This window comes from Steroidobacter sp. (assembly GCF_036406195.1).
Lineage (GTDB): Bacteria > Pseudomonadota > Gammaproteobacteria > Steroidobacterales > Steroidobacteraceae > Steroidobacter.
Genome location: NZ_DASWVW010000010.1, coordinates 1 through 229571, shown reverse-complemented (window position 1 = coordinate 229571; position 229571 = coordinate 1). Strand labels below are relative to the sequence as shown.

The 229571-nt window shown below is 62.7% G+C and carries 212 protein-coding genes and 3 pseudogenes (1 of these 215 running past the window's edge); 105 read left to right on the top strand and 110 right to left on the bottom strand.

Translation table 11 applies throughout. The annotated features are described in order from the left end of the window. Positions 1-288, top strand: partial view of a LytTR family DNA-binding domain-containing protein gene (locus VGE08_RS03870; RefSeq protein ID WP_331066538.1) — the 3' end only. It extends 453 nt beyond the left edge of the window; 288 of the gene's 741 nt are visible here — the last part of the coding sequence; its start codon lies beyond the left edge, outside the window; the stop codon is at positions 286-288. Positions 289-315: 27 nt separating this feature from the next. On the opposite strand, the gene VGE08_RS03865 is transcribed toward VGE08_RS03870, so the two are convergent. The 3 genes from VGE08_RS03865 to VGE08_RS03855 are packed head-to-tail and all read right to left on the bottom strand — an operon-like array spanning position 316 to position 1380. Continuing rightward, positions 316-627, bottom strand: coding sequence for a YqjK family protein (locus VGE08_RS03865; RefSeq protein ID WP_331066537.1), 312 nt, complete (start codon positions 625-627; stop codon positions 316-318). 4 nt (positions 628-631) lie between these two features. Continuing rightward, the gene (locus VGE08_RS03860; protein ID WP_331066536.1) at positions 632-1048 is read right to left on the bottom strand and encodes a phage holin family protein; all 417 of its coding nucleotides are present in this window, start codon (positions 1046-1048) and stop codon (positions 632-634) included. A gap of 20 nt (positions 1049-1068) precedes the next feature. Continuing rightward, positions 1069-1380: a DUF883 family protein gene (locus tag VGE08_RS03855; protein WP_331066535.1), complete on the bottom strand. Its 312-nt coding sequence runs from the start codon at positions 1378-1380 to the stop codon at positions 1069-1071. 164 nt (positions 1381-1544) lie between these two features. Here VGE08_RS03855 and VGE08_RS03850 point away from each other — a divergent pair, with 164 nt between their 5' ends. Genes VGE08_RS03850 through VGE08_RS03825 form a run of 6 tightly spaced genes read left to right on the top strand, consistent with a single transcriptional unit; the run spans position 1545 to position 7860 of the window. After that, positions 1545-2678 carry an AI-2E family transporter gene (locus tag VGE08_RS03850; RefSeq protein ID WP_331066534.1) on the top strand — a complete coding sequence of 378 codons (1134 nt, stop codon included), beginning with the start codon at positions 1545-1547 and terminating at the stop codon, positions 2676-2678. 39 nt (positions 2679-2717) lie between these two features. Beyond that, a complete protein-coding gene (gene hemC, locus VGE08_RS03845) occupies positions 2718-3653 on the top strand; it encodes a hydroxymethylbilane synthase (RefSeq protein WP_331066574.1) in 936 nt (311 codons plus the stop codon). Then, complete coding sequence (locus tag VGE08_RS03840) at positions 3650-4420, top strand: uroporphyrinogen-III synthase (RefSeq protein ID WP_331066533.1); 771 nt, start codon at positions 3650-3652, stop codon at positions 4418-4420. Before hemC ends, VGE08_RS03840 begins: the two co-directional genes overlap by 4 nt. Before the next feature lie 48 nt (positions 4421-4468). Beyond that, positions 4469-5527, top strand: coding sequence for a uroporphyrinogen-III C-methyltransferase (locus VGE08_RS03835; RefSeq protein WP_331066532.1), 1059 nt, complete (start codon positions 4469-4471; stop codon positions 5525-5527). 3 nt (positions 5528-5530) lie between these two features. Then, complete coding sequence (locus VGE08_RS03830) at positions 5531-6772, top strand: heme biosynthesis HemY N-terminal domain-containing protein (protein ID WP_331066531.1); 1242 nt, start codon at positions 5531-5533, stop codon at positions 6770-6772. A gap of 8 nt (positions 6773-6780) precedes the next feature. Further along, the gene (locus VGE08_RS03825) at positions 6781-7860 is read left to right on the top strand and encodes a 2Fe-2S iron-sulfur cluster-binding protein (RefSeq protein WP_331066530.1); all 1080 of its coding nucleotides are present in this window, start codon (positions 6781-6783) and stop codon (positions 7858-7860) included. Here the strand turns inward: VGE08_RS03825 and VGE08_RS03820 are convergent. Together VGE08_RS03820 and VGE08_RS03815 are read right to left on the bottom strand one after the other, a co-directional pair. After that, positions 7838-8785, bottom strand: coding sequence for a TIGR01777 family oxidoreductase (locus VGE08_RS03820; protein WP_331066529.1), 948 nt, complete (start codon positions 8783-8785; stop codon positions 7838-7840). The two genes, VGE08_RS03825 and VGE08_RS03820, sit on opposite strands and share 23 nt — an antisense overlap. Next, complete coding sequence (locus tag VGE08_RS03815) at positions 8782-9303, bottom strand: GbsR/MarR family transcriptional regulator (RefSeq protein ID WP_331066528.1); 522 nt, start codon at positions 9301-9303, stop codon at positions 8782-8784. Before VGE08_RS03815 ends, VGE08_RS03820 begins: the two co-directional genes overlap by 4 nt. A gap of 107 nt (positions 9304-9410) precedes the next feature. On the opposite strand from VGE08_RS03815, the gene VGE08_RS03810 reads away from it, so the two are divergent. Beyond that, positions 9411-10292: an SDR family oxidoreductase gene (locus VGE08_RS03810; protein WP_331066527.1), complete on the top strand. Its 882-nt coding sequence runs from the start codon at positions 9411-9413 to the stop codon at positions 10290-10292. Here VGE08_RS03810 and VGE08_RS03805 read toward each other — a convergent pair. Next, a complete protein-coding gene (locus VGE08_RS03805; RefSeq protein ID WP_331066526.1) occupies positions 10289-10930 on the bottom strand; it encodes a ParA family protein in 642 nt (213 codons plus the stop codon). The genes VGE08_RS03810 and VGE08_RS03805 overlap by 4 nt on opposite strands. A gap of 191 nt (positions 10931-11121) precedes the next feature. Here VGE08_RS03805 and dapF point away from each other — a divergent pair, with 191 nt between their 5' ends. From dapF to ubiB, 9 genes are all read left to right on the top strand, one after another. Then, a complete protein-coding gene (gene dapF / locus VGE08_RS03800) occupies positions 11122-11940 on the top strand; it encodes a diaminopimelate epimerase (RefSeq protein WP_349258618.1) in 819 nt (272 codons plus the stop codon). 37 nt (positions 11941-11977) lie between these two features. After that, positions 11978-12730 (top strand): DUF484 family protein, encoded by a 753-nt coding sequence (locus VGE08_RS03795; RefSeq protein WP_331066524.1) that lies wholly within the window; start codon positions 11978-11980, stop codon positions 12728-12730. A 25-nt stretch (positions 12731-12755) separates the two neighbouring features. After that, complete coding sequence (gene xerC / locus VGE08_RS03790) at positions 12756-13658, top strand: tyrosine recombinase XerC (protein ID WP_331066523.1); 903 nt, start codon at positions 12756-12758, stop codon at positions 13656-13658. Positions 13659-13769: 111 nt separating this feature from the next. Beyond that, positions 13770-14306 carry an ATP-dependent protease subunit HslV gene (gene hslV, locus VGE08_RS03785; RefSeq protein ID WP_331066522.1) on the top strand — a complete coding sequence of 179 codons (537 nt, stop codon included), beginning with the start codon at positions 13770-13772 and terminating at the stop codon, positions 14304-14306. Positions 14307-14422: 116 nt separating this feature from the next. Beyond that, entirely contained in the window at positions 14423-15751 is a 1329-nt protein-coding gene (hslU, locus tag VGE08_RS03780; protein ID WP_331066521.1) for an ATP-dependent protease ATPase subunit HslU, read from the top strand. Between the two features lie 35 nt (positions 15752-15786). Beyond that, positions 15787-16191, top strand: a complete 405-nt coding sequence (locus tag VGE08_RS03775) for a DUF971 domain-containing protein (protein ID WP_331066520.1) — start codon at positions 15787-15789, stop codon at positions 16189-16191. Positions 16192-16372: 181 nt separating this feature from the next. Beyond that, complete coding sequence (gene ubiE / locus VGE08_RS03770) at positions 16373-17143, top strand: bifunctional demethylmenaquinone methyltransferase/2-methoxy-6-polyprenyl-1,4-benzoquinol methylase UbiE (RefSeq protein WP_331066519.1); 771 nt, start codon at positions 16373-16375, stop codon at positions 17141-17143. Beyond that, the gene (locus VGE08_RS03765) at positions 17127-17738 is read left to right on the top strand and encodes a ubiquinone biosynthesis accessory factor UbiJ (protein WP_331066518.1); all 612 of its coding nucleotides are present in this window, start codon (positions 17127-17129) and stop codon (positions 17736-17738) included. Before ubiE ends, VGE08_RS03765 begins: the two co-directional genes overlap by 17 nt. Before the next feature lie 3 nt (positions 17739-17741). Further along, positions 17742-19379 (top strand): ubiquinone biosynthesis regulatory protein kinase UbiB, encoded by a 1638-nt coding sequence (gene ubiB, locus VGE08_RS03760; RefSeq protein ID WP_331066517.1) that lies wholly within the window; start codon positions 17742-17744, stop codon positions 19377-19379. A gap of 41 nt (positions 19380-19420) precedes the next feature. On the opposite strand, the gene VGE08_RS03755 is transcribed toward ubiB, so the two are convergent. From VGE08_RS03755 to VGE08_RS03745, 3 genes are all read right to left on the bottom strand, one after another. Next, the gene (locus VGE08_RS03755; RefSeq protein ID WP_331066516.1) at positions 19421-20068 is read right to left on the bottom strand and encodes a DedA family protein; all 648 of its coding nucleotides are present in this window, start codon (positions 20066-20068) and stop codon (positions 19421-19423) included. Between the two features lie 12 nt (positions 20069-20080). Continuing rightward, positions 20081-20452, bottom strand: coding sequence for an aspartate 1-decarboxylase (panD, locus tag VGE08_RS03750; RefSeq protein ID WP_331066515.1), 372 nt, complete (start codon positions 20450-20452; stop codon positions 20081-20083). Positions 20453-20612: 160 nt separating this feature from the next. Then, on the bottom strand, positions 20613-21164 hold the full coding sequence (locus VGE08_RS03745; RefSeq protein ID WP_331066514.1) for a TIGR00730 family Rossman fold protein: 552 nt from the start codon (positions 21162-21164) through the stop codon (positions 20613-20615). Between the two features lie 185 nt (positions 21165-21349). Here VGE08_RS03745 and VGE08_RS03740 point away from each other — a divergent pair, with 185 nt between their 5' ends. Further along, positions 21350-22834, top strand: a complete 1485-nt coding sequence (locus VGE08_RS03740; RefSeq protein ID WP_331066513.1) for a putative bifunctional diguanylate cyclase/phosphodiesterase — start codon at positions 21350-21352, stop codon at positions 22832-22834. A 125-nt stretch (positions 22835-22959) separates the two neighbouring features. Here the strand turns inward: VGE08_RS03740 and VGE08_RS03735 are convergent, their stop codons facing one another. The 8 genes from VGE08_RS03735 to VGE08_RS03700 form a co-directional block, all read right to left on the bottom strand. After that, positions 22960-23304, bottom strand: a complete 345-nt coding sequence (locus VGE08_RS03735; RefSeq protein ID WP_331066512.1) for a hypothetical protein — start codon at positions 23302-23304, stop codon at positions 22960-22962. A gap of 182 nt (positions 23305-23486) precedes the next feature. Beyond that, positions 23487-24257, bottom strand: a complete 771-nt coding sequence (trpA, locus tag VGE08_RS03730) for a tryptophan synthase subunit alpha (RefSeq protein ID WP_331066511.1) — start codon at positions 24255-24257, stop codon at positions 23487-23489. After that, positions 24257-25501 carry a tryptophan synthase subunit beta gene (trpB, locus tag VGE08_RS03725; RefSeq protein ID WP_331066510.1) on the bottom strand — a complete coding sequence of 415 codons (1245 nt, stop codon included), beginning with the start codon at positions 25499-25501 and terminating at the stop codon, positions 24257-24259. The genes trpA and trpB overlap by 1 nt, the downstream gene beginning before the upstream one ends. After that, positions 25498-26103: a phosphoribosylanthranilate isomerase gene (locus VGE08_RS03720; protein WP_331066509.1), complete on the bottom strand. Its 606-nt coding sequence runs from the start codon at positions 26101-26103 to the stop codon at positions 25498-25500. Before VGE08_RS03720 ends, trpB begins: the two co-directional genes overlap by 4 nt. Before the next feature lie 46 nt (positions 26104-26149). After that, on the bottom strand, positions 26150-27028 hold the full coding sequence (locus tag VGE08_RS03715) for an indole-3-glycerol-phosphate synthase (RefSeq protein WP_331066508.1): 879 nt from the start codon (positions 27026-27028) through the stop codon (positions 26150-26152). Position 27029: 1 nt separating this feature from the next. Then, complete coding sequence (gene trpD, locus VGE08_RS03710) at positions 27030-28067, bottom strand: anthranilate phosphoribosyltransferase (protein ID WP_331066507.1); 1038 nt, start codon at positions 28065-28067, stop codon at positions 27030-27032. Between the two features lie 2 nt (positions 28068-28069). After that, positions 28070-28678 carry an aminodeoxychorismate/anthranilate synthase component II gene (locus VGE08_RS03705; RefSeq protein ID WP_349258607.1) on the bottom strand — a complete coding sequence of 203 codons (609 nt, stop codon included), beginning with the start codon at positions 28676-28678 and terminating at the stop codon, positions 28070-28072. Further along, positions 28675-30060: an anthranilate synthase component I family protein gene (locus tag VGE08_RS03700; RefSeq protein ID WP_331066506.1), complete on the bottom strand. Its 1386-nt coding sequence runs from the start codon at positions 30058-30060 to the stop codon at positions 28675-28677. The genes VGE08_RS03705 and VGE08_RS03700 overlap by 4 nt, the downstream gene beginning before the upstream one ends. A gap of 441 nt (positions 30061-30501) precedes the next feature. Between VGE08_RS03700 and VGE08_RS03695 the strand changes: the two genes are divergently transcribed. Beyond that, positions 30502-31536 (top strand): sulfate ABC transporter substrate-binding protein, encoded by a 1035-nt coding sequence (locus VGE08_RS03695; protein WP_331066505.1) that lies wholly within the window; start codon positions 30502-30504, stop codon positions 31534-31536. A 103-nt stretch (positions 31537-31639) separates the two neighbouring features. Here VGE08_RS03695 and VGE08_RS03690 read toward each other — a convergent pair whose 3' ends face one another. After that, complete coding sequence (locus tag VGE08_RS03690) at positions 31640-32149, bottom strand: hypothetical protein (RefSeq protein WP_331066504.1); 510 nt, start codon at positions 32147-32149, stop codon at positions 31640-31642. Between the two features lie 79 nt (positions 32150-32228). Between VGE08_RS03690 and VGE08_RS03685 the strand changes: the two genes are divergently transcribed. The 3 genes from VGE08_RS03685 to VGE08_RS03675 all read left to right on the top strand — a co-directional run bounded on the left by VGE08_RS03685 (position 32229) and on the right by VGE08_RS03675 (position 35777). Then, positions 32229-34073 carry an ABC transporter ATP-binding protein gene (locus VGE08_RS03685; protein WP_331066503.1) on the top strand — a complete coding sequence of 615 codons (1845 nt, stop codon included), beginning with the start codon at positions 32229-32231 and terminating at the stop codon, positions 34071-34073. Positions 34074-34240: 167 nt separating this feature from the next. Beyond that, positions 34241-35140, top strand: coding sequence for a DMT family transporter (locus tag VGE08_RS03680; protein WP_414717448.1), 900 nt, complete (start codon positions 34241-34243; stop codon positions 35138-35140). Positions 35141-35336: 196 nt separating this feature from the next. Further along, complete coding sequence (locus tag VGE08_RS03675) at positions 35337-35777, top strand: DUF4168 domain-containing protein (protein ID WP_331066501.1); 441 nt, start codon at positions 35337-35339, stop codon at positions 35775-35777. Positions 35778-35907: 130 nt separating this feature from the next. Here the strand turns inward: VGE08_RS03675 and VGE08_RS03670 are convergent, their stop codons facing one another. Both VGE08_RS03670 and mprF read right to left on the bottom strand, forming a co-directional pair. Beyond that, positions 35908-36108: a hypothetical protein gene (locus tag VGE08_RS03670; RefSeq protein WP_331066500.1), complete on the bottom strand. Its 201-nt coding sequence runs from the start codon at positions 36106-36108 to the stop codon at positions 35908-35910. 321 nt (positions 36109-36429) lie between these two features. Next, a complete protein-coding gene (gene mprF / locus VGE08_RS03665; RefSeq protein WP_331066499.1) occupies positions 36430-38985 on the bottom strand; it encodes a bifunctional lysylphosphatidylglycerol flippase/synthetase MprF in 2556 nt (851 codons plus the stop codon). A 242-nt stretch (positions 38986-39227) separates the two neighbouring features. Between mprF and VGE08_RS03660 the strand changes: the two genes are divergently transcribed. Beyond that, the gene (locus VGE08_RS03660; RefSeq protein ID WP_331066498.1) at positions 39228-39395 is read left to right on the top strand and encodes a helix-turn-helix transcriptional regulator; all 168 of its coding nucleotides are present in this window, start codon (positions 39228-39230) and stop codon (positions 39393-39395) included. 244 nt (positions 39396-39639) lie between these two features. Here the strand turns inward: VGE08_RS03660 and VGE08_RS03655 are convergent, their stop codons facing one another. The 8 genes from VGE08_RS03655 to VGE08_RS03620 form a co-directional block, all read right to left on the bottom strand. Then, complete coding sequence (locus VGE08_RS03655) at positions 39640-40314, bottom strand: response regulator transcription factor (RefSeq protein ID WP_331066497.1); 675 nt, start codon at positions 40312-40314, stop codon at positions 39640-39642. A gap of 4 nt (positions 40315-40318) precedes the next feature. Further along, positions 40319-41701: an FAD/NAD(P)-binding protein gene (locus VGE08_RS03650; protein WP_331066496.1), complete on the bottom strand. Its 1383-nt coding sequence runs from the start codon at positions 41699-41701 to the stop codon at positions 40319-40321. 177 nt (positions 41702-41878) lie between these two features. Then, positions 41879-42553 carry a response regulator transcription factor gene (locus VGE08_RS03645; RefSeq protein WP_331066495.1) on the bottom strand — a complete coding sequence of 225 codons (675 nt, stop codon included), beginning with the start codon at positions 42551-42553 and terminating at the stop codon, positions 41879-41881. A 6-nt stretch (positions 42554-42559) separates the two neighbouring features. Further along, a complete protein-coding gene (locus VGE08_RS03640) occupies positions 42560-44692 on the bottom strand; it encodes a sensor histidine kinase (protein ID WP_331066494.1) in 2133 nt (710 codons plus the stop codon). After that, entirely contained in the window at positions 44689-45549 is an 861-nt protein-coding gene (gene cysW / locus VGE08_RS03635; RefSeq protein ID WP_349258606.1) for a sulfate ABC transporter permease subunit CysW, read from the bottom strand. Before cysW ends, VGE08_RS03640 begins: the two co-directional genes overlap by 4 nt. Next, the gene (gene cysT / locus VGE08_RS03630; protein ID WP_331066492.1) at positions 45549-46385 is read right to left on the bottom strand and encodes a sulfate ABC transporter permease subunit CysT; all 837 of its coding nucleotides are present in this window, start codon (positions 46383-46385) and stop codon (positions 45549-45551) included. Before cysT ends, cysW begins: the two co-directional genes overlap by 1 nt. After that, positions 46382-47464 carry a sulfate ABC transporter substrate-binding protein gene (locus VGE08_RS03625; RefSeq protein WP_331066491.1) on the bottom strand — a complete coding sequence of 361 codons (1083 nt, stop codon included), beginning with the start codon at positions 47462-47464 and terminating at the stop codon, positions 46382-46384. The genes cysT and VGE08_RS03625 overlap by 4 nt, the downstream gene beginning before the upstream one ends. After that, positions 47461-49254, bottom strand: coding sequence for an ABC transporter ATP-binding protein (locus tag VGE08_RS03620; protein ID WP_331066490.1), 1794 nt, complete (start codon positions 49252-49254; stop codon positions 47461-47463). The genes VGE08_RS03625 and VGE08_RS03620 overlap by 4 nt, the downstream gene beginning before the upstream one ends. A gap of 137 nt (positions 49255-49391) precedes the next feature. On the opposite strand from VGE08_RS03620, the gene VGE08_RS03615 reads away from it, so the two are divergent. Further along, complete coding sequence (locus VGE08_RS03615; protein ID WP_331066489.1) at positions 49392-51800, top strand: hypothetical protein; 2409 nt, start codon at positions 49392-49394, stop codon at positions 51798-51800. Positions 51801-51814: 14 nt separating this feature from the next. On the opposite strand, the gene VGE08_RS03610 is transcribed toward VGE08_RS03615, so the two are convergent. The 3 genes from VGE08_RS03610 to VGE08_RS03600 all read right to left on the bottom strand — a co-directional run bounded on the left by VGE08_RS03610 (position 51815) and on the right by VGE08_RS03600 (position 53672). Continuing rightward, complete coding sequence (locus VGE08_RS03610; RefSeq protein WP_331066488.1) at positions 51815-52297, bottom strand: host attachment protein; 483 nt, start codon at positions 52295-52297, stop codon at positions 51815-51817. A 102-nt stretch (positions 52298-52399) separates the two neighbouring features. Further along, positions 52400-53251, bottom strand: coding sequence for an OmpA family protein (locus VGE08_RS03605; RefSeq protein WP_331066487.1), 852 nt, complete (start codon positions 53249-53251; stop codon positions 52400-52402). Between the two features lie 25 nt (positions 53252-53276). Then, the gene (locus VGE08_RS03600; protein ID WP_331066486.1) at positions 53277-53672 is read right to left on the bottom strand and encodes a DUF4398 domain-containing protein; all 396 of its coding nucleotides are present in this window, start codon (positions 53670-53672) and stop codon (positions 53277-53279) included. A 191-nt stretch (positions 53673-53863) separates the two neighbouring features. On the opposite strand from VGE08_RS03600, the gene VGE08_RS03595 reads away from it, so the two are divergent. The 4 genes from VGE08_RS03595 to VGE08_RS03580 all read left to right on the top strand — a co-directional run bounded on the left by VGE08_RS03595 (position 53864) and on the right by VGE08_RS03580 (position 58071). Then, positions 53864-55141, top strand: coding sequence for a TlpA disulfide reductase family protein (locus VGE08_RS03595; RefSeq protein ID WP_331066485.1), 1278 nt, complete (start codon positions 53864-53866; stop codon positions 55139-55141). A gap of 202 nt (positions 55142-55343) precedes the next feature. Continuing rightward, a complete protein-coding gene (locus tag VGE08_RS03590; RefSeq protein ID WP_331066484.1) occupies positions 55344-56498 on the top strand; it encodes a DUF3667 domain-containing protein in 1155 nt (384 codons plus the stop codon). Between the two features lie 25 nt (positions 56499-56523). Beyond that, positions 56524-57579 carry a Gfo/Idh/MocA family oxidoreductase gene (locus VGE08_RS03585; protein WP_331066483.1) on the top strand — a complete coding sequence of 352 codons (1056 nt, stop codon included), beginning with the start codon at positions 56524-56526 and terminating at the stop codon, positions 57577-57579. A 9-nt stretch (positions 57580-57588) separates the two neighbouring features. Next, positions 57589-58071 carry a YajQ family cyclic di-GMP-binding protein gene (locus tag VGE08_RS03580; protein ID WP_331066482.1) on the top strand — a complete coding sequence of 161 codons (483 nt, stop codon included), beginning with the start codon at positions 57589-57591 and terminating at the stop codon, positions 58069-58071. On the opposite strand, the gene VGE08_RS03575 is transcribed toward VGE08_RS03580, so the two are convergent. From VGE08_RS03575 to VGE08_RS03560, 4 genes are all read right to left on the bottom strand, one after another. Then, positions 58061-59377 (bottom strand): NAD(P)/FAD-dependent oxidoreductase, encoded by a 1317-nt coding sequence (locus tag VGE08_RS03575; RefSeq protein ID WP_331066481.1) that lies wholly within the window; start codon positions 59375-59377, stop codon positions 58061-58063. The two genes, VGE08_RS03580 and VGE08_RS03575, sit on opposite strands and share 11 nt — an antisense overlap. Beyond that, entirely contained in the window at positions 59374-59835 is a 462-nt protein-coding gene (locus VGE08_RS03570) for an NUDIX domain-containing protein (protein ID WP_331066480.1), read from the bottom strand. Before VGE08_RS03570 ends, VGE08_RS03575 begins: the two co-directional genes overlap by 4 nt. Before the next feature lie 98 nt (positions 59836-59933). Then, complete coding sequence (locus tag VGE08_RS03565) at positions 59934-60470, bottom strand: carboxymuconolactone decarboxylase family protein (protein ID WP_331066479.1); 537 nt, start codon at positions 60468-60470, stop codon at positions 59934-59936. Positions 60471-60607: 137 nt separating this feature from the next. Then, complete coding sequence (locus VGE08_RS03560) at positions 60608-61147, bottom strand: peroxiredoxin (protein WP_331066478.1); 540 nt, start codon at positions 61145-61147, stop codon at positions 60608-60610. A 213-nt stretch (positions 61148-61360) separates the two neighbouring features. On the opposite strand from VGE08_RS03560, the gene VGE08_RS03555 reads away from it, so the two are divergent. From VGE08_RS03555 to VGE08_RS03530, 6 genes are all read left to right on the top strand, one after another. Further along, entirely contained in the window at positions 61361-62257 is an 897-nt protein-coding gene (locus VGE08_RS03555; protein ID WP_331066477.1) for a LysR substrate-binding domain-containing protein, read from the top strand. Between the two features lie 29 nt (positions 62258-62286). After that, positions 62287-62730, top strand: a complete 444-nt coding sequence (locus VGE08_RS03550; RefSeq protein ID WP_331066476.1) for a copper chaperone PCu(A)C — start codon at positions 62287-62289, stop codon at positions 62728-62730. A 15-nt stretch (positions 62731-62745) separates the two neighbouring features. Beyond that, positions 62746-64026 (top strand): lipase family alpha/beta hydrolase, encoded by a 1281-nt coding sequence (locus VGE08_RS03545; RefSeq protein ID WP_331066475.1) that lies wholly within the window; start codon positions 62746-62748, stop codon positions 64024-64026. An 85-nt stretch (positions 64027-64111) separates the two neighbouring features. Beyond that, positions 64112-65965 (top strand): FAD-dependent oxidoreductase, encoded by a 1854-nt coding sequence (locus VGE08_RS03540; protein ID WP_331066474.1) that lies wholly within the window; start codon positions 64112-64114, stop codon positions 65963-65965. Next, the gene (locus VGE08_RS03535; RefSeq protein WP_331066473.1) at positions 65914-67770 is read left to right on the top strand and encodes a 2-oxoacid:acceptor oxidoreductase subunit alpha; all 1857 of its coding nucleotides are present in this window, start codon (positions 65914-65916) and stop codon (positions 67768-67770) included. The genes VGE08_RS03540 and VGE08_RS03535 overlap by 52 nt, the downstream gene beginning before the upstream one ends. Further along, positions 67767-68822 (top strand): 2-oxoacid:ferredoxin oxidoreductase subunit beta, encoded by a 1056-nt coding sequence (locus VGE08_RS03530; RefSeq protein WP_331066472.1) that lies wholly within the window; start codon positions 67767-67769, stop codon positions 68820-68822. The genes VGE08_RS03535 and VGE08_RS03530 overlap by 4 nt, the downstream gene beginning before the upstream one ends. A gap of 102 nt (positions 68823-68924) precedes the next feature. On the opposite strand, the gene VGE08_RS03525 is transcribed toward VGE08_RS03530, so the two are convergent. From VGE08_RS03525 to VGE08_RS03515, 3 genes are all read right to left on the bottom strand, one after another. Then, positions 68925-69611 carry an RES family NAD+ phosphorylase gene (locus VGE08_RS03525; RefSeq protein ID WP_331066471.1) on the bottom strand — a complete coding sequence of 229 codons (687 nt, stop codon included), beginning with the start codon at positions 69609-69611 and terminating at the stop codon, positions 68925-68927. Next, the gene (locus VGE08_RS03520; RefSeq protein ID WP_349258616.1) at positions 69608-70006 is read right to left on the bottom strand and encodes an MbcA/ParS/Xre antitoxin family protein; all 399 of its coding nucleotides are present in this window, start codon (positions 70004-70006) and stop codon (positions 69608-69610) included. Before VGE08_RS03520 ends, VGE08_RS03525 begins: the two co-directional genes overlap by 4 nt. A gap of 71 nt (positions 70007-70077) precedes the next feature. After that, positions 70078-70428: a DUF559 domain-containing protein gene (locus VGE08_RS03515; RefSeq protein ID WP_331066469.1), complete on the bottom strand. Its 351-nt coding sequence runs from the start codon at positions 70426-70428 to the stop codon at positions 70078-70080. 594 nt (positions 70429-71022) lie between these two features. On the opposite strand from VGE08_RS03515, the gene VGE08_RS03510 reads away from it, so the two are divergent. Continuing rightward, entirely contained in the window at positions 71023-71799 is a 777-nt protein-coding gene (locus VGE08_RS03510) for an SDR family oxidoreductase (protein ID WP_331066468.1), read from the top strand. A gap of 6 nt (positions 71800-71805) precedes the next feature. On the opposite strand, the gene VGE08_RS03505 is transcribed toward VGE08_RS03510, so the two are convergent. Together VGE08_RS03505 and VGE08_RS03500 are read right to left on the bottom strand one after the other, a co-directional pair. Then, positions 71806-73443: a caspase family protein gene (locus VGE08_RS03505; protein WP_331066467.1), complete on the bottom strand. Its 1638-nt coding sequence runs from the start codon at positions 73441-73443 to the stop codon at positions 71806-71808. A gap of 89 nt (positions 73444-73532) precedes the next feature. Beyond that, positions 73533-75899, bottom strand: coding sequence for an autotransporter domain-containing protein (locus tag VGE08_RS03500; protein ID WP_331066466.1), 2367 nt, complete (start codon positions 75897-75899; stop codon positions 73533-73535). 218 nt (positions 75900-76117) lie between these two features. Between VGE08_RS03500 and VGE08_RS03495 the strand changes: the two genes are divergently transcribed. Further along, positions 76118-76951, top strand: a complete 834-nt coding sequence (locus VGE08_RS03495; protein ID WP_331066465.1) for a hypothetical protein — start codon at positions 76118-76120, stop codon at positions 76949-76951. On the opposite strand, the gene VGE08_RS03490 is transcribed toward VGE08_RS03495, so the two are convergent. Beyond that, positions 76920-78020, bottom strand: coding sequence for a glycerophosphodiester phosphodiesterase (locus tag VGE08_RS03490; RefSeq protein WP_331066464.1), 1101 nt, complete (start codon positions 78018-78020; stop codon positions 76920-76922). The genes VGE08_RS03495 and VGE08_RS03490 overlap by 32 nt on opposite strands. After that, positions 78020-78850: an NAD(P)-dependent oxidoreductase gene (locus tag VGE08_RS03485; RefSeq protein WP_331066463.1), complete on the bottom strand. Its 831-nt coding sequence runs from the start codon at positions 78848-78850 to the stop codon at positions 78020-78022. The genes VGE08_RS03490 and VGE08_RS03485 overlap by 1 nt, the downstream gene beginning before the upstream one ends. Positions 78851-78949: 99 nt before the next feature. On the opposite strand from VGE08_RS03485, the gene VGE08_RS03480 reads away from it, so the two are divergent. Next, complete coding sequence (locus tag VGE08_RS03480; protein ID WP_331066462.1) at positions 78950-79816, top strand: alpha/beta hydrolase; 867 nt, start codon at positions 78950-78952, stop codon at positions 79814-79816. Between the two features lie 23 nt (positions 79817-79839). Here the strand turns inward: VGE08_RS03480 and VGE08_RS03475 are convergent, their stop codons facing one another. The 5 genes from VGE08_RS03475 to VGE08_RS03455 form a co-directional block, all read right to left on the bottom strand. Continuing rightward, entirely contained in the window at positions 79840-80781 is a 942-nt protein-coding gene (locus VGE08_RS03475; RefSeq protein WP_331066461.1) for a putative Ig domain-containing protein, read from the bottom strand. Between the two features lie 405 nt (positions 80782-81186). Continuing rightward, positions 81187-81645, bottom strand: a complete 459-nt coding sequence (locus tag VGE08_RS03470) for a hypothetical protein (protein ID WP_331066460.1) — start codon at positions 81643-81645, stop codon at positions 81187-81189. Between the two features lie 66 nt (positions 81646-81711). After that, a complete protein-coding gene (locus tag VGE08_RS03465) occupies positions 81712-82101 on the bottom strand; it encodes a hypothetical protein (protein WP_331066459.1) in 390 nt (129 codons plus the stop codon). 69 nt (positions 82102-82170) lie between these two features. Next, entirely contained in the window at positions 82171-82977 is an 807-nt protein-coding gene (locus VGE08_RS03460) for a DUF3014 domain-containing protein (protein WP_331066458.1), read from the bottom strand. A 36-nt stretch (positions 82978-83013) separates the two neighbouring features. After that, entirely contained in the window at positions 83014-83823 is an 810-nt protein-coding gene (locus VGE08_RS03455; protein ID WP_331066457.1) for a class I SAM-dependent methyltransferase, read from the bottom strand. A 161-nt stretch (positions 83824-83984) separates the two neighbouring features. Here VGE08_RS03455 and VGE08_RS03450 point away from each other — a divergent pair, with 161 nt between their 5' ends. Genes VGE08_RS03450 through VGE08_RS03440 form a run of 3 tightly spaced genes read left to right on the top strand, consistent with a single transcriptional unit; the run spans position 83985 to position 87390 of the window. Beyond that, on the top strand, positions 83985-85487 hold the full coding sequence (locus VGE08_RS03450; RefSeq protein WP_331066456.1) for an alpha/beta hydrolase: 1503 nt from the start codon (positions 83985-83987) through the stop codon (positions 85485-85487). Continuing rightward, positions 85484-86212, top strand: coding sequence for an ATP-binding cassette domain-containing protein (locus VGE08_RS03445; protein ID WP_331066455.1), 729 nt, complete (start codon positions 85484-85486; stop codon positions 86210-86212). The genes VGE08_RS03450 and VGE08_RS03445 overlap by 4 nt, the downstream gene beginning before the upstream one ends. Further along, positions 86212-87390 carry an ABC transporter permease gene (locus tag VGE08_RS03440; RefSeq protein ID WP_331066454.1) on the top strand — a complete coding sequence of 393 codons (1179 nt, stop codon included), beginning with the start codon at positions 86212-86214 and terminating at the stop codon, positions 87388-87390. The genes VGE08_RS03445 and VGE08_RS03440 overlap by 1 nt, the downstream gene beginning before the upstream one ends. 57 nt (positions 87391-87447) lie before the next feature. Here the strand turns inward: VGE08_RS03440 and VGE08_RS03435 are convergent, their stop codons facing one another. From VGE08_RS03435 to VGE08_RS26500, 4 genes and pseudogenes are all read right to left on the bottom strand, one after another. Beyond that, entirely contained in the window at positions 87448-88935 is a 1488-nt protein-coding gene (locus tag VGE08_RS03435) for a DEAD/DEAH box helicase (RefSeq protein ID WP_331066453.1), read from the bottom strand. 343 nt (positions 88936-89278) lie between these two features. Continuing rightward, positions 89279-90187, bottom strand: a complete 909-nt coding sequence (locus tag VGE08_RS03430) for an ATP-binding protein (RefSeq protein WP_331066452.1) — start codon at positions 90185-90187, stop codon at positions 89279-89281. Then, entirely contained in the window at positions 90184-90507 is a 324-nt protein-coding gene (locus VGE08_RS03425) for a hypothetical protein (protein WP_331066451.1), read from the bottom strand. Before VGE08_RS03425 ends, VGE08_RS03430 begins: the two co-directional genes overlap by 4 nt. Before the next feature lie 39 nt (positions 90508-90546). Further along, positions 90547-90642 (bottom strand): annotated as a pseudogene (locus VGE08_RS26500) (hypothetical protein); the annotation flags it as partial. 42 nt (positions 90643-90684) lie between these two features. Here VGE08_RS26500 and VGE08_RS26495 point away from each other — a divergent pair. Next, positions 90685-90975 carry a hypothetical protein gene (locus VGE08_RS26495; protein WP_414717445.1) on the top strand — a complete coding sequence of 97 codons (291 nt, stop codon included), beginning with the start codon at positions 90685-90687 and terminating at the stop codon, positions 90973-90975. 39 nt (positions 90976-91014) lie between these two features. Here the strand turns inward: VGE08_RS26495 and VGE08_RS03415 are convergent, their stop codons facing one another. Both VGE08_RS03415 and VGE08_RS03410 read right to left on the bottom strand, forming a co-directional pair. After that, entirely contained in the window at positions 91015-91566 is a 552-nt protein-coding gene (locus tag VGE08_RS03415) for an ATP-binding protein (protein ID WP_331066449.1), read from the bottom strand. A 108-nt stretch (positions 91567-91674) separates the two neighbouring features. Beyond that, positions 91675-92097: a response regulator gene (locus VGE08_RS03410; protein ID WP_331066448.1), complete on the bottom strand. Its 423-nt coding sequence runs from the start codon at positions 92095-92097 to the stop codon at positions 91675-91677. 386 nt (positions 92098-92483) lie between these two features. On the opposite strand from VGE08_RS03410, the gene VGE08_RS03405 reads away from it, so the two are divergent. Next, positions 92484-92882 carry a response regulator gene (locus VGE08_RS03405; protein ID WP_331066447.1) on the top strand — a complete coding sequence of 133 codons (399 nt, stop codon included), beginning with the start codon at positions 92484-92486 and terminating at the stop codon, positions 92880-92882. A gap of 10 nt (positions 92883-92892) precedes the next feature. Here VGE08_RS03405 and VGE08_RS03400 read toward each other — a convergent pair whose 3' ends face one another. Together VGE08_RS03400 and VGE08_RS03395 are read right to left on the bottom strand one after the other, a co-directional pair. After that, on the bottom strand, positions 92893-93075 hold the full coding sequence (locus tag VGE08_RS03400) for a hypothetical protein (protein ID WP_331066446.1): 183 nt from the start codon (positions 93073-93075) through the stop codon (positions 92893-92895). 165 nt (positions 93076-93240) lie between these two features. Beyond that, entirely contained in the window at positions 93241-93882 is a 642-nt protein-coding gene (locus tag VGE08_RS03395; RefSeq protein ID WP_331066445.1) for a nucleotidyltransferase family protein, read from the bottom strand. Positions 93883-94193: 311 nt separating this feature from the next. On the opposite strand from VGE08_RS03395, the gene def reads away from it, so the two are divergent. From def to VGE08_RS03380, 3 genes are read left to right on the top strand one after another with little or no spacing between them, the layout of a single operon-like run. Further along, positions 94194-94727, top strand: a complete 534-nt coding sequence (gene def / locus VGE08_RS03390) for a peptide deformylase (RefSeq protein WP_331066444.1) — start codon at positions 94194-94196, stop codon at positions 94725-94727. A gap of 39 nt (positions 94728-94766) precedes the next feature. Further along, positions 94767-96245 (top strand): NADP-dependent succinate-semialdehyde dehydrogenase, encoded by a 1479-nt coding sequence (gene gabD, locus VGE08_RS03385; protein ID WP_331066443.1) that lies wholly within the window; start codon positions 94767-94769, stop codon positions 96243-96245. Beyond that, positions 96245-96700, top strand: coding sequence for an OsmC family protein (locus VGE08_RS03380; protein WP_331066442.1), 456 nt, complete (start codon positions 96245-96247; stop codon positions 96698-96700). The genes gabD and VGE08_RS03380 overlap by 1 nt, the downstream gene beginning before the upstream one ends. On the opposite strand, the gene VGE08_RS03375 is transcribed toward VGE08_RS03380, so the two are convergent. The 8 genes from VGE08_RS03375 to VGE08_RS03340 form a co-directional block, all read right to left on the bottom strand. Next, entirely contained in the window at positions 96697-97881 is a 1185-nt protein-coding gene (locus VGE08_RS03375) for a multidrug effflux MFS transporter (protein WP_331066441.1), read from the bottom strand. The genes VGE08_RS03380 and VGE08_RS03375 overlap by 4 nt on opposite strands. Further along, positions 97878-98723, bottom strand: a complete 846-nt coding sequence (gene fghA, locus VGE08_RS03370; RefSeq protein ID WP_331066440.1) for an S-formylglutathione hydrolase — start codon at positions 98721-98723, stop codon at positions 97878-97880. Before fghA ends, VGE08_RS03375 begins: the two co-directional genes overlap by 4 nt. Before the next feature lie 68 nt (positions 98724-98791). Further along, positions 98792-99901: an S-(hydroxymethyl)glutathione dehydrogenase/class III alcohol dehydrogenase gene (locus VGE08_RS03365; RefSeq protein ID WP_331066439.1), complete on the bottom strand. Its 1110-nt coding sequence runs from the start codon at positions 99899-99901 to the stop codon at positions 98792-98794. Between the two features lie 125 nt (positions 99902-100026). Beyond that, on the bottom strand, positions 100027-100824 hold the full coding sequence (locus VGE08_RS03360) for a phosphatase PAP2 family protein (protein WP_331066438.1): 798 nt from the start codon (positions 100822-100824) through the stop codon (positions 100027-100029). Between the two features lie 38 nt (positions 100825-100862). Next, entirely contained in the window at positions 100863-102074 is a 1212-nt protein-coding gene (locus VGE08_RS03355; protein WP_331066437.1) for an ABC transporter permease, read from the bottom strand. After that, positions 102074-102790, bottom strand: coding sequence for an ABC transporter ATP-binding protein (locus tag VGE08_RS03350; protein WP_331066436.1), 717 nt, complete (start codon positions 102788-102790; stop codon positions 102074-102076). The genes VGE08_RS03355 and VGE08_RS03350 overlap by 1 nt, the downstream gene beginning before the upstream one ends. Before the next feature lie 5 nt (positions 102791-102795). Next, positions 102796-104250 carry an efflux RND transporter periplasmic adaptor subunit gene (locus tag VGE08_RS03345; RefSeq protein ID WP_331066435.1) on the bottom strand — a complete coding sequence of 485 codons (1455 nt, stop codon included), beginning with the start codon at positions 104248-104250 and terminating at the stop codon, positions 102796-102798. A gap of 53 nt (positions 104251-104303) precedes the next feature. Then, positions 104304-105812, bottom strand: a complete 1509-nt coding sequence (locus VGE08_RS03340) for an efflux transporter outer membrane subunit (protein ID WP_331066434.1) — start codon at positions 105810-105812, stop codon at positions 104304-104306. Positions 105813-106105: 293 nt separating this feature from the next. On the opposite strand from VGE08_RS03340, the gene cysD reads away from it, so the two are divergent. From cysD to cysQ, 3 genes are read left to right on the top strand one after another with little or no spacing between them, the layout of a single operon-like run. Continuing rightward, entirely contained in the window at positions 106106-107023 is a 918-nt protein-coding gene (gene cysD, locus VGE08_RS03335) for a sulfate adenylyltransferase subunit CysD (protein WP_331066433.1), read from the top strand. Beyond that, on the top strand, positions 107023-108948 hold the full coding sequence (gene cysN / locus VGE08_RS03330) for a sulfate adenylyltransferase subunit CysN (protein ID WP_331066432.1): 1926 nt from the start codon (positions 107023-107025) through the stop codon (positions 108946-108948). The genes cysD and cysN overlap by 1 nt, the downstream gene beginning before the upstream one ends. A gap of 10 nt (positions 108949-108958) precedes the next feature. Continuing rightward, on the top strand, positions 108959-109759 hold the full coding sequence (cysQ, locus tag VGE08_RS03325) for a 3'(2'),5'-bisphosphate nucleotidase CysQ (RefSeq protein ID WP_331066431.1): 801 nt from the start codon (positions 108959-108961) through the stop codon (positions 109757-109759). Between the two features lie 56 nt (positions 109760-109815). Here cysQ and VGE08_RS03320 read toward each other — a convergent pair whose 3' ends face one another. Together VGE08_RS03320 and VGE08_RS03315 are read right to left on the bottom strand one after the other, a co-directional pair. Next, complete coding sequence (locus VGE08_RS03320) at positions 109816-110007, bottom strand: hypothetical protein (protein ID WP_331066430.1); 192 nt, start codon at positions 110005-110007, stop codon at positions 109816-109818. 226 nt (positions 110008-110233) lie between these two features. Continuing rightward, positions 110234-110740: a hypothetical protein gene (locus tag VGE08_RS03315; protein WP_331066429.1), complete on the bottom strand. Its 507-nt coding sequence runs from the start codon at positions 110738-110740 to the stop codon at positions 110234-110236. A 422-nt stretch (positions 110741-111162) separates the two neighbouring features. Between VGE08_RS03315 and leuA the strand changes: the two genes are divergently transcribed. Then, positions 111163-112860: a 2-isopropylmalate synthase gene (leuA, locus tag VGE08_RS03310; protein ID WP_331066428.1), complete on the top strand. Its 1698-nt coding sequence runs from the start codon at positions 111163-111165 to the stop codon at positions 112858-112860. A 330-nt stretch (positions 112861-113190) separates the two neighbouring features. Next, positions 113191-113652, top strand: a complete 462-nt coding sequence (locus VGE08_RS26490; protein WP_414717444.1) for a DUF6011 domain-containing protein — start codon at positions 113191-113193, stop codon at positions 113650-113652. Positions 113653-113779: 127 nt separating this feature from the next. On the opposite strand, the gene VGE08_RS03305 is transcribed toward VGE08_RS26490, so the two are convergent. The 3 genes from VGE08_RS03305 to VGE08_RS03295 form a co-directional block, all read right to left on the bottom strand. Beyond that, positions 113780-114208: a CBS domain-containing protein gene (locus tag VGE08_RS03305; protein WP_331066427.1), complete on the bottom strand. Its 429-nt coding sequence runs from the start codon at positions 114206-114208 to the stop codon at positions 113780-113782. Between the two features lie 88 nt (positions 114209-114296). Continuing rightward, positions 114297-114623, bottom strand: a complete 327-nt coding sequence (locus VGE08_RS03300) for a DUF2934 domain-containing protein (protein WP_331066426.1) — start codon at positions 114621-114623, stop codon at positions 114297-114299. A gap of 242 nt (positions 114624-114865) precedes the next feature. Next, positions 114866-115348 (bottom strand): peptidylprolyl isomerase, encoded by a 483-nt coding sequence (locus VGE08_RS03295; protein ID WP_331066425.1) that lies wholly within the window; start codon positions 115346-115348, stop codon positions 114866-114868. A 278-nt stretch (positions 115349-115626) separates the two neighbouring features. Here VGE08_RS03295 and VGE08_RS03290 point away from each other — a divergent pair, with 278 nt between their 5' ends. Beyond that, positions 115627-116631, top strand: coding sequence for a HipA domain-containing protein (locus tag VGE08_RS03290; RefSeq protein ID WP_331066572.1), 1005 nt, complete (start codon positions 115627-115629; stop codon positions 116629-116631). A gap of 337 nt (positions 116632-116968) precedes the next feature. Further along, the gene (locus VGE08_RS26265; protein WP_349258615.1) at positions 116969-117118 is read left to right on the top strand and encodes an antitoxin Xre/MbcA/ParS toxin-binding domain-containing protein; all 150 of its coding nucleotides are present in this window, start codon (positions 116969-116971) and stop codon (positions 117116-117118) included. A gap of 361 nt (positions 117119-117479) precedes the next feature. On the opposite strand, the gene VGE08_RS03285 is transcribed toward VGE08_RS26265, so the two are convergent. The 3 genes from VGE08_RS03285 to VGE08_RS03275 all read right to left on the bottom strand — a co-directional run bounded on the left by VGE08_RS03285 (position 117480) and on the right by VGE08_RS03275 (position 120339). Beyond that, positions 117480-117608 carry a hypothetical protein gene (locus VGE08_RS03285; RefSeq protein WP_331066424.1) on the bottom strand — a complete coding sequence of 43 codons (129 nt, stop codon included), beginning with the start codon at positions 117606-117608 and terminating at the stop codon, positions 117480-117482. A 12-nt stretch (positions 117609-117620) separates the two neighbouring features. Beyond that, on the bottom strand, positions 117621-118778 hold the full coding sequence (locus VGE08_RS03280; RefSeq protein WP_331066423.1) for an OmpA family protein: 1158 nt from the start codon (positions 118776-118778) through the stop codon (positions 117621-117623). Between the two features lie 67 nt (positions 118779-118845). Then, positions 118846-120339: a tetratricopeptide repeat-containing sulfotransferase family protein gene (locus VGE08_RS03275; protein ID WP_331066422.1), complete on the bottom strand. Its 1494-nt coding sequence runs from the start codon at positions 120337-120339 to the stop codon at positions 118846-118848. Between the two features lie 338 nt (positions 120340-120677). Between VGE08_RS03275 and VGE08_RS03270 the strand changes: the two genes are divergently transcribed. Both VGE08_RS03270 and VGE08_RS03265 read left to right on the top strand, forming a co-directional pair. Next, the gene (locus VGE08_RS03270) at positions 120678-131105 is read left to right on the top strand and encodes an autotransporter-associated beta strand repeat-containing protein (protein ID WP_331066421.1); all 10428 of its coding nucleotides are present in this window, start codon (positions 120678-120680) and stop codon (positions 131103-131105) included. Between the two features lie 180 nt (positions 131106-131285). Beyond that, positions 131286-131579: pseudogene (locus VGE08_RS03265) on the top strand (transposase); the annotation flags it as partial. Between the two features lie 449 nt (positions 131580-132028). On the opposite strand, the gene glmS reads toward VGE08_RS03265, so the two are convergent. Both glmS and glmU read right to left on the bottom strand, forming a co-directional pair. Beyond that, positions 132029-133864, bottom strand: a complete 1836-nt coding sequence (gene glmS, locus VGE08_RS03260) for a glutamine--fructose-6-phosphate transaminase (isomerizing) (protein ID WP_331066420.1) — start codon at positions 133862-133864, stop codon at positions 132029-132031. A 132-nt stretch (positions 133865-133996) separates the two neighbouring features. Further along, entirely contained in the window at positions 133997-135370 is a 1374-nt protein-coding gene (gene glmU / locus VGE08_RS03255; RefSeq protein WP_349258614.1) for a bifunctional UDP-N-acetylglucosamine diphosphorylase/glucosamine-1-phosphate N-acetyltransferase GlmU, read from the bottom strand. Positions 135371-135584: 214 nt separating this feature from the next. Between glmU and VGE08_RS03250 the strand changes: the two genes are divergently transcribed. After that, the gene (locus VGE08_RS03250) at positions 135585-136553 is read left to right on the top strand and encodes a response regulator (protein WP_331066418.1); all 969 of its coding nucleotides are present in this window, start codon (positions 135585-135587) and stop codon (positions 136551-136553) included. Between the two features lie 7 nt (positions 136554-136560). On the opposite strand, the gene VGE08_RS03245 is transcribed toward VGE08_RS03250, so the two are convergent. After that, entirely contained in the window at positions 136561-138027 is a 1467-nt protein-coding gene (locus tag VGE08_RS03245; RefSeq protein WP_349258613.1) for a protein adenylyltransferase SelO, read from the bottom strand. A gap of 155 nt (positions 138028-138182) precedes the next feature. Beyond that, a complete protein-coding gene (gene mddA, locus VGE08_RS03240; RefSeq protein WP_349258612.1) occupies positions 138183-138980 on the bottom strand; it encodes a methanethiol S-methyltransferase in 798 nt (265 codons plus the stop codon). Between the two features lie 102 nt (positions 138981-139082). Between mddA and VGE08_RS03235 the strand changes: the two genes are divergently transcribed. Then, positions 139083-140171 carry an alpha/beta fold hydrolase gene (locus VGE08_RS03235; RefSeq protein ID WP_331066415.1) on the top strand — a complete coding sequence of 363 codons (1089 nt, stop codon included), beginning with the start codon at positions 139083-139085 and terminating at the stop codon, positions 140169-140171. A gap of 38 nt (positions 140172-140209) precedes the next feature. On the opposite strand, the gene VGE08_RS03230 is transcribed toward VGE08_RS03235, so the two are convergent. The 15 genes from VGE08_RS03230 to VGE08_RS03160 form a co-directional block, all read right to left on the bottom strand. Continuing rightward, positions 140210-140629 carry a F0F1 ATP synthase subunit epsilon gene (locus VGE08_RS03230; RefSeq protein ID WP_331066414.1) on the bottom strand — a complete coding sequence of 140 codons (420 nt, stop codon included), beginning with the start codon at positions 140627-140629 and terminating at the stop codon, positions 140210-140212. A 57-nt stretch (positions 140630-140686) separates the two neighbouring features. Next, positions 140687-142120 (bottom strand): F0F1 ATP synthase subunit beta, encoded by a 1434-nt coding sequence (gene atpD / locus VGE08_RS03225; protein WP_331066413.1) that lies wholly within the window; start codon positions 142118-142120, stop codon positions 140687-140689. A 174-nt stretch (positions 142121-142294) separates the two neighbouring features. Continuing rightward, entirely contained in the window at positions 142295-143158 is an 864-nt protein-coding gene (atpG, locus tag VGE08_RS03220) for a F0F1 ATP synthase subunit gamma (protein ID WP_331066412.1), read from the bottom strand. Between the two features lie 109 nt (positions 143159-143267). Next, positions 143268-144809, bottom strand: coding sequence for a F0F1 ATP synthase subunit alpha (atpA, locus tag VGE08_RS03215; RefSeq protein WP_331066411.1), 1542 nt, complete (start codon positions 144807-144809; stop codon positions 143268-143270). 53 nt (positions 144810-144862) lie between these two features. Then, positions 144863-145399 (bottom strand): F0F1 ATP synthase subunit delta, encoded by a 537-nt coding sequence (locus VGE08_RS03210; RefSeq protein ID WP_331066410.1) that lies wholly within the window; start codon positions 145397-145399, stop codon positions 144863-144865. A gap of 39 nt (positions 145400-145438) precedes the next feature. Then, a complete protein-coding gene (locus tag VGE08_RS03205) occupies positions 145439-145918 on the bottom strand; it encodes a F0F1 ATP synthase subunit B (RefSeq protein ID WP_331066409.1) in 480 nt (159 codons plus the stop codon). Between the two features lie 92 nt (positions 145919-146010). Continuing rightward, on the bottom strand, positions 146011-146286 hold the full coding sequence (atpE, locus tag VGE08_RS03200; RefSeq protein ID WP_116808431.1) for a F0F1 ATP synthase subunit C: 276 nt from the start codon (positions 146284-146286) through the stop codon (positions 146011-146013). Positions 146287-146347: 61 nt separating this feature from the next. Continuing rightward, complete coding sequence (gene atpB, locus VGE08_RS03195; RefSeq protein WP_349258605.1) at positions 146348-147190, bottom strand: F0F1 ATP synthase subunit A; 843 nt, start codon at positions 147188-147190, stop codon at positions 146348-146350. A gap of 25 nt (positions 147191-147215) precedes the next feature. Then, positions 147216-147584 carry an ATP synthase subunit I gene (locus VGE08_RS03190; protein WP_331066408.1) on the bottom strand — a complete coding sequence of 123 codons (369 nt, stop codon included), beginning with the start codon at positions 147582-147584 and terminating at the stop codon, positions 147216-147218. Positions 147585-147780: 196 nt separating this feature from the next. Then, a complete protein-coding gene (locus VGE08_RS03185) occupies positions 147781-150111 on the bottom strand; it encodes a DUF5916 domain-containing protein (protein WP_331066407.1) in 2331 nt (776 codons plus the stop codon). Positions 150112-150216: 105 nt separating this feature from the next. Continuing rightward, positions 150217-151155, bottom strand: a complete 939-nt coding sequence (locus VGE08_RS03180) for a ParB/RepB/Spo0J family partition protein (RefSeq protein WP_331066406.1) — start codon at positions 151153-151155, stop codon at positions 150217-150219. A gap of 70 nt (positions 151156-151225) precedes the next feature. Continuing rightward, a complete protein-coding gene (locus VGE08_RS03175) occupies positions 151226-152032 on the bottom strand; it encodes a ParA family protein (protein WP_331066405.1) in 807 nt (268 codons plus the stop codon). Between the two features lie 88 nt (positions 152033-152120). After that, positions 152121-152753 (bottom strand): 16S rRNA (guanine(527)-N(7))-methyltransferase RsmG, encoded by a 633-nt coding sequence (rsmG, locus tag VGE08_RS03170; RefSeq protein WP_331066404.1) that lies wholly within the window; start codon positions 152751-152753, stop codon positions 152121-152123. 9 nt (positions 152754-152762) lie between these two features. Beyond that, positions 152763-153755 carry an oxidoreductase gene (locus VGE08_RS03165; RefSeq protein ID WP_331066403.1) on the bottom strand — a complete coding sequence of 331 codons (993 nt, stop codon included), beginning with the start codon at positions 153753-153755 and terminating at the stop codon, positions 152763-152765. A gap of 70 nt (positions 153756-153825) precedes the next feature. Continuing rightward, positions 153826-154461 (bottom strand): c-type cytochrome, encoded by a 636-nt coding sequence (locus VGE08_RS03160; protein ID WP_331066402.1) that lies wholly within the window; start codon positions 154459-154461, stop codon positions 153826-153828. A gap of 193 nt (positions 154462-154654) precedes the next feature. Here VGE08_RS03160 and rpoZ point away from each other — a divergent pair, with 193 nt between their 5' ends. From rpoZ to ubiA, 5 genes are all read left to right on the top strand, one after another. Next, on the top strand, positions 154655-154945 hold the full coding sequence (rpoZ, locus tag VGE08_RS03155; RefSeq protein ID WP_331066401.1) for a DNA-directed RNA polymerase subunit omega: 291 nt from the start codon (positions 154655-154657) through the stop codon (positions 154943-154945). 30 nt (positions 154946-154975) lie between these two features. Continuing rightward, positions 154976-157147 (top strand): bifunctional GTP diphosphokinase/guanosine-3',5'-bis pyrophosphate 3'-pyrophosphohydrolase, encoded by a 2172-nt coding sequence (gene spoT / locus VGE08_RS03150; protein WP_331066400.1) that lies wholly within the window; start codon positions 154976-154978, stop codon positions 157145-157147. Positions 157148-157245: 98 nt separating this feature from the next. Then, positions 157246-157629 carry a Rid family detoxifying hydrolase gene (locus tag VGE08_RS03145; protein WP_331066399.1) on the top strand — a complete coding sequence of 128 codons (384 nt, stop codon included), beginning with the start codon at positions 157246-157248 and terminating at the stop codon, positions 157627-157629. A gap of 206 nt (positions 157630-157835) precedes the next feature. Continuing rightward, entirely contained in the window at positions 157836-159911 is a 2076-nt protein-coding gene (recG, locus tag VGE08_RS03140; protein WP_349258611.1) for an ATP-dependent DNA helicase RecG, read from the top strand. Positions 159912-160766: 855 nt separating this feature from the next. Continuing rightward, positions 160767-161612, top strand: a complete 846-nt coding sequence (gene ubiA, locus VGE08_RS03135; protein ID WP_349258610.1) for a 4-hydroxybenzoate octaprenyltransferase — start codon at positions 160767-160769, stop codon at positions 161610-161612. Positions 161613-161627: 15 nt separating this feature from the next. Here ubiA and VGE08_RS03130 read toward each other — a convergent pair whose 3' ends face one another. After that, a complete protein-coding gene (locus VGE08_RS03130) occupies positions 161628-162359 on the bottom strand; it encodes a ComF family protein (protein ID WP_331066396.1) in 732 nt (243 codons plus the stop codon). Between the two features lie 148 nt (positions 162360-162507). On the opposite strand from VGE08_RS03130, the gene bioB reads away from it, so the two are divergent. The 8 genes from bioB to VGE08_RS03090 all read left to right on the top strand — a co-directional run bounded on the left by bioB (position 162508) and on the right by VGE08_RS03090 (position 169617). Next, complete coding sequence (gene bioB, locus VGE08_RS03125; protein WP_414717447.1) at positions 162508-163563, top strand: biotin synthase BioB; 1056 nt, start codon at positions 162508-162510, stop codon at positions 163561-163563. Positions 163564-163617: 54 nt separating this feature from the next. Further along, positions 163618-164781, top strand: a complete 1164-nt coding sequence (locus tag VGE08_RS03120; protein ID WP_331066395.1) for a methyltransferase domain-containing protein — start codon at positions 163618-163620, stop codon at positions 164779-164781. A gap of 66 nt (positions 164782-164847) precedes the next feature. Beyond that, a complete protein-coding gene (locus tag VGE08_RS03115; RefSeq protein WP_331066394.1) occupies positions 164848-165381 on the top strand; it encodes a DUF2244 domain-containing protein in 534 nt (177 codons plus the stop codon). A gap of 134 nt (positions 165382-165515) precedes the next feature. Further along, positions 165516-166388: a cytochrome c oxidase subunit II gene (gene coxB / locus VGE08_RS03110; RefSeq protein WP_331066393.1), complete on the top strand. Its 873-nt coding sequence runs from the start codon at positions 165516-165518 to the stop codon at positions 166386-166388. Positions 166389-166395: 7 nt separating this feature from the next. After that, entirely contained in the window at positions 166396-168006 is a 1611-nt protein-coding gene (ctaD, locus tag VGE08_RS03105; protein ID WP_331066392.1) for a cytochrome c oxidase subunit I, read from the top strand. After that, positions 168006-168131 (top strand): hypothetical protein, encoded by a 126-nt coding sequence (locus tag VGE08_RS03100; protein ID WP_331066391.1) that lies wholly within the window; start codon positions 168006-168008, stop codon positions 168129-168131. Before ctaD ends, VGE08_RS03100 begins: the two co-directional genes overlap by 1 nt. A 13-nt stretch (positions 168132-168144) precedes the next feature. After that, the gene (locus VGE08_RS03095) at positions 168145-168684 is read left to right on the top strand and encodes a cytochrome c oxidase assembly protein (RefSeq protein ID WP_331066390.1); all 540 of its coding nucleotides are present in this window, start codon (positions 168145-168147) and stop codon (positions 168682-168684) included. Between the two features lie 48 nt (positions 168685-168732). Beyond that, complete coding sequence (locus VGE08_RS03090; protein WP_331066389.1) at positions 168733-169617, top strand: cytochrome c oxidase subunit 3; 885 nt, start codon at positions 168733-168735, stop codon at positions 169615-169617. A gap of 94 nt (positions 169618-169711) precedes the next feature. On the opposite strand, the gene VGE08_RS03085 is transcribed toward VGE08_RS03090, so the two are convergent. After that, positions 169712-169912 carry a DUF2909 domain-containing protein gene (locus VGE08_RS03085; RefSeq protein ID WP_331066388.1) on the bottom strand — a complete coding sequence of 67 codons (201 nt, stop codon included), beginning with the start codon at positions 169910-169912 and terminating at the stop codon, positions 169712-169714. 45 nt (positions 169913-169957) lie between these two features. Between VGE08_RS03085 and VGE08_RS03080 the strand changes: the two genes are divergently transcribed. From VGE08_RS03080 to VGE08_RS03030, 11 genes are all read left to right on the top strand, one after another. Then, positions 169958-170713, top strand: coding sequence for an SURF1 family protein (locus VGE08_RS03080; protein WP_331066387.1), 756 nt, complete (start codon positions 169958-169960; stop codon positions 170711-170713). Continuing rightward, positions 170697-171296 carry a hypothetical protein gene (locus VGE08_RS03075; protein ID WP_331066386.1) on the top strand — a complete coding sequence of 200 codons (600 nt, stop codon included), beginning with the start codon at positions 170697-170699 and terminating at the stop codon, positions 171294-171296. Before VGE08_RS03080 ends, VGE08_RS03075 begins: the two co-directional genes overlap by 17 nt. Before the next feature lie 125 nt (positions 171297-171421). Next, complete coding sequence (locus VGE08_RS03070; RefSeq protein ID WP_331066385.1) at positions 171422-171997, top strand: hypothetical protein; 576 nt, start codon at positions 171422-171424, stop codon at positions 171995-171997. A gap of 82 nt (positions 171998-172079) precedes the next feature. Next, positions 172080-173432, top strand: coding sequence for a c-type cytochrome (locus VGE08_RS03065; RefSeq protein WP_331066384.1), 1353 nt, complete (start codon positions 172080-172082; stop codon positions 173430-173432). Positions 173433-173535: 103 nt separating this feature from the next. Further along, positions 173536-175305: a cbb3-type cytochrome c oxidase subunit I gene (locus VGE08_RS03060; RefSeq protein ID WP_349258609.1), complete on the top strand. Its 1770-nt coding sequence runs from the start codon at positions 173536-173538 to the stop codon at positions 175303-175305. Then, entirely contained in the window at positions 175302-175994 is a 693-nt protein-coding gene (locus tag VGE08_RS03055) for a cytochrome c oxidase subunit 3 (RefSeq protein WP_331066382.1), read from the top strand. The genes VGE08_RS03060 and VGE08_RS03055 overlap by 4 nt, the downstream gene beginning before the upstream one ends. A 39-nt stretch (positions 175995-176033) precedes the next feature. Beyond that, positions 176034-176708 (top strand): heme-copper oxidase subunit III family protein, encoded by a 675-nt coding sequence (locus VGE08_RS03050; protein ID WP_331066381.1) that lies wholly within the window; start codon positions 176034-176036, stop codon positions 176706-176708. Positions 176709-176759: 51 nt separating this feature from the next. Beyond that, positions 176760-177164 (top strand): cytochrome C oxidase subunit IV family protein, encoded by a 405-nt coding sequence (locus VGE08_RS03045; protein ID WP_331066380.1) that lies wholly within the window; start codon positions 176760-176762, stop codon positions 177162-177164. A 100-nt stretch (positions 177165-177264) separates the two neighbouring features. Further along, positions 177265-178260, top strand: coding sequence for a COX15/CtaA family protein (locus VGE08_RS03040; protein ID WP_331066379.1), 996 nt, complete (start codon positions 177265-177267; stop codon positions 178258-178260). Between the two features lie 133 nt (positions 178261-178393). Next, on the top strand, positions 178394-179299 hold the full coding sequence (locus tag VGE08_RS03035) for a heme o synthase (RefSeq protein WP_331066378.1): 906 nt from the start codon (positions 178394-178396) through the stop codon (positions 179297-179299). Between the two features lie 15 nt (positions 179300-179314). Beyond that, positions 179315-180535: a VanZ family protein gene (locus VGE08_RS03030; protein WP_331066377.1), complete on the top strand. Its 1221-nt coding sequence runs from the start codon at positions 179315-179317 to the stop codon at positions 180533-180535. A gap of 11 nt (positions 180536-180546) precedes the next feature. Here the strand turns inward: VGE08_RS03030 and VGE08_RS03025 are convergent, their stop codons facing one another. Next, a complete protein-coding gene (locus VGE08_RS03025) occupies positions 180547-181314 on the bottom strand; it encodes a hypothetical protein (protein ID WP_331066376.1) in 768 nt (255 codons plus the stop codon). Between the two features lie 146 nt (positions 181315-181460). Here VGE08_RS03025 and uvrD point away from each other — a divergent pair, with 146 nt between their 5' ends. Genes uvrD through VGE08_RS03010 form a run of 3 tightly spaced genes read left to right on the top strand, consistent with a single transcriptional unit; the run spans position 181461 to position 186472 of the window. Then, a complete protein-coding gene (gene uvrD, locus VGE08_RS03020; protein WP_349258608.1) occupies positions 181461-183629 on the top strand; it encodes a DNA helicase II in 2169 nt (722 codons plus the stop codon). Continuing rightward, positions 183626-185014, top strand: coding sequence for a Trk system potassium transporter TrkA (gene trkA, locus VGE08_RS03015; RefSeq protein ID WP_331066374.1), 1389 nt, complete (start codon positions 183626-183628; stop codon positions 185012-185014). Before uvrD ends, trkA begins: the two co-directional genes overlap by 4 nt. 9 nt (positions 185015-185023) lie before the next feature. After that, complete coding sequence (locus VGE08_RS03010; RefSeq protein WP_331066373.1) at positions 185024-186472, top strand: TrkH family potassium uptake protein; 1449 nt, start codon at positions 185024-185026, stop codon at positions 186470-186472. 179 nt (positions 186473-186651) lie between these two features. Here VGE08_RS03010 and VGE08_RS03005 read toward each other — a convergent pair whose 3' ends face one another. After that, entirely contained in the window at positions 186652-187017 is a 366-nt protein-coding gene (locus tag VGE08_RS03005) for a hypothetical protein (protein WP_331066372.1), read from the bottom strand. A 268-nt stretch (positions 187018-187285) separates the two neighbouring features. Next, on the bottom strand, positions 187286-189610 hold the full coding sequence (mrcB, locus tag VGE08_RS03000) for a penicillin-binding protein 1B (RefSeq protein WP_331066371.1): 2325 nt from the start codon (positions 189608-189610) through the stop codon (positions 187286-187288). An 827-nt stretch (positions 189611-190437) separates the two neighbouring features. Between mrcB and dtd the strand changes: the two genes are divergently transcribed. The 7 genes from dtd to VGE08_RS02965 all read left to right on the top strand — a co-directional run bounded on the left by dtd (position 190438) and on the right by VGE08_RS02965 (position 197972). Beyond that, positions 190438-190905, top strand: coding sequence for a D-aminoacyl-tRNA deacylase (gene dtd, locus VGE08_RS02995; RefSeq protein ID WP_331066370.1), 468 nt, complete (start codon positions 190438-190440; stop codon positions 190903-190905). An 88-nt stretch (positions 190906-190993) separates the two neighbouring features. Further along, on the top strand, positions 190994-191224 hold the full coding sequence (gene tatA / locus VGE08_RS02990) for a twin-arginine translocase TatA/TatE family subunit (RefSeq protein WP_331066369.1): 231 nt from the start codon (positions 190994-190996) through the stop codon (positions 191222-191224). Positions 191225-191248: 24 nt separating this feature from the next. Beyond that, on the top strand, positions 191249-191689 hold the full coding sequence (gene tatB / locus VGE08_RS02985) for a Sec-independent protein translocase protein TatB (protein ID WP_331066368.1): 441 nt from the start codon (positions 191249-191251) through the stop codon (positions 191687-191689). 8 nt (positions 191690-191697) lie between these two features. Continuing rightward, the gene (tatC, locus tag VGE08_RS02980) at positions 191698-192462 is read left to right on the top strand and encodes a twin-arginine translocase subunit TatC (protein WP_331066367.1); all 765 of its coding nucleotides are present in this window, start codon (positions 191698-191700) and stop codon (positions 192460-192462) included. Between the two features lie 220 nt (positions 192463-192682). Next, a complete protein-coding gene (locus tag VGE08_RS02975; protein ID WP_331066366.1) occupies positions 192683-194161 on the top strand; it encodes a peptide MFS transporter in 1479 nt (492 codons plus the stop codon). A 42-nt stretch (positions 194162-194203) separates the two neighbouring features. Next, positions 194204-196021, top strand: a complete 1818-nt coding sequence (locus VGE08_RS02970) for a M2 family metallopeptidase (RefSeq protein WP_331066365.1) — start codon at positions 194204-194206, stop codon at positions 196019-196021. Positions 196022-196025: 4 nt separating this feature from the next. Then, the gene (locus VGE08_RS02965; protein WP_331066364.1) at positions 196026-197972 is read left to right on the top strand and encodes an OPT family oligopeptide transporter; all 1947 of its coding nucleotides are present in this window, start codon (positions 196026-196028) and stop codon (positions 197970-197972) included. A 22-nt stretch (positions 197973-197994) separates the two neighbouring features. Here VGE08_RS02965 and VGE08_RS02960 read toward each other — a convergent pair whose 3' ends face one another. From VGE08_RS02960 to VGE08_RS02945, 4 genes are all read right to left on the bottom strand, one after another. Continuing rightward, on the bottom strand, positions 197995-198369 hold the full coding sequence (locus VGE08_RS02960; protein ID WP_331066363.1) for a phage holin family protein: 375 nt from the start codon (positions 198367-198369) through the stop codon (positions 197995-197997). Positions 198370-198555: 186 nt separating this feature from the next. Further along, positions 198556-199587 carry a GGDEF domain-containing protein gene (locus VGE08_RS02955; protein WP_331066362.1) on the bottom strand — a complete coding sequence of 344 codons (1032 nt, stop codon included), beginning with the start codon at positions 199585-199587 and terminating at the stop codon, positions 198556-198558. 6 nt (positions 199588-199593) lie between these two features. Next, a complete protein-coding gene (locus VGE08_RS02950) occupies positions 199594-200877 on the bottom strand; it encodes a S41 family peptidase (protein ID WP_331066361.1) in 1284 nt (427 codons plus the stop codon). Positions 200878-201236: 359 nt separating this feature from the next. Then, complete coding sequence (locus tag VGE08_RS02945; RefSeq protein WP_331066360.1) at positions 201237-202406, bottom strand: murein hydrolase activator EnvC family protein; 1170 nt, start codon at positions 202404-202406, stop codon at positions 201237-201239. Positions 202407-202571: 165 nt separating this feature from the next. Between VGE08_RS02945 and VGE08_RS02940 the strand changes: the two genes are divergently transcribed. From VGE08_RS02940 to VGE08_RS02925, 4 genes are all read left to right on the top strand, one after another. Beyond that, the gene (locus tag VGE08_RS02940) at positions 202572-203018 is read left to right on the top strand and encodes a rhodanese-like domain-containing protein (RefSeq protein ID WP_331066359.1); all 447 of its coding nucleotides are present in this window, start codon (positions 202572-202574) and stop codon (positions 203016-203018) included. Further along, positions 203019-203315 (top strand): glutaredoxin 3, encoded by a 297-nt coding sequence (gene grxC, locus VGE08_RS02935; RefSeq protein WP_331066358.1) that lies wholly within the window; start codon positions 203019-203021, stop codon positions 203313-203315. A 63-nt stretch (positions 203316-203378) separates the two neighbouring features. Beyond that, on the top strand, positions 203379-203882 hold the full coding sequence (gene secB / locus VGE08_RS02930; protein ID WP_331066357.1) for a protein-export chaperone SecB: 504 nt from the start codon (positions 203379-203381) through the stop codon (positions 203880-203882). Positions 203883-203889: 7 nt separating this feature from the next. Next, entirely contained in the window at positions 203890-204918 is a 1029-nt protein-coding gene (locus VGE08_RS02925; protein ID WP_331066356.1) for an NAD(P)H-dependent glycerol-3-phosphate dehydrogenase, read from the top strand. Here the strand turns inward: VGE08_RS02925 and VGE08_RS02920 are convergent. The 5 genes from VGE08_RS02920 to glnA form a co-directional block, all read right to left on the bottom strand. Next, on the bottom strand, positions 204905-205366 hold the full coding sequence (locus VGE08_RS02920; RefSeq protein ID WP_331066355.1) for a tRNA (cytidine(34)-2'-O)-methyltransferase: 462 nt from the start codon (positions 205364-205366) through the stop codon (positions 204905-204907). The genes VGE08_RS02925 and VGE08_RS02920 overlap by 14 nt on opposite strands. Before the next feature lie 177 nt (positions 205367-205543). Beyond that, the gene (gene ntrC, locus VGE08_RS02915) at positions 205544-206956 is read right to left on the bottom strand and encodes a nitrogen regulation protein NR(I) (protein WP_331066354.1); all 1413 of its coding nucleotides are present in this window, start codon (positions 206954-206956) and stop codon (positions 205544-205546) included. After that, on the bottom strand, positions 206928-208022 hold the full coding sequence (glnL, locus tag VGE08_RS02910) for a nitrogen regulation protein NR(II) (protein WP_331066353.1): 1095 nt from the start codon (positions 208020-208022) through the stop codon (positions 206928-206930). Before glnL ends, ntrC begins: the two co-directional genes overlap by 29 nt. 111 nt (positions 208023-208133) lie before the next feature. Continuing rightward, a complete protein-coding gene (locus VGE08_RS26670; protein WP_331066352.1) occupies positions 208134-208826 on the bottom strand; it encodes a DUF4124 domain-containing protein in 693 nt (230 codons plus the stop codon). Positions 208827-209014: 188 nt separating this feature from the next. Beyond that, complete coding sequence (gene glnA, locus VGE08_RS02900) at positions 209015-210427, bottom strand: glutamate--ammonia ligase (RefSeq protein WP_331066351.1); 1413 nt, start codon at positions 210425-210427, stop codon at positions 209015-209017. A 413-nt stretch (positions 210428-210840) separates the two neighbouring features. On the opposite strand from glnA, the gene glyQ reads away from it, so the two are divergent. Genes glyQ through VGE08_RS02885 form a run of 3 tightly spaced genes read left to right on the top strand, consistent with a single transcriptional unit; the run spans position 210841 to position 214646 of the window. After that, a complete protein-coding gene (glyQ, locus tag VGE08_RS02895) occupies positions 210841-211767 on the top strand; it encodes a glycine--tRNA ligase subunit alpha (RefSeq protein WP_331066350.1) in 927 nt (308 codons plus the stop codon). Positions 211768-211783: 16 nt separating this feature from the next. After that, the gene (glyS, locus tag VGE08_RS02890; protein ID WP_331066349.1) at positions 211784-213868 is read left to right on the top strand and encodes a glycine--tRNA ligase subunit beta; all 2085 of its coding nucleotides are present in this window, start codon (positions 211784-211786) and stop codon (positions 213866-213868) included. A 13-nt stretch (positions 213869-213881) separates the two neighbouring features. Further along, positions 213882-214646 (top strand): lysophospholipid acyltransferase family protein, encoded by a 765-nt coding sequence (locus tag VGE08_RS02885; protein ID WP_331066348.1) that lies wholly within the window; start codon positions 213882-213884, stop codon positions 214644-214646. Between the two features lie 60 nt (positions 214647-214706). Here VGE08_RS02885 and gyrB read toward each other — a convergent pair whose 3' ends face one another. The 4 genes from gyrB to dnaA all read right to left on the bottom strand — a co-directional run bounded on the left by gyrB (position 214707) and on the right by dnaA (position 220918). Then, a complete protein-coding gene (gene gyrB / locus VGE08_RS02880) occupies positions 214707-217124 on the bottom strand; it encodes a DNA topoisomerase (ATP-hydrolyzing) subunit B (protein ID WP_349258603.1) in 2418 nt (805 codons plus the stop codon). Positions 217125-217152: 28 nt separating this feature from the next. After that, a complete protein-coding gene (recF, locus tag VGE08_RS02875; protein ID WP_331066347.1) occupies positions 217153-218217 on the bottom strand; it encodes a DNA replication/repair protein RecF in 1065 nt (354 codons plus the stop codon). 27 nt (positions 218218-218244) lie between these two features. After that, positions 218245-219342, bottom strand: coding sequence for a DNA polymerase III subunit beta (dnaN, locus tag VGE08_RS02870; RefSeq protein ID WP_331066346.1), 1098 nt, complete (start codon positions 219340-219342; stop codon positions 218245-218247). Between the two features lie 220 nt (positions 219343-219562). Beyond that, the gene (gene dnaA, locus VGE08_RS02865; protein WP_331066345.1) at positions 219563-220918 is read right to left on the bottom strand and encodes a chromosomal replication initiator protein DnaA; all 1356 of its coding nucleotides are present in this window, start codon (positions 220916-220918) and stop codon (positions 219563-219565) included. Positions 220919-221184: 266 nt separating this feature from the next. Between dnaA and rpmH the strand changes: the two genes are divergently transcribed. From rpmH to mnmE, 5 genes are read left to right on the top strand one after another with little or no spacing between them, the layout of a single operon-like run. After that, the gene (gene rpmH, locus VGE08_RS02860) at positions 221185-221319 is read left to right on the top strand and encodes a 50S ribosomal protein L34 (RefSeq protein WP_331066344.1); all 135 of its coding nucleotides are present in this window, start codon (positions 221185-221187) and stop codon (positions 221317-221319) included. 43 nt (positions 221320-221362) lie between these two features. Further along, positions 221363-221728, top strand: a complete 366-nt coding sequence (gene rnpA / locus VGE08_RS02855) for a ribonuclease P protein component (RefSeq protein ID WP_331066343.1) — start codon at positions 221363-221365, stop codon at positions 221726-221728. Continuing rightward, a complete protein-coding gene (yidD, locus tag VGE08_RS02850; protein WP_349258602.1) occupies positions 221725-221997 on the top strand; it encodes a membrane protein insertion efficiency factor YidD in 273 nt (90 codons plus the stop codon). Before rnpA ends, yidD begins: the two co-directional genes overlap by 4 nt. Next, positions 221990-223681 carry a membrane protein insertase YidC gene (yidC, locus tag VGE08_RS02845; RefSeq protein WP_331066341.1) on the top strand — a complete coding sequence of 564 codons (1692 nt, stop codon included), beginning with the start codon at positions 221990-221992 and terminating at the stop codon, positions 223679-223681. Before yidD ends, yidC begins: the two co-directional genes overlap by 8 nt. A 7-nt stretch (positions 223682-223688) precedes the next feature. Continuing rightward, positions 223689-225050, top strand: a complete 1362-nt coding sequence (gene mnmE / locus VGE08_RS02840; protein ID WP_331066340.1) for a tRNA uridine-5-carboxymethylaminomethyl(34) synthesis GTPase MnmE — start codon at positions 223689-223691, stop codon at positions 225048-225050. Positions 225051-225077: 27 nt separating this feature from the next. On the opposite strand, the gene VGE08_RS02835 is transcribed toward mnmE, so the two are convergent. Together VGE08_RS02835 and VGE08_RS02830 are read right to left on the bottom strand one after the other, a co-directional pair. After that, complete coding sequence (locus VGE08_RS02835; RefSeq protein ID WP_331066568.1) at positions 225078-225689, bottom strand: nucleotidyl transferase AbiEii/AbiGii toxin family protein; 612 nt, start codon at positions 225687-225689, stop codon at positions 225078-225080. 86 nt (positions 225690-225775) lie between these two features. Beyond that, positions 225776-226051: pseudogene (locus VGE08_RS02830) on the bottom strand (ATP-binding protein); the annotation flags it as partial. Positions 226052-226525: 474 nt separating this feature from the next. Here VGE08_RS02830 and VGE08_RS02825 point away from each other — a divergent pair. Genes VGE08_RS02825 through VGE08_RS02815 form a run of 3 tightly spaced genes read left to right on the top strand, consistent with a single transcriptional unit; the run spans position 226526 to position 229480 of the window. Further along, positions 226526-227482: a tyrosine-type recombinase/integrase gene (locus VGE08_RS02825; protein ID WP_331066339.1), complete on the top strand. Its 957-nt coding sequence runs from the start codon at positions 226526-226528 to the stop codon at positions 227480-227482. Beyond that, the gene (locus VGE08_RS02820; RefSeq protein ID WP_331066338.1) at positions 227475-228452 is read left to right on the top strand and encodes a tyrosine-type recombinase/integrase; all 978 of its coding nucleotides are present in this window, start codon (positions 227475-227477) and stop codon (positions 228450-228452) included. The genes VGE08_RS02825 and VGE08_RS02820 overlap by 8 nt, the downstream gene beginning before the upstream one ends. Beyond that, positions 228449-229480 carry a tyrosine-type recombinase/integrase gene (locus VGE08_RS02815; RefSeq protein WP_331066337.1) on the top strand — a complete coding sequence of 344 codons (1032 nt, stop codon included), beginning with the start codon at positions 228449-228451 and terminating at the stop codon, positions 229478-229480. The genes VGE08_RS02820 and VGE08_RS02815 overlap by 4 nt, the downstream gene beginning before the upstream one ends. Positions 229481-229571: the final 91 nt, after the last annotated feature.

The following is a 229571-nucleotide window of genomic DNA, read 5'->3' as shown; positions in this document are numbered from 1 at the left end:
CTGGGGGATATTTATTATTTCGTCGCCGACCAGAAGTACGTCACCGTGCGGCACAAGGGCGGCGAGAGCCTGATCGATGAATCGCTCAAGTCGCTGGCGGAAGAGTTCGCACCGGATTTTCTGCGCATCCATCGCAATGCCCTGATCGCGGAAAAATACATTTCCGCCGTGGAGCGCACCGACTCCGGTCAATACGTCGTCAGGGTTCGCGAGTGTGGCGATGTGCTGGAAGTGAGCCGGCGTCACGCCTCCGAGCTGCTCAGGCGCATTCGGGGCGAGAGCCACTGATTGGCAGGTTGCCAGCGTCTGTAGATTTCAGATCGAGCGACGCAAGCGAATGAAGCGCTTCGCCGTCGAATAGAACAGCGCGCCGCGACTCGCCCAACGCATCAGCCGCTTCGGCCCCACCAACGCTACCAGCGCCACGCCGCCAACGATCACGACTGGATTCTTGATCCAGCGTTGTGCGGCATCGATGCCCCGATCCACGCTGCTGAGATGATGCTCGATCTGGCTCATCGTCGCACCCAGCTCACGGCGCTGCATGGCCGCGCGCAGGCGCAACTGGGAATGTTTGGCGGCCAGCTGATTGAAACGTTCGCTACTCACGCGTGCCGCTCGCTGCATGCGCTCACAACCGGGCCTTCAGCTGGTCTCGATCCTTGGCAAGCTCCGCCAGCGTGTCGTCCAGCAAGGGCGGTTTGGTGCTCAGCTTGTGCTTCAGCATCAGGCCCGACAGCACCGCGACCAGCACGAACAAGCCGACCATCGCGAGCGACGCCGCCAGGCGGTGCGTATCCCAGAACACGAAGATCACCGTCAGCGCCACCAGGAACAAACCCATCATGGCCGCGAAGGCGGCCAGGAACGCCCACAGCAGGATGGCGCCGACCTGCCGCACCTCTTCCTGCAACTCGGTGGTCAGCAGCTCCAGCCGGGTATGCACGATGGCGATGAAAGTCGCCAGCAGATGATTCAGCGATTGCAGCAGGCCCGCCACCGGTCGCGGACCGGCGGCAGAATGCGGATCGTGTGTTTCCACGGCCATGGCGTGTGGCGAACGAGCCGTCAGCGGCGAGCCAGCAGCAAGCCCACCACCAGGCCGATGCCTGCGGCAATGCCAACCGACTGCCACGGATTCTCGTGCACATACTCGTCGGTGGCATGCGCGACTTCACGCGCCCGGCGCATGGCCTCTTCCTCGACGGCGCTGAGCCGCACCTTGGCCTGGCGAAGTGACTCCTCGGCGCGTGTGCGCACTTCCTGGATCTTTTCGCCGGTCAGCGTCGAGGTCGCCTTGAGCAGCGCCTCCGCATCCTCCATGACCGTCTTCAGATCGGCGACCAGCTGGTCGGTGTTCACTTCCGGTTGGGCATTCATGAGTCGTTCCTCTCGAGCTTGAGCTGTGATGGTAACGCCGCGCGGCCGGCGCCTCCAGGTTGCGTAGGACCTCGACCGGCGCCGCCGCGAACCGGCAAGCCTGCCGCGGTGCTAGCATGGTGGCCTTTGCCGCATGCCCGCGGCCACGCGAAATGGAACGTCCGATGACTCAACAGCAACGCGCCGCACCGGTAAACGACCGGTTCTACGCGCGCACGTTCGCATTGGTGACGTGCCTGGTCCTGGGCATGGCCTTGTTCAAGATCGTCCAGCCGTTCCTGGGGCCGCTGTTGTGGGCGATATTCATCGCGTTTCTGCTGTACCCGCTGCATGTGCGGCTGGTCGTCCGGCTGCGTGGCAAAGCCCAATGGTCGGCGGCCTTGCTGACCCTGCTCACGTTCGTCGTCATTCTCGGCCCGCTGACCGGGCTGAGCGCGGCGTTCGCGGCACAGGTGGGCGACCTGCTGCAGATCGTACAAGACAAGTATGCCGACCAGACCAGTGGCAACGTGCTGAATCTTGCGAATGTTCCCTGGGTGCGCCAGGTGCTGGACTGGCTCCACGACACCCTGGACGTCGATTTCGCGCAGGTGCAGAGCTGGTTCACACAGGGTACGCGCCAGGCGCTGCAATCGCTCGCATCGCTCGGCGGCAAGGTCTTCATGGGTGCGGTGGGCACGGCGGTGGGCTTCGTGCTGATGCAGTTCATGCTGTTCTTTTTCATTCGCGATGGCGCGGAGATGGTGGCGACCGCGCGCGAGCTGATTCCGATGCCCGAAGCTCACAAAGCCAAGCTGTTCGATCATCTGGCCGCGGTCACGCGCGCCATGGTGTACGGCACCGGTATGACGGCGCTGATCCAGGGCATGCTGACCGGCCTGGCTTTCCTGTTCGTCGGTCTGCCCTCACCCGTGGTGTTCGGCGTGATCGCCGCGCTGGTCGCACTATTGCCGTTCGGCGGCACGGCGCTGGTGTGGGGCCCGGCCGCTGTGGTGCTCGCCATCCAGGGACGATGGGGCGCGACCATTTTCATGTTGATCTGGGGTACGGTGCTGGTCTCGCTGGTCGACAACGTGGTGCGACCGATGTTGGTGTCGGGCCGCGCCAAAGTCGGTACGCTGACGGTATTCATCGGCGTGCTGGGCGGGCTGGCCGCTTTCGGCGCGATCGGCCTGTTCCTCGGACCGGTCGTGCTGGCGCTGATCATTGCCTTGATCCGCTTCCGGCTGGAAATGCGGCGCGCGGAAAAAGCCATGGCCCTGTCGGCAGTTTCCGAACCCGTCAAGCCTGCTTCGTGAGCAGAGACGTTCTGCCTCCATAGTTGAAAGATAATGAGTATTTCCGACCATACATTGCGCATCGCCACGCGCCATAGCCGCCTCGCCCTGTGGCAGGCCGAGCATGTCGCGATGCTGCTCAGGAACAAGCATCCGGGCTTGAACATCGAGCTGGTGCCCATGACCACGCAGGGCGATCGCATCCTCGACCGCCCGCTCGCCAGCATCGGCGGCAAGGGGCTGTTCATCAAAGAACTGGAGCACGCCATGTCCGAGCATCGCGCCGACATCGCCGTGCACTCCATGAAAGATGTGCCGACCGAGATGCCGCCGGGATTTGCCCTGGCAGCGATGCTGCCGCGCGCCGATCCACGCGACGCATTTGTTTCTTCGCGATTCAAGAATTTTTCCAGCCTGCCGCACGGCGCCCGCGTTGGCACATCGAGCTTGCGACGGCAGTGCCAGCTCAAACATGCGCGCCCGGATCTGGAGCTGATCACTCTGCGCGGCAACGTCGACACGCGCTTGCGCAAGCTCGATGAGCAGGAATACGACGCCATCATCCTCGCGGCGGCGGGCCTGACGCGCCTCGGATTGCAGAGTCGCATCACGGAATATTTCAGTCCGGAGCAGTCGGTGCCGGCGGTTGGCCAAGGCATCATCGGCATCGAATGTCGCAGCGACGACGCGCGCAGCATCGCTCTCGTGCGCGCCCTGAACGATGCGCAGTCCTGGCAGTGTTGTGCGGCGGAGCGCGCCTTCGCGCATCGCCTCGAAGGCAGCTGTCAGTCGCCGATCGCCGGGTTCGCAACGCTCGACGGCGATCAGCTGCAATTGCATGGCGTCATCGGCTCGCCCGATGGTCTGGAGATGTATCGAGGCTCGCATATCGGCAACGGTGCCGATGCGGAAAAGATTGGTGTGCGCCTCGCGGAAGAACTGCTGAAAGACGGCGCCGAGCAATTGCTCGAACGTCTCCGGCAGCCATCGACATGATCCCCAAAGTCATGCCGCCACTGGCGGAGCTGACCGTGCTGGTGACGCGACCGGCACAACAGGCCGCGCAACTCTGCGAAGCAATCGCGCGAGAAGGTGGCACTCCCATCGCATTTCCGGCGATCGAGATCGCTCCGCAGGCCGCCAGCCGCGCCAGCGGCCACGACCTCATCATATTTGTCAGCGTCAATGCGGTCGCGCACGGTGCACACCTGATCGACAAGAGCCCCACGGCTCGCATCGCCGCCATCGGCAAAGCCACCGCCGCGGCCCTGGCCGAGGCTTCTTTGCCCGCGGATATCGTTCCCGAAAGCGGCTTCACCAGCGAAGCCCTGTTGGCGCATCCGGACCTCACATTGCCGGATAACGCTCGCGTATTAATAGTGCGCGGCTCCGGCGGACGAGAATTGCTACGTGAAACATTTACCGCGCGTGGACTTGTCGTCGAAACGCGTGAGGTCTACCAGCGCGTCCGGCCGACCATCGACGACGCTACGCGAAATGCCATCGAAGAACGCTGGGCAAGTGAGGGCATCGACGTAGTCACCATCACCAGCGTTGAAACTCTGCACAACTTGATTGCCATGTTGTCCGAGCGTGGTCGCGCGCTACTGCGCGAAACCACGCTGCTGGTCGTCAGCCCAAGAATTGCCGAGGCAGCAAAGACCGCGGGCTTGAACGGGTTGGTACTGGTCGCGAAAGCCGCTGACGATGCGTCGATGATCGGTACTTTGGCGCGCTGGCGCACGCGCGCCCGGACCGCCTGAAAGCGCTGCGTGCTACGATAGGCGCTCGTCGCAAGCAGCGCCTCATTTATGGCCGAGACCGGTCCCGAAAGCATCAGTTCGCCTGTTCCCGACGCTTCGTCGAGGGATCGCCGTGCGCACACCTACAGCCGATTGACCACCGCTATTGCCGTACTGGCGTTGGCAACCGCGGGCTATGCCTTGGTGCGCCTCGATTCGGTTCGAGACAAGCTGGACACCGCCAACGCGGCCGTGGCGGCCGCCGATGCCGATAAAGAGTTGTTGCGGGCGGAACTGAGAAGTCAGGCCAGTCGCGAACGCCAGGCACATCGCGATCTGAACCGGCGGCTGGACGAGCTCAAAGACGCACCTCAACAGCTGCAGGAGCTCGCTTCTTCCGTCGAAGAGTTGCGCGGTCGAGCTGAAGGCCCGGAACGCGCGTGGTCGCGTGCCGAAGCGTTGTTTCTTCTGGAGCTGGCACAGCGGCGACTCACCCTGGAACGCGACGTCGAAACAGCCATCGTCGCGCTGGAATCGGCGGACCTGCGCATCGCCTCGCTGCGCGATCCGGCGTTCACCGGTGTTCGCCAGGAGATCGCGAAGGAACTGCAGGCGCTGCGAGCCGTGCAGCAGCCCGATACCACCGGCATCCTCACACGCCTCGTCAGTGCCGAAGAACAGGCGGCCGAAGCACCAGTAAAGGGCATCCTGCTCACCGAACGGGACGCTCGCGACCCGAGCACCTTGCCGGACGGAATGTTTGCAAGGGCGCGCGCCATCATCGGCCGCACGCTATCCAACCTGATCGTGGTGCGCAGAGTGGACGATTTGTCGGGGCGTGTGATTAGCACTGAAGAAGCACTGCTGCGGCGTCAGCATCTGCAATTGCTACTTTTCGCCGCACGCACGGCCGTGGCACGTCACGATGCGGAGGCCTATCGCACAGCCTTGGCGGCCGCGCGACGCTCGCTCGGTGAATCGTTCGACCTCTCCCATCCCGCAGCTCAAGCGCTGTTGAACGAAGTGCAGGCGCTGGAGCCGGTGAACATCGATCCAGCCCTGCCCACCGTGACGGCCTCGATCAATGCGCTGCGCCGGATGGTGCCATCGCGCCGGGGGCCGGAGTAAGCGATGCGAAGCGGCCTGTATATCGCTGCGGCAATGATCGTCGCCGGCCTGCTCGCCAACATCGTGTTGGGCGATCCGGGCTATGTGGCGCTGCGCTTCGCGGGCCGCCTGATCGAAATGTCGGCGGTGACCTTCGTCTTCGTGCTGGCCGCGGCCTATTTCGCCGTGCGGTTGCTGCTCAAACTCATCTATGCACGCCGCTCTTGGAAAACGGCACAGGAAGCGCGTCGTCACGAGCGTGCGCGACGCAGCTTCGCGCAAGGCATCCTGGAGCTTTCCGAAGGCAATTGGGAGGCGGCGGAGAACACGCTGACGAAGAACGCGCGCGAAGCGGAGAATCCCGCTGCTCATTATTTGACCGCGGCCCGTGCAGCTGACTTGCAAGGCGCCGCGCAACGACGGGATGAATGGCTGGCTCGCGCGCTGGAAGTCTCCGGCGACCGCCGCGCGCCCGCGCTCATCATGCAGGCCGAAGTGCTCCTGAAGCACAAGCAATTGCCGGCGGCACTGGCCACGCTGGAGCAGCTGGAAGCGACCAAGGAGCAGAACGCGCGTGGCTTGCTGCTGCTGGCCAGGGTTTATCGGCAGATGGGCGATTGGAAAAAGCTGCAGGCATTGGAGCCCCGGCTGCGCAGCACTCGCGGCATTACTGCGGCGATGGTCGATGAAACCGTCGCACAGGTACATCTTGATCGATTGAAGGACGCAGGCAGCAAGTGCGATCTTGCCGAGCTGCGCGCGGCCTGGAAAGAAACATCCAAGTCGCTGGCCAAGCACCCGGAGATCGTGGTCGCCTATGCGCGCGCCTCGATGGCCTGCGGCGATCACGAGGCCGCGGAAGTGGCGCTGCGTGAGAGCATCAACAAGCAATGGAACGATGAAGCTGTACTGGCGTATGGCGAGCTGGAAACCAGCGAGCCGCTGAAAACGCTCGACCGCGCGGAAGCCTGGCTGGCAGAGCACGGCGATGATCCAGTGTTGCTGTTCGCCTGCGCGCAGCTGGCAACACGTGCCGAGTTGTATGGCAAGGCTCGCAGTTTCCTCGAAACCAGCATTGCCATTCGCCCGAGACTGGAAGCCTTTCAGCTGCTCGCGAACCTGATGGAGCAGCTCGGCGAACGCGAACGCGCCGTGAAGGCGCTGAATGACGCGCTCGCATTTGCACTCGGCCGCAAGACCAATCTGCCGAAGATCCGTGCGCGCCGTTGGCTCGAGCGCAGACAAGGCGATCGGCGGCGCAGCTAGGTATTCACATGTCCGCCGCCCGGCCCTATGCCCGCGTCACGCTGCTGCCTTCGCAGCAGGTGCTCACCGTCGAACGCGGCGAAACCATCCTGGACGCCGCGCTGCGCATGGGCTTGAATCTGCCGCACAGCTGTAAAGGCGGGCATTGCTCATCGTGCCGCGCCCGCATTCGCCAGGGCCAGGTAAGTTATCCTTTGGGCCGGCCGTTGGGATTGATGGAAGACGAGGAACGCGACGGCTACGCCCTGCTCTGCCAGGCGCACGCGGCCAGTGAGGACCTGATCATCGAAGTTCGCGAGATTCGTCCGCCGGTCCCGGAAATCACCGTCAAGAGCCTGCCGTGTCGCGTCGAGCGCTTGCAGCGCCTCACACCGGACATCATGGCGGTGTTCCTGCGAGTGCCGGCCAACGAATATTTCCACTTCGTGCCCGGCCAGTATCTGGACATCATGCTGCCGCAGAACCGGCGGCGCAGCTTTTCGATTGCCAGCACGCCCGGCGACGGCAAGCAGCTCGAGCTGCACATACGCCGCGTGTCCAGCGGCGAGTTCACGCAGCAGCTGTTCGATGGCTCGTTGGAAAAATCGTTGTTGCGGATCGAAGGGCCACTCGGCCAATTCTGGTTCCGGCGCGAATCGCCGCGCCCCGCCTTGCTCATCGGTGGCGGCACGGGCTACGCACCGTTGCGCTCGATGTTGCACAGCCTGCTGGAGGTCGGCGATCGGCGGCAGTTGTATCTCTACTGGGGCGCGCAAGCGGCAATCGATCTCTATGAAGATGCGGAGATCAGAGCGCTGTGCGTGAAGCATCCCAATCTTCACTACGTGCCCGTGCTCTCGGCGCCGCGGCCGGAAGATCAGTGGCAAGGACGGACCGGCTGGGTGCACGAAGCCGCGCTGGAAGATCATCCCGACCTGTCACTGTTCGATGTTTACGCCAGCGGTCCGCCGGTGATGGTCGAAACCATCCGTCATGAATTCACACAGCGCGGACTGCCGCCCGAGCAGCTGTTCTTCGACTCCTTCGACTACGCGCCCGATGTGCTCGCCAAGCTCGGCAAGAACATCATGCCCGCGCAGGATCTGTAGAGCGCAGCAGATCACTCAGTGCCGCGTCCAGATCGGGATAGCGGAACGCGAACCCCTGACTCAGCGCTTTCGCCGGCACTACTCGCTGGCCTTCCAACAGCAGCTGTGACATTTCGCCGAGCGCTGTCCGCAACACTACTGCCGGCACTCGTAGTGGGATGGAAGGACCGAACTGGCTGGCGAGTATCGCGGCGAACTGTCGCTGCCGAACCGGATGCGGCGCGGTGACATTGATGCCTCCGCTCACGTTCGGATGCTTCATGCAAAACAGCACCAGGCCCAGCAAGTCATCGATGTGCACCCATGACTGCCATTGTTCGCCGGAACCCAGCACCACGCGCATCCGTAGACGAGCTGGACGAATCAAGCCAGGCAACGCGCCGCCTTCCATGCCAAGCACGATGCCGAAGCGTAAGCGGCACACACGCACTGCGTACTGTTCGGCAGCTTGCGCCGCCAGTTCCCACGCCTGACACAGATGCGACTGGAATATTGGCTGCCCGTGCGCCGCTTCTGTGATTTCTTCGTCGCCGCGCACACCGTAATAACCGATCGCGGACGCACTGATCAGCACCTCGGGCTTGTGTTCGAGGCGCGCGATCAGCTGAGTGATGTTGTTGGTGGTGCGCAGCCGGCTCTCGAGCAATTCAGCGCGACGCGCGTTGGTCCAGGGACGAGTGAAGATGGGCGCGCCAGCGAGGTTCACGATGGCATCGATGCGCTCGCCGGCCTCGATCTCATCGAGCGAAGCGATGGCGCGAACTTGCGAGCCCAGCGTCTGGCGTGCCCGCTCTACATCGCGCGTCAGCGCAACAATGCCATGACCATCGGCCAACAGTCGCCGACACAGCTTGCGACCGATGAATCCGGTCGCGCCGGTGACCAGCGTCGTGCCCGAAACGCGTTGCTGGTCATGGTCGCTCATGTCACGATCTTCGCCACCTTCGTGCCCATGCGCATGAGCTTCAACAGCGTCGGCCGCGGCATGCCGCGGATCTGCTCGTACCAACCCGACAGCTCCTCGAGGAACTCGAGCATGTCCGCGATACGTTGCTTCACCTGCTCCGGTGTCTCCTGATCCTTCGCGGCGTCGGCGGAGCACTCACGCAGCATCTGCAAGGTCGGGTCGATTTCGCGCTTCTTGCGGCCATCCATGATCATCGTGAGCACTTCCCAGATATCCTTGCGCGCCTGGAAGTAATCGCGCCGATCGCCCAGTTGATGAGTCACGCTGACCAGATCCCACGCCTGCAATTCCTTCAGACTGACGCTGACGTTGGAACGCGCCACATTCAGCGTCGCGGCAATCGTATCCGCGGTGAGCGGCTCCGGAGCGAGGAACAGCAAGGCATGAATCTGCGCCACCGAGCGGCTGACGCCCCAGCGGCCGGCCATCTCGCCCCAGTGGAGCACGCAGCGCTGCATGGTCGGCGTAAGCTTCATGATCGACACATCGGTAATTTCTGTATTTTCTGAAATTTAAATATGCACCGACGCCTTGTCAATCCGATAGGCCCGGCCGATGGCCACGCCGATGAATGGGGCCGCGCATGAGCGGCGCCCGACCGTACATTCTGATCGCCGGCTGCGGTTATGTGGGCCAGCGGCTGGCCGACCGCTTGCGCGAGCGCTACGAAATCACTGCGTTGGTTCGTTCGAACGACAAGGCCGCGGCGCTGGAACGGCAGGGCCTGAAGACCTTGGTCATCGATCTGGATCGGGTGCGCGCCGGCGCGAGCCTTCCGCAGCGGCTGGATCAGGAAGCCATCGTGTATCTGGCTCCGCCGCCCGCCGCGGGCGAGAGCGATCTGCGGCTCGACCGCTTTCTGCATCTGGCGATCGTTCCGCCCAAGGCGTTCGTCTATATGAGCACGACTGGGGTTTACGGCGATGCCGGCGGCGAGCTGGTCGATGAAAGCACGCCTGTGATGCCATTGACCGAGCGAGCGCGGCGGCGCGTCAGCGCGGAAGAGATGACCCGCGTGTGGTGCCACGAACGACGCGTTCGACGGGTTGTATTGCGAGTGCCGGGTATTTACGGGCCGGAGCGGCTGCCGCTGGAGCGGCTACGCAAGTCTGAGCCAGTAGTGCGCCCGGAGGACGCCGGCATCAGCAACCGAATCCACGTCGACGATCTGGTAACGGCCTGCGAGGCCGCCATCGAGAACAAGGAAGCGCGTGGCGTTTACAACGTGACCGACGGCAATTCCATCAGCTCGACAACGTTCATGGACATGGTCGCCGACCTCGCCGGCCTGCCGCGCCCGCCGCGAGTGTCCATGGAAGAAGCACAGCTCACGTTCAGCCCCGAACGGCTCTCGTTCCTCAACGAATCGCGCCGGGTCGGCAACGATCGCATGCTCAAACACCTGGGCGTGAAGCTGCGCTACGCCGACCTGACAGCCGGCGTCCGCGCCAGCTTGAAGAGTTAGGCCGGCTGGCTCTTCTTGCTGTCCAGCCACTTGGTGATCGGCTTCCACTGCTCCCAGTCCGGGCTGGCCAGATATTCGGGCAGCTCGAAGATGCTCATGCCGCGCTGGTAGGCGCGCAGGTAATTGGTCGACTGCCGCAGCTGGCCGAGGTACGGCACCTTCAGCTTCTCCAGGTACTGCTCCAGCTCGTCGAACAGCAGCGTGTTCTCGCGCACGCGATTGGCCACCATCGCCAGCCTCGCCTGTTGACGCTGTACCTTGCCCAGCTCCAGCAGCTCTTCCATGAAGCGGGTCGAGGCTTTCATGTCGATGGGCGAAGGCATCACCGGAATGAGGATGGTCTCGGCGCGGCGGACCAGCTCGTTCATCTCCGAGCCGTGGGTTCGCGCCGGGGCGTCGATCACCAGCACGTCGGTGTCGCGGGGCACGCTGCGTATGCCTTCATCGAAGGCCGGCACGCCGCCGATGTGCGGCAGATCGTCGGGCCGCAGCGACAGCCAATCGAGGCTGGAGCTCTGCGGATCGTAGTCCGCCAGAGTCACTTTGGCCCCCTGCCGGGCAAAGTAACAAGCGATGTTGGTCGCCAGCGTGCTCTTGCCGCTGCCGCCCTTGGAGTTCATTACCATCACATGGCGCATGAAAATCCTCGCTTCGCCGGAAAAGTCAGGATCCTGATCCTGGGCGCGCAGTCGGGCTGTGCGCGATTTCGCGTTGTTGTGAACGAGTGGCCGGTAAGTTAAAGGCCCGACTCGAAAATGTCACGACTCCCCGTCATACGGCCTCGGCTACGCTTCAGGCCGCGGATTCACGTATGCTTGGCCGCATGCGCCTGTCTTTCACCAAGATGCATGGCCTGGGCAACGACTTCATCGTATTCGACGCCCCCGCCGGCATGGACCTGCCCTCCGCCGACGTGTTTCGCCGCCTCGCCGATCGCCGCACCGGCATTGGCTTCGACCAGGCGCTGGTGCTGATGCCGCCCCAACAGGGCGATTTCGACGTCTACTACCGCATCTTCAATGCCGACGGCTCCGAGGTCGAACAGTGCGGCAACGGCGCCAGGTGCATCGCCAGCCTCGTCGCTCGCAGGATCGGCAAGGCACGCGTGCGCATGGACAGCCCCGGGGGCAAGACCATTGGCGTGCTGAGGGACGATGGCCTGGTCTCCGTCGATATGGGAGTGCCGAACTTTTCGCCAGCGTCGCTGCCGTTCGAAGCTTCACGAGAAGCCGAAGTCTATCCATTGCGCGTCGGCGAAAAGGAATTGCAGATCGGCGCCGTGTCCATGGGTAACCCGCATGCCGTCATGCAGGTGCCCTCGGTGAGCGATGCTCCCGTGGACACGCTGGGGCCCGCGGTGGAGAATCACGCCCGCTTTCCCAAGCGCACCAACGTCGGCTTCATGGAAGTCGTCAGCCCGACTCACATCAAGCTGCGCGTGTTCGAACGCGGCGTCGGCGAGACGCAGGCCTGCGGCACCGGAGCGTGCGCGGCGGTGGCCATCGGACGGCGCTGGGGTCTGCTGCAGGAGGAAGTGCAGGTGGACGCCTTGGGAGGCCGCATCATCATCCGCTGGCCCGGGCCGGGCCAGGCGTTGTGGATGACGGGCCCGGCGGTCACCGTGTTCGAAGGCACGGTGGAAGTTTGAGCAGTGCGGACAAGAATTCGTTGATCGAGGCATTCCAATGAGCAAGCAACCGGTCCGTGGCGTCGACGCCGAGAACCTCGGCCCCGCGGTGAACGGCAAGCCGGAGGCTGGCGGGCCCGGTCCCACCGACGCCGAGATCGCCGACTACCTGCAGCACAACACCGACTTCTTCGAGCGCCATTCCACGTTGCTCACCAAGCTCAAGTTGCCGCACAGCCGTGGCAATGCGACCGTGTCGCTGGTCGAGCGCCAGGTGTCGGCGCTGCGAGAAAAGAATCAAGCCTTGGAGTCGCGGCTACGCGAGTTGATCGATGTCGCGCGCGGCAACGATGTGCTCGCCGCCAAGATCCATCGGCTCGCCTGCCGCCTGGTGCGCGCACGCAATGCAGTCACGTTGCTGGATTCGATGGAAACCTCGTTGCGCGAGGACTTCGGCGCCTCCGAATGGCTGCTGCTACTTGCGCCCGCTCGCGCAACCGGCTTCGCCGATATCGAGAGCCGCCACCTGCGCCTGATCGATCCCGCCGCGACCGAGCTCAAGATGTTCGAGACGCTGTTCGAATCGGCTCGGCCGCGCTGTGGACAGATCCGCGACAGTCAGCGCGATTTCCTGTTCGGCGCCGGCACCATCGAGATCGGCTCCGCCGCGCTCGTGCCTCTGAGCCGAGAGGTGGGCTTCGGCCTGCTGGCGATCGGCAGCCCGGACGCGCAGCGCTTCCATCCCACCATGAGCACCGACTTCCTCGCGCGCATCGGCGATCTCGTGAGCGAGGCCGTCGCGGCCGCTTGATCATGCGGCCGTATCGGGCGTAGCGATGGACGAGCCGTCACTCGCCTGGCTGCCAAAGTTCTTCGAGCACTTGTCGGTGGAGCGGCGCATGTCGCCGCACACCGATAGCAATTATCGGCGCGACCTGCGGCGCTTCGTTGCTCACTGCGATCGCAATGGCGTCAGCGACTGGCAACGCGTCGATGGCCAGCACGTTCGTTCCTTCGCCGCCGCCGAGCATCGCCAGGGCGCCTCGCCCCGCACCATTCAGCGGCGGCTGAGCGCGCTTCGCAGCTTCTACAACTATCTGCTGCGCGAAGGCGTGGTGAAGTTGAATCCAGCCATCGAGGTGCAAGCGCCCAGGGCCAAGAAACGTTTGCCGGCCACCATCGACGTCGATCAGATGACGCGCCTGTTGAGCTTCCGCACCGACGAAGAGCTGAGCGTGCGGGACAAGGCGATGATGGAATTGTTTTATTCCTCCGGCTTGCGGTTGTCGGAGCTGGTCAACTTGGACCTGACGGACATCGACCTTGCCGATCGCACGGTCCGCGTACTCGGCAAAGGCAGCAAGACTCGCGTCGTCCCGGTGGGCCGCCACGCTGCGGACGCCATCACTCGCTGGTTGCGGGAACGCACCAAGCTCGCCGGCGTAGGAAATACCGCGCTATTCGTCGGCGTGCGCGGCGAGCGCATCAGCCCCCGCTCCGTCCAGAAGCAAGTTGCCGCCTGGGCCCGCCGCCAGGGCCTCGGCGTTCACGTTCATCCCCATATGTTCCGGCATTCCTTCGCCACGCATTTGCTGGAATCGAGCCAGAACCTGCGCGGCGTCCAGGAGTTGCTGGGCCACGCCAACATAGCAACCACTCAGATTTACACCCACCTTGATTTCCAGCACCTGGCCAAGATCTATGATGCGGCTCACCCTCGGGCGCGCCGGAAGAGCTGAGAGGTCCGCCAGGGAGAGTCTGTCGCTGCCGCGCTGAGGTATCCTTGGCCGAAGCACGATCAGCCCCATAGGAGCGCCGCAACGAGGCGCCCCCAGCATCCGCAAGAGACAATGAGCGAATCACCCCACGCAACTACCATCCTCTCCGTCCGCCGCAACGGCATCGTTTGCATCGGCGGCGACGGTCAGGTCTCGTTAGGAAACACCGTGATGAAAGGCAACGCCCGCAAGGTGCGGAGCCTGTACGACGGTAAAGTGCTGGCGGGTTTCGCCGGCGGCACCGCCGACGCTTTCACGCTGTTCGAACGCTTCGAAGCGAAACTGCAGCAATATGGCAACTTGACTCGCGCCGCCATCGAGCTGGCCAAGGACTGGCGCAGCGATCGCAGCCTGCGCCGGCTCGAAGCGCTGCTGTGCGTCGCCGACAACAAGTCCTCGTTCATTATTTCCGGTAACGGCGACGTCATCGAGCCCGAAGACGATATCATGGCGATCGGCTCCGGCGGCGCGTTCGCCCAGTCCGCGGCTCGCGCGTTGTTACAGAACACCGAGCTCGATGCCCGCAGCATCGTCGAGAAGGCGTTGCACATCGCCGCCGACATTTGTATCTACACCAATCGCAATCTCACGATAGAGGAATTGAAGTGACTGGTGACCAATGACTAATGACTAATGAATAGTCATAGCGGGCCTCGTGGCAGGCCCATGCCACCGTCCGACAGTCACCATTCATTAGTCATCATTCACTTCCGGTTTGTATGTCCATGACTCCCAGAGAAATCGTTCAGGAGCTCGACAAGCATATCGTCGGGCAGGGTGCGGCCAAGCGCGCGGTGGCCATTGCGTTGCGCAATCGTTGGCGCCGCATGCAAGTCGACGAGGCGCTGCGCGCCGAAATCACGCCGAAGAATATTCTGATGATCGGTCCCACCGGCGTCGGCAAGACCGAGATCGCACGCCGCCTTGCGCGCCTGGCGCGCGCGCCGTTCATCAAGGTCGAAGCCACCAAGTTCACGGAAGTCGGTTACGTCGGCCGCGAGGTCGATTCCATCATCAAGGATTTGATGGACGTCGCCGTCAAGATGACGCGTGAAGAAGAGATGGAGAAAGTACGTCATCGCGCCATGGATGCCGCGGAAGAGCGCGTACTCGACGCCCTGCTGCCGCGACCCAAGTCGCTTGGCTTCACCACCGAGCCGGAACCGAATCCTCGCGACAGCGACACGCGCCAGAAATTCCGCAAGATGTTGCGCGAAGGCCAACTCGACGACCGCGAGATCGAAGTCGAAGTGCGTGCCCTACCCGTCGGCGTGGAAATCATGGCACCCGCCGGCATGGAAGACCTCACGCAGCAGCTGCAAAGCATGTTTTCGAATCTGGGGGGCGCGCGCACCAAGACGCGCAAAGTGAAAGTTAGTGAAGCGTTCAAGCTGCTCACGGATGAAGAAGCCGCGAAAATGATCAACGAGGAAGATCTGAAGCTGCGCGCGCTGGCAAATGCGGAACAGAACGGCATCGTGTTCATCGACGAGATCGACAAGATTGCACGCCGCCAGGAAACACATGGCGCTGACGTCTCCCGCGAAGGCGTGCAGCGCGACCTGCTGCCGCTCGTGGAAGGCAGCACCGTGAGCACCAAGCACGGCATGGTGAAGACCGATCACATCCTCTTCATCGCCTCCGGCGCGTTCCATATGTCGAAGCCTTCCGACCTGATTCCCGAGCTGCAGGGCCGCTTCCCGATCCGCGTGGAACTGGATGCGCTCAAGGTCGAGGACTTCATTCGCATTCTCACCGAGCCCGACGCCTCGCTGTGCACGCAGTACAAGGCGCTGCTGGCCACTGAAGGCGTGACGCTCGATTTCGACCCGAGCGGCGTCCGGCGCATTGCCGAAGTCGCGTACCAGGTGAACGAGCGCACCGAGAATATCGGTGCCCGCCGCCTGCACACCGTGCTGGAGCGGCTGCTCGAAGCGTTGTCATACGAAGCGGCCGATCGCAATGGCTTCAGTCTCACCATCGACCAGGAATACGTCGACAAGCACCTCGGCGAGCTGGTGAAGGACGAGGACCTGACGCGCTACATCCTGTAGCGCCCCATGGTCCTGTTGTCTCGAGAGGCGAGGTCATGCCGCATCCGACGAACATCAAATCCCGCACCAAGTCGCGCCTGCTGGAAGTGAGCTTCGACGACGGCGCCGTCTTCGAGCTGCCGTATGAATATCTGCGTGTCTTCTCGCCCTCAGCAGAAGTCCGAGGCCATGGCCCCGGGCAGGAGCAACTGCAACTGGGCAAGCACGACGTACTCGTCACGCAGGTCGAGCCGGTGGGGAATTACGCTATCAGGCTGGTGTTCGACGATGGCCACAACACCGGCCTCTACACCTGGGCCTATTTATACGAGCTGGGTCGCGACCGGCCGCAAAAGTGGCAAAGCTATCTGGATCGGCTCGAGGAGCTGGGCATCGCCTATCCCACCGTGCTGCCGAAAAAGTCGGCCGGGTTTTCGCTGAAACCGCCGCAGCGCCAGTAAGAAACAGCGACTCGGACATCCTGTGCTGCTTCGCTGAAAGGCACCGCCGAGCCCGTGTGCCTTGGAGCGGTTCCAGTTGGATTCATGGCGCGGGTCAGCTGTGGCACTGTGCGCAGGTGTCGAAAGCGATACATGCAGTATCGAACCTGATTAAAATGCGTCGTCACCGCCAGCGACGACCATGACCGCCAAGCCCTCCAACACCCCCGAGCCCTCCACCACCGACTTCGGCTACCAGCAGGTGCCGGTCGCGGAAAAGCAGGCGCGGGTTCGTGCCGTCTTCGAATCGGTCGCAAGCAATTACGACCTGATGAACGACCTCATGTCGGCAGGCACGCACCGGCTGTGGAAGCGCTTCGCGCTGTCGCAGACCGGCTTGCGCCCCGGTCAGCGGGCGCTGGATGTGGCCGGCGGCACAGGCGATCTGGCCGCCGGCATGTGCAAGCAGGTGGGCGACCAGGGGTTGGTGATCCTCACCGACATCAACACCGCCATGCTGGCCGAAGGCCGCGACGCGATGACCGATCGCGGTTTCGTCAACAACGTGCGTTTCTCGATCGCGAATGCCGAGTGCCTGCCCTTCCCGGACCAGAGCTTCGATTGCGTGACCATCGGCTTCGGCCTGCGCAATGTCACCGACAAGCCCGCGGCCTTGCGCTCCATGCAGCGCGTGCTCAAGCCGGGCGGACAGCTGTTGATCCTGGAGTTCTCGCATCCCGTCGCTCCGGGATTGAAGCCGCTGTACGACGCGTACTCGTTCTCGGTGCTGCCATGGCTAGGCAAGGTCGTGGCGCGCGACGAAGCCAGCTATCGTTACCTGGCCGAGTCCATTCGACGCTTTCCCAAGCAGCAGGAATTGATCGAGATGATGCAGGCGGCCGGCCTGGAAGGCTGCAAATATCACAATCTCACCGGCGGCATCGTGGCCCTGCACCGTGGCTACCGCTTCTGATATGCGCCTGTCGCCGCTGGAATCGCTGCTCAATCGAAACATTGCCGCCTCATCGGCGGCACGCGCGCTGTGCCGGCGTCTGGACGCAAAGGTGCTGGCGCTGCACGTCGAAGGCATGCCGCTGAGCATTTACTTCAGATCCAACGGCGAACAGATGTCGCTCGACACCAAGTACGACGGCACGCCGCACGCGACGCTGTCTGGAACGCCTTTGTCGCTGCTGCGCATGGCCGGCCCCGCGCCCGAAGCAGCACTGCGAACCGGCTCCGTGCACATTCACGGCGACGCTGAAGTCGCGCAGACCTTCAGCGAGTTGCTCAAGCAGGCGCGGCCCGACCTGGAGGAAGAATTGTCGCGAATCATCGGCGATGTTGCCGCTCATCAGGTGGGCAACGTCGCGCGCTCGGCCATCGGCTTCGCAAAAAAAGCGGCCGATACGTTTGCACAAAACCTGTCCGAGTACCTGCAGGAAGAAGGCCGCGACGCTCCCAGCCGCACCGAGGCGGATGAGCTCATCAGCGGCGTCGACAAATTGCGCGACGATGTGGATCGCTTCGAGGCCCGGCTGGGGCTGCTCGAACGCAAGCGCGGCTGAAGCATGCAACTGAGAGTTCTTTCCCGGCTGCTGCAGATTCAACGCGTCCTGGTGCGACATCGCCTGGACGAGATCATTCTGGCCACGCATCTGTTCCGGCCGATCCGCTTCGCGTTCTATCTCTCGCCAAACACCTGGTTCCGCCGCAAGGCTTCCTTGTCACGCGGCGAACGGCTGCGGCTGGCACTGGAGGAGTTGGGACCGATCTTCATGAAGTTCGGTCAAACGCTGTCCACGCGTCGCGATCTCTTGCCGCGAGACATCGCCGACGAATTGGAGAAGCTGCAGGATCGTGTGCCGCCGTTCTCCAACGAAGCCGCGCGCGCCATTGTCGAAGCGGCTTATGAGCGTCCGACTACCGATGTGTTTGCTCGCTTCGACTCCGCGCCGCTGGCGGCCGCGACGATCGCTCAGGTGCATGGCGCGCAGCTCAAAGACGGCAAGGAAGTGGTCGTCAAGATCGTGCGGCCCGGCATTCGCCGGCTCATCCGGCGCGATGTCGAAGTCTTGTATGCGCTGGCCGACCTGGCCAATCGCTACTGGAGCGACGCACCTCGGCTGCGGCCTGTGGAGCTGGTGCGCGAGTACGAAAAGACCATCATGGACGAGCTGGATCTCAAGCGCGAAGCGGCCAATGCCGCGCAGCTGAAGCGCAACTTCGAAGGTTCGCGCCTGCTGTATGTGCCCGAGGTGTATTGGGACTACACGCGCCCCAACGTCATGGTGATGGAGCGCGTGCAGGGCGTACTGGTCAACGATATTGAAGAGCTGCAGCGCCGCGGCGCGAACATTCAGCGGCTGGCCGAGAACGGCGTGGAGATCTTTTTCACGCAGGCGTTCCGTCACAACTTCTTCCACGCCGACATGCATCCGGGCAACATCTTCGTGTTGCTGGACGATCCCGATCATCCTCGTTATGCCGCCGTTGACTTCGGCATCGTCGGTACGCTGGCGCCGCGCGACCAGCACTACCTCGCAGAGAACTTCCTGGCGTTCTTCGAGCACGACTATCGCCGCATCGCGCAATTGCACATCGATTCCGGATGGATTCCTGCGCACGTTCGCGTCGACGAGTTGGAGTCGGCGGTGCGTACCGTGTGCGAGCCGATCGCGAACAAGCCGCTGCGAGAGATTTCGTTCGGCCAGGTGCTGATCAGCCTGTTCGAAGCAGCGCAACGCTTCGACGCGCAGATGCAGCCGCAGCTGATGCTGATCCAGAAGACCCTGCTGCAGATCGAGGGCGTGGGGCGGCAGCTGTATCCCGATCTGGACCTGTGGAAGACGGCACAGCCGCTGCTGCGCCAATGGGTAGCGGAACGCTGGAGCGTGCGAGCCCTCGCGCGCGATGTTCGCAAGCAGCTGCCGGACATGCTGCAGGCGTTGCATCAGTTGCCGCCGCTGATGGCCAACGCGATTCAGCGCGCCGCGGATGGCAGGCTCAGTGTGCCGGTGGATAACAAGGAGATCGAGCGCTTGCAGCAGACCATCCGAGACGATGGCCGGCGCCGGGATGTGACGTTGGTGAGCTCGATCGGGATGCTGGGCGGGATTGTGTTGCTTGCGACGGGAGCCGGGCCGGAATGGCTTGGTTACGCGTTGCTAGCGGGCAGCGTGGTGGGACTTTTGACGCTCCGCAAATAGCGCGGCCGCAGGCCAATAAAGAATTGAAACCTGCGGCGGCGTTATGCGCCAGCCGGTTTCGGCTTCAGCAGTTCCCACAGCACCGGCATCACCGACACCACGATGATCAGAATGGTCACGATGCCGAAGTTCTCCTTGATCAGCGGCACGTTGCCGAACAGGTAGCCGCCCCAGATGAAAATCGTCACCCACAGGAACCCGCCCAGCAGGTTGTAGGTGAAGAACTTCGCGCCATTCATGGCTCCCACGCCGGCGACGAACGGCGCAAACGTGCGCACGATCGGCACGAAGCGCGCCAGCACGATGGTCTTGCCGCCGTACTTCTCGTAGAAGGCATGCGTGCGATCGAGATATTCCTTTTTGAGCCAGCGAATGGTGCCGCTGAACGCCCTGGGCCCGATCGCCTTGCCGATGCGGTAGTTCGTGGCATCGCCCAACCACGCTGCAATCATCAACAACGCCCACAGCGCCGGCGCATTCAACGTGCCCGTCTGGTCCACCGCCGCCAGCGCGCCCAGCGCGAACAGCAATGAATCTCCCGGCAGGAACGGCGTCACCACCACGCCGGTCTCGCAGAAAATGATCAGGAACAGGATGCCGTAGACCCAGTAGTGATAAGCGGCGATGAGCTCGATGAGATGGTCATCGAGATGCAGGATGAAATCGATGAACCATGTGACCAGCTCCATGCGCCCGCCGCCTCAGGAGGCCGCGCGCAGCGACTTGACACGTGGCTGGTTGTTTTCGTCCACCAGCACCACGATCGGCTGGTGTTGTTCGACTTCGGCTTCGGAATATTGCGAGTAGGCGCAGATGATCAGCAGGTCGCCCACCATCGCGCGACGAGCCGCGGCGCCGTTCAGCGAGATTGCCCCCGAGCCACGCGGCGCCTTGATGATGTAGGTCGAGAAACGTTCACCGTTGTTGACGTTGTACAGCTCGATGTATTGATGCTCACGCAGCCCGGACGCTTCCAGCAGTGCCTCGTCGATACCACAGGAGCCCTCGTAGTCGAGATCGGCCTGGGTCACGCGAACCCGGTGCAGCTTGGCCTGGAGCATGGTACGAAGCATGAGAATCCTCTGGCGCTGGACGATGAAACCGCCCGTGCGGACGGCCACGATGGGCGGCCGGTCCGTCAGGCGGCCGAAAGGCTGAGGGCTGGGGCCAGCAGTGTCAAGCAGATGCTTCTCAGGCGAAATCCGCCCGAAATCCCGTCATTTGCCGGGCTTGTCAGCCGGGTCGGGCCGCCGCCTGCAGGCGATCGAGCAGCGCTTCCGCCTCGCTGTCGACCAGCAGCGCCGCGCGGTGCCGGGGCCGCTGGAAGCCTTCCGCCACCGCCAGGTCCAGGAACTGGATCAGCGAGTCATAGTAGCCCCGGTAGTTCAGCAGCCCGCACGGCTTGTCATGCAGGTCCAGCTGGGTCCAGGTCCACGCCTCGAACATCTCGTCCAGCGTGCCAATGCCTCCCGGCAAGGTCAGGAACGCATCGGAAAGCTCGCCCATCATCAGCTTGCGCTCCGCCATGGTGGTCACCACGCGCAGCTCGCTGAGGCCGGGATGACCCGCTTCGCGATCCAGCAGCATCTGGGGAATGATGCCCACGACCCGCCCGCCGGCGGACAGCGCCGCGTCCGCCACGGCACCCATCAGGCCCACCTTGCCGCCGCCATAGACGAGGCTCAGCCCGCGTTCGGCGATCAGCCGCCCGGTGGTCCGGGCCAGTTGCAGGTACTCGGGACGATTGCCGGGGTTGGAACCACAAAAAACACAAATGGAGCGCATCGCGCGATTTTAACTGAGCCGCCATTACGTAAAGCGAAGCGACGGGAAGCGCGACACAGTGCACACTTCGGGGCTGGAGCGGCGGGTGTAGGGGTTCTTTGTACACCGGGCGCTCAAGCGAGCTGACCCGTGCCCGATATGTTCAAGACACGTTCCGTGCACACGGGACATGACGCTCGGTATACATGCAAGGGACCCTTCAATACTGGTTAGCGTACCTGCCCGTCGTCGCGATCGTCGCGGCGCCCACGCTCATCGCCGCATGGTTCGCGTTCCAATTGCACCGTGAGCGGGCCCTGCGACGGCGTGACGGTGCGGACTATTTGACGGCGCTTCCCACGCGCCGCGCAGCCGCCACCGTGGCCGCACAGGCCATCATCGATGCGCAGCGCGCCGGCCGCGAAGTCGCCGTCATCGTCCTCAATGTCGACCGGCTCAAGTCGATCAACGATTCGCTCGGTCATCAGGCCGGCGACGAGCTGTTACTGGCGCTGTCCGAGCGCCTGCGCCGGGTCATCGGCAACGACAATGTGCTGGCCCGACTGGCCGGCGACGAATTCACGATCATCGGTCGCGGCTTGCGCGGCCCGAGCGAGGCCGAGACACTGGTCGATCGGATCGTCGCAGCGGTGCGCCACCCGTTCGAGATCGCTTCCTTCGACATCCATACGTCGCTGACCATGGGCGTGAGCATGTATCCGCTGGATGGCGATTCCTTCGAGCTGCTGTTGCGACGTGCCGAGATGGCGTTGCGCTGTGCCAAGGCCGAGCGTCGCGGCGGCTACCGTTTCTACGCGCTGGAGATGTCCAACGCCGCCGACGAGCGTCTGGCCTTGGAGAACGATCTGCGCCGAGCGCTCGAGCTGCGGCAGCTGGAGCTGCACTACCAGCCCAAAGTCGACATCGCCACCAATCGCATTCGCAGTGCTGAAGTGCTGCTGCGCTGGCACCATCCGACCCGCGGACTGGTGCCACCGAATGTCTTCATTCCCATCGCCGAAGAAACCGGTTTGATCGTTCAGATCGGCGAATGGGTATTGCGCGAGGCGTGCCGGCAGGTGCGAGCGTGGATCGATTCGGGAATGTCGCCAGTGCGTGTCGCCGTAAACCTCTCGGCGCGGCAATTTCGGCACGTCGACCTGGTCGCGATCGTGCGCTCGGCCATTGACGACGCGCAACTACAACCCGGTTACGTCGAGCTGGAGCTCACCGAGAGCGCGATCATGGACGACGCCGAGGAATCCGCCGCGACCTTGGGCATTCTCAGCACCATGGGCGTACACATCTCCATCGACGACTTCGGTACCGGTTATTCGAGCCTGAGCCACCTGCGCCGCTATCCGCTGGACAAGCTCAAGATCGACGGCAGTTTCGTGCGCGACCTGATGTCGAACCCGGACGATGCCTCCATCGTCAAAGCCATCATCTCGCTTGCGCACAACTTGCGCCTGCGCGTGGTTGCCGAGGGCGTCGAAACCGCCGAGCAACTGAACTTCCTGCGCGAGCTCGGCTGCGACCAGTATCAGGGGTTCTTTTGCAGTCCGGCGGTACCGGCGCCGGAGTTCGAGGCGCTGCTACAGAAAATGCGATCTGAGCTCCCGGAGCTGACCGAGGCGGACATGCTCCGCACCCAGAGCCGGCTGTCCGCGTTCTCTCGCGACAGCTTATAAAACAGCGACTCGGGCATCCTGCCACTCGCGCTATGGCGCAGAGGGGAAAAGGCGTGACTTTCCCCCCGCGCTCGCCGCCTGCGGCGGCGGGCACATCCCTGTGCCTGGCGGTGGCCAATGTAAAACTAATATTGGTCGCCGGCACGACGGCCGCGAGAACGACGGCGCTCGTGGCCGGAGAAATCGGCGGTGTACATGCCCACATCGCTGCTGCGTCGCGGGCCGGCGCGGCGATCCTTGTGATGTTTGAAACGGCAGTTGCACACCTCGGCGTCGCAGCTGGGCAGCGGCAAGCGTGGTGCTTGACGGGACAGGAAGCGCTGACCGGAAAATCGATAAGCCGCGGCACACGCATCCGGGCCCGGCAAAACCGACACGGCGTGATACGGATTGGTCGGGGCGGCCGGGCGCACGGTGGCTGGCTTCTTCCCCCCGAACAAACTCGAAAACCAACCAGTCTTCGTGACCATCGCTTCTGCCTTGACTCACGTCTGGCGCGGCATCACACCCGCTGACGTTACGTAAGAAACAACGCAGCGAATTGTTCCTGCCGCGCGCACGGCAGACAACTGAACAATGGGCCCACGCCGGGCCGATCAGCTCCGGCGATTCGACTGGAAATCTTTACTGTCGTGCGTTTGCGACGGTGCGTTCATTCTCGCAGCGAGCGAAGGAATTTCGCGGGGTCCTCGCCGCGCTCCAGAACCTCCACCAAAGCTGACCCGACGATCGCGCCATCGATGTGTGGCGCAAGACGCTGCACCTGTTCGCGGCTGCGAATGCCGAAGCCCGCGCACACCGGCACCGGCGAGAGCTGCTTGACGCGCTGAAAATACTCGAGCACTTCTTCGGGCACAGCGACGTTCTTGCCCGTGGTGCCTGTCATGGTAACGGCGTAAATGAACCCGCCACTGTCTTCGCACAACATTCGCATGCGCTCGGTCGGCGTCACCGGCGTTACGAATTGCACGAGCGCCAGGCCACGCGCTTCCAATGCGTTACGCAGGTCGTGACTTTCCTCGTACGGCAGATCGGGAACGATGAAGCCCGCGATGCCGGCGCGCGCCGCATATTCCGGCAAGCGGTCGATGCCGTAGGCGAGCAGCGGATTCAGGTAGCTCATCAACAGCAGCGGCGCCTGCGGCTTCACTTCGGCGCGCGTCAGCTCTTCCAGAATCCAGCGCAGCGATACTCCTTGTTCCAAGGCGACGCGGCTGGAGCGCTGAATGGTGGTGCCGTCGGCCATGGGATCGGTGAAAGGTACGCCGATCTCGACTACGTCGGCCGCCGCGGCAACTGCATTCAGCTGTTGAATGAAACCTTCGCGCGTGGGGAAACCGGCGGTGATATAGGCAATCAGTGCGGGCTGACCCGTCGCGCGCCGGTTGCGGATCGCGGTACTGACCAAATCACGAGCGGGCATCAGAGCACATCCTTCAGCAGAGTTCGTTGCAGGGTCGGCATGTCTTTATCGCCGCGGCCGGACAGGCAGATCAGGATTCGCTTGCCCGGATGGGCGAGCGCATAGCGCTTCGCGCCAGCGAGTGCGTGTGCGGATTCGATGGCAGGCAGGATGCCTTCAGCGGCGCAGCACTCGGCCAGGGCAGCGAGCGAATCCTCATCGTTCACTGCCTCGTACTTCACGCGGCCGATGCTTGCCAACAGCGCGTGTTCGGGGCCGACGCCGGGATAGTCGAGACCGGCCGACACCGAGTGCGTTTCCTGGATCTGGCCATTCTCATCCTGCAGCAGCAGCGAGAAGCAACCTTGCAACACGCCAGGGCTGCCGTAAGCGACCGAAGCCGCGTTCTGGCCCAGGCCGCTGCCGATGCCGCCGGCTTCCAGTCCGAGCATCTGCACGTCCTTGTCCTTGACGAAGGGATGAAACATGCCGATGGCGTTCGATCCGCCACCGACGGCGGCGACCACCAGGTCCGGCAACTTGCCGGTGCGTTCGAGAATCTGCACGCGAGCCTCGCGACCGATGACGGACTGCAGCTCACGCACGATGTATGGATAAGGATGCGGGCCGATGGCCGAGCCGAGGCAGTAATAAGTACCGTTCGGATCGGACACCCAGTCGCGCAAGGCTTCATCGACCGCGGCGCGCAAGGTCTTGTCGCCGCTCGTGACCGGCACGACCGTGGCACCGAGCAGTTTCATGCGACCGACGTTGGGCGCCTGGCGCTCCATGTCGATCGATCCCATGTACACGGTGCACGGCATGCCAAGGCGCGCGCATGCGGCAGCGGAAGCAACGCCATGCTGGCCCGCACCGGTTTCCGCGATCACGCGCTTTGCGCCCAGTTTCTTGGCCAGCAACACCTGGCCGATCGAGTTGTTGATCTTATGCGCGCCGGTATGCGCCAGATCCTCGCGCTTGAGCCAGACTTCCGCGCCCCACTTCTGCGACAGCGTACGCGCGAAGGTCAGCGGCGTGGCGCGTCCCACCCAGTTGTTCAATTCATCGTGAAACTCGCGCAGGAATTCCGGATCGCGCAGATAGCGGTCGACGCCGGCCTGCAGGCGGTCGAGCGCCGGGACCAGCGTTTCCGGAATGTAACGGCCGCCGAACGGGCCGTAGCGGCCGCGCTCATCGGGATACGCATCCTGCTGCACATTGGCCAGCAGCGTCTGCTGTTCGCTCTCGCTCAAGGAATGTTTCATCTGATCGCTCCACTGCCCGCCGCGCGTGCGATACGGACAAATTCATGAATCTTCATCGGATCCTTCACGCCAGGGCGCGCTTCGACGCCGCTGCTCACGTCCACTCCGAACGGCCGTGCGGCGGCAATGGCGTCCGCAACGTTTGTCGGCTTCAATCCGCCAGCCAGGATCAGCTGCGCACGCGCCGCCAGTTTTGCAGCGGCCGACCAATCCGTCGTTTCACCCGTGCCGCTGACCGGACCTTCGAACAACAACCGCGTCGGCAACACCGTCGGCAATTCACGGCCGGCGCGAACGACCGGAGTCACTTGCAACCCTTCGGGCACTCGCAATGTCGCCAGATCATCGATATCGGTTTGCAGCACGTCGGGCCGGAACTGCGACCACACTTCATCCAGCTCCGCTTGCGACGGATGCAACATCACAGCGACGCGGGCGATGTCGCTCGGCACGTTTCGCGCAAGCTCCGCCGCCCGTTCTGCGGTGACCCTGCGCTTCGATTCGGCAAATACGAAGCCGACGGCATTCACTCCCGCATCGAGCGCTGCGGTTACGGCATCAGCCGTGGTCAGCCCGCACACCTTGATCCACAGCCCGCTCACAACAACCCTTCGCGCGAAGCAAGCGACACGGAAATGTTCGAGCTCGTCATTCTTCGCGCACTTCGCCCTTGGCAATGCGCAGCTTGCGAGTTGCCATGCTCATCGCGGTCTGGCGGCCCGTGGACAACATCCTGCCCAGCAGCTCACGGGGCTGGGGCGAGTTCATCAGCGTCGTGCCGATCAAGGCGACGCGATAGCCCAGGCGCACGATGGTGCCGACATCGTTCACCGTGTTCACACCGCTTTCGGCGACCGGCGTAAATCCCGCCGGCATGCTTTCGGCCAGCTCCGACAGGCGCGACAGCTCGACAGTGAGCTTGTCGAGATCGCGGCAGTTGAGCCCGACCAGGATCTGCTCGTCGTGGCGGCGCCGTTGTGCCAGCACGTCGCGAGCGATCTCCAGGTCCGCGGCATCGAACGCTTCCAGCAAAACAAACATCTTCAACATCGCTGCGCAATCGAGCAGCGCCGTGATGCGGCTCTTGTCCAGCATGCGAACGATGACGAGCACGCCACCGGCGCCGGCGGCACGGCCCTCCATCACTTGATAGGGATCGATGAGGAAGTCCTTGCGCATCACAGGCACGTTGTGCGGCGTGAGCACGCGCGCGGCGCGAGTCAGATGTTCGAGTTGGCCGCCGAATCGCAACGGTTCGGTGAGCACCGAGACGGCGCACGCACCACCGCACGCATATTCAGTGACGCGGCTTTCCACATCGCTGGTATTGGCGGACAAGTCCCCCGCCGAGGGCGAATGCAGTTTGCATTCGGCGATGATGTCGAACCCTTCCGGCGACAGACGCAGAGCTGGTGCCGGCGGCATATCGGAAACACGCGTCCACAACGCCTTTTCGGATTCGCGCGCACGCGCTGCTTCGAGCCGCGTCAGGCTCGATTGAGTCATTTGAGCAAGCAGTCCGGACATTTCAGCGCCCCTGGCTCGCGGCCGTTTGCTTCTGGCCGAAAGCCGTCAGTTTTTCCAGCAGGCGCCGGCCGGCGCCGCTCTCGATGGCATCCTGGGCCATGTGCGCCGCATCCTGCGCCGAAGCCGCTTTGCCGAGCAATTCGAGTACCAGTGCTGCTTGAAGGATCAAGGCGTTGCGATGGGCGCCCTGTTCCCGGCCCTCCAGTACGGCGCGCAGGTGCTGGGCATTGTATGCAGCGTCGCCGCCTTTCAGATCGTCGACACTGCACTGGGGCAGCATGAACTCCTCGGCGCTACGGGTGTGACGCACCACCTTGCCGGGCGTGACATCGAACAGCGTGAACGGGCCAATCGGCGTCGCTTCGTCCCAGCCCGCGGCACCGTGCACGACGTAAGCGCGCTGCAACGGCATGCCCGCGAGAGTGTCCGCCATCAGCGCCGCGATATCGACGTTATACGCACCGATCAGATGAAAGTCCGGTTCGGCCGGGTTCGACAGCGGACCGAGAATATTGAATACGGTGCGCACGCCCAGCGCCTGCCGGATCGGCATCACCGCTTTCATCGCCGGGTGATAATGAGGCGCGAAGAAGAATGTGAACCCGGTGTCGCCGAGACATTCGCCAGCGGCGCGCTCGTCGAGCGGCAAGCTCAAGCCGAGCGCACGAATCACATCGGCGCTGCCGCTGCGACTGGAAACCGAGCTGGTGCCGTGCTTCGCCACGCGAATTCCCATCGACGCGACCAGCAGCGCCGCGCCCGTGGAAAGATTGAAACTGCCCGAGCCGTCGCCGCCCGTGCCGACCATATCGACCAACGGTCCACCGGCCGGCAACTCCGGACGCCGCGCGAGCTTGCGCATGCTCTTCGCAAAGCCGCGCACTTCATCGGCAATCACGCCCTTGGCTCTCAATGCTGCGAGCACCGCACCGCCCATCGCGGGCGAGAGAGTCGGATCGGTCAACGCGACCAGCAACTCGGCAGCTTCCTGCTCGCTCAGGTTGTTGCCATCGAGCAATCGTTCCAGTGTCTGGCGCATGATCATGCCGCTCGCTTGCCGGAGCGCTGCCGCAGGAAGTTGCCCATCAGCACCGGGCCCTGCGGTGTCAGCACGCTCTCGGGATGAAACTGTACGCCTTCGACATTGAGCGTCTTGTGGCGCACGCCCATGATCTCGCCCTCATCGGTGCGCGCCGAGACTTCGAGCGCGTCCGGCAAAGACTCCGGTTGCGCGATCAGCGAGTGATAGCGACCCGCCTCGAAGGGCTCCGGCATGTCCTGCAGGATGCTGCGGCCATCGTGATGCACCAGCGAGGTCTTGCCGTGCATGAGGCGGCCGGCGCGCACCACTTTGCCACCGAAAACCTCCACCAGCGATTGATGGCCGAGGCAAACGCCGAACACTGGAATCTCGCCCGCGAAGGCTTCGATCATCCGCATCGATACACCCGCGTCATACGGCGTGCCGGGGCCCGGCGAAATGCACAAGTGCGTCGGCTGCAGCGACTTGGCTTGATCGAGCGTGATGCTGTCGTTGCGATGAACCAGCACTTCGGCGCCCAGTACCATGAAGGCCTGCACCAGGTTGTATGTAAAGGAATCGTAGTTGTCGATGAGCAGCAGCCGCACCGCTTCGTGATGATTGCTCACAATCCTTCCTCCGCCAGCGCCAGAGCGCGCCGCACGCCGGCGCTCTTCGCCAGGACTTCTTGATATTCGGTGGCGGGCACGCTGTCGGCAACCACGCCCGCACCTGCCTGGAAACTGTAGGTATCGCCACGGAACACCATGGTCCGGATGGTGATGGCATGGTCCATGTCGCCGCCATGACCGAAATAGCCGATGGTGCCGCCATAGAAGCCGCGGCGCACCGGCTCGAGCTCGTCGATGATTTCCATCGCTCGCACCTTCGGCGCGCCGACCAGCGTGCCGGCGGGAAACGCGGCGGCAAACAAGTCGAACGCATCCTTGCCGGGCGCCAGCTCGCCGTTCACGCCGCTGACGATGTGCATCACGTGGCTGTAGCGCTCGATGCTGCGATAGGGATTCACATTCACCGAGCCGGCTTTCGCGACGCGCCCCAGATCGTTGCGCGCCAGATCGACCAGCATGATGTGCTCGGCATTCTCCTTCGGATCGGCCAGCAGCTCCTTCTGTAACAGGCCGTCCTCGACCGAATCCCGGCCGCGTGGCCGCGTGCCCGCGATGGGACGCATCGACGCGCGATTGCGCGACAATTTGACCAGCGCCTCGGGCGAGGAGCCGACGATGGTCGAATCGCCCAGCTCGCAGTAATACATATAAGGAGAGGGATTCAGCAGGCGCAGCGCGCGATAGGCCTCGAACGGCTCGAGATCGCACAAGCCGGAGAAGCGCACCGAAAGCACCAGCTGATAAACATCGCCGGCGGCGATGTACTCCTTCACGCGCCCGACGCCGTGAATGAATTGCTCTTCGGTGAGACTGCCGACCGCGGGTGAATACTTGATCTTGCGATCGCTGGAGGGAATGCCGCCGCGCAGGGCCTTTATGACTTCCCGGCGCAGCGCGATGCGCTCTGACTCGCTGCCGGCATGCAGCAGGGCGACGCCGCGAGTGAGGTGATCGAATACGAGCAGGGATCGAGGGGCGAGGTAGTGGGCTTCAGGTGTGGGTTCGGTCAGGGCAGTGCGGGGCGGCAATCGTTCGAAACGCCGGACCAGGTCGTAACCCGCCGCTCCCACCAAACCGCCCGGTAACGGCACGCCCGGAATCTGCGGGCTGGGCTGCGGTGCGCGGGCCAACGCGTTGCGAAACGCGCTGAGCAGCTCGGCCTGAGTCTGCGGCGGCGGTCCGGGGCGCCCATCGATGCTCAGCCCCCGCTCGTCCAGCCGCACTTCCAGGCAATCGCCAAAGCCGATGAACGAGTAGCGCGCCAGGCGCTCGCCGCCCTCGACGCTTTCCAGCAGAAACCGCGGCTTGAACGGCTTGAGCTTCAAATACGCCGACACCGGCGTGTCCAGGTCGGCGGCGATGTCGAAAGGTGGTTCCACTGATCTGTCCTCGGCATGAACCGTGCTCTTCGGTCCGGCGAGGGCGATAAAAAACCCATCTCCGGAACGCTGCACGGAGATGGGTTTGTTTGGATGCTTGGCTAGTGTGTGTTTATTGCGCCCGACAAGCTCCAGCGGCCCTCTCCTGTGAGGGGCGCCACCACCAGCGATGAGCTGCAAGCGATTGAGCCATGAGCGGAAGTATTACCGGCCGGCCGAGGGCTCGTCAACTTCCTCGTATGCAATCCGGCCATCTCCTTCCGGGCAGGCTGGCTCCGGCCGGGTCCGAAACTGCTACTCGCGAGCCGGCGCTTGCAACCCGATTGTCACGCGCCACCGACTGATCCTTCACCTGGCCCCTCCTAGCATGGCCGGTCAGTCCGCGGACGGCCCACAGCTACGCGGCCGTTTCCGAGTGGTTTCCGGGAGAGAGCAGGACTCATGACACGTTTCAAACCGATTTCACGGCGCAGGCTGGCCGGGCTCGCGCTCGCCGGCCTGGCGCTGACGGGCACGCTGACCGGCCCGGTGGCGCAGGCCGGCAACGTCAGCCTGTTGAATGTTTCTTACGATCCGACCCGCGAGCTTTACGACGACTACAACAAGGCGTTCGCCGCCTATTGGCAAAAGAAGACCGGCGACAAGGTCACGATCAAGCAATCGCATGGCGGCTCGGGCAAACAGGCGCGCACCGTGATCGACGGCCTGCCCGCGGACGTGGTGACACTGGCGCTGGCGGGTGACATCGATGCGCTGGTCAACAACGGCAAATTGCTACCGGTCAACTGGCAATCCCGCCTGCCGCACAACTCCTCGCCGTACACCTCGACCGTCGTGTTCCTGGTGCGCAAGGGCAATCCCAAGCAGATCAAGGACTGGGGCGACCTGGTCAAGCCGGGCGTGTCGGTGATCACGCCGAACCCCAAGACTTCGGGCGGCGCACGCTGGAACTATCTCGCCGCCTGGGCCTGGGCGTTGAAGCAGCCGGGCGGCACCGAAGCGTCGGCGAAGGCGTTCACGAAGAAGCTGTACGGCAACGTTCCCGTGCTCGACACCGGCGCGCGCGGCTCGACGACGACATTCGTTCAACGCGGCATCGGCGATGTGCTGCTGGCGTGGGAGAACGAAGCGTTCCTGTCCATCAAGGAGCTGGGTCCGGACAAGGTGGAGATCGTGGTGCCGACACTCAGCATTCTCGCCGAGCCGCCGGTCACTGTGGTCGATAAGGTCGTGTTGCGGCGGAATACGCGCGATGTGGCGACGGAGTACCTGAAGTATCTGTACAGCCCCGAAGGCCAGGAGATCATCGCCAGGAACTTCTACCGGCCTGTCGATCCCGCCGTGGCGGCGAAGTACGCCAAGACCTTCCCGAAGCTGGAGCTGGTCACCATTGCGGATTTCGGCGGTTGGGCCAAGGCGCAGCAGGTGCACTTCGCGGATGGCGGCGTGTTCGACCAGATCTACGCGCCACAATAGCTCGCGATTGACTCGAATCGCGGCTCCGGCGCCGCCCCCGTCAGCGGCGCAGTGACCGCGGCAATGCCCTCTTCGGCGACGGAGAGGGCATTTTTTTTGAGCCTCAGTCGTCGCCATTTTCGCGCTTGTTTTGCTCCACTCGCTTGCGCAGCTCCATCCATTCCTGCAGCTTCTTCAGATCGGCCGGCTTGCGCCGGCGCGCGCCCTGCCCTGGCTTGAGAGTGCCTCGGCCGCCACTATTGTAAGGATCACTGGCAATGTTGCCGCCGCCTGTCGTGGAATTGTCGTAAGGATTGAAGCCGCCACCGGGCATGCGCTCGCGGGGCTTGCGACCATGCGGACCAGTCAGCCCGGGTGGGCGAGGATGCGTGGCAGTTTCGGCGATGGACAGGTCGTTCAAGTCCAGCTTCTTCAGTCGCTGCGTGGTGATGTCGCGGCTGTAGACGCCGGTCTCGAGCTGCCATTCCCAGATCGAGTTGCCGCGCTCATCATAGGCGATTCGCCCCGAGCGCCTGCTGTCGGCGGCCGGCGAGCTGCTCGCCGCGGGTTCGACTGAGGCCGGCGCGATCGATGCGGGCGGCTGCCGGGATGATTCATCTCTCGGCTCGTTCATGACGCGCGTTGCGTGACTGAAGGAATGCGGAGGATTCTGTTCTGCTGCAAATGACAAAACAAATGTCGGCAAGTCGCGAATGAGCCCGCGTCACCGAACCATACAAACCAAGCCTGAGCTGGCGCGAGGCTTCGCTGGGGTCTTCGCCTACAGCAGCCGCGCACTGGAATTGGTGTGGACCACCAGCCGTCCATTGACCCTGGCGTTTGCGTTACTGACGTTGATCGCCGGCGCATTGCCCGCTGCTGTCGCATATGTTGGCGCGCTGATCGTCGATGCAGTTGTCGCCGCCATCCAGGGCACGCCCGAAACTCGGGAAACACTTGCCAACCACGCGTTGTGGCTGGTCGCGGCCGAAGGGGCGTTGGTCGCCGCCATCGCCGGCGCTCAACGCGGCATCAGCCTTTGCCAGTCGCTGTTACGCGCGCAACTTGGCCAGCGCGTCAACGTCATGATCCTGGAAAAGGCGGTAACACTGGAGCTGTCTCACTTCGAGAACTCGGAGTTCTACGACAAGCTCACACGCGCCCGTCGTGAAGCTTCGAGCCGGCCGCTGTCGCTGGTGACACGCACATTTGGCCTGTTGCAAAACGGAGTCTCGCTATTGAGCTTCGGCTCGCTGCTGTTGCAGTTCTCGCCGTGGGCCGTGGTGCTGTTGATCCTCGCCGGTCTGCCAGCGTTTCTTGCCGAAGCCAAATTCTCCGGCGACAAGTTCCGCCTGTTCCTGTGGCGCTCGCCGGAAACACGCATGCAGTTGTATCTGGAGACAGTGCTGGCTCGGGAAGACCATGCAAAGGAAGTGAAGTTGTTCGGTCTGGGCCCCTTGTTCCTGCAGCGCTACCGCGACATTTTCACGAAGCTCTATCGCGAGGATCGCAATCTCACCATTCGCCGCGACACATGGGGCTTCTTCCTCGGCCTGATTGCCACCCTGACGCTCTACGGCGCGTATGCGTGGATTGCGCTGTCCGCCATCGCCACTCGCATCACTCTCGGCCAGATGACGATGTATCTGATGTTGTTTCGTCAGGGGCAATCGGCAGTGTCGGCGATTCTGTCGGCCGTGGGTGGCATGTACGAGGACAACCTGTATCTGTCCACGCTCTACGATTATCTGGAAACGCCCGTCAACGGCACCAAGGGCGTGGCCGTGCGCGGCCCGAAGCCCGATGACGGCATACGTTTCGAGAAAGTAGGCTTCACCTATCCCGGCGCCGAACAACCGACGCTGATCGACATCGACTTGCACATCCGGCCGGGTGAATCGCTGGCGCTGGTCGGCGAAAACGGCTCGGGCAAGACCACGCTCATCAAACTGCTGACGCGTTTGTATGAACCGACCACGGGACGCATCCTGCTCGATGGCCAGGACCTGCGCGAATGGGACGAAGCCGCTTTGCGTGATCGCATCGGCGTGATCTTCCAGGATTTCACGCGCTACCAGTTGCTGCTGGGTGAAAACATCGGCGCCGGCGACGTGCGCCACTTTGAGGACGAAACGCGCTGGCGCGAAGCAGGCGAGAAAGGCATGGCCGCGCCGATCGTGGCCACATTGCCGGGCGGATATCGCACGCCGCTGGGCAAATGGTTCAACGATGGTCGCGAGCTCTCCGGCGGACAATGGCAGAAGATCGCGCTGTCTCGCGCCTTCATGCGCTCGCGCGCCGACATCCTGGTGCTGGATGAACCCACCTCGGCGATGGATGCCAGCGCCGAAGCCACGGTGTTCGAACACTTCCGCACGTTGACGCGCGGGCGCATTGCCATCCTGATCTCACATCGCTTTTCCACGGTGCGCATGGCCGATCAGATCGTGGTGATCGAGAACGGCCGCATCATCGAGCGCGGCAGTCATGACGAGCTGATGCGCTTGAACGGTCATTACTCGCACCTGTTCTCGTTACAAGCCAAAGGCTATCGCTAGGACAATCGCCATGGACCGGTACAGAGCGGGCCGATTTCGGGCAAACACCGTGACAGCCTGAAGGGCGGATGTTATTTGTGTGTTGATGGCTTCCAGCCAGCGCCCGCTGACCAGCGACGCGTCGCCTACCGCTCCGGTTGACTGAAATGTCCAGCTCCGAACCCACTGTGCGGCCCATGGCCGCGGCTACTCCTATTGTTGCCAATGCCTGGCTCACGCCGGCCGAGTTGTTGCTGCTCGGCGCCGTCTGGGGCGGCTCGTTCCTGTTCATGCGCATCGCCGCCAAGGACTTCGGCGCGTTCGCACTGGTCGAAATGCGACTGGCGCTGGGTGCGTTGACCCTCTTGCCGTTTCTCTTGCCCGTCAAAGACAAGCTGACCGCATCGCATTGGTTGCGTTTCCTGGGCATCGGCATCATCAACTCGGCTGCGCCGTTCGTGCTCTTCGCGTGGGCCGCGCAGCGTGCGCCTGCCGGCATTGTCGCCATCACCAACGCGACGGCGGTAATGTTCACGAGCATGGTGGCATTCCTGTTGTATGGAGAGAAAATCAGCCGGCGCAGCGGGCTCGGATTGATTGCCGGCTTCATCGGCGTCATCGTGCTGGCGAGCGACAAGACTTCCGGCGGCAGCGTGGTGCCAGCCGCGCTCGCCGGCGTATTCGCGTCGATTCTGTATGGCTTCGGCGGCAACTTCAGCAAGCGGTATTTGCACGATCTGCCACCCAGCGCGGCGGCCGCAGGGACAGTGCTGTGTGCATCCATCGTGGTAGCGCCGCTCGCTGCAGCGACGTGGCCCAGCGCACCGGTTCCGGCACTTTCCTGGCTGTCGGCAGTCTTGTTGGGAGCGCTGTGCACCGGCCTGGCGTATTTCCTTTTCTACAGGCTGCTGTATCGCATCGGCGCGCCGCGGGCCTCGACGGTGACTTATCTGATTCCGCTGTTCGGCGTGATCTGGGCCTGGGTATTCCTCGGCGAGCCGCTGACCGTGAGCATGGCCGTCGCCGGCTCGCTGATCCTGGGCGGCGTGGCCTTGAGCCAGCAGCGCGCGGCCGCACGCAAGACGTGAAGATAGGCGAAGCAGGCACGCCGCAACTATCGCAGCTCTATCAAGAACGCGTGATCCGTCGCTGATGGCGCCGTCCGTCAGCCGCCGACACGTCGGCGGCTGACGACACCATTTCTAAAAAGTCCGCGCACGCGGAACCTCGTATGCATCGGCGGGATTCAGCAACGTGAGATTGCCGCAAGACGAGGAGAGCCTCATGAGTTTACGACTACTTTATTCCGCGCTGTTCGCTGCGAGTGTTGCAGTAGCCCCCGCGGCATGGGCGCAGGTGCAAGAACCTGCTCCGCCGGCTCAGGAATATCCAGCACCTGCTCAAGAAGCACCGCCTGTCAGTGACATGCCGAGCGACTCGGCATCGTCGGCGAACATCAGCGATCAGCAGATCGAGCAGTTCGCGGACGCGTACATCGCGGTGCAGGGCATTCAGGAAAAAGCCGCGAACGATCTGCAGACCGCTACAGAGCCCGCGCAGGCCGATCAAGTGAAGGCGAAAGCCGAATCCGACATGATCGCTGCCGTCGAAAAGTCAGGTCTGAAGGTGGATGAGTTCAATCACATCGTAGAAACGATGACGGCCAATGCCGACGTGCGCGAGCGCGTCGCGGCGAAGTTGCAGGAACGTCAGGGCGGCGGCTAACCCGTCGCCCGGCACGGTCAGGGCAGTCGCTTCAAGCACCGCCCGGCCACCTGCACAGGCAGCCCGATGGTCACATCGGGCTGTCTCTTTATTGTGCGCGTGGTTCGCGCGAAACTAACAAAACAGTGCTTCAGGCCGGCAACAGCAGGAATGCATCAGCCACCGCGTCGCGCGGCGACAATCCTTGTTCGTAGAGAGGGCGCCACGCGTCCCAGTCCACGTCCTCCTCCTTCACCTCTGTCAGCACTTCACTGAAGTCTTCACGAATCAGCTTCACCACAGCTTGTTGCCACTCAAACCAGGTCTGCGTATCCGCGTTGTTGTTCATCATGTCGCTGGCTCCCCGGATCGATTCCGGTCAAGCGCCGCTGAGCGCCCGCGCGCCAAGTAACGCTTCAGGGTGTCTGCAGTTCCCGTCACTGGAATCCGCCGACGCAGCGTACAGCATGCCTGTAGCACGCGACCACCCGGCCTTTTGCAATGCATGTGGCTCAAGTGCAACGACGGCTGATGCACGTAGTCGTATTGCAGTGACGGCAGCGGCTAAGTGGCACTTGCTGCAGCGATTTGGCTTCCGGTCTGACACACATTGAGTGTGTGATCTGCGCCATACACCCACAAAGCGAGAACGTCTTTCATTCTCACCAGCAGCTCATTTCGCGAGGATTCCTCGCAGGCCGCCGCTGATCAATGCCGCCACATCGGCCAACGTGATCAACGGCGACAACCCGCCCCCAGTGACGAGGTAGCGCGGCTCCCACACCGGATCGAACTTGTCCTTGAAACTACGCAGGCCGCGGAAGCTGTAGAACGTCTCGCCGTGATCGAACAACAAGCGTCCGAAGCGATGCCAGCGCGGCGCCAGCTCGTGATTCGCCATGCCCGACATGGGCGCCATACCCAGACCAAAGCGTTGGTAGCCTTCCGCCTGGAAGTGCAGCATCAACTTGGTGAACATGAAGTCCATGGTGCCCGGCGGAGCGAGCGGCAACTGACGCATCAGGTCGATGCTGGCCTCGCTCTTCAGATGCGTGCACAGCAGATTTGCGAACGCCACCAGGGTTCCTTGCTGACGCACCAATGCGAATGGTTGGCGCGTTAGATAGGCCGGATCGAATGCCCCAAGCGAGAAACCCTTTTCTCGCGTGTCGTGCTCTTCAAGCCACGCGTCTGATACCGCACGCAGCTCGGGCAGTAGCGCCTGCACCTCGACCGGTTGAACTATCGAGAACTCCAGGCCATCGCGCTCGCCGCGATTTAGAGCCTGCCGCAAGTGCGAGCGCTTCGTGCCCTTGGTCGTGAACTCCTGCAGTTGTACGTAGGCATACTCGCCCAGCTTGAAGGCACGCAATCCCGCGTCCAGATACAGCGGCAGCGAATCCCCGCGCACTTGATAGAAAGTGGCGCGGCCGCCGTGATCCGTCGCCAGCTCGATGAACCGCCAGATCAGCTCCTGCCACTGCGCTGGCCGGCCCACTGGATCGAACAGCGAGATCCAGGAGCGTCCCTGGCGTCCATACATGATGAAAGCGTCGCCCTGGGCCGAGAACAGCAGATGCTTGTCCCCCATCAGCACCAGGTTGGCTTCGGCCGATGGCTCCGAACGTAATATGTTGCTAGCGCGCTCCAACTCACTTTCGGTTGGCAGCGACGGCGCACCAGGCGAGGGGCGCAACAACTGCCACAGCGCGACACCAAAGCCTGTTACGACCACACCCATCATGGCTCGCAGTGAACGTGGCGCATTGGCATCGAATTCGAACTGCCACCACAGCTCGCTCGAAAAGTCGACTCGGCGATAGACGAACAGCAGCAAGAACGCCGTTGCCACGACCATCCAAACGACGGAGATCAGCCAGACGCCACGCAGCGGCGTCGAGAACAACGCCGAGCGCCGATCAAATTGCGCCCGCGACATGTACAGCAAAGCAGCCAGCAACAGCAGATAGCACGCCTGGATCAGTGCGAAGCCCTTGGGCATGGCAAGAATCGCGGCGACGATCGCCAGTACGAACGCACCCCACCACGCGGCATCGAGTCGATGCAACAAACCTCGCGCGATGACGATCATCGCGAACCCCGTGACACTGCCCAGGAAGTGCGATGCCTCGACCAGCGGCAAAGGCACGTGCAATGCCAGCAGGTCCGTCGCTCCAGCGGACGCAGGCGTCACGCCCGACACAAGCAGCCAGCCACCAGCGATGAAAGTCATGGTCGCCAGCAACATGGGTGACAAACGGACTGCCGCCCGGCCAATCGGCGCTGCGATGCCGGAGCGCATTTCGTAAGCCGCCAGCAGCACCGCTGCCAGAACGAGCGGCAGCAGGTAGTAGATGACGCGATAGAGCACCAGCGCGCTGAGAACCTGCGCCACCGGCGCGCGATCGGCGCAAGCCAGCAGGATGATGGCCTCGAAGACACCGAGGCCGCCGGGAACGTGGCTCAGGATTCCCAGCACCAGCGCGATCGAGTACCAGGCGATGAAAGCCGCCGGATCGACCGCACCGGACGGCAACAGAAACCACAACGCCGCCGCCGAGGCCAGCAGGTCCAACGCCGATATCACCAGCTGCTGCACGGCCAGCTTCGCCGGCGGCAATCGCAGCTTCCAACGCCAGGCAATCAGAACTTCGCGGCATCGTACTGAAAGAGCGACGAACCCGAGAACCGCGCATAGGACGGCAGCCGCGACAACTCGCAGCAGCCATGCAGGCATGTGCGCAAGCTCGGCCACACCTTCGGCGCCCCACAACAGACCCACCGCACCGAAGGCTGCGGTACCAAAGGTAAACGCACTCGCATTGAATGCGATGACCTGCGCGACTTTGTTGGTTTCAACGCCGGCCGCCGTGTACAAGCGCATGCGCACCGCGCCGCCAGTCAGCACTCCCAAGCCAACGGTGTTACCCAGGGCGTAGGCGATGAAGGAAGTCAGCAGAACGGTGGAACGCCGGATCTTCACCTCGGCGTACTTCATCGCCGAAAGGTCGTAGCCCGTGAGCACGACATAGCTCACGACGGTGGCAAGCAACGTGAGCAACAGATTCTGCGGCGGCTCCGCCGCCATCTGCCGCATGACCTCGGAGGCGTGCACTTCGGCAAGGAGCACGCGAAAGGCGTCGTAAAGCAACAGGCTGATCAAGGCGGCGCCGGCCGCAATCAACCAGATACGCCATCTTGCCCAGCCGCCGCCCTCTGCCTCGGCCACGATCTATCGTTCCTTTTCGAATCGGTTGGGACGGCATTCTGCCGTGCCACGCTCGGCCAGACATTACGTTATTGACACGACCGCAGGGAACGGGCGTGTTCCCGCCGCGGTGTGCGTCCATGAACCCCTCCTCATGATTCGGCGCCGATGCCGCTCCGCCCGCTCACTTCGTTTCGTGAAGTGCTAGAGTATCTCGAATTGGGATATTCCTTCGCATGACGAGCGATCCTGGAGTCGCCCGAATGAAATTGTTGCGAATCCCCTCGTCCGGGCAGCTGCTGAAGATGCTGGCACGGGCACGACAGCGCGCCGGCCTCACGCGGGCGCAATTGGAACGGCGGGTCGGCCCCAGCCAGGAGCTGGTCGCCAGGTATGAGCAAGGCGAACGGCAGCCCGGCAGAAAAGAATAAAAAGAACCCTCTCGCCGCCGGTGACAGTCGGAACGAGAGGGTAGTCAGACTGCGTGCCAGGGGGATGAGCGGCGAGCAGCCCACGATACGCTGACCCTTGTCTGTCGCCGTATCGCTTGTCCGCACTTTAGCGAGCACCAGTCATGCCGTCAGTCGCCGCTCGGTGATAGGCCGGTCAGATATCGGCGGGCCAGCCGGATATCGGGTCACTCTGCATGAGCAGATAGCGACATGATCTATCGGACTACTCGGCCACGAGCTTGTAGCCCGCTCCCGGCGTGGTCTGCAGCAATTCCGGTGCGGAGGCATCGACCTCGATCTTGTTGCGCAACCGGTAGATGAGCTGCTTGAGCGTGCGCCGCTCGCGAGCGGTAGCGCGGCCCCACAAATGCAGCAGCAACTTTTCCGCGGTGACCGTGCGGCCTGGTGTCACCATCAACATCTGCAATGCTTTCAGCTCGAGCGGCGTGAGCCTGATCGGCGCGGCGGCACCGAACTGCAGTGTTCGCTGCTCCGGATCGAGCCGCAACTGCCCCGCCGTCACCGGCGCTGAATCGAAAGGCTCCGAACGTCGAATCAAAGCGCGCACTCGCGCCAGCAGTGCGCGCGGGCTGAACGGCTTATGCACGTAGTCGTCCGCGCCGGAGTCGAACGCCTCGATCAGATCTTCCTCCACATCGCGCACGGTCAACATCATGATGGGCACGGGCGAGCGCCCACGAATCTCGCGACATACCTTCAGCCCGTTTGGCTCCGGCATGTTGATGTCGAGCAGCACCATATCGGGCGAATCTCGATGAAACGCGTGCAAGGCACTCTCGCCGTCCACCGCAGTACAGATATCGTACCCGGCCTGCATCAAGGTGAATCCGATCAGTGCACGCAAATCGGCATCATCGTCCGCAACCAGTATTCTCATGGCATCAGCGCCGCTCGGTAGCCAGCAGTGCGGCCAGCTTTTCTGCATGGCCTCGCAGTTCATGAGCCGCCGTTGCCTCCCAATGATCGGCACGCAGCATCGGCCCGACATAGAACAGATGAGGACCTGGCCAGCCATCAGCATCGATGACCGCACCATTCGGTCCCGTCCGCAAACCCAACCCCAGCGTGTCGGGGACACAGAGCCCACACTGCACGAGACTGCGCCACAGCGGATCGGATGAGCGCGCGATGGCGTAATCCGGTCCGGTGCAATTGATGACACGATCGAACTGCTGGGCGCGCAGACGCTGTGTGCCGCGCGGCCGCCAGATCACTTCGATTCGATCGTTGCGCGGAATGACCTCTTTGATGTGTCCGGCATGAATCGTCAGCCGCTTGGTGTTACGTAGCGCATCGATCTTCTGGATCATCTCCGGCGGCAGACGATACCGATAGATATCCCAATGAGCGCGCACGTGACGCAGGAAACGCACGCGATCCCGTTCTGGCAACCGTTGCCAGATGGTCGGCGCCATATTGCGAACGAATGTGATCGCCTCGCGCCAGTCGCCACCCATCTGCTCGGCTTCATGAGCAAGCAACCGCACCGAGCTGACGAGCCGGCGCAGCGACGACGATGCCGCCAGCAACAGTGCATTGCCATCACCCTTGAAGGCATCGGGGCGAAACGGCGTTTGCCGTGGCGGCACCAGCCCGTGCCGCGACAACGCATGCAACGTCGGCAGACGCTGCGGGTCCGCCGATGCGACATTGATGATGTCGGCGGCAGTCAAACCAGTGCCGATCAACAGCACGTCCTGATCACGATGGAACTTGAGATCGACGGACCATGGGTCGGCAACGTAGGCCGGATGATTCAGCACGCTTCTGGTCGGAGCCAGCGAAGCGGGTTTGGGATTGCCGAGCGCCAGCACGACGTCGTCGGCAGTAAAGCGTCGTCCGTCTTCCAGCTCCACTTGCAGCGGCACGTGACGCTCGATGCGACGCAGGTTCGCCACCGAACCTTTGACGATCTCCAAGCGGATGTTTCCGGGTGCGCTCAACTGCGCGGCCAGTAGCACCTCGTTCAAGTATTCACCGTATAGCGAGCGCGGCAGGAAATCCTCGCCGGTCACTTTGGGAATGCGACGCTGCGCGAACTCCAGAAATTCCTTGGGTGCAGCCGAGTTTGCCGACATGCGGCTGGCTGGGACATTAAGCAGGTAGGGAAGGCCGCGCTCGGCGTAGGCCGCGCCGCGCGCCACCTCGCTCGCGCGCTCGATCATCACGAGGCGAGTCGGACCCGGCGGCGGACGGCGCAGCAGATTCGCAGCGACCACCGTGCCGCTGAACCCGCCGCCAACAATGACTATGGTTCGAAGCAATCCCGCCAAATCGTCGCTCCCACATGATGACAGCGAAAGACTAGGCGAGCGGCGGTATCAAGTCTGTAACTTGGCAGTCACGAAACGGCGCAACGGATGGAACGAATCTACAACCGATTTGTCACCGGTATGTCGGGCTTCCGCCTGCATGCGGCAGCCACATTCGGTAAGGGCAGATCAATCAACGACCAGCTTGTAGCCTGCACCCGGAGCGGTTTGCAGCATCTGCGGTGCGGCTGGATCGACCTCGATCTTCTGGCGCAGCCGATGCACCAGCTGTTTCAGCAACTGCCGGTCGCCCGAGCCCTTGTGCCCCCACACCTGCATCAGCAAGCGATCGGAGCTCACGGTGTGCCCGGCGTTGGCGATCAGCATTTGTAACAAACGCAGCTCGAGCTTGGTCAGCCGCAGCGGTGCATTCGTACCGACCTGAACCGTATGCTCATCGACGTCCAGCCGGATGCGGCCAGCCGCGAGAGGTGCGGTATTCTCCATGCCCGCCCGGCGCAGCAATGCTTTCACACGTGCCAGCAACGTGCGCGGACTGAACGGCTTGCTCAGATAGTCGTCGGCCCCAAGCTCCAGTGCACGCACCAGATCTTCCTCTTCACCGCGCACGGTAAGCATCATCACCGGCACACGCGATTTGGTGCGAATCGCTTCGCAGACCTGGAAGCCCGTCATGCCCGGCATGTTGATGTCGAGGATCACCAGATCCGGCCCCTCGCTCTGGAAAGCTCGCAGCGCCTGCGTGCCATCGCTGGCTTTGACCACCAGGTAGCCGGCCTGCGACAGCGTGAAGGCGATCAGCGCCAGCAAGTCCTTGTCATCGTCCGCGGATAGAATCTTCATGCAGGGTCACTCGGCAGTCAGTCGTAACTTCACTTCGAATCGCGTGCGTCCCTCGGCAGTGCGCCGTGCGGCAATCGTGCCTCCGTGCCGCTCGACGATAGATTTCACGATCCACAATCCAAGACCGAGGCCACCCGGTTCGGGTTCCTGACCGGCGCTGCGATAAAACCGGTCGAAGATCGAATTGTTTTCGATCTCCGGCACGCCCGGACCCTCGTCTTCCACCCAAGCGGTTACGAACTCGCCCGTGTGCTCCGCGCCGATGCGAATCACAGTGTCCTCGGGTGCGAACTTGCTCGCATTGGCCAGCAAATTGACGAACACCTGGTTCAGGCGCGGCCCGTCGCCATCGACATTGGGCAGGTCCTCGGGCAGATCAACCTCCAAGCGCTGCCGGCGCTGGGTGAGCAAAGCACCGACCAATGCTTCGGAGTCCTCGATCACCTCGGCCAGCGCCACGGCCTGATGGCGAATGCTGAGCTGGCCGGATTCGATGCGCACGCTCTCCAGCAGATTGTCGATGAGCCGCGTCAAGCGCAGCGCGCCGCGCTCCAACGATAGCACCAGCTCCTTCTGCTGTTCCGTAGTCATCGTGTCGAAGCCTTCGCGCAGCAATTCGATCGATGCCAGTTGGGCCGCGAGCGGCGTGCGGAACTCGTGCGAAATATTGACCAGCACCGAGTCGCGCGCCCGGCGCACACCTTCCAGCTCGGTCTCGTCGCGAATGACCTGCACCTGCAAGTCATCCACCGGGCTGGAGCTGGTGATGATGGTGATGCGTGGCGCGCCTTCGCTCAGTTGCAAACGTTCGGTCGCCTGTGAGCTGCCTTCCACGCGTGCCCGCACGATGGGGCAATCGGTTTCGCACGGACGAACACCGTTGCTATCGCGACACGGCTTCAACACATCGCCGCAGAAGCGGCCGATGGCTTCGTGCGCCTGGACGCCGAGCAGCTGCGCCGCCTGCGGGTTCAAGTAGCGAATGACGCGAGACTTGTCGACTGCATACACGCCTTCGACGATGCCGGTCAGCACGGCCTGCGCTTCCGCTTCGCGACGCCGCAACGCACCCGTCAGCTCGATCAGATTGTTGCGCATGTCTTCAATGGTGCGGCTGAGCTTGCCGACCTCTCGAGTGCCGCCGACCGGAATGGACGTGGAAAAATCGCCCTGTCCGAGCTTTTCCACCGCATCCGTCAGCGTCGATACCGGCCCGGTGACTTGCCGGCCGAGAATGATGCCCGCGAGCACGGCCAGCGCCGCGAGAATCAAAGCCGTGACCAGCAGCCGCTTGGCGAGTCCGCCCACCGATGCGTCGATGTCGGATGAGGGCAGCCGGGCTTCCAGAAAAGCGATGGCTTCGCCCGAGACCGAGAAGATCGGGAAACTGGCGGCATACAGATCCTGCTCGTCGAGCCGCGCCACCGCGGACCGTCCATCGGACAAGCCGGCCGAATGCAAGCGCGTGAAGGCGTCGTTCTTGCGATCTTCGATGAACAGCCGGTAGTTGATCAGTCGAATGTGCGTGCCGACGCGTTCGCTCAGCAGATCCGCCATGCGCTGATCGAGCAAGCGCGCGACGAATACGCGCCGCTCGGTGGCGCCGCCCACCTGCGCCGACGCGCCAAGCAGTGCGTACTGCGAGCCCGATGGCACGGCCATGAAGCGCTCGCCCTGCTCGGCGGCGGAAGTGGCGATCGACTCCCAAGGCAATTGCACGCCCGCCTGAGCCACGAGCGTGCCGCCCTCGAACACCGCGCACGAGGCAATGGTGTCCGAATTGCACGAACGGCGCAGATACGGCCCGATGGTCGAGGCGCGTCGATCGGCAAGCAAACGTTGAAAGGTCTGGCGCTCGGCGACGCTCTTGGCGTGCGTCAGCGCGTCCTCGCCATAGCGGCGCAGATCCTCGCGGGCCATGGCGCCCGCCAGCTGCACGCGCGATTTGCCCTGCTGGTCCGCCAGGTCCCGCAACGAGCCGATGGCCGAAACGGAAATGCCGCCCACCAACAGCAGCACAATCGCGACATTGATGGCGGCGATCCACACCCCGAGACTGGCGCGCGAGGTATCGATCTGCAGTCCATCGATGAACTGCTGGGTGCGATCGACCACGTATGAGAAGAAGCGATCGATCACTTCCTCTTCAACTCCACCAAGGATTTGATGATCAGGGTCACGACCGCGAGCAGCGTCAACAACGAAGCCACCGCGAACGCGCCGACGAAGTTGTACTCGTTATATAGGATTTCCACGTGCAGTGGCATGGTCGTAGTCAAGCCGCGGACATGGCCCGACACCACCGATACCGCGCCGAACTCGCCCATCGCGCGGGCATTGCAGAGGATCACGCCGTAAACCAGGCCCCAGCGAATCTTCGGCAACGTGACATGAAAGAAGGTCATGAGCCCACCGGCGCCAAGGGTAATCGCCGCCTCTTCCTCGTCGTTGCCCAGCTGCTGCATCAGGGGGATCAGCTCGCGCGCCACGTAGGGGAACGTGACGAACATGGTCGCGAGCACGATGCCGGGTACCGCGAACACGATGCTGATGTCGTGCTCCTGCAGCCACAGCCCGAACCAGCCCTGCGCCCCGAACAGCAGCACATAGACCAGGCCCGATATCACCGGCGATATGGCGATGGGAATATCGATCAGGGTGATCAGGAAGCTCTTGCCCCGGAACTCGAACTTGGCGATGGCCCAGGCGGCGGCGATGCCGAACACGGTATTGGTGGGCACCACGATCGCCGCCACGGTCAATGTCAGCTTGATCGCAGCCAATGTGTCTTCGTCCTTGAAGCTCTCGAAGTACATCTCCCAGCCCTTGCTCAAGGCGGTGATGAACACGGTGGCCAACGGCGCGAACAGCAGCGCGGCCAGGAAGCCGAGCGAGAGCAGGATGAAAACGTACTTGGCCAGCGACGCGAGTATCGTGTCGCGGCCCGGCCGGCTCGCAATCTCCGCCAAAAGCTCTTTTGAAGGACCGCCCGCCATCAGCGTCCCGCGGCGACCAGTCGCCGGCGGCCCCAGGTTTGCAGCAGGTTGATGGAGAGCAGCATCACGAACGACATGGTCAGCATGATGAAGCCCAGCGCCGCCGCACCCGCGTAATCGAACTGCTCCAGCTTGATGACGATGAGCAGCGGCGTGATCTCGGTGCGCATCGGCAAGTTGCCGGCGATGAAGATCACCGAACCGTACTCGCCCACGGCGCGCGCGAACGCGAGAGTGAAGCCGGTTGCGAGCGCCGGCATGACCGTCGGCAGAACGATGCGGCGAAAAATCGTAATGCGGCCGGCGCCGAGCGTTTCGGCCGCATCTTCCAGGTCGCGTTGCACCTCGGCGATGGCTGGCTGCACCGAGCGCACCACGAACGGCAAGCCGATGAGCGTCAGCGCCACGACCACGCCGATCCACGTATAGGCGACCTTGATGCCGAACGGCGCGAGGTACTGGCCGATCCAGCCGTTGTCGGCGAACACCGCGGTCAAGGCGATGCCCGACACCGCGGTCGGCAGAGCGAACGGCATGTCGATCAACGCATCGATCAGCTTGCGTCCCGGGAACTCATAACGCACCAGCGTCCACGCGATGATGAAGCCGAACACGCTGTTCAAGGTGGCGGCCAGCAACGACGCGCCGAAGCTCAAACGATAGGACGCGACGGCACGGGGGTCGGTGAGCACGCGAACGAAGTCGTCCCAGCCCATGGTGGCCGTCTTCATGACCAGCGCCGCCAGCGGCACCAGCACGATGGCCGACAGAAAGAACGTCGTGAAGCCCAGCGTCAGGCCGAAGCCCGGCAGGATGGAAGGCTGCCGGAAACTCATCTGCCGGGACTTCCGTTGCCGTAGATGCGGTCGAACAGCGCGCCGTCGGCGAAATGCTGTTCATGAGCCGCGGCCCAGCCGCCGAACACCTCGTTGATGGTGAACACCTCGATGGCCGGGAACTGATCCTTGTGCCGCTCGAGGACGGCGGCATCGCGCGGCCGGAAGTAATGTTTCGCGGCGATTTCCTGGCCCTCCGGCGAATACAGATGCTGCAGATAGGCCTCCGCGATCTGACGCGTACCGCGTCGATCGACCACGGTATCGACAATCGCCACCGGCGGCTCGGCGAGGATGGTGGTGGATGGCATGACGATCTCGACCTTGTCCGGCCCGAGCTCCTTGATGGCGAGCAACGCCTCGTTCTCCCAGGCGAGCAGCACATCACCGATCTCTCGCTGCACGAACGTATTGGTCGCGCCGCGAGCACCGCTGTCGAGCACTGGAACGTGCTTGTACAGTTGCGACACGAATTCTTCCGCTTTCTTCTGCGCAGCCGCGACTTCCTGCTCGGCGGCGGGGTCGTCGAGCTTCGACCAATCGCCGCCCAACTCCTTATGCAGTACCGCGCCCCACGCGGCGAGATAATTCCAACGCGCGCCGCCGGACGTTTTTGGATTCGGCGTGACCACGGAGATTCCGTCGCGAATCAGATCGGGCCAGTCCTTGATCTGCTTGGGATTGCCCTTGCGCACCAGGAACACGATGGTCGACGTGTACGGAGAGCTGTTGTCAGGCAGCCGCTTCTGCCAGTTGGCGCCGAGACGCTTGCCCTTCGCCTGGATCGAATCGATGTCATAGGCCAGCGCCAGCGTGACCACATCGGCATCGAGACCATCGATCACCGCTCGCGCCTGGCTGCCCGAGCCGGCATGCGACTGCTTGATGGTCACGCGTTGTTTGTGCTCCTGCTCCCACTTCCGGGCGAAGCTTTCATTGAATTCGCGATACAGCTCGCGGGTCGGGTCGTAGCTGACGTTGAGCAAGGTCACGCGACCCGCATCATCGCCACCGCCGCAGCCGGCGAGCAGCAGCAGGCCGACGCATGCCGCGAACAGGTTCTTGGTGAAGTTGCTCATTCGGCGGCTCCTTCGCTGTCCTTGCCTGGCCGATAGACGACCATCATGGGATAGGACACGCCGGGCGCGAACAGCGCTCCGAACGTGTGACGCAGCTGGGCGGGATCGGAAACGCCGAGAATCAGCATTTGATCCTGAGTTTCGTTCAACTGGCGCTGCAGCTCTTCGGCCGCGGCGCCGAAACGCAACTCGGTACGCATTTCCAGGCCATGCACTGCCTGTGCTTCGGAACGGGCGTCGAGCAGCGTTCGCACACCGAAGGGACGTTGCGACTCGCCGCTCGTGCCTTCGGGCAGGATGCCAACGTAAACCGCTTCAGCGGCAACGTGGCGTAACAGACTCGCGGCGACTGCCAAAGTGGAGCGACGCGCCGCGTCCTCCGCCCAATGAATCAACACACGTTGCGGAGAAGCGGCGTGCGATGGCAACACCAAGACTTCACCGGCACCGTTCTGTAACAGCCATTGCAACTGATCGGCGGCCTTGGGCCCGGCGCCGATCACGGCTACGCCCGACACCGGCGCGCTGGCCGGGGCATCGCACGCGGCCAGCGATGCATCACTGCGCTTGATGATGCGCGTCTTCATGCGGCTCGCCAGCTCGACCAGCAGCGGATGCTGAGCCAGGCGTTCACACGAAGCTTCGTCCGCACCGTAGGCGGTATAGCTCGACAACGGCGTCGGCAGTACGTGAATTCGGCGCACGCCGATGGCCACTGTCTGTCCGATCGTCACAGGAAACAAGCGCTGTTCGTACTGAGTACGCGTGACGTCCAGCAAAGCGGCCGGCGCGCTGTTGCCATTCGTATGGGTGGTTGCGATCTGAGCATTGGCCGCGCCATCGGCAAGCCGCACGCGCATGCGTTCCAGCGCGCCCGTGAACACGGCCTCTTCGACGACGCCGTTGGCGATGAAATTGGTTCGTAGATTGTCCCGCGTCGGAGCGAGCTCCACTTCTTCGGGACGCAGCACCGCGACCACTTCCTGCTCGCGGCCGGCGTCGAGCTTCTCCACGCCTCGCGCATTGAACGGAGCCGCGCCAAAGCGAATGCCTTGTTCCGTTTGGCGTGCCAGCAGAAGATTCGCGGCGCCGAGGAACGTCGCGACGAAGCGAGTCGCCGGCCGCGCATACAGCTCGTCCGGCTTGCCGCTTTCGAGCAGGCGGCCCAGGTTCATCACGCCGATGCGGTCGGCGAGCGCGAAAGCTTCTTCCTGGTCGTGAGTCACCAGCACCGTGGTGATCTTCAGCTCGCGCTGCACCTGGCGAATGGTTCGCCGCAATTCTTCGCGGATCTTGGCATCCAGCGCGCCGAAGGGCTCGTCGAGCAGCAGCACCGGCGGCTTGTGCGCCAGAGCGCGGGCCACCGCCACTCGTTGCTGCTGGCCGCCCGACAATTGGGTGGGCAAGCGGTCGTCCATGCCTTCGAGCGCCACCAATCGCAGCAGCTCCTTGCGACGCTCGCGGCGCTCGGCCGCCTTCATGCGGCGGACCTTGAGCGCGAACTCGATGTTCTCGCCCACCGTCATGTGGCGGAACAGCGCATAATTCTGGAACACCAGACCGACGCCGCGCTGCCGGGCCGAGACATGGGTAACATCGTGGCCATGCAGGGCGATGCGGCCATGATCGACGCCGGTCAAACCCGCGATGGCGCGCAGCAAGGTGCTCTTGCCGCTGCCGCTCGGGCCCAGCAGGACGTAGAACTCGCCCTCGCCGACTTCGAGGGAGACGTCGTTGACAACCGGCGAGCCCTGATACCGTTTGGTGACTTGATCGAGCGTGATGGACATAGGGGCCGGGAGCTTACCGGCCAGCAGTGATAAGGTCAGTAATCGACCGGTTACAAAACGGTTATAACGTCAGAAGCGAACGACGGCCTGTCATGGCCAAAAGTTCTTAGCCGCGACCCGAGCAGCGAGCATTTTTCATGACGACCCTCCCCTCTTACGAAGCCCTCGGCTCCTTTTATCTAGGCCGTGAATACGACGCCGAGCGCGGTGCGGACCGGCCGGACCTGTTGCTCTATGACTCGCGCGACCTGACCACTCACGCCGTCTGCGTGGGCATGACGGGCAGCGGCAAGACGGGCCTGTGCCTGGCGTTGCTGGAAGAGGCCGCCATCGACGGCGTGCCGGCCATCGCCATCGATCCCAAGGGCGATTTGGGCAACTTGCTGTTGAGCTTTCCCGAGTTGCGAGCCGAGGACTTCGCGCCTTGGATCGATGCCGGCGCCGCAGCCCGACAGGGCCTGGCGCCAGACCAGGCGGCGGCGAAAACCGCCGAGACCTGGCGCAAAGGTCTGGCGGACTGGGAACAGGATGGCGCGCGCATCGCCCGCTTTCGCGATGCCGTGGATATTGCGATCTATACCCCGGGCAGTGAAGCGGGCCGCCCGCTGTCCGTGCTGCAGTCGTTCGCGGCACCCTCCGCCGAACAGCGTTTGGACACCGGCGCGCTGCGAGAGCGTGTCAATGCCACCGTAGGTGGATTGCTTGGCCTGGCCGGCATTCAAGCGGACCCGATCCAGAGTCGTGAGCACATCCTGCTCGCGACCTTGTTGGAGCAGTCGTGGAGCGCGGGCCGCGATCTCACCTTGGCAGCGCTCATCCAAGGTATCCAGAAGCCGCCGTTCGACCAGGTCGGCGTGTTCGACCTGGAGACGTTCTACCCGGCCAAGGAGCGCCTGCAACTGGCGATGGCGCTCAATAACTTGCTCGCATCGCCGAGTTTCGCGCCCTGGATGAAGGGCGAGCCGCTGGATGTGCAGCGGCTGTTGTTCACTGCGGACGGCAAGCCCCGCATTTCGGTGATTTCGATTGCTCATCTTGGCGACGCGGAACGCATGTTCGTCGTCACGTTGCTGCTCGGCGAAATTGTCGCGTGGATGCGGCGGCAATCCGGCACGTCCAGCTTGCGTGCACTCTTATATATGGACGAGATTTTCGGCTATTTCCCGCCGAGCGCCCTGCCGCCGTCCAAGTTGCCGCTGCTCACCCTGATGAAACAGGCGCGTGCGTTCGGGTTGGGCGTGGTGCTGGCGACGCAGAATCCCGTCGATCTCGATTACAAAGGATTGTCGAACGCGGGCACGTGGTTCATTGGTCGTCTGCAAACGGAACGAGACAAGGCGCGCGTGATCGATGGCTTGCTCGGTGCCGCTGGCGAGGGATTGGACAAGGCGCAGCTGGAGAAGCTGCTGGCGAGCTTGGGCAATCGCGTGTTCCTCATGCGCAATGTCCACGACGCGGCGCCGGTATTGTTTCGAACGCGATGGACATTGTCGTATCTGCGTGGCCCGCTGACGTTGCAAGAGATCGCGAAGCTGTCGAACGCGCCCGCGCAAGCACAATCCTCCGCAGCATCGTCTTCGCCCCCAGCAGTCGAGGCGCCGCCCGAAAGAAGCAGTCTTTCCGCCCTCGTGGGCAGCTCCATGTCCGAGAAGCCTGTGGTTCCCGCCGGCGTAACCGAGCTCTACTTGAACCCTGGACGAGCGAACGCAACGTATTCACCCCGCGTGCTCGGTATCGCTCGTCTGCATTTCGTCGACAAGGCTGCCGGGCTCGATGTTTGGGAGACCCGCTCGCTGATCGCGCCCCTGGACGACAGCGAATCCAATGTCGATTGGCAAGCCGCCGAAATCGGCGGCGACCTGCAGGATCAGCTATCCAGCAACCCGCCCGAGCATGCGCAGTATGCGAGCACACCCGCTGCGATGCTGCGTGCTCAGAACTATCGTTCCTGGCAGAAGGAATTGGCGAGTCATCTGTATTCCACGGCTACGCTCCCCATCTTCCACTGCCCCACCGTCGGCCAGGCGGTCGCTCCTGGTACCAGCGAGGGCGACTTTCGATCCAAGCTCAGCCTGGCTCTGCGGGAGAAGCGCGACACGGAAATCGAAAAGCTGCGCAAGAAATACGCGCCGAAGCTTGCAACGCTTCAGGATCAGCTGCGTCGCGCCGAAGAGCGCGTCGAGCGCGAACGTTCGGATCTGTCACAGCACAAGATACAAGCGGCAGTGTCGGTGGGAACATCCATCCTTGCTGCCCTACTCGGCCGCAAAGCCATCAGCGTCAGCAATGCTCAACGCGTCGGCAGCGCGGCCCGCAGCGCTGGACGGCTCGGCAAGGAAAGCGGCGACGTCGGACGAGCTGAAGAGAGTCGCGAAGCGATTCAACAACGACTGAGTGATTTGCAAACAGAACTGGAATCGGAAGTCGCCCGTCTGCGCAGCGAGCTGGACCCGGCGACGGTGCGCATCGAACAGATTTCCGTGAAGCCACGGAAATCGGACATCGATGTACGCACCCTCGCCTTGCTGTGGGTGCCGCGCAACTAAGAAGCGTTGTGCTACTACACCCGATAGGTTTCGAACGCTTCGATCGGCACCGCTTTCAAAATGGCGTCCGGACCCTGGCGCAGGATGTCCTTGGAAATCTCGCCGGCCAGCATCGCTTGCGTCGTTGGCGACAGCGACTGACGCAGCAGCCCCAGCATCTTCGGCCCGGCCACCAGCACCAGCCGATCGAACTCGTTGCGGGCGCGATCGGTCTCGATCTTCCGCGCCACTTCCTTGGCAAACAAGGTCAACTCGTGCTGCACGGTGCTCTTCTCACCGGTGACGCCATGATGATGACCCGCGATGCTGCTGCCACCGTGGCTCACGCTGGTGCCGCCGAATCGCCGCCCGGGGCGATCGGTTTCGAGGTCAATGTCTCTCTTACCGCCTCGCTCGTTGAGCAGCGAGCCGCGCTCGATCAACGGCGATTTGGGCGTCACGGCATCGAAGAAGCTGGCTTGACGTTCATCGGCAACGACAACGCGTACGTGTGGCATGGCTGCTCCTCAAAGCAAGGATCAACGAAAACGCCCCCTCTCCCGCATGCAGGAGAAGGGGCGACTAGGAGAACGGATGCGAGCTCGGCATCGCAGCCCGGCTCAATTCACATCGGAGGCGACCTGCGATTGATTGTCGGTGAAGATCATTTCGACGCGGCGATTGCGTTGCCGCCCCGCGGCATCATCGTTGCTCGCTATCGGAAACGCCTCGCCTTTGCCCAGCGCTGTGATCTGATCCGAGCGCACGCCACGTTCCAGCAATGCGGTCTGCACCGCTGCGGCGCGACGCTCCGACAAGCCCTGGTTGAAATCTTCGGAGCCCACGCTGTCGGTGTGACCTTCGATCGTCACTTTACGGTCCGGCGCTTCCTTGAGCACCGCCGCGAGCCGGTCGATCGTCGCGTAGGCGCCAGGTTTCAACGTCGCAAGACCCGTGTCGAACAGCACGTCGCCCAACGTTAGCACCATGCCGCGATCGGTCTTCTTCGCTTTCAGCTCGGCAAGCTCCTGTTCCAGAGTCGTGGCGCGCTGCTCGGCCAGCTGCGCTTGCTCTTGAGCGGACTGCGCCTGCTGAGCACGTTGCCGCGCTTCGGCTTCACGTGCCTCGACCAAGACCGCCTGGCGCTCTGCATTGCCCTTCTCGATCTCTTCCTGGGCCTGTGCCGCCAGGATCTTTTCATTGGCGATCTGCGCATTGCGCGAAGCCACCTGGGCCTCGAACTGGATGTCACCAATCTTACCGCCGCTATCCGCGAGCTTGTTGGCACGATCGAGCGACTTGCGCGCTTCGGACACGTTGGTGGCCGCAACGCCTGCACGTGGCGACGCTTCCACTTGCGGCACGATGGCGCGCGCGACTTCCAGCTCTTCGACGCGCTCCGGCGTCGAGCTGCAAGCGGCCAGCAGACCGGCGACTGCCGCAGTCAACAAGACACTGTATGAACGTTTCATGGTGATACTCCGTTGACCGGCGACATTACTGCTCGTTGACCTGGCCGCGAGCAGCTTCCTGACGCAATGTCTGGATGCTTGCCTGTAATTCATCGGCAGCTTTGCGCGCCGCCGCGCTCTGTGACTTGGCCATGGCGAGATCGGCGTCGAGCTGCGCCAGCTGCGCGTAGCGTTCGGCTTTCTCGCCTTCCTTCTTGCTCAGCGCGGCCTTGGCCTGCTCCAGATTGTCCTTGGCTCGCTGCAACTCCACCGCGCCTGCTTCCGAACGGCCCACCGCCTGCTGCGCTTGTTGCAATGAAGATTCGCTGCGAGCGACACGCTCCTTGGTCACCTCGGAAACACTGCTGCAACCACCGGCGAACAAGCCCACGGCCAGCACACCGATCAGTGGCAATCCGGCCCGGGAACATGGGATTCTCATATCGCCTCCACTGGTCCGTCGTTGATCATCGATCGAATCGATTCAGTGGTCCGAAAACGCGCCATTCATCAACGCGGTTCCCCCTGCGGACGCGGCTTTATCGAGGTGTCAAGTCCGCCGCGGTCACAAACTGTTGCGGTTGCAGTCCGCAGGCGAACGCCCGACACTGCTGCCACCGAAGCGGAGGATTCATGGATTCAGCGGCTTGGAAAATGGCGCGTTCCCGGCGTTTGCATGTGCTTGCGGTCTGCTTGCTGCTGCTCGGCGGCTGCGGCCGGCCCGTGGATGAACCACAAACGGGAGCCTATCGCGCCGCCCTGGAATTGCCGGGCGGCGAGGCGCCTTTCGGTCTGGAGATCGCACAAGAAAACAATCGCTTCGTCTTGTACTTAGTGAATGCCGCCGAACGTACGCGCGTCGACAACGTGACCGTCGCAGACGGCGAGCTGACCGCAGTGTTTCCTGGCTACGAGAACACGCTGCGAGCCAGGATGTATCGCGACCGCTTGGAAGGCAACGTGACGCTCATCAAGGCGCAGGGTAAGGAGCAGGTCATTCCCTTCCAGGCGCGGCAGGGCGAGCAGTATCGCTTCTATAAGGACTCGCTCACCGACAACGCCGATCTCGCCGGCCGCTGGGAGATGACATTGACCAGCGACGGCGAGAACACCGCCGCGGTCGCGATCTTCGAACAGCAGCATGACCGCGTCACCGGCACCGTACTGACGCCGACCGGCGATCATCGCTTTCTGGAAGGCCAGGTGCATGGCGACGAGGCGCGGCTGTCCACGTTCGCCGGCGGATTGGCATATCTATACAAACTGAACGTGAACCCGGATGGCGAGCTGGAAGGCGATGTCTGGCAGGGGCTGGCCTCGCACTCCACGGTGAAGGCACGACGCAACGAGAACGCCACGCTCGAAGGTAACGAGCCGACCACCGAGCTGACCGATGCAACGTCCAAGTTCGACTTCACCTTCCGCGATGTCGACGGTAACGAGGTGTCGCTGAGCGATGCGAAGTTTCGAGACAAAGTCGTCGTGGTCACGCTCGGCGGCAGCTGGTGTCCGAACTGTCACGACGAGGCCGCTTTCCTGGTGCCCTTCTACGAAGAATATCGGCGCAAGGGTGTGGAGATCATCGCGCTCATGTTCGAGCGCCATGGCGAATTCGAGCGCGCCGCGCAGGCGGTACGTGGCTATCGCAAAGACCTGGGCATCCAGTTCACCACACTGATCGCCGGCGTCTCCGAAACCGAGGAAGCCAGCAAGGCACTGCCGACGCTCACTGGAATCTACGGTTATCCGACCACCATCATCGTGGATCGATCGGGGACGGTGCGCGACATTCACGTCGGCTTCTCGGGCCCGGCGACCGGCCGGCACTATGAGGAGTACGTGGCGGAATTCCGCGCCCTCATAGATCAACTGCTGGCCGAGTCCGGTTCCGCCAGCGCTACGTCAGGCTGACGTTTCCCGCGTATACAACGGCCAACGCCTACGCCGGCTTCCAGGACGACCTGGCTCGAGCGCATCGCGCCGGGCTTTCTTGCCGATTGGTGGTCGCCGATTGGTGGTCCCGGATACCGACCTCACCGGCTGTGCACCAGAACAGATCAAGCAGGCCAAGAATTGAGCGCGCTGATCGACGGCCGGGTGCGATTCGGGTCGGATGAATGATACTTTCGCGTCCATGGAGAACCATGGGGAAACCGCTGCGGATGTCATCACCGGCGGCGTCGTGGCACGCGCCGTCGAGCCGGCCGCGGGCGAAGCACTCGAACAGCACAGTCACGGCAATTGCCGGAACTGCGGCGCAGTCCTGACTGGCGCTTACTGCTCGAATTGCGGACAGTCCTCGCACCTGCATCGCAGCCTGTTGTCACTAGGCCATGACATCCTGCATGGCGTATTTCATTTCGAAGGCAAGGTCTGGCGCACTCTGCCAGAACTGTTTTTCCGGCCAGGCCGCCTGACACGCCGTTACATCGACGGCGAGCGCGCCAGGTTCGTCTCGCCCATGGCGCTGTACCTGTTCGCCGTATTCCTGATGTTCGCGGTGTTCTCCTTCACTGGCGGCTCTTCGCTGTCCTTGCCGGAGGGCGCCGACGTGCTCGGCATCCGGCAGGAGTGGAAGGAGAACATCGCCGACGACATCGAGGAGCTGAACGACAAGATCGAAGCGCAACAGGAACGGCTCGCCGAGCCTGACCTGACCGGTGCCGCACGCGAGCGGGAACAGGAAGTTCTCGCCGGACTGATAGCAACGCGCGAAGCCATGGAGACCATGATCAGCGGCGACATGAACAGGATTGCGGAGTTCTTCGAGACCCAGGAACGGCGTGCCAGGGAGCGAGCTGCGACCGCCGCCTCCGACACCGCTGCGCAAGACACCGCAAATCGCTTCGAGTCCGCCATCAAGCAGGCCTCCACGAATCCAGCGCTGCTGGCGTACAAGCTCAAGACCGCCGGTTACAAGTATTCCTGGGCGCTGGTGCCGCTGAGCGTGCCATTCCTGTGGCTGTTGTTCTTCTGGCGCCGTGACATTCATCTGTACGACCACGCCATCTTCATCACCTATTCGATCAGCTTCATGATGCTGTTCGTGGTGATGCTCTCAGTGGCCGCATCGCTGGGTGTCAGCGGCGCCCTCTGGGGCATCGCGCTGGTGGTCATCCCACCGATACACCTGTACAAACAACTGCGCGCGGCCTACGGTCTGTCCCGTTTCGGAACGTGGATCAGGCTGTTCATGCTGCTCATCATGATCCTGTTCGTGCTGATCCTGTTCTCGACCCTGCTGCTCGCACTCGGCGTGTCCGGCTGAGTGAGGCCGGCGCTATACTCGGCGCATGACTTTACGAGCAGGCATCATCGGCTTCGGGGTGGCAGGCCGATACTTCCACGCGCCGCTGCTGCGAGCGGCGGGGATTCCCATCGCCGCGGTGGTAACGAGTCGGCCCGAGCCGGCGCGGGAATATCTCGACAAAGTCGATGTGCTCGGCTCAGCCGAGGAACTGATGGCGCGGAATGACATCGATCTGGTAGTCATTTCATCGCCGAACACCCTGCATGCACCACAGGCTGCCGCGGCGCTGCGTGCCGGCAAGCACGTGGTGGTCGAGAAGCCCGTCGCTGCGACTGCCGCCGAGGTCAGCGATCTGGAGCAGCTGGCCACGCAGCACAAACGCAAGTTCACCGTATTTCAGAACCGGCGTTGGGACAGCGATTTCCTGACCCTCAAGAAGCTCATCGAGCAGGACCGGCTCGGAGCGATTTATTCCTACCATGCGCGTTGGGACCGCTTCCGGCCGCGAGTCACCGATTTCTGGCGCGATCGCGACGCGGCCAATCACGGCGTTCTGTATGATCTCGGCACCCACCTGATCGATCAGGCACTGATGCTGTTCGGCACGCCCGACTGGTTGTTCGCCAACGTGTACACGCAGCGCGAGAACGGCTCCACTACCGACGGCTTCGAGATCCTGTGCGGCAAGGGTCCGTTGCGAATATCGATCGGCGTGAATTATCTGACAGCTGACGGCGGCTATCGCTATCGCGTCAACGGCTCGCGCGCATCGTTCCTCAAGCCAGGACTCGACCAGCAGGAACCGCAGCTGCGCGGCGGCATGGAGCCGAACGACGCGCTCTTCGGCACCGAGCCGCCCGAACAATGGGGCACGCTGGTGCATGGCGAAAGCGGCCAGCGCGAGGGGGTGACGCCCGAGACCGGCCGCTGGGTAACGTTTTACGAAATCATGCGTCGGGCGATCGAGGAGGACGGGCCGGTGCCGGTGCCAGCCTCGCAAGCCTATGACACAATCCGCATCGTCGAGGCCGCGCTCACCAGCAGCGCCATGGGTTGCCGGATCGACTTGCAGCCCGCCGCGCCTCCCGTCAGCCGCTGAAAGATTCCCATGCCGTCGTTCGATATCGTTTCCGAGCTCAATGCCCACGAAGTGAGCAACGCCGTCGACCAGGCCAATCGCGAGGTTGGTACGCGCTTCGACTTCAAAGGCACCGATGCGAAGTTCGAGCTGAAAGACCTGGTCATTACACTGACGGCCAAGGCGGAATTCCAGCTCAAGCAGATGCTCGACATCTTGATGCTCAAGCTGTCCAAGCGCGGCATCGACGTTGCCTGCACCAAGGTCGACCCGCCAGTGGTGCTCGGGCAGACGGCACGGCAGGTCGTGACGCTGCGCGAAGGCATCGACAGCGAGCTGGGCAAGAAGCTGCAGCGGCTGATCAAGGATTCGAAGCTGAAAGTGCAGGCCGCGATTCAGGACAAGCAGGTGCGCGTCAGCGGCAAGAGCCGCGACGACCTGCAGGAAGCGATTCGCCTGGTGCGCAACGCCAAGTTCGACATGCCGCTGCAGTTCACGAACTTCAGGGATTGATCGACCGCTTCGGCTCGGCAGCCGCGGCTGCCGAAACCTCTGGATACGAGTGCCAGTCCTTGCCGACGATGAGACGTGCTCCGCGGCCGAATGTCATGTACGACCAGGCCCAGTGCACGAGCACCGACAATCGGTTGCGAAAGCCGCTCAGCCGGTAGACGTGCACCAGCAGCCAGAACCACCACGCCGCCACGCCTGTCAGCTTCAAGCCGCGAAACTCGCTGATCGCGCGGCTGCGGCCGATGGTCGCCATCTGTCCCAGGTCCACATACTTGAACGGCGGGCGCGGAGCCGGCGCACGATTGCGAATTTCTTTCTTGATGATGTCGGCGGCGTAGATGCCTTGTTGCATGGCGACCAGCGCCACGCCGGGCAACGGTTTGCCATTCGCGCCTTCGCGACTCGACATGTCACCCAGCACGAACACTTCGGGATGACCTTCGATGGTGAGATCCGGCCCGGTGATCACGCGCCCGGCTTGGTCAATCGGAACCCCTAGCGATCGGCCAATGTCCGCAGCACGCACGCCAGCTGCCCACAGCACAGTGGCTGCAGCGATCTTTTCGTTACCGACAACAACGCCAACATCGGTTACATCAGTGACGCGCGCTCCCGTCCAGACCTGCACGCCCAACGATTCCAGATCGCGCATGGCTCGCGCCGCGAGCCGGTCGTCGAAGCTGGTGAGAATTCGGGGTCCGGCTTCGACCAGGATTACTCGGGTCTGGCGTGGATCGATGCTGCGAAAATCGCGAGCGAGCGTGTAACGACTCATCTCGCCGATGGCACCCGCGAGCTCGACGCCCGTCGGGCCGCCGCCGATGACAATGAATGTGAGCTGACGCCGCCGCTCTTCGGGATTCGACTCGCGCTCGGCGGTCTCGAACGCCTCCAGCACACGACGGCGGATTTCGGTGGCTTGCGGCAGCGTCTTGAGCCCGGGCGCGTTCGTTTCCCACTCCTCGTGGCCGAAGTACGCATGCTGAGCGCCGCAGCCGAGCAGCAGGTAGTCGTAGCCGATCTCGCCGATGTCGGTGATGACTTTTCGGTTCGCGGTATCGACCCTTTCCGCAGTCGCTTTCAGAACGCGAATGTTGCGATAACGAGCCAGCAGACTGCGGATGGGCACGGCGATGTCGGCCGGACTGAGGGCGGCCATCGCGACTTGATACAACAATGGCTGGAACAGGTGATGATTTTCGCGATCCAGTACCGTCACCGCGATGCCGTCGATGTTCCCCAGGCGTTTCGCGGCATTCAGGCCGGCAAATCCGGCACCCACGATCACGACCTGCTTCGCGGTCATTGTGCCGAAGCCTCGCCAACGTCCAATGCGCTCTGCCGCGGCTCGATGTAGCTGGCCGCCCATTCGACAACGGGGGCCACTCGAGGAGAGACCAGCCGCAGCGCTTCGGCTCGATTCACCCAGCGATACTCATTGTGCTCGGCGCGACCGAGCGCCTCGATCACCGGCAACGTCACTTCAGCGGTGCGCGTCTTGGCCAGGTAGTAACGGGCGACCTTGCCGCGGCTGTAAGGATTGGTCTGGGTGTACACCTCGCCCCAGGCGAACTCGAGGTCCTCGATCAGGGTCTCTTCGCGCACCTCGCGAATCGCCGCCGCCAGCGGCTCCTCGCCGGGCTCGACCATGCCCTTGGGAAAATCCCAATGGTTGTAGGCCCGCAGCAGGAGGTAAAGCCAACCCTCGTGAGTTTCACGAATCACGACCACGCCGGCGGACAATCTCGTGGGGCGAGGGGGCATGGAAGGGAGTATAGCTGCGCGGCCGGACTAAATCTCCGGAGTCGAGCCGCAGCGGACGGGTCCGCTGCAGCCCGGTTACCGAGCGATCGACGTGATATTCAAGCCGCGGCTTGATACTCCAGCACGCCGGCGACCGCGTGAATGACCGACGCGATCCGCACCGCGCTCTGAATCTGCTCGCGGCTGATCCCACCCTCGCGCAGCTTCTTCTCGTGCGAGGTGATGCACATGCCGCAGCCATTGACGGCCGACACTGCCAGCGACAGCAACTCGAAATCGAGCTTGTCGATGCCCGGGTTGCCGATGATGTTCATGCGCAGCCGGGCCGGCATGGTCGAATACTCGCCGTCTTCCACCAGGTGCAGAAAGCGGTAATAGATGTTGTTCATACCCATGATGGCAGCCGCGGCGCGTGCGCCGTTGACATAGGCATCATCCAGGTACGCCTTGGCCCAAGCCTCGATGGCCTGAGTAAACTGCGGGTTGCGGGCAGCGATCGCGGTGGACAGCGCCACGGCGGCGATCTGCTTTTCGCTCAAGCCAGGCGCGCCCTGGGGCGTCAGCACGCTGCCAATATTGAGCTTCAGATCGCGCGCGTAATCCGGCAGCTGATCACGGATCGTTTCGAGAGACATTGCCGAACCTCCACAAGTTGGAATCGAACCCGAGAGCTTCGGGCTGTGCGACACCGGCGCGGACAACTCCGCGCCGGCGTCCACATCAATCAACGAATCACATCAATCGAGGAATAAAGTGCTTGGCGCGCGAAGGCTCAGGCAGCCTTCAGCGTGTCGTCGCCCTTCTTCCAGTTGCAGGGGCACAGCTCGTCGGTCTGCAGCGCATCGAGCACGCGCAGCACTTCCTGCGGGCTACGGCCGACGTTCAAGTCGGTGACGTATACGAAGCGGATCACGCCCTGCGGATCGACGATGTACGTGGCACGCTGGGCCACACCGGCTTCCTCATCGAGCACACCGAGCGCAGTGGTCAGCTCGCGCTTGATGTCCGAGAGCATCGGGAACGGCAGGTCGCGCAGCTCTTCCTTGTCCTTGCGCCAGGCAAGGTGCACGAACTCCGAATCGGTGCTGACGCCGTACACGACAGCATCGCGGTCGTTGAACTCCTTGTTCAACTTGCCGAACGCGGCGATCTCGGTCGGGCAGACGAACGTGAAGTCCTTCGGCCAGAAGAACACGACCTTCCACTTGCCGGGGGCGCTGTCCGAATTGAACGGCTGGAACGCATTGTTCAGATCGTTCGACACCACGCCGGTCAGCGAGAACTGCGGGAATTTTTGTCCGATACCTAACATGTAGAATCCTCCATCAACTGAATTGGCGCTGGCTTGTGGCTGGGCGCGGTAGAGAAGACGTGCCCGGGACCGCTGCGAACGTCAGTACCTGGGCGACGGATGCAATTATGCGGGCCGGGCCTGGGATCACCAATCGATTGTTCGAGCAATTTTGATAGACTACGCCTATGAGGCAGAATCATCCCTTCCAGGCTCATTCCGGGTGACTCACGCATGAACCTGCGCGATCTGCGTTACTTCGTGGCCCTGGCCGACACCAAGCACTTCGGCAAAGCCGCCGAGCGCTGCTTCGTCAGTCAGCCGACGCTGTCGGCCCAGCTGAAGAAGCTGGAAAACTACCTCGGCGTGCAATTGATCGAGCGACAGCCGCGCCGCGTTACGCTGACGGAGACCGGCGCCAAGATCCTGCCGCTGGCCCGCCGCATCCTGCAGGAGAGCGACGAGATCATCTCGCTGGCCCGCAACGAACATGACCCCTTATCCGGCAGACTCAAGCTCGGACTGATCCCGACCATCGGCCCGTATCTGCTGCCGCTGGTGGCGCGCCGCCTGCGCAAGCAGTTGCCGCAATTGAAACTGATGTTGTACGAGTACCAAACCCAGCAGTTGCTGGAAAAACTACGCGAGGGCGACATCGAGGTTGCAATCCTGGCGCTGCCCGTGCCGATGGATGGCCTGGAGGCGCGCGAGCTGTATCACGAAGATTTCAAGGTCGCCGCGCCCAACAACCATCCGTTGGCGAAGAAGTCCAGCATCAAGCTGGACGATCTCGAGGGCGAGACCTTGCTGCTGCTGGAGGACGGCCACTGCCTGCGCGACCAGGCGCTCGACGTCTGCAGCCGTGTCGATGTCAAGGAGAACGAGGATTATCGCGCCACCAGCCTGGAAACCTTGCGGCAGATGGTGGCCGCCGGTCTCGGCATCACGCTGCTGCCGGATCTGGCAACGCGCGGTCCGTTCGGCTCCGGCCAGGGTCTCGCGGTCAAGGAATTCGCCCGGCCGGTTCCGACCCGCACCGTGGGTGCGGTCTGGCGCAAGAGCAGCTCGCGCACGCAAGCGATCGACGCGATGTGCGATGTCATCAAGACGACCATGAGCGAGAAGGCGTGAGTGGCAAGCGTGAATAAGTTGGTGGATACATGATCGAAGCGCGACGTACTCTCATCGTCACATTGCTATTTGCGCTCGTCGCTTCCGCATGCGGCCGGGGCGCGCGCGCACCCATCGCTGTCGAGGACGCTTGGGCCAACGCCACTCCGGCAGGCGCGACGGTTGCAGCCGTTTACATGCAGATCACGGCCCGGGAAGCGGATACGCTGCTTTCGGCGACCACCACCGTGGCGGACCACATCGAAATGCATACCAGCAGCGAAGAGAACGGCATGATGCAAATGCGCCCGCTGCCGGAGGTGCCACTGGCCGCGGGCAAGCCATTCACATTCGCGCCGGGCGGGGCGCATTTCATGTTGATCGGCCTGCGCCAACCGCTGCCGGCCGGCTTGCGCTTTCCCATGACCCTACGATTCCAGCATGCGCGGGCGGTAACCGTACAAGTCAAGGTCATTGAACCCGGCAGTCGTTAGGGGCGTTTAACATCGATGTCAAACGCGCCCGCCCACCCCAGCCCCGCAGATCTGCATGAAGACCAGATCATCGCGCTGCTGCGGTCCGGAGCGCATGCCGCACTGTTGAGCGCCTACTTCGGCGACGTTGAATATCGCGAGCTGGCGCAACTGGCGAAGATCGCCGCGACCCGCAGCAACGACAAGGGCGAAGTCGTGTTCGTGCTGCCCGGAATCATGGGATCGCGGCTCGGCTCGTTGCGGCGACGCAGCCCATCGCTGCTATGGCTGCACCCGATGGCCATTGCCCATGGCGGGCTATCGCAACTTGCACTGCCGGCAGGCAAGGCGCTGCGGGCGTTGGGCGTGATGCTGCCAGGTTATCTGAAGCTCAGACTGTCGTTGGAGATCGCAGGTTTCCGCCCGGTGTTTCATCCGTTCGACTGGCGCGCCGATCTGGAGACTTCGGCGCGCGCACTGTCGCGTTCAATCGCAAAATCCGGCGCCCGCAAGGTACACATCGTCGCGCATAGCATGGGCGGCCTGGTTGCCAGGATTGCGCTGGCGCACGATCGCGAACGCCGCATTGACCGGCTGGTTCAGCTGGGCGCGCCCAATCATGGATCGTTCGCACCGGTGCAGGCGCTGCGCGCCGTATATCCAACCGTTCGCAAGATTGCGGCGCTCGATCATCACAGCAGCGCTGAGCAACTGGCGCGCGCGGTTTTCCTGACGCTGCCGGGCTTGTATCAAATGCTGCCGTCGGTGCTGTCGCCCGATGAACCGAATCTGTTCGATCCGGCGCAGTGGCCCCAGGACGATCTGGCACCGGATGCGAAGATGCTGGCCCGTGCATACAGAGTCCGCAGCCGGATGCCGCCGCCAGATGAACGCTGCGCTGTCATCGTCGGCACGCATCAGCAGACCATAACGTCGGTGCGCGTATGCGACGACGACGGGTTCGAGTATTCGATCCGGCGCGATGGCGATGGCACCGTGCCGTTGTCACGCGCTGTCTGGGACGATGCCGAAACCTGGTTCGTTCAGGAGACTCATGGCGGGCTCACCAATAACAATGAGGTCGTGGCGGCGGTCAGCGCGATCCTGAAAGAAGGACGGACGTCTCGCCTGTCGAGAACACGTCCCAAGCCAGCCACGGACGTCGTGCGCACGGTCACCGATGCCGAGCTGCGGGCGTTCGTCACACACAAAGTGCATTGGGATCGACTGTCGTTGGACAGCCGCCGTCGCATCCTGGAACCGATCATTACCGCGGAGTTCATGAACCCCGCTGCGGTGGTGCCGCACACTTCTTAGGTGTACCCTTACCGGACCGATCGAAACAACCCCGCGTCGAACGAGTCTCGACGTGGCATTCGTCGTGATAGAGGGCTAAGTAGCGGTGCAACCAACCGATACTGGAAATCCTGACTATTATCATCGCGTCGTCGATTGCCAATGGGCCTGCCCGGCCCACACTGACGTTCCCGAATACATTCGCTTGATCGCGCAGGGCCAGTTCACGGCCGCGTACCTCGTCAATCGCGAGTCCAATGTGTTCCCGGGCATTCTCGGGCGGGTGTGCGATCGTCCTTGCGAGCCGGCCTGTCGCCGCGGCCGGGTCGAAGCCCCGCCCGACAACCAGCCGGTCGCCATCTGCCGCTTGAAGCGCGTCGCCGCCGATCATCGCGATGACGTGCGCGAGCTGCTGCCCAAGGCGCCGGCCCGCAAGAACGGCAAACGCATCGCCTGCATCGGTGCCGGACCGGCGTCGCTCACCGTCGCCAACGATCTCATGCCGCTGGGCTACGAAGTCACGATATTCGAAAAATGGCGCACGCCCGGCGGCCTCATGCGCACCAATATTCCGTCGTTCCGTCTGCCGGAGCGCGTGCTGGCCGAGGAGATCGGCTACATCATCGATTTGGGGGTGGACCTGCGCCTGGACTCACCGGTGACGAGCTTGAAACAGCTGCTCGCCACCGGTGAGTTCGACGCGGTCTTCGTGGGCAGCGGCGCACCCAAGGGCAAAGACCTCAACCTGCCCGGCCGCAAGGAGCCGGCAGCAGCGCCGCACATTCATATCGGTATCGACTGGCTCGAGTCGGTAGCGTTCAACCACATCGAGACCATCGGCCGCCGCGTGCTGATCATCGGCGTGGGCAACACCGCGATGGATTGTTGCCGCACCTCGCTGCGCCTCGGCGCCGAGGATGTGAAGGTCATGGCTCGCAAGCCGCGCGGCTTCTTCAAGGCGTCCGAATGGGAACTGGAAGATGCCGAAGCCGAGAATGTCGAGATCGTCGTCAATCACGCGCCGAAGGCATTTGTGATCGAGCACGGCAAGCTCACCGGCATGCGCTTCGACGTGATGGAATACGACCTGGACGCCAGGGGGCGCATCGTCGGCGAGCGTGTCGCCGGAGAAAAAACCTTCCCCTGCGACGACGTGATCCTGGCCATTGGCCAGGAGAATGCGTTTCCCTGGATCGAAAACGACTTGGGCATCGAGTTCGACCAGTGGCACGTGCCGAAGGTCGACCCGATCACCTTCCAGTCCACCCGGCCCAACGTGTTTTTCGGCGGCGACGCCGCGTTCGGCCCCAAGAACATCATCTGGGCGGTGGAGCACGGGCACCAGGCGGCAATTTCGCTGCACAGATATTGTCAGGGTCAGGATGTGACGCAGCGGCCGCCGCGTAGACTGAATCTGTCCAGCCGCAAGATGGGCCTGCACGAATGGGCCTACAAGAACGACTACAACCCGTTGGAGCGGCGCCTGATGCCGCACGTGGATTTGAAGGAGCGCTTCAAGAAGATCGATATCGAAGTCGAGCTGGGCTTCACCGCCGAGCAGGCCGCCGCCGAGGTGCAACGCTGCCTGAATTGCGACGTGCAGACGGTGTTCGACGCCAGGCTTTGTATCGAATGCGATGCGTGCATCGATATCTGCCCGGTCGACTGCCTGACCATGACTGTGAACGGCACCGAGACCGAGCTGCGCCAGCGCCTGAAAGCGCCTTCCCTGCGTGTCACTCAGCCGCTGTTTGTTTCGGCTCCGCTGCAACATACGGCGCGTGTCATGGTCAAAGATGAAGATGTCTGCGTACATTGCGGACTGTGCGCCGAACGCTGCCCGACAGCGGCGTGGGATATGCAGAAATCCAAAATCCGCATTCCTTATGCGAGCGACGAGACCCCTCCATGCAGTACGCCTCAACCACTCCAGCCGGCGGCTCTGTGCCCGAGCGCCTGAACGACTTCGTCATCAAGCTCGCCAACGTCAATGGCACCGGCTCGGCCAGTGCCAACTCGCTGTTGATGAAGTCGATCTTCCGGATGGGCATTCCGGTGATGGGCAAGAACTACTTTCCGTCCAACATCCAGGGCCTGCCCACCTGGTACGAGATACGCGTTTCGCGCGATGGCTACGTCGCACGCTCCGGCCGCATCGATTTCATGGTGGCGATGAACGCCGAAACCTATGCGAGGGACGTGAAGGAAGTCAGCTCCGGCGGCTATCTGCTCTATGACTCGACATGGCCGCGGCCCGCGCTGCTGAAACGCGACGACATCACGATCCTCGGCGTGCCATTGGCGCGCATCTGCAATGAAACATTCCAGGGCGTGCGCGCACGCATCCTGCTGAAGAACATCGTCTATGCCGGCGTGCTGGGCGCGCTGCTGGACATAGAGATCGACGTCATGCGCTCGCTGCTCGGCGATAGCTACGCCAACAAGAAGGCGCTGCTGGATTCGAACGTCAAGGCATTGGAGCTGGGCTACAACTACGCCAAGGAACATTTTCAATGTCCGCTGCCGTTGCGCGTGGCGCGCATGGACAAGACGGCGAATCACATCATGATCGATGGCAACACGGCGGCAGCACTGGGTTGTCTGTACGCGGGCGCAACGGTGGGCGCGTGGTACCCCATCACTCCGTCGACCTCCCTGATGGATGGCTTCAAGAGCTTTTGTCAGAAGTGGCGAGTCGATCCGGCCACCGGCAAGCGCAACTACGTCATCGTGCAATGTGAAGACGAGCTCGCCGCCATCGGGGCAGTGATCGGTGCGGCCTGGAACGGAGCGCGCTCGTTCACGCCGACCAGCGGGCCGGGTATTTCGTTGATGAACGAGTTCATCGGCCTCGCCTACTACGCCGAGGTGCCGGCGGTGATCTTCGACATTCAACGCGTCGGCCCGTCGACCGGCATGCCGACGCGGACTCAGCAATGCGATCTGCTGCTGGCAGCCTATGCGTCACACGGCGATACACGCCACGTGCTGCTGTTCCCGAACAGCCCCGAAGAGTGTTTCTACATGGCGATCCAGTCCTTCGATCTGGCGGAGCGGCTGCAGACGCCGGTGTTCGTCATGTCGGACCTGGATATCGGCATGAACGACTGGATGTGCCCGGACCTGAAATGGGACGACACCTACCAGCCGGATCGCGGCAAGGTGTTGAGCAGAGAGCAGATCGAGCAGTTGGACAAGTTCCATCGCTACTTCGACAAGGATGGGAACGGCATTCCCTATCGCACACTGCCGGGCACGCATCCCAAGGGGGCCTATTTCACTCGTGGCTCCGGCCACAATCAGTACGGCAGCTACACCGAAGACTCGACTGAATATCAGATCGTGCTGGACCGCCTGAAGCGCAAGTTCGACACGGCCAAGACACTGGTCCCGAAAGCCGTGTTCGACGGGCGCAATGGCACTGGCCTCGGCCTGGTTTCATTGGGCAGCTGTGACGGCGCGGTACGCGAGGCGTTGGATCTGCTGCGTCGACGTGGCGTTCAGATCGACTACATGCGCGTGAGGGCCTTCCCTTTCGGAGAGGAAGTCGAAGAATTCCTCGCGTCGCATTCGCACATCTTTGTGGTCGAGCAGAACCGCGATGCGCAGTTGCGCAGCCTGCTGACATTGGAAACGGCGGTAGAGAAATCCAAGCTGCATTCCATCCTGCACTACAGCGGCCTGCCGATCGCGTCGAGCCTGATCGCCGATGCTGTGCTGGCGGCAGCGCCCGAACAGCGCCTCGCCGTGGGAGGTAGATCATGAGTTTCATCGCCAAGCCCAAGGTGGCGCATCCCGGCCTGCCCAGGAACGAGCTGGGACTGACGCGGCGTGACTACGAAGGCGGCATGTCGACGTTGTGCGCCGGCTGCGGCCACGACTCCATTACCGCTGCGCTCGTGGAGGCCTGCTGGCAAATGTCGATGCGGCCCGAGCAACTGGTGAAGTTGTCGGGCATCGGCTGTTCCTCCAAGACCACGGCGTATTTCGTGAGCGGCGGCCACGGCTTCAACTCCGTGCACGGACGCATGCCATCGATCGCCACCGGCGCCATCGCGGCCAACAAGGATCTCTACTACATCGGCGTCTCGGGCGACGGCGACACGTTGTCGATCGGCTTCGGGCAGTTTGCGCACGCCATGCGGCGCAATCTCAACATGCTCTACATCATCGAGAACAACGGTGTGTACGGCCTGACCAAGGGGCAGTTCTCGGCCTCGGCCGACATCGGCAGCAAGGCCAAGAAGGGCGAGGAGAATCAGCAGCCGCCCATCGATCCGGTGCTCGCCGCGCTGACGCTCGGTGGCACCTTCGTGGCGCGCAGCTTCTCTGGCGACAAGGAACAGCTGGTGCCGCTGATCATCGCAGGGCTGAAACATCGAGGCTTCGCGCTGATCGATGTGCTGTCACCGTGCGTAACATTCAACGATCACGAAGGCTCGACCAAGAGTTACGAATTCGTGCGCGATCACTACGACGAAGTCGTGCATGCGGATCTCATTCCACCCGCTAGCGAAATCACCGCGCAATACGCCCAGGGCGACGCGACGCCCGTCACCTTGCACGATGGCACTCGCGTGATGCTACGAAAGCTGGACCCGTCATACGACCCGACTCACCGCGGCCGGGCTTACAACTACCTGCGCGACAAGCTGGCGCAAAACGAATTTGTCACCGGGTTGATCTACATCGAGGACGGTCGTCCGGATTTTCACGCCATGAACGGTACAACGGAGACTCCGGTGAACCAGCTGCCGTACGCTCACTTGTCTCCCGGAAACAAAGGTCTGGAAAAAATCCTCGCGCGCTATCGTTGAGCTGACGCAGGGGAACCCACCACCCCCCCTCCCAGACGGGAGGGGGTCAGTCTTTCCGGCGTAAGATTCAGTGAGCGCGGGGACAGCCCAAGAAGTCCCCGGCTACAACTCGAACAACACTTCCGACTTCTCGTAAACCTTACTGATCCGCTCGCCATCCCACACATAAGCCAGCGCCGCGGCAGCGACCGGGATGCTGACGGCCTGCGGCTTGAACGCGGCGATGCACTCGCCGCCTTCATGGCGCACGCTTCGATAGACCAGCCCCCAGTGACCTGCTTCTCGTAGCGGCTTCGCATACGCCTGGGACGTGCCGTAGTCGTCTGGTTCATGCAGATGATTGAAGCGGGGCCCGCGAATATCCATGAGCGGCTGCACCGGCCGGCCGACATACGCGCGCATGTCGATCTCGCAAGCGGGTTCGCTGGTGGCGGCGAGAAATTTGCCGCGGTGATAGGCAGTCTCGCGCACGGCGGTTTCCAGCGAGTGCGCGGCGTAATAGACGCCATAGCTGCCATCGCTGAACCGACTTGGAAATCCAATATGAGTGAATGCCGCCATCACCACGCTGGCACCGGGGCCGCGAACGCGATCCTCGTCGGGCATGACCGGGGCCTCGCCGCTTTCGTCTCGCAGACGGTCGTTGGTGAGGCTTTCGATGAACCAGCCCAGTTCCATCTGTCGGGCCGGCAGGATGTTTTCGAACACATTCACCGGCGGATGCCGGGAAGCGACGATGCGGTAGCTTTTTTGCCAGCGGAGCGTGACCGCGCGTGGCGCGGCCGTCATCCGCGCTGGGCGTCCAGATAGCGGCGCACATCGGCCAGGTCGACCACCCGGCCGGCGAGCATCTTCTCGAGCGCCGATTTGCCGCCGAAGCCATGCGCGCGGTTGGGCTTCTTCACCCAGCCATCGGCCATTTCCTGAGTGGGCAACAGAATGTGCAGCGCCTTGTAGATACCCATCACGTAGCTGATCCGTTCCAGGGTATCGGGGGACAGGCGGGCGCTGCGCTCGCTCTTCCATTTGAAGAAGGTCGAGCGGGGCGGCGAGCCCAATAGCACCCGCTCCTCCTCGGCACCCAACTGCCAGGCCGAGGTGATGTTGAAGAATGCCGTCAGGGCGGCGGAGCCCAACTCGTCGGGGTCGAAGCCAGCGTGTTCGAGACTGCGGGGCTGGAACATGGCAAAGTCCTCCAATGGAGTAATGCTTAAATTACTCCAATGCTGGACTGAATGCCATAGCAATGCTTCGGTCATGTGCAACTCCTCAATGCCGCCCGCAGACGGGCCAGCGCTCGGCCCGGGTGACGCGCCAGCTCGCGGGCAGCGATGCAGATCACGACATAGCCCATGTCGTTGAAAAATTTGAGGCGGGCGGCCCGGCGCCGGGCGGCGGCCGAGTCCTCGGCCAGCGTTTCTGAGGGTGCCAGCTCGACGATCAATGATTGCCGGGGAAACAGATACTCGACCACGAACGGGCCGATTTCGCACTGGCGGCTCAGGGGAAAGCCACGCAGCTCACGGGCCGCAAGCAACTCGGCGAGCGCTTGCTCGCTGGCGACGCGCTCCTTCGCGCTTCGATCCTTGAAGACTCCTGTCAGCATGGAGCGCAGCGTAGCGCCGCACTCCGGGGAAATCAGATCAATTGAGAGTGGATTTACCCAGAAATAGCCCCTCTCGCGCCACGTATTTTCAGGTAACCGGCTCTGCTATCGACGCCACAGACGGCAGACCGCCGCATTACGTTCAATCGGCGCGCCGACCCGACGATGTTTACCACCTTGCTGCATGCAGCGCGGATCGTGCGCCCACTGCAACGCGTACACCAGGGTGGGATCCAAGCTGGCATTGACCAATTCGCCCAACCGGCGAATGTGTGTGCCCCATCTCTGCGTGGTTCTCATAGCAACCTCGACATCACCTTCGATTCAGGAACGTTCCGCTGTCGTAGGCAGTTCCGCAGGCTCAGTCCCAAGGATCGGCACAAACCTGCCGCCATTGAGCGACAGAGTGCACAGAAGCGAACAATCGCACGCATCTTTTCCGACATGCGGATCAAGTCTCGAGCTACGCCTGCGCTTCGAGCTCGCGCAACCAGCCCCTGTAATCACGTGGCTTGGATGCGGCTATGATGCCGGTCCACCGACAACGAGCATCATTCGCTGCCACTGACCACAGGACCCATTGGGAAACGCGTTATGACTTCATCTCTGTTCGATCTCACCGGCAAAGTCGCGGTGATCACCGGCTCGAGCCGCGGCATCGGCCGCGCCATTGCGGAACGCATGGCCGAACATGGCGCCAAGGTCGTCGTCACCAGCCGCAAGCTCGACGCGTGCGAGGAAGTGGTGAAGGCCATCAGGGACAAGGGCGGCGAAGCGATCGCCCTCGCGTGCAACATCAGCCGCAAGGAAGATCTGCAAAGGCTGGTCGACGACACCATCGGACGTTGGGGCGGCATCGACGTGCTGGTGTGTAACGCCGCCGTCAATCCCTACTACGGCCCGTCCATCGACATGCCGGACGATGCATACGACAAGGTGATGAACAGCAACGTGCGCAGCAACTTCTGGTTGTGCAACATGGTGCTGCCGCAGATGGCGCAACGAGGCGGCGGCTCGGTCATCATCATTTCTTCCGTCGCCGGCTTGATGGGGGCCCCGACGCTCGGTGTGTATGGCTTGTCGAAGGCGGCGGACATGGCGCTGGCCCGGAATATCTGTGCCGAATGGGGCCCGAAGAACATTCGCGCCAATTGCATCGCGCCCGGTCTGATCCGCACCGACTTTGCGAGAACGCTATGGGAAGATCCGCAGGTCTACCAGCACACCGTCAAGGCTTATCCGCTGCGCCGTATCGGCGAGCCCGACGAGATCGCCGGCGCGGCAGTATTCCTGGCGGGACCCAGCGGCTCGTTCATGACCGGCCAGACCCTGGTGATCGATGGCGGCGGCCTCATCGGCCGCGACGGCTGAGCCGAGCTAGCTCTTGCTCCGGGGCACGAAGAAGAAGTCGCCGACTTCGTGCCCGGCGCCCTTGATGGACTTGAATTCGGGCGTCTGCACGAATTTGTTCTTCTGCGCGGCGACCTCCACCCGCTTGCGAATGCGGCTGAACAGCTCGGGGCTGGACAGAATGCCCTGGTTGTTCTCCAGCTCGTCGAGGAAGGCACGCGCAAACACCGAGTTGCCACCGCTGCCTTCATCCAGCACCGGCTTGTCGCCGCCAGATGCCAGCAACAGCCGCGAACGTTTCGGCAGCTTGAACTTGATGTAGTCCTGCGAATACGTGACCTTGTCGTTGAGGAACAAATAACTGGGATCGGTCGACAGCAACCCGGCGTAGCACGAATCCGCAACTACCAGCACGCGCCTCGCCGGCAGGCGGCCGAGATGGCCGGTGATCTGCTCGTTCGGCACCCAGAATGTATCTTTCGGCGGCGCGTCCGCATTCACCGGCAACCAATAGCCGGCTTCGTTCTTGCCACTCTGCAGTCGCGCGCCGTGGCCGGCGTAGTAGATGAGCAGATTGTCCTCGGGCTTGAGCACCGAGTTGAGATCGTTGAGGGCCTTCAACATGGTGATGTCGTTGGCATCCTCGAGAATGGAGACCGTGAAGCCATAGCGATCGGCCAGAATGCGGGCCGCGCGCGTGGCGTCGTACTTCGGCGTCTCCAGGCTCTCGATGCTCTGATAATTCTGGTTGCCGATGACGATGGCGTAGTAGCGCCCGAAGTTCATGCCGGCGAGAGTGCGCTCATCGGCGGTCGGCGGCAGCTGCACCAGCTCGGTCACGCCTTGCGGAGTCCGTGTTCTTGGAATGCCCGCCAGACGTTCGGTGCTCTTCTGCCGTTCGCCTTCGAGCTGCGCGATCCACTTCTTGAGCGCTTCGATCTCCTTGCTGCTGTTACTGGCGCTCTGTTCCGCCGCGGACTGCTTCGTCAGCTTGTCCTGCAGATCCTGCAACTGCTTCTGCAGCAGGCCGAGCTGCGCATCTTTTTCGGCGATGGCGGCATCGAGCTCTTTGCGCAATTCTTCCTGCTCGCGCTGCGCGGCGGACGTGAAGATGATGTTGTCCTCCGGCACACCCCACGCTTGTCGGTACAGATTCAGCGCCTTGAGCCCATCCTGCGGCACGCCGAGCCCCTGCTCGTACATGGTGCCGAGATTGAACAGCGCGCGAGCGTAGTTTTTGTCTGCTGCCTTCTGGTACCACTTCGCCGCGGCTTCATAGTCGGGCTCAACACCCAAGCCACGCTCGTAGATTTCGCCAACATTCGTCTGCGCCTCGAGGTCACCCGACTCGGCAGCCTGCATCCAGATGCGCAACGCGGATTGCAGATCGGCGCGATCGTATGCGACGTACTCACCGCCGCGAATCGAACATTCCGACGCGGTGGTGCGAATCGGCCGCCGCTGCGACAGGAAGCTGCGATTGCCGAGCTGGCGCACCTGCCCGGGCAGCAGGCAGTCGACGATCTCGAGATCCGAGCGCTTCACCATGCCTTTGGTCGCCGCCTTTTCGGCCTCGGAGGGCCCGGCAGCAGCAGCGATGACGAACAAGCTGGGTGCCAGCAGCACCACAAGTCGACCCAGATTCCTGGACAGGCGATGTGTCATGTCAGTTTTCCATCGGCCAATGCCGCCCTCGATCTATGAGAACTCAATCCGAGCCACCCCGGGCACGTGATGCCCGAGTCGCTGTTTCATCAGAAACTATGCTGCATCCGCAGACCCACACTCACATCCTGGAAGCTGATGAACTCGAAGCTTTCCAGGCGCTGGTACTCGATATAAGCCGAGATGCCGTGAATGAATTGCGCCGAGAATCCCGCCGCGAGGCGCCAGTAGGATTCGTCCGGGTTGTCGGTTTCCACCAGGATGGGAGGCGCGCTGTTGGCATTCGGGTCTGCCGCGAAACGCACGCCGAACACGTCGGCGTCGTTCTTGAATTCGCGCACATAGTCGACTCGCACATGAGGCAGCAACACTCCCCAACTCAAGTTCCACGCATACGTCGCGCGCAAGCCGATGTTGCCAGTGAATGATTGGAACGACTGTTCGTCGTAGATGAGATTCAAGCCGCCAGCGCCGCGCTCGGTGAAGCTGTCGATAGTGGCATCGATATAGAAGAGCCCGATGTTGGGCGACAAGGTGAGTCCGCCCACCAGGAAGTCATAACCACCGGAAAGACCGGCGCTGTAAGTCATGCCGTCGGTATCGCCGTGTGCATCCACGTCCACCAGGCCCGTACCGTCGACATAAGAGATGTTGCGCACCGCCCCGTAGCTGGCGTTGGCCACATTGACGATGCCGTCGAGATAGAAGTTGCGGGCCGCATAAGCGGAGCCATACAGCGACAAGGCCCACGTATCCGTGTCGAGGCTGCCTTCCCCGCTCGGGCTGAAGTCGATGCTGGCCTGGCCATAGGCCAGCGACAGGCCAGCCACCAGCTTGTCACTGAATCGATAGTCCAGGCCGCCGACCAACGACCATTGATCGGCATCGAACGCCGGGCTGCTGTCGCTGCGGTCCTTGTCGCCGAAGCTGTAATTGCCTCTGGCCCACATGCCCCATTTGTCGCTCAGCAAGCCGGGCTCGTCGGCGCTCGCGCCACCGCCAAGCAGGCCCTTCACCATGTTCTGCAGTTGGGCCAGCGGAATCGACTTGCCATCGACGATGATGTTCAGGCCCGCCAGGCTCAGACCTTTGGCACCACCACGCAGCGCCATCAAACGATCCATCACGCTGGCGTACTGCGTGTTCGCGAACAGCAGCGTCTGGGTGCGCGCGACAGCGAAGTCCTCGGCGATCATCTCCTCGAGCGCGGCGACCTGGTTGGCGGCGGTGTTGTTGGTCTGCAGGCCGTTGCATCGAGCCAGCAGATCCTGCTGGTCCGACGTGAGCGCCGGGCCTTCACCGTTGGACAGATCGCGAAGCTGGCCGCAAACGCGGTCCAGTGCCTGGGCGATGCGGCGCTGATTCGGCGTCAGATTGGGAATGTCGGAAAGCGTGGTGATCGCCGGCCCCTCGGACACCGTGATGAGGGCGAAGTCACTGCTTTCCCGGCCGGTGCCGTCGGTCACCACCAGTCGAATCAGGTTCTCGCCGTTCGGCAGTCGCACCGTGAGCGTGGGCGTGTTGCTGGTGCCTAGCTCGACCTCGGTCTCGTCCGCCAGGAAGCGCGACCAGCGATAGGACGCGATGGCTCCGTCCGTGGAGGTCGACAGGCTGCCGTCGAGGGTCACTTCAGCGCCGTCTTCGGCGTCTGTATCAGAAACAGTGCGATCCCCGCCGGCATTCGCGGTCAGGCCAGGCGCGGCAGCCACGGTGACCAATACCGTTGCGCTGCCGACGAGACCGCCGCCATCGGTCACTACCAGGCTGATCGTGGAGGTTCCGTCGGGCAGGGTCAGCGTGGGATTGGCCACGGTCGACACCGGGCTGTCCGAATTATCGATATACCATTCGTAGGTGCCGATATCGTTTTCCGGGTCCACCACGGTCGCGCTGAACGGGACGCTCTCGCCGGGCGCGAGGTCGGAGTCGTCCACGGTGCGATCGCCGCCGACGATGCTCACCTCGGGCGGCGAATTGGGGTCGCCACACGCCGCCACTTGCGCGGGGTCGTCGACATCCACTGTCGGACCTTGCACGTTCGCGATGGGGATGCCGGGAGCGCCGGTGTCGAAGGTCTCGCCGAGCAGATTGCTCGCGCTCAGCTGCACGCTCAGCGTGTCGTTGGTCGAGAACGTATAGTCCCCGTTGAAGACCCGCAGGCACACCGCGCCAGTCGCTCCGACAGGGGCGTACGGCTCGATGGTCAATTCGCTGGGAATTTGCCCATTGAGCAGCACGGTCGCCTCGTTGACGGTGATGGAGGCCGAGCCGGTGAGCACGCCCAGCACGCGCAGGTTCACCACGACGGCTTCATCGATATCGGGAATGGGCACGGCGAGGGTGCCGCTGATGTTCGGCGGCACCGCGAGCGCGAGCGGAGCCATCGCCAGCAGGGCCGCGCCGCCGGCCCATTTCACCAACTGTCGTCCGGCTCGTAGCAGCGCCGTCACCTTCATCGCCCTCTCCTGACTGGATGTTTCGTATTGATGTTCGTATGGGTCGTGGTCCAGCGAGTCCCGCCGCCCCCGGCGTATTTATCAGCCAGGGTCGCGCGGGGACAATGGCCCTTAAGCTCACCGAGCGCTCGTCCCCCGGGCCGCCTTCCCCTCGCAGCCGGACGCACTGTGCCGCCGAAGATTGACTTCTATTGTGACGCACGTCGCAATCGGGTGCCATGAACCTCAGCATTGCCCTTAATGCCGTGCTCGCCGCGAGCGTCGTCCTCGGCGGCTGCGCCTCTCCCGGAAAGCAGCTCGAGCGGCGAGCCCGAGCGGCGGGTCTCGAAATCATTCAGGTCACGGCCGGCGAGTTTCCCAGCCTGGTTTATCTGAAGCGTGGCGTGAGCTCGTCTCATGCGGACGCGCCACTGACCGTTTTTCTGGAGAGCGATGGACTGCCCTGGCGCGACGGCCGGCAGCCGAGCGCAGACCCCACCACCCGGCAACCGCTGGCGCTGGAACTGTTGATTCGTTCGCCCGCGCCGGCAGCATACATAACGCGCCCGTGCTATCACGGACTTCGTTCGGACAAGTGCAGCGTCGACTACTGGACGGGCGCCCGCTATTCCGCCGAGGTCGTGGAAAGCATGGTCGCGACGGTGCGCGAGGCGCAACGCACTTCAGGCGCGTCGCGCGTGGCTTTCGTGGGTTACAGTGGTGGTGGCGCGCTCGCGGTGCTGATAGCTGAACGGATCGAGAACACCGCCTCGGTGATGACCATCGCTGCCAATCTGGATACCCAGGCATGGACGGAACATCACGGGTATCTGCCCCTGTCGGGCTCGCTCAATCCGGCGATGAGCGATCTGGCGCACCCGTGGCCGGAGCTACATTTGCAGGGCGCGAACGATGCCGTCGTGCCAGCAACGACAACCGCAAGTTACTTCGTGCGCCATCCTGGAGCGCAGCAGCGCACCCTCGAGGGCTTCGATCACGTGTGCTGCTGGGTCCGAGATTGGCCCCGATTCGCCGCCATGATCAGCGCGATGAATAGTGCGCACGCGCCTTGAGCGCCGTATCGGAGAAATCCGAGAATACGCCGTCGACGCCCAGTTCATAGAACCGGCGGTACTCATTGAGCGGGTCGTTGTCGTATTCGGCCGCTAGCGTGGCCGGCTCGTTCCGGAATGTATAGGTGTGCACACGCAGACCGGCGCCGTGTGCTTGTTCTATCACCGTCGTTGTCAGCAAGCGCGGCTGCCCGACGTCGCGAAGAATCTGGCGTTTCCAAGGCCCGATCGCGTTCGCGTACTTCGCCACGTCGGCCAGGCTGGTGGGCCGTTCGCCGCCGCGATGATCGCCGTAAGCCGGAATATCGACGCCCACCACTCGCGTCCCGCTCTGGTCATAGATCAATGAACCCTGATCCATGAGCTGCACCAGCGGCAGCTCGGTCCTGGGCCGCAGATACTGCAGGTTGGCGCTCTCGAAGGATTGAATGAAGATGGGCGTGCCTGCCTCGTTCAAGCCACGGCGCTGCAGGGCCTCGATCAGCCGATCCTCCAGCGGCAGCGCCAGCGCCAGATGAAAGGCGGGATGTTTGGTTTCGGGATAGATGCCGATGGGCCGGCCGCGCCGGGCCGACTCCTGTTGCACCAGATCCAGGATCTCTTCGAACGTCGGCACCTCGAACTTGCCGTCGTACTCCTTGGAACGCGCGGGATTGGGCTGCACGGCGCGCAGCTGCCGGATTTCGGCGAGCGTGAAGTCGCTGGCGAAAAATCCCGTGACTTGCTTGCCGTCCAACGTCTTGGTGCTCCGGCGTGAAGCAAATTCCGGTCGCGACTTCACGTCCGTCGTGTCATCGAGCAATGGCTCGTGTCGAGCGATCAAATGACCGTCGCGAGTCGCGACCAGATCGGGCTCGATGTAGTCCGCACCGAATTCGATCGCCAACCGATAGGAGGCAAGCGTGTGCTCGGGCCGGTAGCCCGACGCGCCACGATGCGCGATGACGATGGGCGGCTTGCCATCCAGCGTGGCCCACTGGACGCCGTCCGGGGAAGATTGCGCTCGTGCCGGTCCACTCATCATCAACACCATTGCCGCCCAGACACCGAGGCTCGCAATCGTCGCCATCAATCAACGAAGAAATCCGGCTGGAATTCTTTGTTGCCGGGAGTGACCGCGTAGGGATCGAGGTCGGTCACGCCGGCGCTTGCCAGCACTTCATCGTCGATGAAGAAGTTGCCGGTGCAGCTGCGCGCATCCCGCGTCAGAATCACGTGCGCTGCATCCGCCATGATGTCCGGCTTGCGGCCGCGCTTCGGATCGGCCAGCGCAATGACGTTCAACGCCGCCGTCGCAATGACGGTGCGCGGCCACAGCGCGTTCACACCGATACCATCGCGACGAAATTCCTCCGCCATGCCGAGCACGCACATGCTCATGCCGTACTTCGCCATGGTGTAGGCCACATGCGGCGCGAACCACCGCGGCTTCATGCTCAAGGGCGGCGACAGATTGAGAATGTGCGGATTGCGACCGGCCTTGGCCGATTCCTTCAGATAGGGAATGCACGTCTGCGAGCACACGAACGTGCCGCGAACGTTGACGCCGAACATCAGGTCGAAGCGCTTCATCGGCGTTTCCAGCGTGCCGGTCAAGGAAATCGCGCTGGCGTTGTTGACCAGGATGTCGAGGCCACCGAAGTGCTCGGCACATTTCTTCACCGCCGTCGCTACTGCGTTCTCGTCACGAATATCCACCTGCATGGGCAATGCCTTGCCGCCGGCGGCTTCGATGGCTTCGGCCGCGGTGTAGATGGTGCCCGGCAGCTTGGGATTGGGCTGATCGCTCTTGGCCGCGATGGCTACGTTGGCGCCGTCCCGGGCCGCACGCACCGCAATCGCCAGGCCGATGCCGCGCGAGGCGCCCGAGATGAATAGTGTCTTGCCGCGAAGTGACATACGGAGCTCCGACGAGAGTACGACGGCATCATCATAGGCCCGATCGGCTCGTCGTTATATAGTCGGCCAGCCACCAGCCAAGGTTGAGGGGGACGCAGCATGACCCGGGACGACGGGGACGTTTGGGATCGGGTCGAGCACAAATACGCCGACTCCGGCGGCGTGAAAATCCACTATGCGGCACTGGGCCAGGGTCCGCTGGTCGTGATGATCCACGGCTTTCCGGACTTCTGGTATTCGTGGCGCAAGCAGATGCAAGTGCTGGTCGAGCACGGTTATCGCACCGTCGCCGTCGACCAGCGCGGGTACAACCTGTCCGACAAACCGAAGGGCGTGCAGAACTACGCCATGCCACTGCTGGTCGGCGACATTGCCGCCGTGGTCAAGGCAGAACAGGTTGAACGCGCCATCATCGTCGGGCACGACTGGGGCGGCTCGGTGGCATGGAACGTCGCCATGCGCCGGCCCGACATCACCGCGCTGCTGATCATCTGCAATCTGCCGCACCCGGCCGGAATCGCTCGCGAGGTCGCCACCAATCCGCAGCAAAAGAAGAACAGCGAGTATGCGTTCAAATTCCAGGAGCCCGACGCACACCAGACGATTTCAGTGGAATGCCTGGCGCAATGGGTGACCGATCCGGCGGCACGCGAACGCTATCTGCAGGCGTTCCGTCAGTCCGATTTCGAGGCCATGCTCAATTACTACAAGGCCAACTATCCCAAGCCCGACGCGCCGCCCCCGCCCACCAACTTCACCTTTCCCAAGGTGCGCGCGCCGGTGCTGATGTTTCATGGATTGAACGATGAAGCGCTGCTGCCTGGTGCGCTGAATGGCACGTGGCAATGGGTGGAGCAGGATCTCACCCTCATGACCCTCCCTGGCGCAGGCCACTTCGTGCAGCAGGACGCGGCGGACACAGTCAGCAACACCATGGTCGACTGGCTGGCCCGCCGCAAACAGTAGCCCGCGTAGTTCAGTGCCCGCGATCAGCGAATGACTTTGGACACGACGTTCGATGATGCGCTTTCACTGCCGCTGGCCGTGTAGGCGCGAATGGCGAAGTAATACGTCGCCGGCGACAGATCGTTGACGACGTAACGCGTCATGCCGGCGCTGTTCACGTCCACCATGCGCGAGAGACTGCTGGCGCTGGTGCCGTAGTAGATGCGGTATCCGGCGAGATTGGTCAATGCGGCGCCGTTGGTAAGCGTGGTCGGCGGTATCCAGCTCAACGTAGCCGAGCCATTGTTGCTGCCGGCACTGGTGACAGCGATGTTGAAGGCCGGCAAAGCCGTGCGATTGGTGCCATCGCTGGCGGCGATGGTGATGTTGGAATATGTGCCCACCTGCGAGGTGCTCGGTGTGCCGGTAAGTGCACCGTTGGTCGTGTTGAACGAAGCCCATGCCGGACGGTTGGTGATCGACCATGTGAGCGCGCGCCCCTCCGGATCCGAACCGGACGGACGGAAGCTATACGCGCTGCCGGCCGTGATCGAAGTTGCCGGGGTGCCGCTGACCACGGGCGCACGGTTGCTGCCCGAGCCACCGGTGCTGCCCTTCGGCACGATTTGCAAAGAGAACGCCGGCAAGCTCGCGGTGCCCGTCGCGCTTCTCACCGAAATGCGAATGTTCGACCAGGTGCCGGTCTTCGACGGAGTCGCGCCTTCGAGCCGGCCGGTGGTGGTCGAGAACCTCGCCCAAGCGGGCTTGTTGACGATGGAATAGCGCAGCGTCGAGGACCTCACGGCCGGATCGCGTGCGATCGGTTGAAAGCTGTACCAGGAGTTGGTGCCGAAGGTGGTCTTCGGCGTGCCGGAAATGGTGGGCGCCGCCTCTACAGCACTACTAAAAAGGGTAAGCGCGCAAACGTTCGCAATAAAAAGGGCCAGCGCACCCAGAACGGGCGCGCGCTTGATGGAAGTGCGCATGGACAATCCTCGCGGGTATGACACGGGAGCTGTATCGCTACGCATGCGATGCAGCGCTCACCCACAGCAGCGATCTGCCGTTCCGCCTGACTCGTCCATGGTCGGCCATCGCATGCATGAGGCAAGTCGATGTGCCGGAGTGTCGCCGTGGGCGCGGGCAGTTAAAGCAAAGAAATGCTCACGCGCAAAATGTCGTGACGTTCAGACATGTCTGCAAACGCGCTCACTCGCATGAAACAAGCGAGCAATAGCAAAGAAACAAACTAGCATCGGCACGCTGCGTGAAAGAAGTTCTGACAAGAACGCAGCGGGTTGTTTGGTCTACGCGCGCAGAAAGTTATATCTATTATCGAGCTTCGGCAGCGCGTGCAGCCGGTGTCGCGGAATGCAGTCGGCTCGCAACTTCTACCTGGGCATATCGGGACAGACATACGGCACCGGCGCGCTGATGTATGTCTGCACTCGGTCCTGGCCCGTGATCTGCAGGCTCAGATTGTTCTCATCGAGCATCGACAGCGTGGCCTGGATGGGAATGGCATCCTCGACCCAGCGAATGCGATCGCCATCGGCGCCCCACTTGGAGATCCGGTAGGTCTCGAAACAGGAATCCATCAGCAGCGAGCGATCCGGCAGGAAGATCAGAATCGAGCCGCGCGAGTGGCCCGGCGTGGTCGATACCCAGATTTTTCCGATGAAGCGCGGATCGGCGGGCTGTCCCAACTCCTCGTCGCCGGTAGCCGCGGTCGATGATGGTGCCGGTGTCGGCGCAGCAGTGTGCACCGGCGCTTCCGACTTGCCGCACGCGGCGCAGCCGAACAACACGACCACCGATGCCAGGAAGGAAGGTGAGAGGGAGTTACGCATGAAGTCTCTTCCGGTCGCCATCTGGCTACATGTTACTCGACCGTGACCCCAGCGACAGCGCGATCGTTACTGCGACGCCTGCACCGCCATGGCCGTGCCGCCATTCATGAAGTAGACGCCGGACATGTCGGCGCCTTGAGCGCGCATCATGCGCAGTTGCGCTTCTTGCAACTTCAACTGCGCCTCCTGCTGTCGCTCGAGCGCCTGGCGTTGCTCGACCGTCAGGTAGGACGAAATCGCGTCGAGCATGCGCTGATTGCGCTTCTTGGAGGCCTCCATCTGCTGCTCCATGGCGCGCTCATCGAACGACATATTCGTGACCAGGCGCGCCGATGTCGGCTTGGCCGCGGCAGCTTCCTGCATTTCCAGCTTCTGCACGTCGAGCAACGCCTTGAGCATGGGCTTGCTCGCCTCCTCGCTCAGCGGCAAACCTTGCGAGGCGAGGGTGCTGCGCATTTGTTTCCTGTCTTCTATGATGATGCACGTTCGGGTCTGTCGTTGGTCTGTCGTTCTGGATGCGGGTGATCAATTCGCCGCGGACTGCTCTTTGGCGATGGCCTGGCGCAGCTCGCGCAACTTGTCCTTGACGACGGCGGCGTTGGCGCTGCCCATGCGGATCAGCAGCTTCTGTCCGGAGGAACGGTTCTCCAGCTCCGGATCGACGAACTCGTAATTGACACTCGGGCGCTTGAGCTGGATCGGCCCGGTGATCTCCGGCGTGGCGAGCAGATGATCGATGACCTCGACCAGCCGATCGTTGAAATAGCCGTCCGGATAGCCTTGCGCGACGTACGCTTCCTGGAACAACGGGTAGTACTGTTTGTACAGCGTCACGAGCTGCGCGGTATCGGCGCCCTGCAGGATCTTCACCAGCCGGTCGTAACGCGCATAGTTGTCCGCACCGAGCGTGTATTGCTCGCCTTCGGCAGTGGTGATCAGCTCGCCGCCGATGGGCTTCACCGGCCACATCTGCACCGCCGTTTCCTTGCGAGGCAGGTTGTCGATGGTCACGACCGTGTGCCGGATGATGTTCTTCGGCACGAGGAACGGATCGAGCGCCTTGCCAAACACGCTGCTCAGCGACTCCTGCATGGAAGGATCGCTGTCGGTCAACGGCGGCAGCGGCTTCGGCGGCGTGGTTTCTTGCAGCGGATTGCGCACCGGCGGCTCCTCCGCCGGCGTAGTCTCAGGCTGCGTCACCGCGGGCGGCTGGCTGACCTGCTGTTGTTCGGCCTGCCGCTGCGAGCGCCCGTAATACAGCGCCGCACCGATGCCGACAGCGACCACGACGGGTATCGCGTAATACAGCCATTTCTTGGTGTCTTCTTCCATCGTGGCTCCCTCGTGCTGCAGCTCCGGCCACCGCGCCTATTCGGGCTTCTGGAACTTCAGCAGAAAGTTGTCGGCCTCGCCGATCGCCTCATATCGGGCGCGGTCCTGATCACCCAACGCCAGCGTGGGCGGCAAGGTCCACACGCCCTTGGGATGATCCTTGGTGTCCTTGGGATTGTTCAGCAAGTCGGAGCGGCCCACCAGCTTGAAACCGGCCTTCTCGGCCAGCGCGATGGTGAAATCCTCTCGCACATAACCGTTGGCCGCCTTCGGATCCTGCGGCTTGTCGGCCGGCGCGCGATGCTCTTCGACCCCCAGGATGCCGCCCGGCTTGAGCGTCTTGTAGAACGACGCGAACGCTTCTTCCGCCGTGCCCTGGCTCATCCAGTTGTGCACGTTGCGGAATGTGACCACCACGTCGGCGGAGTCGGCCGGCGCGGGTTCGAACTTGCCGCCGCCAAAGTCGCCGATCTTGACCTTGCCGTAGCGAGCCGGGTCGCTCTCGAGCTTCTTCTGCCACGTGTCGGCAGCGGCCGCGGCGCGTTCGCTGGCTGAACGCGGTGTAATCGCCGTGTAATAAGTGCCCTTTTCATTCAGGTAAGGCGCCAGGATCTCGGTCCAGTAGCCGCCGCCCGGCGCGATCTCCACCACCGTCATGTCCGGCTTCACGCCGATGAACTCCAGTACTTGCTGCGGCTTGCGGTACTTGTCGCGCGCCACGAAATTCGGCGAGCGGTGCTCGGAGGCCACGGCCTTGGCCAGGGCCTCGTCCTTGGCGAAGGCACCTGACAGCGGCAGCATGCAGGCGGCGGCAGCGGCGACGGCGAGCAACGAGGATGGACGCATAGGTGACTCCGGGGACTCTTGTACGTTTTCAGGAGGCAATTGTCGGGCGAGCGAATGTAACAGACCATTACCCCCTACACAGGTTCCCGCCGGCACGGCCGCCTCGATTACCATTGCGCGCTTTGGCCATGCACGCCAGTGCGGTAGCTACCGGAAACCGGATGTCGGCGATTCACCCGAGGACAGTTCGCAAGAGTTGCGCCACGACTGTGGCGCTGAGCCTGGCCGTGGCGTTCGGCGCCTGCGCTGCCCTCCCCGCCGGAGCTGCGTCGCCGTTGAAGCTGGAGGACTGCCGGCTTCAGAGCGAAACTGGCGGCGGCAGCGTGGCGGCCCGCTGCGGCTGGCTGACCGTGCCGGAGAATCGCGAGCAACCTTCCGGCAAGCGAATTCGGCTGCATGTGGCGGTCATTCCATCGCTGCGACTGCAAGCTGCCGGCGATCCGCTGTTCGTGCTGACTGGCGGACCGGGCCAGGCGGCCGGTGATTTCTACATCTCCATCGCTCCGGCGTTGGCGCGCATCCGCCGCGATCGCGACATCGTCGTGGTCGATCAGCGCGGCACTGGGCGATCGAACCGGCTCGATTGTGAATTCCCGGACGAGAGCGGGCTTACAGCCAGCGATCCGCGCGAGCTTCAGAAGATCACGCGTTCCTGCCTCGCCAAGCTGTCAGGCGATCCTCGCTACTACACGACCAGCGTGGCGGTGCGCGATCTCGACGAAGTGCGCGCGGCGCTCGGCTATCAAAAGTTGGATCTGTATGGCGTGTCCTATGGAACGCGAGTGGCGCAGCACTACATGCGGCGATATCCGCAGCGTGTTCGCGCAGCGATTCTCGACGGCGTCGTGCCAGCGCAGCTGGCCCTGGGACCCGACATAGCCATCGACGCTCAAGCGGCCATCGATAACGCATTCGCGCGGTGCGAATCGAGCGACGAGTGCAAGCAAGCTTTCCCGCACATCGCGGACACGTTCGCTACATTGCGCTCGCGCCTGCAAGCGCAGCCAGTCACGCTTGCCATTCCCGATCCGTTGAACGCTGAGCCCACGCAAGCGCGCCTTGGCGTCGATGAGCTGAACGCCGCGGTTCGCTTGCTCAGCTACTCCGACGAGACCATGTCCACGTTGCCGCTGCTCATCCATGAAGCACAGGCTGGCCAGCATCAAGCGCTGGCCGCGCAATACCTGATGATCAAGCGCAGTCTCAACACGCAGATCGCCAATGGCATGCACTTCGCTGTCGTGTGCAGCGAGGACGCACCACGCTGGGACGAGAGTGCGGTTTCGCACTCCGCCCTGGCCGAGACTTACATCGGCGAGAGTTTCATGACGGCCATGCGTACCATCTGCGAGCAGTGGCCGCGCGGTCCGGTCGATGAAGATTTCAGCAAGCCGCTGAACAGCGCCATTCCCACGCTGGTGCTTTCTGGCGGCAATGATCCAGTGACACCGGCGCACTATGGCGAACAGATTCTGCCGGGCCTGTCGCGAGCCAGACACCTGGTGCTGGAGGGTCAAGGGCATGGCCAGATCGCCATCGGTTGCATGCCGCGCCTGGTGGCGGAATTCATTGCCGCAGGCGACGTGGGATCGCTCGACGATGCCTGTCTGCAAAACGTGGCCCCAGCTCCCTTCCTGCTGTCACGCTCGGCGCCGGCTCCATGATCGAAGTCGAAGGATTGAAAAAGCGCTTCGGCGCGCTGCAGGCGTTGCACGATGTTTCCTTTTCGGCTCGCGACGGCCGCATCACCGGACTGCTCGGACACAATGGCGCGGGGAAGTCGACGACCTTGCGCATTCTGAGCACGGTGATCCGCGCCAACGAAGGCCGGGCAGTGATCGATGGTCATGATTGTGCGAAAGACCCGCTGGGAGTGCGCCGCTCGCTCGGCGTGCTGCCACATGCCAGCGGCCTCTACGCGCATCTCAGCGGTCGCGAGAACATCCGCTACTACGGCGAGCTGCACGGCTTGCGCGGTCCCGAGCTGGAACGAGCCATTGACGAATTGATCGAGCGCCTCGGTCTCGGTGCCGTTGCACAACGACGCGCCAAGGGCTACTCGCAAGGCGAACGACTGAAAGTCGGCCTGGCCCGTGCCCTGATTCATCGGCCGCAAACCATCATTCTCGACGAACCCACCAATGGGCTCGACGTGAACGCCGTGCGCATGCTGCGCGAGTTGATTCGAGAGTTACGCGAGTCCGGCCGCTGCGTCTTGTTTTCGAGTCACGTGATGCAGGAAGTCGCGGCCTTGTGCGATGACATTGTGATTATCTCGCACGGCCGAGTGGTCGTGCGCGGCACGCCTGCCGAGATTCTCGAGGCTACCGGCGCGCCGGATCTGGAAGAAGCCTTCGTACGCGCTGCCGAACAGGATGGAGCAGCGTGATGGGCGCTATCTGGACCGTCTTTCGCAAGGAAGTTCTCGAGAACCTGCGCGATCGCCGCGTGATTCTGTCGGCGTTCTTTTTTGGCGTGTTGCTGGCACCGGTGATCTTCGGACTGACCACCACCATGGTGTCCAAGCGCGCCGTGGAGAATCAGGACAAGCCTCTCGATCTGCCGATTGCGGGCGCGACGCACGCACCGAACCTGGTGCAGTTCCTGCGTGAGAACGGTGCCAACGTCAAGGATGTGCAGTTCACCACTGACCAGGCCATGGATGCGGTTCGCGCGGGCGAGCAGGACATGGTGCTGCTCATCGGTGAGGACTACGGCAAGGCGCTGCAATCCGGCGAGCCGGCCCCTTTGTCACTGGTGGTCGATACGTCCAACAATCGAACCGGGCCGAGTGCCGATCGCGCCAGGCACTTGCTTCAGGCATACGGACATCAGCTAGCGGTCTTGCGGTTGATGGTTCGCGGCATCAATCCGCAGATCATCGATCCGATCGGCGTACATACGTTGGACGTGGCGACCCCGGCGGGAAGATCGCTGTTGATCCTCGGCATGATGACTTACTTCTGTTTCATGTCGATGCTGGTGGGCGGCTTCTACCTTGCCATCGACACGACCGCGGGCGAACGCGAGCGCGGCTCGTTGGAACCGCTCCTGGCACTGCCGGTGCGGCGCGCGCAGTTGATCGTGGGCAAGATGCTGGCGACCGCGGCGTTCATGTCAGTCTCGTTGCTGCTGACGCTGGCGGCGTTTGGCGTGGTGCTTCAGTTCATTCCGCTCGAAGCGCTCGGCATGTCGGCCAACTTCGGGCCACGCGTGATCCTGGCGATCTTCGCGGTCATGGCGACGTTCGTGCCCATGGGCGCGGGATTGATGACGGTGGTCGCGTCGTTCACGCGAAGCAATCGAGAAGCGCAGTCGTGGCTGTCGGTCGTGATGATGTTTCCGATCGCGCCGATCATGTTCGCGGTCGTGAGCGGCACGAAGCCCAGCGCCGCGTTGATGGCGGTGCCGAGCTTGAGCCAGCATCTGCTGGCCACCAGCGTGATGCGTGGTGACACCATCCCGACATCGCACATTCTGATCTGCGCAGGCACCACTCTGGCATTGGGCGCGCTGCTGGTCGGGCTGGCGATCAAGTTGTATCAGCGCGAGGCGATTCTCGGATAAGAGCAGGCGCTGCGACGCCGCCATGCGGCAGCGTCAACAGCTTCTCGTCCTTTCCTGCTAAACCGTTCTGCTCCTATCCGAGCCGCGCTGCCCGCGAAACGAACCGCGTTGCTGCTGCTGCGGACGACCCTGCCCATGTCCGCCCGGCCGGGATGAGCGCTGGCCGTGAGCATGGCGCGGCTGTTGTTGTCCTCGAGGAGCTTGCGACGACTGCTGACCAGCGCCGCCGCCCCGACGGCGCTTGCGACGGCGACGACCTTCGCCGGACGCATTCGGTGCGCCCTGCTGAGAGTGGTTCGGATGGCTCTGCTGACCGCCATGCGGCCGGCCTTGTTGAGGCTGCGCTCGACGCTGTTCATCACGCGGCTGACGCACTTGTGACGATTGCTCGTCGCGCGACTCGCCACGAACCGGCGGTGGCGCCGGCTTGAAGTGAGGCACCGCCGCCTGCGGCACAGATCTGCGCAGCAGCTTCTCGATGTCCTTCAACAATCCCGACTCGTCCGGCGACACCAGTGACACAGCCAATCCGGTCGCGCCCGCGCGGCCGGTGCGGCCGATGCGGTGAACGTAGTCCTCGGGCACATTGGGCAGCTCGTAGTTCACGACATATGGCAGCTCTTTGATATCGAGCCCGCGCGACGCGACTTCGGTCGCGACCAGCGCGCGAATCCGATAGTTCTTGAAATCAGACAGGGCGGCAGTGCGCGCATTCTGGCTCTTGTTGCCATGAATGGCCGCGGCTTCGATGCCATCCTGCTGCAGCTGTTTGGTGAGACGATTTGCACCGTGCTTGGTGCGCGTAAACACCAACACCTGCGACCAATCGCCATCATGAATCAAGTGCGACAACAAGGCGCGCTTCTGATCCTTCGCAACCGAGTACGCGCGTTGCTCGACCGTGTCGACGGCGGCGTTGCGGCGTGCCACTTCGATCTCGACCGGATTGTGCAGCAGTCCTTGCGCCAGCTTGCGAATGTCATCCGAGTACGTGGCCGAGAACAACAGGTTCTGCCGCTGCTTGGGCAGCAGCTTGATGACACGGCGAATGTCGGCGATGAAGCCCATGTCGAGCATGCGATCGGCTTCGTCGAGCACGAAGATCTCGACACGTGACAGGTCAACGGTGTTCTGTTGAGCGTGGTCCAGCAAACGTCCCGGCGTGGCCACCAGGATGTCGGCGCCACGGCGCAGGGCATCGATCTGCGGATTGATGCTGACACCGCCGAAGATCACCAGGCTGCGATGACGAAGGTGCTTGCCGTAACTGGCAATGCTTTCGTTCACCTGAGCGGCGAGCTCGCGCGTCGGCACGAGGATCAATACACGAGGCGCCTTGGAGGGCGTCCCGTTCTGCAAGCGCTGCAGGAGCGGCAGCGTGAAGCCGGCAGTCTTGCCGGTGCCGGTCTGGGCACCCGCGAGGACGTCGCGCCCGGCGAGAATTTCGGGAATCACTCGCGCTTGCACGGGAGTGGGCGCGGCATAGCCACGATCGGCGAGGGCGCGCGTAAGTTCGGGTATCAACCCGAGGGAAGCAAAAGGCATGGAAATGAGTCCTCAACCAGCCTGCAGAAACTTGCGTTTCGGATCCAGTGAGGCGGGAGACAAGATCGAGGCGGGCCTTGCGAACAGGGCCGACAAACCGCGAGGGGTGAACGAGCCGACCGGATGGCGGCTGACGAAGACGTGCACTCTACATGGATCGCCTCGTGTTGACGAGAACAATTCTGCTGAAGTGGCGACTTGGGTCACATGTGGGTCACATGACGGAGTCGGTAATGAGGGCAGCGTGGTCGATTTTCAAGTGCGCCCGTGGCTGATGTTGATGCGCCGCTGCCCCCCACCCCGACCCCTCCCACGTACCGGGGGAGGGGCTTCAATATTTATTTTATTTCTTGCGCGCTTCGCGCTCACGCCGGGTTGGAATGAGGGAGCAGGCGGTGGGGTTTGCTGCGGAGGTCGGCCTCGCGGTAGGGCTTGGCGAGCATGTCGGCGCCTTTCTCCGGGGCGAGTAGGAAGCGGAATAGCCGGTGGCGTAGAGCACGGGCAGGTGCGGGCGGCGTTCGCGAGCGAGGCGACCGAGCTCGAAGCCGTTCATGCCGCCGGGCATGACGATGTCCGTGAACAACAAATCGATGTCCGATTCGCGATCGACGATATCCAGCGCGCGGTCGCCATTGTCGGCTTCAATCACGTTGAACTGCAGCTCCTTCAGCATCGCAGCGGTGACCGCACGCACGCCGGCGTCATCTTCCACCAGGAGAATGGTGCGATCACGGCCCGACAACGACAGATCTTCGATAGCGCCAGCGTCGGTCGCTGGCGTGGCATCGGTGCGAGGCAGGTAGATTCGCACGCTCGTCCCCTGGCTCGGCGCGCTGACGATCTTCACGTGACCGCCCGATTGTTTGACGAAGCCATACACCATGCTCAGGCCCAAACCCGTGCCGTGCCCCATGCGCTTGGTGGTGAAGAAGGGTTCTAGCGCGCGCTCCAGGACGTCCGGCGTCATGCCTGTGCCGGTATCGGTCACGCACAGCAGAACGAATTCGCCTTCCGGCACATCCGCTTCTCGCTCGTGGCGCCCCAGATTGCGTGCTTCGATGGTCAGAGTGCCGCCATCGGGCATGGCGTCGCGTGCATTGACGGCGAGATTGATCAGGGACGATTCCACTTGCGTGGCGTCGGCGAGCACGTTCCACAGTTCGTCGGGCACGCGAACCTCGATGTGAATTCGCTCGCCCAACGTTCGTCCCAGCAACTTGGTGATGTTGCGACTCACCTCGCCAAGATTCACTGGACTGGGCTGCAACGGCTGACGACGCGAAAAGCCAGCATGCGACGCGTGAGCTCGGCGCAGCTCAACGCACCGGTCAACGCCATCTGCGCACGATCGAAATTGCGGCCGGTGCCCTTCAGGGCGCGAGCCAGCGAATCCAGGTTGCCGATCACGACGGTGAGCATGTTGTTGAAGTCGTGCGCGATGCCGCCGGTCAGCTGACCCACGGCTTCCATCTTCTGCGCCTGGATCAACTGCTGTTCGACACGGCGCCGATCGGTGACATCCAGGCAGCTGCCAAAGATCTCGAACGGACGATCCTCGTGACGAATCAGCACCGCGCGATCCAAGAACCAGCGATGCGAGCCGTCCGCGCACAGCCAGCGATACTCCATCGACATGCCGCCGAACACCGTGATGGCGGCAACATCACCGAGCACGCGCTCGCGATCGTCGCGATGGATGCGGTCCACCCAAAGCTGCGGGTTACGCAGAATTCGTTGGGAGCGAAGCCGATGAGACCGGCGATCACGTCGTTGATGAAGCGCGGCCACGAGAATCCCGCATCGACCTCCGAGCTGTACAGCGCGATGGGCAACGAGCGCACGATGGCGGTCTGCCGCTCCTCGATCTGCCGCAACTGCCGCTCGGCCTCGATCTTTTCCTGGCGAATGCGCAGGTTCTCCTCCTGCAGGAAGCGCTCCAGCGCGGCCTTGCGCTCGACTTCCACATTCTTGCGATACAAATCCACCAGCACCGCGACCTTGGAGCGCAGGATGACCGGATCGACAGGTTTGAAAACATAGTCGACGGCGCCCATCGCATAGGCGCGCGCGATGTGCTCGTCATCGCGATCGATGGCGCTGACGAAGATGATGGGGATGTGCCTGGAACGCGCCGCTGCCGCTTGCCGACACCACCGCCTTGAAACTGCGGTCGTGCGCGAGGTCCAGCAGGATGCGGCCGAACTTCGCGTCATCTTCGATGATCAGCAGCACACGATCGCCGGGCTGAATGTTCTGGCGATCGTCGGTCAGCTCCGAGGCAACCAGCAGCGGCGTCGACTCGCGGCTCACGACGATCTGCGACGGAGCCGGCACACGCGAGGCCAGCAGCTCTCTTGCAGAGGCGATCGGCAGGGAGCTCACCGCCGCCTTGGAGAAATCGTGCGTCATGGGCAAGTACAAGGTGAAGGTGCTGCCTTCGCCCGGCTGGCTCTCGACGATGATTTCGCCGCCCAGCAAGCGGCAGATCTCGCGGCTGATCGACAGGCCCAGGCCGGTGCCGCCGTACTTGCGACTGGTCGTGCCATCGGCCTGCTGGAACGCTTCGAAGATCACGCGCAGCTTGTCGGCCGGAATGCCGATGCCAGTGTCGTGCACCGAGTACGCCACCACCGACGATGCCGAGTTGAGCAGCTGATTGGCCGGACTCCAGCCGTTGCCAGCGCGATAGATGGACAGCTCGACGCCGCCCTCGTGCGTGAACTTGAATACGCTGCCCGTCTAAGCACCACGCGGCGGCAGCTGGGCCACTGCTGCGTTCAACGCTCGTTCCACATCCGCTTCGGTATACGGCTTCGCGAGGAAGCCGAGTGGTTGTGCGTCCTTGACGCGATCGCCCAGCGATGCCAGCGGCGCACCGGTCATCAGCAGGGCAGGAATGCCATGACGGGCACGCAGGGCGACGGCAGCGTCAATGCCATCGCCTCCGTCACCCGCCAGGCCAACATCCACTATGGCCAGATCCGTCGGAGTACCGGCGGCAAAGGCCAACGCTGTTCGCAAAGAGGGAGCGATGCCGCTGACTTCGTGCCCGAGGTCCCGCAATACTCCTTGCAGGAACAGGCTGACGAGCGACTCGTCCTCGACGATCAATACTCGCAGTAGCCGCGAGGCGGTGGTGCTTGCCGAGGAATCAGAGTTCATTTGTGTGCGATGAGCACGTCCACCGCGCCGCTCTCCGGAATGTGTTGCGCCAAACGTAACCCGGTCAACCTCGATCGAGCACTGTCCACGCTTGGCCCGGTTGCACCCTTGTCCGGTGCACCCGATCTCGCGGCACCTCGAGGATATGTCGTTTGTTTCGAGCCAGGTCGCGGCGCAGACCACCCAATGCGCCGGCAATGTAGAAAGTTCCGCGCTGCCACGGTTACGGCCAGCAAATGTGCGCAAAAATATTAGACAGAGTGCGCATGCACGCACTTTTATCAGTCATTACCGCAAGTTATACGCAGATCGGGGCGTCTGAAGTAAACTGCGAAGCTTGACGCTCAAGGTCGCCATGGTGGCAACCCCGGTAACTACCCATACCCATGACAGGTCAGCACTCAGCATCGGCCAGGGTTCTCATCGTCGAGGACGAAATGCTCGTCCGAATGTTTGCGGTGGACGCTCTGGAGGACGTCGGCTTTCAGGTTTTGCAGGCGGGTGACGCGACGGAAGCGACCACCGCGCTGCAGGGCGGGGGCGACGTGGCGGCAGTCATTGTCGATATGGGATTGCCGGACCGTTCCGGCGATCAGCTGGCCGCGGAGATGCGGGCCAAGCTGGAGAACCTGCCGATTCTGATCGCCAGCGGGCGTAGCGAGCGGGAGCTAAAGGACCGGTTCGCGGCCGATCAGCGCATCGGTGTGTTGGTCAAACCCTACACGGCGTCGATGCTCATCGGCGCGCTGGCAGCTTTGGGAGTGCAGGCACCTTCGCCTCAATGAGGCGCAGGCGTCAGTGACTCTTGCTCCACTCATCGGGCGGGTTCTGTGCTTTGACCTTGCCTGGATTGGCCGCCTCGCCCTTGCGATAGCCGCGTTCGAACAGCCGTTTGCGGAACACGAACACGGTCAGCGCGAGCGCCAGCGCGATCAGTATGACCACAGCCGCCAGGTGCTGCTGGAAGAATTCCTGCATGACATGTACCTCCGTCCGCCTTCGCGGTGACTGCGGAGGTAACGGTTGAATGTCCGGCGATGTTTCCCGGCCCTGCGAGCGAGCTCAGCGTTTGCGCCTGGCGCGCATCCAGATCACGGCAACGACGAACGCGATGAGCAGCAGGATGATGAGTATGCGCAAGCGCTAGATCTCCCCAGCAGCGCCAGGAGTGAGGGTTCCGGGAGCCGATTCGGGCCGCTGAAAACGTTCGCTGAGCAGCGCCAGGTCTTCCGGGGTATCCAGATCGATGGCGGCATTGGCCATGGGCACTCGCACCAGCCGATAGTTATTGCGTTCGAGCACCATGCGCGCGCCCTGATCGCCGCGCAACTCCGCCAGCTCGCTGAAAATCAGGCGAGGAAAGATGGCGGGCACGCCGACGCGCTGATCGTAGACGCTCGCGGCGATCATGCTTTCCTCACCCTTCCAGGCGCCGACCAGGCGTTTCAAATCGTCCGTGGTGACCGCCACCTGGTCGCCCAACAGCACCATTGCGGCATGACACGCCGGCGGCAGGGACGCGATCCCGAAGCGCAGCGATGAGGCCATGCCCTCTTCCCAGTGCCGATTGACGATCACCGACGCGGGCGAGTGCGCCAGCAAATGAGTCATTTCACGCGCGTGCGCGCCAACGACGACCGTGACGGCATGACCAGCGATCGCCACCGCGTTCGAGACCACGATGTGCAGCGCTGGCCGGCCGGCCAATTTGACCAATTGCTTCGGCTGGCCGAGCCGGCGCGACGCGCCAGCGGCAAGCACCAGGATATGAGGCGGGGCGGACATCGAGTGTGGCGTAGTCAGCAGTGGCGTAGTCAGCAGTGACCGATGGATGACAGGCGATTCGGGGCAACGTTACCGCACAGGACTGGCCGGCACTTGATATTCCTCGCCCCGACCCGAGCCATGAATGCACAAGCGGATACTATACTTGCGCATCGGGCCAACGGCCCGGTAGATGGTTCGGGGCCAACGGCCCGGTAGATGCTTTGGGCCAACGGCCCGTCAGATGCTTTGGGCCACGCGGCCCGTCAGATGGTTTGGGCCCTTGGCCCGTGCGATGATCTTCGGGCTACGCTGTCCCGGCTACGAGTTTTATGGCTGTCCGTCCGGTCTTGAGAATGGGTGATCCCGTGCTGCTCCAGGTTGCCAAACCCGTGGAGCAGTTCGACACACCCGAGTTGCACGCCCTGCTCCAGGATATGAAGGACACCATGGCGGCGCTGAACGGGGCGGGGATCGCGGCCCCGCAGATCGGCGTCTCCTTGCAGGTCGTCATCTTCGGTGTCGACAAGAACCCTCGCTATCCCCAGGCCGAAGCGGTCCCGTACACCGAATTGATCAACCCGATCCTGGAACCGCAGACCGATGCGATGGAGGACGGCTGGGAAGGTTGCCTGTCCGTGCCGGGCATGCGTGGGCTGGTGCCCCGCTATACCAAGCTGCGCTATCGCGGCTTCGACCCGCAGGGGCGGCCCATCGACCGTACCGTGGACGGGTTCCATGCGCGTGTCGCGCAGCACGAAGTAGATCATCTGCTCGGCATCCTCTATCCGATGCGCATCCGCGATCTGCGCAACTTTGGTTTCAACGAAGCTTTGTTTCCAGGTCAGCAGTTGGTCGACGAGTAAATCGCCGCGCTGACCCCTCATCCCCAGTCGGAGCATTTCATGGCCGCCGCCCCTCAGAGCACGCTTTCCCTTCGCGATCCCAGCCTGTTTCGTCAGCAAGCCTTCATCGGTGGCCGCTGGGTGGATGCGGCCGGCGGCGAGGTGAAGCAGGTCTTCAATCCCGCCAACGGTCAACTGATCGGCACCGTACCCAACTGTGGCGCCAAGGAAGCCCGCGAAGCCATCGAAGCCGCCGACAAGGCATTGGCCGATTGGCGCGGGCAGACCGCGAAGGCCCGCGCACAACTGCTGCGGAAGTGGTTCGATCTGATCATGGCGAATCAGGAAGATCTCGCCGTGCTCATGACCGTCGAGCAGGGTAAGCCGCTGGCAGAGAGTCGCGGCGAGATCGCGTATGGCGCTGCGTTCATCGAGTGGTTTGCCGAAGAAGGCAAGCGCATCTATGGCGATGTGATTCCTTCCCACGGCCCGGACAAGCGCATCGTCGTGTTGAAGCAGCCGATCGGCGTTTGCGCGGCGATCACACCGTGGAATTTTCCCATGGCGATGATCACGCGTAAGGCGGGACCGGCACTCGCGGCTGGCTGCACGATGGTCATCAAGCCTTCGGAACTGACGCCGTATTCGGCACTTGCCCTGTGCGTGCTCGCGGAACGGGCGGGCTTGCCCGCGGGCATCATCTCGGTAGTCACCGGCGATCCGAAGCCCATCGGCGGGGAGTTCACCAGCAATCCCGTGGTGCGCAAGCTGACCTTCACCGGCTCCACGGCGATCGGCAAGCTGCTGATGTCGCAGTGTGCCGGCACCGTGAAGAAGGTTTCGCTGGAGCTGGGCGGCAATGCCCCGTTCATCGTGTTCGACGATGCGGACCTGGAGGCAGCCGTGAACGGCGCGATCGCGTCGAAGTACCGCAACGCTGGTCAGACCTGCGTGTGCGCCAATCGCATCTATGTTCAGAGCGGCATCTACGATCGCTTCGCCGAGCGGCTCGCCGAGAAGGTGTCGACGATGAAGATCGGCAATGGCTTGGATCAGGGCACGGTGGTCGGCCCGCTGATCGAGGAAAAGGCCGTCGCCAAGGTCGAAGAGCATGTGAGCGATGCGGTCAGCAAGGGTGCCAAGGTCCTCGCGGGCGGCAAGCGTGTCGAAGGCGGCGGTCATTTCTATGTGCCCACGGTGTTGACCGGCATCAAGGCGGACATGCGGGTGCTGCGTGAAGAAACATTCGGGCCGGTGGCGCCGCTGATGAAATTCGATACCGAGGAAGAAGTGATGCGGCTGGCGAACGCCACCGAATTCGGGCTGGCATCCTACTTCTACAGCTGTGACATGGCGCGCGTGTGGCGCGTGGCCGAGGCGCTGGAAAGCGGCATCGTCGGCATCAACGAAGGCATCATTTCCACCGAGGTCGCGCCGTTCGGCGGCGTAAAGGAAAGCGGCATCGGCCGCGAAGGCTCCAAGTACGGCATCGAGGACTACCTGGAGATCAAGTACCTCTGCATCGGCGGTGTGAACTGATGAAGGCACGCATCAAATGGGTCCAGGACGTGATGTTCCTGGGCGAGTCCGGCTCGGGCCATACCGTCGTCATGGACGGCGCGCCCGAGGCCGGCGGCCGCAATCTGGGCGTGCGGCCGATGGAAATGCTGCTGCTCGGCTTGGGCGGCTGTTCTGCATTCGATGTCATGCTGATCCTGAAGCGGGGCCGCGAAGCCGTGACCGATTGCGTCGTGGACGTCGATGCGGAGCGCGCCACGACCGATCCGAAGATCTTCACCAAGATTCAGATGCACTACACCGTCACGGGGCACGCGCTCGATCGCAAGAAGGTCGAGCGCGCCGTGCAGCTGTCAACCGAGAAGTATTGCTCGGCCAGCGCCATCATGGCGAAGACCGCCGAGCTGTCGCACACGATTACCCTAGTCGAGTCGCAACCCAGCTCCCAACCTGCCGCCACCGCAGCCACGGCCTAGAGTCCGACTCGGCGTACCAATAGATAACAAACCAGGGCGAGCGAGGCACCGGTGGTCATGATGGTGGCCAGGGTGTGGACGGTGCCATCGTTGAAGATGGCGACGGTCAGGCCGCCAGTGGCGGTGAGGGCGGATTGCGTGGCACCCATCAACGCTGAAGCGGTGCCGGCGCTGCGCCCGTGAGGAGCGAGCGCGAGCGCGGAAACATTCGGGCTGACGCGACCAATGGTGACGAAGAACAGCAGCTGCAGCGACACCACCGCCCACAGCGGCAGATCGAACAGAATACTCAGGACCAGCAAGGTGAAACCGAGCAACGGCGATGCCCACACATAGCGCGCCATCACCCGTGCAGGAGTCAGCGTACGCAGCGCACGCATGTTCAGCACGCTCGCCGACATGAAGGCCAGACCATTCAAGCCGATCAGCGCGCCAAACTGCTGCGCGGACAAACCATAGTTCTGTGTGATCACCTTGGGGGCGCCGGTCACGTAGCAGAACATCGCCGCCATCGAAAACCCGAGCAGCAACGACAAGGACATGAAGCGCCGATCGCGAGTCAGCCGGCCATAGTTGCGCAGAATGTCACCGAAGCTCACGGCGCGATCGGGAGTGACGTGAGACTCTCTGAGCACTCCGTGCATGGTCAGCAGCAATGTCAGCGCAAGCGCCGCTTGCACCATGAACGTCGCGCGCCAGCCGAAGTGCGCGACGACGAAACCACCCACCGCCGGCGCCAGCACCGGGCCGAGCGCCACGATCATCGTCAATGTGGTGAAGGCACGCGCAGCCTCATGCGGCTCGCAACGATCTCGAACGATGGCGCGACCGATCACCAAACCGGCACAGCCGCCCAGCGCCTGCACGACCCGCATCACCGTCAGCATGGTCATGTTGACGGCCAACGCAGATCCCAGCGCGCCGATCATGTAAACACTGAAGCCGACGTACAGCGGCGGCTTGCGCCCGAAACGATCGCTGATGGGACCGTAGAACAGCTGGCCGATGGAAATGCCGATGATGAAGGCCGCCATCGTGACTTCCACGCCGCGCTGCTGGAACTCGGCCTCGATGTCCGGAAAGCCCGGCAAATACATATCGATCGAGACCGGTCCTACGGCAGTCATTGCCGCGACCAGAATCAGCCAGCCGGGAAGTCGTTGCCGCGGGGCTCCGGTCACGCTGCCGACAATTGCCTCGCGTGATGCCGCAGATGATCTTCCATGAAGGTGGAGATGAAGTAATAGCCGTGGTCGTAGCCGGGGTGCATGCGAAACTGCAGCTCGCTGCCGGATTCGCGCACGGCATCCGCGAACAGATCGGGCTTCAACTGCTCTTCTAGGAATTTGTCGCGTGCCCCCTGGTCGATGAGGATCGGCCGCGGATAACGGTTGGCTCGAATCAGCTCGCTGGCGTCATACTGCTTCCAGGCATTCCGATCCTCTCCCAGATAGCCGCTGAACGCCTTCTGCCCCCAGGGACACTGCATCGGCGCAGAGATCGGGGCGAACGCGGAAACGGACAGATACTGGTCGCGATTGCGCAAGGCACAGACCAGCGCTCCATGGCCGCCCATCGAATGGCCGAAGATGCCCTGCCGATCCATGCGCGCCACGCCGAGGGACTGCACGATCTCGGGGATTTCCTTGGTCACATAGCTGTACATGCGATAGTTCTGCGACCAGGGCTCGCGCGTGGCATCGACGTAGAAGCCGGCGCCAATGCCGAAATCCCAGCTGGCGTCGTCGCCGGGAAAGCGCGCCTTGCGCGGGCTGGTGTCCGGCGCGACCAGCATCAGCCCCAGCTCGGCGGCCACGCGCTGCGCGCCGCCCTTCATCATGAAGGTTTCTTCGGTGCAGGTGAGGCCGGCGAGGTAATACAGCACCGGCACTGTCTCTTTCTCGGCCTGCGGCGGCAGATATACGGAGAAACGCATCTCCGTCCGGCACTCGCGCGACTCGTGCGTGTAAAAGCGCTGCCAGCCACCGTAGCAGGCGTGTTCGGAAACGAGATTGAGTGTCATGACGAGCGCCTCCTCTGGTCTGAACGAGATCTAGCCTGGTTTGGATCGCAACGAATCGCGTGACTCGATCAGTAAACCACCACCGAACGGATCGACTCGCCCGAATGCATCAGATCGAACGCGCGATTGATGTCATCGAGCGGCATCTTGTGCGTGATCAACTCGTCGATCTTGATCTTGCCATCCATGTACCAATCGACGATTTTCGGCACGTCGGTGCGGCCTCGCGCACCGCCGAACGCCGTACCCTTCCACACGCGTCCCGTGACCAACTGGAACGGACGCGTCCTGATCTCCTGACCGGCGCCGGCCACGCCGATGATGATCGACTCGCCCCAGCCGCGATGGCAGCACTCCAGTGCCTGGCGCATCAGCTCGACGTTGCCGACGCATTCGAAACTGTAATCCGCACCGCCATCGGTGAGCGACACCAGGTAAGGCACGAGGTCGCCTTCGACTTCCTTGGGATTGACGAAGTGAGTCATGCCGAACTGCTCGGCCAGCGGCTTGCGGGCCGGATTGAGATCCACGCCGATGATCTTGTTGGCACCGGCCAGTCGAGCGCCTTGAATCACGTTCAAGCCGATGCCGCCCAAGCCGAACACCACGACGTTGGCACCCGGCTCCACCTTCGCGGTATTGATCACTGCGCCGATGCCGGTGGTGACACCACAGCCGATGTAGCAAACCTTGTCGAACGGCGCGTCCTCGCGAATCTTGGCCAGCGCGATTTCCGGCATCACGGTGAAATTCGAGAAGGTGGAGCAGCCCATGTAGTGATGGACCATGTCCTTGCCGATGGAGAAGCGGCTGGTGCCATCCGGCATCACGCCCTTGCCCTGGGTGGCGCGGATGGCCGTGCAGAGATTGGTCTTCTGCGACAGACACGACTTACATTGGCGGCATTCCGGCGTGTACAGCGGAATGACGTGATCGCCCTTTTTCAACGAGGTGACGCCGCGGCCCACGTCGACCACCACGCCGGCGCCTTCGTGGCCGAAGATGGCCGGAAACAGGCCCTCGGGATCGGCGCCCGAACGGGTGAATTCGTCGGTATGGCACACGCCCGACGCCTTGATCTCCACCAGCACCTCGCCGTCGCGCGGACCGTCCAGGTCCAGGGTCATGACTTCGAGAGGCTTGCCGGCGGCAAGGGCGACAGCGGCGCGGGTCTTCATGGGGCTCTTGTGACAATAGTTGGGAACGGGAACGGAGGATTGTCCACCTTCGCGCGATGTCGCGCCAGCCCGCTGGCCCAGCCCGATGGCGTCGTTGCAAAGAATGCCGTCCGATTGCGCAAGTGCTACTGGAAGCGCAGTTGCACGCCGAGTACGGCTCCGCCATCGACCGCCTGCAGTGCCACGCTCGGGTGCGTCTCGGACGTTCCCATGAAGGCGTCGTTGATGAAGCAGGCCATGAAATTTCCCAGCGCCATACTGAAAAGCGTGTCGGCCGGATAGTGCCAGCCGGCTTCGATGCGCGCCCACGAGGTACCGATGGTCAGCGCATGCAGGCCCACATCGAGCGCGGTTCGCGTTCCGTCTGACACTTGTATCGACTGCAGATTGCGCGAGGCGAGACGCGTGTGTACCGCCGACGAAGAGGTGTGACCGGACGGAAAACTTTCGTCCGTCAGGCCATTCGGCCGCTCGCGATCGAATTCCTGCTTCATGTAATTGGTAATCTGACCCGTCGCGCTCACCGCGGCCGCACCGACCAGGGTGCCCTTTATCTTGTTGAGCACCCACTCCCCGGGCTCGTCGCCGCTCGGCGTCGCGAGAATCGTGGCGTAGTGAGCAAAGCTGGATGCCGAGCGCAGATCGTCGCTCCATTGCTCGGCGCTGCGCTGAGATCCAAACACTGGAGTGTGTTCACGCGCCCAGTCCGCTGTACGTCTGTCGAAATCGTCGATCTGCAACGCCGCGGCGCCGAGCAAGGGTCCCCAGGTCCATGGGTCCTTTGCAGCGTTCACGGCGGATGTTTGCACGCGCTTCCAGCCGGGCAGCAACGTTGCCTCTTCTCCCCAGCCTTTGCCCTCCGGCAAAGTGCCGCACGCGGACAGCGACAGCGCATACAGAATGATTGCAGACCGTGATGGCATGACTCCCACCCATCCCGCCGCCATTCGCGCCCCGCCGGTTATTCGTGACGCAACGCCTCGATGGGATCGAGCCGCGCCGCGCGCCGCGCAGGGAAGTAGCCAAAGACGATACCGACTGCAGCCGAGAAAGCAAACGACAGCACCACGATGCCGGCGTTCAGCACAAACGGCACATTGAACGCTTTTGTGGCGAGCGCTCCAGCCGCCAATCCGAGCACGATGCCGATGATGCCGCCGAACGCCGCCAGCGTGACGGCTTCGATCAGAAATTGCAGCAGTACATCTCGCGCCATGGCGCCAACCGCGAGTCGTATACCGATTTCACGCGTTCGTTCAGTAACGGACACCAGCATGATGTTCATGATGCCGACGCCGCCAACCAGCAAGCTGACTGCGGCGACCGCGGCAAGCAGACTGGTGAGCACGCGCGTCGTCGCCGTCATCGCCGAGCTGATTTCCTTCAGGTCGCGCACGTTGAAATCGTTCTCGGCGCCCGGACGCAGCTTGCGCCGCTCTCGCATCAGCCGTTCGATGTCGGCTTGTACCTTTTCCGTCGACACCCCGTCGCGCGCCGAGACCATGATGGAATTCACGTCGGCGTTGCCCGCAATCCGGCGCTGCAGGGTTCGCAGCGGTATGAGCACCATGTCGTCCTGATCCTGGCCGAATCCGGACTGGCCCTTGGAGGTCAGCGTACCGATGACCTGGCACGACAGCTTCTGCAAGCGGATATTGGCGCCGAGCGGATCTTCGTTGCCGAACAACTCGCGCCGAACGGTCGCACCTAGAATGCAAACCGCCGCGCCCGCGCGCAGCTCGGATTCGGAAAAGTTTCGACCCGTGGCGAGCGGCCAGTCGCGCACCGAGAGGTATTGATCATCGGTGCCGGTGACGGCCGTCGACCAGTTGGAATTTCCATAGATCGCCTGCGCGTTGGTCGTCGAGGTAGGCGCCACTGTGCGGACGCCGGGAATTTCGTCCCTGATCGCCTGCACGTCGGCCATGGAGAACGGCGGCGCAGAAGATCTCGCCCCACCGCCACCGCCGAAACCCTGGCCACGAAATACCTGCAACAAGTTGGAGCCGAGTTTCTGGATATCGGCTTGAACCTGCGCGGTGGCGCCTTCGCCGATGGTCACCATGGTGATCACCGCGCCGACACCGATGACGATGCCGAGAATCGTGAGTGTCGAGCGCAACGCGTTGCGGCGAATTTCGCGCAGGGCGAGCACGATGGCGTTACCGAACATTACGCTTCCCGCACCGATTGATTCACCTGGTCGCTTTCAATCTGACCATCGCGGAAGCGCACGATGCGCCGCGTCCACGCGGCGATGTCCGGCTCGTGAGTGACCATCACGATGGTGATGCCGCGCTGCTCGTTCAAGCTGGCCAGCAGCTTCATGATTTCCATGCTGGTGGCCGTATCGAGGTTGCCGGTGGGCTCGTCGGCGAACAGCACTTGCGGCGACGACACGATGGCGCGCGCGATTGCGACACGCTGTTGTTGACCGCCGGACAACTGGCTAGGCACGTGTGTCTCGCGCCCGGCCAGGCCGACTTCCTGCAAGGCCTTACGCGCCATCGCGCGGCGCTGCTCTTTCGGCACGTGCCGATACACCAACGGCAACTCGACGTTCTCGAGCGCCGTCGTGCGGCTCAACAAGTTGAAGCCCTGAAACACGAAGCCCAGATAATTCCGCCGCAGCAGCGCGCGCTGATCGGCGTTCATGCTGCCCACCGGCACGCCGAGAAACTTGTAAGTGCCGCTGCTGGGGGTATCCAGGCAGCCGAGAATGTTCATGCAAGTCGATTTGCCGGAACCGCTCGGACCCATCACAGCGACGAACTCGCCCGAGTCGATGCGCAGGTCGATGCCACGCAACGCGCGCACTTCGCCTTCGCCGTGACCATAGATCTTGGTCACCTGCGACAGCTCGATGACCGGCGTGGGGCTGGCGGGCATGCCGGTCACGACGCGGGGACTCCGGAATCGACGATGACCTTGGTGCCGGGCTCCAGCTTGCGCTCGAACGCCTTGCGGATTTCTTCCGGATCCATGTCGCCTTGAGCGCCGTTCGGTCCTTTGGTGCGCGCGCCCTCACCCTCCGCGCCTTCGGGCACGTCCGGCGGCCGCTCGATCGGCAACACTTGCGTCATGCGGCCATCGGTCGCTCCGGCGCGGAACATCACCGGAACAGGCTTGCCATTCTCGAGGATATAAACACGCCCCATACGACGGGCCGCGCCTTGCTGTTGCTGCCCACTGCGTGGCCCCATGCGCATTCGCGGCATGATCGCTGACAACGGACTGCGCGATGGCGCGGCAGCGGCTGGGGTGGCGGACTCTGGCGCGAAACGCAGGGCTGCGTTCGGGACCAGCACTGCATCTTGGATGTGGGTCGTGACGATCTCGGCAGTGGCTGTCATGCCCGGACGTAACAGCAAGTCGGGATTGTCGACTTCCAGCATCGTCTCGTATGTCACCACGCCGGTCGAGGTGGCACTGGCCTGGCTGGTACCGCTGGAGGACGAGGTCGAGGATCTCGTATTGCTGGACGCGAAGTGCACCTTGGTGATGTGCGCGGAGAAGCGTCGATTGGGATAAGCGTCGACAGTGAACGTCGCCTGCTGTCCCAGCGCCACCGAGCCCACGTCGGCCTCGTCAACCGACACGTGCAGCTCCATCTTCTTCAGGTCTTCGGCCATGATGAACAACACCGGCGCCTGCAACGAAGCGGCCACGGTCTGGCCGGGTTCGACCGAGCGCACCAGGATCACGCCATTGATGGGAGAACGGATCTTGGTCTTGCTCAAATCAGTACGTACGGTTTCGAGAGTGGCGCGCGCTTGCGCGACCGCCGCTTTCGCCGCGGCGAGCTCACCGTCGGCTCGGGCCACGGCCGCTTCGGCTACATCCAGATCCTGTTGCGAGGGCAACTTGTTGCCGCTCAGCTCGCGCACTTTCAACAATCGAGCGAAGTTGGCGCGAGCTTCCTTTGCGCTCGCATCCGCTTGCAGGACACGCGCTTGCGCCGACGCTAACGAGCTCTCCGCCTGCAGCACCTGCGCTTCCAAACGCGTCGTGTCGAGCTCGGCGAGCACCTGGCCGGCCTGCACCTCGTCGTTCACGTCGACATGCACCTTGGCGATGGTGCCGGACAGCTCGCTGCCGATCTCCACTTGATTGCGCGGCTCGAGATTGCCGGTGGCGGTCACCGTTACGGTCAGATCGCCGACCACCACGTCCTGGGTCGTGTAAGTGACCTTCGGGCCACTGCCGCGAAAGAATGTGAAGTAGGCCGCTGCAATGACGACCAGCGCCAGCACGCCCCACTTCAACGCGCGCTGCCAGGCCGGCGACCCTTCGAGACCTGCGCGCAAGGTGCGCGCCAGATCGGTGGTGTTGGTGATTTCAGTATCCATGGGGCAATCGGGTCGACCTTGCGAATTGGGCTGGGCGATGGTGGGCCGTGGCATCAGCTGCCGGAAGCGGCGGCGGTCGCCGGCGGGAACACCGACCAGCCACCACCGAGCGCCTTGTAGAGACGAATCAGGTTGGATGTCATTTCACCGTCGCTCACGGCGAGCGAATCCTCCAGCGAGATCAGCTGCCGGTCGGACGTGAGCACGCTCTCGAAATCGACCAGGCCGGAGTTGTATTGAACCAGCGCCAGCTCGGCAGCACGGCGCGCGCTCGCGACGGCTTCGACCAGCGCTTGATGACGCCGCTGCTCGCTGGTCCAGGCGTCCAAGGCGTTCTCCACTTCTTCATACGCGGCCAGAACGGTGGACTCGTACGCCGCCAGCGCCTGGTCGACCAGCGCGTTCTGCACTCTGATCTGCTGGCGCAGCGCCCCGCCCGTGAACAGCGGCAGGCTCAACGTCAGACCGCTGCGCTCGTTACGAAAGCCATCGAGCACATCGCTGGCCGTCAGGGATTGCCATGAAATGCTGCCACTGAGCGACAAGCTGGGATACAGAGCGGCGGTGGCCACGCCCACTTGCGCCGTCTGTGCGGCCAGCTGACGTTCGGCGCTGCGAATGTCCGGTCGACGACGCAACACATCGGCCGGCACACCCGCGACGATATCGACGGGCGCGACTGGAATCGGTTTGCGTTGTTCGAGCTGCGCCTTGAGCGCACCGGGTGTCTGACCCGTCAACACGGCGAGCCGGTTCATGTTCTGAACCAGGCTCGATTCGAGCAATGGAATCTGAGCGCGCGTCTGTTCGTAACTGGTGTTCGCCTGCTCGACGTCGAGCACGGTCGTCAGACCGGCCTGCGCGCGCCACCGCGTAATTTCCAAAGCCTCACGCTGCGACTCCAGATTGCGCTCGGCGAAGTCGAGCCGGGATTGCGCCGTCCGAACACCTACATAGCTCAACGCCACGTCGCCCAGCAGGACGACCATCACGTCGCGCAGATCCGCTTCGGTGGCGGCGAGCTGAGCGGTCGCGGCTTCGTATGAGCGCCGCTGGCCGCCGAACAGATCCAGCTCCCAGCTGGCACTGAAGCCGGTGCTGTACGTCTCGCCCACCGTGCTGACAGCTTCGCCCCGCTCGTTGAAGTTGCCTTCGGACTCGCTGCGGCTGGCATTGCCCGAGGCGCTGACATTCGGCCAGAAACCCGAGCCGGCGATGGCGCGTTGTGCACGCGCCTGTACCACCCGAGCGAAGGCTTGCTTGAGCGTCTTGTTCTCGGCCAGCGCCCGCTCGATGAATTCATTGAGTTGCGGGTCGTTCAGGGTGGTCCACCACGCGGCCAGCGACGGGGCATCGGGAGAGTCGACGCGCACGCCGGTTTGCGGCAGTTGGTGCCACTGGTCGGGGGTGACGGTCTCTGGAGGGCGATAGTCCGGTCCCACGGCACAACCTGCGAGCGTGGCGGCCAGCACCGCGGACACGGACGCCGCCAATACGCGGACCAGTGTTCGTGCCGGTTTCGACGGCGCCAGCGGGCGGAGTTGTGCGAGCGTCATTGACATGCTGAAGCGTTCATTCGAGCGATCGGCCCCCTCGTATCCGGCTGGAACCACGGCAAGAACCACGGCGGCGTGCAGTTAGTGGCCGGCCCGGGGCAGAAGTTCAGCACGCCGGCGGCTCCGGCGGTGTTACAAGATTGTAAGCATATGTAATTGATAAGACCGTGATTTTACTGGCGATTCGGCGACAATGACCTGCTTATAACCAGATGTGAGCGGCGCGGTACCAGTTGCGATATGCAGTCATGAGGGTGTTAACGCACAATTTCGGGCCGCTGACGGAAATCCCTCATTAGATGACCAGACCGACCCATTTGCCGTTGACCCATTTACAGCGCCTCGAGGCCGAGAGCATTCACATCCTGCGCGAGGTAGTCGCCGAGTGCGAGCGGCCGGTGATGCTGTATTCCATCGGCAAGGACAGCTCCGTGATGCTGCACCTGGCGATGAAGGCCTTTTATCCGGCCAAGCCGCCGTTCCCGCTGCTGCACGTGGACACCACCTGGAAGTTCCGGGAAATGATCGCGTTCCGCGACCGTATGACCCAGGAGTGGGGACTGGACCTGCTGATTCACATCAACCAGGACGGCATCGATCGCGGCATTGGCCCGTTCACTCACGGCTCGGCCGTGCACACCGACGTGATGAAGACGCAGGGCTTGAAGCAGGCGCTGGACAAGTACGGCTTCGACGCCGCGTTCGGCGGCGCTCGCCGCGACGAAGAGAAGTCGCGCGCCAAGGAACGAGTGTTCTCGTTCCGCTCCGCCCAACACCGCTGGGACCCGAAGCGGCAGCGTCCCGAGCTCTGGCGCCAGTACAACACCCGCAAGAACAAGGGCGAGAGTCTGCGCGTGTTCCCGTTGTCCAACTGGACCGAGCTGGACATCTGGCAGTACATCTACCTGGAGAACATTCCCATCGTGCCGCTGTACTTCTCGGCCATGCGTCCGGTGGTCCGCCGCGACGGCGCGCTGATCATGGTCGATGACGATCGCATGCCACTGCACGAGGGCGAGCGTCCGGAGCTGAGATCGGTGCGCTTCCGCACGCTGGGTTGCTATCCATTGACCGGCGCCGTCGAGAGCGAGGCGGCCACGCTGCCCGAGATCATCCAGGAAATGCTGCTGACCACCAGTTCCGAACGGCAGGGCCGGGTGATCGATCACGACGGCGCCGCGTCCATGGAAAAGAAAAAGCAGGAGGGCTATTTCTGATGGCCCACAAGTCCGACCTCATCGCCAGCGACATCCAGGCCTACCTGAAGTCGCACGAGCACAAGAGCCTGCTGCGGTTCATCACCTGCGGCAGTGTCGATGACGGCAAGTCGACCCTGATCGGCCGGCTGCTGTACGAATCCAAGATGATCTTCGAGGATCAGTTGAGCGCGCTGGAAGCCGACTCCAAGAAGGTCGGCACGCAGGGCGACGAGCTGGACTTCGCATTGTTGGTCGATGGCCTGGCGGCGGAGCGCGAGCAAGGCATCACCATTGACGTCGCCTATCGTTTCTTCTCCACCGACCGTCGCAAGTTCATCGTCGCGGATACGCCGGGCCACGAGCAGTACACGCGCAACATGGTGACTGGCGCTTCAACGGCGGATGTCGCGGTGATTCTGATCGATGCCCGCAAGGGCGTGCTCACACAGACGCGTCGTCACAGCTACATCGTGTCTCTGCTGGGCATCAAACACGTCGTGCTGGCGATCAACAAGATGGATCTGATCGGCTACTCGCAGCAGATCTTCGACACCATCGTCGGCGAATATCGCGACTTCGCGGGGCAGATCGGCCTGGAGGACATCGTGCCGGTGCCCTTGTCGGCACTGCGTGGCGACAACATGCTGGAACGCAGCCCCAACACGCCGTGGTACGAGGGCCCGACGCTCATGTCGTACCTCGAAACGGTTGCCATCGACGACGATCTGCAGCAGCGTCCGTTCCGCCTGCCGGTGCAGTGGGTGAACCGACCCAATCAGGACTTTCGCGGCTTCGCCGGCACGATCGCCAGCGGTGTGATTCGCAAGGGCGACACGATCCGCGTGCTGCCGTCCGGGCGCACCAGCCGGGTCGCTCGCATCGTCACCCAGGGCGGCGACCTGGAGCAGGCCGTCGCCGGACAATCCATCACGCTTACCCTCACCGATGAGATCGACATCAGTCGCGGCGACGTGATCGCCGCCGCCGAATCGCCGCCCGCCGTCGCCGACCAATTCCAGTCCACCATCATCTGGATGCACGACGAGCCGATGCTGCCCGGCCGGCCCTACTTGATCAAACTTGGGACTCGCACGGTGACGGGAAGCATCACCGCGCCGAAGTACAAGGTCAACGTCAATACGCTGGAACACCTGGCGGCCAAGCAGCTGGAGTTGAACGAGATCGGCGTGTGCAACCTGAGCCTCGACCGGCCGGTTGCTTTCGATCCGTACACCGAGAACCGCGAGACCGGCGGTTTCATTCTGATCGACAAGATCACCAACGACACCGTCGGCGCCGGCTTGCTGAGCTTCGCTCTGCGTCGCGCCGAAAACATTCATTGGCAAGCGCTCGATGTGAACAAGGCGGCGCGCGCGGCGCTGAAGGGTCAACGGGCCTGCGTATTGTGGTTCACCGGTTTGTCCGGTGCGGGCAAGTCCACCGTGGCGAACCTGGTCGAGAAGCGCTTGCACTCGATGGGGCGCCACACGTACACGCTCGATGGCGATAACGTGCGCCATGGCTTGAACAAGGATCTCGGCTTTACCGATGCGGATCGCGTCGAGAACATCCGCCGCGTCGCCGAAGTCTCCAAGCTCATGGTGGACGCCGGCTTGATCGTGCTGGTGTCGTTCATCTCGCCGTTCCGTTCCGAACGGCGTCTGGCGCGCGATCTGATGCAGCCCGGAGAGTTCTTCGAAGTGTTCGTCGATACACCGCTGGAAGAAGCGGAGAAACGCGACCCCAAGGGCCTGTACAAGAAAGCACGCCGCGGCGAGCTGCAGAACTTCACGGGCATCGATTCGCCGTACGAAGCGCCGGAGAATCCCGAGATCCATCTGCGCACGGTGCTGTACTCTCCGGAAGCTGCGGCCGAGGAGATCATGAATCGGCTGCGTAACGCCGGTATGCTGTATCCGGCAGACGAGTTGTCTGGTTTGTAAGGGAACTGCCGTGACGCAAGCGGACCTGTCAGCCCAAGTAGTGAAGCTGGCGCAGCGCGCCGGCGACGCCATCCTCAGCGTCTACAGCGAGCAGTTCGACGTCATCAACAAGGGCGACCGGTCGCCGCTGACACTGGCCGATTTGCGCTCGCACGAGATCATTTCACAAGGGTTGCGCGCACTGACACCGGACCTGCCGGTGCTGTCCGAAGAAGCCAGCGATATATCTTTTGATCAGCGGCGGCACTGGACACGCTACTGGCTGGTGGATCCGCTCGACGGCACGAAAGAATTCGTGTCGCGCAATGGCGAGTTCACCGTCAACATCGCGCTGATCGAGAATCACGTGCCGGTATTGGGCGTGGTGCACGTTCCCGTCACGAGCACCACTTATACAGGGGCAGTCAACGCAGGGGCCTTTCGACAGGTCGATGCGCAGCAGCCCGAGCCGCTGCGGGTACGTTCGCCCGCTGGCAGCCCGTTACGCATCGTCGGCAGCCGCTCGCATCGCGGCGACACGCTCGATCAATATCTGCCGAAGCTGGCTCCGTACGAGCTCGTGGCCGTGGGCAGTTCGTTGAAGTTCTGTCTGGTCGCCGAAGGCAGCGCGGATTTCTATCCTCGCTTCGGCCCGACCAGCGAATGGGACACAGCCGCGGCGCAGGCCGTCGTCGAAGCCGCCGGCGGCGCTGTGGTCAATACACAGGGCGAGCGACTTCGCTACAACACCAAGGCGGACTTGTTGAACCCGCACTTCCTGGTTTACGGCGACCGCAGCCGCGACTGGCTGAAGATACTTTCGCTGGGCTGACGAATCGGTGGTGAAGGCGCCCATCCGTGGGCGTCTCGTGCAATCAACACTCTTCCCTACATGTGACGAACGGCAGCGGCGTCATCCATCGCCAGCTGCCGGATCGTCACCGTCCCGCGCTTAACCAACAACTCGGGCGGCTCGAACGAGGGAACGAGCAGCGTCAGCATCAAAGCGACGTTCACGGCCGCGGTCAGCGACAAAATGGTGGCATAGAACGCGCCAACGAACCTGGTATGAATGTTCACGAGTCGTACTCCACAGTTGCAAAGCCTGTCCAGAACGGCCCCACGTGCGTGACATCGCAGCTGTGTCCTCGAACGGCGGGCCGAACGCGGTCATGCAGTCATGCAGTGAGTTTTTGGTTTTCATGGTGGAGACTCTGCGGCCTGCTCGTGACAGCAAGGTGATGAGTCGCGTGAACAACGCGTGAAATTCGCGATCGGCCCCAAAGGCCAATGTCGCTGGACTGCGTCAGCGATGGTCGTTCGCAGCAGGACCTGGTGTTTTTTCTGGCCCGCTGACCCGTATGTACAGTTGAGCGCCGCGCGTCGTGCCATCACGCGCAGGCAACATGCTCGTGAGGCGCACGGGATATTCGCCGGCCTCGCTCGGCCGCAAACATATATTGCGTTTGCTACGGCTCAGGCCGAGATGGTGTTTGTGATCCTGTCGTACGGAGATGGATAAAGGCGCACCGCCCAGAGGCTGCCTGCCAGGCCCGGTGGCCCGGATGTTCAATTGCGTGAGGCATAGTCTCTGGCCGACAGCGAGCTGGTGAATCACGGGCTCGACTTCCACCTGCTCCACTTTGACGTTGGCCAGGCTCTGCGCCACCAGGTCGGACGCCATGAACAGCTGGCGGCCGGCCTGTGCCGGCTCCCTTTCGGAGGCGCTGGATGCCTCGCCGATGACGACCCACACGATCTGGAACGGTGAAGACTCCTGCGCGCTCACCGGGCCCAGGGGGGCGAGCGCCATTCCGGCCGCGATCAGGCCCGTCCGGCATAGAGAAAGCAGAGCTGGGGTCCACTGGGCCATAGCTGATCAACCCTGTGCTGCGGAGGGCAGTTCCGCCCGGCGATGTGCCGCCGTAGCGGATTGTCGCAGGAACTCCTTGCTTTCCGCGGAGCGGGCCTGCTAGATTCATGCACATGCGTACGAACCAGCAAATGTCTGCTCTGCCCCCCCATGGCAGTGGGCTGCTGCGTGCGCGCCTGCACCTGCGTCGCTAGACGCAACAATTCACCCTCTCGCCTCCCCCCCCTGAAATGGGATCTGGGATCGGCGCCAAGAAAAAACCCGAATTCAACTCTCGCTTGCAGCGACTGACTGCGACCCTTGCGGCCCTCATCCCGGGCCGGTAGGAGCCAAGACAGCCGCTGCGATATAGGAATGGAGCCATGTTGCAGGACCCTTCGACCAAGTACCGTTCGTTCGCCCCCATCGCCATCCAGGACCGCACCTGGCCGGACAAAGTCATCAGCGCGCCACCGATCTGGTGCAGCGTAGACCTGCGTGACGGCAACCAGGCCCTGATCGAGCCCATGGACGGCGCCCGCAAGCGCCGCATGTTCGATCTGCTGGTCAAGACCGGCTTCAAGGAGATCGAGGTGGGCTTTCCGGCCGCCTCGCAGACCGACTTCGATTTCGTGCGCGAGCTGATCGATCAGAACCTGATTCCGGACGATGTCACCATTCAGGTGCTGGTGCAGTGCCGCCCCGAATTGATCGCCCGTACGTTCGAAGCGTTGCGCGGCGCCCGGCGCGCCATCGTCCACTTCTACAATTCCACATCGACAGTGCAACGTCGCGTGGTGTTTGGATTGGATCGCGCCGGCATCCTGGATATCGCGGTCAAAGCCGCGCAGTGTGTACGCGAGCATGCGGAACGTCAGCCGGAAACCGACTGGCGTTTCGAGTACAGCCCCGAAAGCTTCACTGGCACCGAGCTGGATTTCGCGGTCGAGATCTGCGACGCCGTGATCGCGGTGCTGCAGCCCACACCGGAGCGCAAGATCATCATCAATCTGCCGGCCACGGTGGAGATGGCCACGCCGAATATCTATGCCGACCAGATCGAATGGTTCTGTCGGCATGTGAAGCATCGCGACTGCATCACGCTGTCACTGCATCCGCATAACGACCGTGGTACGGGCGTGGCGGCGGCGGAGCTCGGAATGATGGCCGGCGCCGATCGCGTCGAAGGCACGTTGTTCGGTAACGGCGAGCGCACGGGCAACGTCGACGTAGTCACGCTGGCGCTGAATCTCTATACGCAGGGCGTGAATCCGGGCCTGGATTTCTCCAACATCAATGAAGCGGCGCGCATCGCCGAGCATTGCAACCAGTTGCCGATTCACCCGCGTCATCCGTATGTGGGCGATCTGGTGTTCACCGCGTTCTCCGGCTCGCATCAAGACGCGATCAAGAAAGGCTTTGCCGCGCGTCGCGAGGCCGATCTGTGGGAAATACCTTATCTGCCGATCGATCCGCGCGACGTGGGCCGCACCTACGAGTCGGTCATTCGCGTCAACAGCCAGTCGGGCAAGGGCGGCATCGCCTATCTGCTCGAACGCGACTACGGCATCACCATGCCGCGCCGTTTGCAGATCGAATTCAGTCAGGTGGTGCAGGCGGTTACCGACGCGACCGGCAAGGAACTGTCGTCCGAGCAGATCTGGGAGTTGTTCCAGAAGGAATTCCTCGGCGAGGATGGTGCGTACGTTTACGGCGGGCATCAACTGACATCGCTGCGTGATCAGCACGAGGTAGAACGCCTGTCATTGAAGCTGAAGTGTCACGGCCAGGGCGCGCTGCTTCATGGCGAAGGCAACGGCCCGATCGACGCGATCGTGGATGCACTCGGCCTGCGCTTCGACGTGCTGTCGTATGAAGAGCATTCCGTGGGTACGGGCAGCGGCGCAAAGGCGATGGCATTCGTGGAAATCACCACGCCGGCGCGGGCTACCCTGTTCGGCGTCGGCTACCACGAGAACATCGTGACCGCCTCGCTGCTCGCCGTGCTCAGTGCCGTGAATCGCGCTCTGCAACGCGGCCTGCTCGACGACGCGATGCCCGTCGCCACTGCCCAGGGCTGATTGATGGGCGCGCGCTGACGTTGTTCAGCGCCGTCCTCGACGATTGCGGCGTATGTGTCTGTGAACCCGGCGCCAACCTTCATGCGCGTGCGACCTCGCACGCGCGTGTAAGGGCCATCTCGCGAAGCTACCTCACCCTGTGTTGCTGTGTTGCCTAACGAATAGCCTTGGCCGCAAAAGGCATGCTGATTGCTGCGGCGGGCATACTGGCGCCTAACACTTCATTCAAGCCGAACTCGCTTCGCGGGTCGGCTTAATTCAGCCTGTTAGAACTCGAGACAATGAGTGCAGTAGTTAACGGTGCATGGTGCATCTAGTCGAGTCGCCACTATGAAGCCCGCGGAAAAGAGAGGCACGCGCAACGGCGAGTTCAAGAAACTGATTCGCTTTATGGCAGCCGCATCGGCTAGTGGCAATAGGAAAACCAGACTTCTGGTTCGGCCCAAAGGTTGGTTCTCTAACATTGGGTTGGATCTTGAGGTCGACTGGGAAGGGAAACATCGGATTAGGCTGTCTGGACCTGGTTTCGTCGGTGCGTACATTTCTGCAGGGGGGACGCTTTCTCCGTTTGATCGATCCGACGCCGTGGTGGAAGTGCTTCGCGAGGTCGTGGCGGACCCTGAGCGCTACGCGAGCAGCTTCGGGCACTTTACCGGGCAGTGCACTTTTTGCGGTCGTAAGCTAACTGACGCCAGAAGCTATTCAGTTGGCTACGGCCGAGACTGCGCGGAGCGTTTTGGCTTGCGGTGGGGGCAAATTGGGCAGGCCGATCTAGAGCGAAACAGGATGTGAGTGCTTCATCGACTTTCCCCTGCTGACTGGCGAGGCTAATTTCGCGAGCCAACCAGCCAACAAGTGCATCAAGTCCGCGTGGACTGCGCGCCCGCCGCCTTCGCCCGATACCTAGCGCAGCCCCGCCTCAACCGGCAATGTATCGCTCCAGCTGCGTAATCGTCTGCTGCTGCTCCTCGATGACGGCCTTCACCAAGTCACCGATCGAAATCATTCCGATCAGCTTGTTCTTTTCCATCACCGGCAAGTGACGGATGCGCAGCTCCGTCATCAGCTCCATGCAACTGTGCACATCCGCATCGGGTGACACCGTCTTCACCGGCGACGACATGATCTGCCACACCGGCGTGTCCGAGCTGGAGCGGCCGAGCAGAATCACTTTGCGGGCGTAATCTCGCTCCGAGACTATCCCGACCAACTCCTCGTCCCGCATCACCGGCAGCGCGCCGATGTGCTTGTCGGCCATCAACTGAATGGCCTCCAGCACCGGTTCCTCCGGACCGATGGTCCAGACCGTGTTGTTCTTGAAGGCAAGCAGGTAACTAACGCGTAGCATCGCCGTCGTCCTCCTGTCTGTTTGCAGGAGCAGCGTACTCCCAAAATCGCGCGCGACAAAATGCGGACTGGCGACGTCTACAGCTGGATCAGCCGTACAGCCTGGCGTGAATGGCGCGTTCGGCTTCCAGCCAGTCGTCGAGCTCGTGACCGGGCGAAAAATTGCGGGCCGCCGCCAGGTAGTAAGCCGCGGTGGCGATCATCGCGCCGACGTCTTCGGGCGTCGGGTCGAGCGTGGTCGCCACGATTTGCACGTCCGCTGCCGGCTCGGTAGCCACTGCCTTGGTCGTCAGTGTTTTGCGAGGGGTGCGGGGCTTTTTCGCCGTCGCAGACTTAGTCTCGACCGGCGCGGCGGCCGTAGCCTTGGGCTTGGCGCGAGCGCGCTTGGGGGGCGAGGTGTCAGGGGTGAATTCCATCGACATCTCCTCGAATCACATCCTCGGATTGCAGTCACTCCGGGAGCAAGCACGGAGTGTGCCAGCGAGGCCGATTATTCTACGGTGCGGATGTGACCGGGAAATGTCGCAAAATCGCGATCAAAAGCGCCGATAGCGCCGCTTGGACAGGGGACGCCGAACGCGGTCATTGGAAGATTGGTGCACGATCGGCGCCGGACGCACGGCGATAGTGCGCCCAGCCGGCTCGATAGCGCCTCCGATCAGTGATGGTGGCCGCCGGGACCGTGCACGTGGCCGTGCGACAGCTCTTCTTCTGTCGCGGCACGCACGCCGACGATTTCCACCTTGAAGTTCAGGTTCTTGCCGGCGAGCGGGTGATTGCCATCGAGCGTCACCACGTCGCCCTGCAGCTGAGTGATCGTCACCGCACGCACACCGTGCTCCGATTGGGCATGTAGCTGCATGCCCACATGCAGATCACCCACGCCCTTCAGCGCCCGGCGCGGCACGCGCTGGATGAGCTCTTTATCGAACTCACCGTAGCCCTCGGCGGGTGTGATCTTCACGTCCAGCTTGTCGCCCTCGCCCTTGCCCTCCAGCTCGCGCTCCAGGCCCGGGATCAGGTTGCCGTTGCCGTGAATGTAGGCAAGGGGCTCACCGCCGGCCGAGCTGTCGATGGTGTTGCCCTCATCGTCGGTCAGGGTGTAGTGAATCGATGCAACGGCGTCTTTGGTGATTTGCATGACAGGGCCCGATACTGGGGGTGACCGAAACGTTGGATTATGAACCATCGGGGAGCGAAACGCCCGCGCGGCTCTCGCGGGCTCGAGGGGGGCTTGGCGAGCCGGGTTCAGATTGGAATCAGCTTGCTGAGGAAGCGGCCCAGGTGGGGTTCGCTCCGATCCAGCGGCGCTTCCGCGAGAATTTCCTTCGCCGCCTTCGCAAGTCCCTCGAGCGCCACTCAGCGCAGAGCCGCGATTCCACCCTACTCAGCGGGCCAGAGTTGTCGGCGCTATGACATCTGGATCAGGGCTACAACGATGATCTTCGAATTTCGCTAGCGGGCGCGCAGGAGAAAACCGCGCTCACGAAGATCGGTCGACATTGGTACAAGCCAGCAGGCTCGACCCCCACGACACACATTCTGAAACTCCCGCTGGGGCTGGCAGGCAATCGCCGGCTGGATCTTTCACACTCCGTCGACAACGAATGGCTGTGCGCGGCGCTCTTGAAAGAACTGGGATTGCCCGTGGCGAACACGGACATCGGCCAGTTTGGCGATCAGCGCGTGCTCATCGTGGAGCGCTTCGACCGGCGCTGGCAGAACGTCGGTGATGACGATCCCCGCGCGGCCAGCTTCGAGCCATCGGAACGAGCCTGGATTGCGCGTCTTCCTCAAGAGGATTTCTGTCAGGCCACCGGGCGGCCACACACTGCGAAATACGAAAACGAAGGCGGCCCTTCGATGCACGCGATCCTGAATGAGCTCGCGCGCGCGGAGCATCCTGCTTCGGATCAGCGGCGCTTCTTGCTATCGCAGCTTGCATTCTGGGTGCTCGCAGCGACCGACGGTCACGCAAAGAACTTCTCGATCCACCACCATCGCGGCGGCAGCTTCGCTCTCACACCGCTCTACGATGTCCTATCGACTTGGCCAGTAGTCGGAAAGGGTGGCAGTCAGCTCGACGTTCACGAGCTGAAACTCGCGCTGGCCGTGCGCGGCAAGAGAGCGCACTACAAGATCGTCGAAATCCAGCCGCGGCATTTTCGGTCGCTCGCGGAGAAGTATCCAGACACGGATGCCTGGCCGGCGATGGTCGAACTGGCAGGCCGCGTCGAAGGCGCGATCAAGGCAGTAGAAAAACGCCTGCCGGCAAAGTTCGCGGAAACCGTGTGGACGGCGATTGCCAAAGGGGCGCTTGCGCAGGCGAAGTCGTTTCTCTTCTCCTACACCTGTGCGCTGAAAACAAAGTCGTTACCTGTTGCGACCAGAAATCAACGAGATAGAGCTCTCGCGGAGTACTAGAGCACGCCAAAGTCGTTTCCTAGCGTGTAGCGACATTGACAAAGAACGGGGATTCACGAAAACAAAGTTGTTTCCTCTCGAGCGGATGCCTTAACGGCGCTGACGAACAGGCAGTTTGGCGCGATAACCCGCGGGACCATCCGGACCGTCATTGAGTCGCAGCATCGCGAGCTCCAATAGAGTGTTGCATTTCGAGCACGACGGTGCCGGTGCGAGCGGTTAGACTTGCCAACAGCCTGACGTTGGGTGTGAGTATGCCCCCTATCTCCTTTTCTCAGAGCACCGACGGTGGTTCCTCCAATGACGTGCCCTCGGTTTACGAACTCGCTGCTCGGATATTGGGCTCGCAGGAAGCAGCCAAGACGTCAGCTCATCCCAGCTGGGCTTAGACGGTAAGCGCCCTATAGATCTGCTCGCCACGGAGTCCGGCAGGGAGTTGGTGGAAGCACTCCTCCTGCGCATGGAATTCAGCGTCTACACTTATTAATAAGTACGTCCAACTACGTCCTCCCGATTAGACCGTTGCTTATGCATTCTCAACCACCACCTCGCAACCGTTTCAATTCGTCTTGCTGCTTTGTGCGCCTGATCGGTATCGCTTCTGCCGATGTTGCGGCCGTCGAAGATGTCTTGCGGCCGCACACGCATAAGAAGGCAGTAGCGAAACCATTGAGGCGAGCTGACGCCAGGCCCATGACGGTGGATCAAGGCTTGCCATCCGGCCGGAGCCGTCCGCCCCCTCGTTGTTCAGACACCTGAATCTTCCCCTTTCCCCGGCACAGCCCGTCTTGAGCCAAAACCCGCCCGGCCTGCACGGCGGCGCGGGTGATCACAGGAGGACGATGCAGTCAGATCATCAGATCGGCCTGCGGCGGGGCCCGGCTCGGATTGGCCGGATCGGCTGGCTCGCCGTCGCGACCCAGGTGATCGAGAATCCGCGCAATCAGGGTCCGCGGTTCGATTCCGCGAGTCGGCACCATCTCCTCCCGCTATCGATCCAATATCCGAAGCACGACCCGCCGATTCTTCTCCCGGCCGGCTTCAGTACCGTTGTCCGCGATCGGCTCGCTCTTGCCGTAGCCGCGCACTGATAGCGCGTTGGTCACGCCTTTCTCGACCAGGTAGCGGCGGACGGCTTCGGCTCGGCGCTGGGACAGGGTGAGGTTGTAAGCCTGCGAGCCGTTGCCGTCAGTATGGCCGGCGACCTCGATGCGCAGGTCGGGATTCATGCGCAAGGTCTGCACTGCTTCGTCCAAGGTGGCGAAGGCTTGTGGCTGCAAGCGATCCGAGTTGTATTCGAACGTGACGAGCGGCAGCTGGATCTCTTCCTTCAAGTCGCAACCGCGTGCGTCCACGCGCGTGCCTGGCGCGGTGTCCGGGCATGCATCGGCAGCATCCTTGACGTTGTCGTGGTCGCCATCGAGTTCGCAGCCGTTGTCGTCCACTGGCTGGCCGTGCGGCGTGCCTGGACAACGATCGGTGCTGTCTGGCACGCCATCGCGATCTTCGTCCGCCGGCGGCGGAGGAGGAGGAGCGGCTGGTGGCTGAATCGGCGCGGCGTTGGACGGCTTCGCGGTCGGTCTCGACCCGAACGCGTACTGCAGGCCCAGGCCGAGCAGATAATCGACGCGACTGCCTCCGTCGGCATCGTCGTAGCGCGCACGACCGTCCAGGCGCAATAACAAGGCGCGGCCATCTTCCTTCGAACGGTGTATGGCGGCGAGTACACCGAGCCCGCCATCCGCATACGCATCCGTCGAAGAGCTCGACAACTCTCGTTCTTTACGCTGCGCACCCAGTCCGAGGAGCAGATATGGCGCAAAGCGCGTCTCGCGCCGGAAAACGCGCAAGGCGTTGAGACCGGCCGATTCCATTGTCAGATCGTCGCCGAGCGAACTGTCGAAGCGTCCGCGAAACAAGTTGAGCTCGATGTTCCAGTTGGGGTGAATCTCCGAACCCACCGCGAATGTAAAGGCACCTTCGTCATCGACGGCGCGGTCGTCGTCCGTGCGAACCGCGTGCACGATCGGTGCGACATAGAAACCGGAGCTGGGCTCGGTCTGCTCGGCGACAGAAGGGAATGAGAGCGCGGCGAGCACCGCGGCGGCCACGAGGGATGGAATGCGCTTGTTGGTCTTGGTTTGCATGTTTCTGGGCACGAAGTGGTCAATGAAATTGAAGTGCCGCCGCAACGCGCCGGCAATTGAATGCGATCTATGGGTGTTCTGGCCTCGTGGCGTAGCCGCCGGCAGTCAGGCTGGGCGCCAGTTGCGAAATGAAAGGTGCGAGCTGTTCCTCGTAATGTCGATGGCGATACACCGAGCGCGTGTTCAGAGGTTCGGTCACCTGCGAGTAGCTCGGCGTTGCCGAGTAGCGGCGCTGTTCATTGAATGCGAGACAAGCGGGCTCGAAGGGCAGCTCCAGGTAATCGAGCAGACGGCGCGTTTGCATCTCCGGCTCGCGCACGAAATCTTCATATCTCAGGGTCAGGTCGGCGAGATCGAGCTCGCGCCGGTAGTGTTCGGTCAGGTCCGACATCGTCCCGACCTGGTGCACGATGCTTTCGATGCGATAGCCGCAGTTGAATCCGTGCGTGAGCTCGTGCGACAGCATGGACACGCAAACATCGAGCGGATTGCGTATCACGCGCACGATCTTGGCAAGAGGAAATGCCATGCGCACGAGCGGTAGCCACATCTCGTTGAAGGGCATCTTGTCGGTGAACAGGCGCACGCCGGGTTCGAGCAAGCGGCGCTGCTCGGCGCGCGCGAAGTAATAGTCGCGCAGGAGCGTGGCCACATGGTGACGATCGGCGCTCCAGGTTTGCGCGAGATTGTCCGGAAAGGATTCGTCCGGGCACAAGCGGCCGATGAGCTGTGGCCACTCGCCGGCGAAGGTCAACTCGCCGCCGGCGCGAACCGCGCTGTGACTGGTCAGCACCTGTTCGACGAGCGTGGTGCCCGAACGCGGCAGTCCCATGATGAAGACGGGCTGCGGGACGTCTCGCCTCAGGCTCGCTCGGGGAAGCGGATCGAGATTGGCGCGCACGAAGAACTGCTTGAGCCGCTGGACCAGCGCTTCGACGGACTGAGCGCGGTATTGAGGACCGCCGGCTTGAGCGGCGAGCTTCGCCTTGCCTTCGATCCAGTCGCGCCAGGCTTCGCGATGTCGGCCCAGCCGATCGAACAAGCGCCCGCGTTCGAGCTGTGCGCTGCCATTGAGATCTTGCGCGCTCTCCAGGATAGCCAACGCCTGTTGATAGTCGCCGCCGCGTATGAGGTACGCCACGCGCAGCAGTTCGACATCCTGCGGCGATGACGCCTCGGCGGCACGGTCGAGCAATTGATGCGCCCGTTGCAGGTTGCCCAGCATCTCGTGCAGCTTCGACCATTGAGCCAGCACCTGCAGATTGCCGGGAGCGAGAGCATCGGCGCGCGCGAAGCAAGGCTCGGCTTCAGCCGCGCGGCCTTGTCGAATCAAATTGATTGCCAGGTTGACGAGCGAGTTTGTCTGTGCTGGATCGAGATCGAGCGCGCGGCGCAAGTGCCATTCGCCCGACGACAGATCATTGAGCTCGGACAGCACGATTCCCAGCAGCGCGTGAACCTGCGGATCGCGAGGATCGGCGCGCAGCGCGGCCTGCGCGGCCGAGTATGCGCCCGACAGATCGCGGCTAGCGAGCGCTTCATGCGCACGTTGAATCGACAAGGGGATCTCCGCTGTCATGCCTAATATGATGGCGTGTTCGCGCGCGATTGTTGAGACGGTGTCCGCAAACACGCGCACTGCCGAGCTGCATGCTCGGATGATTCGCGTCAATTTGACTATAATTGTCGCCACGCTGCCGCGTCGAGTCTGAGATAGGCGCGCGCCAAAGACGGTTGCTCAGTCAATTCGGTAAACCGCTACTCGACTTCATCTTGTGACCGAATTCCGGAATGCACGCTGAGTGGCTACCTAAACTCGCCGCCCGTTCTGTCATGCGCAGACCTGCAGAGGCGGCAGCGTGATGAGGACGGCGCCGCAGGTGAGCGGCGAATCGACGAGTGAATCAGGAGGCCGCATTGAATCGCATCCATCGTGTTATCTGGTCCCGAGTGCGTAACGCATGGGTCGTCACCTCCGAGCTGGCCATGAGTGGCGGGAAGAGTGGCAGCACCAGAGCGATCACGTCGCGCCCGCGGATCCAGCGACAGCACACGCCGATGCAAGCGGCAGCGCTGCGCATCGCAGTCCTTACCGCGCTGTTCACGATGCAATCGCCATCCAGAGCCGCGGATCTGTACTGGGACGTGAACCGCACGGGCCTCGGGCTCGGCGGCACGGGCACCTGGGATCTGACGAATTCCTTTTGGGATACCGCCGGCGATGGCGTGAGTGGTCCCTACACGATCTGGAACAACGCAACCCTTGATAACGCGATTTTCAACGGTACCGCCGGCACCGTGACACTCGGCGGTCTGATCAGTCTGCACAATCTGACGTTCAACGTCGGCGGCTACGCGCTCGATGCGGGCACACTGCAATTGGCCGGAACGGCACCGACGATCACGACCAATGCTGGCAACACCACGATCGATTCTGTGATCGCCGGAACAGCCGGGTTGACCAAGGCAGGCACCGCAGCGCTGCACCTGGGCGGCACGAACACGTTCTCCGGCGGCATCAACCTCAATCTGGGCAGCATCTACGCCAGCAGCGATGCCGCTCTCGGCGCATCGAGCAACAACATTGCGACCGCGGCGGGAGCACAGGTGCGTCTGTCGATCGCGGGCGCTGTCGACACCAACCGCACCGTGACGATCGGCGATGGCGGCACACTGATCGCCGAGGGCGCCCGCGTGGGTTCGGCGCGATTCATGGGCGACGGCAGCGTTCGAGTCGGTACCGGCGTGACCATGAGCAACGACGCCAGTACCTATACCGGGACCACGACTTTTTCCGGCTGCAACGGCGTCTGCACGACGTCGTTCACTTCCATCGCCGATCTCGGCCAGGCCAGCTCGCTCGGCGCGCCCACCACCGTGGAGAACGGCACCATCCGTTTCAACCAGTCGAGCCAGTATTCGGACAACCTGGTGTACCTCGGCACCGGCCACAGCTCGAACCGCAACTGGTCCATCAATGGCGCGGCCGCGGTGATTCGCAATCGAGGTTCCGGCACGCTGACCCTCACCGGTGACATCGACAGCAACGGCGGTACCAGCTTCGTTGCCGAGAGCGCCGATTTCCAATTGCTCGGCGTGCTCAGCGGCGCCGCGAACCTGACCTTCAACGGCAATGCCGGCCGCTCCATCACGCTGGGTGGCACCAACACTTACTCGGGCGCGACCGCGATCGGCGCGACAGTGTTCGCACCGGTATTGGCGAACGGCGGCGAGGCCAGCTCCTTCGGTGTCGGCACGAGCATCAATGTCAACACTGGAGGAAGTGTCTACTACACGGGCGCCGGCGTTGCGAGCGACCGTGAGTGGCTTCTGCAAGGGGCCACCACCATCGGCAACGATGGCAGCGGAGCGTTGAGTCTCGACGGTCCACTTTCGTTCACTGCGGGCGGCCCTGCGGATTCCCTGACCCTGGCGGGCAACTTCAACGGCGTCAACACGATCGGCGGTGTCATTTCCGGCGCAGGGAGCATCGTCAGCAATGGCAGTGGTACCTGGGTGCTGGAAGGGGCCAACACGTACGACGGCAGCGTCACGGTCCAGAGCGGCACGTTGCGCGCCGGTAACGCCAATGCTTTCGGTCTCACCCGCGAGGTGACGATCAATGGCGGCACGCTGGACCTCAACGGCTACGATTGGGAGATCCAATCGCTGGCAGGTAGCGGCGGTGTGCTTGCTCTGGGCGATGCGACGCTAACGTTGAACGCAGCCTCGGGCAGCACGCTCTACGGCGGCAGCATCACTGGCAGCGGCGGTCTCATCAAGCTTGGCACGAGCACGCAGACGCTCTCCGGCGCCAACACTTATACCGGTGACACTGCGATCGGCGGTGGCACATTGGCGCTCGACTTCAGCGCCGCGGGTGGGCCGACCGACAACATCATCTCCAGCGCGTCGAGCTTGCAGATGTCCGGCGGCAATCTCGTGGTCACCGGCGCGGCCGGCGAGACGAATGTGCAGACCTTCGATGGCGTTCACATCACCGGCGGCAGCAACAACATCAGCGCGGTCTCCGGGGCCGGCGGCAGCGTGACGATCGATCTCGGTGCCATCACTCGCAGCGGCGGACTGGTGGATTTCGATTTGCCCACGGCTGGCGCCATCACCACGAGCACGACTTCGCTTGGCGGCTGGGCGACAGTGAACAATGGCACCGATTACGCGAAGGTGGTCGGGGGCACCATCACCGCGCTGTCCGACAGTGACTATCGCGTGGAAGACCAGGCGGGAAACTGGCAGGACGGCGACATCATTACCGATGACCTGGGCTTTCAGGGAACAGTGACCAGCAGCGTGCAACTCGGCGGCCTGCGTTATACGGCGCCGACCAGCACGATCGTGACCATCGACGGCGGTCAAACGCTCGGCATCGACGGCAACATCCTGGTCGCTCCCTCGGTAGGGACCAACAACAACGAGATCACCGGTGGCTCGCTGACCGGTGCGGTTGGCGGCGGCATGCTCGGTGTCCAGCAGAACAGCGACGGCTTGTTCCGCATCGAGTCACAGATCGTCGATAACGGCGCTGACCAGATCGGCTTTACCAAGGCGGGCACAGGCGAGGTCGTGCTCGCGAACGCGAGCAACTCGTACAGCGGCCCGACCGTCATCAGTCAGGGCACGCTCACGGTGAGCAGCATCGCCAACGGTGGGCAGGCCAGTTCCATTGGCGCTTCGAGCGCGGACTCCGCCAATCTGGTGATCGAAGCCGGCACGCTGCGCTACGAAGGCGGCACTGTCACTACCGACCGCGGTTTTACAATCGTCAGAGGCGGCGCGACCCCAAGTACCATCAACGTAACCAGCGCCGCTTCGAACTTGACGTTCACCGGAGTGGTGACGAGCGTCGAGAGCGCCGATTTTACCAAGACGGGCGCGGGCACGTTGACGCTCGCGAATGGCGCCAACGACTACCTGGGCGTTACCCACATCAGTGGCGGCACTCTCTCGGTGACGACACTCGCCGATGGTGGTGAAGTGAGCAGCATCGGCCGCTCATCGAGCGATGCCGGCAATCTGTTGCTGGAGAATGGCGCGACGCTGCAGTACACCGGCGGCAGCGTAAGCATCGATCGAGGCTTTACCGTCGTCGGAGGTGGCGGGGGCGGTGGCGCCGTCGAGGTGAGCGATGTGGATACCACGCTCACGTTCAGCGGCAGTGTCGTCGGCACTGGGGGCTTCTTCAAGGATGGCGCGGGCACGCTCGTGCTCGCGGGTAACAACACACAAAGCGGCCAGATGATCGTTCGGGAAGGCACGCTGCGCGCCGGCTCGACGCAGGCGTTCGGTGCGCCCGCGCGCATGTCCCTGGTCGGCGGCACCACGCTGGACCTGGCAGGTTTCAACAACACCGTGAGCGCGTTGTCGGACTGGGCCGGCCCGGGCGGTAACGTCACGCTTGGCTCCGCGACGCTGACGTTGCACGACGGCACCAGCTCGTTCTCCGGCGCGATCAGCGGCACTGGCGGCTTGACCAAGACCGGCGGCGGCACGCAGACCCTGGTCGGTTGCAACAACACCTACGAGGGCGTCACCACGATCTCCAGCGGTACGCTGCGGGTCGACTGTCTGGCCGACGGCGGAGTAGCGAGCGGTATTGGTGCGGCCAGCAACGATCCGAGCAGCCTGGTGCTGAATGGCGGCACGTTGTCGTACGCCGGCGGCAGCGTAGGCATCGATCGCGGCATGACGCTGCAGTCAGGCAGCAGCACCATCGAGGTCACTCAAGCCGCGACACAACTCGAGATCGAAGGGCTGATCACCGGTTCCGGCGCTCTGGTCAAGAGTGGTTCCGGCACGCTGGTGCTGTCCAACACGAACGACTATTCGGGCAATACGACCATCTCGAACGGCATCCTGCGAGCCGGTACCACCAATGCTTTCGGCACGGGTGGATTATCGCTGGGCAATGCCGCCGACGCCGTCCTGGATCTGAACGATTTCAATACCACTGCGGCGTTCTTGACCGGGGGAGGCGCGGCGGGAGGTACTGTCGATCTCGGCACGGCGACTCTGACGCTCAATGCTAGCAGCGGCAACCGCGCATTCGGCGGGACGATTGTCGGCACCGGTGGGCTGATCAAGACCGGAAACGCGGTACAGCAGCTTGCCGGTTGCGGGAGCAGCTACACCGGCACCACGGTCATCAACGGCGGCCGGCTCGATGTCGCGTGCCTGAGCGATGGCAACAGCAACAGCTCGATCGGCGCCTCTGGCTCCGCGGCCAGCAATCTGGTGATCAACAACAACGCCGCGTTGAGATACGTCGGCGATGGCGACAGCACCGACCGGCAGTTCACGATGGGCGGCCATGCAACGCTGTACGCCGACGGGACCGGCGCGATGGAATTCACCAGCACCGCGCCGATCGCATTGACTGGCACTACCGCGCGGACGTTGACGTTGCGAGGCTCGAATCAGAACGACAACACTCTGGCGGCGCAAATCACCAATAGCGCGGTTGGCGCCACGTCGCTCACCAAGCTCGACGGTGGCACATGGATACTGACCAATCTCGATAACACCTACACCGGCGTGACCACGATCAGCGGCGGCGTGCTCGGAGTCAGCAAGCTTGCGGATGGCGGCGAGCAGAGCAGCATCGGCACTTCTTCTGCGGCGGCGTCCAACCTGGTCATCGGCAACAATTCGACATTGCGCTACACGGGCAGCGGCGATTCGACCAATCGTCTGTTCACGCTGGCTCAAGGCGTGACTTACATCGAGTCCTCCGGCACGGGCGCGATCGAGCTCACCAACACCGGTTCCGCGACCTTGCAGGGCTCGGGCTCACGCACCCTCGCGTTGGGCGGCACCAATGCCGATCTCAACATCATGGGCGGCACCATTGCGGACGCCAGCGCCACCGGCAGGACCGCCCTGGCGAAGAACGACAGCGGCACGTGGGTGCTCACCGGCAACAACACTTATACCGGCAACACGGTCATCAACGCCGGCAATCTGATGATCGGCAATGGCGGCACGACGGGCAATGCCGGAGCGGGCAACGTCATCGTCGATGCGCCGGGCTCGACGCTGTCTTTCAACCGCAGCGACACCTTCGATTTCAATGGCTCGTTGAGCGGCCCGGGCACCGTGGCGCAGATCGGTTCGGGGACGACTCGATTGACCGCGACGGATAACGACATTGGCGCGACCGTCGTCGACGCCGGTACCCTCGAGATCGACGGCAGCCTCACGTCCGACACCATCGCGATGAACGGCACGGGTACGTTGAACGTCAACGGTATCGTGCAAGGCGACGGCGCCGGTGTTGCAACGTTCACCGGTGACGCCGGTGCGAGCACGATCGACGTCAACGGTGGTGGCACGCTGCGGGCCATCGGCGATCTCGATGGTGGCAGCGACAGCGTCAACCTCGCTGGCACGCTCGATACCGGCGCCGGTGTGCTGAGCCTGGGCGCGGGCGATGATTCCTTCACATTGAAGGATGGGGCCGTGATCACTGGCGGCGGCATCGATGCAGGCTCGGCAGCTACCGCGGACGTTCTCATTCTCGACAACGCCGCGGCATTTACTTTTAACGGCGGTACGACGGCTGGCTTCGAGTCGCTGGTAAAGCAGAACAGCGGCGTCGCCACGATGACCGGTACCCAAACGTTCACCACGGGCACCACCGTCAGCGCGGGCACGCTTGATGTGGACGGCACGCTGCTGACAGGCGCCGTCGCCGTGATCGACGGCAGTACGCTCAATGTGGATGGCACGGTGCAAGCTGCAACGGCTGCACTCGATGACGGCTCCACGCTGAACATCAACGGCACCATGCAAGCCGCGGGAGCGACGCAGACTGCGATCACTGGCAGCAGCGGTGTGAACACCGTCGTGGTGAACGCGGGCGCCCACCTGCTCGCGACCGGCGATCTCGGCGACGGCAACGATGTGCTCGACGTGGCCGGCACGCTGGATACTGGTGGCGGCGTGTTCTCGCTGGGCGATGGCAACGACACCTTAGTCGTTCACGACACCACGGTCGTGATCGGCACGCTCGACGCGGGCGCCGGTGACGACGTGCTCAACGTCAATGTGAGCTCAGGCAGCGTCGTGCCTCTAGGCAGCACCACCGGCTTCGAATCGCTGGGCAAGTCCGGGCTCGGTCGACTGGCGATCAATGGCGCATCGGATTTCGTCGAGGTGCAGGTCCAGGCTGGAGCGCTCGACGTGACGGCGACCGGTAGTATCGAAGCGCAATCGGCTACGGTGAGCGCGGGCGCGACTCTGAACGTCGACGGCGCGTTCCAGTTCACCACGGGAGCGGACGAATTCATCGTCGCCGGTAACGTCACCGGCAGCGGCGCCATCGACATGCGCGACGGCGACGACGTACTCATCATCCAGGATGGCGCCACGATCGACATCGCGATCGACGCGGGCACCGCAGTCACAGGCGACACGCTCGTGCTGGATAGCGCCGCCGCTCTCACGTTTGACGGCACGAACGTCACCGGCTTTGAAGAAATGGTCAAGCAGAACGCTGGCATTGCCAGCTTGAGCGGTACTCACACCTACGGCAGCGCGACGATTGACGAAGGCACGCTCGATGTCGACGGCACGCTCAATACAGCCTCGGTGGTGCTGAGCGATGACACGATATTCAGCATCGACGGTGTCGCGCAGGCTGCGGGCGCGACACAGACCGCGATCACCGGCGACGCGGGCGTCAACACCGTCGTCATCAATGCTGGCGGCACCTTGCGAGCGACCGGCGATCTTGGCGCCGGTGACGACGTGCTCGACATTTCGGGCACTCTCGATACGGGGGCGGGCACGCTGTCGCTGGGCGATGGTGACGATTCGTTCGTCATCCACGACGGCACGACCGTGATCGGCAATGTCGAGGGCGGCGCCGGTCTCGACACGCGGGTCTACAACATCAATCTGACCGCCACGGTCGGATCGTTGACGGGCTTCGAAGGTCTGGAGAAGACGGGTACCGGAGTGTTGAACCTCACCGGTCCGGGCACGTCCATCTTCGAGGAAGTCTCGGCGCTGGGTGGCACCTTGAACGTCGAAGCCTCCGGATCGATTGCGGATGTTCAGACCACGAACGTCGCCGCCGGAGCAATCTTGAATGTCGATGGCGCGTATTCCGGCAGTGCAGGTGATGACACATTCACAGTCGCCGGTACCGTCAGCGGCGCTGGCACCATCGATCTCGGCACGGGCGAGGATTTGCTCGTGATCCAGGACGGCGCGTCCATCGATGCCCGTATCGACGGCGGCGCGGGCTCCGATACCGTGTTACTCGATAGTGCATCGGCGCTCTCATTCGCGGGCACGGGCGTTGCGGGTTTCGAACAACTCGCCAAACAAAACGACGGTACGGCGACCTTGCTCGGTACGCACGCGTACTCCACGACAACGATCGATGGAGGCACGCTCGACGTCGATGGCGTTCTGGAAACGGGCGCCGTGGCAGTAAACGGCGGCACGACATTGAATGTCGACGGAACAGTGCAAGCCGGGGCTGCAACGCAGACAGCGATCACTGGCAGCACGGGTGTCGAGACGGTGATCGTGGGCACGGGCGGCACGTTGCTCGCGACGGGCGACTTGGGCGATGGCGCCGACGTGCTAGATGTCGCTGGTACGCTCGATACGGGCGGCGGCACACTGACGCTCGGAGGCGGCACACTGACGCTCGGAGCGGGTGACGATACTTTCGTTATTCACGATGGCGCGGTTGTCACCGGGACGGTGTCGGGCGGTGCAGGTATGGACACCCGCGTCTACGACATCGCGGGTACCGCGAGCGTCGGTGCTCTCCAGGAATTCGAAGGACTCACCAAGCGCAACACGGGCACACTCACCATCACCGGCCCGGCCCTCACCACGGGTCTAATAGATATCGCGGTTGAAGGCGGCGTGCTCGGCGTTGCGGCGAGTGCCACAGTGACCGGCGTACAAACCGTTACCGTCGACAGCGGCGCGACCTTGGACGTCGACGGCAATGTTGACTTCACGGCCGGTGGCGACAGCTTCACCGTTGCGGGCAACGTGACCGGCATGGGTTCGATCGACATGCTCGACGGCGACGATCATCTCACGCTGCTCGATGGCGCGGATCTTAGCGGTTTGACGAGTGCCATTAACGGCGGCGCTGGCGTCGATACGCTGACCATCGACATCGCCACGACCGCCAGGCTGGGCGGCGCGACCGGATTCGAAACGTTAATCAAAGACGGCGTGGGCACGGCAACGATCACTGGCCCAGCGGATTCGGCGCTGGATACCGTACTGGTGCGTGAGGGTATGCTCGAAGTGGCCGCCGGCGCGCTGGTCGATCCTCAGACGACCGTCATCGACGCGGGTGCGACGATGTTGGTCGACGGCACCTACAACGGCACCACTGGCGCGGACGTTTTCACATTGTCTGGAACACTCGCGGGTGGCGGCACCGTCGACCTGCTTGGTGGCGATGATGTGCTCACCATCAACACGGGTTCGGATGTGACTTTCAGCGCGCTCTTCGATGCGGGGACTGGCGGCGCGGACGAGTTCGTGCTCGCGGGCGCTGGCGACGATACGTTCGACGCGAGCCTCATCGACACGGTATTCCAGAACTTCGATGAATTCCGCAAAGAAGGCGCCGGCACCTGGCGGCTGGCCGGCAACGCCGCGCGAGACTGGACCGTGGCCGAGGGAACATTGATCGGCGACAGCAACAGCCTCGGCGGCGACATCGACAACGCCGCCATCGTCGTCTTCGATCAAGCATTCGAGGGTTCGTACGATGGCGTGCTGTCGGGCGGCGGTACTCTCATCAAGCAGAACACCGGAACGCTGGCGATGTCGGCTGCCAACACTTTCTCGGGCGATGTAGAAGTTCAGGCGGGTGCTTTGCAGGTCGACGGAACATTGCCGGCCACGATCCTGGTCGCTTCAACCGGCACGTTGTCCGGTGTAGGTACGGTGGGTCTGGTGACGACGCAAGCAGGCGGCGTCGTAGCGCCCGGCAATGCGGCCAATCAGTTCGGTACATTGACCATCGCGGGTAACTACGACGGTGTCGGCACCGTTCGCATCAGCACGGAACTCGGCGATGAAACGTCGGCAACCAGCCGGCTCGTTATTCGAGGCAACGCGACCGGCAGTTCCGCTGTGCTCGTCGATCGCGCTGGCGGCAATGGGGATGCCACGGCGGGCGATGGCATTCATATCATCCAGGTGGATGGCGTGAGTGCGGTCGACAGCTTCCGCTTGGGCCAGCCGGTACAGGCCGGAGCATATGAATATCTGCTCCACCAGGGCGGCGCGGCGGACGCGAACGACTGGTATTTGCGCTCGGAACTGATCGACCCCAACGCGCCGGTCGATCCGACGCCCGCATTCCGGCCCGGCGTGGCCGGCTACCTGCTCGGGCAGCAGGCCAACTTGGAGTACGGATTTTCTGCGCTCGGCAACCTGCGTGATCGCGTTGGCGATCAGGGTCGCATGAGCAATGCGGAGCGCAGCGAGCACACAGCCGACGCCTGGATGCGGGTGTACGCGCACGAGATCGATATCGGCGGCAAGCGCTTTGAAGCGCAGAATCTGCAGATGACCACCGTGCATTTCGGCACGGACGTTTACAGTGCAGGTTCCGGCGACGCGACCACGCACGTTGGTCTGATGGCCAGTGTGGGCGAGAGCACGGCAACGTTCTTCGACACTGCGCGTGGCTCGGCAGGCCTGGGCGGAGTTACCGGTGACGTCGAGTCGGACGTGCAAGGCGCCGGCATCTACTGGACGCGTCACGGAGCGAAGGGCGGCTACTTCGATCTATCGGCGCAGTTTCTGCACTATCGCAATCGCTATCACGACCAGTACCGGGCGGTCAGCCATCAGAGCGGCTGGGGCGGCACGATGTCGGCGGAGATCGGATCGGCGTTTCGTATTGGCGCCACCGGCTGGAAGATAGAGCCGCAGTTGCAACTCGCCTATCAGCGCCTGGAACTGGATGACTTCGAGGATCAGGTATCCACCATCTCGGCGGTGAATGAAGATGCGTTGCGAGCCCGAGTGGCGCTGCAAGTCTTTCGGACGCCGGGTCAGTGGCTCGGCATGACCGACGCATCGCCATACTTCGCCGTTGGCGCGCAGCGCGATTTCATGGATGCGGATTCCATCACCGTCGGCACCACGAGAATCGCCGAGGAGATTCCGGACACGACCGGCGATGTAAGCGTCGGCTTTACCGGCAGCGTGCGTCCCGGCATCGAGTTGCACCTCGACTTGCAGTATCAGCATTCGACCGAGGGAGAACGGGACGGCGTGCGCGGCAACTTCGGCTTCCGCATGAGTTTCTAAAGGCGCAACCCGCTGGTTGGACAGGGTGCCCGCCGCTCTGTAGGCCGCCGGCCAGGGTACCGGCGGCCGCGGCATGCTAAATTGCCGCGCCGGAGGCGCGAGCCCCAAACGTAAATCCCTGATTTTACAAAGCAATAGCCACTCCCGGAGATCCTCGCTGGCGCATGTCCCGCCTGATCGTGTTCGCGCTCGCTGCATACCGATCGGCTCTCAACGCATCTGTTCGCCGCCAATCAGCTGCGGCTATGGTTCGCTTCCTTCGCCTACGTGCTTATCGAGTCGCTGCGCCGTCGCGCGCTTCACGCCACGCGTTTCGCTCAGGCCACCGCCGCCACGATCCGGCTGAAACTGCTGAAGATCGGCGCGCTCGTGAAGCTCAGCGTGCGGCGTGTGACGATCGCCATGAGCTCAGCCCATCCCTATCAAGCGGAGTTCAACACCGCCTGGCATGCCTTGCACGCGGCGGCGCGTTAAGCCGCACTCCACGAACCAGAAAGCTCCAGCCGCCAAGTTGCCTGCAACATCGCCGCGTGCGGTGGCGGATGCCTACGCCTGCAAGTCGGCCTGCTCGCCACGATAACCACCCGCCTTCGTGCGCTTCACGACACAAACTCAACCGATACTGCGCTCATATCCAATATCGACGGCGTTTGAGAAAAGCGGGCTAAATCTGCCTCAGCAGCTCGCAGCAATCCGATTGTGCGCCTGCTTGATTTGCTCAAGCCAGATCGTCGTCGAAAGTTCGAAAGTTCTATCGTTCACCTGGGGATCTGATAAGGCTCTTGTGCGTCGCAAGCCGCGGTCGCCAGCTCCTCCACTGCACCCAGCCACCAGGTAACGACTTCGTTTTCGGGGAAACGACTTTGTTACCAAGGAAACGACTTTATTTTCGACGCACATCTCCTACGCCAAGGAGTAGTCACCTACTCCACCGTCACCGACTTCGCCAGATTGCGTGGCTGGTCCACATCCGTGCCCTTGAGAATGGCGCAGTGATAAGCCAGCAGTTGCAGCGGTACGGTGTAGACGGCGGATGCCTGGAAGTGGCTGACGTGCTTCGGCATGGTGATGACGGTCACGCCCTCGGAGGGCTGCAAGCCCGAATCCGGATCGGCGAAGACATACAGCTCGCCACCGCGGGCACGGACTTCCTGCAGGTTGGATTTCAACTTTTCCAACAGGTCGTTGTTGGGCGCGACGGCGATGACAGGCATGTCGGCGTCGACCAGTGCCAGCGGACCGTGCTTGAGCTCGCCGGCCGGATAGGCTTCGGCGTGAATGTATGAAATTTCCTTGAGCTTCAGCGCGCCTTCCATTGCGATGGGATACATCTGGCCGCGGCCCAGGAACAGCGCGTGATGCTTGTCGGCGAAGCGCTCGGCCAGCTTCTGGATGACGGGATCGAGATGCAGGGTCTTCTCGATCATTCCCGGAATCTCGATCAAACGCTGCACCAGGCCGCGCTCGCGTTCCGGATCGGTGCCGTGGAACTTGGCGAGCGCGATCACCAGCATGCCGAGTCCGCACAGCTGAGTGGTGAACGCCTTGGTAGAAGCGACGCCGATCTCCGGGCCGGCGCGAGTCAGCAGCACCAGCTCGGATTCGCGGACCAGGGAGCTTTCCGGCACGTTGCAGATCGAGAGCGTCGAGAGGTAGCCGGACTGCTTCGCCATGCGCAGCGCCGCCAGCGTGTCCGCCGTTTCACCGGACTGGGAAATCGACACGAACAACGTGTTCTTGGGAACGACCGGATTGCGATAGCGATATTCGCTCGCGATTTCCACCCAGCAGGGCAGGCGCGCAATCTGTTCGATGTAGTACTTGGCCACGGCGCCGGCGTGATAGCTGGTGCCGCACGCGACGATCTGCACGGCCTCGCAACGACGGAACACTTCCGTAGCCAGCGGACCGAACGCCGCCTCGAGCAACTTGCCGCCGGCGACGCGTTCTTCCAGCGTCTGCGCGATGGCGCGAGGCTGCTCATGGATTTCCTTGAGCATGTAATGCGCGTATTCGCCCTTCTCCGCGGCGTCCGCCGACAAGGAGCTTTCGCGAACGGCGCGCTGCGCGTTGTTTCCTTCGTTGTCGACGATGCGAACGCTGGCGCGACGAATCTCGGCGACATCGCCTTCATCGAGGAAAATGAACTTGCGCGTGACCGGCAGCAGCGCCGCGACGTCGGATGCGACGAAGTTTTCGTTCTCACCCACGCCGATCACGACCGGGCAGCCGGCGCGGGCCAGGATCATGGTGTCCGCGGCGTCTTCGGAAACGACCGCGAGTGCATAGGCACCTTCCAACTCGGCGACCGTGGCACGCACGGCACGGAAGATGTCGCCGAGCTTCTGCTTGTGGAAGTGAATGCGATGCGCGATCACCTCGGTATCGGTTTCGGAGGTGAACTGATAGCCGAGCTTGGTCAGCTCTTCGCGCAGTTCCTCGTGATTCTCGATGATGCCGTTATGAACGATGGCGATGCCATCGCGCGAGATATGCGGGTGGGCGTTGCGCTCGGAGGGCACGCCGTGAGTCGCCCAACGGGTATGTGCGATTCCCAGGTGGCCTTCGACCGGAGTCTCGATGAGCGCATCCTGCAACATGCGCACCTTGCCGACAGTCCGCAGGCGGCGCAGGTGGCCCGTGTCATTCAGGATGGCAACACCGGCCGAGTCGTAGCCCCGGTATTCCAGACGGCGCAGGCCTTCGATCAGGATGGGAACGATGTTGCGATCTGCAATTGCGCCGACAATACCGCACATGGGAGATAGGAGGTCCGTTAGAGCCGCGGGTTTACAGAAAATAGAGTGTAGCCGACCCCGGTTCCCCGGGTCTGAGGAAAGTCTCACAGGTCGGCAGACGCGTGGGAAGCGCCCTTAAGAGCGGCCGGCCGGTCAGCCGCGCTCCTTGCGCGGGCTTTTCTGAGGCCGCTTCCAGCTTTCGATGGTGACCTGCCGGGCGCGGGCCAGGGTCAGCTTGCCCTCGGGGGCGTCCTTGGTGATGGTCGAGCCGGCGCCGGTATTGGCGTTGGCGCCGATCTTGACCGGCGCGATCAGCATGGAGCCGGAGCCGATGAAAGCGCCGTCCCCGATCTCGGTGCGATGCTTGTTGACGCCATCGTAGTTCACCGTGACGGTGCCGGCGCCCACGTTGACTTTGCTACCGATGCTCGCGTCGCCCAGATAGGTCAGGTGATTGGCCTTGCTGCCGGCGCCGACCTCGCTCTTCTTGACCTCGACGAAGTTGCCGATGTGCACGTCGCCGTGCAGCACCGTTTCGGGGCGCAGACGGGCGAACGGTCCGATGGAATTGCGAGGGCCGACCACCGCGCGGTCAATCACGCAATTGGGATGGATCTCGGTGTCCGCATCGATGCGGCAATCCTTCAAGTAGCAATTCGGGCCGATGCGCACGCGATCGCCCAGCTCGACATTGCCGACGAACACGGCATTCACATCGATGAACACATCGCGGCCGGCCGTCACCTTGCCTCGAATATCGATGCGAGCCGGATCGGCAAGGGTGACGCCATCGATCATCAACTCACGTGCCCGCTCGGCGCGCAGCGCGCCTTCGAGCTGTGCCAGCTGCACTTTATCGTTAACGCCGAGCACTTCCATCTCCGTTGGCGCGATCACGGCATTGACTTTGAAACCCGCCCGCACCGCCATGACGATGATATCGGTGAGGTAGTACTCGCCCTGTGCATTGTCGTTCTTCAGCTCGGCCAGCCATTTGCGCAGCGAGGACGCCGGCACGGCCATGAGTCCGGTGTTGATCTCGCCAATGGCGCGTTCCTTGGTGTTTGCATCCTTCTGCTCGACGATGCGCACGACGTTGCCCGCGTTGTCGCGTACCACGCGGCCGTAGCCGGTCGGATCGGCAAGAACGACAGTCAGCAGGCCGATGGCCTTGTCATTGCATTGCCCCAGCAAGGTCTGCAACGTCGGCTGACGAACCAGCGGCACGTCGCCGTACAGGATCAACACATCGTGATCGTCGGGAATGGCGGGCATTGCCTGCGCCACCGCGTGGCCGGTACCAAGCTGCTGAGCCTGCAGCACCCAGTTCACCGGCTCGGCCGCCAGAGCCTCTCGAACCTGCTCGCCGCCATGGCCATAGACGACGTGGATGGCATCGCCATTCAGCTGTTTGGCCGTATCCAGCACGTGCGACAGGATGGGGCGGCCCGCCAGGGGCTGCAGCACCTTGGGCAGGTCCGACTTCATGCGTTTGCCCTGGCCGGCAGCCAGGATGACGATCGACAGGGGCATGGCGACAGGATGTGGCAGGCCGGGCGGCCTCGATGGGGCGCATTATCAGGACATGAGCCGGCGACCGCCAGGGTGCCGTTCGCAGACCCAAACTGCGACGTACCGCACGCTTCGTCGCCTCAAACTCCATGCCGCCGGACCGACAAAGCTACTACCGGGTCGCCGGTCACAGCGGGCCTGGTCCTTATCACATGACAATGCCGAGGCTATGAGCGCCACCCCCGACTTCTCTCCGCCTCGCCGCATCCTGATTGTGGACGCCGATCCGGTCATGCGCGAGTCGGCGACTGCGTTGCTCAAGCTACGGGGGTTGGAAGTCGCGGCCGCAGCCGACGGCATCGAAGCGCTCACCATGTTCGCGCGCGAATGGTTCCCGGTGGTGATCACCGACAGTGCGGTGGCTCCGGTCGACGGCATCGAATTCGTGGCCCGGCTGCGCATTCTGTCGCTGGCCCCGGTGTACATCATCATGCTCACGGAGACTTCGGACGTGCGTGTCCATGAGCAAGGCTATTGCATGGGCGTAGATCAGTACCTGATGCGCGCGAATTGCTTGTCCGAGCTGGTCGGCCGGGTGCAAGCCGGCATCAATGCGATTCGCCGCCGCCAGTCTTCCCGCACCGGCCGCGCTCACGAGCCGGCGACGGTCGACCTGGAGAATGGCGCCCATACCGCTCGTCATCTGGTCGGCCGCCTGCGGGCCGAGATCGTGCAGGCCGAGCGCTCCAAGAAGACCTTGCAGCTCCTGAGCATCGGATTGGATGCGGCCGATCCTGCCGCTTTTCAGCAGCACAGTGTTTCGGGAACGATTTCGCACACGCTGCTCGGCGCCGCGCAGGATGCGATGCGTGCGAAGCTCGATTGGATCGTGCGCCTGCCCGCGCCGGCCAACACTTGCCGGCTGGTCGTGGTCATGCCCGAAAGCGGCGCGAGCGAAGCGAGCGCGATGGAACAAACGATTCGCAATGCCTTCGTTCATTGGGGATTGAGCTCGGCCGCGAGCGGCCTGCGGCTGTCGACGGGCCTTGCATCCTTCGCTGGCGAAGACAACGCGCCTGCCGCGCTTGAACTGCTGGGTCAGGCGGAACGCAGCCGGCGCATGAACGATGCGCCTGCGAGAATGAGCGTCGAGCGTCCCTCTGCGGATTCAGCCGCCCCCGCGCAAGACGCGGCGTAATCTCTCTTCAGGTTCCGCAGAAGGTCTTGTACGGTGTCTCCGACGGAGGTGCCGGCAACCGATATTCCTCATGCTCGGAGTGGCGTTCGTAGGGACGCTGCAGAATCGCGAGCAGCTCATGGAACGGCTGCATGTCGCCCGCAGTCGCTGCCTGCAAAGCAGCTTCCACCCGATGATTGCGAGGTATGAATTCCGGGTTCGCGAGACGCAGCGTCTCCGCCCGTTCCGCGGCACTCTGCGGATCGCGTGACAAGCGCATGCGCCAGTCGCTCAACCAGGTGTCTATTTCAGTCGCATCCTGGAACATCTCGCGTAGTGATGCAGCCTCGCCAGGTATCGCTGCCGCGCGGGAGATTCCGCTGAATGTCAGGGTGAAATCCGCCTTAGACTTTTCCATTGCGATCAGCAATCGGGAGATCAGGTCGGCATCGTCATCCTCAGCCGAAACAAGTCCGATCTTGCGGCGCATGTGTTCGAGAAACCGCCCTTCGAAGCGCTCTACGAAGTCTTCGATGATCGCGGTGGCCAGCTCGACCGCCTTGCTCGTATCGGCGTCGATGAGCGGCAGCAGCGTTTCGGCGAACCGCGCCAGGTTCCATTGCGCGATGCCCGGCTGATTCGTATAGGAATATCGGCCGCCCAGATCGATGGAGCTGAATACGGTGTTCGAGTCGTACTGGTCCATGAACGCGCACGGACCATAGTCGATGGTTTCACCCGAGAGCGCCATGTTGTCGGTGTTCATCACGCCATGGATGAAACCCACTCGCATCCAATCGGCGATCAGTTCTGCCTGACGTTGAGTTACGGCATCGAGCACCGCAAGCGCGGGTACTTGCGCCGTCGCCGCCTCCGGGTAGTGGCGGGCTATTACATAGGCCAACAATTCCTTCAGCGCGTCTTGATCGCCACGAGCCGCGAAGAACTGGAATGTTCCGACGCGAATGTGACTTGCCGCCACGCGCGTCAGCACTGCGCCCGGAAGTATGTCCTGGCGATATACCTGCTCACCGGTTGTGACTACGGCGAGCGATCGCGTCGTCGGAATGCCGAGCGTATGCATCGCTTCGCTGATCAGATATTCGCGAAGCATTGGGCCCAACGCCGCCCGGCCATCACCACCGCGCGAGAACGGAGTGCGGCCCGAGCCCTTCAACTGAATGTCACGCAAGACGCCGTCGCGATCTTCGACCTCTCCCAGCAGAATGGCCCGGCCATCACCGAGCTGCGGTACGAACGATCCGAATTGATGGCCCGCGTAGGCCATAGCGATCGGCGTGGAATCCTCAGCGATCTCATTCCCAGAGAACAAGGCGGCGGCGGTGCTGTCGTCCATCTGCGGGTCCAACCCGAGATGCGCTGCCAATTCACGATTGAAAACGACCACGCGCGCCTCTGGCACCTTCGTCGGCGGTACTCGCGCGAAGAAGCGAGGCGATAGTGATGCGTAGGTATGCTGGAAGCCGATTCTCATGCACCCATCGTACACGGACGCGGCGCCACGGGCCGAGGGCGGTGCGACTTCCCGCTCCTCCATGTAGTGCTCCAGCGAGTTGTCGCTCGGCGACTGGCCCACGAGTGCTGGGTCTCACAACGTTCCGCGGATGACCACAGCACTCGCGCCGGGAATCACGCCTGTCTCACGCCTCTGGCAAGACGCTGGGCACCTCGCTTCCTGGTGAAAGGAATGAGCGCCGGCACCCTTTGGCGATAGCTGGCATATTCCGGGAAGGTGTGTGTCAGATCGTGTTCCTCGAACTGGATGGCAATCAGTATGTAAGCAGTGGTCATCACGGCAAACAGCAGATGGGCCGCCGTCATGGTCGGCGTGCACCAGAACGCGAGCAGCCAGCCAACGTAAAGGGGATGGCGCACCACCTTGTAGAGGCCGGGCGTACGGAACGGAATTTCCGTGTAGGGACGACCGACGAAATACAGCCAGGACTGGCGCAGGCCAAATAGATCGAAGTGATTGATCAGGAACGTAGCGATCAACAGCAGCACCCAGCCGGAGGCATAGCCCGCATACAACACGGCCTTGCCGACGGGATGGTCGACCTGCCAGATCACGGCGCCGATCGGCTGCCACAACCAGAAGAGCAGAATCAGAGCCAGGCTGGAGAACAGCACATAGGTACTACGCTCCGCGGGCGCGGGCACAAATCGGGTCCACCAGCGCTTGAACGCCGGCCGCGCCATGATGCTGTGCTGAAGCGCGAACGCTGCGAGCAATGCAATATCGATGGCTATTGCCTTGCCAACACTTATCGACGGCGCCGCGTCGATGGAATTGCCGATCAGGAAATTACCAAGAAAGGCAATGGCATAGAGAAAGGTGGCAAAGAACACGGCGTAACAGGTCACGCCGTACAGAAGAACGAGGGTGCGTTTCATGGGGCGCTCCAGGGGTGTCGAAGCGGGTAGCATCGGCTCGGCGGGCGCGGCAAAAAAGATGAAGGATGTCCCGATCGCAGGCATTATCGTTCGTGGCGACAGGGACAATTGTCCCAACCCTGCAAGAGGGCGCGCATGGGGAGTCACACGCTTCGACAGTCCATCCGGTACGTGACGTCCAGCGATGGTGTACGGCTCGCGTGGGCGTCCACCGGCAGCGGCCGTCCGCTGGTCAAGGCGGCGAACTGGCTCACCCACCTCCAGTACGACCTGGAAAGCCCGGTGTGGCGCCATTGGATCGAATTCTTCGCCGAGCATTTCCATTTCATCCGCTACGACGAGCGCGGCTGCGGCATGTCGCAATGGGAGGTTCCGGACGTTTCCCTGGCTCGGTGGACCGATGACCTGGCCACGGTCATCGATGCGGCCCACTGCGATGAACCGATAGCTCTGCTTGGCATCTCCCAAGGGGCCTCGGCTTGTATTGGATATGCCGTGCGCCATCCCGAGCGGGTATCGCACCTGATTCTTTATGGCGGTTACGCAACCGGCTGGGCGAAGCGGGGTGATCCGCAGGGCTTGCGGCGCTTTCAGGCGATCGTCGAGTTGATTCGCTTCGGCTGGGGCACGGACACCGTCGCATTTCGCCAGGTATTCACTTCGCGCTTTGCCCCGGACGCCACTGCGCAGCAGCAGGATTGGTTCAACGAGCTGTGCCGCCGGACCACGACGCCGGAGATCGCCGCCCACTTGATGCTGGCGCGTGCGGAGATCGATGTTCGTGAGCTGTTACCGCAATTGCAGGTGCCGACACTGGTGATTCATCCCGTGGACGATCAGGTGACGCCGTTGAGTGCCAGCCGGGAACTGGCGGCGGAGATCCCCAACGCGGAGTTCGTGCAGCTCGAATCGCGCAATCACGTGCTGCTGGAGCACGAGCCGGCCTGGGGTCAATTCAAGGAAGTCGTGCTTGAATTCACCGGTCGCGGTGCCGAGAAACATTCCGATGGTTTGGACACTCGTTTTGGCGAGCTGTCCCCTCGCGAGCGCGACGTGCTAGGCGGTCTGACGGCGGGTCACAGCAATGCGCAGATCGCTGCGCACCTGCACATCAGCGAGAAGACGGTTCGAAACATCGTGTCCCGGATCTTCGAGAAGCTCGAAGTCGAATCTCGTACCCAGGCCGCGGTGCTGGCCCGGGATCATGGATTCCGGGTGCAATAGCACAATGACGGCGGGCGCGATGCCGGGCCCGCGAGCGATTACTGCCTGATCTTCCGCAGCTTCTCGAGCGCCTTGAGCTGGGCGACGGCGCGAGCCAGCTCGGCCTGGGCTTCGGCGAGCTCGATCTGGGTGCCGCGGTCGCGCAGCGCTTCTTCGGCGCGCTGCTTGGCCTGAATGGCGGCGGCTTCGTCGATGTCCTTGGCGCGCAGCGCGGTGTCGGCGAGCACGGTGACGACGTGGGGCTGGACTTCAATGGCGCCGCCGCCGACGAAGAACAATTGCTCTTCACCGCCCGGCAATTGGACGCGCACTTCGCCGGGCTTGAGCGTCGTCAGCAACGGGGCGTGACGAGGCGCGATGCCGATCTCGCCCATGGCGGCGGGCGCGAAAACCATCGCGGCTTCGCCCGAGAAGATCTGGCCTTCGGCGCTGACGATGTCGACGTGAATGGTTGCCATGTGCTCTCACTAAACCTATTGCCGCGAGCGATGCCGAAGCATCGCTCGCGAGTGCAATTACTGCAGCGTCTTCGCCTTCTCGACGGCTTCCTCGATGGCGCCGACCATGTAGAACGCCTGCTCGGGCAGGTGGTCGTACTCGCCGTCGAGAATACCCTTGAAGCCGCGGATGGTGTCCTTGAGCGGAACGATCTTGCCGTCCTGACCGGTGAACACTTTCGCGACGTTGAACGGCTGCGACAGGAAGCGCTGGATCTTACGAGCGCGGGACACGGTACGCTTGTCTTCTTCCGACAGCTCGTCCATGCCCAGGATCGCGATGATGTCCTGCAGCTCCTTGTAGCGCTGGAGCACGGCCTGCACGCCGCGAGCGACGTTGTAGTGCTCTTCGCCGATGACCAGCGGATCGAGCTGACGGCTGGTGGAGTCCAGCGGATCCACGGCCGGGTAGATACCCAGCGAGGCGATCTGACGGGACAACACGACGGTGGCGTCCAAGTGCGCGAACGTGGTGGCCGGCGACGGGTCGGTCAAGTCGTCCGCGGGCACGTACACGGCCTGAATCGACGTGATCGAGCCGGTCTTGGTCGACGTGATGCGCTCCTGGAGCACGCCCATTTCTTCGGCCAGCGTCGGCTGGTAACCCACCGCCGAAGGCATACGGCCGAGCAGCGCGGACACTTCGGTGCCGGCCAGCGTGTAACGGTAGATGTTGTCGATGAACAGCAGCACGTCGCGGCCCTTGCCCGCTTCGTTCTTTTCATCGCGGAAGTACTCGGCCATGGTGAGACCGGTCAGCGCGACGCGCAGGCGGTTGCCCGGCGGCTCGTTCATCTGGCCGTACACCATCGCCACTTTCGAGTTGCTGAGATCGTTGGTGTCGATGACGCCCGACTCGATCATCTCGTGATAGAAGTCGTTGCCTTCGCGGGTGCGCTCACCGACGCCGGCGAACACCGACAGACCCGAGTGCTGCTTGGCGATGTTGTTGATCAGCTCGAGCATGTTCACGGTCTTGCCCACGCCGGCGCCGCCGAACAGGCCGACCTTGCCGCCCTTGGCGAACGGAATGAGCAGGTCGATGACCTTGATGCCCGTGACCAGCAGGTCCTGGCCGCCCGCCTGCTCGTCGTACGAGGGCGCGGGGCGGTGAATCGGCAGCGTGCTCTGCGCCTGCACCGGACCCTTTTCGTCCTGCGGCGTGCCGAGCACGTCCATGATGCGGCCGAGCGTGCCCTTGCCCACCGGCACGGAAATCGGCGCACCCGTGGCCTTGACCGCCAGGCCGCGCTTCAGGCCTTCCGAGACGCCCATGGCGATGGTGCGCACCACGCCGTCGCCGAGCTGCTGCTGCACTTCCAGCGTCAGGTCGACGTCTTGGAGCTTGAGCGCTTCATACACCTTCGGAATCTGGTCGCGCGGAAATTCCACGTCGATGACCGCGCCGATGATCTGGACAATCTTGCCGCTTGCCGTGTTGCCGCTTGCCATGTGTCGTTCCTCGCAGGGGAGCAGTGGTTAGCGGTTAGCGGTTGGCGGTTGGTGAAGAACCGCGTTCCGCGCTCGCTGCGCCGTATTCCCTGCCTGTACTAACTAAATGATAAAACCGAATCTCGAAGCTGCCGGTCCGGACCAACCGCTAACCGCCAACCGCTAACCGCTTCCTCAGACCGCGGCGGCACCGCCGACGATTTCGCTGATCTCCTTGGTGATCGCCGCCTGGCGAGCCTTGTTGTAGATCAGTTGCAGCTCGTCGATGAGCTTGCCCGCATTGTCGGTCGCGCTCTTCATCGCGACCATGCGCGCCGCCATCTCGCTGGCGACGTTTTCCACGGCGCCTTGATAGACCTGCGATTCGATGTAGCGCATCAGCACGCCTTCGAGCAGCTCGGCCGCCGAGGGCTCGTAGATGTAGTCCCACAGCTTCTGCAGCTTGTCGGCATCCTCGGTGACCACCGGCAGCAGCTGGCGTACCACCGGCTTCTGGCTCATGGTGTTGATGAATTCGTTGTGCACCAGGAACAGCCGGTCGAGCTTGCCTTCCTGGTACTGGTCGAGCATCACCTTCACGGTGCCGATCAGATCGGAAACGTGCGGGCGATCGCCCAGGTGCGTCACGGTGGCCAGGGTCTGCAGGCCGCCGAGGCGGCGGAAGAACTGCACGCCCTTGGCGCCGATCAGGCACATCGACACCTGCTTGCCCTGCTGCTGCCACTCGCGCATCGCCGCCAGCGTGGCCTTGAACAGGTTGACGTTCAGGCCGCCGCACAGGCCGCGGTCGGTGGTGATCACGATGAAGCCGACCGCATTGGCCTCGCGCTCCACCATGAACGGATGTTTGTAATCCGGATTCGCCAGGCGCAAGTGACCGATCACCGTGCGGATCTTTTCCGCGTACGGACGCGATGCGCGCATGCGGTCCTGCGCTTTACGCATCTTGCTCGCGGCCACCATCTCCATGGCCTTGGTGATCTTCTGCGTGCTCTTGAAGCTCGCAATCTTGACGCGGATTTCTTTTACGCCGGGCATGTGTCGTCCAGAAGCGGTTGGCGGTTGGCGGTTGGCGGTAGGTCAGACAGCCGCAGCTTGCCAGTGCTCTGGCTAACCGCTAACCGCCAACCGCTAACCGCTGCTCTCATCAGTACGTGCCAGACTGGGCGAACTCTTCGCAGATCTTCTTCAGCGCCGCCTCGTTCTCCGGCGAGAGCACCGGATTCGAGTTGATGCCGTCGATGGCCTGCTTGTAGTTGGTCTTGGCGAATGCCTGCAGACCCGCTTCGAACGCGCCAATCTTCTTGATCTCGACCTTGTCCATGTAGCCGTTGTTCACGGCGTAGATGGACAGCGCCATTTCGGCCACCGACATCGGCGCGTACTGCTTCTGCTTCATCAGCTCGGTCACGCGCTGGCCGCGCTCCAGCTGGCGACGGGTGGAGTCGTCCAGGTCGGAGGCGAACTGCGAGAACGCCGCGAGCTCGCGATACTGCGCCAGCGCCAGACGAATACCGCCGCCGAGCTTGGAGATGATCTTGGTCTGCGCGGCGCCACCGACGCGGGACACCGAGATACCGGCGTTCATGGCCGGGCGGATGCCGGCGTTGAACAGATCGCCCTCCAGGAAGATCTGGCCGTCGGTGATGGAAATCACGTTGGTCGGCACGAACGCCGTCACGTCACCCGCCTGGGTCTCGATGATGGGCAGGCCGGTGAGCGAGCCGGTCTTGCCTTTGACGCGGCCGTTGGTCTTCTTCTCGACGTATTCCTCGTTGACGCGAGCCGAGCGCTCCAGCAGGCGCGAGTGCAGGTAGAACACGTCGCCGGGATAGGCTTCGCGGCCCGGCGGGCGGCGCAGCAGCAGCGAGATCTGGCGATACGCCCAGGCCTGCTTGGTCAAGTCGTCATAGATGATCAGCGCATCTTCGCCGTTGTCCATGAAGTACTCGCCCATGGCGCAGCCGGAGTACGGCGCGATGTACTGCATCGAGGCGGGCGTCGAAGCGGACGCGGCCACGATGATCGTGTGCTTCATCGCGTCGTGCTCTTCGAGCTTGCGCACCACGCCGGCGATCGAGCTCTGCTTCTGGCCGATGGCGACGTAGATACACTTAATGCCGGAGTTCTTCTGGTTGATGATCGTGTCGACGGCGAGCGCGGTCTTGCCGGTCTGGCGGTCGCCGATGATCAGCTCGCGCTGGCCGCGGCCGATCGGCACCATCGAGTCGACGGCCTTGTAGCCGGTCTGCACCGGCTGGCTGACCGACTTACGCGACACCACGCCCGGCGCGACGCGCTCGATGGGCGACTGGTGGGCAGCCTGGATCGGGCCCTTGCCGTCGATGGGATTACCCAGCGCGTCGACCACGCGGCCCAGCAGGCCTTCGCCGACCGGCACTTCGAGAATGCGCCCGGTGGTCTTCACCGTGTCGCCTTCGACGATGTGCTTGTACTCGCCGAGCACCACGGCACCGACCGAATCCTGTTCCAGGTTCAGCGCCAGACCGAAGCTGCCGCCGGGGAATTCCAGCATTTCGCCGTACTTCACGTCGGCCAGGCCGTGCACGCGCACGATACCGTCGGTGACCGTCACCACGGTGCCGACGTTCGCCTCTTCGGTGGCGCTCGAGAACTTCTCGATGCGCGACTTGATCAGATCGCTGATTTCAGATGCCTTGATGGCCATGCGCTCAATCCTCGGTCAATTCGGTCACATTTATTTCGGATGGGGTGCCGGCGTCAGTGACTCATCTCGGCCGCCAAGCGGTCGAGGCGCGCCTTCAGCGAACCATCGATGACGAAATCGCCCGCGCGCACGATGGCGCCGCCGATCAGCGATGCGTCCACTTCACAATGCAATCTCACGTCGCGCTGCAAGCGCTTCTTCAGGGCCGCGGCGAGGCGCTGCTTCTGCGCATCGCTCAGCTCCGTTGCCGACACCACCTGCACATCGGCGATGTTCTCGGCTTCGGCGCGCATAGCCTCGTACATCGAGGCGATTTCCGGCAACAGCCCCAGGCGGCGGTTGGCGGCCAGCGTGGCCAGGAAATTGCGCGTGCGTTCGTCCATGGACTCACTGGCGATGTCCGCGATCAAGCCGGACAACTCCTCCGGCTTGACGCGCGGGCTGGTCAACAGCCGGGCAACACGCTCGTCCTGCACCACCGACGAGGCGGTTGCCAGCACCGTGGACCAGCGCTCGAACGCGTTGTGATCACGCGCCACTTCGAACGCGGCCTTAGCGTACGGGCGGGCGATGGTGGCTTTCTCGGCCATGAATGCTCCAGCTTGCTCCAGTGTTCGAGATCGCGCGCGTCAGCCGCGCTCGATCTCCAGCGCCAGCTTGTCGAGCAAGTCGGCGTGCGTCTTGGCGTCGATCTCGCGGCCGAGCAGCTTGCTGGCCCCGAACACCGCCAGTCCAGCGGCTTCGCGGCGCAGCTCCTCGCGAGCGCGGCTCGATTCCAACGCAGCTTCCTGGCGCGCACTGGCCACCAGGCGCTCGGCTTCCGCCGATGCCACGCCACGGGCCTCCTCGGCCAGCTCGACCGAACGGCGATTGGCCTGTTCGACGATCTTCGCGGCGCGCGCATGCGCTTCCTTGATGATGTCGTTGGCCGAGCTCTTGGCTTCCGCCAGGCTCTTCTCGCCTTTCTCGGCAGCCGCGAGACCCTCGGCAATCTTCTTTTGCCGCTCCTCAATCGCCCCGATGATGTGCGGCCAGCCGAACTTCATGACCAGCCAGGCCACCGCGAAGAACGCGAGGCCTTGGACGACGATGGTTATTGTGGGATCCATGCTTACTCCGATTCACTTGCGGCGGCTCGATAAATATTCCGAGGAATATTCACGCGCACCGCCTGGCGCCGATCGAACCTCAGCGGCGTCAATTAGCCGCCGAGCTGACCGATGAACGGATTGGCGAAGATCAGCAGCAGGGCGATGGCGACGCCGATGATGGGAATCGCGTCCAACAGGCCGGCCACGATGAACATCTTGGTCTGCAGCATGCCGGTCAGCTCCGGCTGGCGAGCCGAGCCTTCCAGGAACTTGCCGCCGAGCAGCGCGAAACCGATCGCGGTGCCGAGCGCGCCGAGGCCGATGAGCAGACCCGCGGCAATCACGGTGAAGCTCATGACGTCGGCAATCTGAGTGATGTTCTCCATTTGTATCTCCGGTGCGTGCAGTAAAAGCGCTAGTGACGAATCGAACTTGACGAAAATCGGATCAGTGATGCTCGGCGGCCATGCTGAGGTACACGATGGTCAGCATCATGAAGATGAATGCCTGCAGCGTGATGATCAGGATATGGAACGCAGTCCAGACGAAGCCGGCCACGAACTGCAGCGGCGCCATCACATAGGTCAGGCCGCTGCTCAAGCTCGCGCCGAGCGTCATGCAGGCGATGAGGATGAAGATCAGCTCGCCCGCATACATGTTGCCGAACAGACGCAGCGCCAGCGACACCGGGCGCACCGCTTCTTCGATCAGGCGCAGCAGCAGGTTGGCCGGCGCCAGCAGGATCTTGCCGATCGCATTCGGCGCATGGAACGGCGCCGTGAACATCTCGCCGACGAACGTGCCGATGCCCTTGTGCTTCACGCCGAAGTACTGGATCAGCAGGAACACGGTCAGCGACATGGCCAGCGTGGTGTTGAGATCGGCCGTCGGCACCACGCGCAGGTACGGAATGCCCGCCGCGCTGGCCGCCGCCGGCAGCCAGTCCACCGGGATCATGTCCATGAAGTTCATCAGGAACACCAGGCAGAAAATGGTGATCGCCAGCGGCGCGATCAGCTTGCTGCGGCCGTGGAAGGTTTCCTTCACCGAGGTGTCGACGAACTCGACGATCATCTCGATGAAGCACTGGAATTTGCCGGGCACGCCCGAAGTCGCGCGCCGTGCCACGCGCAGGAACAGGAACAGGAACAGGGCGGCGCACAGCAGCTTGAAAAAGATGCTGTCCAGGTGCAGCACCATGAATCGGCCTTCGCCGACCGGCATCTCCAAAAAGTGGAGATGGTGCTTGATGTAATCGGTCATGGTCGCCGGACCACCATGCTCAGCCATCAACCCCACCTCACCTGCACAAGAGCTACTTGAAGATTCCCATTGCGACCCAGAATCCGCACTGGCCAGCCAGCAGGCCGATCAGCAGGGGCAACGGTTCCATGCCGCCGCGAGTCAATGCCAGCGCCAGTGCGCCGACTACCCAGATCCACTTCAACAATTCACCCGCGTAAAACCCGCGCGCCGCGCTGGCCGCCGGCCAGTCTGTGGCGAACAAGCGCCATGCGAACACGAGGGTCCCCAACGCGATGATCAACCCGCCTGCGACAGCCGAGCGGGCCGCGTTCATGCCGCTCGACACCAGGAACACGAGCGCTGCCAGTGCCGTGCATGCCATTTGAGTCGAGGCGAATTTCAACGCCAAGAGCTTGCCGCGGCGCGCAGTCACGTTCATGACGTGTGTGGCACGTATTTGAGATTACCGCCCGGCCTGAAACGGCGGCGAATTATACGCAGCGTTTTGCAGTGCTACAAGGAAGATTGGCGGTGACTTGGTCGTAGACGAAGCGTCTCGTGGTGGGGCATTTTGTCTCGCCTGCTTGACAAGCGCCCTGCGGTCCGGTGCCGCACCGAGCGGCGGCACCCGGTTTCTACAATTTGTATCGCAGCTTGATCAGGAACTGATCGGCGTCGCGCACATCGATCATGTCCCGGAACAAGTCGCGCACGCCGCGCTCGTCGTTGTCGATGAAGCTGTATCCGCCGCGCGCGTACACCAGGAACAGCTCCGACATCGGTCCGATCTCGTAGCGATAGCGCACCTGCAGGCCCAGATTGTTGACCGTGAACGGCGCGATCGGATCCCTGGTGGGTAACAGATTTCCGGCCGCGTCGGTGCGATAAGCGCGCCGCAACTCGGCGTCGATGCCGATCCACTGCCACTTGATGCGCAATTCGTGTCGCGGTGCGGGAATCCAATCGAGCCGGAAGTCATAGTCGAGCCGTTCGGCGCGGAACGAGCCGAACAAGTTGCTGTTCTCCCAGAGCAGCCAGTCCGAGGAGTATTGCGGCAACACATCCAGGCGCAGGGTCAGCTTCTCGGTCGGATACCAGGCGGCGAGGAATTGCAGCCAGCCGGAGTACTTCTCCACGCCCTGCTGGAAGACGTACGCGCCCAACGTGAATTGCCAGTCGCCATAGCGCGGCGTGGTCATGTCCATGTACGCCGAAATGCGGTCCTCGAGCCGCACCGGACCATTGCCGCGCGAGAGCAAATCGTCCACGCCGCTGCTCACGTAGCGCAGCTCCTGGAACGCCTTCCATGAGCTCACATAACTCACATCGCGCGACAGCGAGAAGCGCGATTGCAGGCGTTGTCCGTCGGTGTTCTCACGATAAAACGCATAGAGCCGCTGCGTTTCGCCGCTGACGCGTCCGCTGGCGCTGGCGACGCGATGGTTGGTCTCCCACTCGACCTGCCTGAGCGCGTTGCGCTCCATGTAACCCAGATCGTTCAAGTCGAACGTGGCGTCGATGTACAGCAGCTTCAGCGTATGCATCAGCGGCGTGCTGCGATTGAAATCAGCCTGCAGCCACGATTGGTAGCCGTGCGTGGCGCCTTCGGTCCGGAATGGCGACGTGCCGGGCGCTTGATCGTTCAGGGAACCCCAGCCGCTGGTGCCGATGTCGGAGCGGATGATCTGCCCGCTGACGCGCCAATCCTCGGTGGAGGACAACTCGTAGTCGAACGCATTGATCAGTGCGTCGCGATCGAGGAAGGGCCGATCGGTCCACGTGCCCAGATAACCCACGCGCGCGTGCTCCATCGGTAACGCGACGCGGGTCGCGGCAAACAAGCGGCCGGGCCCATTGCGATACTCGTCTTCCTGCGCGACGAAAGCACCGTAGATCAGCGAGCCGGCGGAACCCGTGAGCTTCAACGCCGCATCGATATCGGCCGACGCGGCGATGCCGTCATCGCTCGCCGCACCGATGCGCCGGGTGTAGACGAGTTGCCCGTTGGCAGGCGTGCGCAGATCGAAGATCCCCTGGTTCTCGGTAAAGAACGGCCGCTTGTCGGTGAACACCACTTCGATGGCCGAGAAATCCACCACCAGCTCGTCGCTTTCCACCTGGCCGAAGTCCGGATTCAAGGTTGCCGACAGCCACAGGTTCGGCGACGCCTTCCAGTTGATGTCGGCGCCAGCCTTGAACCGCGTGTGGTCGTCGATGAAATCGGAAATCGCCGTGCCGTACGGCACGAAGTCCAGGCTGGCCACGGAGGCGTGCTGCGAAATCTCCATGCGATGGAAATCGGATAGAAACACCGCGGCTTCGCTGGTGATGCCGGGGCAGGCATAGCGTTCGCCGCGCTCGAAGAGATAGCGCGTGCCGTACACGCCGATGGTGCGCTTGTCGGCGCTCGATTCGCGCATGCGGATGATGGACCATGGAATGAACATCTCCACGAACCATTGCTGCTCGGTCTCGCGGACCGCGTGCTGCCAGGCGCCGTCCCAATCGCGATCGAACTTGTTCTGGTTGGTGATCAAGCCATCGCGGATACCGCCGCCGAGCCCCACGGTGAACTCGTAGCCGATCTGCGCGTTGGCGTCGAAGTCCACCATCAGCGACACGGTGTCGCCGATCAAGCGCTCCGAATCGCGCGGCGTGCGTGGCTTGATGCGCCGTTCGTCCGGCGGCTGATCGATGACGAAGGCCGCGGCCAGGCCTTTTTCGGTGGACAGGATGTGCAGCTCGTTGCCGTAGGGCGGCTCATCGCGCGCGAACGGCAAGGTGCGTTGCCAATCGGTGCAGCTGATCGCGTCCTGCCATTCGGCTTCGTCGATGTGGCCGTCGACGACGATCTGGGCGGCAGCCGCCTCGCCCAGCAATACTCGAGAAGTCAACAGCAACGCACACGGAACGGTAGCAATCGCAGTGCGCGGCGCCGCGCAGCTCAGCAATGGCGCCGTTCGCATCGTGAACGGTCCTCCCGCGAACGAACTTCCCTGAAGCGCCGTAACATCTGAACCTTACCTGGTCATGCTGATGGGCTGGCGGCGTACCGATGGACGGGGGCCGCGTTAATGGATGTGCTCGAGGATGCCGTCGAGCTCATCCAAGGTGTGGTAGCTGATCACGAGCTTGCCTTTGCCCGACGAGGAATGCTGCACCTGAACCTTGGCGCCCAGCTTCTCGCTTAGATCGGCTTCCAGTTTGCGAATGTTCGGATCGGCGCGGGTCGCGGCATCCTGCGAGCTCGCCGAAGGTTGTGAGTTCAGCCGCTTGACCAGCGCTTCGGTCTCTCGCACCGACAGCTTCTGTTGTGCGACCTGCGCGGCGATGTCGGCCTGCTGACGTTTGTTCTCGATGGCGAGCAAGGCACGCGCGTGACCCATATCGAGCTCGCGGTGCTCCACCAGCCTGCTGGCGTCTTCGCCGAGATCGAGCAATCGCAACAGGTTGGAAACCGCGGCGCGCGAACGGCCTACTGCTTCCGCAGCAGTCGCATGCGTCATCTCGAACTCAGTGATCAATCGTTGCAAGGCACGGGCTTCTTCCAGCGGATTCAAATTTTCGCGCTGGATGTTCTCGATGAGCGCCATGGCAATGGCTGCTTCATCGGGCACGCGGCGAATGACCGCGGGAATCTCGTGCAGTCCGGCGAGCTGGGCGGCTCGCCAGCGACGTTCGCCGGCGATGATTTCATAGCGCTGCTCGGTCTGCGCGTCGGGGTGCCCGTGCGCATAACTGCCGTCGGCGTTGATGGGACGAACGACGATGGGCTGCACCACGCCCTGCGCTTTGATCGAGTCGGCCAGCTCCTGCAATGTTTCCTGACGCAGATCGATGCGCGGCTGGTACTTGCCCCGCTGTAACAGATCGACCGGCAGCTTGCGCAATTCTTCATCGACCGGCCGCAACGCCGTCACTACCGCGGCAGCGGCGGGAGACGTGGCGGCGGCAGGCTGCCCGAGCAGAGCACCCAGGCCGCGGCTGAGAGTGGGTCGTTTATTCGCCATGGTTGTCATGGGTCGTCATTTTCTTGCCAGTCGCCCTGTTCGAACGTGTTCGGTCGCTCGAGCGCCGCCCCTATGACGCGACCGCGCCGGCAGTGGGCGGCCCGACATCGAATGTTTCCTCCCGGCGAATCATCTCACCCGCCAGCGCGAGATAGGCCAGCGCGCCGCGCGACTCCTTGTCGTAGTGCAATGCCGGCTTGCCGAAGCTGGGCGCTTCCGCCAGCCGCACGTTGCGAGGAATGATGGACCGGAACACCTTGTCGCCGAAATGCTCGATCAGCTGCGCCGACACCTCGTTGGCGAGGTTGTTGCGCGGGTCGAACATGGTGCGCAGGATGCCGCCGATCTCCAGCTTTGGATTCGGTCCGGCCTTGATCTGTTCGATCGTGTTGATCAGTGCCGACAACCCCTCGAGCGCGTAATACTCGCATTGCATCGGAATCAGCACGCCGTCGGCTGCGACCAGCGCATTGACCGTCAGCATGTTGAGTGCCGGCGGACAGTCGATCAGCACGATGTCGAACTGGTCCAGCACCGGCTGCAGCGCGTCCCGCAGGCGCGACTCGCAACCCGGCTTGCCCATCATCTCGACGTCCGCGGCCACCAGGTCCTGGTTCGCGGGCATCACCTTGAAATCCGCATATTCGACCGGGCGCATCGCCGAAGCCGCGTCGCTGTCACCGAGCAGCACGTCCGTCGTTGATCGCTCCACGGTGCGCTTGTCGATGCCACAGCCCATCGTGGCGTTGCCCTGCGGATCGATATCGATCAGCAGCACGCGCCGCTTGGTCGCCGCCAGCGATGCAGCCAGATTGACGCTCGTCGTGGTCTTGCCGACGCCGCCTTTCTGGTTCGTGATGGCGAGAATGCGATGCATGGAATTAGTGAATGGGAGCAGTCCGTTAGTGAGTCAGGCAATCGGCACAACGCTGAATTTGCCAGGGCACGGTACGGCCAGAGCGCAGCTAGGCCCGGTCATGGCTGCGGCAGATTTCCACAAGATGCCGCTCTTCGTCCAGAGCGGGCACGTTAAGTTTATGCACACCCGCGAGTTTCCAGCCGCTGGGCAGTGTCTGCAGCTCAGCGCCCGGATCGCGACCCTTCATCGCCAGCAGTCGCCCGCCGCCGACACATAAATGACCGGCCCATCTGACGAATTGCTCTACCGGACCGACCGCACGCGACAGCACGATATCGAATCGCTGCGCGGGACGGAAATTTTCCGCCCTTGTATGCACCGTTTGCACGTTGGGCAACTCCAGCAACGCCACGATGTGATCTATGAACTTGAGTTTCTTGGCGGTCGAGTCCAGCAGCGTGAATTGCCGCGAGGGATTGACGATGGCCAGCGGCAGGCCGGGAAAGCCGGCGCCGGTGCCTACATCGAGAATCCGCTCGCCGCGCAGGAACGGCTGCACGGACAAGCTATCGAGCAGATGTTTGGTGATCTGCGCGGGGCGCTCGCGGATCGCCGTGAGATTCATGCGCTGATTCCAGTCGTCCAGCTCGTCCAGCAAGCGGATCAAGCGCGCGGCCTGCTGCTCGCTGAGATCGATGCCCAGCTCAGCCGCACCAGCCATGAGCGTCTGATCCGCCATGCGCGATGCTCAGTGAGCAATGCGCACGACAGTGCGGCCGGTGATACCCGCCTTGAGGTAGTCATCGAACGCCGCCGGCAACTGCTCGAAGTCGATCGTGCGCGTCACGATGCTGTCGAGATGGCGCGGCTTCAGATCGGTCGCCAGCCGGTCCCAAACCTGCAGACGCAGCGGGCGCGGTGTATACACCGAGTTGATTCCGAGCAGGCTCACGCCGCGCAAGATGAACGGCAAGACGGTGGTCTTCAACTCGGGACTGGCCGCCAGCCCGATGCTGGCGATGTTGCCCCAGAACTTGACCGTGCGCGTCAGCCAGGTGAGCAGTTCGCCGCCGAGATTATCGATTGCGCCAGCGAACTGCGCCTCTTCCAACGGCCGGGAGCCGGTATTGATCTGATCTCGAAGCAACACGCGCGTGGCGCCGAGTTGCTGCAAATAATCGATTGAAGACTGCTTGCCGGTGACCGCGACAACCTGATATCCGCGCGCGGCGAGCATATCGATGGCGATGCTGCCGACGCCGCCGGTGGCACCGGTGACGACGATCTCGCCGCCCTCGGGCTGCTGGCCATTCTGCTCCATGCGATGAATGGCGAGTGCGGCCGTATAACCCGCGGTGCCGAGCGCCATCGCTTGAAACTCGTCGAGCCCGGCCGGAATCGGCACCACCGCGTCGCTGTTCAGGCGAGCGTATTCGGCATAGCCACCGTCACGTGTTTCGGAAAGCTCGCTGCCGGTGACCAGCACTTTCTGGCCCGGCCGAAACTGCGGATCGCTGGACGACACCACTTCGCCGGACAGATCGATGCCGCCGACCAGCGGGTAACGGCGCAGGATCTTGCCGGCGCCGGTCGCAGCGAGCGCATCCTTATAGTTGATCGTGGAATAGCGGACCTTGACCACGACCTCGCCTTCGCTGAGGTCGTTCAGGCCGATGGTCTCCAGGCGCGAGACGATCTTGCGATCTTCCTGGTGAATGCGAAACGCGCGAAAGCTTTGCATGACGAGAGGCCCTCGCGTTTTTCAGCCAGGATGCGCCGCGCAGCCGGTCTCTAGCTGCCCGTGAGGACGGCTACTCGGCCTGGCAATTGCCGTGCTCCACCACCTGATCGGTGGTGCACAGCGCCTGCTGCTTCGAGAAGAACTCCGCGATGGCCTGGAAATCCTTTTCGTCCACGCCGCTGATGATGCCGGCCATGATCGGATTCTTGCGCTGGCCGCTCTTGTAGGCCTTGAGCGCGTGCAACAGGTAGTCGGCAGGCTGGCCGGCGAGCTTCGGGTAGTCGGGGGCCACCGTCTTGGCGCCATCCGCGCCATGGCAGGCCACGCAGGTCTGAGTGGCCGGCGGCGGCGTACCCGCAACGTCCTTGCTAGGCAGCCCGCCTTCGCCACTCAGGAAGGCGGCAACATCGGCGCGCTCCTCGGCAGAGAGCGTCGCGGCCTGGGCATGCATGGTGGGGTGCGGGCGCTCGCCAGCGGCGTAGGCGTTCAGCGCACTGACCAGATAGCCCTCGTTCTGGCCGCCGAGCTTGGGCACGCGGTAGCTCGGATAGGCGTTCTTGTAGTCGGGCACGCCATGGCAGCCGTGGCAGGTGTAAGCCAGGACCTTACCCTTGGCGGCATCGGCCGCGTTCGCGGTGGATGACAGCGATCCAGCAGCCAGCAAGCCCACAGCCAAGACAGTTACCGGGCCCAGTCGAAACGTCATAACCCACTCTCTCCGCTTTTTCTTGCCGGCGCACACTTGCCAGAAAACCCCAGAAGCCCAATTCTCGGAAGATCCAAGTCGCGGGCAGTGGCCGGCGGGGCGCGAATAGTACCTGAAAGGTCTGTTCCGGGCACTGCCTCGGGTATACTGCCCAGCCAATCCCCCCGGTTTTGCAGTTTCGTTCGAGGTATTCATGGCCCGTATCACGGTTGAAGACTCCCTGCACAACATCCCGAACCTGTTCCAACTGGTGCTGGTAGCCGCCAAGCGCGCCCGCAAGCTGGCCAACGGTGCCGAAGCGACGGTGGAATGGGAGAACGACAAGCCCACGGTGGTGGCGCTGCGCGAGATCGCGGCCGGCCACATCGGCCCGGAAATCCTCGAGGAAGCCGAGCAGCGTCCGCAGCCCGAGCTGATGCCCGAGCCCGAAGTGCCAGGCATGTCCGGCGAGCTGCGCGCACCTCATCTCGGCCTCGGAGATTGACTCGCGCCTCGAAGTCCCCAGCTTTAATTTATGGACTACGCGTCTTCCATCCTGAACCTGCTACCTACCGGAAGACGCTCGATAGGGGTCAACCAGCTGCTCAACAAGCTGGAGACCTACCTGCCCCCGGCGCAGGTCGACCGGGTCCGCGACGCTTATGAATTTGGCGCCGAGGCTCACGAAGGCCAGAAGCGCCTGAGCGGCGAGCCGTACATCGCGCATCCGGTCGCTGTCGCCCAGATCCTCGCCGACCTGCACATGGACGCGCCGACCATCGTCGCCGCGATCCTGCACGACGTGATCGAGGACACGCCAACGGCCAAGGACGAGATCGCCGAGCGCTTCGGCGCCGATGTCGCCGAACTGGTCGACGGTGTCTCGAAGCTCGATCACATTCAGTTCCGCAGCCGCGCCGAGGCGCAGGCCGAGAGCTTCCGCAAGATGCTGCTGGCCATGGTCCGCGACATTCGCGTGATCATGGTCAAGCTCGCCGACCGTACGCACAACATGCGCACGCTGGGCTCGGTACCGCCCGCGAAGCGGCGTACCGTCGCGCGCGAGACGTTGGAGATCTACGCGCCCATCGCGAACCGCCTCGGCATTCACACCGTAAAGTCGGAGCTGGAAGAGCTCGGCTTCAAGGCGCTGTATCCCGGCCGGCACCGCATCATCGAGAAGGCGCTCAAGAAGGCGCGCGGCAATCAGAAGCAATTCGTCGGCAAGATCGCCGATAACCTGCGCAGCGCGCTCGCCAAGGCGAATGTGAACGGCCGTGTCGAAGGCCGCGAGAAGCATCTGTACAGCATCTATCAGAAGATGCGCCGCAAGCGGGTGCCACTGTCGTCGATCGTCGATATGTTCGGCTTCCGCATAGTCGTGGACTCCGTCGACACGTGTTATCGCGTGCTCGGCATCGTGCACGGGCTGTATCGGCCCATGCCCGGGCGGTTCAAGGACTACATCGCGATCCCGCGCATCAACGGCTACCAATCGCTTCACACCACGCTGTTCGGTCCGAACGGCATGCCCATCGAAGTGCAGATTCGCACCGAGGACATGCATCGCATCGCCGAGTCCGGCATCGCCGCGCACTGGCAGTACAAGACCGGGGAAGATTCGAACGACGCTAGCCGCGCGTATCGCGACCGCGCCAGCGAGTGGCTGCAGCACCTGATGGAGATGCCTCACAGCGGCAATTCCGCCGAAGAATTCATGGAGAGCGTCAAGCTCGACCTGTTCCCGGACAAGGTGTACGTGTTCACACCGCGAGGTGAGATTCGACGCTTGCCGCGCAATGCGACGGCGGTGGACTTCGCCTACTCCGTGCATACGGACATCGGTAACCATTGCGTGGCCGCTAAGGTGGATCGTCGACTCGTGCCGCTGCGCACGCCGCTACGCAATGGTCAGACGGTGGAAATCATCACGGCCAAGGGCGCGACACCGAACCCGGCCTGGGTGAACTTCGTCGTGACGGCGAAGGCGCGAGCCGCCATTCGTCACTATTTGAAGGGTCTCAAGCAGAGCGAGGCCATCGAGCTGGGCAAGCGCATGCTGGGCCAGGCGCTGCAGGAACTCTCGCTGGTGCTGAAGAAGATTCCTGAGGAACGTCTGCAGAGCGTCGCGGCGGAGCTCAATCTGAAAACGCCGGACGAGTTGTTCGAGAAAATCGGCCTCGGCGAGCGTCTCGCGGCGCTGGTTGCGAGGCGCCTGCTGCCGACCCAGGGTCCGCAGCCAACGCCGTCGACCTCGCAAGCCGAACCGATCGCGATCGCGGGCACCGAGGGCATGGTGGTCAGCTACGCACGCTGCTGTTTCCCGATTCCGAACGATCCGATCATGGCGTATCTGTCGACGGGCCGAGGCGTCGTGATCCATCGCGAGGCGTGCGGAAACCTGCGCAACTATCGCAAGCAACCGGACAAATGGCTCACGGTGACGTGGCGCTCGGATGTGAATCGGCTGTTCAACGTCGAGGTGCGCATCGACGTGGCCAATCGCATGGGTGTGCTGGCGGCGATTGCGTCCAATATCGCGACCACCGAGACCAACATCGAGCACGTGTCGGTCGACGAGCGCGACGGCGACGCTTCGACGCTGATCTTCGATCTGCAGGTGCGAGACCGTAAGCATCTGGCGCACGCGATCAAGAGTCTGCGCAAGATGCCGGAAGTGCTGCGAGTGACGCGAGTGATCGCTTGATCTAGAGGCGGCGGCCCGTCGAGAAGCCGCTGTCGCAGTAGTCAGCGCGCGCGAACGCGCGCAAAATCCGCGCTCCTCGTCAGCAACGGTCTTTCATCATGGCGCGCGAAATCATCTCGACTCCGAATGCTCCCAAGGCCATTGGCACCTACTCTCAGGCGGTCAAGGTTGGCAAGACCGTCTATGTTTCCGGCCAGATCGCGCTCGACCCCATCACCGGCGAGCTGCAGAACAGCTCGATTGAGGTCGAAATCCGGCGCGTGTTCGATAATCTGAAGGCGATCGTTACGGCTGCGGGCGGGACTTTCGCGCAGGTGACGCGAGCGACGGTGTTCATCCTGGACTTCGGGATATTCCCGACGTTGAACAAGATCATGGCGGAGTATTTCAGCGAGCCTTATCCGTCGCGGGTGACGGTGCAGGTGGCGGCTCTGCCCAAGAATGCGAATGTCGAGATCGATTGTATTGTTGAGCTCGACTAAGAGGGGGCGGGCGCTGACGTCAGTGGTTCGCGGTGGCTATCGGAGGGATCTCCTCCCGACAGCCACCACCGATACGTTCGTGGGCTTTGAAACCGCCAGACTGCAGCTGGCTTTGATGGCGGTGTGCTGCCTTACACTAGGGATGGATGAATCCTTCTCCTTCAAACAGCAAACGACCGTCGGGGACTGAGTTGCCTGCGGCGGCGGTGTCGCCGGAGATCCGGCCGATCACGGCGCTGCGTGGGGTGGGCGATGCGTTGGCGGCCAAGCTCGCCAAGCTGGGCATCAGCACCATTCAGGATCTGCTGTTTCTGTTGCCGTTGCGGTATGAGGACCGGACGCAGGTCGTGCCTATCGGTTCCCTGCGTCACGGCGATCGCGCGGTGGTCGAGGGCGAAGTGCAGTTGGCGGAGATTGCCTTTCGCGGGCGGCGGCAATTGCTGTGTCGTATCGGCGATGGGTCGGGCTGGCTGACGCTGCGGTTCTTTCATTTCAGCAACGCGCAGCATCAGCAGATGTCTCGCGGTACGAGGCTGCGTTGTTATGGCGAGATTCGGCGGGGTCCGAGTGGACTCGAGATCGTGCATCCCGAGTATCGGCGAGTGGCGAGTGACGCGCCGGCTTCGACTGAAGAACAGCTCACGCCGATCTATCCGTTGACTGAAGGTGTCCAGCAAGGCCGGCTGCGGCAGCTCACTGGGATGGCTTTGCGAGAGTTTGCGAACCGGGCGATACAGGACTGGGTACCGCCGGCCGTGCTGAAGCAATTGCAATTGCCGCCGCTGCGCGATGCGCTCCACTACGTGCATCGGCCGCCGCCCGATGCGGATCTGGAGTTGCTGGCGAGCGGCCAGCATCCGATGCAGCGGCGCTTGGCTTTCGAGGAATTGCTGGCGCATCAACTGAGCTTGCGACTGTTACGGCGCGAGATTCAGCGCGATCCGGGTTGGCAGTTCAGTGTGGGCGAGCCGCTGATCGAGCGTTTCCTGCAAACGTTGCCGTTCACGCCGACGGGTGCGCAAACGCGTGCGTGGCGAGATATTGAGCGCGATCTGTCGCAGCCGAGTCCCATGCTGCGATTGGTTCAGGGTGACGTCGGTTGCGGCAAGACGTTGGTCGCGGCGCTGGCTGCGCTACGCGCGGTCGAGGCGGGGTTTCAGGTCGCGGTAATGGCGCCGACCGAGCTGCTGGCCGAGCAACACGCCCGCAACTTCACCAACTGGCTGGAGCCGCTCGAGATATATCCCGCGTTGATTACCGGTAAGCGAACGGCTGCGGCGCGAGCGCGGTCACTCGCGGATCTCGCCTCGGGGGAAGCGAAGATTGCCATCGGCACGCATGCGTTGTTCCAACAGGAAGTGGAGTTTCGCCGCCTCGGCCTGGTCATCGTCGACGAGCAGCATCGCTTCGGCGTGCATCAGCGCTTGTTGTTGCGGGAGAAGGGTCTGGCGTCGGGACGCTATCCGCATCAGCTCATCATGACGGCCACGCCGATTCCGCGGACGTTGGCCATGACCGCATACGCCGATCTCGATGTCTCTGTGATCGACGAACTGCCGCCGGGCCGCACGCCCGTGAAAACAGTGGCGCTGCCGGAAAATCGCCGCGACGAAGTGGTGCTGAGAATTCGTGATGCGTGCCGACAGAATCGTCAGGCATATTGGGTGTGTCCGCTCATCGAGGAGTCGGATCAACTCGAAGCTCAAGCTGCCGAAGAAACGGCCGCGGCGCTGGCCGAAGCGCTGCAGGAGCTGAAAGTCGGACTGGTCCACGGCCGCATGTCCTCCAAGGAAAAGGACGCGGTCATGGCGCGCTTCAAAGAGGGTGCGATCAATCTGCTGGTAGCGACGACGGTCATCGAAGTGGGTGTCGATGTGCCGAATGCCAGCTTGATGGTGATCGAGAACGCCGAGCGCATGGGACTGGCGCAATTACATCAGCTGCGCGGTCGCGTGGGGCGCGGTGCCGCTGAAAGTACGTGCGTGTTGCTGTATCGAACGCCGCTGACAGAAGTAGCACGTGAGCGATTGGCTGTCATGCGTGCGACCAATGATGGCTTCGAGATCTCCCGCCGGGATCTGGAGCTGCGCGGTCCGGGCGAATTGCTTGGGACCAAGCAGACGGGGCTGATGCAGATGCGCGTGGCGGAGCTGGTCCGCGATGCGGACCTGCTGCCGAAAGTTCAGGAAGTCGCGGAATTGATGCTCAGGGAAAATGAGGCCAACATTGCGCCGCTGCTGCGGCGGTGGATTGGCCAGGGCGAGCGATTCGGCAAGGTTTAGACGGTTACCTTCGTGACAAACCCACAAGACGCGCACACCCACGAGAAGACGCAGCCGATGACCGCGGCACCGGCGGTCGCATCGACTGTGCCTCCGGCAGCGCCCGCTCAGAGTCCCGATTCCGATAAGGCTCCGCCGGTCGCGAAAGCGTCTCCTGCGCAAATGGAGCTGCTGAAAACGCCGCCGCACGTGGAACCGCCGAAGTCACCGCCCGCGCCGACCAAAGCGACGCAGGCAGAACCCGCGAAGACACCAACGCGTCCTGCAGCAACGCCCGTGCCGCCGACTTCATCGCCGTCGAATACGAGCGCCACTCCTAAGCGAGCCGCGACGCCCGCAAGAACTCCGGCGCCACAGCCGACCCCTCACAACGACGCCGCCAAGGCATCCGCGTCACCAGCTCCTGTTTCAAATGAAGCGCCGATAGCGTCAGCGACTACGGCGCCGTCTGCGCCCGCCAGCGAAGGATCGAAAGCATCCCCAGCGCCGGCTCACAACGAAGCGACAACAGTTTCGCCGGCGCCGGCTCGCAATGAAGCTGCAGTAGCGCCAGCAACAACGGCGCATTCGCCCGACATCTCAGGACCAAAGCCACCCGCCGCACCGGCGCATGCCGAGGAGCCGACAGCGGCCGCGAATCCTGCAGATGAGGCCAAGACAATCTCTGCGCCAGCAGCGCCAGGCGAGTACGTGAAAACGGTCGCGATGACGGCGACGCCTGCACCGCCTCCCGAGATCGAAATCGCTCGGCCGACCCGGCCGCTGACACCCATCCGCGATCGCCTTCGTTGGTTGGGACACAAGATCACCACCACCGTACTCTTCACGGAGATCCTGCCAGGCGCAGCGGCCAAGATGCGGGCATACGCGGCGCTCACGCGACTGAATAAACCAATCGGCATCTGGCTGCTGATGTGGCCAGTGCTGTGGGCGCTTTGGCTGTCGTCCGGCGGACGGCCCGATCCTCATGTCTTCATCGTGTTTGTAGTCGGCACGGTGCTGACGCGCTCGGCGGGGTGCGCCATCAACGACTTCGCCGACCGCAAGTTCGATGGGCACGTGAAGCGCACTCGTGATCGACCGCTGGTCACTGGCGCGGTCGATCCTGCTGAAGCCATAGCGATCTGCGCCGGACTGGGTTTGATCGCGCTGGGCCTGGCACTGACGTTGAATCAGCTGGCGCAACTGCTGACGCTGATCGGTGGCGTGCTGGTGGTCACTTATCCGTTCTTCAAACGTTTCTTTCCGCTGCCGCAGGCCTATCTCGGCATTGCCTTCACCTGGTCGGTGCCGATGGCTTATGCCGCACAGACCAACGAGCTGCCGCGAGCGGCATGGGTGATGTTCATGTCCGGGCTGCTTTGGACAGTGGCCTACGACACCATGTACGCGATGGTCGACCGCGAGGACGACAAGAAGCTCGGCATTCGCTCCAGTGCCCTGCTGTTCGGCGATGCCGATCGATTCATCATCGGCATCATGCAACTGATGACGCTGCTGGGCCTGTGGCTGATCGGGGACGAGATGGAGCTGGGCCTCTGGTATGGCCTCGGGCTGGCCGGCGCGGCGATGTTTGCTTTGTACCAGCAGATGCTGATTCGTTACCGCAAGCCCGATGACTGCTTCCGCGCCTTCCTGAACAACAACTATTTCGGCATGTCGGTGTTCATCGGCATCCTGCTCGAATACACGTTTAGATAACCGGCGCCGGTCACGTCACTTGCGCTGCGCGCGGGCCACGGCCCAGACTTCGATCCACTCGGCGCCGCCCGCCCTGAGCACCTTGGAGATTTCATTCACGGTGCTGCCCGTCGTGACTACGTCGTCGATGATGGCGATGTGTCGCGCAGCCAGCGGCGCGGTCAGTGCAAACGCGCGCTGGGTATTCTTCAGGCGCTCCTTTCTATCCAGCGTCGCTTGCTCCAGCGTTTCGCGCTGACGAATCAGCACGCTGCTACTCAACGTCAGCTTCAGCGCCCTGCAAATCGGCAATGCCAACTCGCGCGCTTGATTGAAACCGCGTTCTCGATAACGCATCGGCGCGAGCGGCACGGGAATGACCAGGTCGGGTCGCGTGTGACGAAGCGCGAGATGCCGCGCCAACAATTCGCCAAGGATGCGGCCATACGCGAGATCGCCCCGATACTTCAGTCCCTGCACCATCCGATCCACCGGGAACGCATATAGAAAAGGCGCGACACAGGCATCGAACACCGGCGGTTGCTTCAGACAAGTGCCGCACAGCGTGGGCTGAGGCAACTCACTCGGCAGCGGCTCGGCGCAGTGCTCGCAAACGTGATTGTTGAGCGGCAAGTCGCGCTCGCAGCCGGCACAGAGATCGAGGTCTTTCTGGCCCGCTTGCAGGCAGAGCGCGCACTGATGGGGCCAGAGGTGGGCGCCGACGGTCCCGACCAGCTTTCCAATAATGTCGACTGCGCTTCCAAGCATAGGTTGACAGGCTTCCCGGCCGCCGCGAATACTCCCGCCCTGCCTCGGCCAGGCTCCCAGCCTCGGCCGCATGGTGCGTGACGGCTGATCGGAGCATGACGCTTCCGGCCGGGCGCAACGCTCGAATTACTTGAGGTTTGCCGTGGATATCAGCCGTTCCGAAGCCGTCCGCAACGCTACGCTGGTCGATCGCCTGGGTGCCGTGCGCACCGACTGGACATTGGAGGAAGTGCGCGAGCTGTTCGCGTTGCCGTTCTCGGACCTCATCTATCACGCGCAGCGCGTACACCGGCTGTACTTCGACCCGAACCAGGTGCAAATCAGCACGCTGTTGTCGATCAAGACCGGCGCCTGCCCGGAGGACTGTTCCTATTGCTCGCAGAGCGTCCGCTTCGACACGGGCCTGAAGTCCGAGCCGCTGATGGATCTCGACGACGTGATGGAAAAGGCGCGGGCCGCCAAGGCCAACGGCGCGACGCGCTTCTGCATGGGCGCGGCATATCGCAGTCCCAAGCCCAAGCAACTCGCGCAGATCGTCGAAATGATCAAGGGCGTGCGCGCCATGGGCATGGAAACGTGCGTGACGCTGGGCATGCTGACGCCGGAACAGGCGCACGAGCTCAAGGATGCGGGACTGGACTACTACAACCACAACCTCGACACGTCCGAGTCGCACTATAAGAAGGTGATCACGACGCGCACCTATCAGGATCGTCTCGATACGCTCGAAGCCGTGCGGAATGCGGGCATCAACGTGTGTTGCGGCGGCATTCTGGGCCTCGGCGAAAAGGAGCAGGATCGCGCGGAACTGCTCCATACGCTGGCCACCCTACCCAAGCATCCCGACAGCGTGCCGATCAATCAGCTGATGCAGGTACCGGGCACGCCGCTCTACGGCGCGGAAAAGCCGGATGCGTTCGATTTCGTGCGCGTCATCGCCGTCGCTCGCCTGCTCATGCCGCGCGCGCATGTGCGCCTGTCGGCAGGCCGATCGAGCATGAGCGATGAAACGCAGGCGCTGGCGTTCCTCGCCGGCGCGAATTCGATCTTCTACGGCGACAAGCTGCTGACCACGGAAAATCCGGAAGAAGACCAGGACCGCAAGCTGTTCGCCAGGCTCGGTATCACTCCGGAGCCGATGACCGAAACGAGCGCACCGACCTGCTCGCGACGGCACGAAGACGAGCGCGCCGTCGCCAACTGATAGGCCCCGCAGCTCACCCGCGCAGGGTACAAATTCCCGGCCCCTCAGCCGGGAATGCAACTGGTGCTTCTTGCTGTTCCCTCGGCCGGGAATACAGAGCGCAGCTTGCTTCGGTCGGGAATGCAAAGTTGCTGCCCTTCTGCGGCTCTCGGTCGGGAATGCAGCAGCCGTGCATCGTTCGCGAATTCCTGCCCCGAAGGGGCAGAAAAAAAGCAAAAACCAGTCTCCCTCTCCCCGAATCGGGGAGAGGGCCGGGGTGAGGGGCGAGCGCGAACCGGGGAGAGGGCCGGGGTGAGGGGCAAGCGCGAAGCGCGACAATCCCTGCCCCGCGATATCCTCCACCCCATGCCCGATGAGTTCTACCTCGACCCCGCGCGCGTCCGCCGCTCATTCAACCGCGCCGCGCGCAGCTACGACGCAGCAGCTGTCGTTCCGGCAGAAATCCGCAATCGCCTGCTCGAGCGGCTCGATCTCGTCAAACTGCAACCGAAAGTCGTGCTGGACCTCGGCGCCGCCACGGGCCACGCCAGCAAGGCACTGAAGCATCGATATAGAAGTGCCGAAGTCATTGCGCTCGACCTCGCGCCTGCGATGCTGGTGGAAGCGGACCGCCGACAGGGCTGGCTGAAACGCTTTCACCGCGTCGTCGCCGACGCCCATCGGCTGCCCATCAAGGACGGCAGCACGCAGCTGGTCTTCAGCAACCTGATGCTGGAGTGGTGTCACGACCCCGACGCGGTGTTCGCGGAGATCCGGCGAGTCCTGCAGCCTGGCGGACTACTGACATTCGCCACCCTCGGCCCGGATACCTTGGGCGAGTTGCGCGAAGGTTGGCGCAAAATCGACTCGAACCCCCATGTCCACCGCTTCATCGACATGCACGACCTGGGGGATGCCCTGATTCGCGCCGGGCTGGCCGAGCCGGTCATGGACACCGAGCGGTTGACGGTAACTTACCCCCACCTCGACGCATTACTCGAAGAACTGACCGCGAGCGGATCGAGCAATCTGGCCCACGGCCGGGCTCGCGGATTGATGCCCAAAGGCCGCTTGAAGTCCCTGCGAGAGGTAGTCCGCCCGGCCGCTGAACAAGACGCACTACCCGTCTCCGTGGAAGTGGTCTACGGTCATGCGTGGGCCGGCGAGCTGCGGCCCCGGCGTCGCGCGGGGGGTGAAGTACGCGTTCCGATCGCCAATCTGACTCGATTAAAACGTTAATCTTTTTGAAAGACACAGACAGCTACGAAATCAATGTAGGGCCGCTTTGACAATAGAATTTGAACAATGAACGCTCGGGTCGACCTGCCGCCGCCTCGCCCGACCCCGGTGCCCGAACCGGGGGCCCGTCCCATGGAGCGCGTGCTGGAGCTCCGGCCTCACCGGTCGCTCACGCCCAAGACCGCACGCATATTCATCGCCCTGGTGGCCGCTCCCACTTTCGCGGTCGCCCTGATGTTCACGGCACAGGGATTCTGGCCCATCCTGCCATTTGCCGGCCTGGAAATCGGCTTGCTGGCCTGGGCGGTTCGCGCCTCGATGCGCTCGGGACTGGAGCGGGAAACCATCACCGTGACCCAGGACTCCGTAATCGTCAGGCACTGGGATCGCCGTGGCCTGCAGTCATCGGTATTTCCTAGACATTGGGCGAGGGTTACACTCCACGCCCCGCCAGCGGCGCTTCACCCCAGCCGACTCGTCCTGGAGTCGCGTGGTAACGCCTGCGAGGTGGGCAGGTTTCTCACTGAGGACGAGCGCCGCGGCCTAGCGGTTCGTCTCAAGCAGCTGGTGGGGAATATGAACGAGACGCCCGCGCTTTGAACGCAAGCGCGGCGTAGAACTGCGGGCGTGTCGTTAGACCTCGTCCGGCCACGCACGATTCGCGTCCCGTCCGGGGAGCAGGAGCACCCGGGCGAGGTGCGAGCAGAACGAAGCACTTGGGAGCATAAGGGCCAATGAAGATCGTGAAATACGCCGCCGCCGGTTCGATAGCGGGGGCTGCGTTACTGCCCAGCGGGGCGGCGCTCGCGGCATGGGAACTCAACATGCCGGTCGGCGTGACCGAGCTGAGCCGTAACATCCACGGCCTGCACATGCTGATCCTCTGGGTCTGCGTGCTGATCGCCGTCGCTGTGTTCGGCATGATGATCTATTCGATCGTGAAGTTCCGTCACTCCCAGGGCGCGGTGCCGGCCAACTTCGACCACAGCACCAAGGCCGAAATCATCTGGACCATCATCCCGGTCGCCATCCTGGTCGGCATGGCCATTCCCGCCGCCGCCACGCTGGTGAAGATCGAGGACACGCGCGGCTCGGACATGACCGTGAAGGTCACCGGCTACCAGTGGAAGTGGCAGTACGAGTATCTCGATCAGAACGTCAGCTTCTTCTCCACCCTGGCCCGCGACAGCGACGCGGCCCGCCAGACCGGCTCGGGCGCCAATCCATACGAGATCGAGAACTACCTGCTCGAGGTCGACAACCCGATGGTGGTTCCGGTCGGCAAGAAGGTGCGCGTGCTGCTGACCTCCAACGACGTGATCCACTCCTGGTGGGTGCCCGCTTTCGGCATGAAAAAGGACGCCATCCCCGGCTTCGTCAACGAAATGTGGTTCCGCGCCGATGAGCCCGGCATCTATCGCGGCCAGTGTGCCGAGCTGTGCGGACGCGACCACGCCTTCATGCCGGTGGTCGTGAACGTACTATCCGAGGCCGAATACGAGAGCTGGCTGGAGCAGCAGAAGGGCGGCCAGGCAGCCGCGCCTGCTGCGGCTTCGGCGGAGACGGTTGAGAATGCAGCGCCGGCGACGGCCGCTGCCGCGGAGTAAAGAGATCATGGCAAACGCACACGCTCATCACGACAGCTCGCACGCTGGGGCCGCGCACGATCACCACGACCACGGCCCGGCCAAGGGCATCGGTCGCTGGCTGTTCGCGACCAACCACAAAGACATCGGCACGATGTACATGCTGTTCAGCCTGCTGATGTTCTTCGTCGGCGGCGCGATGGCGCTGATCATCCGTGCCGAGCTGTTCCAGCCGGGCATGCAGCTGGTCGATCCGATGTTCTTCAACCAGATGACCACGATGCACGCGCTGGTCATGATCTTCGGCGCGGTCATGCCGGCCTTCGTGGGTCTGGCGAACTGGATGATCCCGCTGCAGGTCGGCGCGCCCGACATGGCGCTGCCGCGCATGAACAACTTCAGCTTCTGGATCCTGCCGTTCGCCTTCACGCTGCTGCTGGCGTCGCTGTTCGTTCCCGGCGGCGCCCCGGCCGGCGGCTGGACCATGTATCCGCCGCTATCCCAGCAGATGGGCGACAGCTTCCCGATGCTGATCTTCGCGGTTCACTTGATGGGCGCGTCCTCAATCATGGGCGCCATCAACGTGATCGTGACCATCATGAACATGCGCGCTCCGGGCATGTCGCTGCTGAAGATGCCGATCTTCGTGTGGACGTGGCTGATCACCGCGTACCTGCTGATCGCGGTGATGCCGGTGCTGGCCGGTGCCGTGACCATGCTGCTGACCGACCACTACTTCGGCACGACCTTCTTCGAAGCGGCCGGTGGCGGCGACCCGGTGATGTTCCAGCACATCTTCTGGTTCTTCGGGCACCCCGAGGTGTACATCATGATCCTGCCGGCGTTCGGCATCGTCTCGGAGATCATCCCGACGTTCGCGCGCAAGCCGCTGTTCGGCTATGACGCGATGGTGTACGCAACCGCCTCGATCGCCTTCCTGTCGTTCATCGTGTGGGCGCACCACATGTTCACGGTGGGCATGCCGCTGGCCGGCCAGATGTTCTTCATGCTGGCGACCATGCTGATCGCGGTGCCGACCGGCGTGAAGGTGTTCAACTGGACCGCGACCATGTTCAAGGGCTCGCTCAGCTTCGAGCCGCCGATGCTGTTCGCGATCTCGTTCCTGTTCCTGTTCACCATCGGCGGTTTCTCGGGCCTGATGCTCGCGATCGTGCCGGCGGACTTCCAGTATCACGACACCTACTTCGTGGTGGCGCACTTCCACTACGTGCTGGTGCCGGGCGCGGTGTTCTCGCTGATGGCCGCCGCCTACTTCTGGCTGCCGAAGTGGACCGGCCACATGTACAACATGAAGCTCGCCAAGGCGCACTTCTGGCTGTCGACCATCTTCGTGAACGTGCTGTTCTTCCCGCAGCACTTCCTGGGCCTGGCCGGCATGCCGCGCCGTATCCCGGACTACGCCACGCAGTTCGCCGACTGGAACATGATCTCGTCGATCGGTGCGTTCGGCTTCGGCCTGTCGCAGCTGCTGTTCGCGTACATCGTGATCTCCTGCATCCGTGGCGGCGAGAAGGCCACCGACAAGGTCTGGGACAGCGGCCGGACGCATGGCCTGGAGTGGACGCTGAGCTCGCCGCCGCCGTATCACAGCTTCGAAACCGCTCCTGAAGTGAAGTAATGGCCAGCGAGATCAGAGATAACGAACGTAAGCGTGGCGTGCAGCGCACGGTCCTGTGGCTGGTGCTGCTCGCCGCGACGTTCTACTTCGGCTTCATCGCCATGGCGGTGATGCGAGCCCACTGACGCGCGAGACGACGTGACCGACCCAGCGCAAAAAAAGGCCAATCGCTCGCTGACCCGGCAGCTGTGGATCTTCTCTGCCGGCTTCTTCGCGTTCGGCTTCGCGCTGGTGCCGCTGTACGACGTCATCTGCGACGTTACTGGTTACGGCGATCGCACCAAGCTGGTGGAAGCCAGCTCGTTCACCGCCGCAGAGGACAAGAACCGGGTGGTGACCATCGAGCTGCTGTCGGACTCGCCGCAAATCGGCGATTGGGAGTTCCGGCCCGAGGTCGGCTCGATCGAGGTGCATCCCGGCCGTTTGTACGAAGCGAAGTTCTACGCCCGCAACCTGCGCGTGCAGCCGGTGGTGGCCCAGGCCATTCCCGACATCGCGCCACGACTGGCGACCAAGTACTTCCACAAGACCGATTGTTTCTGTTTCACACCGCAGCCCTTCGATGCTCTGCAGGAGCGGGAGCTGACGGTGCGCTTCATCGTCGACCCGAAGCTGCCGATGAACATCGATCGCCTGACGCTCTCCTATGCCATGTATGACGGCAAAGGCACGAGCTGACGTTTTTGTATGAACCGGATTTGAACTGACTGGCAGACGTTAAAAGCTATGGCCCACGCAACCACGACGCACGCGCCGTCCGAAAAATACTACGTCCCACACAGTAGCCCGTGGCCGCTCGTCGGCTCGCTGGCGCTGTTCACCACCGTCGGTGGAGCGGCACTGTGGCTGAACCAATCCAATGCCGGTCCCTGGGTGCTGAGCATCGGGTTGCTCATCCTGCTGGTCATGTTCGCCGGCTGGTTCGGCGCCGTGATCAAGGAGAGCGAAGGCCGCTTCTACAATGACGCGGTGGACCGCTCGTTCCGCATGGGCATGATGTGGTTCATCTTCTCCGAAGTCATGTTCTTCGCGGCGTTCTTCGGCGCGCTGTGGTACGCACGTAACTTCTCCGTGCCGTGGCTCGGCGGTGAAGGCACTCGCGCCCTGACCAAGATCCTCCGCGGTGACGACTACGAAGCCACGTGGCCGACCGACGGCCCGGGCGACGTGGGCGGCGACTTCGAGGTGATTCCCGCGTTCGGCCTGCCGGCGATCAACACCGCGATCCTGCTGACCTCGGGTGTGACGATCACCATCGCCCACCACGCGATCAAGTCCGGCAACCGCGCCCTCCTGAACATCTTCCTGGCGGCCACCTTCCTGCTGGGCTTCCTGTTCGTGTACCTGCAGGGCCACGAGTACATCGAGGCCTACCAGCACTACAACCTGAAGCTGACCTCAGGCATCTACGGCTCGACGTTCTTCTTGCTGACCGGCTTCCACGGTTTCCACGTCACCATGGGCGCCATCATGCTGGTGGTGATCTGGTTGCGTTGCCTGAAGGGTCACTTCACGCCGACGCATCACTTCGCGTTCGAGGGCGTGGCCTGGTACTGGCACTTCGTCGACGTGGTGTGGCTGGGCCTGTTCGTATTCGTGTACTGGTTATAACCAGCCAACATCGATCCCGGCGGAGCGCTCGCGCAGTTGGGCGCTCCGACACCTCACTCCAGCCGCCGCTTCATCCGAACGCGGCGGCTTTGTTTTACAGCCCGTGCGGCGTGATCATTCCTTGCGACCACGCCAGCAGCAGGAGCAGGAACAGCAGCACCGACAGTCCGACGCGGACCGACAATGCGTTCACCATCTTCTTCGAGTGACCTTTGTCGGCCACCAGGTAGAACAGGCTCGAGGCCATGGTGAGCACGATGGCGACCAGGCCGGCGATGATGAAAACTTTGATCATGAGACACACTCCCGATCCGGTTCGGCGGATCCAGTCCAGTATATCGTGAGCGCCTCCGACACACCGGGGAAACGCCGCGTCTGGCGCCCGAGTCCGCTCGGGGCGGCGCTGACCGTACTGGGCACGACGCTGCTATTGCAGCTTGGCTTCTGGCAACTCGGTCGGGCCGAGCAGAAACGGATGCTGCTCGACCAATATGCCCGCGGTCAGCAGACCCAGATCGAGATCACCCCGCAAAACGCCGACACGCTGGCTCGCTATCAGCGAGTTGAGGTGTCCGGTCGCTACGATCCGTCGCATCAGATCCTGCTCGACAACATGCCGTCGCAGGCCGGGCAGCCGGGGTATCGCGTGCTGACACCAATGCAGACCGCGGCGGGCTGGTTGCTGGTCGATCGCGGCTGGCTGCCTCTGGGCAGCACGCGCGCGGATTTGCCAGACATCCGTGTCGGTGATGACGAGCGAACGATCACGGGCACGATCGACGACTTGCCGCGAGCCGGCATCGAGCTCGACACACCGGCCATCGATGCGAATGCCCCCTGGCCTCGTGTGCTGAGTTTCCCGAAGCACTCCGTACTCGAACAACAGTTGGGACATGCGCTGCTGCCGGGTTTGTTGTTGCTCGATGCTTCACAACCCGACGGATACGAGCGTGCATGGGAAGCACATATCGCGGTCACACCCGAGCGGCACATTGGCTATGCGGTCCAGTGGTTCGCGCTCGCGGCCGCGGCCGTGATCATTTTCATCGTCACCAGTTTTCGTACCAAGAAGGCAACAGATGAATCGTCCCGCTGAAGCCCGTTCACGCAAACAGATCTGGATTCTGATCGGTGCATTCTTCGCGCCGCTGGCCCTGGCCTTCCTGCTGTATTACGGCCTGGATATCCGGCCGCATGGCAGCACCAACCACGGCGATCTCATTCATCCGCCGGTAACACTCCCGGAGGTGGCGTTGCCGAGCATCGCGGATCAAACATTTGCAGCTGATGCACTGCGCGGCAAGTGGAGCATTGTTTATATCGGCGACGGTGCTTGCGACGAACGATGCCGGGAAGCACTTACGTTGATGCGCCAAACGAGACTCGCCTTGGGCGACGACATGAGCCGTGTGCAACGAGTGTTTCTGGTCAGCGGCAACTGCTGCGACCAGGCTTATCTGGATGCCGAACATAGCGGTCTGTTGCTCGGGCGCATCGACAATCCTGCGGGGCAGACATTATTAGAACCATTCCCCGATACAACACAGGCCAGCACGCTTGGCCGAATTTATCTGGTCGATCCGCTCGGCAATCTGATGATGAAGTACGAGCCTGGTGCGCCGCAGAAAGGTTTGTTGACCGATTTGAAGAAGCTATTGAAGCTGTCGCATATCGGATAACTGTGACAAACTCGCCCCGCAAGCGAGGGAGTGCGCCACGGCATTCTCTCGCGCGGCAGACCGATCATTACAAAGAGGTATCGCGTAACGGTTGAGCTATTGCGTTCCGCAATCGGGGGCTTGCCATGAAATGCATCTACTATCTGTCGCCCACGCTGAAATGCACTCAGGACGTGGCCGATGATCTGCATCGAGTGGGCGTTGAAGATTTCTATCTGCACGTGGTGTCCAGGGACGAGAGCGGCCTCAACAAACAGCACATCCATTCCTCGAATTACCTGGAGACACTCGACATCGTCCGCGACGGCTTCATCGGTGCCGCGCTTGGTTTCATCGTCGGGTTGATCGGTGTTTCCCTGCTGATGTACTTCAAGCCCTTCGGCCCCACCGTGGAAGTTCCCACGCTGGTGTATGCCATTCTGGTGGGCGCGGCCACGCTGTTCGGCGCGTGGGAAGGCGGCCTGACTGGCATTGCAACAGAGAACAAAAAGCTGCGCCGGTTCCGCGACGACATTGCCGCCGGCAAATATCTGATTCTGGTGTACGTGCGCAAACATCAGGAAGCGACGGTGCGCAAGATGATGGAAGAGCGTCATCCCGACGCCGAGCTGGTTGCCGTCGACACTCATGTCATCAATCCATTCACCGACGTGGATCGAGTGGCGCGGCCTTCCCACGGCGTGACTGCGCCCAGGGTCTGACTACCGCTCAAAGCAACACAGCTCAAGGGCAACACAGCTCAAGGGCAACACAGCTCAAGGATCGGCAGAGGGGGTATCGGCGATGGTGATTGCGATCGCGATTATCGTGCTCGTCGTGGCCACGGTGCTGTTTCATTTCCTGAGTCCGTGGTGGTTCACGCCGATTGCTTCCAACTGGGACATGGTCGACTCGACCGTCGCTGTGACCTTCTGGGTCACCGGCATCGTGTTCGTCGCGGTGAATCTGTTTCTGGCCTACGCGATCATTCGTTACCGCCACCGCAAGGGCAACAAGGCGCACTACGAGCCCGAGAACAAGAAACTCGAGTGGTGGCTCACAGGCCTGACCTCGGTGGGCATCGCGGCGATGCTCGCGCCAGGACTGCAGGTCTGGGCCAAGTTCGTGACGGTGCCTGAAGACGCTTCAGTCGTCGAAGTGATCGGGCAGCAGTGGGCCTGGTCGTATCGCTTTCCCGGCAAGGATGGCGAGCTGGGCAAGGCCGACAACACGCTGATCAGCGTCGACAATCCTTTCGGCATGGAAGCGAACGATCCGGTGGGGCAGGACGACGTGCTGGTCTCTCATCCGCAGCTGCATCTCCCGGTCGGCAAGCCGGTGAAGTTCGTGTTGCGCGCGAAGGATGTAAATCATCAATTCGCCGTGCCGCAGTTTCGCGTGAAGATGGACATGGTGCCGGGAATGGTCACCTACTTCTGGCTCACGCCCACGCGCACCGGCGAGTTCGACATTTTGTGCGAGCAACTCTGCGGTATCGCTCACTTCGCCATGCGAGGTCGCGTCGTCGTCGACTCGGCAGAGCAATTCGACACCTGGCTCGCGGCACAACCCACGTTCGAGAAAACCGTCATGGCCGCCAAAGGCGATCCCGCTGCCGGTAAGGCGTTGTTTGCTGCTTGCACCGCGTGCCATGGCGCGCAGGCCGAAGGCAATCGCGAAGTGAATGCGCCCAAGCTCAGCGGTCAATCCGACTGGTACCTGGTGCGCCAGCTGCAAAGCTTCAAAGGTGGCGTGCGCGGCGCGCACGAACAGGATACGTATGCCAAACAGATGATTCCGTTTGCGTCCATGCTCGCCGATGACCAGGCGATCCGCAACGTGGTCGCTTACATAAAGACGTTGCCGGAAGTGCGGCCCGCCGCCAGCGTGGTCGGCAATCCGGTGCGTGGCCGGGAATTGTATGAAACCTGTTCCGCCTGCCATGGCAGCTCCGCGAAGGGCATCTGGGCCACGAACGCGCCGCGCCTGTCGAACATGAGCGACTGGTACATGGCGCGACAGTTACGAAACTTCCGCGACGGCATTCGCGGCGGCCATCCGCAGGACTTCCATGGCTCGCAGATGAGCTCCATGGCGCGGGTGCTCACCGACGACAGGGCCATCGCCGATGTGCTCGATTACGTGCGGACGCTGTGAACGACGCTCTTAATTTGACCTGCGATGAAACCGTAATGCATCTGTGAAGCTCGAACCGGCGCTGGATCGCCGGCCACGCAACATCCAGAAGGAGAGCGACTCGATGGCCTTCGTAGCAATCGCCGATCGCGACCGTGAGCACGCCCTGCACGATCCGCAGAGCTTCGTTCGCAAGTACATCTGGAGCCAGGATCACAAGGTCATCGCCATCCAGTACGCGGTGGTGGCCATCAGCATCGGCCTGGTGGCACTGGCGATGTCGGTGCTGATGCGCCTGCAGCTCGGCTTTCCCGATACCTTCAGGCTGATCGCCCCGCAGGAGTACTACCAGTACATCACCATGCACGGGATGATCATGGTGATCTATCTGCTCACCGCCTTGTTCCTCGGTGGCTTCGGCAACTATCTCATTCCATTGATGCTGGGCGCGCGGGACATGGTGTTTCCGTACTTGAACATGCTCAGCTTCTGGTTCTACCTGCTCGCGGTGCTGGTGCTGTGCGCGGGTTTCTTCATACCCGGAGGTCCGACCGGAGCCGGCTGGACGCTATATCCACCGCAGGCGGTGTTACCGGGGACCCCGGGAGCGAGCTGGGGCATCATTTGCATGCTCGCCTCGCTCGCCATCTTCATCGTCGCCTTCACCATGGGTGGCCTGAACTATGCGACGACCATTCTGCAGGCCCGCTGCCGCGGCATGACCTTGATGCGCATGCCACTGTCGATCTGGGGCATCTTCATGGCGACGATTCTCGGCTTGCTGGCCTTCCCGGCGCTGTTCGTGTCCGCGATCATGATGGCGCTGGACTCGTTGATCGGCACCAGCTTCTTCATGCCGGCCGTTTCCTCGATGGGCGAACCGACGGTGCACACCGGCGGCAGTCCGCTGCTGTTCCAGCATTTGTTCTGGTTCTTCGGTCATCCCGAGGTCTATATCGTCGCGCTGCCGGCGTTCGGCATCGTGTCCGATCTGCTCAGCACGCACGCGCGCCGTAACATCTTCGGTTATCGCATGATGGTGTGGGCCATCCTGGCGATCGGCTGCCTGAGCTTCGTGGTGTGGGCCCACCACATGTATGTCAGCGGCATGAACCCCTACTTCGGCTTCTTCTTCGCCACCACGACATTGATCATCGCCGTGCCCACGGCCATCAAGGTCTACAACTGGGTGCTCACCATCTGGCGCGGCAACGTGCATCTCACGGTGCCGATGCTGTTCGCGATCGGCTTCATCTTCACGTTCATCAACGGCGGCTTGACCGGATTGTTTCTGGGCAATGTGACCGTCGACGTGCCGTTGTCCGGCACGTACTTCGTGGTCGCGCACTTCCACATGGTGATGGGCGTGTCGCCGATCCTGGTGGTGTTCGGCGCGATCTATCACTGGTACCCGAAGATCACCGGACGCATGTTCGACCAGCGGCTGGGCAAGTTCCACTTCTGGATGACCTTCCTGGGCACCTACGCGATCTTCCTGCCGATGCACTACATGGGCATCCTCGGAGTGCCGCGCCGCTACTACGCCTACCCCGACGCCATCCAGTTCATTCCGCCATCGATCCACGAGGCCAATCAGTGGATCACCGTTTCGGCGCTGCTCGTCGCCGCTTCGCAGCTGGTGTTCCTGTACAACCTGGTGCATTCGTACTTCAAAGGGCCGGTCGCCGATCCCAATCCATGGCGGGCAACCACGCTGGAATGGCAAACGCCGGAGACACCGCCGAAGCACGGCAACTGGGGCAAGGAACTCCCGGAAGTGCATCGCTGGGCTTATGACTACAGCGTGCCCGGTGCGCCGGAAGACTTCATTCCCCAGAATGTGCCGCACTCGGAGCAGACACCCGCCGGTCGCGAGCACGGAGTGCCGACATGAGCTTGACGGTCGCGTATGCAGCGCTGGCTACGGGCATCATCGTCTGGGCGGTGCTCGTTACGAAGTTCCGCGCCAAGCCTTGGGAGAGGCAAGCAGCTACTGCTGAGGGTGCAGACCTGCCCGTGGCCTCGCCCAAGCGCATCGGGCTCTGGATTTTTCTCGCAGTCATCACTTCGCTGTTTTGTTTGTTCGTGTCGGCGTACTACATGCGCATGGGCAATCACGCCGGTCATGGCATGCCCGGCGCTGTCGGCGATTGGGCGGCGATTCGCGATCCTTCGATTCTTTGGTTCAACACCCTGCTGCTCATCTGCGGCAGCGTCGCCATGCAATCCGCGAAAGCAGCGGTTGCCCGCAGCCAGGTGCAGCAGGTTCGGGTGCGGCTGTTTGCTGCCGGGCTGCTGACCTTCGCCTTTCTCATCGGCCAATGGCTGGCCTGGCGCGAGCTGCGTTACTCGGAGCTGTTCTCGCCGGCGAATCCGGCCGTCGCCTTCTTCTACGTGCTCACCGCCGTGCATGGTCTGCATCTGGTGGGTGGGCTGGTCGTGTGGGCGCGCACGCTGACGCGATCGCTGCGTAAGGATGTCGAGCTGATCGACGTGCGCCTGAGCGTGGAGCTCACCTCGGTCTACTGGCACTACCTGCTGCTGGTGTGGCTGGGGCTGTTCGCCCTCCTGTTATCGACGTGAGCCTGTCGACTCGAGTCGCCGCTTCGAACGAGAGCAACCATGAGCAACAACCCGACGGCATTGGAACCCGGCTTGCGCGGCGTGGTGAAAGACTGGTCCGCCGACAAACAGGCGTTCCCGGTGCCGTGGGGCAAGGCGATGATGTGGATCTTCCTGCTCTCGGACACTTTCATCTTCACTTGTTTCCTCACGTCGTACATGAACGTGCGCATGTCGACGCTCGACACCTGGCCCAACCCCAGCGAGGTGTTCGCGCTGACGGTCGCCGGTCACGACATTCCATTGCTGCTGATCGCGATCATGACCATGGTGCTGATCACCAGCAGCGGCACCATGGCGATGGCGGTGAACTTCGGTTATCGGCGCGATCGCAAGCGCACCGCGCAGCTGATGTTTGCAACGGCGGCACTCGGCTTGTGTTTCGTCGGCATGCAGGCATTCGAGTGGACCAAGCTGATCGTCGATGAAGGCGTGCGGCCCTGGGGCAATCCGATGGGCGCGGCGCAGTTCGGCTCCTCGTTCTTCATGATCACTGGTTTTCACGGCCTGCACGTGAGCGGCGGCGTGATCTATCTCAGCGTGGTCGCATACCGCGTGCTGACGGGCTTCTACGATCGCAAGGGCACTTACGAAACGGTCGAGATCGCCGGCCTGTACTGGCACTTCGTCGACTTGGTGTGGGTGTTCATTTTCGCGTTTTTCTACTTGTGGTGACGTATCGCTCGGGAGCGATCCGCCACCCGACAAAGCTTTGAGGAGATCGCTATGAACCAGGCGGTGATACAGGACGACATTGCGGAGCAGGTACGCGACTCCTCCAGCCATGCAGGCCATGCCAAGGGCGCCGGACATGCGGCACACGCTGACGGCCAGCAGCACCCGATCAAGCTGTACCTGTGGATCTGGGCACTGCTGTTCGTATTCAGCGCGTTCTCCTACATGATCGATTATTTCCAGCTGCAGGGCGCGCTGCGCTGGACGCTGATCCTGCTTTTCATGTTCCTCAAGGCGAGCTTCATCGTCGCGGTGTTCATGCACATGGCCTGGGAGCGGCTGGCGCTGAAGATGGCCATCCTGGTGCCGCCGCTGACGCTGCTGGTGCTGATCGGGTTGATGGCCATCGAGGGCGATTACACGTTCCTGACGCGGCTGGCGTCGTTCGTGAAATAGGGCACCCGGCAGCGGGACAAAGCGTCCCACGGCGACACAAGACGGGCCGGGGCGATTATCATTGCGCCCCGCTAAAATCGGCCGTCGCTCCAACTGCCTCATGACTCCACGTTTGGTCCTGTTTCGCCGCCTGGCGCTCGCCGGCGTGCTGCTCGCGCTGGTCGTCGTAGTGCTGGGCGCCTGGGTGCGCCTGAGTGCCGCGGGCCTGGGTTGTCCGGACTGGCCGGGCTGTTATGGCCACCTCACCGCCGGCAGCGCGGCCGAGAACGTGGACGCCGTCAACCAGGCCTTCCCGCACCGGCCGTTCGAGTACCACAAGGCCATCAAGGAGATGGTGCACCGGTATTTCGCCTCGGGCCTGGGCATGCTGATCCTGGTGCTCGCCGGCCTGGCCATCGCCAATCGCAAGGACCCGCGGCAGCCGCTGGCTCTGCCGATTGCGCTGGTGGCCCTGGTGATCTTTCAGGGCCTGCTGGGCATGTGGACGGTGACGCTGCTGCTCAAGCCGCTGATCGTGGTTCTGCATCTGGTCGGCGGCCTGACGACGCTGTCGCTGCTGGCATGGCTGGCGATGCATACTCCCGAACCTGCTGCACGTCCGCAGCCTGCCAACGCGGGCTTGCGCAAGCTCGCGGGCGTGGGGCTGGCCGTGCTCGCCCTGCAGATCATGCTCGGCGGCTGGACCAGCAGTAACTACGCCGCGTTGGCCTGTCCCGACTTCCCGACTTGCCAGAACAGCTACTGGCCGGACATGGACATGAAAGATGCGTTCGTGCTGTGGCGAGGCCTGGGCATCGACTACGAGGGTGGCGTGCTCAACCATCCGGCGCGCGTGGCAATTCATTTCGTGCATCGGCTCGGCGCCATCGCCGCCGCCGTCATCCTCGGTGTGCTGAGCGTGCTCGCCTGGCGACGAGGAACCACGCCCGCGGTACGAACAGCAGGGGTCGTACTGGGGCTGGTGCTCATCGCACAACTCATCCTCGGCCCGATCATGGTCATGCGCGCACTGCCGCTGTCCTTGGCAACTGCCCACAACGCCGTGGCGGCGCTGTTGTTGCTGGCCACGGTCCGCATGAACCGCTTGCTCAGATAGTGGCCAGCGGATAGCGGCTAGGGGTTAGTGCAGAGACCCCTTGTTGCGGTCTTTTCTGTTCGGACTAGCCACTAACCACCAACCGCCAACCGCTAATCTGTAGAATCCCTCGCTGGTCACCGCCGTCCCTACTATGTCCGCCGTGGAAACCTCTTCACTTCAGCCCGCCGCCTCCTGGCGCGATTACTACGAGCTGGGCAAGCCGCGCGTGGTAATGCTGATCATGTTCACGGCCATTGCCGGCATGTTCCTGGCGGCACCGGGCTTCCCGCCGGCGAATGCACTGATTTTTGGCACGCTGGGCATCGCGTTGGCGGCCTCGGCGGCGGCCGCGGTCAATCACGTGCTCGACCGCCGCTTTGATGAACAGATGGCGCGCACTCGTAATCGCCCGCTGCCGACTGGTCACCTCACCGAGCGTCAGGCGCTGAGCTATGCGCTGGTGCTGGCAGTGGTCTCCATGGTGCTGCTGTGGGGCTGTGTGAATGCGCTGACAGCCGTGCTCACGTTTGGCTCGTTGATCGGCTACGCCATCATCTACACGGTCTGGCTCAAGCATGCGACTCCGCAGAACATCGTGATCGGCGGTGCCGCCGGCGCAGCGCCGCCCGTCCTCGGCTGGACCGCCGTCACCGGTTCAGTCGATCCGCATGCCTTGCTGCTGTTCCTGATCATCTTCACCTGGACGCCACCGCACTTCTGGGCGCTGGCCATCGCGCGCCGAGATGAATATGCCAAGGCCGGCATTCCCATGCTGCCGGTCGCGTACAGCAACGACTTCACTCGCCTGCATATCCTGCTGTACACGATCCTGCTCGTGATCGTGACCTTGTTGCCGTATCTCACCGGCATGAGCGGGCTGATCTATCTGGCCGCGGCCCTGATCCTCGGTGGCGTATTCCTGTTCCGCGCCTTGCAGCTCAAGGTGCGCCAGGACGCGCGTCTGCCGATGCGAACCTTCGGTTTCTCGATCACCTACCTGGCACTGTTGTTCGCCGCGCTGTTGATCGATCACTACATAGTCATACGGCTGGCATAGCCGCGCCGCTTCATCGTGGCTCCGGCGCGCACACCACGAAGCTCGATTCCCTGGCTGACCGCCGCGGTGATCGCACTGATCGCCTACGGCTCGCTGTATCCCTTCAATTTCAAGCCGGACGTGCACGGCGGCCTGTTCGCCGCGCTGAGCCAGTTGTCCTGGGCACGCGCCGGGCGTAGCGATCGCATCTCGAACGTCCTGCTGTATCTGCCGCTCGGGTTTTGTTTGTACCTGCTGTTGAGCGAGCGGCTTCGCCGTGGCCCCGCGGTAGCCGCCGCGACGCTGCTGGGCTCGTTGCTCTCATTCGGGATTGAAGTCGCGCAGGTATACGTGTCCGCCCGCGTACCGAGTCTCACGGACCTGGCGTTGAATGCGGGTGGAACCCTCCTGGGCGCGGTGGGCGGCATGGGCTGGGCGGGCCTCAGCCACTTGATGCATCTGCCCGCCCGCGCCGAAAAACAAAAGCGCGATCCTGGCGCAGCGTTGTTGATCGGCTTGTGGCTGGCGTGGCGCTTCGCACCCTTCGTGCCGCAAATCGACCTGGGCAAGCTGAAAGCGGCGCTGCGTCCGCTGTTCAATCCCACGTTCGATTTCGTGACGGTGCTGATCTTTCTCACCTGCTGGTTGGTAGTAAACCAGGCCGTCGCCGCGCTGGTGAGCCGCCCGCGACGCTTGGAAACATTGCTGCTGCTGATAGCGGCAGTGCTGATCGGGAGATTGCTGGTGGCGAGCCAGACTTTCGTGCCCGCCGAGCTGCTGGCTTTGCTGTTGTTGCTGCCGATGGTGGTGCTGATGCATCGTCTGCGGCCTCGTCCCCGGCGCGCCGCGCTGGTGTTGGCAGTCGTGGCGTTGCTGATCATCGAGGAGCTGGCGCCGTTCGATTTCTCCCCTCAGGTTGCGGGCTTCGACTTCTGGCCGTTCCTCGCATTGGTCGACTCGGGCTGGAACCTGGCCGCCATCGATTGGGTGCAGGTGTTCGGCAAGTTGTTTCTTTACGGCGCGCTGCTATGGGTGATCCGCGAATGGGGCGCGACCACCGATTTCGCGTTCGGCGTGATGCTGAGTGTCGCCACGGTCATCGAAATACTGCAGATCTGGCTACCGGCCGAGCAAGCTTCCATCACCGATCCGTTGCTGGCGCTGATCGTCGGCCTGGTGTTTCGGTCGTTGTATCGACATCGCGGGCCGAAGCCGTTGGCGGGCGCGCCAGGCAACCTATCCTTGCGGGAAAGGTGAGATCGAGCGCCTCATTTCCCGACGCGCGCGCAGCCCGTGTACTGCTTGCCGTCGAGTGAAGCTCGCGCGGCGTATGCGAAATATTCACCCGACATGTCATCGACACACGCCTGAGCTTCTATCAGCACTTCGATCTTGTGCGCTTCGTTGGCAGCCGTGTACCTGACGGCGCCTTCGGAATTCTGGATCTGCGGCGCGGCGATGGAAATTTCCTTCGGCTCCTCGGGCTGGCGCCAAAGCAGGGCCGCGTCCGTGACTTCGACACCCCAGAAAGGCTCGTTGCCGCGAGCCGCGACGATGTAATCCCCTGGCGGTGCGTCACAACCGCGTGTCTGGCCATCTGGAGCCGCATACAGCGCTTCTTCGAGCAGAAATGTGCCGGCGAAACCTGGCTCGCCGGCCGGCAGATCGGTGGTGCGCTCGCCGTATGCTTCGATGTACAGCTTCAGCGGTTGGTCCGCGGCATTGGGATCCTTCTCGCCAGCGAAGGTGCGCGCGAGCACGCCGTCCGTCTGGTCGATCATCAGCAATTCACGCTGCTCGCCGCACGGAAGGAAGGTGCTGCGCTCAGCGGCAATCTTGGCGATGCCGCGCTTGATGGCGAGCCCGGATTCCGCCGGCGGCTCCGTTGCGGCAAGTGTTCCCGCAGGCGCGTTCGGCGCCTGTGACAGTGATGTCTCAGGCGCCGCCGGGGCCTCCGGCGCGGGCGCTCTGGAGCACCCCGCCACCGTCAGCAAAACCGCGCAAGGGGAAAGTAACATCCCGCGCCAATCACGCATGCACAAGCCTCCCGGCACACCCTGGCCGCACAGCATATAGAATCGGCCAGCCTGCTAGAATGATGTGCTGTTGTACAGCGACTCGGCCATGCCGACATGGCGCCCATGCGACCTGAGTGGCTCCGAGTAGACCCAGAGGACTGATCCTGGACGTTTCCCCATTACTTGAAGGACTTAACGATGCGCAGCGCGCCGCGGTCGCGGCCCCGCTGGCACCGACCTTGGTCCTGGCGGGCGCCGGCAGCGGCAAGACGCGCGTATTGACGCACCGAGTTGCCTGGCTCGTGCAGGTCGAGGGCGCCTCGCCGCACGGCATCCTGGCGGTAACCTTCACCAACAAGGCGGCGGGCGAAATGCGTGCGCGCATCGAGTCCATGCTGGGCGTGCCCAGCGCACCGCTGTGGATCGGCACTTTCCACGGCATCGCGCACCGCTTGCTGCGCATCCATTGGCGCGACACCAACCTCCCGCAAAGCTTTCAGATCATGGACTCGGATGATCAGCTGCGCGCCATCCGGCGGCTGCTGAAAGCGCAGAACCTGGACGAGGAACGCTGGGTCCCCAAAGAGATCATGTGGTTCATCAACGCGCGCAAGGACGAAGGCCTGCGCGCCCAGCAGATCAAGGACGATGGCGACCCTACCAGGCGGCAGTTCATCAAGTTGTACGCGCTCTATCAGGAGCAGTGCGATCGCGCCGGCGTGGTGGATTTCGCCGAGCTGCTGCTGCGCGCTTATGAGCTGTTTCGCGACAACGCCGCGCTGCTCGACCACTATCGCCAGCGCTTCCGTCATGTGTTGATCGACGAATTCCAGGACACCAACACGATTCAGTATTCGTGGTTGAAGCTGCTGGCGGGTCCGGACGGTCTGCCATTCGCGGTCGGCGACGATGACCAATCGATTTATCGCTGGCGTGGCGCGCGAGTGGAAAACCTGCAGCAGTACCGCCGCGATTATCCCAACGTGCAGCTGTTCCGCCTGGAGCAGAACTATCGATCCACCGGCAACATTCTCGCTGCCGCCAACGCGCTGATCGCCAACAACAGCGGCCGGCTCGGTAAGAACCTGTGGACCAGCGGCGACCAAGGCGACCCCATCAAGCTCTACGCCGCATTCAACGAGCGCGACGAGGCGGACTTCGTCGTCAATCGCATTCGCGAATATGTGATGAAGGGCGGCCTGCGCAGTGAATGCGCGATCCTGTACCGCTCCAACGCGCAATCGCGAACGTTCGAAGAAGCGTTGCTGTCACATCGCATTCCGTACCGCGTGTACGGCGGCCTGCGGTTCTTCGAACGCGCGGAAATCAAAGACGCGCTGGGCTATCTGCGGTTGATCTTCAACCGCACGGACGACGCCTCCTTCGAACGAATCGTGAACTTGCCCACGCGCGGCATCGGCAACAAGACCCTTGATGTCGTGCGCAATTACGCCCGAGCCAACGCAACATCGATGTGGGAAGCCGCGGGCGCCAGCATCAAGGAGATTGGCGCGCGTGGCGGGCAGGCCCTGCACGCGTTCATGCTGCTGATCGAGCAGATGGATCAGCAAACCCGCAACCTGCCGCTGCACGAGCAGGTCGATCACGTCATTCATGCGAGCGGCCTGATTGCTCATTACCAGCAAGAGAAAGGCGATCGCGGCGAGGCGCGCGTCGACAACTTGAACGAATTGGTCTCGGCCGCGCGCGGCTACGAGCCCGAAGGCGACACCGAGACTGCCCCGCTGGCCAGCTTTCTTGCGCACGCCGTGCTGGAATCGGGTGAAGAACAAGCCGGCGCTGGCGACGATGCCGTGCAGATGATGACGCTGCATTCGGCCAAGGGTCTGGAGTTCCCAGTGGTGTTCCTGTGCGGCATGGAAGACGGTTTGTTTCCGCACCAGCGCTCGATCAGCGATGTCGAGGGTCTCGAGGAAGAACGTCGCCTCTGCTACGTGGGCACTACGCGAGCCATGAAGCAGCTGTATCTCACCTATGCCGAGCAGCGTCGGCTGCATGGCGTGGACAGTTATGGCACGCCGTCGCGCTTCATCAAGGAAATTCCCGCGATGTTGATCGAAGAGATCCGGCCGCGCATCCAGATCTCTCGCCCCATGTATTCGGCTCACCGGAACATGGGCGGCCGGGTGCAGGAGGATCCCGCCAGCATGGGCGGTGTGCGGCTGGGCCAGCGCGTGCGTCATGGCAAATACGGCGAAGGCACCGTGCTGGATCTCGAAGGCCAGGGCAGCCACGTGCGCGTGCAGGTCAATTTCGAGCGCCAGGGCACCAAGTGGCTGATGCTGGCGTACGCGAATCTGGAACCGGTATGAAAATAATCATCCTCGGCGCCGGACAGGTGGGCCGCACCGCCGCCTACCACCTGGCGCGCGAAGCTGCCAACGAAGTCACGGTCGTCGATGTGCAGGACGAGTTGCTGCGCGACCTGCAGGATCGTCTCGACATTCGCACCTTGGTAGGCAGCGGCACGCAGCCCAGCGTGCTCGAAGCCGCCGGCGCGCGCGATGCGGACATTTTCATCGCGCTCACCAACAGCGACGAAGTGAACATGGTCGCGTGCCAGATCTGCTGGAGCCTGTTCAACAAGGATGCGACGCGTATCGCGCGCATTCGCTCCGCCGACTTCACCAAGCACACCAAGCTGTTCTCGCACGAGGATCGCGCGTTCGCCGTCGATGTGCCGATCAGCCCCGAACAGCTGGTGACCGATCATGTCGTGCAATTGATCCACTATCCCGGCGCGCTCCAGGTGCTGGATTTCGCAGACGGCCGCATCCGGCTGGTCGGCGTCAAGGCATGGCGGGGCGGCGCGCTGGTCGGTCAGCAACTGAAGCAGTTGCCGACGCACATGCAAGGCCGTGACGCCCGCGTGGCTGCGATCTATCGCGGCGGCCAGAGCATCAAGCCGGAAGGCACCACGGTCATCGAGCACGGCGACGAAGTGTTCTTCATCGCGGCCCGCGAGGACATTCGCCTCGTGATGAACGAGATGCAGAAGCTCGAAGATCCGGTGCGTCGCATCGTCATCGCCGGCGGCGGCAACATCGGCTTCCGCCTCGCGCAGCGCCTGGAAGGGGAACATCAGGTCAAGCTCATCGAGCGCGATCCTCGCCGTGCGCGGCGTGTGTCGGAGCTGCTGAACAACACCATCGTGCTCAGCGGCGACGCGGCGGACGAAGAGCTGCTGCTCGAGGAGAACATCGACAGCGCCGATGTGTTCGTCGCGGTCACCAACGCGGAAGAAGCAAACATTCTGTCGGCGATGCTGGCCAAGCGGCTGGGCTGTCACAAGGTCATGGCGCTGATCAACCGGCCCGCCTATGCCGAGCTCATGCAAAGCGGCTCCATCGACATCGCCCTGTCGCCGCAACAGGTGACGATCGGCTCGCTGCTGGCACACGTGCGGCGCGGCGACGTGGTGCGCGTTCACTCGCTCCGACAAAGCGCGGCCGAGGCGCTGGAAGTCATCGTGCACGGCGTGCAAGGTGAAGGCCGCGTGATCGGTAAGCGCATCGAGAACATTCCTCTTCCCGAGGGAACGACCATTGCCGCCATCGCACGCGGCGACCAGGTACTCATCGCGCATCACGACACCATGATCCAGCGCGACGATCACGTGATCCTGTTCCTCACCGACCGCCGCCACGTCGAAGCGGTCGAGCGATTGTTCGATGTGCCACGCCGGCATGCCAGATAAGCGCTCGCGATGAACTTCCTCACCGTTCAGCGGATCCTCGGCCTGTTGCTGATGATCTTCAGCGTGACCATGCTGCCGCCGGTGGGCGTGGCGCTCTACTACGGCGACGGCCACTGGCAGCCGTTCCTCGATTCCTTCGGTGCGTTGCTGGTCGTGGGTGCGTTGGTCTGGTGGCCGGCGCGCAAGGCGATTCGAGACCTGCGCGTGCGCGATGGATTCTTGATCGTCTCGATGTTCTGGATCGTGCTGGGCCTGGCCGGAGCCGTGCCGCTGCTGCTTTCGGATAAACCGGAGCTCACACTCACCGATGCGGTATTTGAGGCCGTGTCAGGGTTCACGACCACCGGGGCTACGGTCATCGTCGGGTTGGAGGACTTGCCGATCTCCATCCTCTATTTTCGACAGCAGATTCAGTGGCTCGGTGGCATCGGTATCGTGGTGCTGGCGGTGGCGCTGTTGCCGATGCTGGGTGTCGGCGGCATGCAGTTGCTGAAGGCGGAAAGTCCGAGGCCGGCGAAGGATGTGCGGCTCACGCCCCGCATCACGGAGACGGCGAAGGCACTGTGGGTGATTTATGTGACGCTGACGGCGCTGTGCGCGGCCTGCTATTGGATGGCGGGCATGACGCCGTTCGATGCGATCGCGCATAGTTTTTCGACGGTGTCGACGGGCGGTCACTCGACGCATGACGCGAGCCTGGGCTACTTCGACAATCTGGCAGTGGAGGTCGTTGCGCAGTTGTTCATGCTCCTGGGCAGCGTGAACTTCGCGTTGCACTTCTTCGTGCTGCGCTATCGCCGAGTGCAGGATTACTTTCGTGATCCGGAGTTTCGAGCGTTTCTGGTTCTGGCGACCGCGTTGTTCGTGCTGACGCTGGGCATGCTGCTGGTCGATAACGTGTACGCGACCGAGAAGGCGATGAGAACGGCGGTGTTCCATGCGATCTCGGCGCAGACGGGAACGGGATTCTTCACGACTGACTACTCGCTGTGGCCAGGAGCGATTCCGGTCATCCTGCTGCTCGCCACGTTCATCAGCGGGTCGGCGGGGTCGACCTCGGGCGGCATGAAAGTCATTCGATGGTTGCTCATCTGGAAGCAGGGTCAGCGAGAAGTGCAGCGCCTCATCCATCCGAGCGCGGAGATTCCAGTGAGGTTGGGCAGCAAGCCGGTGGATTGGCGCATCATCGATTCGGTGTGGGGATTCTTCGCGGCGTACATCATTTTGTTCGCCGTATTGATGGTGTTGATGATGATCGCGGGCGCGGATCACACGACGGCGTTTTCGGCGATTGCGGCCTGCATGAATAATTACGGCGTCGGGCTTGGGGAGGTGTCGTTGAACTTTCGAGGCATTTCCGAGCCGGGGAAGTGGTTGTGCGTGATTGCGATGCTACTTGGGCGCTTGGAGATTTTTCCGCTGTTGGTGATTGCTACGCCTTCGTTCTGGCGGCGCTGATCTTCGGAGCGGAGCCTCGGTGGCTCGCAGCGCCAGGATGGGGCTGCCGATGCGGCGGTGGTGGCGGTAGGCTGTTGAAGAAGAAGAGAAGAAATGAATCTTCGTCTGTGGCTTTCGTTAGCGTGAGCTACGGTATTACGTGCGAGTGTCGGCTGCTTGTTGTGAAGCGTTGGCGCGCTTCAGCGAACGCCTTGCGCGCGTAGCTGCGCTTCTTGCGCTTCTACGTTCTTGCCTCGGGCGCGCAGGGATTCTGCGATCAGGCTCCATGCCGACGAGTTTGCTTTGGGCGAATTGACGGACATGGAGGCGGCTTTGCGGCCCATGTTTTCTGCTTGCACGTAGTTGCCTTCGGCCTGACGCACTTTGCCGAGCTCGATCCAGAGCAGGGGGTTGTCGGGTTCGATGCGCAGGGCGCGTTCGATGGAGGACGCGGCGACGGGATAGTTCTTGGACTTCAGTTGGATCTGGGCCTGGTTCACCAATGCGCGAGAGGCGGCGCTCAGCGTGGGTTCGCGAACGACGGGCGCGGGCAGCGGCTCGGGCACCTCGGAGGGTTGCTCGGGCGGCGGGACCGGGCGGGTTTCTACCGGAGGCTCGGTTTGCGTGGGAGGAACGGGGGCCGGCGGGGCCGGGGTTTTATAGGGTTCGGGGACCGTGCACGCCGAAACGGCGATGGCGGTTACGAGCCAGGAAAGGTGTCGCTGCCAGGTTCTCACGAGTGATCAGACCATCGTCAACCGAAAAAGTGTTCGTCGCCCGTCCGGGAACCGATTCGGGCTCCTGAATCCCCATCGGGCCGCCTCCTGGCAAAGCTCACTGGCGCGTGATGCCGCGCCACCATTCCCTGGCCCGCTCGCCGAATTCGCCGAATACGTTGGTTTCGCACGCCGGCTGCATCGGCAGCTGCGTGCCCTTGGGTACAGCGATCGGTATGGGCTCTTCGCCACAGTCGGGCCGGGCCGCCAGCCCGGTGGGGAATTCTATCCAGGTTTCTTCCAGGCTTTCCGGCAACGGTGCGCTCCAGGAGGTTGTTCCAAGACTGGCCATCAACCGTGACCAGACGGGGAGCGAGCCGGACGAACCGGTGAGCCCGGTGGGTGTGTTGTCGTCGTGGCCGATCCACACGACGGCGAGATGGCTGCCGGAGAAGCCGGCGAACCAGCTGTCGCGATAGTCCGAAGAAGTGCCGGACTTGCCGGCGACCACCAGTTGCGGCGGAAGGATGGCCCGAGCACCGCGGCCGCTGCCGTGTTGCATGACTTCGACCATCATTCGATTCACTTGATAAACGGCGTCCGGGCTGGCCACAGGTGTGACCTCGAGGGCGAACGATTTGAGCGGCTCGCCCTGCGCATCGACGACTGCACGCACTGCGCGCAAGGGCGTGCTGAAGCCGCCATTGGCAAACGCGTTGTACAGCTGCGCTACTTCCAGTGGCGAAACATCGAGGGAGCCGAGCAGCACCGACGGTAGCTTCGGCGGCTCGCGCTCCAGGCCGAGTGCCACGAATTCGCGCGTCACCTTCGGCAAGCCGACTTCCAATCCCAGGTGCACTGTTGCGAGATTCAGCGATTGCGCCAGTGCGCGGACCAGCGGCACGGGACCGTAATACTCCTGGGAAATATTTTTCGGTTCCCACACCTGGCCATTGTCGAGCTTCACCGAGACCGGCCCATCCTCGACGATGGACGCGGCGGTGTAGTTGCCGGTCTCGATCGCAGCCAGATAGATCACGGGCTTGACCAGCGAGCCGATGGAACGTTTCGCGTCCAGGGCGCGATTGAAGCCGGCGAATGCCGCCTGTCGGCCACCGACCATGGCAATCACTTCGCCATTCTGCGGCGCGGTGACCACCACGACGCCCTCGAGCGGCGTCTTGGCCTTGGTCTTGCGAGTTTTCTCGATGCGATCGAGCTCCTCCGTGAGCACCTTCTCGGCTTTGGTCTGCACGGTCGGATCGAGGGTGGAGAAAATACGCAGGCCCGCTTCGGTGAGGTCTTCTTCGCGATAGTCACGTCGCAAGGTTCGACGCACCAGGTCCAGGAACGCGGGGTAGTAACCACCACCGGCCTGCGTGCCGCTGCTGACGACGCCGAGCGGACGCTTGGCCGCCTTCTGAGCCATCGCGGGGTCGATCACGCCATGCTCGGCCATGAGCTTCAGCACCAGATCGCGCCGCTCCCGAGCCCGCTGGGGATGTCGCCGAGGATCGTAGTAGGAAGGGCCGCGAACGATGGCCACGAGCAGCGCGACTTCATGCAGTTGCAGTTCCGCGAGTGGCTTGCCGAAGTAGAACTGACTGGCGAGGCCGAAGCCGTGAATGGCGCGCCGGCCGTCCTGGCCGAGATAAATCTCGTTGATGTACGCATTCATCAGGTCCTGCTTGCTGAAGTGCACTTCCAGCAGCATGGCCATGAGGGCTTCCTCGACCTTGCGGCCGAGGGTGCGGCGGTTGTCGAGGAAATAGCTTTTCACCAGCTGTTGCGTGAGTGTGGAGCCGCCCTGCTCGATCTGACCAGCGCGAAGGTTCACCCACGCGGCGCGGATGATCGCGGAGAAGTTGACGCCCATGTGGGTGTCGAACTTGCGGTCTTCGACCACCTTCAGGGCCTTCGGTAACAGACTCGATACTTCTTCCGGCGTGACGACGACGCGGTCTTCGCCGTGAATGGGAAAGATGCTGCCGATCAACAAGGGATCGAGGCGGAAGATGGGCACCTCCTCGTTGCGGCCATTGCGCATGTCCTGGATGGCGTTGCCGCGGGTGTTGATGGTGAGGAGCTGCGGTTCCTGCAGGGCGTCCCAGAATTGGAAGCGCCGGTTGATCAAATCGACACGTGTGCCGCGACGGCTATAGCTGCCGGGATGCTGAGCTTTATCGACGCGCTGATAGCCGAGCCGCTTCAATTCCTCTTCGAGCGTGTCGGCGCTGAATGTCTGGCCGACGTACAGCTCGGTGGGTTGTGCATACACCTGGGCCGGCAGGGTCCAGCGCCGGCCTTCGAACTGGCTGGTGATGGTGCGATCGAGGCTGAACACCCAGACAGTGAAGGCGATGGTGGCGACACCGAACACGAGGGCGGCGCCCGCGAAAATCCGCTTCCGGTGCTTTTTCAGTGCTCTTTTCAGTGCTCTCATCTCGTATGTGCATCATCCGCTGCGGGACTGCCGGCCGTTGACCTTGCGGCAGAAATCGGGCAAACCCGTGGCAACTTCTGCGGCCCGTCGCGGCCGGGTCTGGTGCCGGGCACGGATGCTACATCGCCATGACCTTCCCTGCCCCTGATCTCGCCGCCCCTGGCCACCTCTTCCTGCCTGAACAGCAATGCCGCGGATCTGAACGGGCCGCATATGGTTTGGACCGCTACTCTCGACCTGTCGTTGCAGTAGACGATGCCGTCGAGAGGCGGCGCCTGGCTTCGTCGGCCAGCGGAGCTGGAAGTTCACGATGTACTTCACCGCGTTCTTCACCTTGTGTTTCAGGAATGCGGCGATGGACCAGTACGGGGCGCAAGCCGAGATGGACCTCGGAAATGAAGATGCTCCGGAAGCGGGAGTCCGGTTTGGTCGCCGGACCATGACAGGTCAGAAGCTGTCATGAAGGGATGCGGAGGCTGAATTGCGAGAGCTGGCTCAGGAATGCCACCGTAAATCAAGTATTTCCCATATATAAGCAATAGCAACCCACTTTAGACGCTATATTGGCCGATTGGTCATAACCATGTATCCAGAAACACAGTAGACACGCTATGTGGAGGCTAAAATGTCTCCACATAGGCATCTTTTGCAACTCTTGTTACATATCCATCTGTAACCAGCGCCTTCCGGCCCAATAGTGGGACAGTTCTGGTTCGCTTCTAGGTTTTATGGGCCTCGTGTGGAGAACAACGGCCATGACTGAAACTTCATAAAGTACCCCTGCGCCTCGGCTATTCTTGCCCGCCACACCCACTTACCAGGCTCCCATGATCGGTCTGCTCCAGCGCGTTACCCATGCCGAAGTCCGTGTCGCCGGCCGGCTGGTCGGGTCCATCGAGAAGGGATTGTTGGTCCTGGTGGGGGTGGAGCGAGGCGACAGCGAGGCCCAAGCCGATCGGCTGCTGGAACGGCTCTGTACCTATCGCGTTTTTGAAGACGCGGACGGCCGCATGAATCGCAGCTTGCAGGACATTGGCGGACAGCTGCTGCTGGTCTCGCAGTTCACACTAGCAGCGGATACGCGCAGCGGCACGCGACCGGGGTTCAGTCCGGCGGCTCCTCCCGAAGAAGGGCGGCGACTGTTCGATTATCTGGTGGAACGGGCACGGTTGCGGCTCGGTGCTGTCCAAACCGGAGAGTTTGGGGCGAACATGCAGGTCAGCCTTACCAACGACGGTCCCGTGACGTTCTGGTTACAGGTACCACCGGCGCCGGTAGCACGGGAGCCGTCGTAGGATGAGGCAAGAGTTTTCCAGTTCTGCCGCCACGTCGTCACCCGCTTTTGGCGTATGATCCGGCGGCTTTGCGAAGCGGGAGAGTCAAATGGGCATCGGTTTCAAAGAACTTCTGATCATCCTCGCCATTGCGCTGCTGATCTTCGGCGCCAAGCGCTTGAGGACGATCGGCTCGGATCTGGGCAGCGCGGTCAAGGGCTTCCGGAAGGCCATGGATACGGAGGACGAGAAAGAGACGCAGCAGCTCAACTCGCCCCAGAAGGACGCGGACTTCGGTACCACCGCGGACAAGGCCAGCAGCAAGTCGTCCAACGCTTGACGCACTGATCCGGCTCACGTCGCGATGTTCGAAGTCGGTTTCACCGAGATCGTGCTGATCCTGGGCCTGGCACTGTTGGTGCTGGGGCCCGAAAAGTTGCCCGGTCTGGCCGAGAAGGTAGGCCGGTGGACTGGTCGTGCCCGGGCCATGGCGCGTCAGCTGCGCACGCAGCTGGAACAGGAGGTCACTCTCGATGAGATGACCAAGTCTCGTCCGATGCAGGCGCCGCCGCAGCCTGAAACCGCAACACCCCCGTATACGCCCGATGTTTCCGCTACTACGCCGGCCGAGTCTGCTCCGGCAACCGACCCGACTCCATCGACTGAGCATGCCGCAGCCAGCGACAAGCCGCACAACACCGGCGGCCTGGACCTGCAAACCATGGTCTCCGGCATGGAGCCGCCGCCGCAATCGGCTGCCGAAACGCCCCCCGATAAAGCTGTACGCGATACAGCCGTGCAGTGAGCTCGCGCATGAGTGCTGACGAGCGCGAAGAACTGGCCGAAGGCTCTCTGATCTCGCACCTGGTCGAATTGCGCGACCGGTTGCTGCGTGCGGTCATCGCCGTCGCCATAGTATTTGTTCCCTGCGCGATCTACTCCAACGAGTTGTTCACGCTGGTGGCCACGCCGCTCATCGAAAGAATGCCGAGCGGTACATCGATGATCGCGACCAGCCTGGTCTCCCCGTTCCTCACGCCGTTGAAGCTGGCGTTGTTCGTTGCGCTGTTCCTGGCGATGCCATACGTGCTCTATCAGGCCTGGGCATTCGTAGCGCCAGGCTTGTACAAGCACGAGAAGCGCTTCGCGGTGCCGCTGCTGGCCTCCAGCATCGTGTTGTTCTATTGCGGCGTAGCCTTCGCCTATTTCGTCGTGTTCCCGCTGATGTTCGCGTTCTTCACCACCGCGGCGCCGGCCGGCGTGCAGATGATGACGGACATGGCGAACTATCTCGATTTCGTAGTGCTGCTGTTCTTCGCCTTCGGCGTCGCATTCGAAATCCCGGTGGCGACCGTACTGCTTGCGTCCACCGGCATGGTGAGCGTGGACACCATGGGCAAGAACCGCGGCTACGTGCTGCTCGGCATCTTCGTCGTTGCCGCGTTCCTGACCCCTCCTGATGCGATATCGCAGTCGTTCATGGCGGTGCCGATGTACCTGCTGTACGAGATCGGCATCCTGGGCTCGCGCCTCATGGTCCGGCAGCGCCAAAAGAGCGCCGATTCGGCTCAGGCCTGAACACTTGTCGAGCACGCGCGCGGCAGGCGATTGAACACTTCGGTATACACCGAAGCCGCCTGACGAAGCCCGCAGCGCCCAAGCTTGCTCCGCGGCGCATTCTTCGGTGAGACTGCGCCTCCATGACATTCGTCATGCATGACAGTCCGCGCCTGTTTCGCGCGGACCTCCATAACAACAGCCGCTCGGCCTCTTCGAGACGCAGGGAGACTCTTCCCGTATGAATCAACCCGTCGAACGCGATTCCACGCATGGCCCGCAGATCTTCGGGCAGCCGCGTGGCCTGATGACGTTGTTCGCCACCGAGGCGTTCGAGCGCTTCACCTACTACGGGATGCGCGCCATCCTGATCCTGTTCATGACGGCGGCCATCGCCGACGGCGGGCTGGGACTGGACGATCGCACCGCCAGCGCGATCTACGGCCTGTACATCTCCGGCACCTACCTGCTATCGCTGCTCGGTGGCTGGATCGCCGATCGACTCATTGGCCAGCAGCGGGCAGTGTTCTGGGGCGGCGTGCTGATCATGCTCGGCAATGGCTGCCTCGCCACTGGCAACACCCAGCTGTTCTTCATCGGCCTGCTGGTGATCGTGCTCGGCGTGGGGCTGCTCAAGCCCAACATCAGCGCCATCGTCGCGCAGTTGTATCCCGAAGGCGGCTCGCGCCGCGACGCTGGCTTCTCGATTTTTTACATGGGCATCAACGTCGGCGCCACGCTCGGTTCCTTGTTCGTGCCGATGGCCGCGCACGCATTCGGTTGGAATGTCGGCTTCGCATTGCCCGCGATTGGCATGTTGATCGGCCTGGTGCAGTTCCAGGTCACCAAACATTATCTGGGGACGTCCGGGGTCGTGCCGATGGGCCAAACGGCGAGCTGGACTCCCATCGTTGGTTTCATGGTCGTGCTCATCGCAGTCATGGCGGCTACGTTGCTGGGTTGGCTGCAGCTCGATCCCGTGGTCGTTTCCAAAACACTCAACTGGGCTTTGGTGGCGCTCGCCGCCGGGTTCTTTGCTTACCTGTTGTTCTTCGCCGGGCTCGAGGGTGACGAGCGCAAGCGCGTGATTGCGATGATCGCCTTGTTCATCGCCTGCGCGATGTTCTGGGCAGGCTTCGAGCAGGCCGGCGCGTCGTTCAATCTGTTCGCCGAGCGGCACACCGATCGCGTCATGTTCGGCTGGGAATTGCCGGCCGGCACGCTGCAGGCGGTAAACCCGTTCTTCATCATCCTGTTCGCGCCGGTGTTCGCGGCGATCTGGGTGAATCTCGGCCGACGCAATCTCGATCCGTCGGCGCCCGCCAAGTTCGCGGTCGGCTTGATCCTGATGGGCTTTGGCTTCCTGGTGATGTTTCTCGCCGCGCGCTACGTGGTCGCCGGCGAGCAGGTATTGCCCACCTGGCTGATCCTCACCTACCTGCTGCATACATTCGGCGAGCTGTGCCTGAGCCCGGTGGGCTTGAGCTCCATGACCAAGCTGGCGCCGGCGCGCTTCGTCGGTCAGGTGATGGGCTTGTGGTTCCTCGCGACCGCGCTCGGCAACAACCTCGCCGGCCAGTTCGCTGGCGAGATCGATCCGAACAACCTGCCTGGCATGCCCGGCCAGTTCCTGTATCTGTTCTGGTGGGGCTTCATCGCCGGCGTGGTGTTGCTGGTGCTGACGCCGTTCATCCGCAAGATGATGGCGGGCGTGAAGTAAGCTGCCGCGAGCCACGCTCGCCACGAGTTCTGGAGAGGAGCTATGACTCGTCGTTATGTGCGACTGGCCGCCACGATCGCGGCTGTTCTGGCAATAGCGGGTTGCGAACGCAAACAAGAGCAACCGGCCACGCGGGCGGAGAGCGGCGATGAGTTCGTGGAACGAATCAATCGCGAGTTGATGGAACGTGCTCGGGAAGAGAGCGCCGCTGCCTGGACCTATGCGAACTTCATCAATGTCGATACCGAGTTGCTGAACGCAAAGGCCAGCGAGCGTGGGCTGGAATATTTCAGCAGCGCGGTCGAGCAAGCCAAAGCATATCAACCGGACCAGCTCAGCCCGACGGCCGCGCGCGCCATTCAGTTGCTGAAGCTCGGTGTCGCCGCGCCCGCGCCGCCCGATCCGGCCAAGCGTGCCGAGCTGGCCGCCGTCACTTCGAAGATGGAAGGCATGTACGGTGCGGCGAAGTACTGCCCCAGGGGTCCGGACTCCTGCAAGGATCAAACTCAACTCACCGACATCCTTGCCATCAGTCGCAATTACGACGAGCTCACCGAAGCGTGGACCGGCTGGCATTCGACAGCGCGCCCGATTCGCCAAGACTATGTGCGGTTCGTCGAGCTTGCGAACGAAGGCGCGCGCGAACTGGGCTTCGCCGATCTGGGCGCGATGTGGCGCTCGAATTACGACATGCCGCCGGATGACTTCACCAAGGAAGCGTCACGGTTGTGGCAGCAGGTCAAGCCGCTGTACGGCTCGTTGCATTGCTATGTGCGCGGCAAATTGCAGAAAACTTACGGCGAGGAACGCGTCCCCTCGGGCAAGCCGATCCCGGCGCAATTGCTCGGCAACATGTGGGCGCAACAATGGGGCGAGATCTATCCGCTGGTCGAGCCCTATCCCGGCGCCACCGATGTGAATGTGACGGCGGCGCTGGAGAAACAGAAATACGATCCGCTTCGGATCACGCAATCGGCCGAGAACTTTTATGTCTCGCTCGGCTTCCCCAAGTTGCCGGAAACATTCTGGGAACGTTCGCTGCTGGCCAAGCCGCGTGACCGCGACGTGCAATGTCATGCGAGCGCCTGGAACATGGATGGCAAAGAAGATGTACGCATCAAGCAGTGCATCGAGCCGACGCAGGAACACCTGATGACGGTGTATCACGAGCTCGGCCACGTGTTCTATTACCTGTCGTACAAGGACCAGCCCTACCTGTTCCAGAGCGGCGCGCATGACGGCTTCCACGAAGCCATCGGCGACACGGTGAATCTGTCGATGACGCCAGCGTACTTGCACCAGATCGGCCTGGCCGGCGCGGTCAAGCCGGGCCAGCAAGCTACGATCAATCAGCAGATGCGCCTGGCGCTCGACAAGCTGGCGTTCCTGCCGTTCGGCAAGCTGATCGACGAGTGGCGCTGGAAGGTGTTCTCGGGCGAGATCAAGCCGGAGAATTACAACGCGGCGTGGTGGCAGTTGCGCGAGCAATATCAGGGTGTGGCCGCACCGGTAGCGCGTAGCGAGGAGGATTTCGATCCGGGCGCGAAATATCACATCCCGGCCAATACGCCGTACACGCGATATTTCCTGTCCTACATCCTGCAGTTCCAGTTCCATCGCGCGCTGTGCCAGGCGGCCGGCTTCCATGGCCCGCTGCATGAATGTTCCATCTATGGCAACGAGGCAGCGGGCCAGCGTTTCCGGGAAATGCTGGCGCTCGGCCAGAGCCAACCCTGGCAGGACACGCTGGAAAAACTGACGGGCACGCGCGCAATGGATGCTTCGGCCATCACCGAATATTTCGCACCGCTGATCGCCTGGCTGGAAGAACAGAACAAGGGCCAAACCTGCGGCTGGTAACAACATGAACACAACTGCGACTCAGTCCCCGCCGCAGCTGACTGCGCGGGCGATCATTTTGTCGATCGTGCTCGCCGTGATCCTGGCGGCCGCGAACACTTATCTCGGCCTGTTCGCGGGGCTCACGATTGCAACAGCGATTCCCGCGGCCGTCGTGTCGATGGCCGTCCTGCGGCTGCTCGGCGGTGGTCACATTCTCGAAAACAACATCGTGCAGACCGGCGCGTCGGCGGGATCGTCCATCGCCGCCGGTGTGATCTTCACCGTGCCGGCACTGGTGATTCTCGGGCATTGGACCGATTTCAAGTATTGGTGGGTGCTGGCAATCGCCGGCCTCGGCGGCGTGCTGGGTGTGTTGTTCTCGGTGCCACTGCGTCGATCGCTGATCGTCGAGCAACAGCTCGCCTTTCCCGAAGGCAAGGCCGCGGCCGAAGTGCTCAAGGCGGGCGAGAATCCGGCCAGCGGTATTCGCGTACTCGCCGGCGCCGCCGGCCTGGGCGGTTTGGGAAAACTGATCGCGGCGAGCGGCTTACGGCTGGTGCCGGACTCGGCGGCGTTTGGTGGCTTCGTCGGCAAGGGCATTGCATACATGGGCACCAACCTGTCGCCTGCGTTGCTCGGCGTGGGCTACATCGTCGGTCTCAACATCGGCATCGTGGTCGTGGGCGGCGGCATCCTGTCGTGGAACATTGCGATTCCGATCTACAGCGCGTTCTTCCTCGACGGCAATCCGGAGCTGGCAGCTCGCTTGGTGGATGCCAGCGCCGAAGACGCGGCTGGCGCGATATGGAGCTCGCAGATCCGTTATCTCGGCGTCGGCGCCATGCTGGTAGGTGGCATCTGGACGCTGATCTCGCTGCGCAACTCACTGATGTCCGGCATTCGCAGCGGCCTGGAGGCGGCGCGCGCCGGAGCGGCCAAGGTGGTCGCGGAGACCGAAAAAGATCTGCCGATGAAAGCGGTGCTGGTCGGCCTGATCGCCTTCACGCTGCCGCTGGCCGGGTTGTATCACGCCATCGTCCAGGACCTGGCCGTGTCCGTACCCATGACCATCATCATGATCGTGGCCGGCTTCCTGTTCAGCTCGGTGTCGGCGTACATGGCGGGCCTGGTGGGCTCGTCGAACAATCCGGTATCCGGCATCACCATCGGCACCATCCTGTTCGCTTCATTGGTGCTGGCCGTGCTCATGGGCAGCAACGCCCCACTCGGACCGGTGGCGGCAATCGTGATTGGCGCGGTCGTTTGCTGTGCCGCTGCTGTGGCGGGCGACAATCTGCAGGATTTGAAGTGCGGCTACATGATCGGCGCGACGCCGTGGCGCCAGCAGTTGATGCTGGCGATCGGCGCGATCTCGTGCGCGTTGGTGATGGGGCCGGTGCTGAACTTGCTGGCCAAAGCGTATGGCATCGGCGTGCCCACGCCGGAGCATCCCGACCCGCTGCTTGCGCCACAAGCGACGTTGATGGCGTCGGTCGCGAAAGGTCTGTTCGGTGGCGAGTTGCCCTGGGATTTGATCTGGATCGGCGTGGCAATCGGTGCCGCGATCATCGTTTGTGACGAGATCCTGAAAAAGCGCGGCGCGCACTTTCGGACGCCGGTGCTTGCCGCTGCGGTGGGTATCTATCTGCCGCTCGATCTAACGGTGCCCATTTTCGTTGGCGGACTACTGGCGCACCTGGTGGAGCGCGCGGCCGGAGTGCATGACAACCCCGAGGCCGCGGAGAGAGTTCATCGCAAAGGCGTGCTGTTCTCGGCGGGCTTGATCACGGGCGAAGCGCTGATGGGCATTCTCATCGCCGTTCCCATCGTGACCAGCGGAGCATCGGACGTGCTGTCCCTGCCCGCGGCATTGCACTTCGGCGAGTTGTTGGGACTGGCGATCTTCGCGGTGGTCGGCTGGATCCTGTATCGGGTCGCCAGGCGCGGCGCGCTCGAGCCCACGCCCTGAGCAACTCCAGCGGCTGACGCGCTTACTTCCTCATGGAGATCACTTCGACCCGGCCGCTGTTGGCGATCATGCCCGAGGCCAGCCACGAAGTGATGCTGACGATGAGGGAGGCGCCCACCGCGGTCCAGAACCCGCTGATGGAGAATCCGCCGAGCAACAGCGCGACCAGGCCCAACATGCCGGCGTTGATGACCAGCAGGAACAGTCCCAGCGACAGCAGGGTCAGCGGCAGCGTGAGAATGACGGCAATGGGCCGAACGATGGCGTTGACGATGCCGAGCAGCACCGCCGCCGCGAGCAGGGTGAAGGGACTGTCGAAAATCAGCCCGTCGAAGATCTGGGTGGCCAGCCACAACCCCAGGGCAACGATGGCGGCTCGCAGGAAAAATCCGGTCATGGCGCAATCCTCGTGACGCAACAGCGGCGCGGGTCCGGCCAGCAGGCAAACGAAGGCCGGCCGGTGCCCGGCGATGATACGACCGATATGGAGTCGGTCGGAAATTTCCTCAATGGGATGCGTAGATGATGTTGCCGTCTGCGCAAACCTACGTAGGTGCCCCTCTAGCCTTGATCCTCGTAGGGCTTACTCCGGCGCGCGACGCAGGGCGCGATCCTGTTGCATGTTTTGCTCCGCCAGGATCATCAGCTCCTTGGGATAGAGATGATCCTCGGGGAAGTTGGCGGTGCCGACATTCACATTGGCCCGGATCAACCGGTTCGCCACCGAAACCGTGCCGGCATACACGTTGTTTCGGATGCGCGTGGAGATGGCCGCGCCCATCGCCGTATCCGCCTCGGTCAGCAACACCACGAACTCGTCACCACCGAGCCGAGCTGCCACGTCCGACGTGCGAATGGAACGCGTGATAGCGGCCGCCACGGCTCCCAACACCTGGCTGCCCGCATCGTGGCCCATCGTTTCATTGATAAGCGCCAGGTTGTCCACGTCGACCACGACGACGGTGTACGGCCGGCCGAAGCGCTCGGCCTTGCGGTGTTCCTGCTGCAGGATTTCTTCGAACGAGCGCAGGTTCAACAAGCCGGTCAACGCATCCGTCGAGGCCAGGTCGCTGATCCTCTGCACGGCGCTGTGCATCTGACCGATCAAGGCTGCGATGACCAATGCCACCGCCGCGCCGGGCGCCAGTACGCTCAGCAATCGAACGCCAAACTCGGGTGTATCGATATCGACCTGCGGTGTGAGCGCGCCGAGCAGAAAGCCCAGCGCCGCGATGGCCGCCGCCAGCAGCAGTACGATCCACCAGCGCCCGAACGCCAGCGCCGCGCCGACCAGCGGAATGAGATATAGCGGCACAATGAAGCTGTGCGCCGCGCCCGTGGCGATTGCAAACAAAGTGATGCAAACGATCAGCGAGGTGATGTCGACGCCATGTTGGCGCGCGAGCGGTCGCTGCAAGGCCGGGACGATGCGTGCGAACAGAATGCTGAACGTCAGCAGACCCAGCGCCGCGACCGCCAGCATGGGCTGGCTCACCGATGCGGGCACGAAGGCGAATTGCAGCGCGCCGATGGCGAGCGTCAGCAGCTGGAGGCACAACAGTGCCCTCGCCGCAAATCCCTGCGTCTGGGCCGCTGCAGGCTGAGCGGAGCGCATGCAGTCTTACGGAGCGCGACTCTGCCGAATGGCACCGAGCGTCTTCTGCCGCAGGGTGTTCAAGGCCAGCTGCAGCTCGAGATCGTGCTCGAGTTTGCCGTAATTCTCGGTCACATCGACGCTGTCCCGCTGCGTCGGCAGATCCTTGTCGTTGACGACCACGTCCGGCTTGATGCCCTTCTCGTGAATCGAAGCGCCGGAGGGCGTGAAGTACTTCGAGGTGGTGAGCTTGATGGCATGGCCGTCGGACAGCGGCACCACCGTCTGCACCGAGCCTTTGCCGTAGGTCTGGCGGCCGACCAGCGTGGCACGGCGATGATCCTGCAAGGCGCCGGCGACGATTTCCGATGCGGAGGCCGAACCGCCGTTCACCAGCAGCACCATCGGTGCGCCATCGAGCGCGTCGCCCGGGCGAGCATCCATCTCGAATCGGGCGTCCGCCGCGCGGCCATTCGCCGTCACGATCACGCCTTCTTCAAGGAACACATCCGACACTCCGACCGCGGCTTCGAGCACACCGCCGGGATTGTTGCGCAGGTCGAGCACCAGACCGTTCAGCGGCGCACCGTTCTTCTTTTTGAGGCTGGCCAGCGAGCGCTCCAGGTCCGGCGCGGTTGTTTCGCTGAAATGTGAGATCCGAACGTAACCGACGCCGTCATCGAGCAACTGCTCGCGCACGCTGTGAACTTGCACGGCGGCACGCGACAGCGTGAATTCCAGAGGTTCTTCCCGATCGGCGCGCGCGATGCTGATTTTCACCGCCGTGCCCGCCTTGCCACGCATGCGGTCGATGGTGTCCGTGAGATTCTCGACGCTGACCGGAATGCCGTCGACGGCCAGGATGGTATCGCCAGCCAATACACCAGCCTTCTGCGCCGGGGTGCCTTCGATGGGGTTCACGACTTTGACCACGCCATTCTCGAGCGCGACTTCGATGCCGACGCCGGAATATTCGCCCGTGGTGCTGATACGAATCTCGTCGAACTCCTGCGGGTCGAGGAACGCGGAGTGCGCGTCCAGGTCGGCGATCATGCCGCGAATGGCGGCCTCGATCAGTTCCTGGTCGGAAATCTGTTCGACGTATTCATTGCGGACGTGCTCGAGCACTTCGGCAAGCAGGCGCGCGTCTTGCCAGGGCACCGCCCGGCTGCTCTGGGCACCCACAGCGGTCGCCGGCCGCTCGATCTCCCGTTCGGCCTGCACCGTGCGGCCCACCGAAAGACCGAAGCCCATGACGACGCCAACGCCCAGGATCAGCGCGAAGCGGAACGGCATAACTACCCGTGACATGACACCGAGGGGATCAGACTTCAAGTTCGATGGCCTTTAAACATAGTACACGTCCGGCCGGCGGCGACAATGCGGCCCACGCCGTTGCGAAGCACGGACGCCGTTCAAAGAATGGACAAACAAGGGCCGGCCGGCCCGGCGACCGGGCGCGAACTGTGACCCCGGTCCACGATCGCGCCAAGGCTCTCAGGGGGCCACCCGCAGCCGCAATCAGTTCACCGCTGAATCGGCTGCCCCCCGACTCGGACGCCCGGAGGCTGCTTGCCCACCGCGCCCGCCTGACCCCGCCGGACCAGCTCGGCGAGTGCCAGCCAATCCTAAAACCCTGCTTCGCGATCCCTATTTCGCGGCACGGCCAACTAACGTTTCATCAACCAGGCCGCCGGATCGAGCGCCTCGCGGCCCTTGCGGACTTCGAAGTACAGACCGGGCTTGCCCAGGCCCGCGGCGTCGCCGACGGCGGCCAGTACGTCGCCCGGGGCAACACGATCGCCTACGCGGCGATACACCTGCTCATTGTGTCCGTACAAGCTCATGTAGCCGCCACCGTGATCGAGCACGACCAGCAAACCCAGGCCGGGTAACCAGTCCGCGTATACGACACGGCCATAGTATGGCGAGCGAACTTGCGTACCGCGGTCAGCGGCAATGACCATGCCTTGCCACTTCAATGGCCCCCCGGCGCGCAATTGCCCAAAGCGTGCCAGCACAGAACCTTTCACTGGCCAGGGCAATTTGCCTTTCACGCGCTGGAAGGGTTGCTCGGCAAGCTCGGGAAACTCCTCGATAGCCCGCCGCAATGCTTCAACCAGTTTTTCCAACGCCTGGGCTTCCCGCTGCAGTTTCGCGAGCTCGTCGTTGCGATTTTTTATCTTGGATTTCACCTGCGCGAGCGTACGGGCGCGCTGGTCGCGTGCGCCGGCAAGTGCTTGCACATCGCGCGCCTGATCCTGCTCGAGTGCTCGCAGTTTTTCGGTTTCGGTGGCGATGCTTTCCGACAGCAGTTCCAGATGCGCCAGATGTTCGCTGATCGCAGTGATGCGTTCGGCACGTGCACGTCCGAAGTAACCGTAGTAGGCCATCATCCGCCCGAGCCGGGCCGGGTCCTGCTGATTGAGCAGCAGCTTCAGCTGTTCCTGACGGCCATTCATGTATGCCACCCGCACCTCCGCGGCCAGCGCGTCGCGCTCGTCCGCAATGCGCTTCTGGGTGGCCTGCTGTTCGGTCTTCAAATCGGCCAGGCGGTTTTCCGCAGCGATCCGTCGGGCCCGGACCTCGGACAGACGCTCGCGGGCCGACTGAATCTTCAGCTCCGCTTCTCGGACCTGTCCGGCCAGGGCGTCGCGGCGCTCGGCTTCGGCCTGGATGGAGCGGCGGATGGAGTCGATCCGGTTGCGAACCCGTTTGAGCTCGGCTTCCTTGGCGGCGGGCGAGGCGGCCGCCCGGGCTTGAAAAGCACCGCTGCCCCACCCACCAAAGGCGCACAGGACGGTCGCGACAACGGCCGTGGCGAAACGCAGATTTGACATTGCTAGGCGAATACCAGCTCGTTCCGGCGCCGATAAGTGCGGCCAACTGGCCGCGATGGTGGCAGATCCCGATGACCAGCGGGGTGGGGAACTTGGCGGAGTGGCCCGGCTGTTATACTTCGCGCCCTTTTGCCAGCCCCGTGGGTAAATCCCCGATCTGCTGCGATGAATCGATTCTTTGAATACACCACCAACCATCCATTCCTGGTCGCCGCCGCGGCGATTCTCGCCGTTCTCGCCGTTGTGATCGAGATGCGTCAGCGCGCTCGCGGCGGTAACAGCGTCGGCACCGCAGATGCCGTGCGGCTGCAGAACAGCGGCGCACTGGTGGTCGACGTTCGGGACAGCAAGGACTACGAGGCTGGACACATCATCGAGGCGCGCCACATCCCTGCGGCTGAAATTGCCAGCCGCGCGGAATCCTTGAAGAAATTCAAGGAAAAGCCGGTCATCGTCTATTGCGATGGCGGCTCAACCTCGGCCGGAGCCGCGCGTCAGCTGCGTGCTTCGGGGTTCACTAAAGTGGTCACCTTGAGTGGCGGCCTGAACAGCTGGCGACAGGAAAACCTGCCGCTGGTGAAGGGCGCGGCCAAGAAAGACGGTAAGCATTAAATGGGTTCAAGCGATGCAGCGGCCGCCTCGGCCAGCGAAATCATCATTTATTCCACCGCCTGGTGCGGTTACTGCCAGCGAGCACGCAATCTGTTGGAGCGCAAGGGCGCGCAGTTTCGGGAAATCAAGGTCGACGAAGACCCCGGCGAACGCGAAACGATGATGCAAAAGAGCGGCGGACGCCGTACCGTGCCGCAGATCTTCATCGGCGAGCGGCACGTGGGCGGCTATGACGACCTCGCGGCACTCGATCGGGCCGGCGAATTGGATAAACTGCTCGCCCAATTGCCCAGGTAAGGGCGCCCGGCCGGTAGCGGCCGGACACTACTATTCGACGAACGCGACAGAGGATTCGACATCATGGTTGACGAAGTACCCGCGCCCAACGGCCAGATCGGCGATCCGAACGCGCCGCAATTCGCGCCGCAGGCCGTATATCTGAAAGACGTGTCTTTCGAGGCGCCGACCGGGCCGCGCGTCAATCCGAACACGAACCCTACGATCAACCTGAACCTCAATACCGCGGTGAACGACATCGGCGGTGACATGAAGGAAGTCGTGTTGACCGTGCGCGTGGAAGCGCAGGCGGATGACAAGACCCTGTGGTTGGTCGAGCTGCAGCAGGCAGGTGCGTTCGGCCTGCGCAATGTCCCAGCACAGGACATGCAGCGCCTGCTCGGCATCTTCTGCCCGAACTATCTGCTGCCTTACGCGCGCCAGGTGATTTCGGATCTGCTGATGAAGGGCGGCTTCCCGCCGTTCCTGCTGCCGCCGGTGAACTTCGACGCCCTGTTCGCCCAGGCCGCGGCCCGCGCTCAGCAACAGCAGCAGCCGGATGCTCCGGGCGCCGCTTCGGTGAACTGATCTCGCCATGTCCGCGCCAGAGGCCGCCATCGCGGCGCCCGAAGGCTCAACATGCGTGGTGCTTGGCGCCGGCTCCTGGGGCACGGCGCTCGCGATCCAGTTGTCTCGCGTCGCGCTCCCCACTTTGCTGTGGGGACGCGACGCGAAGCATCTCGCCGAGTTGCAACGCGACCGGCGCAATGTCCGCTATCTGCCCGACGCGCCTTTTCCGGAACAACTGCGCATCGAGCCTGATCTGAAGGCCGCGCTGCAGGTCAGCCGCGACATCATCGTGGCTGTGCCGAGCCATGCGTTGCGCGGGATGCTTCAGGAGATCGCGCCTCATCTGCAATCCAACGCGCGCGTTGCCTGGGCCACCAAGGGCTTTGAACTGTCCACTGGATTGCTGCCTCATCAGGTGGCGCGCGAAGTGCTTGGCTCGCACGTGCCCACTGCTGTGATTTCCGGGCCGACGTTCGCTCGTGAGGTCGGTGCTGGATTGCCCACGGCAATGACTATTGCCGCGACCGATCCGACCTATGCAGCCGAGCTGGCGCAGCGCTTTTCTGGAGAGAACTTCCGAGCGTATACGTCGACCGATATCACTGGCGTCGAGGTCGGCGGCGCGATCAAGAACGTGATGGCGATCGGCGCGGGCATTTCCGATGGGCTCGGCTTCGGCGCGAACACGCGCATTGCGCTCATCGCTCGCGGGCTTGTTGAAATGACGCGGCTGGGCGTGGCCCTGGGCGCGCGAAAAGAAACATTCATGGGACTCGCCGGGCTCGGCGATCTAGTGCTCACCTGCACGGACAATCAGTCGCGCAATCGTCGCTTCGGGTTGGCGCTGGCGTCTGGCGAAAACGTGGATGCCGCGCAGAAGACGATCGGGCAGGTTGTCGAGGGCGTGCTTGCCGCCAGCGCGGTTCGTACTGTTGCTCAGCGCGCAGGCGTGGAAATGCCGATCTGCGAGCAGGTCTACCGTGTGGTGTATGAAGGCGTCGCGCCGAAAGATGCGGTGAAAGAGTTGATGACTCGGGCGCTCAAGCCTGAGTGAACTGGAGTTGCCGCCAGGCTTCGTACACGACGACGGCGGCGGCATTCGAGAGATTGAGACTGCGGTTGCCGGGGCGCATGGGAATCGTCAGTCGTTGCTCGGCGGGACAGGTTTCCAAGAGTTCTTGCGGCAGCCCGCGGGTTTCCGGTCCGAATACGAAGGCGTCTCCGGCTGCGAAGCGCGGCTGGTCATAGCGAGCTCTGCCTCGCGTTGAGATCGCGAACCAACGCTGCACCGGCAGCGCGTGGAAACATTCCTCCAACGAATCCCAGGCCCGGACATTCGCCAGGTCCGCGTAATCCATGCCGGCGCGCCGCACGGCCTTTTCACTGATATCGAAACCGAGCGGACGGATCAGATGCAACGACGAGCCGGTGTTGGCGCACAGGCGGATGATGTTGCCGGTGTTCGGAGGAATCTCCGGCTGATAAAGGATGACGTGGAACACTCGGTAAGAATGAAGTGACTGGTGATTAGTGACTGGTCAGAGCTCGTTCATGGGGCGGCGTGGGCCGCGGACCATGGAGAACTAGCTGATTTCCAGCGGCCTGCGGCCGACTCCGAACGATGAAAGGGGTTCCTCTGACCAGTCACTAATCACTAGTCACCAGTCACTTCTGTTGGGCTATTCGTCGTCCATCGCCAGCTCCTTGAGCTTTCGGGTCAGCGTATTGCGACCCCACCCCAAGAGCTTCGCCGCTTCCTGGCGTCCACCTTCGGCCTTACGCAGCGCCGCGCGAATGAGCGTGCGTTCGAACTCGGGCATCGCATCGTCGAGCAACGGCGTTTCACCCGCGGCGAGACGCTTCTCGGCCCAATTCGTGAGTTGGCGTGTCCATTCATCCTGCAATTTGGCAGGCCCGGGTACACCGCCGAGATCGCTTGGAATATCCTCCGCCTTGATCTCGCGGCCCGGCGCAGTCACCGTCAGCCGACGGCACGCATTCACCAGCTGACGGACGTTGCCCGGCCAGTCGAAGTTGGATAGCGCCGCGGCCGCCTCCGGGGTCAGCGTCTTCGGCTCGACGCCGAGCTCGACCGCCGCTTCGGTCAAGTAATGCATCAGCAGCTCGGGAATGTCCTCGCGACGCTGACGCAGCGGCGGCACTTCGATGCGAATGACATTCAACCGGTGCAGCAGGTCCTCGCGAAACAGATTCTGCTTCACCCGTTCTTCCAGGTCCTGGTGAGTCGCCGCGATCACTCGCACATCGACGCGCACCGGCACCTGGCCACCCACGCGATAGAACTCGCCTTCGGCCAACACACGCAGCAGCCGCGTCTGCAGTTGCGGCGACATGTCACCGATTTCATCGAGGAACAGCGTGCCGCCGTCCGCTTGTTCAAACCGGCCACGGCGCTGAGCATCGGCGCCGGTGAACGAACCTTTCTCGTGACCGAACAATTCCGATTCGAGCAAGTCAGCGGTGAACGCCGACGTGTTCAAGGCGATGAAAGCCTTGTTGGCGCGCGGACTGTGACGATGCAGGGCCCGCGCCACCAGTTCCTTGCCGGTGCCGGACTCGCCGGTGATCAATACCGTCATGCTCGAGCGCGACAAGCGGCCGATCGCACGAAACACTTCCTGCATGGCCGGCGCCTGGCCGAGCATCTCAGGAATGCGCCGTGCCTCGGTGTTCGCTTCCTCGACGCGTGTCTTCTGCTGAGCCGCGCGACGCACCAGGTCGACGGCCTGGTCGATATCGAACGGCTTGGGCAGATATTCGAAGGCTCCGCCCTGGTAAGCGGCAACGGCGCTGTCCAGATCGGAATGCGCCGTCATGACGATCACCGGCAGGTCCGGTTGATTGTCACGAATCTCGGTCAGCAGCTCGAGGCCGCTGCGGCCCGGCATGCGAATGTCCGTGATCAGCACATCCGGGCGATCCCGACGCAACGCCGCCAGCGCGGTGTCCGCATGATCGAACGCGGTGGGAGCCATGCCGCCTTGCCGGAGCGCGCGCTCCAGAACCCAGCGGATGGAGGCATCGTCGTCGACGAGCCAGACGTTAAGAGGCTTGACCGGTGTCTGCAACATGGAATGGCAACAGGATAGTAAAGATGGTTTGACCTGGCCTGCTCGCGAATTCGATCAGGCCGTCGTGACGACTCACCAGGTCTTGCGCCACTGCCAGACCAAGTCCAGTACCGTCGGCTCGCCCCGTGACGAGCGGATAAAACAAAGTATCGCGCAGCTGTTCGGGCACACCCGGCCCGTTGTCTTCGAATTGGACGCTGGCGACCAGTCGATGTCGGCGTGCGCCGATGTTGACGTTGGTGAGCGCACGAGTGCGCAACACGAGCCGTCCGCCACGCCCGTCGTTCTGATTCACGACCGGGGCCATGGCCTGCATGGCGTTGCGGCCCAGATTCAACATCGCCTGAATGATGAGATTGCGATCCAGGTGCAGCGGCGGCAGGCTCGGATCGTAATCGCGATCGATCACGACACCCGGCGGTGCATCAGCGGCGAGCAAGTGACCCACGTGCTGTAGCAGCTCGTGAATGTTGATCAATTCTTTGCGCGGCAGATGTCCTGGACCGAGCAATGTATCGACCAATGTCACCAGCCGATCCGCTTCGCTGATGATGACGGTCGTGTACTCACGCATCGACGCGTCATCGAGTTGTCGTGCCAGCAATTGCGCAGCACCACGCAATCCACCCAGCGGGTTTTTGATCTCATGCGCGAGTTGCCGGATCATCAAGCGGCTGCCGCCGATCTGGGTCAGCAACGCCGTTTCACGCGTGATGCGCTGATGCTGAGTCGCATCGCTGATTTCGATCAGCACGGCGCCAGGCGCACCGCTCTCTTCGTAAGGTGCAACAGTGCAGTCGACGATCAGCTCGCTATCGCCATAGATCGGCCGCAGGGCCAGCTCACGCCGCGAGAACGGGCGCGATGTCGTGGCCGCTCGATCGATCACTTCATCGAGCACGGCCGAATCTTCCAAGAGTTCGGCAAGCGGCCGGCCGCGCACTTGATTGCGGCTGACGCCGAACAAGGTCTCGGCGGAGACATTCAGATAGAGCAGCGAACGATGCGCATCGACGATGAGCACGCTGGTGCTGAGGCTGTCGAGGATGCGTCCGGAATCAGCCATGATGCGGGCCATTGGCGGCGAGGGCTGTGCGGCCATTGGTATCCTTCACCATGCCAGCCGCAAAGGAAGGAACGACGCGACCGCTCGAGCGAGCGGCGCGCACCGAAGATTTTACTTGCCGGCCTTCGGCCCAGCGGGCGTGGGTTTGGCTGGCTTCACGACCGGCATGTTGGTGCGCGGATCGATCGCAGGCGTATCGCCGTTGAGCGCGGCATAGGTTGGCTGCTTGGTGGGCATCTTGTTGCCCGCCGTGCGCTTCGGCTTGTTGTTCCGCAGTGCCGGACCGACCGGCGGCTGCGCAGCGGATTCCTGCCGCACATGAAAAGTGACCACGGGCGTTTCTTGAATCTTCTGGCCCTGCTGGGTAGACACGACGGCTTTCACCGTATGAGTGCCACGCGGCACGTTGGTGAGCTCGTGGCTCATCGCGCCGCTGTAACCCTCGACCGGAGAGCCATCCAGATACAAGGAAACCACATGACCCGAGTTGATCGCCGGCGTCGAAGCCAGGCTCACGCGGACCACACCCCCAGTGTTGATGATGGCCTGGTCCTGCTGCGGGCTTTCCACCACGAAGCGCGAATACACCGGGCCCTTGGTAGTGACTTCCCGCGCAGGGGGAGAGTACGTAGGCGCGGGTGTGGAGGCGCGCTTGGTACCGCCGCTCAGTTCCACTTTCTCGGCACCGGCGACCGGTTGATCCGAGTAGTGAGTGACGCCTTGGTCGTCCACCCACTTGTAAACGGTCTGCCCGGCGAATGCCGGCACCGCCAGTGCGAGGAGAACATATAGCGCCGTACGCATATGTAATGAGCATAGCCGCTTCGCCTCGACCTGACAAAAGCGGTGACGGCGTAATTGTGACCGCCGTCACCCTTGGTCCAGTCTCTCGAAAAGAGTCATCTACGGCGGCCCCGAGAATGCTGGCTCGGAGCTGAACGCCGGGCTCGTCCCACCCGGCGCCCAACATGAACCGCCGCTGACTGCTGTCGTTACACGCTGTAATACAGCTCGAACTCCAGCGGATGCGTCGACATACGCACCTTGGTCACTTCCTGCATCTTCAACGCGATGTACGCGTCGATCACGTCGTCGGTGAACACGCCACCGGCCTTGAGGAAGCCGCGATCGGCATCCAGGGCCTGCAGCGCCTGTTCCAGCGAGTAGCACACTTCCGGAATGTTCTTCGCTTCCTCCGGCGGCAGATCGTACAGATCCTTGTCCGCGGCTTCGCCCGGGTGGATCTTGTTCTGAATGCCGTCGAGGCCGGCCATCATCATGGCGGCGAAGGCGAGGTACGGATTCGCGGTGGAATCCGGGAAGCGCACTTCGATACGACGACCCTTCGGGTTCGACACCCAGGGAATACGGATGGAAGCGGAACGGTTGCGTGCCGAGTACGCCAGCATCACCGGCGCTTCGAAGTGCGGCACCAGGCGCTTGTAGCTGTTGGTGCTCGCGTTCGTGAACGCATTGATGGCCTTGGCGTGCTTGATGATGCCGCCGATGTAATAGAGCGCGAGGTCCGACAGACCGGCGTACTTATCGCCCGCGAACAGCGGCTTGCCGTCCTTCGAGATCGACTGGTGCACGTGCATGCCGCTGCCGTTGTCGCCGACGACGGGCTTCGGCATGAACGTCGCGGTCTTGCCGTAGGCGTGCGCGACGTTATGGATCGCGTACTTCAACATCTGCACTTCGTCGGCCTTGCGCACCAGCGTGTTGGCATTCACACCGATTTCGCACTGGCCGGCGGTCGCCACTTCGTGGTGGTGCACTTCGACCTTCATGCCCAGCTCTTCGAGCGCCACGCACATGGCCGAACGGATGTCCTGGAAGGAGTCGACCGGCGGCACCGGGAAGTAGCCGCCCTTCACGCCCGGGCGGTGCGCGGTGTTGCCGCTCTCGTACTTCTTGCTGGAGCTCCAGGCGGCCTCGACGGAATCGATTTCGAAGAACGAGCCCTGCATGGTGGTGCCGAAGCGCACGTCATCGAAAATGAAGAATTCGTTTTCCGGGCCGAACAGCGCCTTGTCGCCGATGCCGGTGGACTTCAGGTAGGCCTCGGCGCGCTTGGCGATCGAACGCGGGTCGCGCTCGTAACCCTGCATGGTGGAGGGCTCGAGCACGTCGCAGCGGACGATCAGCGTGGTTTCCTCGAAGAAGGGATCGAGCACGGCCGTCTCCGCATCCGGCATGAGCACCATGTCGGACTCGTTGATGCCCTTCCAGCCGGCGATCGAGGAACCGTCGAACATCTTGCCGTCGTCGAAAAAGCTCTGGTCGACGGTGTGCGCCGGCACGGTCACGTGTTGCTCTTTGCCGCGCGTGTCCGTGAAGCGCAGGTCAACGAACTTGACCTCCTTCTCTTTCAGCATGCTGAGGACTTCAGCGGGGGTCGTCATGAGTTCTCCTCCGGTAGACAGCGAGATTGAGGTGTCCCGGGTCGCTCGCCGCTACGACGCCAGGAGGTTGTTGAGGCTGTCCGGCCGATTCGCATCGGACGAAAACAGACCAAAGCTGAGTAAGTGGGGCTTGGGCCACGAAAATTGCAGGAAGCATGCCAGCGCACCGTGATGGCGCAAGCGCTTGGATTTGATGGAGGTAGGCGGAAAAAGCTACAAACTGGCGCTCCAAAATGGAGCATGGGCGGCCCATATTGCACCAAATTTGTGCATTTTGGTATTGGAGCGGGCACCAAAGTGCGGCAATCGGCCGCAGTTGCCCGGGCGCCCCAGCGCCGCGACGCGCTGCGCGGCTTCGAACATAACCCGCACGGTATACTCGCGCGCTTTTTAACGAACCAACCGGACCCCAGATGGCCGCACCCAAAGCCGTCGTCCCGCCGCGGACCTTTCAGGAATTGATCTTTGCGCTCCAGTCGTACTGGTCCAAGCAGGGGTGCGTCATCCTGCAGCCCTACGACATGGAAATGGGCGCGGGGACCTTCCATACCGGCACCTTGCTGCGAGCCGTCGGCCCGGAGCCCTGGAGCGCGGCATATGTACAGCCATCCCGCCGGCCGACGGATGGCCGCTATGGCGAGAATCCCTTCCGCCTGCAGCACTACTACCAGTTCCAGGTGGTCCTCAAGCCATCGCCGCCGGATATCGTCGATCTGTACCTGGGCTCGCTGGCGGCGCTCGGCTTCGATCCGCTCACGCACGACATTCGCCTGGTCGAGGACAACTGGGAGTCGCCCACCCTGGGCGCCTGGGGCCTGGGCTGGGAAATCTGGCTGAACGGCATGGAAGTCACGCAGTTCACCTACTTCCAGCAGGTGGGTGGCCTGGATTGCAAGCCGGTGATGGGCGAGATCACGTACGGACTGGAGCGGCTCGCGATGTATCTGCAGGGCGTGCAGAGCGTATATGACCTGCTCTGGGCGGACGGGCCGCTCGGCCGCGTGACCTACGGCGATGTGTATCACCAGAACGAAGTAGAGCAGTCCAAATACAACTTCGAGCTCGCCGATACCGCGCAGCTGTTCCGGCACTTCGACGACCACGAGGCGGCATGCAAGAAGCTGCTGGAGAGCGGGCTCGCGCTGCCGGCCTACGAACAGATGCTCAAGACATCGCACACCTTCAATCTGCTCGATGCCCGCAAAGCCATCTCGGTGACCGAACGTCAGCGCTTCATCTTGCGCGTGCGCGCGCTCGCCAAAGAAGTCGCCGAAACCTACTACAAAACCCGCGAGGCACTTGGTTTCCCCATGCTGAATCGCGCGGCCGCGGAAGCTTGAGCTTCGGAATTTCAGCATGAGCAAACGTGATTTTCTGGTCGAGATCGGCACGGAAGAGTTGCCGCCGGCATCATTGTTCACTCTGGCCGCGTCGTTCGCCGAGGGTGTCACCAAGGGCCTCGACACTGCCGCCATCAAACATGGCGAGGTGAAATGGTTTGCGACGCCGCGACGCCTCGCCGTTTACGTGGCGGGCGTGGCCGACCAGCAACCGGATCAACAGATCAAACGTCAGGGCCCGGCCGTCGCGAATGCCTTCGGTCCCGATGGTCAGCCGACCAAAGCGGCGCTGGGATTCGCGACGTCGTGCGGCGTGAGCGTCGACCAGTTGCTGCAAGTCGACGGACCCAAGGGCAAGGTGCTGCAGTTCGAAGGCTCCAAGCAGGGCGCAGCGACAGCCACATTGCTGCCGGGCATCGTGACTACCGCGCTCGACAATCTGCCGATCGCGCGGCGCATGCGATGGGGCGCGGGCTCCCAGGAATTCGTGCGCCCGGTCCACTGGGTGGTGATGTTGTTCGGCTCGAGCGTCATCGACGCCGAGATCCTCGGCATTCGCACCGGTAAGTATACCCAGGGTCACCGTTTCCACGGACCGAAGCTGCTGGCGGTGAGCAATCCCGCCAAGTACGCGCAGCTCCTGCTGGAAAAGGCTCATGTGGTTGCCGATGTCTCGGCTCGCCGTGAACGCATTCGGGCCGAAGTGAATGCAGTGGCGGAGACCATTGGCGGCCAGGCGGTGATCGAGGACAAGCTGCTCGATGAAGTGACTGCGCTGGTGGAGTGGCCGGTGGCGCTGTGCGGTCGCTTCGATGAAGAGTTCCTGCGCCTGCCGCAGGAGGTGCCCATCGCCACCATGCAAGACCATCAGCGCTACTTTCCGGTGCGCTCGGCCGACGGCAAGCTGATGAACTATTTCATCACCGTCGCGAACATCGCGAGCCGCGATCCGGACCGGGTCCGCGATGGCAACGAACGCGTCGTGCGCCCCCGTCTGGCCGATGCCGCGTTCTTTTGGGATACGGATAGAAAGGAGCGGCTCGAGGCGCGGTACAACGCACTCAAGTCAGTAACCTTCCAGGCAAAGCTGGGTTCGCTTGCCGACAAGAGCAATCGCGTAGCGACGCTCGCGCAACGCATTGCCGAAACCATCGGCGGCAGTGCCGACCTGGCCCAGCGTGCCGCACGTCTGAGCAAATGCGACTTGCTATCGGCCATGGTGGGCGAGTTTCCCGAGCTGCAAGGATTGATGGGCAAGTACTATGCCCAGCACGACGGCGAAGACCCGGAAGTCGCCAGCGCGCTCGAAGAGCAATATTGGCCGCGCTTCGCCGGCGATAAGTTGCCAGCCACGAAGACGGGCATCGCCCTGTCGATCGGCGACAAGCTCGACACCATCGCCGGGATCTTCTGCATCGGTCAGAAGCCCTCCGGCACGCGCGACCCTTACGGTCTGCGCCGTGCGGCTCTCGGCATCCTGCGCACGATCATCGAGCACAAGCTGGACCTGGATCTGCGCCAGCTCGTGGACGGCGCCGTTTCGTTGCAGCCGGTTGCCGCACCGGAGAATGTCGGCGAGGAGATCTGGAGCTATCTCATGGAGCGCTTGCGCGCTTCCTATCTGGAGGAATCCGCCGGGCGAGCAGTCACCACCGAAATGTTCGATGCCGTGTTGGCGAGCAAGCCCCATTCACCCATCGACATCGACGTGCGCTTGCAGGCATTGGAAGGATTCCTGGCGCTGCCTGAAGCTGCCAGCCTGGCAGCCGCGAACAAGCGCATTGCGAACATCCTGCGCAAGGCCTCTGGCGATGATCTGTCCGGCGCGGTGGAAACATCGAGACTGCAGGAGCCGGCGGAGCGGCAGCTGTTCGATCACGTTGTTTCCATGGAGCGCGCCGTGAACCCGCTGTTCTCCCGCCGTGAATACACCGCCGCACTGACGCAGCTCGCTACCCTGAAGGAAGATGTGGATCGCTTCTTCGATTCGGTGATGGTCATGGCCGATGACCCCGATGTCCGTGCCAATCGGTTGGGCCTGTTGGTACGCCTGCGCGGACTGTTCCTGCAGGTGGCGGATTTGTCGCGGTTACCGGGCTGACGAGACAACTGTCATGCAGCTGTTGAGGTCGATCCTTTTCACGACCCTCCTGTTCGTCGGAACGCTGCTGTATGCGGTGGTGGTGCTGCTGTTGGGCTGGCTGCCGAGCCAGAAGCTGTACGCCATCGCTCGTAGCTGGGGTCACGTGAACATGTGGCTGCTGGCCAAGCTCTGCAATCTCACATACACGGTCGAGGGTCGGGAAAACATTCCGCCCGGCGCGCACGTGTCGATGTGGAAACATTCATCCGCCTGGGAAACGATCGCGCAGGCCGCGGTCTTCCCGCCGCAGGCCTGGGTGCTCAAGCGCGAGCTGATGTGGATTCCGCTGGTGGGCTGGGCGGTGAAGTGCCTGAAGCCGATCGCCATCAACCGAAAGGCCGGCGCGGCGGCCGTCACCCAGGTGGTCGAGCAAGGCACACAACGGCTGAAGCAAGGCCTATGGATTCTGATCTTCCCGGAAGGCACGCGCGTCGCGGTGGGTGAGACCCGGAAGTACGGTGTGAGTGGCGCGCTACTCGCCTCCAAGGCGGGCTGCAAGATCGTTCCGGTAGTCCACAATGCCGGCTACTTCTGGCCGCGGCGTGGCTGGGTCAAGAAGCCGGGCAATATCCGTATGGTGATCGGTCCGGCCATCGATGCGGCCGGACGCAACCCGCGTGAATTGAACGAGGAGGTGCGGGCTTGGATTGAAACGAAGCTGGTGACCCTGACGCCTGGCTCCGCCAGTAACGTCCCGGACCAGCCGGCGGCCCCGCTATCGCCGGCTAATCGTTGAAGTAATGTTGATCTTTGGCTGCCGAGATTCCCGGATCTCGGCAGCCATCATTAGATTTACTTAAATATCGAGATTGGCGACCGCCAGCGCGTTCTTCTCGATGAACTCGCGGCGCGGCTCGACCTGATCCCCCATCAAGGTAGCGAAGATGTCGTTCGCCGCCAGGGCATCCTCGATGCGGACCTGGATCAAGCGACGAGTCTCCGGGTTGATGGTGGTGTCCCAGAGCTGCTCGGGATTCATTTCGCCCAGTCCTTTGTAGCGCTGAATCACCTGCCCTTTGCGCCCTGCGTCCAGCAGCCAGTTGATGGCTTCCTTGAAGCTGCCGACTTCCTGCCTGCTGTCGTTCTTGGCGATGTAGGCACCGGGTTGGAGCAAGCCGTTCAGCATCGCGGCGAGGTCCGCAATGCTGCGGTACTCGGCGGACTCGAAGAACTCGCGATGGATGTGCTTCTCCGAAGTGATGCCGTGCTCGGTTCGCGCCACCAGCAATCTGGGTGTGCCGCCATCCACCGCGGCCATCACGCGTACTCGGTACTTCCGCGCCGCATCGTCGTGAGAATTGAGCTGGGTCTCGAGCGTGCGACCCCACTGAGTCAGCCAATCCAGCTGGTCGTGATTCGCAGGAGTGACCTCGGGCATGTAGAGCAATTGCTCGAGCACCCGCTGGTCGTAGCGTCGAGACGAGCGCTTGATGATCGCAGCCACTTCCATCCAGCGGCGGGCCAGGGTTTCCAGCGCCGAACCGGTCACCGGCTCAGTCGAAGCGGGATCGGCGAACAGCTTCGCGTCTTCCAGGGCGTGAGTGAGCAGCATGGAGTTGAGCTCTGCCTCGTCCTTCACGTAGTGCTCGGTCTTGCCCTTCTTCAGTTTGAACAGCGGCGGCTGGGCGATATAGATATGCCCGCGCTCGATCAGCTGCGGCATCTGCCGGTAGAAGAAGGTGAGCAGCAGCGTGCGGATGTGCGAGCCGTCGACGTCGGCGTCGGTCATTACGATGATGCGGTGATAGCGGAGCTTCTCCACATCGAAGTCGTCGGCGCCAATGCCACAGCCCAAGGCGGTGATCAGCGTGCCCACTTCGGCGGATGACAGCATCTTGTCGAAGCGCGCCTTTTCCACGTTCAGGATCTTGCCCTTGAGCGGCAGGATGGCCTGAGTGCGACGATCCCTGCCCTGCTTCGCCGAGCCACCTGCGGAATCACCCTCGACCAGAAACATTTCGGAGAGCGCCGGATCCTTCTCCTGGCAGTCCGCCAGCTTTCCGGGCAGTCCGGCCAGATCCAAGGCGCCTTTGCGGCGGGTCATCTCGCGTGCCTTGCGAGCGGCTTCGCGCGCACGAGCCGCCTCCAGCACCTTGTTGGCGATGGCCTTGGCCTGCGGCGGATGCTCCAGCAGGAATTCTTCCAGTTTCGCCCCCACCGACGACTCGACGATGCCCTTGATCTCGGAGGAGACCAGCTTGTCCTTGGTCTGCGAGGAGAACTTCGGGTCCGGCATCTTCACGGACAGAATGGCCGTCAGGCCTTCGCGGGCATCGTCGCCGGTCATGGCGACCTTGTCCTTGGCCGAGAACTCCTTCTCGATATAGGCGTTGAGCGTGCGGGTCAGCGCGCTACGGAAGCCGGCGAGGTGGGTGCCGCCGTCCTTCTGAGGGATGTTGTTCGTATAGCAGGACATGGTCTCCTGGTAGGAGTCATTCCACTGCAGGCCCAGCTCGACGGTAATGGGACCTTCCTGCGTCCGGAACCAGATGATGGTGTCGTGGACGGCCTGGGCATTGCGGTTCAGGAAGCGGACGAACTCCTTGATGCCACCCTCGTGGTGGAAGGTCTCATGCTTGTCGTCGCGCTCGTCGATCAGCTCGATCCGGACGCCGGAGTTGAGGAACGACAGCTCGCGCAGCCGCTTGGCCAGCACTGAATAGTCGAACTCGATGTTGGTGAAGATTTCCGCGCTGGGCTTGAACCGAATCGTCGTGCCCCGTTTGTCCGTTGGCCCGACTTCCGCCAGCGGCGCCTGCGGCTCGCCCAGCCGATACTCCTGCTGATGCAGCCGGCCATTCTTGTGAATACTCAGGTGCAGGTACTCGGACAGGGCGTTCACCACCGACACACCCACGCCGTGCAAGCCACCCGAGACCTTGTAGGAAGAGTCGTCGAACTTACCGCCGGCGTGCAGCACGGTCATGATGACTTCGGCCGCCGAACGACCCTCCTCCGGATGGATATCCACAGGTATTCCACGGCCGTCATCGGACACCGTGACCGACTGATCTGCATGGATGGTGACCGTCACTTGTGAGCAATGTCCCGCCAGCGCTTCATCGACAGAGTTGTCGACGACCTCGAACACCATGTGGTGCAGACCGGTGCCATCATCGGTGTCGCCGATGTACATTCCGGGTCGCTTGCGGACCGCATCGAGGCCCTTCAAGACTTTGATTTTGCTTGAATCGTAGACGTCTTTCTCTGACATAGTCCGGCCTAAAAATGGAGCTGCGGGATTATACCATTGGCTCGAAATGGCCCTGTTTCACGTGAAACCTACGGCCTATATCGATGCCCCTCAGCCCGCGCTCATGCACCGAGGTGACGATCAATTGACTGGGGATCTCGGCGATCGCCAGAAGAAGTTTCCCCAAGTTATCCACATCCAGCTCGGCCGCTGGATCATCCAACATCAGCGTCGTTTCCGGTGCGCCCAGGGCGGTGTGGCAACGCAGCTGAGCAAGGATGAAGGCCGCCGCCAGCATCTTTTGCTGGCCGCGGGAAACCCGATCCCTCGCCGGCACACCCTCGACCAGGAAGCCAAGGTCGGCGCGGTGGGGACCCACGTGAGTTGTCTTCAGCCGCAGGTCTCTAGATATGGAGTCGCAGAGGGCCTGTCGCAAGTCGACGTCCGCGGGCCAACCTCGCCTGTAGGTCAGCGTCGTGCCCGGCCCGACCAAGCGCTCTGCCAGAGCCTCGAAGTGAGGCCGTAGCGCCTCGACATAGTGGGCGCGCAATCGATCGACCTCTAAACCGGCCGCGCAAAAGTCCGCCTCCCAGGCATGAATCAGCTCCTCGGCCTGCACGGTTCGGAGCGCGGCATTCCGTTGGGACAGCGCGCGTTGGTAGCGACGCCAGAAACCGAGGAACTCACGTTTCACGTGAAACACACCCCAGTCCATGAGTCGCCGCCGCCGGGCGGAACCCTCCTCCACCAATCGATGAACCCCGGGATCGATGATCTGCAAGGGCAGGACCTCGGCGATGTCAGCGATGCCCGAAATCCCCTGGCCAGCCAGATGGCCCTGAGTGCGGCCTTGGCTGTGTTCAAGTCCGGCGGTCAACAGACCGCGATGAGTCGCGAGGCGGCCAACCACTCGGAAGAAGGAGGTGCCGGTTCGCTTGAGCTTGTCGGCTTGGGCACTTCGAAAAGACCGGCCATGCCCCAGAAAGTAAATCGCCTCCAGCAAGCTGGTCTTGCCGGAGGCGTTGTCACCGATGATGCCGGTCGAGCGCGAATCGAAATCGAGGCTGGCGTGTTCGATGCAACGAAAGTTGTCGACTGTGATCGCAGTCAGCACGGGCGCCAGCCAGTCATTGCTCGCTCCTTAGAGCCTCATGGGCATGACGACGTACTTGGCTTCCGGCGAGCTGTCCGAGCTCAGCAAGCAGCTGTTGTTCGCGTCCGTCAGGCCGAGGACCACCTCGCCGCCATCCACCGCCGCCAGGGCATCCAGGAGATAGTTCACGTTGAAGCCGATCTCGAGCTCATCGCCCGAGTAATTAATCTCCAACTCCTCCTCTGCCTCTTCCTGCTCGGGGTTGTGCGATTGCAGGACCAGCACACCGGGTCGAACCGCCAAACGGATTCCCCGGTACTTTTCGTTCGAAAGAATGGCCGCTCGCTGCAGGGCCGAGCGCAGCACATCGCGGTCGGCATTGACGCGCTTGGTCGGATTGCTCGGAATGACCCGCCCGTATTCCGGGAAACGTCCGTCAATCAGCTTCGATGTGAAGCGAATATCGCCGATCTGGGCACGAACGTGATTGGTTCCGATCGCCAACTCCACATTGCCTTCACCGGCCAGCAATCGCTGCAATTCCAACACGCCTTTACGCGGCACGATCACCTGCTGAGTCGCGCCAGCCTCGTGCTCCAGCGTAGCCTCGCAATATGAAAGACGATGGCCGTCAGTCGCGACCGTTCGCAGCGTTTTCCCATCCGCTTCCAGCAACATGCCATTGAGGTAGTAACGCACGTCCTGCTGCGCCATCGAGAAGTGAGTCTTGTCGAGCAGCCGTCGCAGGGCGGATTGCGAAATGAGCAGCGCCTTCTGGGCTCGAATGTCTTCCACGGTCGGGAAGTCGCTCGCCGGCAGGGTCGCCAGCGTAAAGCGGCTCTTGCCGGAGCGAATCGTTGCCCGCTCGCCGTCGATGGCGACGGCGACCTGCGCTTTTTCGGGCAGCGCTTTGACGATGTCGAGCAGCTTGCGGCCAGGCAGTGTGATCTCGCCGCCCTGCTGCACGGTGACGTTGGCCTTGGCCACCAGCTCCACTTCCAGGTCAGTGGCCGTGATGAACAGCTCCTCGCCACGACTGGCGATCAAAACGTTGGCCAGGATCGGCATGGTCTGGCGGCGTTCCACAACGCCGATTACCGCCTGCAGTGGTGCGAGGATGCTTTCCCGCTCGGCACTGAACTTCATCGTGGTCACCTTGAGCTATCTTAATTAGTGATTAAGTATTTAAAGAAATTATGATGATTATGAAGGCCCGCAATGGCTGTGCATAACCCACTTTTTCCTAGTCCTACCAGCGCTTTACCGCCATCAAAACTCATCTATGAACCTTGCCACAGCTTGTATCGAAACTGTGTGGTTGTTGTGGATAAATAAAGCCCACGCCAGAACCACAAGTTATCCACAGTCATCCAGCCAGGGTTCTCAACAGGTTTGAGTAGTCCTCGCTGGTGCGTGTGTTCGACTCCCTCAACTCCTTGATCACCCGGCATGCGTGCAGCACCGTCGTGTGGTCACGGCCGCCGAACGCATCGCCAATCTCGGGCAGGCTATGACTCGTCAGCTCTTTGGCCAGCGCCATCGCAACCTGACGTGGTCTGGCGATCGAGCGACTGCGACGCTTCGACAGTAGATCGGCCACGCGGATTTTGAAGTATTCCGCGACGGTCTTTTGAATGTTATCGATGGTGACCAGGCGATCCTGGAGCGCCAGCAGGTCGCGGAGCGCCTCCTTGGCAAAATCCATGGTGATGGCGCGGCCCGTGAACTGCGAGTTGGCGACCACGCGCCGCAGTGCGCCCTCGAGCTCTCGGACGTTGGAACGAATACGCTTGGCAATGAAGAACGCCACTTCCTCGGGCAGATCGACACGAGTCGCGGCGGCCTTGCTCATGAGAATGGCGACGCAGGTTTCCAGCTCCGGTGGCTCGATGGCCACGGTGAGGCCCCAGCCAAAGCGCGATTTGAGACGCTCTTCCAGGCCGTCGACCTCCTTGGGATAACGGTCGCAGGTCAGAATGATCTGCTGCTGCCCTTCGAACAGCGCGTTGAAGGTGTGAAAGAACTCTTCCTGCGAACGGTCCTTGCCCGCGAAAAACTGGATGTCGTCGATGAGCAGGGCATCCAGCGAACGATAGGCGGTTTTGAAATCGTTGATGGTGTTGTGCTGGAGCGCCTTCACCATGTCGCCAACGAATCGCTCCGAGTGCACATACGCGACCCGTGCACGGTCGTTGCGCGCCTTGATCATGTTGCCGACGGCGTGCATCAGGTGAGTCTTGCCCAGGCCCACGCCGCCATAGATGAACAGCGGGTTGTAGGCACGGCCGGGATTTTCAGCGACCTGAAAGGCCGCCGCACGGCCAAGCTGATTGCTCTTACCCTCGACGAAGTTGGCGAAGGTGAACTCGGGATTCAGGCGGCTGCCCAGGACAGCAGGGATGTCCCGCACCGGCGCGGCCGAAGCAGGACGCACGGGTACGGGTTGATGAGTATTCAGCGTCATGGCTGGAGCCGAAGGTCGCGAACCGACTTCCAGCACCACGGCCGGGGCGGGCTCTTCGCCAACTGCGTCGACCAGCTCGGAAATCCGGCCGGCCACGTTCTCGTTCACCCAATCAACGACGAAACGGTTCGGCGCGAGCAAGCGTAACGTGCGTCCGTCCTCCACAGCCTGCAGCGGCCGGATCCACGTATTGAACTGCTGTTCCGGCAATTCCACTTCCAATTGCGCGAGACAGCGGCGCCACAACGAACCCTGCACGGTTTCGTCCCCTAATCGTCAAAAGAAAGAATTGTTCTGCGCCAGGTCAACGCGAGAGGCGGCGAGTCTACCCCGTTGCACGGCAGGTTATCCACAGGCGAAAGCGCCCAATTTTGTGCGCTGGGAAGCACTGTCACGCTTGACACTGAGGGGGGTGGTGCGTAGTCTTGCCGCCCCTCTATGCGCGCCAGCATGTACTTGTTTTAGCGCGAGTTCTGGCCCAAGCAACCGATCAGACCCATCTTCGACAGCGTTGAGATGCCCGCATGAAGCGTACTTACCAGCCCAGCAAAGTTCACCGCGCCCGTACGCACGGATTTCGCGCCCGTATGGCCACTCGAGCTGGACGCCAGGTGCTGGCTCGTCGCCGCGCCAAGGGCCGCAAGCGCCTCACGGTCTGAGCGTCGGCCTTGCAGCGGCGCTCGCACGGGTCCGATTGCAGACTTGCCAGCCCCGGCCCGACCGTTTCAACCGGCGCAACGTCTCCGGCATAAATCCGAATTCGATCGCGTCTACCGGGACTCGCGCCGTTCCACCGACGCCTGCTTCGCGATCCTCACTCGCAACAGCGGCGGTTCGATTCCGAGACTTGGATTGTCGATTGCCGCCCGCACTGTAGGGAACGCCGTGCGGCGTAACCGCATCAAGCGCCTGATTCGGGAATCGTTTCGACTACATCAGCATGAACTGCCCGCGGTGGATATCGTCGTCAATGCGCGCTCCGGCGCTCGCAATGCGGACAATGCCGCCATCCTGCGCAGTCTCGAAAAACACTGGCGCACGGTTATAAAACAATGCGCCCAGTCGTGACTGCATTGACCGGCGCGATTCGCGCGTATCGCTATCTGCTCAGCCCCATGCTCGGGCCGACGTGCCGCTTCTATCCGAGTTGTTCCTGCTACGCCGAACAGGCCTTGCAACAACATGGTGCGCTGCGCGGCAGCTATCTAACGGTGCGACGCTTGCTCCGCTGTCATCCGTGGCACGAAGGCGGCTACGATCCGGTGCCCGAAACCGACCACCACGACCTGATAACTAACGAGACGACTGACGCTACCAAGCCGGTCCCCCATGGATAACCAACGCGTATTCATCTGGGCCGCGCTCGCGCTGGTCCTGTATCTGAACTTCATCACGTGGCAGAAGGACTACGCTCCTCCGCCTGTGCCCGCGGCTTCCTCAACCCAGTCCGCGAACGGCAGCGCCGCGCCCGCGGCTGAAACATTGCCGGACCTGCCTTCCGCCAGCACCGATGCGCCACCGGCACCGGCGGGCGCTGCCCCCGAGCTCTCTTCTAGTAAAGAGGCGCCTCCGGCGAACGTGCCCGTCATCCAGGTGAAGACAGACGTCCTGTCGATGGACATCAGCACGCGCGGCGGCGAATTGATTCGAGCCGACTTGCTCAAGTATCCGGTCGAGAAGAATCGCCCTGAACTGCCAGTACGCTTGTTCAATCCCACGCCGCCGATCTACGTCGCCCGCTCGGGCTTGCGCGCCGCCGATCAGCGCGCCGAGCCGACTCACCAGGTGACCTATCAATCCGCCGCAAACGAGTACACGTTGGCTGCCGGCCAGCAGGAACTGGTCGTGCCGCTGACCTGGACCGATGGTCAGGGCATCACGGTCGTCAAGACATATAAGTTCAAGCCGGGCAGCTATCGCGTCGATCTCACCTATGACGTGGTGAATACCTCGGATAGCGACTACAAGGCTGCTTCATACGTGCAGATCGTGCGTCACTACGAGCACGTCGAACGGTCCTATTTCAGGGTCGAAACCTACGCGTTTCGCGGCCCGGCCATCTTCGATGGCAAGGCCTATCGCAAGCTCGACGTTGAAGACGAAGAAGATCGCGCCTTCAAAGCCAGCATCACCAATGGCTGGATGGCGGCCCTGCAGCACCATTTCGTCGCGGCTGCCGTGCCGCCCGCAGGCGCTCCCTATGACTATCAGCTCAGCCTGAACAGCAACAACGATTTCGTGCTCTCGTATCGTGGTCCGCTGGAAACGGTTCCTGCTGGCGGCAAGCACACCTTCAATGAAACGTTGTTCGTCGGTCCGAAGCTGCAGGATCAGCTGGCGCAGACCGGTCCCAAGCTCGAGCGCGTCGCTGATTACGGCAAGCTGACCATTCTTTCCGAGCCGTTGTTCTGGCTGCTGGAGAAGGTGTACAGCGTGGTCGGCAACTGGGGTTGGGCGATCATTATCGTCACCTTCCTGATCAAGCTGGCGTTCTACAAGCTCACCGCCGCCAGCGGCCGTTCGATGGCCAAGATGCGCACGCTGGGTCCGCGCATCAAGGCGATTCAGGAACGTTACAAGGACGATCGCGAGCAGCTCGGCCGTCAGATGATGGAGATCTACAAGCGCGAGAAGATCAATCCGCTCGCCGGTTGCTTGCCGATCCTGATCCAGATTCCGTTCTTCCTGGCCTTCTATTGGGTGCTGCTCGAGAGCGTCGAGATGCGCCAGGCGCCGTTCCTCGGCTGGATCACCGACCTGAGCTCGCGCGACCCGTACTTCATCCTGCCGATCCTGATGGGCGGGGCGATGTTCGCGCAGTTCAAGCTGCAGCCGATGCCGAGCGCCGATCCGATGCAGGCCAAGATCTTCATGTTCATGCCCATCATCATGTCGGTGACCATGGCGTGGTTCCCGGCGGGCCTGGTGCTGTACTGGTTGACCAACACGCTGTTGTCGATTGCGCAGCAGTGGCGCATCAACAAGCTGGTCGCCGAGGAAGCGAAAAAAGACAAGAGCTGAGCGGACCATGACAACCCGCGCCGGCGACAGTGACACCATCGCGGCAATCGCGACACCGCCGGGTCGCGGTGGTGTCGGGATGGTGCGGATCTCCGGCAGCCTCGTGCCGAGCATTGCTATCGAGGTGCTGGGGAGCCTTCCCGAGCCGCGGCACGCAGCGCTGCGTACTTTTCGCGATGCCGATGGCGAGATGCTGGACGCCGGCCTGGCGCTCTATTTTCCCGCGCCGAATTCTTTCACTGGCGAGGATGTTCTGGAGCTGCATGGCCACGGCGGTCCCGTCGTCATGGATATGTTGCTCTCGCGAGTGCTGAGCCTGGGCGCGCGAGTTGCCCAGCCGGGCGAGTTTTCACAGCGCGCGTTTCTCAATGACAAGATCGACCTGACTCAGGCCGAAGCCATCGCTGATCTCATCGACAGCGGCTCGAGCCAGGCAGCACGCGCAGCGTTGCGATCATTGCAAGGCGAGTTCTCGGTGGCCGTGCACTCATTGACCGAGGCAGTGATCGAGACGCGCATGCACGTCGAGGCCGCGATCGATTTCCCCGAAGAGGAAGTCGACTTTCTCGCCGACAACGTCTTGCACGAACGCATCGCTCGAGCCGTCGATCTTTGCGAGCAGATTACCGCGAAGGCTCAGCAAGGAGCGCTGCTGCGCGAAGGTATGACCGTTGTCATCGCGGGCCGCCCGAATGCCGGCAAGTCGAGCCTGCTGAATCGGCTCGCTGGCTACGAGGCTGCGATCGTCACCGATATTCCGGGCACCACTCGCGATGTCCTGCGCGAACGCATCCACATTGATGGCATGCCACTCCACATCGCCGACACCGCAGGTCTCCGCGACGACGCCGACGTCGTCGAAGCCGAAGGTATCCGCCGTGCTCGCAACGAGATGACTCGCGCCGACCGCATTCTTTATGTCATCGATGCCAGCCGCGCCCTGGATGACGAAAGCATGCGCGCCGAGCTGGCCGGCCTGCCCGCTGACATTCCGGTGAGCGTCATACTCAACAAGATCGATCTTGCCGGTGCTCAGTCACGCTACGAACAATCCCAACCGCCTCGCCTGCATTTGTCCGCCACGACCGGCGAAGGCATGGACCTGCTCCGCGAACATCTGAAAGAGTGCATGGGCTTCCAAGGTGCCGGCACCAGCACCATCTCCGCCCGCCGCCGCCACCTCGACGCTTTGAACCGCGCCCAAGCACACCTAAACGAAGCGCAACGACAACTCACAGAACAGCGTGCCGGCGAGCTGATGGCAGAAGAGCTCCGCCAGGCTCAACAATGTCTCGGGGAAATCACCGGTGAGTTCACTCCGGATGATTTACTCGGACGAATCTTCACGACGTTCTGCATCGGGAAATAGTAGTGGATTAGTTCGGGATGTCCGCTGTCATCCCTTTCGCCATGGTTCGCCGGGCAGACGCTCGATCAACTGCGAGCTTATGATAGCTGCGGCGCTGTCGCTGTCCCATTCAAAACCGGCGGCAAGCAAGGGTCCAATGTCACCGCGGAACTGCGGATCACACAACTTGGCGTCGATATTCCGTTCGAACTCCGCCCTCGATACCCGATGGCCATTGTGCTCCATATAGCGCAGGAAGGCAGCGACGATGCGATCGGGATCGACTGCTGCACGTTCCAGAGCCACCGCGAGGTCAAAGAGGTCGCGGCTTTTCTTGCGTTGGTACAGGGCTCTCATTTTGGTTCCCAGCAGTTCATCAAGAGCGTAGGTGGCAATTGCCGATTGACCGGCGAACCAGCGCGACGAGACCGAGAACGGCAGGCCAGTGACACCATATACAGAGAAGTGCTCGCGGGAGTTGATTTCTACTTTGAGTCGAAGCCGTAGGGGAGGAACGCCTTCGGAGTCGAAGCGATAAACAAACGTAACGCGACCTTCCGTTTGCTTCCATCTGGGTTCGCCGAGCCACGGATCGAGCACATGACGCAGCGCCGTCATGATTGGTCCGGCTGGCTCCGCGTTGATCTGAACGAGATCGATATCTTCGGAATAGTGTCAACGCCGATTGAATTTTGACCCACCCAGGCTAGAAAACGCCGAAGTAAATTTGACCCACCCAGGCACCATTACTGAGTCTTCGCTGATAGCTTCATCGATCCTGCTTTCCGCTTGTCCTTGAGGCGATAGCTCTCGCCTGCGATCTGCACGATGTGGGCGTGATGCAATAGGCGATCGAGCAGCGCCGCCGTGAGCGTCTGATCGTCCGCCAGTGCCGTTGCCCACTGCGTGAAGGGCAGATTGCTGGTGAGGATCATGCTGCCGCGCTCGTAGCGTTTAGCCACGACGTTGAAGAACAAGTTGGCCTCATCGCGACCGAAGGGTAAGTAGCCCAGCTCATCGATGTACGTTGCGCACAACGTATATCGATCTATGTTGAGCACTCAGATATGTGGAGTTGCTCGGCTATCGCGCGGTAATGGGCGGTATATCACGGTGTCTTGTCCACATAACTAATCGCCGCATCGATTACGTTGCTCTCCGTCATATGTCACTGGGAGAGCAACATGTTGAACGATCTCTTTCGCAGTGGAGCGGCATGGCGCTGCCGACCGCTTCAGCAATCGCCTTTTCGCCGTGAGTTGGAGGACTTTGCCGACTGGCTCAAGGCCGCACACTACACAACGGTGATCCGGCGTCGGCACGTGGTCCGGCTGGATCGGACGCTTCGGAGCATGCCGGGAGCTGCTCCAGGCGCGACGTTCACGACAACGCAGCTGCAAACGGCGTTCGGCAAACACCGCAGACCGGCTTCCCGCTTGATCTGGTATCGGGGGACACAGCATGCATATCAGCGGTTTCTGCGGTCGCAAGGACGGTTGGAAGACAAGACCGGCGACTGTCGATTCGCAGATTTACGCCAACGGTATGAACGTTATCTGATGGAGGTGCGGGGTTTTGCTCGTTCGACCCTGGCACATCACAGCACGGCAGTGGCGGATTTTCTCGAGAGAGGACTTCGTCCTCGACAGCGGCTCCGGACTCTCACCGGGACCGACATTGAGCACTTCGTCGGCGTGAGGGGCGCGGAGGTAAGCCGTCAGACGCTGCAGCATACGGTTGCCGCCCTGCGAGCGTTCCTGCGTTGGTGCCACGATCTCGGCGAGATTCCCGCACAGCTCGATGCTATCGATACACCCCGCACCTATCGAGGTGAACTGCCACCCAGAGCGCTCGATTGGTCCGCGGTCCAAGCACTACTGCGCTCCATTGATCGAGGCAGTAAGTCCGGCGAGCGCGATTACGCGATCCTTCATTTAATGGCTCACTACGGTCTGCGGCCATCAGAGATCGCATTGCTGCGTCTCGACTCGATCGACTGGACGAGCACCACGCTAAGAGTCGAGCAACGGAAGACGCAGTCTGATTTGGTGCTACCTCTCGCACCAGCGACGGTGAATGCTCTGCGCCGATATCTCCGTCGCGATCGTGACCGACGGCAGGAAGCCCGTGAGCAGACGGCGCTCTTCTTGAGGGAACGCTGCCCCATCGGTCCGCTCAAGAACACCGGCGTCTACGAGATCTTCGCCAAGCGTCTGAAGGAGAGTGGTCAGGACCCGACGCGATACTCCGCGTACTCCCTGCGCCACGCATTCGCCATGCGTCTGTTGAGCCGCGGTGTTGGCATCAAGGCGATTGGGGACGTGCTCGGCCACCGTGATCTCGAGAGCACTTGCGTCTATCTGCGCCTGGACATCGACGCCTTGCGTGACGTGGCGCTCGAAGTGCCGGCACCTAATGATAATGGCGAGAACGACGGAGGGTGCCATGCGTAACGTCAAACGATTGCGACGCTGGGATGCCGCGGTCGCCGCCTACCTCGCGAACCGCCGTGCCTTCGGACGACATTATGCTTCGGAGGAGTGGATGCTGGGCACACTGCGCCGGTTCCTCGTGGCCCGGCGCGCCGTCGATCTCGACCAGAGCGTCTTCGATCAATGGCGAAAGACCCTGGGGCATCTCAGCCCTAACACCCAACGCGGGCGCGAGATGGCCGTCTACAAATTCTGCTGCTATAGACGCCGGACGCAGCCGCGCTGCTTTGTGCCAGACCCGCTGTCGTTCGCACGAACTCGCCCACATGTGCTGCCCGTGCTATTTGAACCGGCGCAGATCGCCGAACTCCTGTGCAGGGCTTCGGCATTGCCACCGCACAGCCACTCTCCGCTGCGCCCACATGTTGTCCGACTCGCGATTGTGTTGCTCTACACCGCGGGGTTGCGTCGGGGCGAAGTCGTTCGATTGCGGATGAACGACGTCGACCTGTTGTCAGGCGCCTTGCGCATCCGTGAGTCAAAGTTCCACAAAAGCCGGTGGATAGTTTTGTCGCGTAGTGCCCGAGAGGAACTGCATCGGTACCTGGCGCTTCGGCGAAGAACGCACAATGGAACGTGCCCGACGGCGCCACTGCTCTTTAACGGCAGACGCAACTCCAGATGTTGTTCCGGAGCGGCGCTGGGTCACACCATCCGTCGTCTAATCGTAGCGGCAGACATTCGCGACAGCAGCGGTCGACGTCCGTGCATACACAGCATGAGACACTCGTTCGCTGTCTCCGCGCTGCTGCGCTGGTACGAAGCAGGCGCCGATGTGCAGTCGTGCCTGCCGAAGCTGGCCCTGTACATGGGGCACGTTTCGATCGTCTCGACGGCTTACTACCTGCGGCAAATGCCGACCGTCACCATGCGCGCGAACGAGCGGTTCGCGCGCGCGTACGCGGCGATAATTACGGGAGGTGCCTCATGAAGCGCCCTCGTTCTGCCGATCTGGGCGTCAGCATCACGCGCTTCTTCGAAGAGTATCTTCCGGAGCAGCGTGGGATGAGTTTGCACACCATTCGCAGCTATCGTGACGCGGTGGTTCTGATGTTGCAATTCTCAGCACGGGACTGTCGTCGCGGTGTCGAGCAGCTGAGCATCAGGGATTTTACCGCCGAGCGTGTCCTGAAGTTCCTGAAGTTCCTTGAGACCGATCGACACAATGGCATAGCGACGCGGAATGCCCGCCTCGGCGCTCTTCACGTGCTCGCGCGGTTCCTCGCATTCGAACGACCAGAACATTTGGCTACGCTACAACGGGTGATCAACCTACCATTCAAACGCGGTGCGCGTGACGCACCGATCGAGTACCCGGACGGTGCAGAGATGAACGCGCTGCTCGAGAGCATTGATCGGACTCGGCCGGCAGGTCAGCGCGACTACGCACTGTTCGCGCTGATGTTCAACACCGGCGCCCGCGTCCAGGAAGTCCTCAATCTCCGCCGTCGCGATGTTCGACTCGATGCGCCTTGCCAAGTTCGGCTGTTGGGGAAGGGCAGTAAGGAACGCCTGTGTCCCTTATGGCCAGCTACAGCGCGGCTTCTGCGTGACCTGATTAGCTTGCGCCCAGCATCCGATGCGGATCCTTCCGACGCGCTTCTGTTTACCAATGCACGCGGTCAACAGCTCACTCGTTTCGGAGTACGATATCTGCTGCGCAAATACGTCGCCGCGGCAAGCCATGCAGCGCCGACACTTCGTAGCAAACATCTCCATCCGCATTCTCTGCGGCACGGAACCGCGATCGCTCTTCTGAAGTCCGGGGTCGATTTCGCCACGATCAGCCAGTGGCTCGGGCACGCAAGCCTCAATACGACGATGCGCTACGCTCGTGCGGATATTGATCTCAAACGTCAGGCGCTGTCCCAAGTGTTTCCGGATGCGCTGCCACCTCCCAAAGGTGGGCGGCTGATGATCAACGGCGCGGAGCTCATTCCCTGGCTTCGGAGACTCTAAAGATATGTGGAGTGCATCATCCAGCTTCTCCGTGCGAAACCGATGTCGAGGTCCGCCGGCTCCACATATTTGAGTCCTCAACATAGGTCGA

Excerpts from the sequence above, each read along its gene's own strand:
- ctaD (WP_331066392.1), top strand. The coding sequence starts at position 166,396 with ATGGCAAACGCACACGCTCATCACGACAGCTCGCACGCTGGGGCCGCG.
- VGE08_RS02885 (WP_331066348.1), top strand. The coding sequence starts at position 213,882 with ATGCAGCTGTTGAGGTCGATCCTTTTCACGACCCTCCTGTTCGTCGGA.
- glnA (WP_331066351.1), bottom strand. The coding sequence starts at position 210,427 with ATGACGACCCCCGCTGAAGTCCTCAGCATGCTGAAAGAGAAGGAGGTC.
- VGE08_RS03805 (WP_331066526.1), bottom strand. The coding sequence starts at position 10,930 with ATGCGCCATGTGATGGTAATGAACTCCAAGGGCGGCAGCGGCAAGAGC.
- VGE08_RS03075 (WP_331066386.1), top strand. The coding sequence starts at position 170,697 with ATGAATCGTCCCGCTGAAGCCCGTTCACGCAAACAGATCTGGATTCTG.
- VGE08_RS03355 (WP_331066437.1), bottom strand. The coding sequence starts at position 102,074 with ATGTTCGGTAACGCCATCGTGCTCGCCCTGCGCGAAATTCGCCGCAAC.
- VGE08_RS03295 (WP_331066425.1), bottom strand. The coding sequence starts at position 115,348 with ATGCAAATCACCAAAGACGCCGTTGCATCGATTCACTACACCCTGACC.
- VGE08_RS26495 (WP_414717445.1), top strand. The coding sequence starts at position 90,685 with ATGAGACCGGCGATCACGTCGTTGATGAAGCGCGGCCACGAGAATCCC.
- VGE08_RS03315 (WP_331066429.1), bottom strand. The coding sequence starts at position 110,740 with ATGGCGCTCGCCCCCCTGGGCCCGGTGAGCGCGCAGGAGTCTTCACCG.
- VGE08_RS03050 (WP_331066381.1), top strand. The coding sequence starts at position 176,034 with ATGAGCAACAACCCGACGGCATTGGAACCCGGCTTGCGCGGCGTGGTG.
- VGE08_RS03165 (WP_331066403.1), bottom strand. The coding sequence starts at position 153,755 with ATGCAAAGCTTTCGCGCGTTTCGCATTCACCAGGAAGATCGCAAGATC.
- VGE08_RS03825 (WP_331066530.1), top strand. The coding sequence starts at position 6,781 with ATGTCCGCCGCCCGGCCCTATGCCCGCGTCACGCTGCTGCCTTCGCAG.
- VGE08_RS03190 (WP_331066408.1), bottom strand. The coding sequence starts at position 147,584 with ATGAACGTGACTGCGCGCCGCGGCAAGCTCTTGGCGTTGAAATTCGCC.
- VGE08_RS03515 (WP_331066469.1), bottom strand. The coding sequence starts at position 70,428 with ATGCTGACAGGAGTCTTCAAGGATCGAAGCGCGAAGGAGCGCGTCGCC.
- gabD (WP_331066443.1), top strand. The coding sequence starts at position 94,767 with ATGGCCGCCGCCCCTCAGAGCACGCTTTCCCTTCGCGATCCCAGCCTG.
- VGE08_RS03830 (WP_331066531.1), top strand. The coding sequence starts at position 5,531 with ATGCGAAGCGGCCTGTATATCGCTGCGGCAATGATCGTCGCCGGCCTG.
- VGE08_RS03035 (WP_331066378.1), top strand. The coding sequence starts at position 178,394 with ATGTCCGCCGTGGAAACCTCTTCACTTCAGCCCGCCGCCTCCTGGCGC.
- VGE08_RS02925 (WP_331066356.1), top strand. The coding sequence starts at position 203,890 with ATGTCCGCGCCAGAGGCCGCCATCGCGGCGCCCGAAGGCTCAACATGC.
- hslV (WP_331066522.1), top strand. The coding sequence starts at position 13,770 with ATGAGCGAATCACCCCACGCAACTACCATCCTCTCCGTCCGCCGCAAC.
- VGE08_RS03175 (WP_331066405.1), bottom strand. The coding sequence starts at position 152,032 with ATGCATCGCATTCTCGCCATCACGAACCAGAAAGGCGGCGTCGGCAAG.
- VGE08_RS03070 (WP_331066385.1), top strand. The coding sequence starts at position 171,422 with ATGAAATGCATCTACTATCTGTCGCCCACGCTGAAATGCACTCAGGAC.
- VGE08_RS02975 (WP_331066366.1), top strand. The coding sequence starts at position 192,683 with ATGAATCAACCCGTCGAACGCGATTCCACGCATGGCCCGCAGATCTTC.
- glnL (WP_331066353.1), bottom strand. The coding sequence starts at position 208,022 with ATGGCTGATTCCGGACGCATCCTCGACAGCCTCAGCACCAGCGTGCTC.
- def (WP_331066444.1), top strand. The coding sequence starts at position 94,194 with ATGGCTGTCCGTCCGGTCTTGAGAATGGGTGATCCCGTGCTGCTCCAG.
- VGE08_RS03025 (WP_331066376.1), bottom strand. The coding sequence starts at position 181,314 with ATGCGTGATTGGCGCGGGATGTTACTTTCCCCTTGCGCGGTTTTGCTG.
- VGE08_RS03085 (WP_331066388.1), bottom strand. The coding sequence starts at position 169,912 with ATGATCAAAGTTTTCATCATCGCCGGCCTGGTCGCCATCGTGCTCACC.
- VGE08_RS03400 (WP_331066446.1), bottom strand. The coding sequence starts at position 93,075 with ATGCAGGAATTCTTCCAGCAGCACCTGGCGGCTGTGGTCATACTGATC.
- VGE08_RS03715 (WP_331066508.1), bottom strand. The coding sequence starts at position 27,028 with ATGTCCGGACTGCTTGCTCAAATGACTCAATCGAGCCTGACGCGGCTC.
- VGE08_RS03615 (WP_331066489.1), top strand. The coding sequence starts at position 49,392 with ATGACGACCCTCCCCTCTTACGAAGCCCTCGGCTCCTTTTATCTAGGC.
- VGE08_RS03460 (WP_331066458.1), bottom strand. The coding sequence starts at position 82,977 with ATGGAAGAAGACACCAAGAAATGGCTGTATTACGCGATACCCGTCGTG.
- VGE08_RS03585 (WP_331066483.1), top strand. The coding sequence starts at position 56,524 with ATGACTTTACGAGCAGGCATCATCGGCTTCGGGGTGGCAGGCCGATAC.
- VGE08_RS03840 (WP_331066533.1), top strand. The coding sequence starts at position 3,650 with ATGATCCCCAAAGTCATGCCGCCACTGGCGGAGCTGACCGTGCTGGTG.
- VGE08_RS03855 (WP_331066535.1), bottom strand. The coding sequence starts at position 1,380 with ATGAATGCCCAACCGGAAGTGAACACCGACCAGCTGGTCGCCGATCTG.
- VGE08_RS03610 (WP_331066488.1), bottom strand. The coding sequence starts at position 52,297 with ATGCCACACGTACGCGTTGTCGTTGCCGATGAACGTCAAGCCAGCTTC.
- VGE08_RS03575 (WP_331066481.1), bottom strand. The coding sequence starts at position 59,377 with ATGACCGCGAAGCAGGTCGTGATCGTGGGTGCCGGATTTGCCGGCCTG.
- ubiB (WP_331066517.1), top strand. The coding sequence starts at position 17,742 with ATGCAACTGAGAGTTCTTTCCCGGCTGCTGCAGATTCAACGCGTCCTG.
- trpB (WP_331066510.1), bottom strand. The coding sequence starts at position 25,501 with ATGAAACATTCCTTGAGCGAGAGCGAACAGCAGACGCTGCTGGCCAAT.
- gyrB (WP_349258603.1), bottom strand. The coding sequence starts at position 217,124 with ATGTCAGAGAAAGACGTCTACGATTCAAGCAAAATCAAAGTCTTGAAG.
- VGE08_RS03230 (WP_331066414.1), bottom strand. The coding sequence starts at position 140,629 with ATGGCAACCATTCACGTCGACATCGTCAGCGCCGAAGGCCAGATCTTC.
- VGE08_RS03865 (WP_331066537.1), bottom strand. The coding sequence starts at position 627 with ATGCAGCGAGCGGCACGCGTGAGTAGCGAACGTTTCAATCAGCTGGCC.
- VGE08_RS03060 (WP_349258609.1), top strand. The coding sequence starts at position 173,536 with ATGGCCTTCGTAGCAATCGCCGATCGCGACCGTGAGCACGCCCTGCAC.
- trpA (WP_331066511.1), bottom strand. The coding sequence starts at position 24,257 with ATGCCCGCTCGTGATTTGGTCAGTACCGCGATCCGCAACCGGCGCGCG.
- VGE08_RS03550 (WP_331066476.1), top strand. The coding sequence starts at position 62,287 with ATGATCGAAGCGCGACGTACTCTCATCGTCACATTGCTATTTGCGCTC.
- VGE08_RS03340 (WP_331066434.1), bottom strand. The coding sequence starts at position 105,812 with ATGTCAATGACGCTCGCACAACTCCGCCCGCTGGCGCCGTCGAAACCG.
- xerC (WP_331066523.1), top strand. The coding sequence starts at position 12,756 with ATGGACGAGCCGTCACTCGCCTGGCTGCCAAAGTTCTTCGAGCACTTG.
- dnaN (WP_331066346.1), bottom strand. The coding sequence starts at position 219,342 with ATGAAGTTCAGTGCCGAGCGGGAAAGCATCCTCGCACCACTGCAGGCG.
- VGE08_RS03405 (WP_331066447.1), top strand. The coding sequence starts at position 92,484 with ATGACAGGTCAGCACTCAGCATCGGCCAGGGTTCTCATCGTCGAGGAC.
- leuA (WP_331066428.1), top strand. The coding sequence starts at position 111,163 with ATGTTGCAGGACCCTTCGACCAAGTACCGTTCGTTCGCCCCCATCGCC.
- VGE08_RS03045 (WP_331066380.1), top strand. The coding sequence starts at position 176,760 with ATGAACCAGGCGGTGATACAGGACGACATTGCGGAGCAGGTACGCGAC.
- tatA (WP_331066369.1), top strand. The coding sequence starts at position 190,994 with ATGGGCATCGGTTTCAAAGAACTTCTGATCATCCTCGCCATTGCGCTG.
- atpG (WP_331066412.1), bottom strand. The coding sequence starts at position 143,158 with ATGCCCGGCGTAAAAGAAATCCGCGTCAAGATTGCGAGCTTCAAGAGC.
- secB (WP_331066357.1), top strand. The coding sequence starts at position 203,379 with ATGGTTGACGAAGTACCCGCGCCCAACGGCCAGATCGGCGATCCGAAC.
- VGE08_RS03565 (WP_331066479.1), bottom strand. The coding sequence starts at position 60,470 with ATGTCTCTCGAAACGATCCGTGATCAGCTGCCGGATTACGCGCGCGAT.
- VGE08_RS02955 (WP_331066362.1), bottom strand. The coding sequence starts at position 199,587 with ATGCGCTCCGCTCAGCCTGCAGCGGCCCAGACGCAGGGATTTGCGGCG.
- VGE08_RS03485 (WP_331066463.1), bottom strand. The coding sequence starts at position 78,850 with ATGTCACTTCGCGGCAAGACACTATTCATCTCGGGCGCCTCGCGCGGC.
- VGE08_RS03100 (WP_331066391.1), top strand. The coding sequence starts at position 168,006 with ATGGCCAGCGAGATCAGAGATAACGAACGTAAGCGTGGCGTGCAGCGC.
- VGE08_RS03090 (WP_331066389.1), top strand. The coding sequence starts at position 168,733 with ATGGCCCACGCAACCACGACGCACGCGCCGTCCGAAAAATACTACGTC.
- VGE08_RS03595 (WP_331066485.1), top strand. The coding sequence starts at position 53,864 with ATGGATTCAGCGGCTTGGAAAATGGCGCGTTCCCGGCGTTTGCATGTG.
- glmS (WP_331066420.1), bottom strand. The coding sequence starts at position 133,864 with ATGTGCGGTATTGTCGGCGCAATTGCAGATCGCAACATCGTTCCCATC.
- VGE08_RS03495 (WP_331066465.1), top strand. The coding sequence starts at position 76,118 with ATGAACCTCAGCATTGCCCTTAATGCCGTGCTCGCCGCGAGCGTCGTC.
- tatC (WP_331066367.1), top strand. The coding sequence starts at position 191,698 with ATGAGTGCTGACGAGCGCGAAGAACTGGCCGAAGGCTCTCTGATCTCG.
- VGE08_RS02960 (WP_331066363.1), bottom strand. The coding sequence starts at position 198,369 with ATGACCGGATTTTTCCTGCGAGCCGCCATCGTTGCCCTGGGGTTGTGG.
- hslU (WP_331066521.1), top strand. The coding sequence starts at position 14,423 with ATGACTCCCAGAGAAATCGTTCAGGAGCTCGACAAGCATATCGTCGGG.
- VGE08_RS03065 (WP_331066384.1), top strand. The coding sequence starts at position 172,080 with ATGGTGATTGCGATCGCGATTATCGTGCTCGTCGTGGCCACGGTGCTG.
- coxB (WP_331066393.1), top strand. The coding sequence starts at position 165,516 with ATGAAGATCGTGAAATACGCCGCCGCCGGTTCGATAGCGGGGGCTGCG.
- VGE08_RS02815 (WP_331066337.1), top strand. The coding sequence starts at position 228,449 with ATGAAGCGCCCTCGTTCTGCCGATCTGGGCGTCAGCATCACGCGCTTC.
- VGE08_RS03740 (WP_331066513.1), top strand. The coding sequence starts at position 21,350 with ATGCAAGGGACCCTTCAATACTGGTTAGCGTACCTGCCCGTCGTCGCG.
- glyS (WP_331066349.1), top strand. The coding sequence starts at position 211,784 with ATGAGCAAACGTGATTTTCTGGTCGAGATCGGCACGGAAGAGTTGCCG.
- VGE08_RS03490 (WP_331066464.1), bottom strand. The coding sequence starts at position 78,020 with ATGGCGACGATTGCGAGCCTCGGTGTCTGGGCGGCAATGGTGTTGATG.
- VGE08_RS03440 (WP_331066454.1), top strand. The coding sequence starts at position 86,212 with ATGGGCGCTATCTGGACCGTCTTTCGCAAGGAAGTTCTCGAGAACCTG.
- cysD (WP_331066433.1), top strand. The coding sequence starts at position 106,106 with ATGACCAGACCGACCCATTTGCCGTTGACCCATTTACAGCGCCTCGAG.
- VGE08_RS03235 (WP_331066415.1), top strand. The coding sequence starts at position 139,083 with ATGGGGAGTCACACGCTTCGACAGTCCATCCGGTACGTGACGTCCAGC.
- VGE08_RS03450 (WP_331066456.1), top strand. The coding sequence starts at position 83,985 with ATGTCGGCGATTCACCCGAGGACAGTTCGCAAGAGTTGCGCCACGACT.
- VGE08_RS03435 (WP_331066453.1), bottom strand. The coding sequence starts at position 88,935 with ATGCCTTTTGCTTCCCTCGGGTTGATACCCGAACTTACGCGCGCCCTC.
- VGE08_RS03755 (WP_331066516.1), bottom strand. The coding sequence starts at position 20,068 with ATGGAGCTGGTCACATGGTTCATCGATTTCATCCTGCATCTCGATGAC.
- VGE08_RS03040 (WP_331066379.1), top strand. The coding sequence starts at position 177,265 with ATGACTCCACGTTTGGTCCTGTTTCGCCGCCTGGCGCTCGCCGGCGTG.
- VGE08_RS03625 (WP_331066491.1), bottom strand. The coding sequence starts at position 47,464 with ATGAGCAACTTCACCAAGAACCTGTTCGCGGCATGCGTCGGCCTGCTG.
- VGE08_RS02820 (WP_331066338.1), top strand. The coding sequence starts at position 227,475 with ATGCGTAACGTCAAACGATTGCGACGCTGGGATGCCGCGGTCGCCGCC.
- grxC (WP_331066358.1), top strand. The coding sequence starts at position 203,019 with ATGGGTTCAAGCGATGCAGCGGCCGCCTCGGCCAGCGAAATCATCATT.
- VGE08_RS03365 (WP_331066439.1), bottom strand. The coding sequence starts at position 99,901 with ATGAAGACCCGCGCCGCTGTCGCCCTTGCCGCCGGCAAGCCTCTCGAA.
- VGE08_RS03185 (WP_331066407.1), bottom strand. The coding sequence starts at position 150,111 with ATGCGAACGGCGCCATTGCTGAGCTGCGCGGCGCCGCGCACTGCGATT.
- VGE08_RS02965 (WP_331066364.1), top strand. The coding sequence starts at position 196,026 with ATGAACACAACTGCGACTCAGTCCCCGCCGCAGCTGACTGCGCGGGCG.
- mddA (WP_349258612.1), bottom strand. The coding sequence starts at position 138,980 with ATGCTACCCGCTTCGACACCCCTGGAGCGCCCCATGAAACGCACCCTC.
- VGE08_RS03210 (WP_331066410.1), bottom strand. The coding sequence starts at position 145,399 with ATGGCCGAGAAAGCCACCATCGCCCGCCCGTACGCTAAGGCCGCGTTC.
- atpB (WP_349258605.1), bottom strand. The coding sequence starts at position 147,190 with ATGGCTGAGCATGGTGGTCCGGCGACCATGACCGATTACATCAAGCAC.
- VGE08_RS03055 (WP_331066382.1), top strand. The coding sequence starts at position 175,302 with ATGAGCTTGACGGTCGCGTATGCAGCGCTGGCTACGGGCATCATCGTC.
- VGE08_RS03535 (WP_331066473.1), top strand. The coding sequence starts at position 65,914 with ATGCAGTACGCCTCAACCACTCCAGCCGGCGGCTCTGTGCCCGAGCGC.
- VGE08_RS03645 (WP_331066495.1), bottom strand. The coding sequence starts at position 42,553 with ATGAAGATTCTATCCGCGGACGATGACAAGGACTTGCTGGCGCTGATC.
- VGE08_RS03305 (WP_331066427.1), bottom strand. The coding sequence starts at position 114,208 with ATGCTACGCGTTAGTTACCTGCTTGCCTTCAAGAACAACACGGTCTGG.
- VGE08_RS03480 (WP_331066462.1), top strand. The coding sequence starts at position 78,950 with ATGACCCGGGACGACGGGGACGTTTGGGATCGGGTCGAGCACAAATAC.
- VGE08_RS03145 (WP_331066399.1), top strand. The coding sequence starts at position 157,246 with ATGGCGCGCGAAATCATCTCGACTCCGAATGCTCCCAAGGCCATTGGC.
- VGE08_RS03590 (WP_331066484.1), top strand. The coding sequence starts at position 55,344 with ATGAATGATACTTTCGCGTCCATGGAGAACCATGGGGAAACCGCTGCG.
- VGE08_RS03520 (WP_349258616.1), bottom strand. The coding sequence starts at position 70,006 with ATGTTCCAGCCCCGCAGTCTCGAACACGCTGGCTTCGACCCCGACGAG.
- VGE08_RS03695 (WP_331066505.1), top strand. The coding sequence starts at position 30,502 with ATGACACGTTTCAAACCGATTTCACGGCGCAGGCTGGCCGGGCTCGCG.
- VGE08_RS02940 (WP_331066359.1), top strand. The coding sequence starts at position 202,572 with ATGAATCGATTCTTTGAATACACCACCAACCATCCATTCCTGGTCGCC.
- VGE08_RS03820 (WP_331066529.1), bottom strand. The coding sequence starts at position 8,785 with ATGAGCGACCATGACCAGCAACGCGTTTCGGGCACGACGCTGGTCACC.
- VGE08_RS03180 (WP_331066406.1), bottom strand. The coding sequence starts at position 151,155 with ATGGCGAATAAACGACCCACTCTCAGCCGCGGCCTGGGTGCTCTGCTC.
- atpA (WP_331066411.1), bottom strand. The coding sequence starts at position 144,809 with ATGGCCATCAAGGCATCTGAAATCAGCGATCTGATCAAGTCGCGCATC.
- VGE08_RS03560 (WP_331066478.1), bottom strand. The coding sequence starts at position 61,147 with ATGTTAGGTATCGGACAAAAATTCCCGCAGTTCTCGCTGACCGGCGTG.
- VGE08_RS03850 (WP_331066534.1), top strand. The coding sequence starts at position 1,545 with ATGACTCAACAGCAACGCGCCGCACCGGTAAACGACCGGTTCTACGCG.
- VGE08_RS03350 (WP_331066436.1), bottom strand. The coding sequence starts at position 102,790 with ATGCCCGCCAGCCCCACGCCGGTCATCGAGCTGTCGCAGGTGACCAAG.
- VGE08_RS03690 (WP_331066504.1), bottom strand. The coding sequence starts at position 32,149 with ATGAACGAGCCGAGAGATGAATCATCCCGGCAGCCGCCCGCATCGATC.
- ubiE (WP_331066519.1), top strand. The coding sequence starts at position 16,373 with ATGACCGCCAAGCCCTCCAACACCCCCGAGCCCTCCACCACCGACTTC.
- atpD (WP_331066413.1), bottom strand. The coding sequence starts at position 142,120 with ATGGCAAGCGGCAACACGGCAAGCGGCAAGATTGTCCAGATCATCGGC.
- cysW (WP_349258606.1), bottom strand. The coding sequence starts at position 45,549 with ATGGCGGGCGGTCCTTCAAAAGAGCTTTTGGCGGAGATTGCGAGCCGG.
- VGE08_RS03685 (WP_331066503.1), top strand. The coding sequence starts at position 32,229 with ATGAGCCCGCGTCACCGAACCATACAAACCAAGCCTGAGCTGGCGCGA.
- VGE08_RS03380 (WP_331066442.1), top strand. The coding sequence starts at position 96,245 with ATGAAGGCACGCATCAAATGGGTCCAGGACGTGATGTTCCTGGGCGAG.
- VGE08_RS03655 (WP_331066497.1), bottom strand. The coding sequence starts at position 40,314 with ATGAGAATACTGGTTGCGGACGATGATGCCGATTTGCGTGCACTGATC.
- VGE08_RS03410 (WP_331066448.1), bottom strand. The coding sequence starts at position 92,097 with ATGAACTCTGATTCCTCGGCAAGCACCACCGCCTCGCGGCTACTGCGA.
- VGE08_RS03670 (WP_331066500.1), bottom strand. The coding sequence starts at position 36,108 with ATGATGAACAACAACGCGGATACGCAGACCTGGTTTGAGTGGCAACAA.
- mnmE (WP_331066340.1), top strand. The coding sequence starts at position 223,689 with ATGACAACCCGCGCCGGCGACAGTGACACCATCGCGGCAATCGCGACA.
- panD (WP_331066515.1), bottom strand. The coding sequence starts at position 20,452 with ATGCTTCGTACCATGCTCCAGGCCAAGCTGCACCGGGTTCGCGTGACC.
- VGE08_RS26490 (WP_414717444.1), top strand. The coding sequence starts at position 113,191 with ATGAAGCCCGCGGAAAAGAGAGGCACGCGCAACGGCGAGTTCAAGAAA.
- VGE08_RS03455 (WP_331066457.1), bottom strand. The coding sequence starts at position 83,823 with ATGCGTCCATCCTCGTTGCTCGCCGTCGCCGCTGCCGCCGCCTGCATG.
- VGE08_RS03120 (WP_331066395.1), top strand. The coding sequence starts at position 163,618 with ATGCAACTGGTGCTTCTTGCTGTTCCCTCGGCCGGGAATACAGAGCGC.
- atpE (WP_116808431.1), bottom strand. The coding sequence starts at position 146,286 with ATGGAGAACATCACTCAGATTGCCGACGTCATGAGCTTCACCGTGATT.
- trpD (WP_331066507.1), bottom strand. The coding sequence starts at position 28,067 with ATGCGCCAGACACTGGAACGATTGCTCGATGGCAACAACCTGAGCGAG.
- VGE08_RS03525 (WP_331066471.1), bottom strand. The coding sequence starts at position 69,611 with ATGACGGCCGCGCCACGCGCGGTCACGCTCCGCTGGCAAAAAAGCTAC.
- VGE08_RS03735 (WP_331066512.1), bottom strand. The coding sequence starts at position 23,304 with ATGGTCACGAAGACTGGTTGGTTTTCGAGTTTGTTCGGGGGGAAGAAG.
- VGE08_RS03470 (WP_331066460.1), bottom strand. The coding sequence starts at position 81,645 with ATGCGTAACTCCCTCTCACCTTCCTTCCTGGCATCGGTGGTCGTGTTG.
- yidC (WP_331066341.1), top strand. The coding sequence starts at position 221,990 with ATGGATAACCAACGCGTATTCATCTGGGCCGCGCTCGCGCTGGTCCTG.
- rpmH (WP_331066344.1), top strand. The coding sequence starts at position 221,185 with ATGAAGCGTACTTACCAGCCCAGCAAAGTTCACCGCGCCCGTACGCAC.
- VGE08_RS03815 (WP_331066528.1), bottom strand. The coding sequence starts at position 9,303 with ATGAAGCTTACGCCGACCATGCAGCGCTGCGTGCTCCACTGGGGCGAG.
- VGE08_RS02950 (WP_331066361.1), bottom strand. The coding sequence starts at position 200,877 with ATGTCACGGGTAGTTATGCCGTTCCGCTTCGCGCTGATCCTGGGCGTT.
- VGE08_RS03675 (WP_331066501.1), top strand. The coding sequence starts at position 35,337 with ATGAGTTTACGACTACTTTATTCCGCGCTGTTCGCTGCGAGTGTTGCA.
- ubiA (WP_349258610.1), top strand. The coding sequence starts at position 160,767 with ATGCGGGCATACGCGGCGCTCACGCGACTGAATAAACCAATCGGCATC.
- VGE08_RS03530 (WP_331066472.1), top strand. The coding sequence starts at position 67,767 with ATGAGTTTCATCGCCAAGCCCAAGGTGGCGCATCCCGGCCTGCCCAGG.
- VGE08_RS03500 (WP_331066466.1), bottom strand. The coding sequence starts at position 75,899 with ATGAAGGTGACGGCGCTGCTACGAGCCGGACGACAGTTGGTGAAATGG.
- spoT (WP_331066400.1), top strand. The coding sequence starts at position 154,976 with ATGGACTACGCGTCTTCCATCCTGAACCTGCTACCTACCGGAAGACGC.
- VGE08_RS03580 (WP_331066482.1), top strand. The coding sequence starts at position 57,589 with ATGCCGTCGTTCGATATCGTTTCCGAGCTCAATGCCCACGAAGTGAGC.
- VGE08_RS03510 (WP_331066468.1), top strand. The coding sequence starts at position 71,023 with ATGACTTCATCTCTGTTCGATCTCACCGGCAAAGTCGCGGTGATCACC.
- VGE08_RS03205 (WP_331066409.1), bottom strand. The coding sequence starts at position 145,918 with ATGGATCCCACAATAACCATCGTCGTCCAAGGCCTCGCGTTCTTCGCG.
- fghA (WP_331066440.1), bottom strand. The coding sequence starts at position 98,723 with ATGACACTCAATCTCGTTTCCGAACACGCCTGCTACGGTGGCTGGCAG.
- VGE08_RS03600 (WP_331066486.1), bottom strand. The coding sequence starts at position 53,672 with ATGAGAATCCCATGTTCCCGGGCCGGATTGCCACTGATCGGTGTGCTG.
- VGE08_RS03835 (WP_331066532.1), top strand. The coding sequence starts at position 4,469 with ATGGCCGAGACCGGTCCCGAAAGCATCAGTTCGCCTGTTCCCGACGCT.
- VGE08_RS26670 (WP_331066352.1), bottom strand. The coding sequence starts at position 208,826 with ATGCGTACGGCGCTATATGTTCTCCTCGCACTGGCGGTGCCGGCATTC.
- VGE08_RS03445 (WP_331066455.1), top strand. The coding sequence starts at position 85,484 with ATGATCGAAGTCGAAGGATTGAAAAAGCGCTTCGGCGCGCTGCAGGCG.
- VGE08_RS03505 (WP_331066467.1), bottom strand. The coding sequence starts at position 73,443 with ATGACACATCGCCTGTCCAGGAATCTGGGTCGACTTGTGGTGCTGCTG.
- glyQ (WP_331066350.1), top strand. The coding sequence starts at position 210,841 with ATGGCCGCACCCAAAGCCGTCGTCCCGCCGCGGACCTTTCAGGAATTG.
- VGE08_RS03745 (WP_331066514.1), bottom strand. The coding sequence starts at position 21,164 with ATGCGCTCCATTTGTGTTTTTTGTGGTTCCAACCCCGGCAATCGTCCC.
- VGE08_RS03475 (WP_331066461.1), bottom strand. The coding sequence starts at position 80,781 with ATGCGCACTTCCATCAAGCGCGCGCCCGTTCTGGGTGCGCTGGCCCTT.
- VGE08_RS03160 (WP_331066402.1), bottom strand. The coding sequence starts at position 154,461 with ATGACGTTTCGACTGGGCCCGGTAACTGTCTTGGCTGTGGGCTTGCTG.
- VGE08_RS03555 (WP_331066477.1), top strand. The coding sequence starts at position 61,361 with ATGAACCTGCGCGATCTGCGTTACTTCGTGGCCCTGGCCGACACCAAG.
- VGE08_RS03660 (WP_331066498.1), top strand. The coding sequence starts at position 39,228 with ATGAAATTGTTGCGAATCCCCTCGTCCGGGCAGCTGCTGAAGATGCTG.
- VGE08_RS03250 (WP_331066418.1), top strand. The coding sequence starts at position 135,585 with ATGAGCGCCACCCCCGACTTCTCTCCGCCTCGCCGCATCCTGATTGTG.
- VGE08_RS03300 (WP_331066426.1), bottom strand. The coding sequence starts at position 114,623 with ATGGAATTCACCCCTGACACCTCGCCCCCCAAGCGCGCTCGCGCCAAG.
- rpoZ (WP_331066401.1), top strand. The coding sequence starts at position 154,655 with ATGGCCCGTATCACGGTTGAAGACTCCCTGCACAACATCCCGAACCTG.
- VGE08_RS03570 (WP_331066480.1), bottom strand. The coding sequence starts at position 59,835 with ATGCCCCCTCGCCCCACGAGATTGTCCGCCGGCGTGGTCGTGATTCGT.
- VGE08_RS03860 (WP_331066536.1), bottom strand. The coding sequence starts at position 1,048 with ATGGCCGTGGAAACACACGATCCGCATTCTGCCGCCGGTCCGCGACCG.
- VGE08_RS03115 (WP_331066394.1), top strand. The coding sequence starts at position 164,848 with ATGAACGCTCGGGTCGACCTGCCGCCGCCTCGCCCGACCCCGGTGCCC.
- VGE08_RS03360 (WP_331066438.1), bottom strand. The coding sequence starts at position 100,824 with ATGCCATCACGGTCTGCAATCATTCTGTATGCGCTGTCGCTGTCCGCG.
- VGE08_RS03810 (WP_331066527.1), top strand. The coding sequence starts at position 9,411 with ATGAGCGGCGCCCGACCGTACATTCTGATCGCCGGCTGCGGTTATGTG.
- VGE08_RS03010 (WP_331066373.1), top strand. The coding sequence starts at position 185,024 with ATGAACTTCCTCACCGTTCAGCGGATCCTCGGCCTGTTGCTGATGATC.
- VGE08_RS03345 (WP_331066435.1), bottom strand. The coding sequence starts at position 104,250 with ATGGATACTGAAATCACCAACACCACCGATCTGGCGCGCACCTTGCGC.
- VGE08_RS03280 (WP_331066423.1), bottom strand. The coding sequence starts at position 118,778 with ATGCAAACCAAGACCAACAAGCGCATTCCATCCCTCGTGGCCGCCGCG.
- mrcB (WP_331066371.1), bottom strand. The coding sequence starts at position 189,610 with ATGAGAGCACTGAAAAGAGCACTGAAAAAGCACCGGAAGCGGATTTTC.
- VGE08_RS03245 (WP_349258613.1), bottom strand. The coding sequence starts at position 138,027 with ATGAGAATCGGCTTCCAGCATACCTACGCATCACTATCGCCTCGCTTC.
- VGE08_RS03620 (WP_331066490.1), bottom strand. The coding sequence starts at position 49,254 with ATGTCCATCACGCTCGATCAAGTCACCAAACGGTATCAGGGCTCGCCG.
- VGE08_RS02945 (WP_331066360.1), bottom strand. The coding sequence starts at position 202,406 with ATGTCAAATCTGCGTTTCGCCACGGCCGTTGTCGCGACCGTCCTGTGC.
- cysN (WP_331066432.1), top strand. The coding sequence starts at position 107,023 with ATGGCCCACAAGTCCGACCTCATCGCCAGCGACATCCAGGCCTACCTG.
- dtd (WP_331066370.1), top strand. The coding sequence starts at position 190,438 with ATGATCGGTCTGCTCCAGCGCGTTACCCATGCCGAAGTCCGTGTCGCC.
- VGE08_RS03545 (WP_331066475.1), top strand. The coding sequence starts at position 62,746 with ATGTCAAACGCGCCCGCCCACCCCAGCCCCGCAGATCTGCATGAAGAC.
- cysT (WP_331066492.1), bottom strand. The coding sequence starts at position 46,385 with ATGAGTTTCCGGCAGCCTTCCATCCTGCCGGGCTTCGGCCTGACGCTG.
- VGE08_RS03605 (WP_331066487.1), bottom strand. The coding sequence starts at position 53,251 with ATGAAACGTTCATACAGTGTCTTGTTGACTGCGGCAGTCGCCGGTCTG.
- trkA (WP_331066374.1), top strand. The coding sequence starts at position 183,626 with ATGAAAATAATCATCCTCGGCGCCGGACAGGTGGGCCGCACCGCCGCC.
- VGE08_RS03465 (WP_331066459.1), bottom strand. The coding sequence starts at position 82,101 with ATGCGCAGCACCCTCGCCTCGCAAGGTTTGCCGCTGAGCGAGGAGGCG.
- tatB (WP_331066368.1), top strand. The coding sequence starts at position 191,249 with ATGTTCGAAGTCGGTTTCACCGAGATCGTGCTGATCCTGGGCCTGGCA.
- VGE08_RS03795 (WP_331066524.1), top strand. The coding sequence starts at position 11,978 with ATGAGCAAGCAACCGGTCCGTGGCGTCGACGCCGAGAACCTCGGCCCC.
- VGE08_RS03775 (WP_331066520.1), top strand. The coding sequence starts at position 15,787 with ATGCCGCATCCGACGAACATCAAATCCCGCACCAAGTCGCGCCTGCTG.
- VGE08_RS02970 (WP_331066365.1), top strand. The coding sequence starts at position 194,204 with ATGACTCGTCGTTATGTGCGACTGGCCGCCACGATCGCGGCTGTTCTG.
- VGE08_RS03130 (WP_331066396.1), bottom strand. The coding sequence starts at position 162,359 with ATGCTTGGAAGCGCAGTCGACATTATTGGAAAGCTGGTCGGGACCGTC.
- rsmG (WP_331066404.1), bottom strand. The coding sequence starts at position 152,753 with ATGGCGGATCAGACGCTCATGGCTGGTGCGGCTGAGCTGGGCATCGAT.
- ntrC (WP_331066354.1), bottom strand. The coding sequence starts at position 206,956 with ATGTTGCAGACACCGGTCAAGCCTCTTAACGTCTGGCTCGTCGACGAC.
- VGE08_RS03395 (WP_331066445.1), bottom strand. The coding sequence starts at position 93,882 with ATGTCCGCCCCGCCTCATATCCTGGTGCTTGCCGCTGGCGCGTCGCGC.